General features: G+C 62.7%; 222 protein-coding genes, 3 tRNA genes and 1 pseudogene (1 of these 226 only partly in view). 113 read left to right on the top strand and 113 right to left on the bottom strand.

Going from position 1 to position 225327, the window contains the following annotated elements; genetic code table 11:
* Together rfbB and rfbC are read right to left on the bottom strand one after the other, a co-directional pair.
* A protein-coding gene (gene rfbB / locus D9R08_RS07990) for a dTDP-glucose 4,6-dehydratase (RefSeq protein ID WP_121897503.1) crosses the window boundary here: on the bottom strand, positions 1–129 show its 5' portion. Its footprint begins 912 nt before the window's first position; 129 of the gene's 1041 nt are visible here — the first part of the coding sequence; its start codon is at positions 127–129; the stop codon falls past the left edge of the window.
* On the bottom strand, positions 126–698 hold the full coding sequence (gene rfbC, locus D9R08_RS07985; RefSeq protein ID WP_121897502.1) for a dTDP-4-dehydrorhamnose 3,5-epimerase: 573 nt from the start codon (positions 696–698) through the stop codon (positions 126–128). Before rfbC ends, rfbB begins: the two co-directional genes overlap by 4 nt.
* A gap of 141 nt (positions 699–839) precedes the next feature.
* Between rfbC and hslO the strand changes: the two genes are divergently transcribed.
* The 8 genes from hslO to D9R08_RS07945 all read left to right on the top strand — a co-directional run bounded on the left by hslO (position 840) and on the right by D9R08_RS07945 (position 10082).
* Positions 840–1853 carry an Hsp33 family molecular chaperone HslO gene (gene hslO / locus D9R08_RS07980; RefSeq protein ID WP_121897501.1) on the top strand — a complete coding sequence of 338 codons (1014 nt, stop codon included), beginning with the start codon at positions 840–842 and terminating at the stop codon, positions 1851–1853.
* On the top strand, positions 1837–2439 hold the full coding sequence (locus D9R08_RS07975) for a CoA pyrophosphatase (protein WP_121897685.1): 603 nt from the start codon (positions 1837–1839) through the stop codon (positions 2437–2439). The genes hslO and D9R08_RS07975 overlap by 17 nt, the downstream gene beginning before the upstream one ends.
* Positions 2436–3587, top strand: coding sequence for a CCA tRNA nucleotidyltransferase (locus D9R08_RS07970; RefSeq protein ID WP_121897500.1), 1152 nt, complete (start codon positions 2436–2438; stop codon positions 3585–3587). The genes D9R08_RS07975 and D9R08_RS07970 overlap by 4 nt, the downstream gene beginning before the upstream one ends.
* Before the next feature lie 43 nt (positions 3588–3630).
* A complete protein-coding gene (locus D9R08_RS07965; protein WP_233557344.1) occupies positions 3631–4188 on the top strand; it encodes a LysE family translocator in 558 nt (185 codons plus the stop codon).
* Between the two features lie 58 nt (positions 4189–4246).
* Complete coding sequence (locus D9R08_RS07960; protein WP_121897498.1) at positions 4247–6088, top strand: ABC transporter ATP-binding protein; 1842 nt, start codon at positions 4247–4249, stop codon at positions 6086–6088.
* A gap of 11 nt (positions 6089–6099) precedes the next feature.
* The gene (locus tag D9R08_RS07955; protein ID WP_121897684.1) at positions 6100–7947 is read left to right on the top strand and encodes an ABC transporter ATP-binding protein; all 1848 of its coding nucleotides are present in this window, start codon (positions 6100–6102) and stop codon (positions 7945–7947) included.
* Between the two features lie 102 nt (positions 7948–8049).
* A complete protein-coding gene (locus tag D9R08_RS07950) occupies positions 8050–9288 on the top strand; it encodes a class I SAM-dependent RNA methyltransferase (RefSeq protein ID WP_121897497.1) in 1239 nt (412 codons plus the stop codon).
* The gene (locus D9R08_RS07945) at positions 9285–10082 is read left to right on the top strand and encodes an ion transporter (protein ID WP_121897496.1); all 798 of its coding nucleotides are present in this window, start codon (positions 9285–9287) and stop codon (positions 10080–10082) included. The genes D9R08_RS07950 and D9R08_RS07945 overlap by 4 nt, the downstream gene beginning before the upstream one ends.
* Here D9R08_RS07945 and D9R08_RS07940 read toward each other — a convergent pair whose 3' ends face one another.
* The 12 genes from D9R08_RS07940 to D9R08_RS07885 all read right to left on the bottom strand — a co-directional run bounded on the left by D9R08_RS07940 (position 10083) and on the right by D9R08_RS07885 (position 22154).
* Positions 10083–10850, bottom strand: coding sequence for an SDR family oxidoreductase (locus D9R08_RS07940; protein ID WP_121897495.1), 768 nt, complete (start codon positions 10848–10850; stop codon positions 10083–10085).
* Positions 10850–11773: a dihydrodipicolinate synthase family protein gene (locus D9R08_RS07935; protein WP_121897494.1), complete on the bottom strand. Its 924-nt coding sequence runs from the start codon at positions 11771–11773 to the stop codon at positions 10850–10852. The genes D9R08_RS07940 and D9R08_RS07935 overlap by 1 nt, the downstream gene beginning before the upstream one ends.
* Positions 11774–11788: 15 nt before the next feature.
* On the bottom strand, positions 11789–12451 hold the full coding sequence (locus tag D9R08_RS07930) for an aspartate/glutamate racemase family protein (protein ID WP_121897493.1): 663 nt from the start codon (positions 12449–12451) through the stop codon (positions 11789–11791).
* Positions 12448–13902 carry an amidohydrolase family protein gene (locus tag D9R08_RS07925; RefSeq protein WP_121897492.1) on the bottom strand — a complete coding sequence of 485 codons (1455 nt, stop codon included), beginning with the start codon at positions 13900–13902 and terminating at the stop codon, positions 12448–12450. Before D9R08_RS07925 ends, D9R08_RS07930 begins: the two co-directional genes overlap by 4 nt.
* Positions 13902–15350: an ABC transporter substrate-binding protein gene (locus D9R08_RS07920; protein ID WP_121897491.1), complete on the bottom strand. Its 1449-nt coding sequence runs from the start codon at positions 15348–15350 to the stop codon at positions 13902–13904. Before D9R08_RS07920 ends, D9R08_RS07925 begins: the two co-directional genes overlap by 1 nt.
* On the bottom strand, positions 15347–16366 hold the full coding sequence (locus tag D9R08_RS07915; RefSeq protein WP_121897490.1) for an ABC transporter ATP-binding protein: 1020 nt from the start codon (positions 16364–16366) through the stop codon (positions 15347–15349). Before D9R08_RS07915 ends, D9R08_RS07920 begins: the two co-directional genes overlap by 4 nt.
* Entirely contained in the window at positions 16363–17364 is a 1002-nt protein-coding gene (locus D9R08_RS07910) for an ABC transporter ATP-binding protein (RefSeq protein WP_199709298.1), read from the bottom strand. The genes D9R08_RS07915 and D9R08_RS07910 overlap by 4 nt, the downstream gene beginning before the upstream one ends.
* The gene (locus D9R08_RS07905; protein WP_233557342.1) at positions 17361–18236 is read right to left on the bottom strand and encodes an ABC transporter permease; all 876 of its coding nucleotides are present in this window, start codon (positions 18234–18236) and stop codon (positions 17361–17363) included. The genes D9R08_RS07910 and D9R08_RS07905 overlap by 4 nt, the downstream gene beginning before the upstream one ends.
* A 1-nt stretch (position 18237) precedes the next feature.
* The gene (locus tag D9R08_RS07900) at positions 18238–19203 is read right to left on the bottom strand and encodes an ABC transporter permease (protein WP_121897489.1); all 966 of its coding nucleotides are present in this window, start codon (positions 19201–19203) and stop codon (positions 18238–18240) included.
* A 116-nt stretch (positions 19204–19319) separates the two neighbouring features.
* Positions 19320–20885: an ABC transporter substrate-binding protein gene (locus D9R08_RS07895; RefSeq protein WP_121897488.1), complete on the bottom strand. Its 1566-nt coding sequence runs from the start codon at positions 20883–20885 to the stop codon at positions 19320–19322.
* Between the two features lie 73 nt (positions 20886–20958).
* Positions 20959–21369, bottom strand: a complete 411-nt coding sequence (locus D9R08_RS07890) for a VOC family protein (protein WP_233557341.1) — start codon at positions 21367–21369, stop codon at positions 20959–20961.
* A 122-nt stretch (positions 21370–21491) separates the two neighbouring features.
* Complete coding sequence (locus D9R08_RS07885) at positions 21492–22154, bottom strand: GntR family transcriptional regulator (RefSeq protein WP_121897487.1); 663 nt, start codon at positions 22152–22154, stop codon at positions 21492–21494.
* 145 nt (positions 22155–22299) lie between these two features.
* On the opposite strand from D9R08_RS07885, the gene hydA reads away from it, so the two are divergent.
* Positions 22300–23718 (top strand): dihydropyrimidinase, encoded by a 1419-nt coding sequence (hydA, locus tag D9R08_RS07880; RefSeq protein WP_233557339.1) that lies wholly within the window; start codon positions 22300–22302, stop codon positions 23716–23718.
* On the opposite strand, the gene dxs is transcribed toward hydA, so the two are convergent.
* The 6 genes from dxs to D9R08_RS07850 are packed head-to-tail and all read right to left on the bottom strand — an operon-like array spanning position 23715 to position 28936.
* The gene (dxs, locus tag D9R08_RS07875) at positions 23715–25640 is read right to left on the bottom strand and encodes a 1-deoxy-D-xylulose-5-phosphate synthase (protein ID WP_121897680.1); all 1926 of its coding nucleotides are present in this window, start codon (positions 25638–25640) and stop codon (positions 23715–23717) included. The two genes, hydA and dxs, sit on opposite strands and share 4 nt — an antisense overlap.
* A gap of 26 nt (positions 25641–25666) precedes the next feature.
* Positions 25667–26497, bottom strand: coding sequence for a polyprenyl synthetase family protein (locus D9R08_RS07870; RefSeq protein WP_325048873.1), 831 nt, complete (start codon positions 26495–26497; stop codon positions 25667–25669).
* A gap of 36 nt (positions 26498–26533) precedes the next feature.
* Entirely contained in the window at positions 26534–26779 is a 246-nt protein-coding gene (locus tag D9R08_RS07865) for an exodeoxyribonuclease VII small subunit (protein ID WP_121897485.1), read from the bottom strand.
* On the bottom strand, positions 26776–27711 hold the full coding sequence (locus tag D9R08_RS07860; RefSeq protein WP_121897484.1) for a histone deacetylase family protein: 936 nt from the start codon (positions 27709–27711) through the stop codon (positions 26776–26778). The genes D9R08_RS07865 and D9R08_RS07860 overlap by 4 nt, the downstream gene beginning before the upstream one ends.
* Positions 27711–28424 (bottom strand): response regulator, encoded by a 714-nt coding sequence (locus D9R08_RS07855; RefSeq protein ID WP_121897483.1) that lies wholly within the window; start codon positions 28422–28424, stop codon positions 27711–27713. Before D9R08_RS07855 ends, D9R08_RS07860 begins: the two co-directional genes overlap by 1 nt.
* The gene (locus D9R08_RS07850) at positions 28421–28936 is read right to left on the bottom strand and encodes a MarR family winged helix-turn-helix transcriptional regulator (RefSeq protein WP_121897482.1); all 516 of its coding nucleotides are present in this window, start codon (positions 28934–28936) and stop codon (positions 28421–28423) included. The genes D9R08_RS07855 and D9R08_RS07850 overlap by 4 nt, the downstream gene beginning before the upstream one ends.
* 188 nt (positions 28937–29124) lie before the next feature.
* Here D9R08_RS07850 and D9R08_RS07845 point away from each other — a divergent pair, with 188 nt between their 5' ends.
* On the top strand, positions 29125–29994 hold the full coding sequence (locus D9R08_RS07845) for a branched-chain amino acid aminotransferase (protein WP_121897481.1): 870 nt from the start codon (positions 29125–29127) through the stop codon (positions 29992–29994).
* Between the two features lie 103 nt (positions 29995–30097).
* Positions 30098–30439, top strand: coding sequence for a DUF2794 domain-containing protein (locus tag D9R08_RS07840; RefSeq protein WP_121897480.1), 342 nt, complete (start codon positions 30098–30100; stop codon positions 30437–30439).
* A gap of 4 nt (positions 30440–30443) precedes the next feature.
* On the opposite strand, the gene D9R08_RS07835 is transcribed toward D9R08_RS07840, so the two are convergent.
* From D9R08_RS07835 to D9R08_RS07825, 3 genes are read right to left on the bottom strand one after another with little or no spacing between them, the layout of a single operon-like run.
* Positions 30444–31265, bottom strand: coding sequence for a C40 family peptidase (locus D9R08_RS07835; protein WP_233557336.1), 822 nt, complete (start codon positions 31263–31265; stop codon positions 30444–30446).
* Positions 31266–31276: 11 nt separating this feature from the next.
* Entirely contained in the window at positions 31277–32662 is a 1386-nt protein-coding gene (locus D9R08_RS07830; protein ID WP_121897478.1) for a leucyl aminopeptidase family protein, read from the bottom strand.
* Between the two features lie 58 nt (positions 32663–32720).
* Positions 32721–33104 carry a hypothetical protein gene (locus D9R08_RS07825; protein WP_121897477.1) on the bottom strand — a complete coding sequence of 128 codons (384 nt, stop codon included), beginning with the start codon at positions 33102–33104 and terminating at the stop codon, positions 32721–32723.
* 139 nt (positions 33105–33243) lie between these two features.
* Here D9R08_RS07825 and D9R08_RS07820 point away from each other — a divergent pair, with 139 nt between their 5' ends.
* The 4 genes from D9R08_RS07820 to D9R08_RS07805 all read left to right on the top strand — a co-directional run bounded on the left by D9R08_RS07820 (position 33244) and on the right by D9R08_RS07805 (position 36152).
* Positions 33244–33894, top strand: a complete 651-nt coding sequence (locus tag D9R08_RS07820) for a carbonic anhydrase (RefSeq protein ID WP_121897476.1) — start codon at positions 33244–33246, stop codon at positions 33892–33894.
* A 61-nt stretch (positions 33895–33955) separates the two neighbouring features.
* Positions 33956–34939 (top strand): sodium-dependent bicarbonate transport family permease, encoded by a 984-nt coding sequence (locus D9R08_RS07815; protein WP_121897475.1) that lies wholly within the window; start codon positions 33956–33958, stop codon positions 34937–34939.
* A gap of 5 nt (positions 34940–34944) precedes the next feature.
* Complete coding sequence (locus D9R08_RS07810) at positions 34945–35256, top strand: P-II family nitrogen regulator (protein WP_121897474.1); 312 nt, start codon at positions 34945–34947, stop codon at positions 35254–35256.
* A gap of 362 nt (positions 35257–35618) precedes the next feature.
* A complete protein-coding gene (locus D9R08_RS07805; protein ID WP_121897473.1) occupies positions 35619–36152 on the top strand; it encodes an SRPBCC family protein in 534 nt (177 codons plus the stop codon).
* Between the two features lie 14 nt (positions 36153–36166).
* Here D9R08_RS07805 and D9R08_RS07800 read toward each other — a convergent pair whose 3' ends face one another.
* Both D9R08_RS07800 and D9R08_RS07795 read right to left on the bottom strand, forming a co-directional pair.
* The gene (locus tag D9R08_RS07800; RefSeq protein WP_121897472.1) at positions 36167–37807 is read right to left on the bottom strand and encodes a mucoidy inhibitor MuiA family protein; all 1641 of its coding nucleotides are present in this window, start codon (positions 37805–37807) and stop codon (positions 36167–36169) included.
* 79 nt (positions 37808–37886) lie between these two features.
* Positions 37887–38909, bottom strand: coding sequence for an aspartate-semialdehyde dehydrogenase (locus D9R08_RS07795; protein WP_121897471.1), 1023 nt, complete (start codon positions 38907–38909; stop codon positions 37887–37889).
* Between the two features lie 325 nt (positions 38910–39234).
* On the opposite strand from D9R08_RS07795, the gene D9R08_RS07790 reads away from it, so the two are divergent.
* Positions 39235–40512, top strand: a complete 1278-nt coding sequence (locus D9R08_RS07790; RefSeq protein WP_121897470.1) for a DEAD/DEAH box helicase — start codon at positions 39235–39237, stop codon at positions 40510–40512.
* Positions 40513–40600: 88 nt separating this feature from the next.
* Here the strand turns inward: D9R08_RS07790 and D9R08_RS07785 are convergent, their stop codons facing one another.
* From D9R08_RS07785 to D9R08_RS07775, 3 genes are all read right to left on the bottom strand, one after another.
* A complete protein-coding gene (locus D9R08_RS07785; protein WP_121897469.1) occupies positions 40601–41452 on the bottom strand; it encodes a universal stress protein in 852 nt (283 codons plus the stop codon).
* An 11-nt stretch (positions 41453–41463) separates the two neighbouring features.
* Positions 41464–42954, bottom strand: a complete 1491-nt coding sequence (locus D9R08_RS07780) for a SulP family inorganic anion transporter (protein ID WP_407690601.1) — start codon at positions 42952–42954, stop codon at positions 41464–41466.
* 134 nt (positions 42955–43088) lie between these two features.
* Entirely contained in the window at positions 43089–44264 is a 1176-nt protein-coding gene (locus tag D9R08_RS07775; RefSeq protein WP_121897468.1) for an MFS transporter, read from the bottom strand.
* Between the two features lie 196 nt (positions 44265–44460).
* Between D9R08_RS07775 and D9R08_RS07770 the strand changes: the two genes are divergently transcribed.
* Positions 44461–45477 carry an extracellular solute-binding protein gene (locus D9R08_RS07770; protein WP_121897467.1) on the top strand — a complete coding sequence of 339 codons (1017 nt, stop codon included), beginning with the start codon at positions 44461–44463 and terminating at the stop codon, positions 45475–45477.
* Between the two features lie 71 nt (positions 45478–45548).
* Here the strand turns inward: D9R08_RS07770 and D9R08_RS07765 are convergent, their stop codons facing one another.
* Complete coding sequence (locus D9R08_RS07765) at positions 45549–47231, bottom strand: ABC transporter permease (RefSeq protein WP_121897466.1); 1683 nt, start codon at positions 47229–47231, stop codon at positions 45549–45551.
* 169 nt (positions 47232–47400) lie between these two features.
* On the opposite strand from D9R08_RS07765, the gene D9R08_RS07760 reads away from it, so the two are divergent.
* Both D9R08_RS07760 and D9R08_RS07755 read left to right on the top strand, forming a co-directional pair.
* On the top strand, positions 47401–47937 hold the full coding sequence (locus D9R08_RS07760) for a lipocalin family protein (protein WP_121897465.1): 537 nt from the start codon (positions 47401–47403) through the stop codon (positions 47935–47937).
* 267 nt (positions 47938–48204) lie between these two features.
* Positions 48205–49131 carry a LysR family transcriptional regulator gene (locus D9R08_RS07755; protein ID WP_158598955.1) on the top strand — a complete coding sequence of 309 codons (927 nt, stop codon included), beginning with the start codon at positions 48205–48207 and terminating at the stop codon, positions 49129–49131.
* 41 nt (positions 49132–49172) lie between these two features.
* On the opposite strand, the gene D9R08_RS07750 is transcribed toward D9R08_RS07755, so the two are convergent.
* The 5 genes from D9R08_RS07750 to D9R08_RS07730 are packed head-to-tail and all read right to left on the bottom strand — an operon-like array spanning position 49173 to position 54062.
* The gene (locus tag D9R08_RS07750; RefSeq protein ID WP_199709296.1) at positions 49173–50168 is read right to left on the bottom strand and encodes an aldo/keto reductase; all 996 of its coding nucleotides are present in this window, start codon (positions 50166–50168) and stop codon (positions 49173–49175) included.
* 17 nt (positions 50169–50185) lie between these two features.
* Positions 50186–51196, bottom strand: a complete 1011-nt coding sequence (locus D9R08_RS07745) for a 3-oxoacyl-[acyl-carrier-protein] synthase III C-terminal domain-containing protein (RefSeq protein ID WP_158598954.1) — start codon at positions 51194–51196, stop codon at positions 50186–50188.
* Complete coding sequence (locus D9R08_RS07740; RefSeq protein ID WP_121897461.1) at positions 51189–52730, bottom strand: FAD-dependent monooxygenase; 1542 nt, start codon at positions 52728–52730, stop codon at positions 51189–51191. The genes D9R08_RS07745 and D9R08_RS07740 overlap by 8 nt, the downstream gene beginning before the upstream one ends.
* On the bottom strand, positions 52727–53434 hold the full coding sequence (locus tag D9R08_RS07735; RefSeq protein ID WP_158598953.1) for a dienelactone hydrolase family protein: 708 nt from the start codon (positions 53432–53434) through the stop codon (positions 52727–52729). The genes D9R08_RS07740 and D9R08_RS07735 overlap by 4 nt, the downstream gene beginning before the upstream one ends.
* A gap of 13 nt (positions 53435–53447) precedes the next feature.
* Positions 53448–54062, bottom strand: coding sequence for a glutathione S-transferase family protein (locus D9R08_RS07730; RefSeq protein ID WP_121897459.1), 615 nt, complete (start codon positions 54060–54062; stop codon positions 53448–53450).
* A 154-nt stretch (positions 54063–54216) separates the two neighbouring features.
* Between D9R08_RS07730 and D9R08_RS07725 the strand changes: the two genes are divergently transcribed.
* The 3 genes from D9R08_RS07725 to D9R08_RS07715 are packed head-to-tail and all read left to right on the top strand — an operon-like array spanning position 54217 to position 57065.
* Complete coding sequence (locus D9R08_RS07725; RefSeq protein WP_121897458.1) at positions 54217–55365, top strand: MFS transporter; 1149 nt, start codon at positions 54217–54219, stop codon at positions 55363–55365.
* A gap of 24 nt (positions 55366–55389) precedes the next feature.
* Positions 55390–56343 (top strand): AfsA-related hotdog domain-containing protein, encoded by a 954-nt coding sequence (locus D9R08_RS07720; protein ID WP_121897457.1) that lies wholly within the window; start codon positions 55390–55392, stop codon positions 56341–56343.
* An 11-nt stretch (positions 56344–56354) separates the two neighbouring features.
* Positions 56355–57065 carry an HAD family hydrolase gene (locus D9R08_RS07715; RefSeq protein ID WP_121897456.1) on the top strand — a complete coding sequence of 237 codons (711 nt, stop codon included), beginning with the start codon at positions 56355–56357 and terminating at the stop codon, positions 57063–57065.
* Here the strand turns inward: D9R08_RS07715 and D9R08_RS07710 are convergent.
* Entirely contained in the window at positions 57055–57804 is a 750-nt protein-coding gene (locus D9R08_RS07710) for a helix-turn-helix domain-containing protein (protein WP_121897455.1), read from the bottom strand. The genes D9R08_RS07715 and D9R08_RS07710 overlap by 11 nt on opposite strands.
* Before the next feature lie 130 nt (positions 57805–57934).
* Between D9R08_RS07710 and D9R08_RS07705 the strand changes: the two genes are divergently transcribed.
* Both D9R08_RS07705 and D9R08_RS07700 read left to right on the top strand, forming a co-directional pair.
* On the top strand, positions 57935–58795 hold the full coding sequence (locus D9R08_RS07705) for an SMP-30/gluconolactonase/LRE family protein (RefSeq protein WP_121897454.1): 861 nt from the start codon (positions 57935–57937) through the stop codon (positions 58793–58795).
* A 130-nt stretch (positions 58796–58925) separates the two neighbouring features.
* The gene (locus tag D9R08_RS07700) at positions 58926–60341 is read left to right on the top strand and encodes an L-serine ammonia-lyase (protein WP_121897453.1); all 1416 of its coding nucleotides are present in this window, start codon (positions 58926–58928) and stop codon (positions 60339–60341) included.
* 90 nt (positions 60342–60431) lie between these two features.
* On the opposite strand, the gene D9R08_RS07695 is transcribed toward D9R08_RS07700, so the two are convergent.
* Positions 60432–61460 carry a LacI family DNA-binding transcriptional regulator gene (locus tag D9R08_RS07695; protein WP_121897452.1) on the bottom strand — a complete coding sequence of 343 codons (1029 nt, stop codon included), beginning with the start codon at positions 61458–61460 and terminating at the stop codon, positions 60432–60434.
* 109 nt (positions 61461–61569) lie between these two features.
* On the opposite strand from D9R08_RS07695, the gene D9R08_RS07690 reads away from it, so the two are divergent.
* Together D9R08_RS07690 and D9R08_RS07685 are read left to right on the top strand one after the other, a co-directional pair.
* Positions 61570–61646: transfer RNA gene (locus D9R08_RS07690), tRNA-Arg, on the top strand.
* Between the two features lie 159 nt (positions 61647–61805).
* The gene (locus D9R08_RS07685) at positions 61806–63044 is read left to right on the top strand and encodes a Coenzyme F420 hydrogenase/dehydrogenase, beta subunit C-terminal domain (RefSeq protein WP_121897677.1); all 1239 of its coding nucleotides are present in this window, start codon (positions 61806–61808) and stop codon (positions 63042–63044) included.
* A 72-nt stretch (positions 63045–63116) separates the two neighbouring features.
* On the opposite strand, the gene D9R08_RS07680 is transcribed toward D9R08_RS07685, so the two are convergent.
* Complete coding sequence (locus D9R08_RS07680; RefSeq protein WP_158598952.1) at positions 63117–64403, bottom strand: cupin domain-containing protein; 1287 nt, start codon at positions 64401–64403, stop codon at positions 63117–63119.
* A 180-nt stretch (positions 64404–64583) separates the two neighbouring features.
* Between D9R08_RS07680 and D9R08_RS07675 the strand changes: the two genes are divergently transcribed.
* Positions 64584–64874: a hypothetical protein gene (locus D9R08_RS07675; RefSeq protein WP_121897450.1), complete on the top strand. Its 291-nt coding sequence runs from the start codon at positions 64584–64586 to the stop codon at positions 64872–64874.
* Between the two features lie 170 nt (positions 64875–65044).
* On the opposite strand, the gene D9R08_RS07670 is transcribed toward D9R08_RS07675, so the two are convergent.
* Together D9R08_RS07670 and D9R08_RS07665 are read right to left on the bottom strand one after the other, a co-directional pair.
* Entirely contained in the window at positions 65045–65749 is a 705-nt protein-coding gene (locus tag D9R08_RS07670) for a winged helix-turn-helix domain-containing protein (protein WP_121897449.1), read from the bottom strand.
* Positions 65721–66014: a hypothetical protein gene (locus D9R08_RS07665; protein WP_121897448.1), complete on the bottom strand. Its 294-nt coding sequence runs from the start codon at positions 66012–66014 to the stop codon at positions 65721–65723. Before D9R08_RS07665 ends, D9R08_RS07670 begins: the two co-directional genes overlap by 29 nt.
* 174 nt (positions 66015–66188) lie before the next feature.
* On the opposite strand from D9R08_RS07665, the gene D9R08_RS07660 reads away from it, so the two are divergent.
* From D9R08_RS07660 to D9R08_RS07650, 3 genes are all read left to right on the top strand, one after another.
* The gene (locus tag D9R08_RS07660) at positions 66189–66635 is read left to right on the top strand and encodes a hypothetical protein (protein ID WP_147450637.1); all 447 of its coding nucleotides are present in this window, start codon (positions 66189–66191) and stop codon (positions 66633–66635) included.
* Between the two features lie 239 nt (positions 66636–66874).
* A complete protein-coding gene (locus D9R08_RS07655; RefSeq protein WP_121897446.1) occupies positions 66875–67489 on the top strand; it encodes a ribonuclease HII in 615 nt (204 codons plus the stop codon).
* Between the two features lie 99 nt (positions 67490–67588).
* Entirely contained in the window at positions 67589–68695 is a 1107-nt protein-coding gene (locus D9R08_RS07650; protein ID WP_121897445.1) for a site-specific DNA-methyltransferase, read from the top strand.
* Positions 68696–68887: 192 nt separating this feature from the next.
* On the opposite strand, the gene D9R08_RS07645 is transcribed toward D9R08_RS07650, so the two are convergent.
* Positions 68888–70021 (bottom strand): alkane 1-monooxygenase, encoded by a 1134-nt coding sequence (locus tag D9R08_RS07645; RefSeq protein ID WP_121897444.1) that lies wholly within the window; start codon positions 70019–70021, stop codon positions 68888–68890.
* A 57-nt stretch (positions 70022–70078) separates the two neighbouring features.
* Positions 70079–71140, bottom strand: coding sequence for an A/G-specific adenine glycosylase (mutY, locus tag D9R08_RS07640; RefSeq protein ID WP_121897443.1), 1062 nt, complete (start codon positions 71138–71140; stop codon positions 70079–70081).
* Positions 71141–71230: 90 nt separating this feature from the next.
* Here mutY and D9R08_RS07635 point away from each other — a divergent pair, with 90 nt between their 5' ends.
* The 3 genes from D9R08_RS07635 to D9R08_RS07625 are packed head-to-tail and all read left to right on the top strand — an operon-like array spanning position 71231 to position 73557.
* Positions 71231–71752 carry a DUF721 domain-containing protein gene (locus D9R08_RS07635; protein ID WP_121897442.1) on the top strand — a complete coding sequence of 174 codons (522 nt, stop codon included), beginning with the start codon at positions 71231–71233 and terminating at the stop codon, positions 71750–71752.
* A gap of 12 nt (positions 71753–71764) precedes the next feature.
* Positions 71765–72439, top strand: coding sequence for a DsbA family protein (locus D9R08_RS07630; RefSeq protein WP_121897441.1), 675 nt, complete (start codon positions 71765–71767; stop codon positions 72437–72439).
* Positions 72436–73557, top strand: coding sequence for a CaiB/BaiF CoA transferase family protein (locus tag D9R08_RS07625; protein ID WP_121897440.1), 1122 nt, complete (start codon positions 72436–72438; stop codon positions 73555–73557). The genes D9R08_RS07630 and D9R08_RS07625 overlap by 4 nt, the downstream gene beginning before the upstream one ends.
* 30 nt (positions 73558–73587) lie before the next feature.
* On the opposite strand, the gene lpxK is transcribed toward D9R08_RS07625, so the two are convergent.
* From lpxK to D9R08_RS07595, 6 genes are all read right to left on the bottom strand, one after another.
* Positions 73588–74586: a tetraacyldisaccharide 4'-kinase gene (gene lpxK, locus D9R08_RS07620; RefSeq protein WP_121897439.1), complete on the bottom strand. Its 999-nt coding sequence runs from the start codon at positions 74584–74586 to the stop codon at positions 73588–73590.
* On the bottom strand, positions 74586–75893 hold the full coding sequence (locus D9R08_RS07615) for a 3-deoxy-D-manno-octulosonic acid transferase (RefSeq protein ID WP_121897438.1): 1308 nt from the start codon (positions 75891–75893) through the stop codon (positions 74586–74588). The genes lpxK and D9R08_RS07615 overlap by 1 nt, the downstream gene beginning before the upstream one ends.
* Positions 75894–75899: 6 nt before the next feature.
* On the bottom strand, positions 75900–76142 hold the full coding sequence (locus D9R08_RS07610; RefSeq protein ID WP_121897437.1) for a DUF4170 domain-containing protein: 243 nt from the start codon (positions 76140–76142) through the stop codon (positions 75900–75902).
* Positions 76143–76206: 64 nt separating this feature from the next.
* Positions 76207–76995, bottom strand: coding sequence for a 3'(2'),5'-bisphosphate nucleotidase CysQ (locus tag D9R08_RS07605; RefSeq protein WP_121897436.1), 789 nt, complete (start codon positions 76993–76995; stop codon positions 76207–76209).
* On the bottom strand, positions 76982–78328 hold the full coding sequence (locus D9R08_RS07600) for a TldD/PmbA family protein (RefSeq protein ID WP_121897435.1): 1347 nt from the start codon (positions 78326–78328) through the stop codon (positions 76982–76984). The genes D9R08_RS07605 and D9R08_RS07600 overlap by 14 nt, the downstream gene beginning before the upstream one ends.
* Before the next feature lie 140 nt (positions 78329–78468).
* The gene (locus D9R08_RS07595; protein ID WP_121897434.1) at positions 78469–79974 is read right to left on the bottom strand and encodes a DUF2125 domain-containing protein; all 1506 of its coding nucleotides are present in this window, start codon (positions 79972–79974) and stop codon (positions 78469–78471) included.
* A gap of 108 nt (positions 79975–80082) precedes the next feature.
* Between D9R08_RS07595 and D9R08_RS07590 the strand changes: the two genes are divergently transcribed.
* Together D9R08_RS07590 and D9R08_RS07585 are read left to right on the top strand one after the other, a co-directional pair.
* On the top strand, positions 80083–80838 hold the full coding sequence (locus tag D9R08_RS07590) for an SDR family oxidoreductase (protein WP_121897676.1): 756 nt from the start codon (positions 80083–80085) through the stop codon (positions 80836–80838).
* The gene (locus D9R08_RS07585; protein WP_121897433.1) at positions 80835–81455 is read left to right on the top strand and encodes an enoyl-CoA hydratase/isomerase family protein; all 621 of its coding nucleotides are present in this window, start codon (positions 80835–80837) and stop codon (positions 81453–81455) included. The genes D9R08_RS07590 and D9R08_RS07585 overlap by 4 nt, the downstream gene beginning before the upstream one ends.
* 35 nt (positions 81456–81490) lie before the next feature.
* Here D9R08_RS07585 and D9R08_RS07580 read toward each other — a convergent pair whose 3' ends face one another.
* Positions 81491–81799 (bottom strand): HNH endonuclease, encoded by a 309-nt coding sequence (locus D9R08_RS07580; RefSeq protein ID WP_121897432.1) that lies wholly within the window; start codon positions 81797–81799, stop codon positions 81491–81493.
* A gap of 69 nt (positions 81800–81868) precedes the next feature.
* On the opposite strand from D9R08_RS07580, the gene D9R08_RS07575 reads away from it, so the two are divergent.
* Both D9R08_RS07575 and D9R08_RS07570 read left to right on the top strand, forming a co-directional pair.
* Complete coding sequence (locus D9R08_RS07575; protein WP_121897431.1) at positions 81869–83194, top strand: mechanosensitive ion channel family protein; 1326 nt, start codon at positions 81869–81871, stop codon at positions 83192–83194.
* Positions 83191–84372: a TIGR03862 family flavoprotein gene (locus D9R08_RS07570; RefSeq protein WP_121897675.1), complete on the top strand. Its 1182-nt coding sequence runs from the start codon at positions 83191–83193 to the stop codon at positions 84370–84372. The genes D9R08_RS07575 and D9R08_RS07570 overlap by 4 nt, the downstream gene beginning before the upstream one ends.
* Before the next feature lie 100 nt (positions 84373–84472).
* Here D9R08_RS07570 and D9R08_RS07565 read toward each other — a convergent pair whose 3' ends face one another.
* From D9R08_RS07565 to D9R08_RS07545, 5 genes are all read right to left on the bottom strand, one after another.
* Complete coding sequence (locus D9R08_RS07565) at positions 84473–85063, bottom strand: glutathione S-transferase family protein (RefSeq protein ID WP_121897430.1); 591 nt, start codon at positions 85061–85063, stop codon at positions 84473–84475.
* A gap of 3 nt (positions 85064–85066) precedes the next feature.
* Positions 85067–86101: a DNA polymerase III subunit delta gene (gene holA, locus D9R08_RS07560; protein ID WP_121897429.1), complete on the bottom strand. Its 1035-nt coding sequence runs from the start codon at positions 86099–86101 to the stop codon at positions 85067–85069.
* The gene (lptE, locus tag D9R08_RS07555) at positions 86098–86589 is read right to left on the bottom strand and encodes an LPS assembly lipoprotein LptE (protein WP_121897428.1); all 492 of its coding nucleotides are present in this window, start codon (positions 86587–86589) and stop codon (positions 86098–86100) included. The genes holA and lptE overlap by 4 nt, the downstream gene beginning before the upstream one ends.
* On the bottom strand, positions 86576–89155 hold the full coding sequence (leuS, locus tag D9R08_RS07550; RefSeq protein ID WP_121897427.1) for a leucine--tRNA ligase: 2580 nt from the start codon (positions 89153–89155) through the stop codon (positions 86576–86578). Before leuS ends, lptE begins: the two co-directional genes overlap by 14 nt.
* 82 nt (positions 89156–89237) lie before the next feature.
* Positions 89238–89699, bottom strand: coding sequence for a DUF3576 domain-containing protein (locus D9R08_RS07545; RefSeq protein WP_121897426.1), 462 nt, complete (start codon positions 89697–89699; stop codon positions 89238–89240).
* A 282-nt stretch (positions 89700–89981) separates the two neighbouring features.
* Between D9R08_RS07545 and D9R08_RS07540 the strand changes: the two genes are divergently transcribed.
* Positions 89982–91073, top strand: coding sequence for a porin (locus D9R08_RS07540; protein ID WP_121897425.1), 1092 nt, complete (start codon positions 89982–89984; stop codon positions 91071–91073).
* Between the two features lie 69 nt (positions 91074–91142).
* A complete protein-coding gene (locus tag D9R08_RS07535) occupies positions 91143–91802 on the top strand; it encodes a YggS family pyridoxal phosphate-dependent enzyme (RefSeq protein WP_121897424.1) in 660 nt (219 codons plus the stop codon).
* A 124-nt stretch (positions 91803–91926) separates the two neighbouring features.
* On the opposite strand, the gene D9R08_RS07530 is transcribed toward D9R08_RS07535, so the two are convergent.
* Positions 91927–92436, bottom strand: coding sequence for a L,D-transpeptidase family protein (locus tag D9R08_RS07530; RefSeq protein ID WP_199709292.1), 510 nt, complete (start codon positions 92434–92436; stop codon positions 91927–91929).
* Positions 92433–93527, bottom strand: coding sequence for a GTP cyclohydrolase II (gene ribA / locus D9R08_RS07525; protein ID WP_121897423.1), 1095 nt, complete (start codon positions 93525–93527; stop codon positions 92433–92435). The genes D9R08_RS07530 and ribA overlap by 4 nt, the downstream gene beginning before the upstream one ends.
* Before the next feature lie 169 nt (positions 93528–93696).
* Between ribA and D9R08_RS07520 the strand changes: the two genes are divergently transcribed.
* From D9R08_RS07520 to D9R08_RS07500, 5 genes are all read left to right on the top strand, one after another.
* The gene (locus D9R08_RS07520) at positions 93697–94383 is read left to right on the top strand and encodes a response regulator transcription factor (RefSeq protein ID WP_121897673.1); all 687 of its coding nucleotides are present in this window, start codon (positions 93697–93699) and stop codon (positions 94381–94383) included.
* A 191-nt stretch (positions 94384–94574) separates the two neighbouring features.
* Positions 94575–95363 carry an exodeoxyribonuclease III gene (locus tag D9R08_RS07515; protein WP_121897422.1) on the top strand — a complete coding sequence of 263 codons (789 nt, stop codon included), beginning with the start codon at positions 94575–94577 and terminating at the stop codon, positions 95361–95363.
* 67 nt (positions 95364–95430) lie between these two features.
* Entirely contained in the window at positions 95431–96342 is a 912-nt protein-coding gene (trxA, locus tag D9R08_RS07510) for a thioredoxin (RefSeq protein WP_121897421.1), read from the top strand.
* A 25-nt stretch (positions 96343–96367) separates the two neighbouring features.
* Positions 96368–97012, top strand: a complete 645-nt coding sequence (locus D9R08_RS07505) for an LON peptidase substrate-binding domain-containing protein (RefSeq protein ID WP_121897420.1) — start codon at positions 96368–96370, stop codon at positions 97010–97012.
* The gene (locus tag D9R08_RS07500) at positions 97009–97191 is read left to right on the top strand and encodes a Trm112 family protein (protein WP_121897419.1); all 183 of its coding nucleotides are present in this window, start codon (positions 97009–97011) and stop codon (positions 97189–97191) included. Before D9R08_RS07505 ends, D9R08_RS07500 begins: the two co-directional genes overlap by 4 nt.
* Before the next feature lie 10 nt (positions 97192–97201).
* On the opposite strand, the gene D9R08_RS07495 is transcribed toward D9R08_RS07500, so the two are convergent.
* The gene (locus D9R08_RS07495; protein WP_121897418.1) at positions 97202–98425 is read right to left on the bottom strand and encodes an FAD-dependent monooxygenase; all 1224 of its coding nucleotides are present in this window, start codon (positions 98423–98425) and stop codon (positions 97202–97204) included.
* Between the two features lie 87 nt (positions 98426–98512).
* Here D9R08_RS07495 and D9R08_RS07490 point away from each other — a divergent pair, with 87 nt between their 5' ends.
* The 4 genes from D9R08_RS07490 (at position 98513) to D9R08_RS07475 (ending at position 104603) form a co-directional block, all read left to right on the top strand.
* Positions 98513–99841 carry an amidase gene (locus D9R08_RS07490; RefSeq protein ID WP_121897417.1) on the top strand — a complete coding sequence of 443 codons (1329 nt, stop codon included), beginning with the start codon at positions 98513–98515 and terminating at the stop codon, positions 99839–99841.
* Between the two features lie 120 nt (positions 99842–99961).
* Positions 99962–101140, top strand: coding sequence for an aminotransferase class I/II-fold pyridoxal phosphate-dependent enzyme (locus D9R08_RS07485; protein WP_121897672.1), 1179 nt, complete (start codon positions 99962–99964; stop codon positions 101138–101140).
* Between the two features lie 12 nt (positions 101141–101152).
* The gene (locus D9R08_RS07480; protein ID WP_121897416.1) at positions 101153–103939 is read left to right on the top strand and encodes a DNA translocase FtsK; all 2787 of its coding nucleotides are present in this window, start codon (positions 101153–101155) and stop codon (positions 103937–103939) included.
* A 61-nt stretch (positions 103940–104000) separates the two neighbouring features.
* Positions 104001–104603 carry a LolA family protein gene (locus D9R08_RS07475; RefSeq protein WP_121897415.1) on the top strand — a complete coding sequence of 201 codons (603 nt, stop codon included), beginning with the start codon at positions 104001–104003 and terminating at the stop codon, positions 104601–104603.
* 16 nt (positions 104604–104619) lie between these two features.
* Here the strand turns inward: D9R08_RS07475 and D9R08_RS07470 are convergent, their stop codons facing one another.
* On the bottom strand, positions 104620–105192 hold the full coding sequence (locus tag D9R08_RS07470; protein ID WP_121897671.1) for a transglycosylase SLT domain-containing protein: 573 nt from the start codon (positions 105190–105192) through the stop codon (positions 104620–104622).
* Positions 105193–105459: 267 nt separating this feature from the next.
* Between D9R08_RS07470 and hspQ the strand changes: the two genes are divergently transcribed.
* Entirely contained in the window at positions 105460–105786 is a 327-nt protein-coding gene (gene hspQ / locus D9R08_RS07465) for a heat shock protein HspQ (RefSeq protein ID WP_121897414.1), read from the top strand.
* Here the strand turns inward: hspQ and D9R08_RS07460 are convergent.
* The 4 genes from D9R08_RS07460 to D9R08_RS07445 form a co-directional block, all read right to left on the bottom strand.
* On the bottom strand, positions 105783–106202 hold the full coding sequence (locus D9R08_RS07460) for a rhodanese-like domain-containing protein (RefSeq protein ID WP_233557335.1): 420 nt from the start codon (positions 106200–106202) through the stop codon (positions 105783–105785). The genes hspQ and D9R08_RS07460 overlap by 4 nt on opposite strands.
* Positions 106192–107772 (bottom strand): gamma-glutamyltransferase family protein, encoded by a 1581-nt coding sequence (locus D9R08_RS07455; protein WP_121897412.1) that lies wholly within the window; start codon positions 107770–107772, stop codon positions 106192–106194. The genes D9R08_RS07460 and D9R08_RS07455 overlap by 11 nt, the downstream gene beginning before the upstream one ends.
* Positions 107773–108005: 233 nt before the next feature.
* Complete coding sequence (locus tag D9R08_RS07450) at positions 108006–108443, bottom strand: ATP-binding protein (RefSeq protein ID WP_158598951.1); 438 nt, start codon at positions 108441–108443, stop codon at positions 108006–108008.
* A 55-nt stretch (positions 108444–108498) separates the two neighbouring features.
* The gene (locus tag D9R08_RS07445; protein ID WP_121897410.1) at positions 108499–108849 is read right to left on the bottom strand and encodes an STAS domain-containing protein; all 351 of its coding nucleotides are present in this window, start codon (positions 108847–108849) and stop codon (positions 108499–108501) included.
* A 91-nt stretch (positions 108850–108940) separates the two neighbouring features.
* On the opposite strand from D9R08_RS07445, the gene D9R08_RS07440 reads away from it, so the two are divergent.
* Entirely contained in the window at positions 108941–110119 is a 1179-nt protein-coding gene (locus D9R08_RS07440) for a thiolase family protein (protein WP_121897409.1), read from the top strand.
* An 81-nt stretch (positions 110120–110200) separates the two neighbouring features.
* Positions 110201–110653: a GAF domain-containing protein gene (locus D9R08_RS07435; protein ID WP_121897408.1), complete on the top strand. Its 453-nt coding sequence runs from the start codon at positions 110201–110203 to the stop codon at positions 110651–110653.
* On the opposite strand, the gene D9R08_RS07430 is transcribed toward D9R08_RS07435, so the two are convergent.
* The 9 genes from D9R08_RS07430 to D9R08_RS07390 all read right to left on the bottom strand — a co-directional run bounded on the left by D9R08_RS07430 (position 110650) and on the right by D9R08_RS07390 (position 122199).
* Complete coding sequence (locus D9R08_RS07430; RefSeq protein WP_121897407.1) at positions 110650–111816, bottom strand: DNA recombination protein RmuC; 1167 nt, start codon at positions 111814–111816, stop codon at positions 110650–110652. The genes D9R08_RS07435 and D9R08_RS07430 overlap by 4 nt on opposite strands.
* Complete coding sequence (mutL, locus tag D9R08_RS07425; protein WP_121897406.1) at positions 111813–113642, bottom strand: DNA mismatch repair endonuclease MutL; 1830 nt, start codon at positions 113640–113642, stop codon at positions 111813–111815. Before mutL ends, D9R08_RS07430 begins: the two co-directional genes overlap by 4 nt.
* A 46-nt stretch (positions 113643–113688) precedes the next feature.
* Positions 113689–115002: a M16 family metallopeptidase gene (locus D9R08_RS07420; protein WP_121897405.1), complete on the bottom strand. Its 1314-nt coding sequence runs from the start codon at positions 115000–115002 to the stop codon at positions 113689–113691.
* The gene (locus tag D9R08_RS07415) at positions 114999–116369 is read right to left on the bottom strand and encodes a M16 family metallopeptidase (protein ID WP_121897670.1); all 1371 of its coding nucleotides are present in this window, start codon (positions 116367–116369) and stop codon (positions 114999–115001) included. Before D9R08_RS07415 ends, D9R08_RS07420 begins: the two co-directional genes overlap by 4 nt.
* 95 nt (positions 116370–116464) lie before the next feature.
* Positions 116465–116977 carry a DUF3035 domain-containing protein gene (locus tag D9R08_RS07410; RefSeq protein ID WP_121897669.1) on the bottom strand — a complete coding sequence of 171 codons (513 nt, stop codon included), beginning with the start codon at positions 116975–116977 and terminating at the stop codon, positions 116465–116467.
* A gap of 44 nt (positions 116978–117021) precedes the next feature.
* On the bottom strand, positions 117022–117495 hold the full coding sequence (gene lspA / locus D9R08_RS07405) for a signal peptidase II (RefSeq protein WP_121897404.1): 474 nt from the start codon (positions 117493–117495) through the stop codon (positions 117022–117024).
* Positions 117496–117516: 21 nt separating this feature from the next.
* Positions 117517–119106: a bifunctional phosphoribosylaminoimidazolecarboxamide formyltransferase/IMP cyclohydrolase gene (gene purH / locus D9R08_RS07400; protein ID WP_121897403.1), complete on the bottom strand. Its 1590-nt coding sequence runs from the start codon at positions 119104–119106 to the stop codon at positions 117517–117519.
* Between the two features lie 16 nt (positions 119107–119122).
* Positions 119123–120889, bottom strand: a complete 1767-nt coding sequence (locus tag D9R08_RS07395; protein ID WP_121897668.1) for a heparinase II/III family protein — start codon at positions 120887–120889, stop codon at positions 119123–119125.
* Positions 120890–120948: 59 nt separating this feature from the next.
* Positions 120949–122199 (bottom strand): RsmB/NOP family class I SAM-dependent RNA methyltransferase, encoded by a 1251-nt coding sequence (locus D9R08_RS07390; protein ID WP_121897402.1) that lies wholly within the window; start codon positions 122197–122199, stop codon positions 120949–120951.
* Positions 122200–122271: 72 nt separating this feature from the next.
* Between D9R08_RS07390 and D9R08_RS07385 the strand changes: the two genes are divergently transcribed.
* Positions 122272–122463 (top strand): DUF1674 domain-containing protein, encoded by a 192-nt coding sequence (locus tag D9R08_RS07385; RefSeq protein ID WP_121897401.1) that lies wholly within the window; start codon positions 122272–122274, stop codon positions 122461–122463.
* 216 nt (positions 122464–122679) lie between these two features.
* On the opposite strand, the gene D9R08_RS07380 is transcribed toward D9R08_RS07385, so the two are convergent.
* Both D9R08_RS07380 and dapB read right to left on the bottom strand, forming a co-directional pair.
* Positions 122680–123033: a dihydrodipicolinate reductase gene (locus D9R08_RS07380; protein ID WP_121897400.1), complete on the bottom strand. Its 354-nt coding sequence runs from the start codon at positions 123031–123033 to the stop codon at positions 122680–122682.
* A 58-nt stretch (positions 123034–123091) separates the two neighbouring features.
* On the bottom strand, positions 123092–123904 hold the full coding sequence (gene dapB / locus D9R08_RS07375; RefSeq protein ID WP_121897399.1) for a 4-hydroxy-tetrahydrodipicolinate reductase: 813 nt from the start codon (positions 123902–123904) through the stop codon (positions 123092–123094).
* A gap of 114 nt (positions 123905–124018) precedes the next feature.
* Between dapB and rbfA the strand changes: the two genes are divergently transcribed.
* From rbfA to D9R08_RS07350, 5 genes are read left to right on the top strand one after another with little or no spacing between them, the layout of a single operon-like run.
* Positions 124019–124423 carry a 30S ribosome-binding factor RbfA gene (gene rbfA, locus D9R08_RS07370; protein WP_121897398.1) on the top strand — a complete coding sequence of 135 codons (405 nt, stop codon included), beginning with the start codon at positions 124019–124021 and terminating at the stop codon, positions 124421–124423.
* Positions 124420–125166, top strand: coding sequence for a phosphodiester glycosidase family protein (locus tag D9R08_RS07365; protein ID WP_121897397.1), 747 nt, complete (start codon positions 124420–124422; stop codon positions 125164–125166). Before rbfA ends, D9R08_RS07365 begins: the two co-directional genes overlap by 4 nt.
* 34 nt (positions 125167–125200) lie before the next feature.
* Positions 125201–126103 carry a tRNA pseudouridine(55) synthase TruB gene (gene truB, locus D9R08_RS07360; protein WP_121897396.1) on the top strand — a complete coding sequence of 301 codons (903 nt, stop codon included), beginning with the start codon at positions 125201–125203 and terminating at the stop codon, positions 126101–126103.
* A complete protein-coding gene (locus D9R08_RS07355; RefSeq protein WP_121897395.1) occupies positions 126100–126612 on the top strand; it encodes a DUF1643 domain-containing protein in 513 nt (170 codons plus the stop codon). The genes truB and D9R08_RS07355 overlap by 4 nt, the downstream gene beginning before the upstream one ends.
* A 48-nt stretch (positions 126613–126660) precedes the next feature.
* Complete coding sequence (locus tag D9R08_RS07350) at positions 126661–127554, top strand: alpha/beta fold hydrolase (protein ID WP_121897394.1); 894 nt, start codon at positions 126661–126663, stop codon at positions 127552–127554.
* Positions 127555–127605: 51 nt separating this feature from the next.
* Here D9R08_RS07350 and D9R08_RS07345 read toward each other — a convergent pair whose 3' ends face one another.
* Both D9R08_RS07345 and D9R08_RS07340 read right to left on the bottom strand, forming a co-directional pair.
* Positions 127606–129435, bottom strand: coding sequence for a calcium-binding protein (locus tag D9R08_RS07345; protein WP_121897393.1), 1830 nt, complete (start codon positions 129433–129435; stop codon positions 127606–127608).
* A 344-nt stretch (positions 129436–129779) separates the two neighbouring features.
* Positions 129780–131414 (bottom strand): calcium-binding protein, encoded by a 1635-nt coding sequence (locus tag D9R08_RS07340; RefSeq protein ID WP_158598950.1) that lies wholly within the window; start codon positions 131412–131414, stop codon positions 129780–129782.
* A gap of 436 nt (positions 131415–131850) precedes the next feature.
* Here D9R08_RS07340 and rpsO point away from each other — a divergent pair, with 436 nt between their 5' ends.
* The 3 genes from rpsO (at position 131851) to D9R08_RS07325 (ending at position 135328) form a co-directional block, all read left to right on the top strand.
* The gene (gene rpsO / locus D9R08_RS07335) at positions 131851–132120 is read left to right on the top strand and encodes a 30S ribosomal protein S15 (RefSeq protein WP_121897391.1); all 270 of its coding nucleotides are present in this window, start codon (positions 131851–131853) and stop codon (positions 132118–132120) included.
* A 299-nt stretch (positions 132121–132419) separates the two neighbouring features.
* Positions 132420–134555 (top strand): polyribonucleotide nucleotidyltransferase, encoded by a 2136-nt coding sequence (gene pnp / locus D9R08_RS07330; protein WP_121897390.1) that lies wholly within the window; start codon positions 132420–132422, stop codon positions 134553–134555.
* A gap of 161 nt (positions 134556–134716) precedes the next feature.
* Positions 134717–135328 (top strand): L,D-transpeptidase, encoded by a 612-nt coding sequence (locus D9R08_RS07325; RefSeq protein ID WP_121897389.1) that lies wholly within the window; start codon positions 134717–134719, stop codon positions 135326–135328.
* 233 nt (positions 135329–135561) lie between these two features.
* On the opposite strand, the gene D9R08_RS07320 is transcribed toward D9R08_RS07325, so the two are convergent.
* From D9R08_RS07320 to D9R08_RS07305, 4 genes are read right to left on the bottom strand one after another with little or no spacing between them, the layout of a single operon-like run.
* A complete protein-coding gene (locus tag D9R08_RS07320; protein WP_147450636.1) occupies positions 135562–136434 on the bottom strand; it encodes a LytTR family DNA-binding domain-containing protein in 873 nt (290 codons plus the stop codon).
* 16 nt (positions 136435–136450) lie between these two features.
* Complete coding sequence (locus D9R08_RS07315) at positions 136451–137326, bottom strand: dienelactone hydrolase family protein (protein WP_121897387.1); 876 nt, start codon at positions 137324–137326, stop codon at positions 136451–136453.
* 57 nt (positions 137327–137383) lie between these two features.
* The gene (locus tag D9R08_RS07310; protein ID WP_121897386.1) at positions 137384–138307 is read right to left on the bottom strand and encodes a MipA/OmpV family protein; all 924 of its coding nucleotides are present in this window, start codon (positions 138305–138307) and stop codon (positions 137384–137386) included.
* 24 nt (positions 138308–138331) lie between these two features.
* Entirely contained in the window at positions 138332–139573 is a 1242-nt protein-coding gene (locus tag D9R08_RS07305) for an alpha/beta hydrolase (protein ID WP_121897385.1), read from the bottom strand.
* 222 nt (positions 139574–139795) lie between these two features.
* Here D9R08_RS07305 and D9R08_RS19615 point away from each other — a divergent pair, with 222 nt between their 5' ends.
* Positions 139796–139996: a DUF6314 family protein gene (locus D9R08_RS19615; RefSeq protein ID WP_407690604.1), complete on the top strand. Its 201-nt coding sequence runs from the start codon at positions 139796–139798 to the stop codon at positions 139994–139996.
* A 295-nt stretch (positions 139997–140291) separates the two neighbouring features.
* Here D9R08_RS19615 and D9R08_RS07295 read toward each other — a convergent pair.
* The 4 genes from D9R08_RS07295 to D9R08_RS07280 form a co-directional block, all read right to left on the bottom strand.
* Positions 140292–140368: transfer RNA gene (locus D9R08_RS07295), tRNA-Pro, on the bottom strand.
* A 108-nt stretch (positions 140369–140476) separates the two neighbouring features.
* Positions 140477–141478 carry a DMT family transporter gene (locus D9R08_RS07290; protein WP_121897384.1) on the bottom strand — a complete coding sequence of 334 codons (1002 nt, stop codon included), beginning with the start codon at positions 141476–141478 and terminating at the stop codon, positions 140477–140479.
* Between the two features lie 75 nt (positions 141479–141553).
* The gene (gene leuB / locus D9R08_RS07285) at positions 141554–142657 is read right to left on the bottom strand and encodes a 3-isopropylmalate dehydrogenase (RefSeq protein ID WP_121897383.1); all 1104 of its coding nucleotides are present in this window, start codon (positions 142655–142657) and stop codon (positions 141554–141556) included.
* A gap of 56 nt (positions 142658–142713) precedes the next feature.
* A complete protein-coding gene (locus D9R08_RS07280; protein WP_121897382.1) occupies positions 142714–143610 on the bottom strand; it encodes a LysR family transcriptional regulator in 897 nt (298 codons plus the stop codon).
* Between the two features lie 99 nt (positions 143611–143709).
* Between D9R08_RS07280 and D9R08_RS07275 the strand changes: the two genes are divergently transcribed.
* Positions 143710–144618: a Rossmann-fold NAD(P)-binding domain-containing protein gene (locus D9R08_RS07275; RefSeq protein WP_121897381.1), complete on the top strand. Its 909-nt coding sequence runs from the start codon at positions 143710–143712 to the stop codon at positions 144616–144618.
* Here the strand turns inward: D9R08_RS07275 and D9R08_RS07270 are convergent.
* The 4 genes and pseudogenes from D9R08_RS07270 to D9R08_RS07255 all read right to left on the bottom strand — a co-directional run bounded on the left by D9R08_RS07270 (position 144562) and on the right by D9R08_RS07255 (position 148512).
* A pseudogene (locus tag D9R08_RS07270) lies at positions 144562–145585 on the bottom strand (endonuclease/exonuclease/phosphatase family protein). The gene D9R08_RS07275 and the pseudogene D9R08_RS07270 overlap by 57 nt on opposite strands.
* Positions 145586–145599: 14 nt before the next feature.
* Positions 145600–146442: a hypothetical protein gene (locus D9R08_RS19380; protein ID WP_121897380.1), complete on the bottom strand. Its 843-nt coding sequence runs from the start codon at positions 146440–146442 to the stop codon at positions 145600–145602.
* A 252-nt stretch (positions 146443–146694) separates the two neighbouring features.
* Positions 146695–147300 (bottom strand): 3-isopropylmalate dehydratase small subunit, encoded by a 606-nt coding sequence (gene leuD / locus D9R08_RS07260; RefSeq protein WP_121897379.1) that lies wholly within the window; start codon positions 147298–147300, stop codon positions 146695–146697.
* Positions 147301–147678: 378 nt separating this feature from the next.
* Positions 147679–148512 (bottom strand): DUF4198 domain-containing protein, encoded by an 834-nt coding sequence (locus tag D9R08_RS07255; RefSeq protein WP_233557332.1) that lies wholly within the window; start codon positions 148510–148512, stop codon positions 147679–147681.
* Positions 148513–148534: 22 nt separating this feature from the next.
* Here D9R08_RS07255 and D9R08_RS07250 point away from each other — a divergent pair, with 22 nt between their 5' ends.
* Positions 148535–149626, top strand: a complete 1092-nt coding sequence (locus D9R08_RS07250; RefSeq protein WP_233557330.1) for a HupE/UreJ family protein — start codon at positions 148535–148537, stop codon at positions 149624–149626.
* Positions 149627–149653: 27 nt separating this feature from the next.
* Complete coding sequence (locus D9R08_RS07245) at positions 149654–150886, top strand: MFS transporter (protein WP_121897377.1); 1233 nt, start codon at positions 149654–149656, stop codon at positions 150884–150886.
* A 34-nt stretch (positions 150887–150920) separates the two neighbouring features.
* Here D9R08_RS07245 and leuC read toward each other — a convergent pair whose 3' ends face one another.
* Positions 150921–152327: a 3-isopropylmalate dehydratase large subunit gene (leuC, locus tag D9R08_RS07240; protein ID WP_121897376.1), complete on the bottom strand. Its 1407-nt coding sequence runs from the start codon at positions 152325–152327 to the stop codon at positions 150921–150923.
* Between the two features lie 247 nt (positions 152328–152574).
* Here leuC and D9R08_RS07235 point away from each other — a divergent pair, with 247 nt between their 5' ends.
* Both D9R08_RS07235 and D9R08_RS07230 read left to right on the top strand, forming a co-directional pair.
* Positions 152575–153966 carry a mechanosensitive ion channel family protein gene (locus D9R08_RS07235; RefSeq protein WP_121897375.1) on the top strand — a complete coding sequence of 464 codons (1392 nt, stop codon included), beginning with the start codon at positions 152575–152577 and terminating at the stop codon, positions 153964–153966.
* 67 nt (positions 153967–154033) lie between these two features.
* Positions 154034–154582, top strand: a complete 549-nt coding sequence (locus D9R08_RS07230) for an NADPH-dependent FMN reductase (protein WP_121897374.1) — start codon at positions 154034–154036, stop codon at positions 154580–154582.
* 31 nt (positions 154583–154613) lie between these two features.
* On the opposite strand, the gene D9R08_RS07225 is transcribed toward D9R08_RS07230, so the two are convergent.
* Positions 154614–155669, bottom strand: coding sequence for an NAD(P)/FAD-dependent oxidoreductase (locus tag D9R08_RS07225; RefSeq protein WP_121897373.1), 1056 nt, complete (start codon positions 155667–155669; stop codon positions 154614–154616).
* A gap of 58 nt (positions 155670–155727) precedes the next feature.
* Between D9R08_RS07225 and mnmD the strand changes: the two genes are divergently transcribed.
* Positions 155728–156396 (top strand): tRNA (5-methylaminomethyl-2-thiouridine)(34)-methyltransferase MnmD, encoded by a 669-nt coding sequence (gene mnmD, locus D9R08_RS07220; protein ID WP_121897372.1) that lies wholly within the window; start codon positions 155728–155730, stop codon positions 156394–156396.
* Complete coding sequence (locus D9R08_RS07215; protein WP_121897371.1) at positions 156393–157262, top strand: DMT family transporter; 870 nt, start codon at positions 156393–156395, stop codon at positions 157260–157262. The genes mnmD and D9R08_RS07215 overlap by 4 nt, the downstream gene beginning before the upstream one ends.
* Here D9R08_RS07215 and D9R08_RS07210 read toward each other — a convergent pair.
* A complete protein-coding gene (locus D9R08_RS07210) occupies positions 157249–159183 on the bottom strand; it encodes a lytic transglycosylase domain-containing protein (protein ID WP_121897370.1) in 1935 nt (644 codons plus the stop codon). The two genes, D9R08_RS07215 and D9R08_RS07210, sit on opposite strands and share 14 nt — an antisense overlap.
* 140 nt (positions 159184–159323) lie before the next feature.
* On the opposite strand from D9R08_RS07210, the gene dapA reads away from it, so the two are divergent.
* The 11 genes from dapA (at position 159324) to D9R08_RS19510 (ending at position 168397) form a co-directional block, all read left to right on the top strand.
* Positions 159324–160205: a 4-hydroxy-tetrahydrodipicolinate synthase gene (dapA, locus tag D9R08_RS07205; protein ID WP_121897369.1), complete on the top strand. Its 882-nt coding sequence runs from the start codon at positions 159324–159326 to the stop codon at positions 160203–160205.
* Positions 160198–160680 carry an SAM-dependent methyltransferase gene (locus D9R08_RS07200; RefSeq protein ID WP_121897368.1) on the top strand — a complete coding sequence of 161 codons (483 nt, stop codon included), beginning with the start codon at positions 160198–160200 and terminating at the stop codon, positions 160678–160680. The genes dapA and D9R08_RS07200 overlap by 8 nt, the downstream gene beginning before the upstream one ends.
* A 19-nt stretch (positions 160681–160699) precedes the next feature.
* Positions 160700–161173, top strand: a complete 474-nt coding sequence (gene smpB / locus D9R08_RS07195; RefSeq protein WP_121897367.1) for an SsrA-binding protein SmpB — start codon at positions 160700–160702, stop codon at positions 161171–161173.
* Between the two features lie 78 nt (positions 161174–161251).
* Entirely contained in the window at positions 161252–162103 is an 852-nt protein-coding gene (sseA, locus tag D9R08_RS07190; RefSeq protein ID WP_121897366.1) for a 3-mercaptopyruvate sulfurtransferase, read from the top strand.
* Positions 162100–162669 (top strand): GNAT family N-acetyltransferase, encoded by a 570-nt coding sequence (locus D9R08_RS07185; RefSeq protein ID WP_121897365.1) that lies wholly within the window; start codon positions 162100–162102, stop codon positions 162667–162669. Before sseA ends, D9R08_RS07185 begins: the two co-directional genes overlap by 4 nt.
* Before the next feature lie 10 nt (positions 162670–162679).
* Positions 162680–163864, top strand: a complete 1185-nt coding sequence (locus tag D9R08_RS07180; protein ID WP_121897364.1) for an amino acid aminotransferase — start codon at positions 162680–162682, stop codon at positions 163862–163864.
* 148 nt (positions 163865–164012) lie between these two features.
* A complete protein-coding gene (locus tag D9R08_RS07175) occupies positions 164013–164636 on the top strand; it encodes a queuosine precursor transporter (protein WP_121897666.1) in 624 nt (207 codons plus the stop codon).
* A 296-nt stretch (positions 164637–164932) separates the two neighbouring features.
* Positions 164933–165349: an alternative ribosome rescue aminoacyl-tRNA hydrolase ArfB gene (gene arfB, locus D9R08_RS07170; protein ID WP_121897363.1), complete on the top strand. Its 417-nt coding sequence runs from the start codon at positions 164933–164935 to the stop codon at positions 165347–165349.
* A gap of 223 nt (positions 165350–165572) precedes the next feature.
* Entirely contained in the window at positions 165573–166499 is a 927-nt protein-coding gene (locus D9R08_RS07165) for an L-lactate dehydrogenase (RefSeq protein WP_121897362.1), read from the top strand.
* A gap of 273 nt (positions 166500–166772) precedes the next feature.
* The gene (locus tag D9R08_RS07160) at positions 166773–167930 is read left to right on the top strand and encodes a TIGR04141 family sporadically distributed protein (RefSeq protein WP_158598949.1); all 1158 of its coding nucleotides are present in this window, start codon (positions 166773–166775) and stop codon (positions 167928–167930) included.
* 14 nt (positions 167931–167944) lie between these two features.
* The gene (locus D9R08_RS19510) at positions 167945–168397 is read left to right on the top strand and encodes a DUF6119 family protein (RefSeq protein WP_267898146.1); all 453 of its coding nucleotides are present in this window, start codon (positions 167945–167947) and stop codon (positions 168395–168397) included.
* On the opposite strand, the gene pncB is transcribed toward D9R08_RS19510, so the two are convergent.
* On the bottom strand, positions 168394–169686 hold the full coding sequence (pncB, locus tag D9R08_RS07150; RefSeq protein WP_121897359.1) for a nicotinate phosphoribosyltransferase: 1293 nt from the start codon (positions 169684–169686) through the stop codon (positions 168394–168396). The two genes, D9R08_RS19510 and pncB, sit on opposite strands and share 4 nt — an antisense overlap.
* Before the next feature lie 65 nt (positions 169687–169751).
* Positions 169752–170357: a bifunctional nicotinamidase/pyrazinamidase gene (pncA, locus tag D9R08_RS07145; protein ID WP_121897358.1), complete on the bottom strand. Its 606-nt coding sequence runs from the start codon at positions 170355–170357 to the stop codon at positions 169752–169754.
* Positions 170358–170507: 150 nt separating this feature from the next.
* Here pncA and trhO point away from each other — a divergent pair, with 150 nt between their 5' ends.
* Entirely contained in the window at positions 170508–171416 is a 909-nt protein-coding gene (trhO, locus tag D9R08_RS07140) for an oxygen-dependent tRNA uridine(34) hydroxylase TrhO (protein ID WP_121897357.1), read from the top strand.
* A 132-nt stretch (positions 171417–171548) separates the two neighbouring features.
* Here trhO and D9R08_RS07135 read toward each other — a convergent pair whose 3' ends face one another.
* Positions 171549–172202 carry a peroxiredoxin gene (locus D9R08_RS07135; protein ID WP_121897356.1) on the bottom strand — a complete coding sequence of 218 codons (654 nt, stop codon included), beginning with the start codon at positions 172200–172202 and terminating at the stop codon, positions 171549–171551.
* A 201-nt stretch (positions 172203–172403) separates the two neighbouring features.
* Here D9R08_RS07135 and D9R08_RS07130 point away from each other — a divergent pair, with 201 nt between their 5' ends.
* The 3 genes from D9R08_RS07130 (at position 172404) to D9R08_RS07120 (ending at position 175625) form a co-directional block, all read left to right on the top strand.
* The gene (locus tag D9R08_RS07130; RefSeq protein ID WP_121897665.1) at positions 172404–173837 is read left to right on the top strand and encodes an aldehyde dehydrogenase family protein; all 1434 of its coding nucleotides are present in this window, start codon (positions 172404–172406) and stop codon (positions 173835–173837) included.
* 116 nt (positions 173838–173953) lie between these two features.
* Positions 173954–174715, top strand: coding sequence for a hypothetical protein (locus tag D9R08_RS07125; RefSeq protein WP_121897355.1), 762 nt, complete (start codon positions 173954–173956; stop codon positions 174713–174715).
* Positions 174716–174779: 64 nt separating this feature from the next.
* Positions 174780–175625, top strand: a complete 846-nt coding sequence (locus tag D9R08_RS07120) for a crotonase/enoyl-CoA hydratase family protein (RefSeq protein WP_121897354.1) — start codon at positions 174780–174782, stop codon at positions 175623–175625.
* A gap of 58 nt (positions 175626–175683) precedes the next feature.
* Here the strand turns inward: D9R08_RS07120 and D9R08_RS07115 are convergent, their stop codons facing one another.
* From D9R08_RS07115 to D9R08_RS07075, 9 genes are all read right to left on the bottom strand, one after another.
* Positions 175684–176334 carry an RluA family pseudouridine synthase gene (locus D9R08_RS07115; protein WP_121897353.1) on the bottom strand — a complete coding sequence of 217 codons (651 nt, stop codon included), beginning with the start codon at positions 176332–176334 and terminating at the stop codon, positions 175684–175686.
* On the bottom strand, positions 176331–176585 hold the full coding sequence (locus D9R08_RS07110) for a hypothetical protein (RefSeq protein ID WP_147450635.1): 255 nt from the start codon (positions 176583–176585) through the stop codon (positions 176331–176333). Before D9R08_RS07110 ends, D9R08_RS07115 begins: the two co-directional genes overlap by 4 nt.
* Positions 176586–176593: 8 nt before the next feature.
* Positions 176594–176809, bottom strand: a complete 216-nt coding sequence (locus tag D9R08_RS07105) for a hypothetical protein (protein ID WP_147450634.1) — start codon at positions 176807–176809, stop codon at positions 176594–176596.
* A 68-nt stretch (positions 176810–176877) separates the two neighbouring features.
* Positions 176878–178239, bottom strand: coding sequence for a homogentisate 1,2-dioxygenase (gene hmgA / locus D9R08_RS07100; RefSeq protein ID WP_121897350.1), 1362 nt, complete (start codon positions 178237–178239; stop codon positions 176878–176880).
* A 409-nt stretch (positions 178240–178648) separates the two neighbouring features.
* Positions 178649–179686, bottom strand: coding sequence for an L-threonine 3-dehydrogenase (gene tdh, locus D9R08_RS07095; protein WP_121897349.1), 1038 nt, complete (start codon positions 179684–179686; stop codon positions 178649–178651).
* Positions 179683–180294 (bottom strand): class I SAM-dependent methyltransferase, encoded by a 612-nt coding sequence (locus D9R08_RS07090; protein ID WP_121897348.1) that lies wholly within the window; start codon positions 180292–180294, stop codon positions 179683–179685. The genes tdh and D9R08_RS07090 overlap by 4 nt, the downstream gene beginning before the upstream one ends.
* Entirely contained in the window at positions 180294–181496 is a 1203-nt protein-coding gene (locus D9R08_RS07085) for a glycine C-acetyltransferase (RefSeq protein ID WP_121897664.1), read from the bottom strand. The genes D9R08_RS07090 and D9R08_RS07085 overlap by 1 nt, the downstream gene beginning before the upstream one ends.
* A gap of 94 nt (positions 181497–181590) precedes the next feature.
* The gene (locus D9R08_RS07080) at positions 181591–182244 is read right to left on the bottom strand and encodes a ChrR family anti-sigma-E factor (protein WP_121897663.1); all 654 of its coding nucleotides are present in this window, start codon (positions 182242–182244) and stop codon (positions 181591–181593) included.
* Positions 182245–182249: 5 nt separating this feature from the next.
* Entirely contained in the window at positions 182250–182828 is a 579-nt protein-coding gene (locus D9R08_RS07075; protein ID WP_233557364.1) for a sigma-70 family RNA polymerase sigma factor, read from the bottom strand.
* 183 nt (positions 182829–183011) lie between these two features.
* On the opposite strand from D9R08_RS07075, the gene D9R08_RS07070 reads away from it, so the two are divergent.
* The 5 genes from D9R08_RS07070 to D9R08_RS07050 all read left to right on the top strand — a co-directional run bounded on the left by D9R08_RS07070 (position 183012) and on the right by D9R08_RS07050 (position 187440).
* Positions 183012–184304 carry an NAD(P)/FAD-dependent oxidoreductase gene (locus D9R08_RS07070; protein WP_121897347.1) on the top strand — a complete coding sequence of 431 codons (1293 nt, stop codon included), beginning with the start codon at positions 183012–183014 and terminating at the stop codon, positions 184302–184304.
* A complete protein-coding gene (locus D9R08_RS07065) occupies positions 184301–185065 on the top strand; it encodes a DUF1365 domain-containing protein (protein WP_121897346.1) in 765 nt (254 codons plus the stop codon). The genes D9R08_RS07070 and D9R08_RS07065 overlap by 4 nt, the downstream gene beginning before the upstream one ends.
* A complete protein-coding gene (locus tag D9R08_RS07060) occupies positions 185062–186300 on the top strand; it encodes an MFS transporter (RefSeq protein WP_121897345.1) in 1239 nt (412 codons plus the stop codon). Before D9R08_RS07065 ends, D9R08_RS07060 begins: the two co-directional genes overlap by 4 nt.
* A gap of 6 nt (positions 186301–186306) precedes the next feature.
* Positions 186307–187038: an SDR family NAD(P)-dependent oxidoreductase gene (locus tag D9R08_RS07055; RefSeq protein ID WP_121897344.1), complete on the top strand. Its 732-nt coding sequence runs from the start codon at positions 186307–186309 to the stop codon at positions 187036–187038.
* 84 nt (positions 187039–187122) lie between these two features.
* On the top strand, positions 187123–187440 hold the full coding sequence (locus D9R08_RS07050) for a DUF3775 domain-containing protein (RefSeq protein ID WP_121897343.1): 318 nt from the start codon (positions 187123–187125) through the stop codon (positions 187438–187440).
* Between the two features lie 28 nt (positions 187441–187468).
* Here the strand turns inward: D9R08_RS07050 and D9R08_RS07045 are convergent, their stop codons facing one another.
* The gene (locus D9R08_RS07045) at positions 187469–188518 is read right to left on the bottom strand and encodes a saccharopine dehydrogenase (RefSeq protein ID WP_121897342.1); all 1050 of its coding nucleotides are present in this window, start codon (positions 188516–188518) and stop codon (positions 187469–187471) included.
* 255 nt (positions 188519–188773) lie between these two features.
* Between D9R08_RS07045 and fdhF the strand changes: the two genes are divergently transcribed.
* On the top strand, positions 188774–191557 hold the full coding sequence (fdhF, locus tag D9R08_RS07040) for a formate dehydrogenase subunit alpha (RefSeq protein ID WP_121897661.1): 2784 nt from the start codon (positions 188774–188776) through the stop codon (positions 191555–191557).
* A gap of 1 nt (position 191558) precedes the next feature.
* Here fdhF and D9R08_RS19205 read toward each other — a convergent pair whose 3' ends face one another.
* Positions 191559–191720, bottom strand: coding sequence for a hypothetical protein (locus D9R08_RS19205; protein ID WP_199709290.1), 162 nt, complete (start codon positions 191718–191720; stop codon positions 191559–191561).
* Positions 191721–191785: 65 nt separating this feature from the next.
* On the opposite strand from D9R08_RS19205, the gene D9R08_RS07035 reads away from it, so the two are divergent.
* Positions 191786–192988: a hydantoinase/carbamoylase family amidase gene (locus D9R08_RS07035; RefSeq protein WP_121897341.1), complete on the top strand. Its 1203-nt coding sequence runs from the start codon at positions 191786–191788 to the stop codon at positions 192986–192988.
* Between the two features lie 124 nt (positions 192989–193112).
* Complete coding sequence (locus D9R08_RS07030) at positions 193113–193580, top strand: DUF2383 domain-containing protein (protein WP_121897340.1); 468 nt, start codon at positions 193113–193115, stop codon at positions 193578–193580.
* Between the two features lie 72 nt (positions 193581–193652).
* On the opposite strand, the gene D9R08_RS07025 is transcribed toward D9R08_RS07030, so the two are convergent.
* The gene (locus D9R08_RS07025) at positions 193653–194351 is read right to left on the bottom strand and encodes a response regulator transcription factor (RefSeq protein ID WP_121897339.1); all 699 of its coding nucleotides are present in this window, start codon (positions 194349–194351) and stop codon (positions 193653–193655) included.
* A complete protein-coding gene (locus D9R08_RS07020; RefSeq protein ID WP_121897338.1) occupies positions 194348–196270 on the bottom strand; it encodes a hybrid sensor histidine kinase/response regulator in 1923 nt (640 codons plus the stop codon). The genes D9R08_RS07025 and D9R08_RS07020 overlap by 4 nt, the downstream gene beginning before the upstream one ends.
* Positions 196271–196476: 206 nt before the next feature.
* Between D9R08_RS07020 and D9R08_RS07015 the strand changes: the two genes are divergently transcribed.
* The 10 genes from D9R08_RS07015 to D9R08_RS06970 all read left to right on the top strand — a co-directional run bounded on the left by D9R08_RS07015 (position 196477) and on the right by D9R08_RS06970 (position 206676).
* Positions 196477–198453 (top strand): AMP-binding protein, encoded by a 1977-nt coding sequence (locus tag D9R08_RS07015; protein WP_199709288.1) that lies wholly within the window; start codon positions 196477–196479, stop codon positions 198451–198453.
* Positions 198450–198704, top strand: coding sequence for a hypothetical protein (locus tag D9R08_RS07010; protein ID WP_121897337.1), 255 nt, complete (start codon positions 198450–198452; stop codon positions 198702–198704). The genes D9R08_RS07015 and D9R08_RS07010 overlap by 4 nt, the downstream gene beginning before the upstream one ends.
* Positions 198701–199522, top strand: a complete 822-nt coding sequence (locus D9R08_RS07005; RefSeq protein WP_121897336.1) for an ABC transporter ATP-binding protein — start codon at positions 198701–198703, stop codon at positions 199520–199522. The genes D9R08_RS07010 and D9R08_RS07005 overlap by 4 nt, the downstream gene beginning before the upstream one ends.
* 134 nt (positions 199523–199656) lie before the next feature.
* A complete protein-coding gene (locus D9R08_RS07000) occupies positions 199657–200643 on the top strand; it encodes a branched-chain amino acid ABC transporter permease (RefSeq protein ID WP_121897659.1) in 987 nt (328 codons plus the stop codon).
* Between the two features lie 151 nt (positions 200644–200794).
* On the top strand, positions 200795–201055 hold the full coding sequence (locus tag D9R08_RS06995) for a hypothetical protein (protein ID WP_121897335.1): 261 nt from the start codon (positions 200795–200797) through the stop codon (positions 201053–201055).
* On the top strand, positions 201055–202131 hold the full coding sequence (locus D9R08_RS06990; RefSeq protein WP_121897334.1) for a branched-chain amino acid ABC transporter permease: 1077 nt from the start codon (positions 201055–201057) through the stop codon (positions 202129–202131). The genes D9R08_RS06995 and D9R08_RS06990 overlap by 1 nt, the downstream gene beginning before the upstream one ends.
* A 74-nt stretch (positions 202132–202205) precedes the next feature.
* Positions 202206–203489, top strand: a complete 1284-nt coding sequence (locus D9R08_RS06985; RefSeq protein WP_121897333.1) for an ABC transporter substrate-binding protein — start codon at positions 202206–202208, stop codon at positions 203487–203489.
* A gap of 102 nt (positions 203490–203591) precedes the next feature.
* The gene (locus D9R08_RS06980; protein WP_121897658.1) at positions 203592–204446 is read left to right on the top strand and encodes an ABC transporter ATP-binding protein; all 855 of its coding nucleotides are present in this window, start codon (positions 203592–203594) and stop codon (positions 204444–204446) included.
* A gap of 5 nt (positions 204447–204451) precedes the next feature.
* Positions 204452–205462: a phosphatase domain-containing protein gene (locus tag D9R08_RS06975; RefSeq protein ID WP_121897332.1), complete on the top strand. Its 1011-nt coding sequence runs from the start codon at positions 204452–204454 to the stop codon at positions 205460–205462.
* Between the two features lie 2 nt (positions 205463–205464).
* Positions 205465–206676, top strand: a complete 1212-nt coding sequence (locus D9R08_RS06970; RefSeq protein ID WP_121897331.1) for a phenylacetate--CoA ligase family protein — start codon at positions 205465–205467, stop codon at positions 206674–206676.
* 2 nt (positions 206677–206678) lie between these two features.
* Here the strand turns inward: D9R08_RS06970 and D9R08_RS06965 are convergent, their stop codons facing one another.
* Complete coding sequence (locus D9R08_RS06965; protein ID WP_158598948.1) at positions 206679–207008, bottom strand: EF-hand domain-containing protein; 330 nt, start codon at positions 207006–207008, stop codon at positions 206679–206681.
* 214 nt (positions 207009–207222) lie between these two features.
* Here D9R08_RS06965 and D9R08_RS06960 point away from each other — a divergent pair, with 214 nt between their 5' ends.
* Genes D9R08_RS06960 through D9R08_RS06950 form a run of 3 tightly spaced genes read left to right on the top strand, consistent with a single transcriptional unit; the run spans position 207223 to position 210896 of the window.
* Positions 207223–208860: a peptidoglycan-binding domain-containing protein gene (locus tag D9R08_RS06960; protein WP_158598947.1), complete on the top strand. Its 1638-nt coding sequence runs from the start codon at positions 207223–207225 to the stop codon at positions 208858–208860.
* A gap of 27 nt (positions 208861–208887) precedes the next feature.
* Complete coding sequence (locus D9R08_RS06955) at positions 208888–209427, top strand: DUF4329 domain-containing protein (protein WP_121897328.1); 540 nt, start codon at positions 208888–208890, stop codon at positions 209425–209427.
* A 35-nt stretch (positions 209428–209462) separates the two neighbouring features.
* Positions 209463–210896, top strand: a complete 1434-nt coding sequence (locus tag D9R08_RS06950; protein WP_233557327.1) for a cobyric acid synthase — start codon at positions 209463–209465, stop codon at positions 210894–210896.
* 185 nt (positions 210897–211081) lie between these two features.
* Here the strand turns inward: D9R08_RS06950 and ykgO are convergent, their stop codons facing one another.
* Positions 211082–211207, bottom strand: a complete 126-nt coding sequence (ykgO, locus tag D9R08_RS06945) for a type B 50S ribosomal protein L36 (protein WP_010141322.1) — start codon at positions 211205–211207, stop codon at positions 211082–211084.
* Positions 211208–211273: 66 nt separating this feature from the next.
* Positions 211274–211348, bottom strand: a tRNA-Val gene (locus D9R08_RS06940).
* A 163-nt stretch (positions 211349–211511) separates the two neighbouring features.
* Here D9R08_RS06940 and D9R08_RS06935 point away from each other — a divergent pair.
* The gene (locus D9R08_RS06935; protein WP_121897326.1) at positions 211512–212372 is read left to right on the top strand and encodes an N-formylglutamate amidohydrolase; all 861 of its coding nucleotides are present in this window, start codon (positions 211512–211514) and stop codon (positions 212370–212372) included.
* 36 nt (positions 212373–212408) lie between these two features.
* On the opposite strand, the gene D9R08_RS06930 is transcribed toward D9R08_RS06935, so the two are convergent.
* Entirely contained in the window at positions 212409–213662 is a 1254-nt protein-coding gene (locus D9R08_RS06930; protein WP_121897325.1) for a DNA polymerase IV, read from the bottom strand.
* Positions 213663–213756: 94 nt separating this feature from the next.
* Here D9R08_RS06930 and D9R08_RS06925 point away from each other — a divergent pair, with 94 nt between their 5' ends.
* Both D9R08_RS06925 and D9R08_RS06920 read left to right on the top strand, forming a co-directional pair.
* The gene (locus tag D9R08_RS06925) at positions 213757–214650 is read left to right on the top strand and encodes an SPFH domain-containing protein (RefSeq protein WP_121897324.1); all 894 of its coding nucleotides are present in this window, start codon (positions 213757–213759) and stop codon (positions 214648–214650) included.
* Positions 214650–214934 carry an NfeD family protein gene (locus D9R08_RS06920; protein ID WP_121897323.1) on the top strand — a complete coding sequence of 95 codons (285 nt, stop codon included), beginning with the start codon at positions 214650–214652 and terminating at the stop codon, positions 214932–214934. The genes D9R08_RS06925 and D9R08_RS06920 overlap by 1 nt, the downstream gene beginning before the upstream one ends.
* Before the next feature lie 52 nt (positions 214935–214986).
* On the opposite strand, the gene pyrF is transcribed toward D9R08_RS06920, so the two are convergent.
* Both pyrF and D9R08_RS06910 read right to left on the bottom strand, forming a co-directional pair.
* Positions 214987–215703 (bottom strand): orotidine-5'-phosphate decarboxylase, encoded by a 717-nt coding sequence (pyrF, locus tag D9R08_RS06915; RefSeq protein ID WP_121897322.1) that lies wholly within the window; start codon positions 215701–215703, stop codon positions 214987–214989.
* Between the two features lie 308 nt (positions 215704–216011).
* Positions 216012–216638 (bottom strand): helix-turn-helix transcriptional regulator, encoded by a 627-nt coding sequence (locus D9R08_RS06910; RefSeq protein WP_233557325.1) that lies wholly within the window; start codon positions 216636–216638, stop codon positions 216012–216014.
* 107 nt (positions 216639–216745) lie between these two features.
* Here D9R08_RS06910 and D9R08_RS06905 point away from each other — a divergent pair, with 107 nt between their 5' ends.
* From D9R08_RS06905 to clpB, 3 genes are all read left to right on the top strand, one after another.
* On the top strand, positions 216746–217165 hold the full coding sequence (locus tag D9R08_RS06905) for a DUF6855 family protein (protein ID WP_121897657.1): 420 nt from the start codon (positions 216746–216748) through the stop codon (positions 217163–217165).
* Positions 217166–217277: 112 nt separating this feature from the next.
* Positions 217278–217796 carry a hypothetical protein gene (locus tag D9R08_RS06900; RefSeq protein ID WP_121897320.1) on the top strand — a complete coding sequence of 173 codons (519 nt, stop codon included), beginning with the start codon at positions 217278–217280 and terminating at the stop codon, positions 217794–217796.
* A 101-nt stretch (positions 217797–217897) separates the two neighbouring features.
* Positions 217898–220513 (top strand): ATP-dependent chaperone ClpB, encoded by a 2616-nt coding sequence (clpB, locus tag D9R08_RS06895; RefSeq protein ID WP_121897319.1) that lies wholly within the window; start codon positions 217898–217900, stop codon positions 220511–220513.
* A 76-nt stretch (positions 220514–220589) separates the two neighbouring features.
* Here clpB and D9R08_RS06890 read toward each other — a convergent pair whose 3' ends face one another.
* A complete protein-coding gene (locus D9R08_RS06890; RefSeq protein ID WP_121897318.1) occupies positions 220590–221099 on the bottom strand; it encodes a fasciclin domain-containing protein in 510 nt (169 codons plus the stop codon).
* A gap of 94 nt (positions 221100–221193) precedes the next feature.
* Positions 221194–221676 carry a fasciclin domain-containing protein gene (locus tag D9R08_RS06885; protein ID WP_121897317.1) on the bottom strand — a complete coding sequence of 161 codons (483 nt, stop codon included), beginning with the start codon at positions 221674–221676 and terminating at the stop codon, positions 221194–221196.
* A gap of 255 nt (positions 221677–221931) precedes the next feature.
* Here D9R08_RS06885 and D9R08_RS06880 point away from each other — a divergent pair, with 255 nt between their 5' ends.
* From D9R08_RS06880 to msrQ, 3 genes are all read left to right on the top strand, one after another.
* A complete protein-coding gene (locus tag D9R08_RS06880) occupies positions 221932–223419 on the top strand; it encodes an FMN-binding glutamate synthase family protein (protein WP_233557324.1) in 1488 nt (495 codons plus the stop codon).
* Between the two features lie 71 nt (positions 223420–223490).
* A complete protein-coding gene (gene msrP / locus D9R08_RS06875; RefSeq protein WP_121897315.1) occupies positions 223491–224393 on the top strand; it encodes a protein-methionine-sulfoxide reductase catalytic subunit MsrP in 903 nt (300 codons plus the stop codon).
* 166 nt (positions 224394–224559) lie between these two features.
* The gene (gene msrQ / locus D9R08_RS06870) at positions 224560–225165 is read left to right on the top strand and encodes a protein-methionine-sulfoxide reductase heme-binding subunit MsrQ (protein WP_407690600.1); all 606 of its coding nucleotides are present in this window, start codon (positions 224560–224562) and stop codon (positions 225163–225165) included.
* The last annotated feature ends 162 nt before the right edge of the window (positions 225166–225327 follow it).

The raw sequence follows: 225327 nt of genomic DNA, 5'->3' as shown, positions 1-225327 counted from the left end.
GGCGACGTTTTCCAGACAGGCCGCATAGGTCAGCGCATCGACATTCACCACATCGTGGCCGCGGGCGACTGCCAGCCGCACCACGGCAGAGCCGATAAACCCGGCGCCGCCGGTTACCATCAGCTTCATGAGACGTCTCCCGCCCAGGGGACGCCCGAGTCGAACGTTGCGAACCGGCCAGCCGTCTCGTCTTTCGCCGACAGGACGGGAGATGTATTGCCAAGGCCCCAGTCGATCGCGAGATCGGGGTCGTCAAACCGCACGCTGGCCTCGCAATCGGGCGCGTAGAAGTCGCTGCATTTGTAGATCAGCTCACTATGCGGGGCGCGGGTGACAAAGCCGTGCAGGAAGCCGCCGGGGATCAGAAGCTGGCGCCCGTTTTCGGCACTCAACTCGACACCGAACCATTGCCCGCGGGTAGGCGAGCCTGTCCTTGCATCCACGGCCACATCGAACACGCATCCACGGCCACAGCGCACCAGCTTGGTCTGCACATGGGGCGGGGTCTGCGCATGGAGGCCGCGGATTGTTCCGACCGCTTCGGACATGGAGTGATTGTCCTGCACAAACTCCGCCTCTATCCCGTGGCCTGCAAGCGTCCTGCGGTTCCAGCTTTCGCTGAAATACCCCCTTTCATCGGAAAAACGGCGCGGCGTCAGGATCAGCAAACCGGCCAGCGGTGTCGTTTCAATGTTCATTCCGGCGTCCCTGACCAAAAGGCTCACGATCCGCTCGATACCAAGGGAACCGGGGCAAGTCACCCCGAAACCCCTTGGGATTGGAGTTGCCGCGCCTATATGGGCGCGATATGCCAGCCCAATGGGGCACAAGGAAACCCAATGACATTGACTGCAAAAATCGCGTGGGACGATACCGTCCTCCCGTTCCAGCTTGACCGCTCCGATATCAGGGGCCGCGTGGCACGTCTGGACGGGACGCTGGATAATATCCTGTCGCAGCACAATTACCCTGCGGGCGTGGAGGCGATGGTGGCCGAGATGGCGCTTCTGACCGCTCTGGTCGGACAGACCATCAAGCTGCGCTGGAAACTGTCGCTGCAAGTCCGCGGTGACGGACCCTTGCGCCTGATTGCGACTGATTTCTTTGCGCCTGCCGAGGATGGAGTGCCGGCACAGATCCGCGCCTACGCAAGTTATGACAAGGATGGCTTCGACGATGCCGCCGATCCGTTTGCCCAGATCGGCAAGGGGTATTTCGCGATCCTGATCGATCAGGGTGCGGGCAATGCGCCCTATCAGGGGATCACACCGATTGCAGGTGGGGCCCTGACCGCCTGTGCCGAGGCCTATTTTGCCCAGTCCGAGCAGTTGCCGACGCGGTTCGCGCTCAGCTATGGCCGTTCGCAGGAGCCGGGCGAGGGCGTGCATTGGCGCGCGGGCGGCGTGATGTTGCAGCACATGCCCAAGGCGTCTCCGCAAATAACCGGCGAGGGCGGCTCCGGCGAAGAAGGACTGCTCTTGGCCGAGGATATCCTGAATGCCGATGAAGGGGAAAACTGGAACCGCGCCAACACGCTTCTGGATACGGTGGAAGATCTGGAACTGATCGGTCCGCGCGTCGCCCCGACCGATCTTCTGGTACGTCTCTTTCACGAGGAAAGCCCCAGGGTTTTCGACGCGCAGGCCGTCCAGTTCGGGTGTACCTGCTCGCCGGCGAAGGTACGGCAAAGCCTGTCGATCTATTCGGCCAAGGATATCTCTCACATGACGACCGAAAGCGGCATCGTGACGGCCGATTGCCAGTTTTGCGGCGCGCATTACGAGTTCGACCCCCTGACCCTGGGGTTCGAGGCGGCAAGACCCGTGGATGATGGCGATGGGCCGGCCAGTTGATCTGGACATGCTGCGCGCCGCGCTGGCCAGGCCCGCGCGACCATCGTCCGATTACGATCTGAACCCTGATATCGCCCTGCCGCAGGGTCGGAAACTCCGCCCCGCTGCGGTGTTGGTGGCAATTGCCGAAACGGGCGGCACAGCGCAGGTGATCCTGACAAAACGCGCCTCCCACCTCAAGCATCATCCAGGTCAGATTGCATTTCCCGGCGGCAAAGTGGATCACGGCGACACAGATGCGGTGGATGCCGCCCTGCGCGAGGCGGAGGAAGAGATCGGTCTTGGTCGCCGCGATGTCTCGGTGATGGGGCAGCTGCCGGGTCACGAAACGGTCACAGGCTATGAGGTGACCCCGGTGCTGGCCTCTCTCAATCGCGAGTTCGTGGCCGTTCCCGAGCCCGGAGAGGTCGCGGAGGTCTTTTTCGCGCCGCTTGCGATGCTGATGGATCCGATGGTTTATCGCGTCGAACGGAGACGCTGGCGCGGTGTTTGGCGGCAGTTCTATGTCGTGCCATACGGGCCCTACTATATCTGGGGTGCGACGGCGCGGATGCTCAAGTCTCTGGCCGACAGGGTGACGCAATGAGGTTGCAGGGCCCGTGGATGGAACATGTCGGAACGCAGGCGGTCTGCAACATGCTGAAAGCGGCCGGGTTTCAGGCGCTTTTCGTGGGTGGCTGTGTGCGCAACGGTCTTATCGGCGTGCGGGTGAGCGATATCGATATCGCCACCGATGCAACGCCGGACGTGGTATGCGATCTGGCCGAAAATGCCGGGCTGCGCGCCGTGCCCACCGGGATAGAGCATGGCACCGTCACCGTGATCGCCCAGGGCAAACCCCACGAGGTCACGACCTTTCGCAAGGATGTCGAAACCCATGGCAGGCATGCGACCGTCGCCTTCTCGACCGATATCGCCGAGGATGCCGCGCGTCGGGATTTCACGATGAACGCGCTTTATGCGTCACCGGACGGGGAGGTTCTCGATCCGACGGGCGAAGGCCTTGCGGACCTGTCCAGCCGACGGCTCCGCTTTATCGGGCGTGCGGAGGATCGCATCCGTGAGGATTATCTTCGCATCCTTCGTTTCTTCCGGTTCCACGCCTGGTACGCGGACCCGGAAAACGGCCTGGACCCGGATGGGCTGTCTGCCTGTGCGGCTCTCTCCGCCGGTCTGGAGACTTTGTCGAAGGAACGCATCGGCAGTGAAATCAAGAAACTCCTGTCAGCCCCGAACCCGGCCCCGGCTGTCGCGGCAATGGCGCAGACCGGTGTCTTGATCCATGCCCTGCCCGGCGCGGATGCATGCCGCTTGCCGATCCTGATTGACATCGAGGATGCGCATGACATTCCGGCCGATCCGATCCGAAGACTGGCCGCGCTGGGGGGGCAATCTCCGGAAAGCGCCCTGAGGCTCAGCAAGGCGGAAGGTCGGCGTCTTTCCCTGATTGCCGAACAGATTGGAACCGCCACCGGGCCCATGGAGCTTGGATATCGCCATGGCGCAGACGATGCCCGCGATATTCTGATGCTGCGCGCGGCCAGTTTCGAGCGGCGGCTTGATCCGGCCGAGCTGGATGACGTCGCGCGTGGGGCTGTCGCCCTTTTCCCGATTACCGCCGCGGATCTGATGCCTGCGCTGTCCGGCCCGGCACTCGGGGCGAAACTGAAGGAGCTGGAAAACCGCTGGATCGCATCCGGCTTCACGCTCGACCGCACCGCGCTTCTGTCCTGACAGCGGAGAACACGTTCTGGATCCGCTATATGCCTTTGTTTTCGTGGGCCTCTTCTCCCCAGGTCCGAACGTCATCCTGTTGACCGCATCGGGGGCACGGTTCGGCTTTGGCCCGACGCTGCCGCATATCCTGGGTGTTGTCGTGGGCGTCGGCGTCACTGCGGGGCTGACGGGCCTTGGGGTCGGCGCCGCGCTGGCGGCAGCGGGCCCCGGACTGGAAACCGCGCTGAAGCTGGCGGCCTGCGGCTGGATCCTGTGGATGGCCTGGAAGCTTTGGCAATCCTCTGCCGCGGGCGGTGTCCGGCAGGAGGGCGACCGGCCCTTCACCTTCGTGGAGGCGGTCCTGTTTCAATGGGTCAACCCCAAGGTATGGGCCGTCGCAATGGCCGCCGCCGCCGGTTACGGCGCCGGTCTCGGGCCAATGGGCGAGGCGCAACGGCTCGCGACAGCATTTTCGGGTTTGAATCTTTTTGTCTGCCTGTTTTGGACCCTTGCGGGAGCCGCTTTGGCCTATCTGCTAACGACACCACGGGCTTGGCGGATCTTTGCGCGGATCATGGCAAGCGGTCTGGCGGTATCGGCTGTCATGGTTTTTCTTTGACCGGGGGGTTATATCCCGAGTCTCAGCCATTTCAGCGCCCGCAAACCGGCATGGTCCGATGTACCGTTTTTTTGAGAATCTGGTCGATCCCTACACGGACTATCCCGAACGGGACAGGCCGGAGACCCGTCTTTGGCCGTTCCTTTGGGAGTATTCCCTGCCGTTCAAACGGCTCTTTGCGCTGACGGCGGCCACGTCGCTGCTCGTGGCGGCCGTCGAGGTGGCGCTGATTTACTACATGGGCCGCGTTGTCGATCTGCTGTCGTCGGGCGATCCGTCGACCGTGCTGGCCAGTTACGGTCTGGAACTTGTTCTGGTGGCGGTGTTCATCCTGATCTTCCGGCCCCTGTTGCAGGGTGTGAACGTGGCGCTGCTGAACAACGGCATCCTGCCGAATTTTGGCACGCTCATTCGCTGGCGGGCCCACAAGCACGTTTTGCGCCAATCGGTTGGCTGGTTCGAAAACGACTTCGCGGGCCGGATCGCAAACCGGATCATGCAGACACCACCTGCCGCTGGCGAGGCAATTTTTCAGGTGTTCGACGCCATCACCTTTTCGGTGGCCTATCTGATCGGTGCCGCGATCCTGCTGGCCGAGGCGGATCCGCGCCTTGCGGTGCCACTGATAATCTGGCTGGGTCTTTACTCGGGGCTGGTGCGCTGGACGATACGCCGGGTCGGCCCAGCCTCGAAGGCCAGTTCCGACGCGCGCTCGCAGACCACCGGTCGCGTGGTGGACAGCTATACCAACATCCATTCGGTCAAGCTGTTCGCCCATCACGACAGTGAGATCAACTACGCCAAGGAAGCGATCGAGCATGCCCGCGTGACCTTTGCCAGAGAGATGCGGATTTTCACTACGATGGATGTGGCGCTGACCGCCATTAACGGGTTCCTGATTGTCAGCGTTGTCAGTTGGGCGGTCTGGCTGTGGAGCGTCGGCGCTGCCTCCGTCGGCACGGTTGCCGCCGCGACCGCGCTGACCCTTCGTCTCAACGCGATGACCGGCTGGATCATGTGGGCCCTGTCGTCGCTTTTCCGGAACCTTGGCATTGTTGCCGAAGGGATGGAGACCATCGCCCAGCCAATCACGCTGGTGGACAAGCCCGACGCGAAGGAACTGGTTCTGAAAAAGGGTTCTATCGAGCTTCAGCGACTAACCCATCATTACGGCCGCAAGGGCGGCGGGCTGCAGGACGTGTCCCTCGTGATCGAGCCCGGGCAGAAGATCGGCCTGATTGGCCGCTCCGGTGCTGGGAAATCCACGCTCGTCAAACTTCTGCTCAGGTTCTACGATGCGGAACAGGGTCGGATTCTGATCGACGGGCAGGACATCACCGATGTCACGCAGGACAGCCTGCGCCAGGCCATCGGCATGGTGCAGCAAGACAGCTCGCTGCTTCATCGCTCGGTCCGCGAGAACATCCTCTACGGCCGGCCGGACGCGTCGGAGGATGAGGTGATCGCCGCGGCCAAGCGGGCCGAGGCCCATGAGTTCATTCTTGACCTGCAGGACCCCGAAGGCCGGCAGGGATACGACGCACAGGTGGGCGAACGCGGTGTGAAGCTTTCCGGCGGCCAGCGGCAGCGCGTGGCGCTTGCGCGGGTCATTCTGAAAGACGCCCCGATCCTGATTCTGGACGAGGCGACATCGGCACTCGACAGTGAGGTGGAGGCCGCGATTCAAGACACGCTTTACGGCGTGATGAAAGGAAAAACCGTGATTGCCATTGCCCATCGCCTGTCCACGATCGCCCAGATGGACCGGATTCTCGTGCTGGATGGCGGTCGGATTGCCGAAGAGGGCAGCCATGGCGAACTCCTGGCGAAAGACGGTCTCTATGCCGGGTTCTGGGCCCGCCAGTCGGGTGGGTTCATCGGCACCGAGGCCGCGGAATGAAACAGGCCGTGATGACCCTCATGCAGCGCCTGGGCGACATGATCGACGGGTTTGCGCCCGCCGAAGGCCCGCCGCCGCGCACGCTTATGGCCTTCTGTCGCTGGTGTCTCGCCGGTGCCTGGCCGGTCATCTTCATCGCCACCGCCGCCTCGGCCATCGCAGGGACCACGGAGGTGTTTACTGCACTTCTGCTGGGCATGATCATCGACAGCGCCGTCAACAGCGGCGACGCGGCCGCCTATTTCGCCGAAAACTGGCTACTGGTGCTGGGATATGCCGCGTTTTTTGTTTTGCTGCGCCCGGTTGTCTTTGGCGCCAGCGCCGCGTTCAACGGTATTGTCCTGCCGCCCAATGTCTATCCGCTGGTGCAAAGCCGCCTGCATCGGTGGTCGCTTGGCCATGCGGTCAGCTTCTTTGACAACGATTTTGCAGGCCGCATCGCGCAAAAGCAGATGCAGACGGCGCAGGCCCTGACCAACTCCCTGGGCGAAATCATCAACGCCATCGCCTTCGCGCTGGCCTCGATGATCGGATCGGTCCTGCTGCTGACATTCATCGACTGGCGGATCGCTCTCGTTCTGCTTGTCTGGCTGGCGCTTTACTTCTGGATGATCGCCTGGTTCCTGCCCCGTATCCGCCGGAGGGCGGCCGCGCGTGCCGGCGCCCGGGCGATGGTGACCGGGCAGGTGGTGGACACGATCACCAACATCAAGACGGTCAAACTTTTCGGGCACACCGCCCATGAGGATACCGCGGCGATCCGCGCGATGCAGATGCTGCGCGAGCGGTCTCTTGAGTTCGGTTATCTTTCAACCGGTTTCCGCTTTGCGCTGATGGCTGTCGCGGGGCTCCTTCCGGTCATTCTGATTCTCGGCGTGATCCTGCTCTGGCGTCAGGGCATCGCGACACCGGGCGACATCGCCGCGACCGGGGCGATCGCGATGAGAATTTCGCAGATGACCGGCTGGGTCAGCTTTACGCTCATGGGCATCTACAGCAGCATTGGCGAGGTCGAGGATGGGATGAATACGCTGACCCCCGCCCACAGCCTTATCGACGATGAAAGCGCGCTGGAGCTGGAGCGTGCCAAGGGCCGGATCACATATTCCGACGTGAGCTTCTCCTATGGCCGGGATCTGGGCGGTATCAGCAACCTGTCTCTGGTGGTGGAACCCGGCGAAAAGCTGGGGCTTGTCGGGGCCTCTGGCGCGGGGAAATCAACCTTGGTCGCACTGCTTTTACGGCTCTATGATGCGGAAGAGGGTCGTATCCTGCTTGATGACTGTGATGTGCGAGACCTGACCCAGGACAGTCTGCGCCGTCAGATCGGGATGGTCACGCAGGAAACCGCGATGTTCAACCGGTCGGCCCGGGACAATATCCTCTACGGTCGCCCCGGCGCATCCGAGGCGGAGATGCTTGCCGCCGCGAAACGTGCCGAGGCCCATGAGTTCATCAAGGATCTGGAGGATCACAAGGGCCGCAAAGGTTACGATGCGCATCTTGGCGAACGGGGCGTCAAGCTGTCCGGCGGGCAGCGCCAGAGGATCGCGCTGGCCCGGGCGTTTCTGAAAAACGCGCCGGTGCTGATCCTTGACGAAGCGACAAGCGCGCTTGACAGCGAGGTCGAGGCCGCGATTCAGACGACGCTGGCCGACGTGATGGAGGGTAAGACCGTGATCGCCATCGCTCACCGCCTGTCGACCATCGCGCGGATGGACCGGATCGTTGTTCTGGACGAGGGCCGCATCGTGGAAGAGGGCACACACGAGTCGCTTCTGGAGCAGGACGGGCTCTATGCGCGGTACTGGAACCGGCAATCGGGCGGCTTTATCGGCATCCGCGAGGCCGCGGAGTGACGGAGAATGCTGCTCATGCGTCAGGCGCTGCGGGCCAGCCGTCGCCACCGCGGTACGGTCCTGAGGGCGTGATCGCCGCCGTGCGCGGACCAAGAGGTGCCCATGCTTGAAATCGAACGGCTTGGCCACCATGGCGACGGTATCGCGCCAGGGCCTGTCTATGTGCCCCTGACCCTCCCCGGCGAAATCGTGGACGGCACTGTCCTGAACGGCAGGCTCGAGGATGCGCGTATCCTGACCCCCTCCGCAGAGAGGGTTCGTGCGCCATGCCCGCATTTTAGGAGTTGCGGCGGCTGCTCGTTGCAACATGCGTCCGACCGGTTTCTGGCTGACTGGAAGGAGGATGTCGTGCGCAAGGCTCTGGCGGCACAGGGTCTTGAGACCGACTTTCGTCCGATTCACGTGTCCCCCGCACGATCCCGCCGTCGCGCGACCCTTGCGGGAAAGCGTACCAAAAAGGCGGCGATGGTCGGATTTCACGCGCGAAAATCAGACACAATCGTGCCCATCAGAGACTGTTTTGTACTGCACCCGGACCTGCTGGCGGTGATCCCGGCACTGGAGGAGATAACCCGGCTGGGCGGATCGCGCAGTGCCACGCTGTCCTTCGCCCTGACCCTATCGGAAGCGGGGATCGATTGCGCCGTCACTGGCGGTAAGCCGCTGGATGGGACTCTGCGCATGTCGCTGCCGAGATATATCGGCCGATTTGCGCGCCTTGCATGGGACGGCGAAACCGTTTTCACCGGTGCCCAGCCGACACAGGAATTCGGTCCGGCCAAGGTGGCACCACCGCCCGGGGCTTTCCTGCAGGCCACCAAGGACGGGGAAGTGGCGCTGCTGGCCGCGGTCAGGGAGGCCACCGGCTCTGCGATGCAGATCGCGGATCTTTTCGCGGGATGCGGCACCTTTGCACTGCCGCTTGCGCTTGCGGCAAGCGTCCACGCCGTCGAGGGGGATGGCGAGATGATCGCGGCGCTGGACCGTGGGCTGCGCCTTGCGACCGGACTCAAGCCACTGACGACCGAAACCCGGGATCTGTTCCGCCGCCCGCTTCTCGCTGATGAACTGGCTCGATTTGATGCCGTCCTGATCGACCCGCCGCGCGCGGGTGCCGAGGCGCAGACCCGCGAGATCGCCACGGCACAGGTGCCGCGCGTGGCAATGGTTTCCTGCAACCCGGTCACCTTCGCCCGCGACGCCAAAACCCTCATCAAGGCAGGCTATCGCCTGAATTGGGTGCAAGTCGTCGATCAGTTTCGCTGGAGCCCTCATGTGGAGCTTGCTGCGAGCCTGACCCTGCCCCATATCGAGGCGAAGCCGAAGAAGGGGCAGGGATGACACGACAAAAACTTGCGGATTTTCTGGACACACCTCAGGTGCGATTCGGTATTATCGGTGTCATCATCTTCAATGCCATTCTGCTGGGGATGGAAACCTCGCCCACGCTGATGAATGCGGCGGGGCCGCTTATCCTGCTGCTCGACCGGATCTGCCTGAGCATCTTCGTGATAGAAATCGCGCTGAAGCTGATCGCGCACCGGCTGAATTTCTTCCGGTCCGGCTGGAACAACTTCGACTTCGTCATTGTCGGGATCGCCCTGATCCCGGCGGGCCAGGGTCTGTCGGTCTTGCGGGCGCTGCGGATTTTGCGGGTTCTGCGGGTGATCTCGGTCGCGCCGCGCCTGCGCCGGGTGGTCGAAGGATTCGTGACCGCGCTACCCGGCATGGGCTCGGTCTTTCTGCTGATGGCGATTATCTTCTACATCGGGGCGGTGATGGCGACCAAGCTTTTCGGGGCCAGCTTCCCCGAATGGTTCGGTACCCTCGGGCGGTCGCTCTATTCGCTCTTTCAGATCATGACGCTGGAAAGCTGGTCGATGGGTATCGTGCGCCCGGTTCTGGAGGTCTATCAGTACGCGTGGGTGTTTTTCGTGCCCTTCATCATGATGACGACCTTCGCGGTGGTGAACCTTCTGGTGGGTCTGATCGTGAACTCGATGCAGGACGCCCATGCGGAGGAAAGCAACGCCGCGACGGATGCCTATCGCGACGAGGTTCTGGCCCGCCTGGAGATGATCGAGAAGCATCTTCAGGAGCGGGACGGGGAGCGGCAGCGGACAGGCTCCGACTGACTAGGAGCGGATAGATCCTCCGTCGATCCGGACCCGGCTGCCGGTAACATAGGACGCGCGCTCCGAGGCGAGAAACACCACCATATCGGCGAATTCCGATGGTTTGCCATAGCGGCCCATGGGAATGCTGGCGGCGGAGGCGGACTTGATATCCTCCACCGGTTTGCCGCTCCGTTTCGCGGCGGCGGCGTCCAGTTCATCCACCCTGTCGGTATGGATACGGCCCGGCAGAACTGCATTCACGGTCACACCGTCCGCTGCGACCTCGGCGGCCAGTGTCTTGGCCCAGCCCACCACGGCAGACCGGATACCGTTCGAAAGCGCCAGATTGGGAATGGGCTGTTCCACGCCCGACGATGTGATGCAGATGATCCGGCCCCAGCCACGCTCGCGCATGCCGGGCAGAAGCCGGGCGGAAAGATCGAAGATGTTCGCCGCCATCGCTTCGAACTGCGCGATCCAGTCGCTGCGCGCGGCGGTGGCTGCGGGGCCGGGGGCCGGGCCGCCGGAGTTTGTGACCAGAATGTCGACGCCGCCCGCCGACAGAAGCGTTTCGGCAAGCTGCGCGACGCTGGCATGATCGGCGAGATCGACCCGCATGGGCGTGACGTTCGGCAGATCTGCGGACCAGTCGGTGATCCTGTCGACGCTGCGCGCGGCGGCAAAAACCTTGACGCCCTCCGCGGCCAGACCTTCGGCTATAGCGCGGCCCAGACCCCGGCTGGCCCCCAGAACCAATGCGCGTTTCCCGGTTATTCCCAATTCCATCAGCCAATCTCCTTCAAACGTTTCTCTTGTCTCTCGATCAGCCGATCCACTTCGGCGCGCGCGGCATCGGTGATGGCCGCGCCGGGGCGGCGGAGCGTGGCATGCGCAATCACGCCGCGTTTGGCCAGCACGTATTTCCGAACCGCCAGCCCCGCCCCCGGCTGCAACTCATAGCGCGCCAGCGGCAGATAGGCGTCGAATATGTCCTGCCCACGGTCGGGCGTACCCGCCCGATGGTGGCGGACGACGTCGACCATCATTTCCGGATACCCGAACCCCGTCATCGCCCCGTCCGCGCCTCGCGCCATTTCTTCGGGCAGGAACAGCCCGCCATTGCCGCAAAGCACGGAGATCCGCCGCGAAACGGCGCCTTCCGCCCGCAATGCAGATATCTTCTCCAGTCCAGGCCAGTCTTCGTGTTTGAGGCAAACGCAACCGGGCAGATCTTCGATGATCCGCTTGATGACCGGGACGGACATGTGAACGCCCGTGGCCAGCGGAAAATCCTGCAGGACGAAGGGTGTGTCACCGATGAAATGTGCCGCCTGATGGTAGTATGAGACGATCTGGTCATCGGTGTGCAGGTTGCCGGGCGGCGCGATCATGACGCCTGCGGCCCCATCATCCATGACCGCCGTGCTGAGCGCCTGAATCTGCGCAAGACCCGGTGCCGACACTCCGACGACAACCGGCACACGGCCAGCCACACGGGCCAGGATGCGCCGCACGACGATGCGCGACTCCTCGATGGTCAGCTTTGGTGCCTCCCCCATCATGCCCAGAACCGTCAGGCCGGTCGCCCCGGTCTCCAGATAGAAATCCACCATCCGGTCGGTGCTTTCCAGATCCAGGCCGCCATCGGGCAGGAACGGGGTGACGGCAATCACGTAAACGCCATGCGCGTCTTCGGTCAGATGGGTCATGGCAAGGATCCTTTGTTAGACATCGGTCTTGGCTAGGGCGACACGGCCGATCGCCATTGCGGCAGCGGCCTGACAGGGTTCGACAACGGGCAGGCCAAGCGCCTCGGACAGGCGTTTGCGATAGGCCGTCATGCCCGCGCATCCGAGGATCAGCACATCCGCGCCGTGGCTGTCGCGCAGGCGCGCGCCCACCTCCTTCTGGCGGGCAAATGTCCTGCCCTCGTCGCCGAGATCGGCCACACCCAGATTCAGCGGCAGATCCCCGGCCAGCCTGTCCATCACACCCATTGCCCCAAGAAACCGCATATGCCGCGGAACGGAGGTGGGCAGGATCGACAGGATACCGAAGCGCTGGCCAAGGGTCATCGCTGTCAGAACCGCACTTTCGGCGATACCCAGAACGGGTTTGGCGCTTTGCTCGCGCAATGCCGCAAGCCCGGGATCCGAGAAACAGGCGATCACGAAGGCCGATGCCTCGTCTTCCAGCTCTGCGGCACGCGCCAGAAGCGGGGCAACCACGCCATCGACATGGGCCTGGGTTTCGATCCCCGGTGGGGTGCCGTGCAGATGGCTGCAGAGGATCGGGACGGAGCTGGCCGTGCGCATCGGGTCAATGGCCGCGTCGATACCGTCGGTCACGGTCCGGCTGCTGTTGGGATTGATGATATGGATGCTCATACTGTCCCTCCGTCATACCGGGCCTGTCCCCAGAACCCCGGCGGTACACCGAGCATGTCTCTGGCGCCGATCCGATCAATCATCGCGTCCGCCTCCGCCTGAGCCTCGGCCAGCACCGCGCCGGTCTCGACCCGGGTAGGCATCCCATCGCTCAACAGCACTTCGCCATCGATCAGAACCGTATCCACATCATTGCCATTGGCGAAATAGACGACACGGAACGGTTCCATGTTCAGCGGGTAGAGATGAGGGCGTTGCATGTCGATCAGGATTGCATCGGCCTTCTTTCCAACTTCCAGCGAACCGATCTGATCGGCCAGCCCAAGCGCGGTCGCGCCATCGATGGTCGCCATTTCAAGAGTCTTGCCGGGGGGCAGGATGCCGGCGTCCCTGAAATGCCGGCGGTGGTAGTGCATCGCCTGCTGCATGTGCCGAAACATGTCTGCCGAACGATCCGGCGCGGTCGCATCCGAACCTAGCGCCACGGTCGCACCCGCCTCGATCAGTTCGACCGCCGGGCAACGGCCCATGACCGATGCAATGGCTGAGGGATTATGCGCGATCCGCGTGTCGCTATCTGCGCAAAGCAGGATTTCGTCTTCGTGCAGATCGATCGCGTGGGAAAGAAGCGTATCGGGGCCAAGCAAGCCGAGATCATGGGCACGGCGGACCGATCCGCGCCAATGCCCGTCCTGGGTGAACACCACGCCCGCCTCGCGCGCCAGAGCGCGGATGATCCGCGCCTGACGGCAGGCGTCCTCGTAATCGCGAGGGGCCATGTTGCATTCGTGTTCGTCGCGCAGGACCGGATAAATCAAGGCGACCGACAGCCGCCCCGCATTGGCTCCATGCCAGCGGCTCAGCACCTCCTCGCAAGTGGCACGCTGCTGCTCGAAGCTCACCGGATGATGGGTGGCGCGGCCATCGGCCTGCCACGTTGCATAGCTCAGCGGATGTGGGGCTCGTGTGGGGCCGACGGCCATTACGTCGCGCGTGCCGATCTCGGCCACGCCTTGCATATGGGCGGCCGCATATTCCGGGCTGTCGGTTCGCATGATGGTATCGCCGCCGCCCAGAAGCGAGACACCGCAGGTAACCCCGAAGCGCAACCGTTCCAGCGCCGCCAGCCGGGCCTCCGCATACCAGAAAGCCGGCGTTGAACCGGTGGTATAGACTTCTCCGCAAATCCGTTCCCAATGGTTCGCCTGTTCCATGCCCATGGTTTTGATCAGCCCGTGGCCCGCATGGGCATGCACATCGATCAGACCGGGAAGCATCACCTTGCCCTTGGCATCGATGACCTGCGGGGCGTCATGGCGGGCCTCGACCTCGTCGCGCGGGCCGATGGCTGTGATCCGCCCTTCGGTGATGGCCATCGCCCCGTCGTAAATCACCCTGCGGGCCGCATCGACGGGGATGATCGTGGCGCCCGTGACAAGCAGATCGGCCATCACGCGTCCTCCATCCCGGGCAGCCCGGCAATGTTCAGTACGCCATCCACCGGCAAGGCGAAGCCGGGATGATCGCCGCGCAGGCCGGTGACGCGGATCGGATTGTAAAGTGTCAGCCAGGGCGGATCGCGCTGCATCTCGGCATAGGCCTCCTGAAACAGGGCGGCGCGGGTGATCTCGTTCGGTGTGGTCCGCGCCGCGTCGAGCAGGCTTTCCACATCGGCATTGTGATAGCCCTGCCACCACGCCCCCTTGACCCGTGCGTCGATCTTTTCATGCAGCACCCTGAAGGTGGACAGGGGGCTTGAATCGAAGACGCACAGATCGCCGATTTCCTTGCGGCGGACCATATGGGCATAGGCTTCGCGGTCTGAGTGTAACTGGATGTCCAGCGTGATGCCGATTTTGGCCAATTGTGCGCCCAAGGCGGCGGTAAGCTTTTCCGCCTCGTCCGGCAGGCGGGTCGGGCAGTCCAGTGAAAGCGTCAGCCCGTCGGCATATCCGGCATCTGTCAGAAGCGCCTTGGCCGCGGTCAGATCCTGAGGCAATGCGGCCCCGCCCCCCGCGCCGAAATGCATCGGACTTACGAACCCCAACAGGGGCCGCGCCGCGCCGCCGACCACCGTGTCGATCAAAGCCTGCCGGTCAAGTGCAAGGTTCAGCGCACGGCGAAGACGGGCATCGGCCAGCGGACCTTTCGCTGCGTTCAGCAGATAGATGATCGCAACCGGTACGGTGGTTTCCACACGCGTGAAGCGGGGCGCGCTCAGGCTTTGGCTGGCGTGATAGTCCAGCGATGTGGCAACATCAGCTGCCGCCTCCTGCAGCATCGACAGGCGTTGCCCGGCATCGGGAACAAGGCGGATCTGGATGTGCTGATGCGCGGGCGTCGCCGAGAAATGATCCGGCACACGGACCAGTTCCAACGCTGCGCTATCCGCGTGGGTCACGCGGTATGGGCCCGTGCCTGTCGGCCGGCCGGTGATGCCCGCGTCCAGATCGCCAAGACTGGCGGGCGCCGCGATGTAGCCCTGCACCAAGACGTCAAGCAAATCGGCCATCGGCGTTGCGAGGCTGATCGAAACGGTCCGATCATCCGGCGCGGTAACGCGCGCCCCGCCCAGATACTGCCGCCAGACACCCGGAGAACCGAGTGCATAACCTTTGTCCGGCCGCGCCATCCGCAACAGCGACAGGCAAACCGAGGCCGCGTCGCAAGGGCTGCCATCATGGAACCGGACACCCGCGCGCAGCTTGAAAACCCAGTCTTTCGCATCGTCCGACACTGTCCAGCTTTCGGCGAGGCGGGGAACGAAGCCTGTCCCCTTCCGTCTGATCAGCGTGTCGAATACGGCTTCGTAAATCGCCAGCTCATCGTTTGCGTCGGTGCAATCATGCGGGTCTCGCAGCGGCAGACGGGGCTGCACGATGATCAGGGGGCGGTTCATTGGTTATCTCTTTCCGGCTCGTCGATGAGGTGACAGGCAGCGCTTTGCCCGTCGCCGATATCCTGCAGGACGGGGCGTTCCACGGCGCATCGGTCCCAGGCAAAGGGGCAGCGGGTGCGGAAGCAGCAGCCCGTGGGAAGCGACAAGGCGCTCGGCACCTCGCCCGTCAGTTCGATCTCTTCCGTCATTCGGCTTGGCCGGATGCTGGGCGCGGCGGACAAGAGCGCCCGGGTGTAGGGATGGCGCGGCCTTGCGAAAAGCTGATCGCGCGGCGCGGTTTCCACCATGAACCCCAGATACATCACGCCGATCCGGTCGGCGATGTGATGCACAACCGACAGATCATGGCTGATGAACAGATAGGCCAGACCGAATTCATCCCGCAGGTCCATCATCAGGTTCAGAATCTGCGCCTGGATCGAGACATCAAGTGCGGAGACCGGCTCATCGGCGATGATCAGACCGGGGTTGACCGACAAGGCCCGGGCAATCCCGATGCGCTGTCTCTGTCCGCCGGAAAACTGGTGCGGATACCGCCCGCCATGTTCGGCGTTGAGCCCGACGCGGGCCAGCAGGGCCTCGGTCTTGTCTGCCACCTCGGCGCGTGCACCATCGCCGACTTGCTGCAACAGGGGCTCGGCCACGATATCGCGAACCTTCTGACGCGGGTTCAGAGAGGCGAACGGGTCCTGAAAGATCATCTGCATCTTGGCGCGGACCGGCAGGAGCTTTGCATGGTCGTAGTCGGTGATATCCTCTCCTTCGATGCGGATGCGCCCCGAGGACGGGTCGTAGATCCGGGCGATGGTCTTGGCGACGGTAGATTTCCCGCAGCCGGATTCCCCCACCAATGCAAGTACTTCGCCCTTGGCGATCGAAAAGCTGACGCCATTGACCGCATGAACGACGAGATCTTTCAACCGCGGCCGGCCGCCCTCGAAGCTCAGCCGGTCCAGCAGGCCGGGGTTCAGATGGAACCGCTGTTCCAGCCCCTCCACATCCAGCATCGCGTTCATGCGTCACCTCCGGTTCCGATTGGGAAATGACATGCGGCAAACAGGCTCTGGCGGGTGGGGGATAGCTTGGGTTCCTCCTGCGCGCAGAGTGCCTGCGCCCGGGGGCATCTGTCGCGGAAGTTGCAGCCCTTGGGCAGGTTCCGGATATCCGGGACCGTGCCGGGGATCTGGCTCAGCCGGGGCTGCCGATGATCGGGGTTGGGGATCGAATCGATCAGGCCGCGGGTATAGGGGTGGGATGGCGCCGAGATGACATCGCGGACATCGCCGCGTTCCACGACCTGCCCGCAATAAAGCACGGTGATCTTGTCCACGACCTCCGAAACCACGGCCAGATCATGGGTGACGAGGATCATCGAGGCACCATGATCCGCGACCTGCCGTTTCATGAGCTTCAGGATCTGCGACTGAATGGTGACGTCGAGCGCCGTCGTCGGCTCATCCGCGATGATCAGCCTTGGATGGGCCAGCATGGCGATGGCGATCACCACGCGTTGGCGCATGCCGCCGGAAAACTGGTGCGGATAGGCGCGCAACCGGTCCTCGGCCTGGGAAATGCCGACACTTTCGAGCATCTCGATACAGCGTTTCCGGCGGGCGGCCTCGTCCATATCCGTGTGAAGGCGCAGCATTTCATCCATCTGTCGCCCGATCGTGTGAACGGGATTGAGCGAGGTCATCGGATCCTGGAAAATCATCGCAATCTCCCGTCCGCGGATCTTGCGCAACCTGTCTTCAGAGGCCTTGGCGAGATCCTCGCCATCGAGCAGTATCTGCCCACCCTCGATCCGTCCCGGCGGGTCGATCAAACCCAGGATCGAAAACCCGACGACCGATTTGCCACCGCCGGATTCACCCACAAGCCCCATGATCTCGCCCTGGGCCAGATCGAAGCTGACGTCGTTCACGGCCTTCACCACGCCGGAAAATGTGTGGAACCATGTTCTCAGGTCGCGAACGGACAACAGCGGATCCCGGCTCTCGCTCTGCATGGTCATTTCAACCTCGGGTTCAGTTCGTCGCGGAGGAAATCGCCAAACAGGTTGATGCCGAAAACCATCGCCATGATCATCAGGCCGGGGAAGACCGAGGTCCACCAGAGCCCGGAAAACAGGACGTCGAACCCGTTCTTGATGAGGAGGCCGAGGGATGGCTGCGTGATCGGCACACCAACGCCCAGAAAGCTGAGCGATGCTTCGATCAGGATGAACGTGCCGACCTGCACGGTCGCAATCACGATCAGCGGGGTCAGAACGTTGGGAAGCACGTGGCGGCGGATGATCTTTGCGTTCGTGAGCCCGGCAACCCGCGCGGCCTGCACATATTCCTTCTCGATCTCTCCGAGTGTGGAGCCGCGCACCGTGCGGGCATAGACAACCCACCCCACGGCCGTCAGCGCGATCAGCACCTTGTCGACGCCGGTGCCCACCGCCGACATCAGGAACAGCGCGATCAGCATGGAGGGAAAGGACAGTTGCAGGTCGGCAATCCGCATGATGATCGCGTCGAGCCGCCCGCCGTAGAACCCCGCCAGAAGCCCGAGACTGGTTCCGATCAGGCAGGAGCAGAGCATCGCCGCGATTCCGATCATCGCCGATACCCGCGTGCCATATATGATCGACGCCAGAACATCGCGCCCCTGTCCGTCGGTTCCCAGCAGGTATCGCGGGTCGCCGCCCGGCAGCCATGCCGGCGGTTTGTAGCTGTCCAGCAGGTTCAGTTGCGTCAGGTCATAGGGATCCTGCGCCACCATCAACGGGCCGAACGCCACGATCACGATGAAGATCGCGATGATGACGCTCCCGATGATCGCCGACAGGTTGCGGCGCCAGTTGAAGAAGAATTGCGAGGCGAGAAAGGCTTGCATCATCCTATTTCACCGTGATGCGCGGGTCGATCATCGTGTAGAGGATGTCGATGAGGAAATTGATCACCACGAAGATCAGCGCCACCAGCATCAGATAGACGACAATCACGGGGCGATCCGCGCGATAGATGGAGTCGACCAGCAGCTTGCCCATTCCAGGCCAGCCGAAGATCGTTTCCGTGATCGTAGCGAAGGCGATAAGATCGCCCAGTTGCAGCCCGAAGATGGTCACCACCGGGATCAAGCCGTTCCTCAGACCGTGGCCATAGAGGACGCCCCTGCGGGACACGCCCTTGGCGCGGGCGAATTTCATGTAATCCTGTCGTGAAACCTCCATCATCCCCGCGCGCGTGATCCTGAGCAGGATCGCCAGCGTCCCGACCGAAAGCGTGATTGCCGGCAACAGGACGTGGCTCCAGCCATCCGCGGTCAGAAGGGAGGTCGGGACGCCGAAGACTTCCACCGTGTCACCGCGGCCGGAGGACGGGAAGATGCGCCATTCGACCGCGAAGAAATAGATCAGCATCATGCCGACCCAAAAGCCGGGCAGGGAGATACCCAGGAGAGAGCCCGACATGATCAACCGGCTGAGCGGCCTGCCCGGATTGGCGCCCGCATAGACCCCGAGCGGGATTGCGATGGTTGTGGCGATGACCATGGCCACCACCACGATTTCCAGTGTGGCGGGAAGACGTTCCAGGATCAGATCGATTGCGGGCTGGCGAAACACGTAGGAGGTGCCGAAGTCGCCCTGCAGCAGATTGCCCAGAAAGATGAAGTATTGCTCGGTCAGGGACCGGTCGAGACCCAGAATCCGCCGTGCCTGTTCAATCTCGGCTTCGGAGGAATCGATCGGGATCACCATGAAAACCGGATCGCCGGTGAAACTCATCATCAGGAAGACGATTACCGAGACGGCCCACAGGACGACCACCATCTGGATCAGGCGTTTGATGGTATAGGCGAACATGCCATGTCCTCATTGCGGGGGCGAGGCCCGCCGCGCAACCGGGGCAGGCCCGGGTTCCGTGTGTTCGAAAAAGCAGGGGGTGGCACCAGACCCGGCGCCACCCCCCGTGGGAGAGATCACTCGGCGATTCGGATGTCGTAGGCCCAGAGGAACTTGTCTGTCCGGGGTTCAAACTCGATCCCGTCGCGCACGCCGTAGATATCCTGCTCGTAATGAACCGGGATCATCGGAATGTCCTGCAACAGGATTTCGGTGACCTGCTGCAAATGGGCATCGCGCTCCTCGACCCGCGGGGTCGAGTCCGCCAGATCGATCAGACGGTCGACTTCCGGATTGGAGTAGTGGCCGCGGTTGACCTGCGAATACCCTTCGCGGGTGCCGGGTGAATAGAACATGCTGGCATACATCGATCCGGCATCGCCCGAAGGCACATCCCAGCCGGACATGATGAAGCTCGACTGCTCGGACGGCACCCGGATATAGCCGAAGAAGTTCGCGCGCGGCATCAGGTTCAATTCCAGCGTGATCCCGATCTGCGACAGCATCGAGGCGAGCGCCTGAGCGATCTGCGCATCGTTCACATAGCGGTTGTTGGTGGCGTCAAGGGTCATGGTAAAGCCGTCCGCATATCCCGCCTCGGCCATCAGAGCGCGGGCCGCCTCCAGATCGAACGGGTACATCTCGCGGAAATTGGCGCCTTCGAGATATCCGACATGGGTGGAGGGCACATATTGTTCCGAAGGGGTGGACAGCCCGTTCATGATCACCGTGCGGATCGTTTCCACATCGATCGCGCGGGCAATCGCCTCCCGCACGCGCCGGTCGGTCATCGGGTTGGTGTCGAGATCGATTGTCGGCGATTGGGGGCGCACATCCAGTGCCAGAACGAGATTCAGAAGGCTGGGCCGCGTGACGACCTCAAATCCGTCCTCTGCTGCAACCCGTTCCACATCGCGCACCGAGAGATCCTGCACGATATCCAGCTCTCCGGTCAGCAGGGCCGCCGTCCGTGTCGCGGGGTTTGTCAGCGGGCGGAAGACCACCTGATCGATCTCCGCGGGTCCCGCATAATATTCCTGAAACGCATCCAGAACGATACGGTCTTCGCGGATCCATTCATTCAACTGATAGGGGCCCGTGCCGACCGGCTGCAACTCCATCTGGTCTTCGCCCACTGCCTCGGCGTGATCCCTGTTCAGGATCAGGATCGCGGCCAGATCGTTCGGCAGGGCTGCATAGGGCTGGTAGGTGACGATCTCTATCGTGCGCTCGTCAACGGCTGTATAGGTGTCGATGTTCTTGGCCAGGTTCGACATCAGCGAGTCTTTCAGCCGGTCGAAGGTGAAAATCACGTCGTCGGCGGTGAACGGCTCCCCGTTATGGAAGGTGACGCCTTCGCGCAGGGTGAACCGCCAGGTGACGTCATCCACCAGTTCCCAGCTTTCCGCCAATCCGGGCCCGAATTGAAGGTTCGCGTCGCGGCGCACCAGCGGGTCGTAAAGGTGGTAGAACATGATGTTGCTGGACAGCTCTTCGCCGGCCTGCGGGTCAAGATGTACGGCGTCGGCGGTCAAGCCGACGGTCAGGGTCTGATCCTGCGCCGCGGCGATGCCGGGCAGGACCAGAGCAAGCGCGGCCGTTGCCAGCAGCCCTTTCAGCTTGGTTGGGAATTGCTTCGTCATTTTCAGCTGTCTCCTTGTTGATGGCGTTCTGCCTGAGCGTTTCGCCGCCCTTGTCTCGTTGCAGTGCTGGCGCTTACGCCAACACCGATTGGATCTCGATCTGGTAGCCTTCGGGGTCGTTGAAGGCAAAGGCGCGGATGCCAAGTTCGGTGCTGTCGAACATCCGGGTCAGACCCTTGGCCTCACTGGTCCTTATCCAGTCGTACCAGGCGTCGACATCCGCCACGCGCAGACAGATCTGCACGGGTTTCTGCTCCGACGCGCGCTGCATGCCGCGGGTCTCGTCAACCAGCCCCACATGGGCCTGCCCGGCAATCCGGTAGATCTTCGACCAACCCTGATCGATGGCCAGTTTCAATCCCAGAACCGTTTCGTAGAAGGCCATCGCTGTGGACAGGTCGCGGTAATACAGGAAGGTGATTGCAAGCTCGACCTCTCCGCCCGGTCTCGCCTTTGCCGGGGTGGTATCGATTGAACTGCTCACGCGCGCGCCCTCATTTCCCTGATTCCATACCGACGGTATACCAAAAGTATATCCTGTCAACGGAGATGGCGGGATCAGCCCGCCGATCAGGTGGATCTGCTCATCGAAAAGGCAGGATGCCGTCAGAAAAGACGGTTTACATGCGCCAGAATCGCCGACCGGACATTTTCCAGATGAAGCCGCATCGCCTTGTCGGCGCGGTTCGGGTCTTGCGCCAGAATCGCATCGATGATCTCGATATGCTCCCGGCAGCCCGGCTCGAACCGCTCCGGGATCGAGCCGTTGTCGAACATCCTGGTCTTCAGCTTCAATCCGACGATCAACTCATGCAGAAGGCCGGATCCGGCGCGTTTTGCGATAAGCGCATGTAGTTCATCGTCCAGCGCGGCATGCTCCGTGGGTGTCGGCCGTTCCGAGCCAAGGAAGTCCGTCACCCTTTTGCGCAAGGAGATGAATGGCTCCGGTGGCCCGTTGACGCCGGCCGCCTGGCGCGCCGCCTCGCATTCCAGCAGCCGCCGGACATGCAGAAGCTCCATGATGTCGGTGATCGAGATATTGCTGACAGTGGGCGCGCCACCATTCACGCGGCTGACCAGGCCTTCGCTCACCAGTCTGGCAATCGCTTCGCGCACGGGCGTCCGCGACACGCCAAGCCGTTCGGCGAATGCTTTCTCCTGAAGCCGGGTGCCGGCCGGAAGATCTCCGCCCAGGATCATCCCCTTCAGCCGGTCATGCACCGCCGCGCTCAGCGTTTTTGCCCCGGATTGCGCCTGGTTGATACTCATTATCTTCATAACCTCCCGCTACAAGGGGCCGACAGGACCACTTTCGCGGCAACTTGCCCTCCGGCTTTGTCTACGTATACCGTAAGTGTACCGAACTGGGCAACTCTGGGCAGATGGCAAACGCATGGCAAGACAGTCTCATGACATGATAATCCGCAACGGAACAGTGGTTACCGCCGAGCGCACGGAGCGCGCGGATATCGCTGTTCAGGGCGGGAAAGTCGTGGCGGTCGGCCAGCAGATCGGGCAGGCCCCGGTGGAGATTGACGCCACCGAGCGGCTGGTCATGCCGGGCGGCGTCGACAGCCATTGCCATATCGAACAGCTTTCCGGCGCCGGGCTGATGAATGCCGACAGCTTCGAAACAGCGACGCGTTCGGCTCTGATTGGGGGCACCACGACAACGATTTCCTTTGCGGCGCAGCACCCGGGGCAAAAGCTTTCAAAGGTGGTGGAGGATTATCAGGCGCTCGCCGCCAAAGGCGCGATCTGCGATCATGCGTTTCATATCATCGTATCAGATCTGTCTGGCGGGAATCTGACGGATGATCTGCCGTCGCTTCTTGCTCAGGGTCACCGCTCAATCAAGCTTTTCACGGTTTATGACAGGGTGCGCATGGGCGATGAGGATATCCTGGATGTGTTGTGGTGCGCGCGCTGCCATGGTGGTCTGGTCAACATCCACTCCGAGAATGACGGGCTGATCCGCTGGATGACCCGGCGTCTGATCGAAGCCGGGAAAACAGGCGCGCGGTTCCATCCCGCGTCCCACCCCCGCGCCGCCGAAATCGAAGCGCTGAACCGGATGTGCATCTTTTCCGAGGTGACGGGGCAGCCCGTCATGCTGTTTCATATCTCCTGCGCCGAGGGCGTGGAGATTGTTCGGGCTGCCCGCGCGCGCGGTGTGCCCGCGCTGGCCGAAACCTGCCCCCATTACCTCTTCATGACGGTAGATCAGCTTGATCTTCCGGGCAATGAGGCCGCTGGCCTGATGTGCAGTCCGCCGCAGCGGGAACTCAAGGATCAGGAGGCTTTGTGGCAGGCATTGGAACGGGGGTATCTGCAGGTGGTCTCCTCCGACCATGCCCCTTATCGGCTGGATGACACCGGCAAGTTTGCCCATGGCCGCGATGCGCCGTTCAACAAGATCGCCAATGGCATGCCGGGGCTGGAAACCCGTCTGCCGCTTCTGTTCGACGCGATGGTGTCGCAAGGCCGGCTTGGGGCCGAACGCTTCGTGGCGCTTACTGCGACAAATCCGGCCGATATCTACGGTCTGCCCGGCAAGGGCAGGATCGCGCCCGGCGCGGATGCGGATATCGTACTATGGGATCCTGACAGGACCGTCACCTTTGGCGTGGATGATCTGCACGACAACACCGGCTACAACCCCTATGCCGGGCGGGTGGTAAGAGGCTGGCCCGAAACCGTCATCTCGCGCGGGGAGATCGTTGTGGATCAGGGTCGTGTGCTGGGCAAGCCGGGTAGGGGGCGGCGCCTGCCGATGGAGATCAGCACGTCGATGCGGCCTCTGCCCGATCCCGCGGCGACCCTGCCGTCCTAGGCGCGTTTTCCGATCACGCCGATATCCAGTGTGCGCAGCACCTTCGCCACGATGTCCTCGGCATTCATGGCGGCCACGGCGTACATGTCCCGCGGGCTGGCCTGATCGATGAAGATATCCGGCAACACCATTGAGCGATATCTGAGACCGCTGTCGAACATCCCGTTTTCGGCCAGAAGCTGCGCGACATGCGATCCGAAACCGCCAATGGCGCCTTCCTCGATGGTGATCAGCGCCTCGTGATGACGGGCAAGTTGCAGGATCAGATCCTCGTCCAGCGGCTTGGCGAAACGGGCGTCCGCGATCGTCGGCGTAATCCCGTTGGCACTCAGCGCTTCGGCGGCGTCCTGCACTTCCTTCAGGCGGGTTCCGAAGGACAGGATCGCAACCCGGGAGCCTTCCGCCACGATGCGGCCCTTGCCGATCTCCAGTACCGTCCCGCGTTCTGGCATTTCGACGCCGACACCTTCGCCCCGGGGGAAGCGGAAGGCCGATGGCCGGTCGTCGATTGCCCGTGCGGTGGCGACCATATGGACCAGTTCCGCTTCATCCGCCGCGGCCATCACGACGAAGCCAGGCAGATTTGCCAGATAGGCGATGTCGAAACTGCCTGCGTGGGTTGCCCCATCCGCGCCAACAAGGCCCGCGCGGTCAATCGCGAACCGAACGGGCAGGCGCTGGATCGCCACATCATGGACGACCTGATCATACCCGCGCTGCAGGAAAGTGGAGTAGAGCGCGCAGAACGGTTTCAGGCCCCCGGCCGCCATGCCGGCACTGAACGTCACCGCATGCTGCTCGGCAATACCCACGTCGAAACACCGGTTCGGAAACCGCTCGGCAAAAAGATTGAGACCGGTGCCATCGGGCATCGCGGCCGTCACAGCGGTGATCAGCGGATCATCCTCCGCCTCTCGGATCAGGGCCTGCGCAAAGACCTTGGTATAGGAGGGCGCGTTGGAGGGCGCCTTTTTCTGCTCTCCGGTGAGCACGTCGAATTTCGTGGTGGCGTGGCCGCCGTCCGGCTTGCTCTCGGCATGGACGTATCCCTTGCCCTTCTTGGTGATCGCATGGATCAGGATCGGCCCGTCGGCCCGGACCTTGACGGTTCTGAGAACGGCGAGAAGCTGTTCCATATCGTGCCCGTCAATCGGCCCGACATAGGAAAAGCCGAGTTCCTCGAACAAGGTGCCCCCGACTGTGGCGGCTTTCAGCAGTTCCTTGGCCCGGCGCGCACCTTCCTGAAAGGGCTCCGGCAGCAAGGAAACGGCCCCTTTGGCCGCGGCCTTCAACTCCTGAAACGGGGCGCCCGCGTAGAGCCGCGAGAGATAGGACGACATAGCGCCCGTGGGCGGGGCGATGCTCATCTCGTTGTCGTTCAAGATGACAATCAGGCGCTTGCCCAGATGGCCCGCATTGTTCATCGCTTCATAGGCCATGCCGGCGCTGAGCGCGCCATCGCCGATCACCGCAATCGCGTCGCCCAGCCCATGCTCGGGCGCGCCCCCCAGATCGCGGGCCACGGCAAAGCCGAGGGCGGCGGAAATGCTGGTGGAAGAATGTGCCGCGCCAAAGGGATCGTAGGGGCTTTCGCTGCGTTTGGTGAACCCGCTGATCCCGTCTTTCTGCCGCAGGCTCGGCATCCGGTCGCGGCGCCCGGTCAGGATCTTGTGCGGGTAGCACTGGTGGCTCACATCCCAGATCAGCCGGTCCCTTGGAGTGTCGAACACGGCGTGGATGGCAACCGTCATTTCCACCACGCCAAGCCCTGCGCCCAGGTGCCCGCCCGTTTTGCTGACCGACGCGATGGTTTCCGCGCGCAGTTCATCGGCAAGCGCCCGAAGCTCCGCGTCGGACATGCGCTTCAGATCGGCGGGGCTTCTGACCCGGTCGAGCAGCGGGGTGTGGGGTTGGCTGGTCATCGTCTGGCCTCCCTTCAGGGGCGCATTCACCTGTCGCGGGCGATAATATAGCGGGCCAGCGCCTTCAAGGTCCGTGCCCGGTCGCCATAGGGTGTCAGCGCGGCTTCCGCCTCTTCCACCAAATCGGCGGCGCGTGCCTTCGCTCCGTCCAGCCCCAGCAGCGACACGAAGGTGGCCTTTCCGGCGGCGGCATCTTTCTGAAGCCTCTTGCCTGCCTTCGCGACATCGCCCTCGATGTCCAAGATGTCATCGGCGATCTGGAAAGCAAGGCCGATGGCATGAGCGTATCGCCGCAGCGGCACCGGGTCTGCACGCCCCAGAATTGCGCCCGCTTCCGCCGGCCATGCGATGAGCGCGCCGGTCTTGTTGGCCTGCAACTCGGTAATCTCGTCGATAGACAGCGCGCGACCGGCGGCTTCCGCCGCAATATCCTGGGCCTGTCCCAGCACCATACCGTCGGCGCCCGAAGCACGCGCCAGACCGGCCACAAGGTCTATCCTTTGGGTCGCATCGCCTGCGTCGGGATCGGCCAGGAGCTCGAAGGCGAAGCTTTGCAATGCATCGCCCACAAGCACCGCGGTGGCCTCATCCCACTTCACATGGATTGTGGGCTGGCCCCGGCGCAGGTCATCATCATCCATGCAGGGCAGATCGTCATGGACCAGCGAATAGGCGTGCAGGCATTCCACGGCGCCGGCTGCATGAACCGATTGCGCAAAAGGTACATCGAAGAGCCGTGCGGACTCCAATGCCAGAAACCCGCGCAGCCTTTTTCCACCCGTCGTTGCGTAGCGCATCGCGTCGGATATCGTGCCGGGCGCAAGTCGAGCCATCCGGTTTTCCAGAAACTGCCCGATAGCGGATTGCGCCTCGCCAAGCGCATTCTGAAACACTTACAAGCCGTCGGCAGGCGTCGTTCCCGTTGCCTGGCCAGTCGCATCCAGCGTGATCTGCGCAACCTTCTCCTCGGCCTCTTTCAGCTTGGCCTCGCATCTTGCCTTGAGAGCTGCGCCCCGTTCGTAAAGCCCGATGGATTCCTCCAGCGCCACATCTCCGCGATCAAGCGCCGTGACAACGGTTTCAAGCTCGCGAATGGCCTCTTCGAAGCTCATGTCCTCAATCGGTTTCTGCGCGCTCATCCGTCTTGCTCCATCAACACCGTCACATGGGTCGCGACCGAGGCCGCGAGTGCATCCAGATCATAGCCGCCTTCCAAAGTCGAGACCACGCGCCCGCCGCAATGCGCCCCGGCAAAGGCGCAGAGCGTTCTCGTGATCCAGGCGAAATCCTCGGTATCCCAGTTCAGATTGGCCAGCGGGTCCGCTTTGTGGGCGTCAAAACCGGCGGAGATCAGCAGCAGGTCGGGTGCGATCTCCGCCAGTCGTGGCAGCATCCGGGTTTCCACGATCCGCTGCATTTCCGCGCCGCCGGTTCCGGGTCCAAGCGGCAGGTTGAGGATGTTGTTCGACCCGCCCCGTTCCGAAGGCGCGCCCGTGCCGGGGTAGAGCGGCATCTGGTGGGAGGAGACGAAGAAGGCGCGCGACTCATCCCACAGCAGATCCTGTGTGCCATTGCCGTGATGCACGTCAAAATCCACCACCGCCACACGGGACAGGCCATGCCTCTCCAATGCGTGTTTCGCGGCGATCGCGATGTTGCCGAACAGGCAAAAGCCCATGGGCCGGATGCGTTCCGCGTGATGACCGGGCGGACGTGTGGCGACAAAGGCGTTCGTTGCTTCGCCTGACAGCACCTGATCGACGGCATACAGGCAGCCGCCGACACCTTTCAGAGCCGCCTCCCAGGATCCGGGCGAGACCGAGGTGTCTGGGTCAAGTGCGGCCAGCCCGGTTTCCGGGATCGCGTCCCGGATCGCGGCGATATGCTCCGCGGGATGGGCCAGCAGCAGATCGTCCTCGCCGGCCATCGGCGCCTCAGCGCGGATCAGCCCGGAAAAGCCCGGTCCGGCAAGCACATCCAGCACCGCCTGGAGGCGGGCAATCTGTTCCGGATGTCCGGCGGGCATCTCATGTGCCAGCCCGGCGCGGTTTTCGACCAGAAGCGTCGGCATCAGTCGGGTACCAGCATGTAGCCCGCCCCGCGCACGGTCTGCAGATAGCGGGGTTGCTTCGGATCGGCTTCGATCTTGCGTCTGAGCCGCGTGATCTGAACGTCGACCGCGCGTTCCTGCGCCTGTTCTGCACCCGCCCCCTTGTCGCGGCCCAGATCCTCTACCAGTTGCGCCCGGCTGACCGGCTCATGCGGACAGGCAGAAAAGATCCGCATGAGCGCGGCTTCGGTCGCCGTCAGGCGGATACTGTCCTGACCCTGCCACATCTCGCCGCGTTCCAGATCGTAGCGGATGCTGCCGAGATGCAGAACCTTGGGGGCGTCCTGCGGTTCGGTCATAGCAGGCAGGCGGCGCAGGATTGCATTTATCCGCAGAAGCAGCTCCTTCGGTTCGAACGGCTTGGGCAGATAATCATCCGCGCCGGCTTCCAGCCCCTTGATCCGTTCACTTGCCTCTCCCTTGGCCGTCAGCAGCAGGATCGGCGTGCTCAGCGTCTCGCGAAGCGCACGGGTCAGGTCCAGCCCGTCTTCGCCGGGCATCATCACATCCAGCACGATCAGATCGAACTCCAGGCCGGACAGAAGCCGCCGCGCATGGGCCGCGTCACGGGCCACGCTGGTCATGAAGCCATGACGGATCAGGAATTTCTGCAGCAATCCGCGAATGCGCTCGTCATCATCGACAATCAGCAGATGGGCGACGGTCTCGTTCATGATGCGCTCTCGGTTGTCGTCTGATAGTGGCGGCGCATGTCGGGGTCCATCATCTGCTCCAGAACGGTGCGAAACCCGGCTACGGCTTCGGGGCCGGCGGCGCGATAGGCGGCCCGCATCCGGCTTCGCTGCGCATCCGACAACTCACGCTCCAGCGCGGTGCCCGCATCGGTCAGAAACAGATGCCGTTCTCGTTTGTCCCGGGTGCCGACCCGGCTTTCCACCAGCCCGTCATCGACCAGTGCACGCAGGACCCTGTTCAGCGACTGCTTGGTAACCCCGAGAATATCCAGAAGATTGTTGACCGTCGTGCCGGGACTCCGATTGATGAAGTGGATCGCCCGATGATGGGCGCGGCCATAGGCGTAATTCTGCAAGATCCGGTCCGGGTCTGCCGTAAACCCGCGATAGGCGAAGAACATTGCCTCGATCCCGCGGCGCAACTGCTCATCGGTCAGGAACAGCAGGCTTTCGCCGCTGACCAACGCATTGGCTGTTCCGCGATCCGCCATCATGATGTCCCTTCCTTCGTCCCTATCGGGGCTTTGTGCCAGTTTATGTCAGCCTTGTTGACTTTCCAAGAATCAATTGGTAGCGGTTGCGCGGTTTTGCGCAATTTTATGTCCGTTTCGGTCATATTTTGCGCAACAAACGAAAACGGCAACCCCTCGGCGCCGTAAGATGATGAAGGATGGGAAACATGAGCGGAACCTATGATGACCGCGATGGCACGATCTGGATGGACGGTGCATTGGTGCCGTGGCGCGAGGCCAATGTGCACATTCTGACCCACGCGATGCATTACGCCTCGGCCGTCTTCGAAGGTGAGCGGGCCTATAACGGCAAGATCTTCGAAAGCCGGAAGCATTCCGAACGTCTGCTGGCTTCGGGGCGTTACATAGATGTGGAGATCCCCTGGACCGTCGATGAGATCGAGGCCGCGAAATATGAGGTGATGAAGGCCAATGGCCTGACCGATGCCTATGTGCGCGCGGTTGCCTGGCGCGGATCCGGCGATGATATGGGTGTCTCCTCGGCTCGCAACCCGGTTCGGCTGGCCGTGGCGGCGTGGGCTTGGGGAGCCTATTACGGCGATGCGAAGATGAAGGGTGCGAAGCTCGACATCTCCAAATGGAAACGCCCCTCACCGGAGACGATCCCGTCGCATGCCAAGGCGGCGGGCCTCTACATGATCTGTACCATGTCGAAACACGCCGCGGAGGCGAAGGGATGTTCCGATGCTATGATGTTCGACTACCGCGGTTACGTAGCTGAGGCGACGGGCGCGAACATCTTTTTCGTCAAGGATGGCGAAGTGCATACGCCCGACCCCGACTGCTTCCTGAACGGTATCACCCGGCAGACGGTGATCGGCATGTTGAAAGAGCGCCAGATCAAGGTGCATGAGCGCCATATCATGCCTGAGGAGTTGGAAGGCTTCGAGCAATGCTGGCTGACCGGCACGGCGGCGGAGGTCACGCCTGTGGGCCGGATCGGGGACTATAACTTCGAGGTTGGCGCGCTGGCCCGCGATATCGCCGAGGCTTATGAAGCCAAGGTGCGGGAGTAGACCACACCGCGTGATCCTAAAGAAGGGGGGAGTATGTCGCCCTTTCACACATCATGGGCGGGCCGCGCTTGATTTACGCCGCGACCCGCGCCAGATTTGAAAGATGGTCGTCCAGATCCAGCCCAGAAGCCCCGAGCGTATTCCTGAAAAGGTTGCATTTGATCGCAAGGAACTTGCCGTGATCCTTGCCGTCTATGGTCGGATGGTTGCCGCAGGCGAATGGCGGGACTACGGCATTTCGCTCTTGAGCGACGTTGCCGTTTTTTCGATTTTCCGGCGCAGTGCCGAGCACCCGATCTACCGGATCGAAAAACGCCCCAAGCTCGCGGCGCGTCAGGGGCAGTATTCGGTGATCGGCATGGATGGCCGCATCCTGAAACGCGGCCACGACCTGAAAGCCGTTCTACGCATTCTGGAACGCAAGCTGATCCGCGCCGTGGAGTGAGCTTTCAGCCGATCCCGACCCTGCGGCGTGCCGTGATCGTGCCATCGCCTGCGGCCTCGATCCTCGCTGCGGCGTCTTTCAGCGGTTCATAGGCCACGGCCATGTGATGGGCATTGGCGTGCAGCAGCATCCGCTCATTCGCCATGATCCCGACATGCCCCTTCCAGAATACCAGATCGCCTCTTTGCAACGGCTCACCATATTGCAGCTCGCGGCCAAGGGCTTCCTGCTGCTGGTCGCTGTCGCGGGGGCAGGCCACGCCACATGCCAGAAGCGCCGTCTGCACCAGGCCCGAGCAATCGATGCCCCAACGGCTTGTCCCGCCCCACAGGTACGGTGTGCCAAGAAACAGATCGGCAACGCCCACCATGTCGCCGAACCGGGCCGTGATGGGCTGCAGATGCGACCTGGGAATGAAATGACCGGTGTGAATGCGCAGGAACCTCTCGCGCTCTGCACGCACCCGGACCCGGGAGCCGAAAAACACCGAAACATCCGGCGGCGCCTTGAAATCTGCCTTGGGGTAAAGATGCGTGGCTGGCGCGACGACCCAATGGGTCGGGTCCTCCGGTTCGGTCAGCGCGCCCGCAACCATGTAGCCGACATAGCCATCCCGTTCACACTGGCCGAACACCGCGCCGTCCTTCGCCTCCAGCACCAGAAACCGCTCTCCGAAAACCAACTGGCTGATGCGGTTCCCGCCGGGCTGGTCGGTAACGTTAGCCATCGGCTGCTGCACCATGGTCCAGCGCCCCTGCACGAACTTCTTCGCGTCGATCTTCCCCTGAAGGGAGACATGGGCGACGCGCCCGTTGCTCGGGGTCATCCGCGGGTCATTCATAGGCCCAACACCTTCGGCAAGGCCTCGAACAGACAGCGCGCGCCCTGGCCGACGCCGCCCTTTGGCCGCGCCGGGGCTGCGCTGGGCTGCCAGCCATAGATGTCGAAATGAGCATAGCGCGGGGTATCGGCCACAAAGCGGCGCAGGAACAACGCGGCCGTGATCGAACCCGCAAAGCCACCTTTCGGCGCATTGTCCAGATCGGCGATGCCCGGTTCGATCATGGTTTCGTAGGGTTCGTGGAACGGCATGCGCCAGACCGGATCCGCCACTGCGCCCGCGGCTGTCGCCAGCGCCGCGGCCAGGGCCTCGTCATCGGTGTAGAACGGCGCGAGGTCCGGGCCCACGGCAACCCGGGCCGCCCCGGTCAACGTCGCCATCGAAACCAGCAGATCGGGTGGTGTTTCGCTGGCCAGTGCGAGAGCATCTGCCAGCACGAGCCGACCTTCGGCATCGGTGTTGTTGATCTCGACGGTCAGCCCGTTCCGCGCGGTCAGGATGTCGCCGGGCCGGAACGCGTTCCCAGAAATGGCATTTTCAACCGCCGGGATCAGAACCCGCAGGCGCAAAGGCATGTTGGCGGCCATGATCATCCTCGCCAGGCCCAGCACGGTGGCGGCTCCGCCCATATCCTTCTTCATCAGGCCCATGGAGGCGCTTGGCTTCAGGTTCAGCCCGCCGGTGTCGAAACACACGCCCTTGCCCACCAGCGTGAGGGCCGGGCCGTTCTCGCCCCAGGTCATGTCCAGCAGTCTCGGGGCGCGCGCGGCGGCGCGGCCGACCGTATGGATCAGCGGCAGATTGGCCGCGATCAGCGCCGCGCCCTCGGTGGAGTTCACCTCGCCCCCGTAGCGCCCCGCAAGTCCGCGCAGTGCGGCCTCCAATGCATCGGGGCCCATGTCCTCGGCGGGGGTGTTGATCAGGTCGCGGGTCAGAAACTCGGCCGCGGCGATCTGTTCCAGCCGGTTGGCATCACAGCCGTCCGGGGCCACCAGCGCCGCCTCCGGCCCCGGCTGCGTCCGGTATCTGTCAAACCGGTAGCAGGCCAGCAGATACCCAAGCGCGATTTCGTGACCGGCGGCGCCGCCGGGCGTGGCGGCGATACGGTAGGTGCCTTTCGGAAGGCCCGCGATAGCAGCCCCTGCCGCGAACCGTTCGCGGGCCCGGTCCCGCGCTGTGCCAAGCCCGACAAGGACCATTGCCGGCGCGCCCTCCGTATCGGCGAGACTAACAGCCTCGCCGGCTTTTCCCGAAAAGCCCAGATGCGTGACCCATGCGCGCTGAGCGGCGGTCAGGGACGGGAGCTCATCGGGAATATCATCGGGTGCAAGCAGATGAAGCGGGATCGCTTCGGCGCTCTCTTCGGCAAATCGGGCGGACATCGGGCAGTTTCCTTGTGTTGCGCCACCCTAGCGCGCCCGATTTGCGCTGCAAGCCCCATCAGCCCGACAGATCCTCCAGATCCCAGACCGCGAGGATCGACCGTTCACCAACCCTTTGCAGCCGCGCCAGGGTAGCGGCAAGTGCGACCGCGTCTCCACGGGCGTAGCTTGCCTCGACATCGCGGGCCACGCGCGCCAGTGTCGCCATGCCGATCTTGTCGGAGGCCGATATCAGCTTGCCCAGAAAGCCCGCCAGTTGCGCTATGCCATTCCGGTCCCCGATCGCTGCGATTCTTTCCAGCAGAACCCCGATCTCACCAAGGGCATTTGCCACCTCGGATTCCGCCTGCACCTCACCCAGTTCGGCGCACAGCTTTTCCAGCCGATCCGGATTGAACCGGGCAGGCTCCTCCACCCGCAAAATCGTTACGGATCGCTCCATTGCTCACTCCACTTCTGCCCCCACGGCCCGGGCAAACTGGGCCGAGCTTCTGAAGAAACGATTGAGGCGCGGCGGAAAAACATCTCGAAATTGCACTGAATGCGCATTAGTTGCGTAGCGCCCCAAGGAAAGTCGAGACATGCACCGCGTCAAAACCCTGCCATCCTACCTGATGAGCCGTTACAAGGGCTGGAAAGAAACCACATTTGTCGAAAATCGCGACTGGTTTCAGCGGTTGGCGCAGGAGGGTCAGCATCCGCGCGCCATGGCCATCGCCTGTTGCGACAGCCGCGTCGCGGTCACGTCGGTCTTCGGCCAGCAGATCGGCGAAATCTTCGTGCATCGCAACATCGCCAATCTTGTGCCGCCCTACACGCCCGATGGCGAGCATCACGGTACGGCGGCGGCGGTGGAGTTCGCGGTCAAGGTGCTCAAGGTGGAGCATATTCTGGTTCTGGGGCACTCCAATTGCGGCGGCGTCAGGGGCTGCATCGAGATGTGTTCCGGCACCGCGCCCGAGCTGGAGCAGAAGGAAAGCTTCATCGGCCGCTGGCTCGATGTTCTGCGTGTGGGCTATGAGCGGATCGGCGACATCGAAGACCCGGCTTTGCGCCAGACCGCGCTGGAGAAGGAGGGTATTCAGGTCTCTCTGGAAAACCTTCTGAGCTACCCCTTCGTGGCCGAGGCGGTGGATCGGGACGAGTTGAGCCTGCACGGGCTGTGGGCGGAACTGGCCGATGGTGACCTTGAGGTGTTCGACGGCACCGTCAGGCGTTTCGTCAAGAGCTAGGCCCCTTTACCTGACGTGAGTCAGCGACTATCCCCGCGTGAAGCTTGGCAAAGGCGGCCCCATGGACGGCATTCTGGCACTTGCGGCGGATAACCTGATCTCGCCGATCATCCTGTTCTTCGCATTGGGACTTGCGGCGGCATTCGCGCGGTCCGATCTGTCCGTCCCCGAGGCCGTCGCCAAGGGCATGTCACTGTATCTGCTCTTTGCCATCGGGTTCAAGGGCGGGGCCAGCGTTGCCGCGCATGGGCTGGATGCAACCCTGATCATGTCGCTGGTCGCGGGCGCGATCCTGTCCTTTCTGATCCCGTTTGTCGCCTTCGCGCTTCTGCGGGTCATGACCGGGCTGTCCGTTGTCGATGCGGCGGCGGTTGCCGGACATTACGGGTCGATCTCGATCGTGACCTTCGTCGCCGCAAGCTCCGTCATCGCCAGCGCCGGTCTCGACAGCGAAGGCTACATGGTAGCCGTCGCAGCCATGATGGAGGCCCCCGCGATCCTGTCGGCGCTCTGGCTGATCGCGCGGTTTGGCGGCGCTGGACAGGGTGGCATGGAACCGGGGCTGATCCGGGAGATCCTGCTGAACGGCTCCATCGTTCTGCTGGTCGGTTCATTCCTGATCGGCTGGATCACAGGGCAGGAAGGGCTCGACCTGATCGCAAGCTTCATCGTCGCGCCGTTTCAGGGTGTGCTGTGCCTGTTCCTGCTGGATATGGGGCTGGTCGCGGGGCGGGGCCTGCGCGAAGCCCGTGGCGTGCTGCGTCCGCCGCTGTTTCTTTTCGGGGTGATGATGCCCTTGATCGGAAGCATGTTTGGCCTCGCGGCCGGGCTGCTTCTGGGCCTGTCGACCGGCGGCGTGCTTCTCTTTATGACGCTATCGGCCTCGGCGTCCTATATCGCGGTCCCCGCTGCCATGCGTGTGGCCCTGCCCGAGGCAAACCCGTCGATCTATCTGACACTCTCGCTCGGGGTCACGTTCCCGTTTAACCTGACGCTTGGCATTCCGATATATCTGGCGATTGCCCGCACTGTCACCGGAGGCTGACACCAATGCAAACCCACAAAGCGAAACGGGTCGAAATCGCCATCGAATCGGTGATGGAAAGCAGGTTGTCAGACGCGCTGATCGAAGCGGGCGTCACAGGCTTCACGATCCTGCCTGTACTTGGCGGCTCGGGCCGGTCGGGTCGGTGGAGCCGCGAGGGGCAGGTCAGCCGCGCGGGCGGTATGGTCAGCGTTGTCTGCATCATACGGCCCGAGAAACTGGATGACCTTCTGGATGCCGCCTTCAGCGTGGTGGATCGCCATATCGGGGTGGTCAGCGTACTTGATTGCGAGGTTCTGAGGGCCGAGCGCTTCTAGGCGGCGTACCCGCAATGTCCGAATGACCTCTAGGGGCGCGCGGAAACGCACGGAAAGCGGTATCATTTTCTGAACCCGCGAGATGTTTTCGCCGAAGCGGCCCATTGCAGGTCAATGACCCCGGAATGAGGCTTTGGAACTGCAACCGCACTGCAGGAGGGCCGAAGACATGGATCGCAAGCCCGCCCTGTTTCGCCATTTCGGACCCGGGCGGTGACCCCGGTCCGCTCGTCCATCTCACATATGCCGTGTTCGCATCGCGTGCCTGTCTGATGGCATTAGCCAGTCGTGATATGACCAGCGGCGCAATTCCGGAGGCTTCATGATAGTCTGGCGGCACGAAACGGCAGGGAGGTTGTGTCATGCGCCTGGTTCGAAATCTGTTCATTGGCCTGGTCGTGCTGGCCATTTTGCTTGTGGCGGGGGCGTATCTGTTGCCCCGCAACGTCATCGTCGAACGCCAGATCACGATCGACGCGCCGCCGGAGGAGGTGTTTCCGCTGGTCAATTCCCTTCGACGGGGGCAGGAATGGTCGCCCTGGATGGCGCTTGATCCAAATGTTCAGGTCACCCATAGCGGGCCCGAGGCCGGAGTTGGCGCCACCATGGAGTGGAGGTCCGATGAGCCGAGTGTTGGCGATGGCCGTCAGGAAATCGTCGAAAGCGTCGAGAATGAACGTGTCGTAACGGCGCTGGACTTCGGCGATATGGGCACCGCCGAGGCCTGGTTCGATCTGGCAGAAAATGGGGGCAATACGACTGTCACCTGGGGCCTCGATATGGATATGGGCAACAATCCCATCGGTCGCTGGATGGGGTTGACGATGGATGGCCTCGTGGGAGGCGATTACGAGACGGGACTGGCCAATCTCAAGGCGCTGGCCGAGGCCGGATAACCTGCTGGCGGCCCTCATGGCCGCCAGTTCAACACCAGCCCCTCCGGCCAGTCGAAGCTGACATCCATCCGGAAATCCCGCGTCTCCCCGGGGGCGAGGGTAATATCCCATGCCACCACTCCGCGCAGGTCGTCGACATCGCGCGCGGTGGGCTGCGGGGTGAGCATGACATCCACATCCAGATCCTCCTGCTCCGCGAAGGGTGTGGCGTATAGCACGCTGACATCTTCGGGGTTGTCGGAGGTGTTCTCGACGGTGAACCCGACCCGCCGCTCCTGCGTGTTCGTTTGCACGAAAATGCCCCGATCGCCTTCGTCCAGCGAAAGATCCTGCCAGGTCAGGCGCAGATGGTCGACAGGGCCGAACGCAAGCTCCTCGGAGGCGCCGGCCGATATCATCCGGATCCACTCGTTTCCAATCAACCCTCCATCACGAAAGAACAGGGCCTCGCCCGGAAGGATCGGCTCACCGCTGTCATTTTCGAACTCTGCGACAAGAAAGGCGGTCAAGTCGTCCCGCGGCACGGCGCGATTGGTCAGTTCCGTTTCAAATTCCAGGCTATCGAGGGGCAGGATCGTCTGCCCGGTGGCTCCCACGACAACCGGCGCGTTGTAGGTGTAGCTAACCTCAAGCCCGAGGAAAGAAACTTCGGATGTCTCTTCGGCGATCCCGACAGGTTCCATGGCAACGACATCGGCACTCAAGGCGGCCGATGACATGTCCGCTGCGCCCCGCAGGGTCGGCTGGGGGCGGGGCTCATGAATGCGTGCGGGCCGCGGAAGAAGCTCGCTGGGCTCTCGTTGTCGGAACGGGTCGGAGGTGGAAAAGGTAACCGCGACGTTCTGCCAAAACTCCCCGCCGCCGACGGATAGAGAGATGAACCGATCAAGCGACAGCTCGCCTGTTTCGCTGTCGAGATGCCATTCGTAGCTGGGGGACCAGGCAACGTCTTGAGCGAAATGTTCCAGTGTCAGGTCAAGTGTCGTTTCGGCGGCTGCTGTGACCTCGATGGCCAGACCGTTGACCGTTGTTCCGAAAGGCCGCAGCGCGGCCAGCCTCTGCTCGGCACTGCGCAAATCGGTCTGGCGGGCGTCAAGATCATCGGTCAGGTCACGCCGGGCGACCAGTGCCTCCTGCAGATCTTCGCCGACCCGTGCGCTTTCTGTGCCGATCGCGCCAAGATAGATGGCAAGATCATTCGGGTCATCGGGCATCTCCGCCCCGTTTTCTCCACCCCGCGCCAAAGCTTCCAGATAAGCGATCTGCAGAGTTGCACCGCGTATCCTTGCATCGGCACGGGCAATTCTGTCTTCCGCCGTCTGCACCGCCTCTCGCGCGGCATCGACCGCGTCGCGGGCCCGGGCCTGCGCGGCGGTGTCCAGCGCGCCCTCGGCCACGGGAACGCCGAACACCTCATTCGGCACACCTAGGACCACATCCGCCCCGGTCGAAACCTGCGGCGCTTCGGCGGAACCGCCAGGCAAGGCGACGATCACCCGATGGGTTCCTGCCGGTACGGTAATGGTTGTGGTGCGGCTGATCTCGGCCGCACCGATGTAGACGGTCGCCCGCGCAATATCCGCGCGGGTCACAATATCGTCCGCATGGGCCGCAGTGGCCGCTATCAGGGCGAGAGCGGAAACGGGAAAACGCATCGGGGAAACCTCCGGGAAAGAACATCCCGCAAAGCTTCCCCTGACTGTGCCGGTTATACAATAACCAGCCCCGGCAAGCTCAACCCTTCTTCAGGATCCGGTTGCCGAGGGTTTCGGCTATCTGAACCGCGTTCAGCGCCGCGCCCTTGCGCAGATTGTCCGACACGCACCACAGGTTCAGCCCGTTATCTATGGTACTGTCCTGCCGGATGCGGCTGATAAAGGTCGCGTAATCCCCCACGCATTCCACGGGCGTGACGTACCCCCCGTCCTCGCGCTTGTCGATGACCATGATGCCGGGGCTTTCCCGCAGGATATCGCGCGCTTCATCCTCGTCGAGGAACTCCTCGAACTCGATGTTGATCGCCTCGGAATGGCCCACGAAGACCGGCACGCGCACGCAGGTGGCGGTGACCTTGATCGCGGGGTCGACGATCTTCTTGGTCTCGGCCACCATCTTCCATTCCTCGCGCGTGCTGCCATCCTCCATGAACTTGTCGCATTGGGGGATGACGTTGAAGGCAATCTGCTTGGGGTAGATCGACGGCTCCCTTTCCTGACCCGGAACATACATGCCCTTGGTCTGGTCCCACAGCTCGTCCATCGCGGCCTTCCCGGTGCCCGAGACGGATTGATAGGTGCTGACGACGACGCGCTTGATCCGCGCCCGATCGTGGAGCGGCTTCAGCGTCACGACCATTTGCGCGGTCGAACAATTCGGATTGGCGATGATGTTTTTTCTGGCATAGCCGTCCACGGCCTCGGGGTTCACTTCCGGCACGACCAAAGGAACGTCCGGGTCGTAGCGGTAGAGCGAGGAGTTGTCGATCACGACGCAGCCAGCCTTCGCGGCCTTGGGCGCGTATTTCTCCGTCGCCTCCGATCCGATGGCAAAGAAGGCGATGTCCCAGCCGCTGAAGTCGAACGTGTCCAGATCCTTTGTGGTCAGGGTTTTATCGCCAAAGCTGCACTGGGTTCCAAGCGACTTGCGCGACGCCAGCGCCACGATTTCATCGATGGGAAACTGGCGCTCGGCCAGTATGTTCAGCATTTCGCGGCCCACATTGCCCGTGGCGCCGGCGACGACGACTCGATAGCCCATTGTCATATCCTTCAGGTCTGGATGCGCGGCACATAAAGGATGCTATCGCAAAGGAAAAGCCCCATGAGCCTTGACTTATACACGGCAAGGCCGCATGTGCCTTGCAAGCATTCTGCGCTGCCGCGTGAGCAGCCGCGCATCCGCGCGACAGAATGATGATATCTCCACAGCCCCCATCACGCAGGGTCTGACGATTTGGCCGGTCTGCACGGGAAACGCCCGTGTCGCCCTAGCGCCGGATCGCACCCTTCGACGCCGCGCATTGCCGCGGTTCCGACCCATGTTATCGCGCGGGCCAGTCTGTTCCGCGCAGGAAAGGTACTATTTGTTCGATTTCGATATGCTCGGCCTCTCGCCGACCCTGATGACCGCGCTGAAGAAGAGCGGTTTCAAGGAACCCACCCCGATCCAGAACCAGGCGATCCCGCTTGCGCTGGATGGCCATGACATCTTGGGCCTGGCCCAGACCGGCACCGGTAAGACCCTGGCCTTCGGCCTGCCCTTGATCGAGCATCTGCTTGCTCTGCATGGCAAGCCCGACCCCAAGACCGCCAAGGCACTGATCCTGGCGCCGACCCGTGAACTGGCCAACCAGATCGCCGATAGCCTTAGGGCCTTCACCACCGGCACGCCGCTGAAGGTGCAGGTCGTTGTCGGCGGTCAGTCGATCAACGCGCAGATCAAGCGCCTGGACCGCGGCACGGATATTCTTGTCGCCACGCCCGGCCGCCTGATCGACCTAATGGATCGCGGTGCGGTCAAGCTGCATACGGTGCAGCATCTGGTTCTGGACGAGGCCGACCAGATGCTCGACATGGGCTTCATCCATGCGCTGCGCCGGATCGCGCCGAAACTCGGCACGCCCCGCCAGACCATGCTGTTCTCGGCGACCATGCCGAAACAGATGGAAGAACTGTCGAGCGCCTATCTGACCAACCCGCGCAGAGTGCAGGTTGCCCCGCCCGGCAAGGCGGCGGACAAGGTCACCCAGTCGATCCATTTCATGGAGAAACCGGCGAAACCGGCGAAGCTCCGCGAAATCCTCTCCCGCGATCCCGAGGCGCTGACCCTTGTCTTCGCGCGCACCAAGCATGGCGCGGAAAAGCTGATGAAGGGTCTCGTGGCCGACGGGTTCAACGCAGCCTCGATCCACGGCAACAAGTCGCAAGGGCAGCGTGACCGGGCGATCAAGGCGTTTCGCGACGGCCAGATCAAGACCCTGGTCGCAACGGATGTGGCCGCGCGTGGCATCGACATTCCGGGCGTCGCCTATGTCATCAACTTCGACCTTCCGGATGTGCCGGACAATTATGTCCATCGCATCGGTCGTACCGCGCGCGCCGGTCTTGAGGGGGAGGCGATCACGCTCTGCTCCGCCGAGGAAATCGATCTGCTCAAACAGGTTGAAAAGGTGATGAAGCTGGAAATCCCCGTCGCGGGCGGAACCCGTCCCGCCGCCGTGAAGTCCGACAAGCCGCGTCGCGGTGGTGGCGGTGGCGGACAGCGGCGTCGCGGTCCCGGCGGCGGCAATGGGCAAGCCGGCAAGCCCCAAGGCAACACCGGCAGCCGCAAACCGCGCCGGCCCCGTCGCCACGCCGCCTGAACGTAGCGGGCGCCCGCCGCGTCCTTGCCTTGAAAACATGCCCGCCGGAGATCTCCCGAGAGAGGCCTCCGGCGGAACCGTATCGGCTTTAGCGGAAAAGCAGGATTGGCACCTTGCAGGACCGGATCATCTCGGTCGTCGTCGATCCGATGAACAGGTTCCGGATCCGGGAGTGCCCGTAGGCGCCCATGATCAGCAGATCGAAATCATGAGCTTCGGCGCGTTCGGCGATGACCGTCTCGGGCTCTCCCGCCACGATCTCGGCCGTCACCTGATACCCGGCGCCGGTCAACAGCGCCGCGGCCCCTTCGATCCCGCGTCTCAAACCGGTGCTTTCGGTGCCGACGGTCAGAAGATGGATGCCGAGCCCGGCAAAAAGCACCGAACGGGCGATATGATCAATCGCCTTCAGGGACGATCCGCCGCCATCGAAGGCAACCAACAGCGTCTTCACAGGCTGAAACGCCCTTGAGGTCACCAGTATCGGTTTGGTCGAGGAGCGGATCACCCGTTCCAGATTGCTGCCCAGATGCATCTTGGCGAAATCGGCCGCTTCGCCGCGCTTGCCGATGATGATCAGCTCGGTCTCCGGTTCCATCTCGCGCAGGGTCTCCACCAGATCGCCCATCCGAAGTTTGGATTGCGCCGCGACCCCCTGGGCAGCGATGCGGGCCACGGCATCTTCCAGGATCGCCTGGCCGCGCTTGCGGGCAAGCTTGGCCTTTTGCGCATCAAGCTCTGCCAGTTCATGCAGCAGCGCCGTCCGTGCACCCAGTCCGATATTGCCTGACAGGTTGCGCGGATCGGTGCTCTCATCCCGGCGGCCGATCACATGGACGATATCCACAGGCCAGCCCTTCCCCTTCGCGACCCATGCCGCGTGGTCACATACGCTTTGCGAATAGATCGACCCGTCGACCAGTGCGATGATCTTGCCCATCGGTTTCCCCCTCAATGTCCCATCAGTCGGTCCATGGCGCCCGGCTTGTCATGTTCGGCCAGCCGGTCAACGATGGTCTCTGACGCCTCGTTCAGGCCTTTTATCTCGACCTCGGCACCATCCCTGCGGAACTTGAGCACCGCCATGTCCAGCGCGGCAACCGACGAGATATCCCAGATATGGGCGCGGGTTACGTCGATCACCACGCGCTCCAGCACCTCACCGAAATCGAAGGCCGCGGCAAAGGCGTCGGCGGAGGCGAAAAACAACTGTCCCTGCACGTGATAGGTCCGTGTCATACCATCCCCTGACAGCTCGGATGTGACCCGGAACAGTTGCGCGATTTTGCCGGCAAAGAAAATGCCCGACAACAGCACACCGGTCAGTACGCCGATTGCGAGGTTGTGGGTGTAGACCGTCACCACCACCGTTGCCAGCATCACGATGGAGGAGCTGCGCGGATGGTCCCGGAGGTTGGCAATCGACGACCAGCTGAATGTGCCGATGGACACCATGATCATGATGGCGACCAGAGCGGCCATCGGAATGATCGACACGATATCGCCCAGAACAACGATCAGGATCAGCAGGAACACCCCCGCGGCAAAGCAGGACAGGCGCCCGCGCCCGCCCGATTTCACATTGATCATCGATTGGCCGATCATCGCGCAGCCCGCCATGCCGCCAATGAACCCGGTCGCGGTATTGGCGAGGCCCTGGCCGATGCATTCCTGGTTCTTGTCCGATTTCGTGTCCGTCAGATCGTCGACGATCTGCGCGGTCATCAGGCTTTCCAGCAACCCAACGGCAGCCACTGCGGCGGAATAGGGCAGGATGATTTGCAAGGTTTCCAGTGTCAGCGGGATATCGGGGATCAGGAACACGGGCAAGGTATCCGGCAGCGCGCCCATATCGCCCACGGTTCGCAGATCCATACCCATCATCAGCGTCAGCCCGGTCAACACGACGATACAGACAAGCGGGGAGGGGATCGCCGTCGTGACATAGGGAAACAGGTAGATGATCGCCAGACCGCCCGCGACCATGACATAGGTCAGCCAGGGCACCCCGATCAGTTCGGGCAATTGAGCCATGAAGATGAGGATCGCAAGCGCGTTGACGAACCCGGTCATGACCGAGCGGGAGACAAACCGCATGACTGTGCCGAGCCTCAGAAACCCGGCCGCGACCTGCAGGAGGCCGGCCAGAACCGTCGCCGCCAGCAGGTATTGCAATCCGTGATCGCGAACCAGCGTCACCATCAAAACCGCGGTGGCGGCCGTCGCGGCCGAGATCATGCCGGGCCGTCCGCCCGCGATGGCGGTGATCACCGCGATCGAGAAAGAGGCATAAAGCCCGATCTTCGGGTCCACGCCCGCGATGATCGAAAAGGCAATCGCTTCGGGGATAAGGGCGAGCGCCACGACCAGACCGGACAGGAGATCGCCGCGGATATTGCCAAGCCAGTCGCCCCGCATGCGGGACAGGAAATCAGGGGACATGTTTCGGGGTGTCTCCGCCAGAACCGGTGCCGCATGCGGCACGTCAAATGCACGTATGCGGCAGGCCATACCGGCCCGGGCCAGGGTTTGGCCAGAGCTTTGGCCCGAATACTGCCGTCAGTGGCGCACAAAGCTCAATCCGTGCGATCCTGTGCGAGGAGATAAGGCAGACATCCCAAAAGCACGACCAGCCCGAACACACCGAACAATGTGCCAAACGCATCGGCAGGCGGCGCATCTGTGGAGAGCCACGCAAAGTACGGGCCGCTGGCGAATTGCATCACGCCGGCGCCGCCCATTCCGAACAGATTCAGCAAGCTCACCCCGCGGCCTGTCAGATGAGGCGGCAGGAAGCTGCGCCCATGGGCGATCACCATCGGGTAGGTCGCGCCGAACAGGCCGATGGCTGTCAGCAACATGACGGCAGTCCAGTAGCTGCCCGCCGGAAAGACCCACAGCACAAGACAGCATAGAACCACCGCCAGATTGCCAGCGAGAACCACCCGTTTTCTGGTGCCGAACAGCCGGTCCAGCGGGGCATAGGCCAGATTGCCCGCCGCCATGGCCAGCCCCATGATCAACGTGACGGTCCCGATCTGGGCAAGCGCCGCGCCGTAGACGTCTGTCATATAGGGTGCGATCCAAAGCCCCCTGATCCCGGCCGCAGGGGCGTAGCAGACGAACATCATCGGCAGGATCAGCCAGAGGCCGGGTATGCGCAACACGTCCAGCAAAGAGCCTTTGGGCTCGCCGTCGGGCTTGGCCGGATCGCGCACCAGCAGCGCCATGGCAATGGCCACGGCGACGGTCATGCCGGCCAGTGCCCAGACAGTCTCCCGCCAGCCAAAGGCTTCGATCGCTTTCGCCATCGGCAGGGCGCTGGCGATATTCCCAAGGGAGCTGACGCCGACGGTGACGCCTGCCAATGTTGCGAAGACCGCCGGCGAATAGACCCGTGCGAAGATGTAATAGCTGGCCATCAGGACGGGCGAGCATCCAATGCCGATCAGCACCATCGCAGTCTGGATCGCGCCCGGCCCCTGCGCCAGGGCAAAAACTGCGGCCCCTCCCGCCCCGCAGAGACCGAAAAGGGCCGCCGCTGTCACTCGCGGCCCGATCGTGTCCAGCGCCCAGCCCACGGGGATCTGCATGATTGCGAAGGCTGCGAACCACAGGCCGGAAGCACGGGCCAGATCCTCCGCACCCGCGCCGATTTCCACTCCGAGAACCGGGGCCAGCACCGCCAGGAAGGCGCGGTAGAACTGGCTGAGCACGTAGCCCAGCACCAGAAATGCCAACCCGGCTTTCATCTCATGGCCCCTTCTGCCGCCTCTTCCGGCACCCTGCCTTTTGGCGCAGGGGGCGGCAAGGGCGCGTGTTTCAATAGTTTTTCCGATTCTTTTAGTCGGATATTCTTGACACCCCGGAAGGGATGAGGTTCAAAACCCCCACCCAACCGACAAAAACGGTCAGGTAATACCGAATTCCAGCAACGGAGCGTCCTAGATGACCCGCACACTTGCACTTCTGCTCGGCACGACAATCGTCGCGAGCAGCCTTACAGCCGCCCAGGCTCAGGAACTGAACCTGTATTCCTCCCGCCATTACGACACGGACGAACGGCTGTATTCCGAATTCACGGAGATGACCGGTATCGCCATCAACCGGATCGAAGGCAATGCCGACGAACTGATCGCGCGGATGGAGGCCGAGGGCGAGAACTCGCCTGCCGACGTGTTCCTGACCGTCGATACCGTTCGCCTCGCGCGCGCCACCGATATGGGTTTGCTACAGCCGGTGGAAAGCGACGTGCTTGAGGCGCGCATTCCGGCCTATCTGCAGGATGACGAGAACCACTGGTTCGGTTTCTCTCAGCGCTCGCGAATCCTCTTCTACGACCGCAACGATGTCGAAAACCCGCCGCGGACCTATCAGGATCTCGCCAACCCGGAATATGAGGGCATGGTCTGCATCCGCTCCTCTTCCAACGTCTATACCCAGAACATCGTTGCCGCGCTGATCGCCCATTTGGGTGTCGAGGCAACGCAGGAGTGGGCCAACGCCGTGGTCGGCAACTTCGCCCGCGACCCGCAGGGCGGCGACACCGATCAGCTTCGCGGTATCGTGTCGGGGGAGTGCGACATCGCGATGTCGAATACCTATTACTTCGGTCGCGCCATCCGCACCGAGGTTGACGGCCTGTCCGGCTCGCTCGACATGGTCGGGTGGGTGTTCCCGAACCAGAACGATCTGGGCGCGCATATGAACATCTCGGGTGGCGGTGTTGCCGCGCACGCGCCAAATCGCGACAACGCCATCGCCTTCCTGGAGTATCTCGCCAGCGATCAGGCGCAGGAATACTTCTCCGCAGGCAACGATGAGTATCCCGCGGTGCCGGGTGTGGCCCTCAGCCCCTCGGTCGCGTCGCTCGGCATCTTCCGCCCCGACACGATCGATCTGTCGGAAATCGCCGACAATGTGGACGCCGCGGTGGATGTGCTGAACAACGCCGGTTGGGAATAAGCCCGGCCAAAAAGCCTCCGGCAGGTGTTGCGAAGCGGGTGCCCATGTGGCGCCCGCTTTTTTGCTGGGGCCTACGCTTCGAGGTGCCCGCTGCCGGTGCGCCGTGCTGCACGGCCGACCCGCGCGTCCCGCCCGATGCTCCAGCATAGAAGCGTCACCGGGATCAGCCCGACGGCGACAATCACGAGGCTTGGTACCGCGGCCTCGTGCAGACGCTCGTCCGAGGCCAGCCGGTGTGCCTGCACCGCCAGCGTGTCGTAATTGAAGGGCCGCAGGATCAGCGTCGCGGGCAGTTCCTTCATCACATCGACAAACACGATCAGCAGCGCCGTCAGCACCGCGGGTCTCAGCACCGGCAAGTGGATGCGCCGCAGCATCGGTATCGGGCTCTGGCCAAGTGTGCGCGCCACCGCGTCGACATTGGGATTGATCGTCGCCAGCCCGGAATCGTAGGTGTTGAGCGCCACGGCCATGAAGCGGACCATATAGGCCACGATCATCAGCCAGATCGACCCGGTGATCAGCAGCCCGGTATCGATCCCGAAACTGGCCTCCATTACCCGGTCGATGGCATTGTCGAGCGCGGCGAAGGGAAAGAGCAGGCCAACCGCGATCACCCCGCCCGGCACCGCATATCCGATCCCAGCCACGCGGGTCGTGGCCTTTGCGCTTGGCGTCGGATGCAGGCGCGCGTTGGAGCCGAGGAACACGGCGGCGGCGACTGTGAGGATCGCGGCGATGCTCGCAAGCGTCACCGAGTTCTGCAAAAAGGCCAGATAGCGCGGTGTGAACAACAGCTCGCCTGAATCCCAGCCGAGCGTGATCAGCAGGATCGTGGGCAGAAGGAAGCCGAGCAGGACCGGCAAAGCGCAAAATACGAACGCGCCGACTGCATGCCGACCGGTCAGCGTTATGGGTTCCATCCGCTCGAACCGCCGCCCGGCATCGTGGTGGCGCAGGTGCTTGCGTTGCGAGCGCTCCAGCATCGCAAGGGTCAGCGCCACGACAAGCAGGCAAAGCGCCAGTTGTGCCGCGCCTGCCCGGTCGAAGAGTCCGAACCAGCTGACATAGATGCCGGTGGCGAAGGTCTGCACACCGAAATAGGCGACCGTGCCGTAGTCAGCGAGGGTTTCCATCAAGGCCAGAAGAACGCCGCCGGCGATGGCGGGCCGCGCGATGGGAAGGGAAACGTGGTAGAACGCGCCCCACGGTCCGCGCCCGAGCGTTCGCGCGGCGATATAGGCCGTCGCTGATTGCTGCAGGAACGCCGCGCGGGCCAGAAGGTAGACGTAAGGATAGAGAACCAGCGTCAACATCGCCGCAGCGCCGCCAAGAGACCGGATCTCGGGAAACCAATAGTCGCGGGGGCCCCAGCCCATCACGTCGCGCAATGTGGTCTGCACCCATCCCGGATGATCGAGGAAATCGGTGTAGGCATAGGCCAGCACATAGGCCGGGAAGGCCAGCGGAAGGGCAAGAGCGATTTCGAGAACGCGCCGGCCGGGAAAGCGCGTTGCCGTGACAAGCCATGCCGTGCCGGAGCCGATGATCGCGGTGCCAAGGCCCACCACAAGGATCAGGATGCCCGTGGTTGCGGCATAACGCGGCAGTACCGTTTCACCCAGGCGGGTCAGCGTCTCAAACCCGCCGGTCAGCGCGGCCAGAACCACCGCCGCCATCGGCAGAATGCACAGGCCCGCCGCCAGCCATGCCAGCGCGCCAAGCCGTCTGGAGGAGGAGTAGCGTCGTCCCATGTACCTGCTCTAGGCGATGGATCGCGCCGCGCACAAGACTGTCCGGCGGATTTCCTGACATATTTGCTCGGATAGTGGCTATTGGTCGCCGTTCCGCTGTTTCGGGGGGTTGCCCCGATGGCGGAACTGGCTTCAGCTATGACCGATACTCCTCGTCAGGGCTGTTCCCATGCGTTTTGCAATTGTGCCTCTTCTTCTGCTCGCGCTGTCGGGGTGCGGCGTCTTCGCGCCCAGCTACAGGGATCAGTCGGTCACCATCGCCTCCAACGCGAATTTCGACCCGGCGCGCTATGCGGGGCGGTGGTACGAAGTGGCGCGGTATCCCAACCCGTTCCAGGCCGGTTGCGCCGGTGCCATTGCAGAGTATCAACTGCGCCCCGGGGCCGACATTGCCATTCGCAACACCTGCCTTGATGAAACCGGCACGCCGACCGAGGACATAAGCGGACGCGCCACCATCGTCGGACCCGGCCGCCTGTCGGTACGGCTCTCCGGTGTGCCGGTGGCTGCGCCTTACTGGGTTCTTTGGGTCGATGAAGGGTACCGCACCGCGGTGATCGGCCAGCCCGACGGGCGCGCCGGATGGATCCTGAACCGGGAACCCGTGATCCCGGCCGATCGCCTCGCCGCCGCGCGCGAAGTGCTGGCCTTCAACGGCTATGACCTCTCCCGATTGCAGGCCAGCGGGGCGATGGCCGCGCGCTAGCCCTGGCGCGGCGAAAACCGGCGAGAGATCGGCTTGCCGCCCCGGACAACGGGGCGCCGACACTTCAAGCAGTGCCTGTATAGTGACCAAAGGACCGCGGATCGCGCCGTCAGGTCGGGCATACCGGAGTTCGCCGGGTGCCTGCGCGCGCGAATACCCGCCGTGCCCGGTCTCCAGGTGGTGAGGATTTAGGCAATATGCTAGTTTCCGCACGCTGCCCCTCTGCCGCGATAGCGGTGTTTACCCGGCCATTTGAGGTTGAGACCCGTGTCACGTGATCCGAGTTGGGAAGATATCCGCGTATTTCTGGGCTACCTCCGCGCAGGATCTGTCGCGAATGCGGCACAGGACCTCAAAATCAGCGGCCCCACCGTCAGCCGACGAATAAACTCATTGCAGAAGGCAATCGGGTTTCCGTTGCTCAGCCGGTGCAACCAGGGTCTGGAACTGACCCCGAACGCTCAGAACCTTGTCGAGATATGGCAGGAAGCCGAACGTCTGCTTTCCAACGCGCCCGATCTCGCAACCCGCATGCGCGACACGCAGCGGATTGAATTACGGTTTTCCACCACGCCCGCCTTGGCCAATGCTCTGATATTTCCAAATATCGAATCCTATATGGAACGCTGGCCGAACGTGATGATCGATGTGGATACATCGTTTCGGATTGTCGATATCGGTTCGGGGCAGGGGGATGTCGCGCTGCGATTTGTCGAACCCGAACGCGGTGCCGTCGTGCGGCAGCGTGTCGGCTCGGTGTCCTTCAACGTCTATTGCGCCGAAGGGATCCTGCCGGACGGGTTTGAACCCGTGGATGCGTGGCAGGCGCTGTCGGAAACCGGGCTTCGCGGCATTACATGGACGCCGGGCACAAGTGTGAGCATGCCGCAGCAGAAGCTGAGCGAAGTGCTCAGTGCGCGGCGCACCGGATTGGCGATATCGGAGTACACCGGGCTGGTGGACGCCATCCAGAACGGCATCGGCGCAGGTATCTTGCCGGATATCGTGGGCCAGCGCCTTCCCGGCGTGCGCGCCCTGATGACGCCGGGTGTGGTGGGCACGATGCCGCTTTGGCTTGTCACCGCGGACCGGTTGTCCAGCTATCGCCATATCACGGAGTTTCGCGACTTCATCCGCAAGGCGATCAGGAAGGAGTCCGCCAGCATAATGGCGGCCAGAGGCGATCCCACCTAGGGGACGCTGGCCCAAGGCCGCCATATATTGCTGCTGCGATATCAGCCGGCTTTTACCGCTTTCCCTTCGGTATAGCGCGCGCCGACGACCGCGTCGGGCGAGAACGCCGCGGATAGGCGATCAAGCGCCGCCCGATCGACGCTCAGATCGACGGCGGCGGCATTCTGCTCCAGATGTGCGATCTTGCGCGCGCCCGGGATCGGTACGATGTCACCGCCCTGATCGAGCAGCCAGATCAGCATCAGCTGCGGCACACTCACACCGGCATCCGCCGCGACCTCGTCCAGCAGATCGAACAAAGGCGCGTTGGCATCGAAGCTGTCTTGCGTGAACCGTGGCAAGGTCCGGCGGAAATCATCCGCGTCAAGCTTGGGCGGAGCACCTGTCTTGCGCAGCAATCCCCGACCAAGCGGGGAGTAACAGACCAGGGTGCCGCCGGTATCCCGAATGACGGGCAACACCTCATCCTCCACCAGTCGCGTCCAGAGCGAGTATTCCGACTGCACCGCATCGACCGGAGCCACCGTATTGGCGCGCGTCAACTCATCAGCCGTGGGCTCGGAGAGGCCGATCGCGCGGATCTTGCCGGCGGTCTTCAGCTCGGCAAGCGCGCCCATGCTGTCCTCCACCGGAACGTTCGGATCTATCCGGTGCAGATAATAGAGATCGATCACGTCGATCCCCAGCCGCCGCAGGCTGTCATCGCAACTTGCGGTGATGTAGTCGGGAGTGCCGCAGCGCTCGCGCTTGAAGTTTCCGTCCGACATGATCTCGTCGGTCCGGACGATCCCGCATTTGGAGGCGATCAAGGGGGCATGGCTGGTCTGCGCGATGAAGCGGCCCAGAAGCTCCTCGTTCCGGCCATCTCCGTAGAGATCGGCGGTATCCAGCATGGTGATGCCAAGTTCCATCGCGCGCTCCAGCGTGGCCATGTTCTCGGTCTCGTCAAACGCACCGTAGAACTCCGACATCGCCATACAGCCGAGTCCAAGCGTCGACGTGCTGAGGCCGGACCGTCCTATTTGCCTGGTTTTCATGGTCTTTCCTTTTCAGTTCAGAGGATTTCAAGAAGGATCACGCCGCAGCTGAAGCCCACCCCGGCCGAGACGATCAGAACACGGTCGCCGCTGTGCAGAAGGCCTTTCGCGCGGATCTCCGCCAGACCGACCCAGCCATCGGTCGTGCCCAGATGGCCGTGCGTCTTGCCGATCTCCCAGCCGGACCGATGCCCGAGCGCGCCGAAGGTCGCCTCATATGTCGCGTCGCGGACGGAGGCCCCGACAAAAGGCGTGAAGAGCCAATCCGCAGGGCCTGTCCAGTACGGGCTGGACAGCAATCCGGTCTTCAGACGATCAAGTGCCCGGTTCAGGGGCTCCGCGAAGCCCGCATGGCCATGCGCCGCCAGAAACGCTTTCTTGCTGCGGCGCACGTCGTACTCGCGGCGCCAGCTATCGGGCGTTTCATCGCTGGGCGCGGCGTCGCGGTGCAGCTCTTCCAGATCGGGGGCGCCATCAAGCGCCAGATGCAGAACGCGGGCGAACCCGCTTTGGCGGGACAGGACCACGCCGGCCGCCGCGTCGCCGTACAAAAGCCCGTAATCCGACTGCCAGCGATCAAAGCCCGATGCCTCGAACCGGTCGGCCCCGACCAGCAACAGCTGCCCGTCGGGACGTGGATCGCAAAGCGGCCCAAGTGCGATCATGGCCTGAAGCAAGCCATTGCAGCCCTGGTTCACGCTCAGCGCCGGAACATGCCCGCCGATATCCAGATGGCGCTGGATCCAGGATGCAGGGGCCCATAACCGAGGCTGGCCGTGACGATGGATCGATGTATAGGCCAGCCCGGCAAGATCGATGCCGCGAAGACCCGCCTCGGCAAGCGCGTCCTTTGCCGCAGCAAGGCCCATCTCGTAAGATGCACGCTCAGGCTCCCGGATGACGGAGACATAGCCGTCCGCCTCGGCGCGGTCCTTCTCGTACCGACCGGCCCGAACCGCGTCGCTCACCGAAAGCCGGTCCGGGCCGGGCACCGCCCCAAGGCCGGCAATGAAAAGCGGATCAACCATGCGCGGGCGCGCCCGCGTCGAATAGCTCGCCGAGCCTGTCGGATACGGCGCGGTCACGGAGCGACCGGTCAACCGCCGCGACATAGCCGTCCGGCCGGACCAGAACCCGCGCGACCGGCCCCAGCTTTTCACGTTCACGCGTGGTTGCGGGGCGCACCGCCATCGGGCCCGCGGTCTCGCCGGGGCGGTAATAGCGATTGTCGTCCAGCCTGATCTCGTCGACGGGCCATGCACCACCTATCGTATCTCCGCCCGACAGGTGCAGCACCAGCATCCGGCCTGGCGCCAGCAGGTCGAAGAGGTCGCCGCCATCGGCCAGTCGTATCCATGGCAGCCGCTTGCCAAGGGCGACCGGATCGGGCCCGGTCCCATAGGCGATCCGCAGTTGCGCCATCGCCTGGATCAGAGCGCGGGGTTGCCAGAAACGGCAGAGAACCGGTGCCACGAACCGGAGTGCGATTCGATGCAGAAGATTGGGCGAGTTCATCAGGCGCAGGGCACGGTCCGTGCCATTGGCGACGCTGAGCGCGATGGCGCGCCGCTCTTGGCCATAACTGTCCAGGAGGTCAGGGGCAGGCGCATGGTGTGAGACGGAGAGCTTCCAGGCCAGATTGGCCGCATCCTGAATGCCCATGTTCATACCCTGCCCGCCGGCGGGCGAGTGAATATGCGCGGCATCGCCTGCCAGGAACACCCGGCCCGTCATGAACCTGTCTGCCACGCGTTTCTGCATCTTGTAGGAGACGACGCGCGACGGATCATAAAGACGTGTATCGGGGAACAGCCCGTTGCGCCGCAGGAAATCGGCAAAGGCATCAAAGCTGATCTGCGCGCCCGATGCCAGATCGGTGCTGGCCATACTGTCCGGCCCGACCAGCCGATAGGCGCCGTTTGGGAGCGGGATAGCCGCCAGCACGGACTCGTTGGCCATGATCACATGGGTGGCGTCCGTGGCCAGCCGGTCTTCGGCAATCCTGACTTCCGACAACACGAAACGCGCGTCATAGGTGAGCCCGGAAAAATCTATACCGAGGGATTTGCGCACGACGCTCGCGGCACCGTCGCACCCCACGACATAATCATGCCGCATGGTCTCGCCCGCCGAATGGACGATAACGCCATCGGCATTTTCCTCCAGACTGCGCAGGGTGGTGTTCCACTCCACGTCTCCACCAAGGCTGCGCAGCTTGTCATAAAGCAGCCGCTCGGTGATCGATTGCGGCAGGATCAGATAGAAGGGATAGGCGGTGTCGTGCCGCAGAACATCGAAATCGAGAGAGAAGAGCGCGCGCGTCTTGTCGTGAAATGTCATGTAGCGGGTGACACGGCCATGGCGGATGAACGCCTGGGCCAGGTCCAGCGATTGCATCACCTCAAGCGTGCGGGCGTGCACGCCCAGGGCGCGCGAGTCGCCGACGGGGCCAGATTTGCCATCGATAATGCGAAACGGCGTCCCGGCGCTGGCCAGAAGACAGGCCAGCGTCAGGCCCACGGGTCCCGCGCCGACGATAAGAACGCGTTGGTCGGGTGTCATGGCGTCGCCTCCGTATAAAGAAAGCTTTGCAGGCCGTTCAGGCAATGGCGTGCCGCGCCCGCATCAAACCTTTGCGCCTGGCCGTGGGGGTCGATCTCTTCGTTGGTGAAGCCGTGGCGGGCATGCCCGAGGGCCAGGCTGATCCAGTCCACGCCCGCCTCAGTCATCTCGGTCTGGAAGGCGGTGATGTGCTCCATGCCTATGATCGGGTCCGACGCGCCGTGGATCGCGACAAAGCGCGTGTCGCTTGCCAGCATGGTGATGGGCTTCCTGCTTGAGGGGATGCCGTGCACGCTGGCCACCGCCGCCAGATCGGCATCCGCCCGGCCCATCTCGAAACTCAGCGCCCCACCCAGACAATACCCCACCACATGCAGGCTTCGCGGTGTGATCGAGAGCGTCTCGCACAGGGCGCTGATATAGGTCGACAGATTGCCGCGCAGGATTTCAGGGTCGCCCAGGGCCCGGGCGATCCAGATCTCGGCATCGCCGCCGTATTCCCGGGGCCGATAGGCCTCTCCGTAGAAGTCGCTGACCACCACATTGCATCCATGCGCATCGGCAATCTCGATGCCGCGGCGCATGGCGTAAGCGGTCTGATATCCCCGCCAATCGGGCAGGATCAGCGCCGTGCGCCGCGCCTGCCGGTCGACGAAAACGCCGCCATAGCTCGCCGCGTCGGTTTCGAACCTGATATCGGTCATGGCTGACATCGGTTCAGGCGGCCTGCGCACCAAAGGCACGGGCGTGAAAGGGCATTTCCTTCAACGCTTCAAAATGGGCGGCAAGCTTTGGCCGGGATCTTAGCAGCCCGCCGTCGATCCGATCGGCCCAGTTCAGCATGACCAACAGGAAGAAATCCGATGATGTCAGGTTTTCGCCGAGGGCGAAGGTCTGATTGCTGATCCGTGTTTCCAGCATGTCCAGCACCTTCGCGATCTCGGCGTCGGACATCGCGCGAATGGCCTGTTGTGCGGCCGGATCCTCCGCAGAGCGATCAGGCCGGAACCTCAGCAGGAAGGCATTGTAGACGGATGTGGCAAGAAAGCTCAGCATCTCGTCGTTGCGGGCCCGCATGGCCGGGGTCCGGCCCAGCATCTCGGCGGCAAAGCTGCGCGCAAGATGGTTCAGGATGGCGGTGGTTTCGGTCAGCGTCAGGCCATCGTCGGTCACCAGCGTCGGCACCGTCCGGCTTGGATTGACCGTGGCCAGATCGGCGTCGTGATCGCGCCGTTCCCGCAGCTCGACCGGCAGGCCAAGATGGGCGCAGAGCGCAACGACCGCATCCGAGCATGAACCGTTGATGGTATAAAGCGTCATTTCCGTTGGCATCGGTACCTCCTTACCTAGATGTCTCGGGCAACATCCGGCAAGCCCCGGCGCCAAACAACGCCGGATAGTGAAACGGCTGTTTCAATATTTTGGGGGTCACCCGCCAAATTCCTGCCCCGATACTCGGTTCATCCGACGAGTAAAGGAGGCCAAAATGCCTTTTGCGGTTCTGATCCTCGCCCTGGGGATATTTGTTATCAATACCAGTGAATTCGTGATCATGGGCCTGCTGCCCGAGGTCGCGACCGATTTCGGCGTCTCGATCCCGACCGCCGGATATCTGATCAGCGGCTATGCCTTCGGCGTGGTGCTTGGCGCGCCCTTGCTGACGCCATTTCTGATCCAGTTTCAACGCAAGCGTGTGCTGATCGCGTTGATGGGTCTCTTCACCTTGGGCAATCTGGCCTGCGCCATCGCGCCGACCTATGAGCTCATGCTCACCGCGCGGATCGTCACCGCCTTGGCGCAAGCAACGTTCTTCGGGCTGGGCGCCGTTGTCGCGACCCAATTGGTCGAACCGGGCAAAGCGGCACGGGCAATCGCGGCGGTGTTTCTGGGGTCGACGATTGCCAACATGTTTGGCTCACCGGCCGGCACCGCAGTGGGGCAGGCCTTGGGCTGGCGATCCACATTTGTCATCCTGTCGGGGCTTGCGGCGGTCACGGCGGTTGCCCTGATAATGTGGCTGCCACGGGTCGAATCCTCCAAAGTCTCCAACCTGCGGGCCGAATTCGCGGTGTTGCTGAGACCCGAGATGATCAGGGCGCTGATGATGACCACGCTGGGTTTTGGCGGCACATTCACCACCTTCACCTTCATCGCGCCAATGCTGACAGATGTGACTGGCCTGCCATCCAGCTGGGTGCCCAGCATCCTGTTGCTCTTCGGTTTCGGGATGTTCCTCGGGAATCCATTGGGCGGGCGGCTGGCGGATTGGAATCTCGGCCGCGCCATTCAACTCAGCCTCATGTTCCTGATTTCGGTTCTGATCGTGATCTCCTTCGTGATGCCCTATCCGATCGCGATGATCGTGGCGGTCTTCTTTTTCGGGATGGCATTGTTTTCCACCATCCCGGCCCTGCAGGTGCAGGTCATGTCACATGCAGGCGATGCACCGGTCATGGCTTCGGCCTTCAACATCGCGGCCTTCAATCTTGGCAACGGTCTTGGAGCATGGCTGGGCAGCCAGGCCCTGCATTCCGGCGTCACATACACGCAGGTGCCGCTGATCGGGGCGGCCATGTGTGGTGCGGGTCTCTTGCTGGCTGTGGTCAGCCGCCAGCGCCAATCGGTTCGCACCTGATCCTATTCGCAAATCAAGACTTCCATGGCGGGCACAGTCACTGTGCCCGCCATTTCCTTCCGTTTTGGCGGAAATGCGCCAATGCTGCGTTGCAGAAATGGAATGGGCATTTCGATACTGGCGATTGTTGGTTTTTTCCGATGGCTCTCTACTGATTACACGAACCACCGATTCAGTTTGGAGAGTGAAATGACCAATTCGATCCAAAGGTTCTTTGTCGTCGGGGATACATTTTTAGGTACGGCCAGGCATATTGATGGTCTGATTACCGAAACCGACGCTTTGGAAAAAGTTCTGACAAGCGTACATCTCGACAACGACATCCACCTGTACCTGCAACAGGGCGTCGACATGCGCAGCCTCTACGCCGCCGTCCGGCATTTCAACACGACGAACGGGAAAGCCGGCGGCAGTTTCAATCTGGTGTCCTGCAAACGCGCGCCCCGGTCCACGCGGCGGTTTGCTCACAAGAACCGCGCAGAAAACATCGTCATCTGCGCGCCACGCAGGATGTCGGACACCCTGTTCGAGATGGACCTGTGCTTTTCCGCCCAGAACGAGTTTTTCCTCGACCACATGACGGGGATGCACATCCAGGGCATGGCCCTGATCGAAGCGGCGCGCCAGGCTTTCCTGACCGTGACGGAGGCCTTCTTCCTCGCCGAGGACGAGCGCGATTACTACTACGTTATCAAGAGCATGGAAACGGAGTTCCAGAATTTCGTGTTCCCGTTCGACGCGGTCCTGCGCTATGAAATCACCCGTGCCTCGCACAAGGAAAACCGCCACGGGTTCGATGCCGATATCACGATCATACAGGCCGGAACCGTATGTACCCGCGTCACCGTATCCTTCACAGCCTTCGAGGCGAAGACGATCGCCGACAGGGAGCTTGTCGTTGCGCAGGAGTGTCTGAACAAGCTGGTGGAGCAGTATCGCGACGAAGAAGCGCTCCAATCCGTTTCTCAAGTCGCGTGAGGGCCTGAAACATGCCCGATATCCGCCCTGCGCCCAGCCTCGCCGTTTTCGATGTCGATGAAACGCTGATCGAGTGCAAATCCATGTTTTCGTTTCTTGAATTCGCGTTCAGGGAAGTCGCCGGAGACACAGGCGGTGCGCAGGCATATCGCGCCGCGCTCTATGAATTGCAGACGGCACGCGAAACGGAGCCGCGCGAGGTCGTCAACCGGCTATTCTACCGTAACTTTTCCCGCTGGTCCCTCGATCAGCTCGCCGAGCTTTCGCAAGAATGGTTTGCGCGAAGCAAGGCGCGCTCCTTTTATGTGCCCGAGGTGCTGAACCGGTTCCGCCAGCATCAGGCGCAGGGCCATGAAACGGTGCTGCTGTCGGGATCGGCAAACTTCATTGTCGCGCCCATAGCCGACGACCTTGGCGCAACAGGCATATTGGCGATCGCACTCAAAAGACTGCCGGATGGCACCACTGACGGGCAGATCGAGGGTATTCAGACGATTGGTGAGGGAAAGGCCGCAGCGTTGCGAAACCTGATCCAAGCGCGCGGCCCCTACGTCAGAACCTTCGGCTATGGTGATCATCAGAGCGACTTGCCGTTCCTGGCTATCTGTGACGAGGCATATTGTGCGCATCCTGCGGATCGGCCCGCGCCGGAATGGGCCGAGGCCATCCAGTCATTTCCAATCCACGGTCAGGCAAGCACAGCGGGGTCGATTACCGCCTAGGCGCTCCAGCGTCGATCCGAGCGAAGGAGGGAAAGGACATCTCCGACCAGGCAACGCACAGCTTGTAGGTCTGCAAATCCTGTGCCGGGACGGTCAACTGATCCTGACGCGCCATTTCGGAAAGTTGCTGATTGAGGTTGCGCAGATCCGCCATGACCTGTCGCGCCGTCTGTCGGGAGATACGCCGGGACTGGGTCAGGTAGCCGGACTGCTCCCCATCGGGCTGGTCAAAGACCGTGCGGATAAAGGCGAGGTTCAGATCCCTGAGCGTCCGGTGAAGCGGGCCGTTTCGCCGGAACTTGACGGGATGCGCCGGCGTCAGACGAATGCGGCCCTCGGTATGAACCTCGGCGAGGCCAAGCCGCTCCAGCTTGCGACCCAGAATGAAGAGGGCGTTCCTGCTCAACCCGAACTCTTGGCGGATCGTCGCTTCGGTCATGCCGTCATGCAGCAGGATGAACAGAAAGAAGAGCGACGGATCCTGCGCCAACCCGGCCTCCATCTCCGCCGTCAACTGGACCGGCCGGACGATGGTGCGCTTGGCGGTTGCAACAATATCCTCGAACGGAAGGTCGAGGGCATCGCAGATTTCCATGACCCTGCTCATTTTAGCATCCCCGCTTGCGAAGATTCGCTTGATCGTCGGTTCCGACAGGGACATGCGCGCGGCAAGGTCTCCATAGGTCATCTGCCGCGCCCGCAGCGCCTGTTTCAACACCTCGAACATGGTTCCGCGCATGGCACGCTCCTGATCTATTTACGGGGCTATCGGTATCACTAATCGATACCAAAGGCAGTTATACTTCACCAGGGTATTCATAAAAGATACCAATGCCGCATCCTTTACGAGATCAAATGAGGAATGTGACATGAAAATGCTACCAAGTTTCGCCGTCGCCGCCGTAACCATCACCAGTGCAAGCCTGTCGCATACGCCTGCCGCCCTTGCGGAAGCGCCATGGAATGTCGGCGGCTTCGATATGCCGGAATCCGCAATCTTCGACAGCACACGCAACCGGGTGATCCTCAGCAACATTGCGGGCCACCCCGGTGAAGCCGATGGAAACGGGTTTCTGACCCTCTTGTCGGAAACCGGCCAAATCCTCGATCTCGATTGGGTCGATGGTCTTGATGCCCCGAAGGGGATGGCGTTTGTCGGGCAAAACCTGCTGGTCGCCGATCTCAACACACTGCATGTCATCGACGCGGAAACGGGCGCGATCCGGCGGTCGATCATGGTCGAGGGTGCCGGGTTTCTCAACGATGTCACCTCGGACGGGCAGACTGCCTATATCAGCGATCTGATGACAGACAGCATCTGGCGCTACGCCGATGGTCGCGTGACGCTGTGGATGCAGCATGACCAGCTGAGCCATCCCAACGGTCTGTTGCTGGACGGGGCGCGCCTGCTGGTCGGAACATGGGGCGAAGGTCTGAAAGAGGATTTCTCTACAGAAGTCGCAGGCTCCCTCCTGTCGGTCGATCTTGAGACCCGGGCCATCTCCATCGTCGTGCCGGAAATCGGTAATATAGACGGCATAACCCGTGTGGGGGACGAGATTCTGCTCAATGATTGGGTCACCGGAGAGGTGTTCACGGTCAACGGCGCGGGCGAGGTCGACCTGGCAATTAACCTCTCGCCGGGCGTGGCGGATATCTCCTCCCACGGGAACACGCTTTTCCTGCCGATGATGCTTTATGGCGATCTGCGCGTCGTCACCTATCCATAATTCCAGGGCTCGGATACAGCCTCTGTCATCGCCATATCCTCTGAAGCTGGTCGGTCGAAACCCGCCGGATGTCGGTATTCATTCGCATCCGTCGCCGGTTTCGCGCTAGATCGGCTGTGATGGAGGGCGCATGTTTCTGAGCATCTTTGACATATTCAAGATCGGGATCGGGCCGTCTTCTTCCCACACGATGGGCCCGATGAGCGCGGCGGCGCGGTTTCTGGACGATCTGCGCGATGGCCGTGAGAAAGAACCGGGTGCGGGAGATCTGGGCGCGTTGGCCTGTTCGCTTCACGGGTCGTTGGCCTTTACCGGTAAGGGACACGCGACGGATCGGGCGGTTATCTTGGGTCTGTGCGGGTTGAGGCCGGACACGCTCGACCCGGATAAGGCAACGGAGATCGAGGCGGCGCTGCGCAAGAGAGGCCGGGTGACGCCCCCCGGACTGCCTGAACTGCGATTCGACCCGGCGACCGATCTGGTGTTCGACTACGACCTGAGATTGCCGGGCCATGCGAACGGGATGATCCTGCGGGCCTTCGACACGAATGGCAGCCTCTATATGGAAGAAACCTATTACTCCATCGGCGGCGGTTTCGTGATGACCGCAGCCGAACTGGACGCACAGAGGCATGGCGGCGCGGCGCAGCTTCATGCGGAGAAGGAAGAGGTCGGCTATCCCTACCCGTTCGGGTCCGCGGCGGAAATGCTGGCGATGGGCAAGGCTTCGGGCAAAAGTATCGTCGAGATGAAATGGGCAAACGAACTGGCGCTGGCGGGCCGCGCCGAGGTGACCGGCCGGGTGGAAGAGATACGCCGCGCGATGGAGGATTGCCTGGAACGTGGCCTGCGGATGGAGGGGGAATTGCCCGGCGGGCTCCGTGTGAAACGCCGGGCAAAGGCGATCCATGAGCAACTGAAGGCCGAGGCAGGGCGAAACATCGCGCAGCCCCACGTGGTGAATGACTGGTTGAGTGTCTACGCCATGGCGGTGAACGAAGAAAACGCCGCAGGCGGGCGGGTGGTGACGGCACCGACCAACGGCGCGGCCGGTGTGATCCCGGCGGTGCTTCGCTATTACAGGGGCCATTGCATCGGCGCGAGCGATGCAGGTGCCGTCGACTTCCTGATGGCCGCAGCGGCGATCGGCGGCTTGATCAAGCACAATGCCTCGATTTCTGGTGCCGAGGTCGGCTGTCAGGGGGAGGTCGGATCAGCGGCGGCAATGGCGGCAGCAGGGTTGTGCGCGGCGTTGGGTGGAACCAATGAGCAGGTTGAAAATGCAGCGGAAATCGCCTTGGAGCATCATCTTGGCATGACCTGCGATCCGGCGGGCGGATTGGTTCAGGTGCCGTGTATCGAGCGCAACGGGCTGGGCGCGATCAAGGCCGTATCCGCCGCGTCCCTCGCGTTGAGGGGCGATGGTACGCATTTCATGCCGCTGGACAATTGCATCGAGGCCATGCGCCAGACGGGGCTGGATATGAACAGCAAGTACAAGGAAACCAGTCAGGGCGGATTGGCGGTCAATCTGCCGGAATGCTGAGGGCCCGGAAGCAGCGCGTCAGCTTCTGGAGGGCCGCGCCCGTTCAGCCGCTGCTTCTGGTCCGGGAATTGGGTGCGGAGCTTGTGGGCGTCAGCGCCGTCGAACGGTTTCGCCTTCGAGAAACCTTGGCTCCAGCGCAATGATCTCGTCTGACAGTGCGTTTGCCGCGATCAACTCGGCAGCCTTCTGACCGATCTCCGTCCTGCGGCTGTCCATGGTTGCGATGCGCATGGGCAAGCCGTCGAGCACTTCGAAGGAGTTGAACCCGGCCAGACCGATCTCCTCCGGAATTTTCATCCCCTTTTCCAGGCAATAGAGAAGACCGCCTGCGGCGTTCATGTCGGTGTTGTAATAGAGGAAGTCGAGATCCGGATGACGCGACAGCATGTCCGCACTCATCTGACGTCCGGTGCCGAAGCCCGACGCGCCCTCGTAAAAGCAACTGTCGGTCAGGGTGACACCAGCCGCCGACAACCCTTCCCGAAGGCCCTGCAGACGCTTCTGCGCGCGGTGGTCGCCGCCGGAGCCGGAGCCGAGATAGCCGATTTTCCGGTAGCCGCGGGCGAGGATTTCACGGGCCATGTCGCGGCCCGCGCGAATATGGGAGATGCCGACGGCGGCTGCGACCGGATCGCCATCCACATCCATCACCTCGACCACGGGGATGCCCGCGCTCCGCATCATCGCCTGCGCGGCCGAGGTGTGTTCCAGCCCTGCAACGATCAGCCCGGACGGGCGCCACGAGAGCATCTCGTAGATCACCTTTTCCTCGGTTTCAGGATCGTACTGAGAAGTGCCGATCACCGGCTGAAGCGGCGTTTCGCTCAGAACTTTGCCAATTCCGCCAAGAACATCGGGGAAGACCATATTGGAAAGCGACGGGATGACGACGCCCACGAGATTGACACGGTTGGAGGCCAGCGCACCGGCTATCTTGTTGGGAACATAGCCGAGGCTTCGCGCGGCGCTGTAGACCCGGGCGCGGGTACGGTCGGAGACATCGCCACGGTTGCGAAGCACGCGGCTGACAGTCATCTCGGAAACGCCGGCAGCTTCGGCCACGTCGCGCAGGGTCAGCTGGGGTTTGCCGTCGAAAGGGTTGCGTCCGCGCAAGATCATGCCCCGTTTACGTTTCTGTCATCCTGTTGATACGCGGTATGATTTTGGTTGTCCAAGAGAATGGCCGTGCTTGCGCCCCGCGCCAAATTCCACCAGAAACGGCCCATGTGGCCCCGTGGCTCAACTGGATAGAGCAATCCCCTCCTAAGGGATAGGTTGCAGGTTCGAGTCCTGCCGGGGTCACCACGTGCGGTCGATAGGCCAGCGTGCGCAGGCCGCACATATCCCGCATACCTGCACTGGATAGCCCGATTTGCACGGCTTGCCCCGGGTTTGCGCGCGCGCCGGCGCTCAAATGTGTAAACTTTTATTGACACCTTGCAGGGCGCGGCGGAAAGTCGGTTCATGCCGAAGGACGCCTCCACAAGCGGACTGACAGCGCCCCGGATTGGCGGCGCGTCCCGGCCCGGGCTGTGCACCGATTGCGGCGTGAGCCGGATGGGCGATGGCAAGGCCTGCGGGCGCGCCTGCCAGTTCATCGCGCCCGATTACCCTGCCCTGGAGCAGGCGGCCCATGGGCGCGAGACGATCCCGGATCAGGGTGAAGAACACTTTTTCGGCGTGACCCAAACGATGATGCGCGCCCGGCTTGAGCCTGCCGCGCCGGGGGCGCAATGGACCGGGATCACCACGACGCTGGCCGCCGAGTTGCTGAGGGCCGGTGCGGTGGATGCGGTTCTGAGCGTGGCCCCGGACCCCACTGACCGGTGGAAGCCCATGCCGGTCATCGTGACCGACCCCGACGAGATGGCGCAATGCCGGGGCATGCGGATGGGCTATGGTCCCACCGTTGCATTGGTCGAGCCCGCGGCGGCGGCCGGTCACAAGCGGATCGCGTTGGTTGGCATTCCCTGTCAGGTCTATGCGCTGAGGGCGCTGGAAGCCGAGCTGGGCTTCGAGCGGATCTACGTGATCGGCACACCGTGTTCGGACAATACGACGACAGAGAATTTCCACATCTTTCTGGCGCTTCTGGACGAAAAGCCTGAAACGGTGAGCTATCTGGAATTTCGCGCCGACTACAAAGTTGAACTGCGATTCGACGACGGGCGCCCGACCCGCGTGGTGCCGTTCCTGAGCCTGCCGATCTCCAGACTGCCGGCGGACTTCTTCCCGATGACCTGCAAGACCTGCGTCGATTACACCAACCGGCTTGCCGACATCACGGTGGGCTATATGGGAGGCGACGGCGACCAGTGGCTGATCGTTCGGAATGACCGCGGGGCGGAAATGCTGGCACTGCTGGAGGGGCGATTGCAGACCAGACCGCTGACCGACAAGGGCAAGCGTGACGGGGCGGTAAAGGGGTTTCTGGCCAATACCGAACGCGCCGCGGGTGGGATGCCCTTGCGGTCCATGCCGGACTGGCTGCGCCCGGTTGTAAGCTTCCTTCAGCCACGGATCGGACCGCGCGGGTTGGAGTTTGCCCGGGCGCGGGTGGAGATGAAGGCGATCGAGACCGTGCTGCATCTGCGACGGGCCCACGGCGCGAAGATGAAGAACATGGTTCCGGAGCATGTCTGGCGTGTGGCGGCACGCTACGGACTGACCCCGAAAGAGGGCGAGCAGCGCGACATGGATTAGAAGGGATGCAACGGGTCGCCAGCGACATCTCAGCGGCCACAGGTGAGGCGTGGCTGACGCATCGCAGAGCGCTTAGTGCAGCATCAGCAGCCCCTCTCGCAGGAGGCGTCTTGCCAGGACCAGCTTGCCGGCGTCGTCCAGATCGCCCGCCATGTCGCCCACCCTGAAAGACGGCGTGGAAAGCGCGAAGCGGAGCGCGGTTTCCGCATGGGATGGAAGGCTGATCTCCGAACCATAGCAAAGAACGCTGATGACCGGATCCTTGCCGTCTTCGGCACCCATCACCGCGATATCATAGACCAGATCGGGACGCGCGCCGACAATGCTGTCGACGGTCATCTCGCCCAGCCTGGCGACCTGGGCCAACTGTCCTTCGACGCGGGGCACACGATTTGAGATGAAATCCTGTTTAAAGCCACCGAGAAGCGCTTCGAAGGGCGCGGTTTCCGTGAGCCTTGTCATCAGATCGCGAAAGGTCTGCTCGTGTGGTGCGGGGTCAAAGCCCGGGCCGGCGTGGCCGGGCGGCAGCGCGCGACGGAATACCGGATCCTTATGCGCCATGACACCCACCGCTTCCGCCATGAGATCGGCCCAGGTACGGACCATTAGCCCGGTGGTGATGTGGAGCGATGTCTGGTCCGTGGCCACCGCGTCATGGGCTAGGCCGCGCGGGATATAGCACATGTCGCCCGGTTCGAGCGTGAAACGGTCGGTTTCGGCGCCGATCGGCACGGCGTCGGGGGTGAAGCCCTGAGAGGCCATCGGGAGTTCCAGCGGAGTGTCGTAGATCCGCCATTCCTTGGTTCCCTCGACCTGCAGGACAAGGACATCATGACTATCGTAGTGTGGGTTGAAGCCCTGGGACTGGGTGGGGGTCATGTAGATATTTGTCTGCACCCGGCAGGACATGACGCTTTCCAGGGCCCGGCAGAACTGCCCCAGCTGCGGCAGGCGTTCGTGCAGGCCGGAGAGGATCACGGTGGCGCCATCGGCGAAAAGCTGGGCCACGCGAACCGGGTCGATATAGCCGCTCTCATACGTGTAGTCCGCAGGCTGGATCTGGGAGGCGCCGTGATCGCCGCCAGTATTCGTATCTGCATCTGTCGATGTCCGAGCGGGCGCGCTATCGTGATCGGTGTCGTGCCCGTGAGCATCGGATTTCGTCACGGTGATTTCGGGCGCATAGAGGCCCATCGTCGTCACCACATGGTCGATCTGTCCAAAGGACAGCAGGTGGGAGTAATAGTCGGGCTGGCCACGCTTCACGACCAGATGTTTCTTTTCAAAGTAATCCGTGAAAAACTGGTCGCGTGTGACGGGCGAAATGGCCCGGTCGAAGCCGAAATCGGGTTTGGTCATATGGGTTCTCTTGTGGGCCATCGAATCTCAGTGTGTAACACACAGACCATGGGAGAGCGCGATAGGCAATCCGCTCCCATCCAATAGAGGCGCACTATCGTTGACCTTTGGGTCACTCACGGATTACGGTCTGGCCAAAGCGACTTCGATCCTTTGATTTGATGTACTGGAGAGGCAATTATGTCCAAAAAACTTAAGCAAAATACGAATAGTCTGGCGGATAGCGATATCAGCACCCAGCGCAGGGCCGGTCGCCGCGGGTTTCTGGGTCTGATGGCATTAGGAGGCGCAGCCGTGACGGTTGTCGGTTCCGCCAATCAGGCACAGGCAGCGGATGTGGACAACGGGCAGTGGACCGACAGCGGCAGTTGTCCGCGCGGGAGCGGCGGCATTTTCACCGGAGTGACGGATAGTGACAACGGTGCGATCACGGATCAGGGCGGCTATGGCCGCGGTGCGCCTTACTGCTGAGTTGCAGCGCCAGAAACCTAATCAGACGCGGCCCATGGCGGGCCGCGTTTTGTCTCTGGCCGCTCCGTGCCAAGACCCATGCTGCCTTGGATCCGTCCCGGCCCTTGCGCGCTGTCTGACAGACACAAAAGGCAACTGGCCGCCGGACCGCAAGAGCGCACGAATAGCCCTCACACCATGCGGATGACATCCTTGTCGATGGCCAGCATGTACCCGCGACGGGCGATGTTCTTTACGAGCAATTCGCTGACCATCTGATTGCCGAGTGTGTCGCGCAGGCGTTTGATCCGTGTCGCGCCCGCGGCCTCGTCGCAATCGACCGCGGGTTTGCCGGACACCATCGCCTCGATCTCGGCGCCCGAGAGCACGTCATCATCCATCCGCGCTTCGGCCAGAACGGAAAGCGTTTCCATCGCCGCGTCGGTCAGCTTGAACTCCATGTTGTTGAGCAGGACGACCCGTTCCTCCCGACTGAGTATCAGAGAGGAGACCTGAATGCCGGATCTCTCGATCTCGCCCATCCGGCGGTTGAGCGCGACGATGGTGACCAGAAAGACGAGACAGGCGATCAGCAGCGCGGTGGCGAAGATCAGCAGCACGAAGATGACCGCGCGGTAACTGGTCAGAACTTCGGAGAAGGTGGTGCCGGACTGCGCCAGCACCTCCAGCAGGCGGATCGCCTCCCCCGATGTCAGCGCGTCGTTTTCAACGAAGATCCGTTCGACCCGTTCGTTGAAGGCATTGGCGTCGGGCAGATTTACAAACAGGAGGATCGCCGCGCCCAGAAGGATCGCGACAATCGCGGCAATGCCGATCTGGACGACGCGTGTGCCTGTGGCCCGTGTATCAGAAGCGGAGGTAGAACTGTCCTGCATCGTCCCTCCGTACATCAAGACCGGTTTCGTCGAAGATCGACATGACCTCCAGCAACTCCCATCCGCCGGCGGCCACGCGCGGCGCGATGACGCCGAAGGCCGCCCCCGGATCGCAGGCGGTATCGGGCAATTCGATCACACCGTAATGCAGCCGGAGCGGATCATCCATCTTGGCCTTGTAATCGGCAAAGCAGGCGGCGTGAACCGGCGCCGCCGCCAGGGCCAGACCCAAGGTCAGCCCAAGTTTATGAAGATGCTGTTTCATGACGGCACGATGCGGGAAAGAGGCCCGTTATACAATAACCGCAAAGGTTTGCCCGACCCGTTATTCGATAGCACGCCCGCGTTATTGAGCGACCCCGCCCGCAAGCTCAGCCTTGGTCCATCGCGTTTCCCCATGCGGGAAACGCACACGCATAAAGAGACCCTGGAGGATGCCATGCGAAGATTTCTGCCGAAGACTGCGATGGCCGCGGTTCTGTCCTTTACCCTTGCCCTGAGCGGTGTCGCCGCGACGCCTGGCACGGCGCGTGCCGATAGTGAAGACGCCGCTGCAATCATCGCCGGGATCATTGCGCTTTATGCCATCGGCCGCGCGGTCGAGCGGCGCAATGACCGTCGCGATCACCGGCCGGCGGTAACGCCGCAACCTCCACGCCAGCACAATCTTGTCGCACCCGCACGCTGTTTCAGGGAGTTCCAGACAACCGGCGGATATGTGCGCGGCTACGGCGCGCGATGCATGCAGAACAACGTGCGTCGTCCGGGCCTGTTGCCGCCGGACTGCATTCGCCGGGTCCAGACCAATCGCGGAACGCGCAACCTCTATGGCGGGAGGTGCCTTGCCCGCAATGGCTGGCAGCGGGAGCGCGGGTTTCACCCCTGAGCCGGAAAAGAGAACGAGCAGTGAGGCAGGGGAGACGGCGGTGCAGCAGTTTGGCACCGCCGTCTTTTTTTGCTGGGCGGCAAGCTGCACGGCCCCAATGAGGATGACGGCAGGCCGTGAGGTGATCTTGAGCATTTCCTTTTGCGCGGTACCCAGCTGATGCGGCCAGGTCTTCTCCGGCACTGACTTGGGTTTGGGCACTGGCTTGTTTCGCGTGCGTGGTCGTGGTCTTTGGGCCCATGGGCAGCAAACCGGATTTCGAGACCGAATTGGCGCTGGGCGGTGTGGTGGTCGGCGTCGACGAGGTGGGGCGCGGACCGCTCTGCGGGCCGGTGACGGCAGCGGCGGTGGTGCTGGACCCGGGATCGATACCGGACGGCTTGAACGATTCCAAGAAAGTGCCAGTGGCCCGGCGGCTGGCCTTGTTCGAGATCCTCCATCAGGTGGCGGATGTCGCCATCGGTTGGGCCAGTGTGGCCGAGATCGACAAGATGAATATTCGTGCAGCCTCCCTTCTGGCGATGCGCCGGGCGGTCGAAGGTTTGCCACAGATGCCCGGCCACGCGCTGATTGACGGGAATGCAGTGCCCGACGGGCTGCCCTGCCCGGCGACTGCCCTGATCAAGGGGGATGCGCGGTCGCTCTCCATCGCGGCGGCGTCGATCGTGGCGAAGGTGGCACGGGATCGGGTGATGGTGGCGCTGGCGCAACAGCACCCGGGCTATGGGTGGGATAGGAACATGGGTTACCCCACCGCGGAACATCTGGACGCTCTGCGGCGCCTTGGTGTGACCCCTGTTCATAGACGTTCGTTCAGCCCGGTGCACAATATCTTGTATCAAGAGAAATCCTAAGCCGCTGATTCAAAAAAGAAATTGACGACGAATCACCTTTGACTCATCCTGTGGACAAGAATTGAGCGCCCGAAAGAGGCGGCTAAGTCAGAGGCAGTGATGACCACCAAGACCAAATCCACGGGGGCCGGCGCGCTTCCGCTCAACAGCATTCTGTCCGGAGACTGCATCGAAGCGATGAACAGTCTGCCTGCGGCATCCGTCGATCTGATTTTTGCCGATCCGCCCTATAATCTCCAACTCAAGGGCGATCTGCACCGCCCGAACAACAGCCTTGTGGACGCGGTGGACGATCACTGGGACCAGTTCGACAGCTTCAAGGCGTATGACACATTTACGCGGGCATGGCTGAAGGCGGCGCAGCGTCTCTTGAAACCCCATGGCGCGATCTGGGTGATCGGCAGTTATCACAACATCTTTCGTGTCGGCTCTGCCCTGCAGGATCAAGGATACTGGATCCTGAACGATGTGGTCTGGCGCAAATCGAACCCGATGCCGAACTTCCGCGGCAAGCGTTTTACCAACGCCCATGAGACGATGATCTGGGCCAGCAAGTCCGAAGGCGCGAAATACACATTCAACTACGAGGCGCTGAAGGCGCTGAACGAGGGCATTCAGATGCGCTCGGACTGGGTGCTGCCGATCTGCAATGGCGGCGAAAGGCTGAAGGATGAAAAGGGCGACAAGGCCCATCCGACGCAGAAGCCGGAGGCGCTGTTGCACCGGGTGCTGGTGGCCGCGACGAACCCGGGCGATGTGGTGCTGGATCCGTTCTTCGGAACCGGCACGACCGGGGCCGTCGCCAAAAAGCTGGGCCGCGATTTCATCGGGATCGAGCGCGAGGCGGCGTATCGGGAAATCGCCGAAAAACGGATATCCAAAGTCCGCAGGTTCGACCGTGCCTCGCTTGAGGTCACGCAAGGCAAGCGCGCCGAACCACGGGTGCCGTTCGGTCAGGTCGTGGAACGGGGCCTGCTGAGCCCGGGCGAAGAATTGACCAGCCTGAATGGTCGCCACCGCGCCCGGATCCGGGCCGACGGGACACTGGTGGCACTGGATACCAAGGGGTCTATCCATCAGGTGGGCGCGCGGCTGGAAGGCGCGCCAAGCTGCAATGGTTGGACCTACTGGCATTTCCGGCGTGACGGACAGACCGTGCCCATCGATCTGTTGCGCCAGCAGATCCGTGCCGAGATGCAGAGCTAAGACTTTCGAGAGAATACCGCCCGTGCCTGCGGCCCCTTGGGGTCCGGCACGACCCTTGCCCTGCCGGTCCCCGGGACTGGTGGGGCTTTTTTTGCGGAGTGTCCGGTGCCTGTGGCCGCAATATCCGGTGCGCCCTGACGCCTGACTGTGGTCAGGGCGTCAGGGCGTGGCCAGGTCCAGCGCTTCCCCGTGTCAGCGCGGCGCCGGGTGCAGCGCCTTGTTATAGGGATGCCAGTCGGTGATTTCCGGGTAATACATCTGCCGCCATTTGCGCACGCGCGGGTTCATGACCCGCTTCCACAAGGGTGGAAACATCGCCGCCAAAGTCATGATCGTGTACCCGTAGGGCAGTTGCGGGGCGTCCGCTTCGGTATAGTTCTGCAAGAGCGGGAACCGCCGGTCGGGTTTGTAGTGATGATCGGAATGGCGCTGCAGATTGATCAGCAGCCAGTTGGACGCCTTGTGCGCCGCGTTCCAGCTGTGGCGCGGCAGAACGTGCTCATATTTGCCGTTGCCCAGATACTTCCGGGTCAGACCGTAATGTTCCACGTAATTGGTCAGTTCAAGCTGCCAGATTGCGACAAAGGCCTGAAACACGAAAAGCGCGACGCCCGGAATCCCGCCGATTGCTAGGGCGAGCAACAGGAATACGGCCTGCAGGGCCCAATACTTCCAGAACGGATTTGAGAGGTCATGCCAAGGCAGATTTTTGCGGGCCAGCATATCGCGCTCGGCCTCGAATGCGGAGACCCAGCATTGCCGTAGCACGCGCGGGAAAAAGCGGTGAAAGCCTTCGTTGTACCGCGCGGTCACCGGGTCGCGCTTGGTTCCCACATATCGATGATGGACCAGCAGATGCTCGGAGCGGAAATGGGAGTAAAGCACCGACGCAAGGAGGAGGTCGGACAGCCAGCGTTCGAGCCTGTTTCTCTGGTGCATCAGTTCGTGGCTGTAATTGATCCCTATCGTGCCGCTGATAATGCCGACGCCGAAGAAGAGCAGGATCTGTTCCAGCGTGTTCAGGTGGTCGGTATGGGAGACATACCAGATCGCGCCGAAAATCACGCAGAACTGAAGCGGAAACCAGATCAGCGTGATCGCCCGATACCAGAAAAGCTGTTTCTCTGTGGTTTGCAGGTCCGCGTTTTCCAGATTGAGACCGGTGAAGGCGTCAAGCACTGCAAAGAGCCACCACGTAGAGAGCGGCATCAGCAGCAGCCAGAGCCCGCCCTGCGTCGCGACGAAGGCGAATAGCGGGATCAGGCCGAGCGACAGCCAGAAGGGCAGGGCGTTGTGCAGTTTGGCGACGGTTGCGGCGGGGATCATCGGGCGACTCGATATAATGGAACACGGGGGACAGTCTGACGTGAATTCCGCATGATCTCAATTAACGGCGGGCAATCGGGACGCTAGGTCATAGGCCTTGCGCATCACTGTAGGCAGATCCGATGGCCGAAATTGGGCGGCCGGAAGGAAGCGGCCGCGATCGGGCCTCGCATCGGTGGTGACATGGGCGACGCGCAGCGCGAGGCGAAGGTGGAAATGGGTGAAGGTGTGGCGAACCTCAAGGCCCGGATCGTGCCAAGCCACGCGAAGCGGCGGCGCCTCCTTCGGGGCACTTTCCGTCCACTCCGTTCCTGGCCAGCCAAGCATGCCGCCAAGCAGGCCCTTGTCCGGGCGGGTTTCCAGAAGCCAGGCACCGTCCTCGCGCCGGGCCAGATAGGCAGTTCCATGCCGCGTGGGCTTGGGCTTTTTGGGCGATTTGCGGGGCAATTCGGGGGCGATGCCCTCGGCCCGGGCCCGACAAACCGCGCGGAGCGGACAGATACCGCAGGCCGGATTGCGCGGGCTACAGATGGTAGCACCCAGGTCCATGACAGCCTGTGCGTAATCGCCCGGGCGCGTCTTCGGCGTCAGACCGGCAGCGAGGGCCTTAAGCTCGGGTTTTGCCGCGGGCAAAGGCGTTTTCACCGCAAACAGACGTGCCATTACCCGTTCGACATTGCCATCCATCACCGTGGCAGGCCTGTCGAAGGCGATCGCGGCAATGGCGGCGGCGGTGTAGGGGCCGATGCCTGGCAGGGCGCGCAACGCCTCTTCGCTGTCTGGGAAGCGGCCATTCAGATCATGGGCCACTACGCGCGCGCATTTCAGCAGATTGCGGGCGCGGGCGTAGTAGCCAAGGCCCGCCCATTCGCCCATCACCGTGGCGTCTTCGGCCGCAGCCAGATCGGTCACGCCGGGCCAAAGCCGGATAAACCGGTCGAAATAGGCCTTCACCGCCGCAACCGTGGTCTGTTGCAACATGATCTCCGAGAGCCAGACCCGATAGGGATCGGGCCGGACGCCTGCCTGCCGCGTCGCGGGGCCGACACGCCAGGGCAGGCTGCGGGCGTTGATGTCGTACCATGCCAGCAAGGCCGTACTTTTTTCCTGATCACGCAAGGTTTATACGCTCAGCCCCCGTCTTGTTATTGGATGACGCCTGAGCCAGAGATACATTGATCGGGAACCAAGGAAAGCCAAAGACACGTCATGTCCCCGGAAACCCCCACATCCAGCCCGCGCCGGGGCCGAGGCTTTCAGCCGGCGAGCCGTCTGGTTGCGCAACAGCTGCGCGGCCCATTTGAAAAGCGAGGCTTCTCCGAAGCCAAGCTGCTGACCCACTGGGCCGAGATCGTGGGCGAAGAGACAGGTCGCGTCGCGCAGCCGGTCAAGATCCGGTATGGCCAGCGGGATGGGTTGGGAGGCACTCTGGTGATCCTGACCACCGGCTCCCATGCACCGGTGCTGGAGATGCAGAAAGAGCAGATCAGGGATCGGGTGAACGCCTGTTACGGGTATCGCGCGGTGGCGCGGGTGCAGATCACGCAGACCGCACCCACCGGGTTTGCCGACGGTCAGGTGGCCTTCACCGCCGCGCCGAAACCGGCGCGCGCCCCCTCTCCGCAGATCGACGCCGCGGCCAAAGCCGCCGTGGAAGGGGTCGAGGCGCCCGAGCTGAAAGCGGCGCTTGAACGGCTGGCACGCAATATCATGACCCATTCGAAATCCTAGAAGGAGCAGTTTATGAAGCGCAGGACCATTTTGACCGGCATCGGGGCCACGGGCCTTGTTCTCGGAGGAGCCGCCCTGATCGCGCCATGGCAAAGCGGCCGGAATCCCGCGCTGCCGCCCTTGGGCGCGGCCGGTGCGCAGGCGACCGGAGACATGCCCGAAATCGTCGATATGGCACTGGGTCAGGAGGATGCGCCGGTAACGGTCATCGAATATGCCTCCTTCACCTGCCCCCATTGCGCGACCTTCCATGAAAACGTGTTTCCGCAGATCAAGGAAAACTACATCGAAACGGGTAAGGTCAGGTTTGTGTATCGCGAGGTCTATTTCGACAGGTTCGGTCTTTGGGCCACGATGGTCGCGCGCTGCGCCGGGCCGGAGCGGTACTTCGCCGTGGTCGACCGCATCTACGAGACGCAGCGCGAATGGGTGCAGGGCGAACCTGCCACAGTGGCGGAAAACCTGCGGCGGATCGGGCGGTCGGTCGGTCTGGGAGAGGCCGAGCTTGAGGCCTGCCTGACCGATGCGGATATGGCGCAGGCACTGGTCGACCGCTACGAAGCGCATCAGGAAGAGCACAATATTCCCGGCACGCCGACCTTCATCATCGACGGTGAGCAGTTCAGCAACATGAGCTATGCCAGCTTTGCCGAGATCCTGGATGAACGGGTTGCCGCCGCCCAATGACGGCACCGCTTGACGGTATCAGGGTTCTGGAGCTTGCACGTATCCTGGCCGGTCCCTGGGCCGGCCAGACGCTTGCAGATCTGGGCGCCGAAGTCACCAAGATCGAGGCTCCCGAGGGGGATGATACTCGACGATGGGGACCGCCTTTCGTCCAGCGCGAAGGGGATCTGTCGGCGGCCTATTTCCATGGATGCAACCGCGGCAAACGCTCGGTCGTGGCCGATTTCCGTACCGCCGAAGGGCAGGCGAAGGTCCGCGCGTTTGCCGCGGAGGCGGATATCCTGATCGAGAACTTCAAGGTCGGCGGGCTGGCCAAGTACGGGCTTGATTATGCGAGCCTCAAAGCGCTGAACCCCGGCCTCATCTATTGCTCGATCACCGGCTTCGGGCAAACCGGCCCCTATGCCCATCGGGCGGGGTATGACTACATCATTCAGGGAATGAGCGGCATCATGTCGGTCACGGGCGACCCCCAAGGTCAGCCCCAGAAAGTGGGCATCGCCGTCACCGACATTCTGACGGGACTCTATTCGGTCAATGCGATCCTGGCGGCACTGCATCTGCGTGGCACGACCGGCAAGGGCCAGCATATCGACATGGCGCTGATGGATGTGGCGACGGGTTTCATGGCAAATCAGGCGATGAACTATCTGGTCACGGGCGTGGCACCGGAGCGGATCGGCAACGCGCATCAGAACCTGACCCCCTATCAGGTCTTCGATTGCGCGGATGGCTGGCTGATCATCGCGACCGGCAATGACGGGCAATACCGTCGACTTTGCCGACTGCTCGGACTGGACGATATGGCGGAGGCAGCGGAGTTCCTGACCAATGCGGACCGGATTGCGAACCGTGCGGAGATGACCCGGCGGCTGACCGGCGCGACGCGGGCGCGCAGCAAGGCCGACCTGCTGGCCGCGTGCGAGGCCGAAGGTGTGCCCGCGGGGCCGATCAACGATCTGGCGGAGGTCTTCGCCGACCCTCAGGTCAAGGCGCGGGGCTTGCAGATCGAACTGGACGGTGTGCCGGGCGTGCGCCCGCCTTTCCGGTTTTCCGATGCCGAGGTGGCGTTGCATCGGCCATCCCCCGGATTGGGGGAAGATGACGAAACGGGCTGAACTCAGGGGCGTTTAACCCCGGTGGCGTAGTCAGATATCCGGGCTTCGGTCCAGAATACGGCTCAGCGCCGTTTCCAGCGGGCCCGTGTCGTGGATCCGCAGGCGTACCGGGACGGTCATCACCGACTGGCGGAATGCAGGCGGAATGCGCACCGCGTCCTTTTCCGTGGTGACAAGCTGCGCGCCGAGAAGCTTTGCCTCACGCTGCAGGCGCATCAGCAGCGTCTCGGTCAGGGGCTGGTGGTCGGACAGAGGCTCGGCACGCAGAAGATCGGCCCCCATCTCCCGCAACGTGGCGAAGAATTTCTCCGGGTGTCCGATGCCAGCGAAGGCCAGAACGGGGCGGCCCGCCAGGGGCAGACCAGTGGGCAGCGGTTCCAGCCGCGCGGTCAGATGCGGCAGGTCGATCAGTCCGCCCCACCGGTCGGCAAAATCTTCCTGCGCAGCGTCCGGACCGATCGACAGCAGCAGATCGGCGCGCGCCAGACCAGTGCCGACCGGTTCGCGCAATGGCCCCGCGGGAATGACCTTTCCGTTGCCGAACCCATATGCCGCATCGACGACGATCACGGAGAGGTCATGGGCCAGCGCGGGGTTCTGGAACCCGTCATCCAGCAGGAGCACATCGGCTCCGGCCGTAGCGGCAAGCCGCGCCCCGGCCGCCCGGTCCCTAGCCACCCAGGTCGGCAGGAAGGCTGAAAGGAGCAGCGGTTCATCGCCCACCTGCGTTGCGTCATGCGCGCCTTGGGCGACCTGAACCGGCCCCTCAAGGGATCCGCCATAGCCGCGGCTGACCGCATGGGGTGTGCAGCCACGGGCAATCAGGTGCTGGGCCAATGCGATGACTGTGGGGGTCTTGCCGGTACCTCCGGCATTGAGATTGCCGATGCAGATCACGGGAATGCCGACCGTGTCGCGCGGCCCGGCCCGCAAGCGCCGCGCGGTCGCGGATGCATAAAGCGCCGCAAGCGGAGAGAGAAGCGCCGCGCGCAGCCCCGGCGGATGCTGCCAGAAGCCGGGCGCTTGCATCACGCCGGCCTCGGCAGCGCCGGAGGCGGGGGCGTATCGAGCGTATCGAGCAGCAGATCGACTGCCATATCGGTCACATTGGCGCCCGAGGAGGACACCTCCCATGCCGCGCTGGCCATGGCGGCGGCGTGATCGGGGTTCATCAGATCGTTGACCGCGGCGGCCAGGCTTTCGGGGGAGGAGACGAGGCGGGCAGCCTTGGCTTCGGTCAGGCGTTGGTAGATATCGACGAAATTCGTGACATAGGGCCCGTGCAGAATGGCGGAGCCGAGCGCCGCGGGCTCGAACGGGTTGTGCCCGCCGATCGGTTCCAGCGAACCGCCGACGAAGCTGACCGGAGCCAGACGATACCACAGACCCAGCTCGCCCACGGTATCGGCCAGATAAACCTGGGTGTCGCCATCGGGCGTTTCGTCTGCCGTGCGGCGGACATAACTCCAGCCCGTCGTCTGCAGCAGCTCGGCCACCGCGTCGCCGCGCTCGGGATGGCGCGGCACGATGATCAGGAGCAGGCGCGGGTTGCCGCGCATGGCGAGACTGTGCGCCTCCAGTACCTTCTTCTCCTCCCCCTTATGGGTGGAGGCGGCCAGCCAGACGGGTCGTCCTGCCAGCCGGGAGGCAAGCCGGGCGCGCTCGTTCTCGTCATAGGGGAGAGCCGCGGCCCCTTCCTTCAGCGTACCGGTCACCTTGAGCCGGTCCGCCGGCAGACCAAGCCGGCGCAGATAGCCCGCGGTGACATCGTCCTGCACATGGGCGAAGGTGAAGCGCCTCAGCAGACTGCGCGCCACGCCCTTGAGGAACCGCCACCTGTCATGGCTGGCCTTGGACATGCGCGCATTGATCAACAGCATCGGGATACCGCGCGCATCGGTTTCGGTGATCAGCGCCGGCCAAAGCTCGCTTTCGGTCCAGACCGCCAGGTCGGGGCGCCAATGATCGAGAAAGCGGCGCACGAAAGGCAGCGCGTCCATCGGGGCGTACTGGTGAAAGGCATCGTCCGGCAGGCGGCTGTCCATCACCTTGGCGGAGGTGACTGTCCCGGTGGTGACCAGGACCGAGATATCCGGGCGCTCCTCGATCAGCCGCCGGATCAGCTCCAGAAGCGCCAGCGACTCGCCCACGCTGGCTGCGTGAAACCAGATCAGCGGCGTGTCGGGCCGGGGACGGGAAGCGATGCCACGGCGCTCGTCAAGGCGCGCCTCGTCTTCCTTGCCGATGCGCAAGCGTGCGGCCAACTTGCGCTCGGCGAAGGCTTCGGCGCGGGCTGAAAACAGGAGATAGCCAGCAAGAATAAGGGATTGGCCCAAGGCGGCTTACCCCAGCTCTTCGGTTGGCGAAGCCTCGGTTTCCTCATCCCGCAGGCGGTGAATATGGGCAATGAAATACCGCATATGGGCATCGTCTACCGTGCGCTGAGCCTCGGATTTCCAGGCGGCATAGGCGCTGGCATAATCGGGGAACATACCGACGAGATGAATATCGTCGGCATTCTTGAACTCATTTTTGGAAGGGTCTTTCAGCTCGCCGCCGAAGACAAGATGCAGGCGTTGGGTCATGGATGCGGTGCCTTTGGGCTAAGGGTCGGAATTTGGCGGCACCCTACGGATATGGGGTGAGCCGTCAAGCGGCGCTGACCAGACGCGCCATAAGCTGCCGGTGGAGCGCCGGGGCCGCGGCCAGAACGCCGGGAAGTTGCGGGACGGGGTTGTTGAACACGAGTCTCTGGTCGTGCCGGTCGGAAATCGCGCCGCCGGCTTCGGCCACGATCAACGCGCCTGCGGCGATATCCCATTCCCAGCTGTCCCTGAGCGTGATCATCCCGTCGAACCGCCCCTGCCCGACCAGCGCAAGCCGATAGGCGAGCGACGATCGAAAATGCCGGGCCACGGGCGGCGGGGCGTCACGCCAGTGCTCGGGGCGCAGATTGGGCCGGGAGGTCAGGATGGTGGCCTGATCCTCTACATCGCGGGTCGAAGCGGCAAGCGGCGCGCCGTTCAGCGTGGCGCCACGCCCCAGGGCGGCGGCAAAAAGCCGATTCTTGACCGGCAGATAGACCACCGCGGCAGTGACCTGCCCCCGATCCGCGATGGCCAGCGAATGGGCGAAATCGCGGGAGCCGTCGATAAAGGCGCGGGTGCCGTCAATGGGATCGACAATGAAGGTCCGGCGTTGCGACAGGCGTGCGGGCGTATCGGGGGTTTCCTCCGACAGCCAGCCATAATCGGGGCGGGCGGCGGTCAGCGTTGTGCGCAGCATCTCGTCCACCGCCAGATCCGCGGCGGTCACCGGGCCCTCGCCCCCGGGCTTGTCCCAGATCTGAGGGCCCTGTTTCCAGTGGCGCGCGGCGATCTCGCCGGCCCGGCGCGCAGCGTCGACAAGCAGGCTCAGATCGTCTTCACGCTCCGGCAATCGTCAGGCCTTCGACCAGCAGCGACGGGACAACCCGCGATAGATGAGTGCGTGCATCATTGGCCGGCACGATCGTGCGCAGCATGTCGCGCAGGTTGCCTGCGATGGTGCATTCATTGACCGGATAGGCGATCTGCCCGTTTTCGACCCAAAACCCGGACGCGCCGCGAGAGTAATCGCCGGTCGTCGGGTTAATCGAGGACCCGATCATCGAGGTGATCAGAAGCCCGGTGCCCATCTGCGCCAGCAGATCCTCCCGGCTCAGGTCGCCCTGCGTCAGCGCGACATTGGTGACCGAGGGCGATGGCGGCGCCGAGGTGCCACGCGCAGCGTTGGCGGTGGAGGTCATGTTCAGCTTGCGCGCGGTGGCAAGGTCCAGCGTCCAGCCGGTGAGCACACCGTCGGCCACGATCTCGCGCCGCGCAGTCGGCAGCCCCTCGCCATCGAACGGGCGGGAACCGGTCACCCTTGGCCGGTGCGGGTCTTCGACGATCGACAGGCCCCTGGGCAGTACATCCTGACCCAGTGCATCGCGAAGCCAGGATCCGCCGCGCGCGATGGCGCTGCCGTTGGACGCCTGCAGCAGATGCCCGACAAGCGAGGAGGAAATCCGTTCGTCATATAGGACGGGAAAGGCGCCGGTGGGCGGTTTGCGGGCTCCGGCGCGGGCAATCGTGCGTTCCGCGGCAAGGCGCCCCACTTCTTCGGGGGCCATCATGTCTTCGGCATGGCTGCGGCCTTCGCCGTAATAGTCCCGCTCCATCCCGGTGCCTTCGCCTGTGATCGCCACACAGCTCAGGCCATGATCGGTGCGTCCGTAGCCGCCCGAAAACCCGTTCGTCGCCGCCAGATGGACCCGGCGCTGGCCGTATGCGGCGGTTGTCGCCTGAACCTGGGAGATGCCGGGAACGGACAGCGCGGCCGCCTCTGCCCTGAGGGCGGCGTCTTCAAGGGCTGCGGGTTCGGGTTCCGGCGTCGGATCGATCAGGTCAAGCGCCTCTGCATCCCACCCGGTGGCCAGCTGCGCCGGATCGGCCAGCCCGATGGTGGGATCCTCGGGCGCGAGTCGGGCCATGGCGAGGGCGCGGTCGGCCATTTCGGAGAGCGTGGCGGGGTTGATGTCCGATGCGGAGACGCAGGCCTGTCGCGCCCCGACCATGACCCGCAGCCCGATCTCGACACCTTCGGACCGTTCGGCCTGTTCCAGCTTGCCGTTCAGAACCCCGATGGAGACAGACGTGCCGTCCACCGCAATCGCATCGGCGGCATCGGCCCCGGCCCTCTTGGCTGCGGCCAGCAGATCGGCTGTCAGATCGGAAAGGGATCGGGTCATATCGGATTTGTCCTGAAGGCGCGGGGGCTCTGTCTGCCATGTGACCTAGAGCCGGGTGGACGGCGGTGCAAGACCGGGCAAAGGGAAACCGCCCGGCGCTCGGGTACAGCGCCGGGCGGTTCGGTTACCGGCAGAGCCGGCTATTGCAGCGGAATGCCATTGGCGGTGATGCCGCCGCCGGGCTGGAATTCGATCGTGGTTTCGAGCGTGTCCGCGGTCGGGCCGGGGCGTGCGAACATGCCCGACATGCCCCGCACCATGGCGGCCTGCGGCTCGGGCAGGAGTCCGGCAGATGTCAGACGGTCCAGCAGCGCATTGAGTCCGGCGGCGCGCAGATCGATTGTGCCAACCGGCATGGGCACCATCTGGCCGGGCGCGAACTCAAGATCGCCTTCCCCTTCCAGAGAGGCGCCCGCAGCGTTGATCTGCAGATCGTTGAGCGTAACCTCGCGCAGCTCTCCGGGAGGGCCCTGAAACGCAGTCGGATCACCTGCCAGCAGATTGACGAGCATCTGAACCTTGCCGGTGATGTCAACGATCAGGGTCGCGGGATCGCGCGGGATCGCCTGGCCCGGGTCGATCATGCTCCAAAGCGCCTCATTCACCTCAAGCCCCCGGTAGTCCAGCCTGAGCGCCATGTCCGAGGGCTCGTCCTCGGGCATCAGAGGCAGTGTGAAGAGGAAGCCGGTGGAGTCCGCGCTGATCTCGATCGGTGCCGGAAACTCGTTCGTCAGAATCGCCGCGTCGACATTCACGGCCGAGAGATCATAAGTAAGCCCGCCTTCGGTGAGCGCCACGCCCATCTCGCCGCCTTCATTGGCGAAGGACATGTTGAAGCTGCTTCCGGCTTCATCGACGGTCATTTCGTAACTCAGCCGCTCGTACTCCAGATCGCTCAGGAGGGAAAAATTCTCCGGAACGGAGGTATCATCGGACATCTGCGATATGAACGCCAACGCGAACATGCTGCCGGAACCGGTCGATGTCATCGGGCCCATGTTGAAGCTGAGCTTGAACCCGCCATCCTGACCGTTCGGCGCGGCGGCATCGATCGTGCCCGACATGCCCGAGAAACTGCTGCTGGAGGTGATCTCCGTCGTCTCGACCGTATCGCCGGTGAGCATGTGCTGGCCCGCGAAATCCGTGATGGTGGCGGCAATATTCATCTCTCCCGCCGACTGGCCATCGACAGTCATCTGTTCACTGCTGATCGTTATGCTGTCGGCGTCATACTCATAGTCGCGCGCGCCGGCATCTCCGGACACGGTGATGTTCAACCCCTGATGGCGAACACCCATGTCAATACGGACTGCCGGTCCGTCATCGATCTGGCTTACGGTCGTGATACGGACGGGGTCGGACATTTCGACGCTCAGCGTCCCATCGGCGTTTTCGTTGAGCGTGATCTCGTCGATCTCCACGGTCGATGTGCTCCCGCCCTGATCAGCCAACACCGTCATGCCGCTGATCCGAAGACCGGTATCGGTATCCGTGACGGACGTGGCGGAAAGGGTTTGACCGATTGCGGCGCCCTGCGCCTGCCATTCGTCCCAGATCTCCCGGGCGTCGACATCGGCCAGCGCAGGGGCTGCCGCGAGAAGCGCAATGGTGGAAAGACTTAGGGAAAAGGTTTTCAGCTTTGACATAACGACCTACCAAGGGTGAATTGCATCATGCGATGTTCGGACGCGCGTCTGACAGGGTCAAGAGCCGATTGGGCCGTCGGTCCGGCGGAGGTCAAGCAAAGGGGCGACATGGATATGCCAGGCGGAAAAACGGTCATGATTACGGGGGCAAGTCGAGGTATCGGCGCAGCCGCGGCACGGGCATTTGCCGCCGAGGGCGCAAATGTCGTCCTGTTGGCCCGCTCGCAGGAAGCCATTGCCGATCTGGCCGGCGAGATCGGCGATACCGCACTTGCTGTGCCCTGCGACGTCAGCCGCTACTGGGAGGTCGAGGCCGCGATTGCCGCCGCCGTCGAGACTTTTGGTGGGCTGGACGTGCTGATCAACAATGCCGGGGTGATCGAGCCGATCTCCCATCTTGTGAATGCCGATCCGGAGGCGTGGTCCCATGTGATCGACATCAATCTGAAGGGTGTTTTCAACGGGATGCGCGCGGCGATGCCCGGGATGATCGCCCGCGGCGGCGGAACGATCATCACCATCAGCTCCGGTGCGGCGCATAACGCGCTGGAGGGATGGAGCCATTACTGCACGTCCAAGGCGGGTGCTGCGATGCTGACCATGTGTCTGCACAAGGAGGCGGCCGATCAGGGTATTCGCGCGATGGGTCTGTCACCGGGCACCGTGGCCACACAGATGCAACGCGAGATCAAGTCCAGCGGCCTGAACCCGGTCAGCAAGCTGGAGTGGTCGGACCATATCCCGCCCGATTGGCCGGCCCGGGCGCTTGTCTGGATGTGCGGGGCCGAGGCGGATGATCTTCTGGGCACCGAGCTGTCACTGCGCGACGAGGAACTGCGCGCCCGGATCGGCCTGACGGCATGATCGACCTGATCCGCGAGGGCGGCCTGTGGCTTGTGATGCTGAACCGGCCCGACAAGGCCAACTCGCTGACCGAGGACATGTTGCGTCATCTAGCGGAGATCGCAGAGGATGCAGGGAATGATCCGTCGGTGCGCGCGTTGGTTCTGACCGGTGCGGGTGACCGGGTTTTCAGCGCGGGCGCGGATCTGGAGGCTGCGAAGGCGGGCCTTGCGACCTCGCCCATATGGGAACGGCTTTCCGGCGCCATCGCGGATCTGCCCTGCCTGAGCATCGCCGCCCTGAACGGGACGCTGGCGGGCGGCGCCTTCGGCATGGTGCTGGCCTGCGACCTGCGGATCGCCGTTCCGGAGGCCCGGTTTTTCTATCCCGTGGCGAAACTGGGTTTTCTGCCGCAGCCGTCCGACCCGGCGCGGATGGCAGCGCTGATCGGGCTTGCGCGCACAAAACTGCTGTTGCTGGCAGGCCAGAAGCTGACCGCGCAGGAAGCTCTGGACTTCGGATTGATCGACCGACTTGTCCTGCGCGACGGACTGTTGGCGATGGCGCGGGATCTGGCGGCGGATGCGCTGGCGGGCGATGCCGAAACGCTGCGAGGCATCAAGCGGCTTTGCCGGTAACGGGTAGGGCTTTCGAGCCCCGCCCGCCGCGCCGGTCACCGCGTTTTCCACGAGCGGCGCCCGCCCGGCGTTTTGGAGTGAAATCCGGGCGGTCGTTTGCGAACCCATGCGATGAACCCGGCCAGCCGTGGATGGCTTTTCAACGCCTCAACCGTATTGAAGTCACGCGCGAGCTCCGCTTCGCTGAGGGTCGCGTGGATCTCGTTGTGGCAGATCTGATGCAGGCGCACGGTCGGCCCTCCCTTCCCGCCCCGCAAACGCGGGATCAGGTGGTGAAGGCTTTGCCGGGCGTTCTTCGGGATCGCCCGGTCACATAAGGGGCAAATGGGCTCCTCAGTCTGCATCCAGCTTGTCCTTGGCGGTATTGCCAGCCATTAGAATGGTCTGAGACATGCGTGGGGCAAGACATCGCCATGGAAAACCAGCCGGAAATCGTCGAACAGGCGCTTGAGTTCGCCCGGGAAACCCTTGAATTGGCGCTTGGCTGGCTGACCAGCCCCGCGGCCTGGTCGCAGTTCGCGCTTCTTGTTGTTGCATTTCTGCTGGCCCTCCTGCTGACCCGCCGCATGGCGCCCGCGCTGAAAAGGGTGCTGAGCCCGGCCGAGAGCAGTGAGACGCTGCTGTCGCAGACGCGGCGGTTTCTGGCCCGGTTCGTTCCGCTTCTGCTGCCGCTTCTGGCCTATGGGCTCACGGCGGTGGGAGAATCGATCGTCGTCTCCCTGTTCGACAGCGGTGCCGTGATCGCCTTTGGCAAACGGGTGTTTCTGTTTCTGGCCGCGCGCATTCTGGTCCGCCAGATCCTCACCGATCCGTTCCTGAAAACACTCGGGCGCTATGTGCTGATTCCGGTTGCGGCGCTCTATGCACTTGGTCTTCTGGATGACGTGACGCTTGCCTTGTCCGAAATGGAGGTCTCGCTCGGCAATATCTCCTTCTCGCTGATCGCGCTGATCCGCGGCGTTATCGCGGGCAGCCTGCTGTTCTGGCTGGGCAGCTGGTCCACACGGCACAGCGCCGATTACATTGCCCGGCAGGAGGAGATCCGCCCCGCCACGCGGGAACTTGCCATCAAGACGGTCGAGATACTGGTCTTCGGTGCGGCCTTCCTGCTGCTGATGAGCATCATGGGGATCGATCTGACCACCCTGGCAGTGCTTGGCGGTGCGATTGGCGTGGGTCTCGGCTTCGGTCTGCAGAAGATCGCATCGAATTTCATTTCGGGCGTGATCCTCTTGCTGGAGGGGCAGGCGACCGTCGGCGATTACGTGGAGCTGGATGGCGGCGAACAGGGCAAGATCGTCAAGATGACCGCACGCGCGGCGGTGCTGGAAACCTTCGATGGGCGTTGGGTCGTGGTCCCGAACGAGGATTTCATCACCACCCGGGTCGTGAACTATTCCGACAGCGGCAGTGCGAACCGATACGAGGCGCCGTTTTCGGTCAGCTACGACACGGATATCAACCGCGTCCCCGCAATCGTGGAGGCGGCGGTGGCCACCCATCCGGGCGTGCTCGATCTGCCTTACCCGCCCGATTGCGAACTGCGCGCCTTTGGCGAGAGCGGCGTGGAGTTCTGCGTGGAGTTCTGGGTCAACGGGCTGGATGACGGCGAGAACAAATACACCTCCGATGTGCTCTTCCTGATCTGGAACGCGCTGAAAGACAACGATATCGAGATCCCCTATCCGCACCGCGTGCTGGAATGGAAAGCCGGACAAGGGCCGGCGGCCCCGGCATGACCGATGCTCTGGTGATTGGCGCGGGTCCGGCCGGCTTGATGGCGGCCGAAACCCTGGCGCGGGCCGGACGACAGGTGCTGCTCGCAGAAGGAAAGCCCTCGGCCGGGCGGAAATTCCTGATGGCGGGCAAATCGGGCCTGAACCTCACCAGGATGGAACCGCTGCCTCGGTTCAAGGCGGCCTATCACGAGGCCGAGCCGTGGCTGGCCCCGATGCTGGATGTGTTCGGGCCAAAGCAGGTGCAGGGCTGGGCCAGCGCTCTCGGGCAGCAGCTTTTCACCGGCTCCACCGGCCGCGTGTTTCCCGTCGTCATGAAAGCCTCCCCGCTACTGCGATCCTGGATGGAGCGGATGGAGGTGGATCTGCGCCGCCGCTGGCACTGGCAGGGATGGCGCGGGACCGGGTTCGTCTTCGATACGCCCGAAGGCCAGAAGGTGCTGCATCCGAAGGTGACGGTTCTGGCGCTTGGCGGGGCAAGCTGGGCGCGGTTGGGTTCCGATGGGGCATGGGCTCCGTGGCTGGCCGGGAAAGGCGTGAAGATCGCGCCGTTCGCACCGGCCAATATGGGCTTTGATATGGACTGGTCCGCGCATATGGCCCCGCATTTCGGGATGCCGGTGAAGAACGTGGCGCTGAAAGCGGGCGATCAGCTCCATCGCGGCGAGTTCGTGATTTCGGAGCGCGGCCTGGAAGGGGGTGGTATCTACGCAGTATCGCGCGCCCTGCGGCAGGGCGCGGCCCTGACGCTTGATCTGGTGCCGGATCTGTCGACGGAGGAGGTCGCCGCGCGGTTGTCCCGCCCGAAAGGCAAGCAGAGCCTCGCCAATTTCCTGCGCAAGGCCCTGCGCCTGACCGGTACGCGGCTCGCGCTTCTGCAGGAGTTCGGTCGTCCACTGCCCGATGGCGTGGCGCTTGCGGCGCTGATCAAGGCCTTGCCGGTCCCGCATCAGGGCCCGCGCCCGACGAACGAAGCGATCTCGACGGCAGGCGGTGTCGCACGGTCGGCGCTGGACGAAACGCTGATGCTGCGGGCGCTGCCGGGCGTGTTCTGTGCAGGCGAAATGCTGGATTGGGAGGCGCCGACCGGCGGCTACCTGCTAACGGCATGCCTGTCCACGGGGAGGTGGGCCGGGCAGCATGCCGCGAATTGGGACAGGGGGGCAGCGTCAGCGGGTTGAAAACAAGGCCGCCGGAGGCGCTGCCTCGCGCCGCGCTGCCTGCCGGGGTCAGCAGGAACCGGTCCGCCGGTCAGGGGTCAGTGGCGGAGCCGGTGCGGTCTCAGGCTGCCATTGCCCGGTGAAAGGCGGGCCGTTCCCGCATCATGGTCACGAAATCACGGAATTGCGGCTCCACGATCGGAAACTTCGCGGCCACCGCCCACCCGCCGCAATGGGCCAGCAGGATATCGGCAATCGTCATGATGTCGCCCATCAGGAACGGCCCGTCCTCGGCCATGCGCGGGATCAAGGCCTTCTGCGACCGCTCGAACTCCCATTTCAGGCTGTCCTTGATCTCGGGCACGCGTTTGTCCTCGGGCAAGACGAAGGAATGCCGGGCGGCGGTCCATAGCAACTGGTCGAACTCGTCGACGATGAACTGGGTCAGGCTGTCCTGTCGCGCGCGTTCAATGGTGCCGGCTGGAAAGGTCAGCGCGCCATGCTTGTCCGCCAGATAGGTCATGATCGCGACAGAATCGGTGATCGGCACACCTCCGGAAACCAGAACAGGGATTTTCCCCGCCGGATTGAAGCTGATCACCGCGTCGGACCGGGGCGGCGCGGACACATGCTCGTAATCGAGCGCCATCTCCTCCAGCGCCCAAAGAACCCGCAGCGCGCGGCTTTTGACCCCGCCGATCACCTGATACATGGCCTATCCTCCCCGTTGCACGCGTGGCATCATCGCCAGCCGGATCAATGCGCGCTCCATCAGGGCCATTTGCGGAGCCTGCTGGCTCGAGCGCAATGTCAAATCGGTCTCCACCAGAAGGCAGAGCGCGGTTTCCAGATTATGCATGCCCCAGGTATTCGCCTGACGTGTCATTCGTTCTCGGCGGGGCCCGAAAATCGGTGGCCGCGCGGAGGCGATGCCGGCAGAGGCGCCGTTGGGATGGCTTGCCGCGCTGTGCAACACCCGGAAATGGCGAAGGGCCGCTATGCAAAGACCGACCGGCTGCACACCCTGTCCGCCGAGCCGGGTGATCAGCGGTCCGATGGCGCCGGCCTGCGCTTCCGCCGCGGCATGAAGGATATCGTCCAGTTCGGCCTCGATCGTGGCGGGCGCGCAGGCGGCCACATCTTCGGATGTCACCGGCCCGGTATCGGCATATTTGTAGAGCGCCAGTTTTTCGGTCGTCTGGCGGAAATCGCCGGGATCGAGCGATTGCGCGAGGCTGGTCAGATCGGCCATGGCCTCGGTGGAGATGTTGAGGATACCGGCCTTGTGGAGTGTTTCTTCGATCTCGGCCCGGGTGGGCGGATCATCGTAGATGCCCACCGCATAGGCGGTCTTGTGCCCTTCGAAAAGCTTCCGCAAGGCGGATCGCGCCGTAAGCTGCCTTGCCGTGACGATCACCTGCGCATCACCCGGTTGCCAATCTTCCAGGGCGGTCCTGATGGTGGGCGCAAGCCCGTCGCCCGCATCCTCTACAAAGGCCGCACGCGGTCCGGGGAAAAAGCCCTGCGCCTTGATCGCATCAAGCAATGCTGCGGGGTCCGACCGGAGATCGGAGGCGGGAATACGGCTCAGGCGCATCTCCGCTTCGGCTTCGGGGCCAAGCAGCGCCTCCAGCACCTGCTGGCGCTTGAGTGCCACGCGCATGGCATCGGCACCATAGATCAGCAATCCGGTCGCATCGGGATTGGGCCGCGCGAAATAGCCCGAAGCCTCCCGCGGGGACAGTTTCATGACCAGCGGCCAGCGCTTGCCAGAAGATTGGAGACGATCTGATCGGCCAGCGCCGTCATCAGGCGCTCCTGCGCGTCGCGTTCGGCGGCGGCTGTGGCAATGGTCGAGCCGGTGGTGGAATAGGCCGTGAAGGTTCGCACGGATCCCGCATGAACCTGCACATCCGTTCCCGCCTCCACCACGCGGAACCGGGTTGTGCCGGTCAGATTGATCCGGGTGATATCGTTCGACCCGGTCACAGCGATGCCACGCTCCTCCACATCCGTGTCGAGCGTCAACGCATAACGGGGGCTGCCGGCACGGCCAAGGCGATCCTCCAGACGCGTCACCAGCAGGAACTCGTTTCGCGTCTCCGGCGGTTCCACAAGTATCTGTCCGCGCAACGCATCGCCCGCGCCGCCCGGCGCATAGACAGGGGAAAACCCGCAGGCCGCCAGCGGAGCGGCGGCCAGAAGCCCAAGAACGGTGCGGCGGTCAGATAACGACATTGATGATCCGGCCCGGAACGACGATCAGCTTTTTCGGCGCCCCGCCATCGAGGGCCTTGATCACAGCGTTGTCCGCCAGCGCCAGCTTTTCAACCTCTTCCTTTGCGAGATCCTTGGGGACCGTGATCTCTGAGCGGCGCTTGCCGTTGATCTGGATCGGCAGCGTCACGCTGTCATCGACCAGCAGCGCCTCGTCGGCGACGGGCCAAGGGGCGTTGGCGATGAGCCCCTCGCCACCCTGATGGGCCCAGATATCCTCGGCCAGATGCGGGGTCATCGGCGACATGAGCTGCGCCAGCACCATGATCGCCTCGCGCTGCGTGGCATGGGCAGCAGTAGATTTCGTCAGTACATTGGTGAACGCATAAAGCTTGGCGATGGCGGCGTTGAAGCCGAAGCTTTCGATGCCCATCGTCACATCGTGGATGGTACGGTGCATCGCGCGGCGCAGGTCGTCATCGCCGTCGCCTGCTGCATCGGGATCCATCCTGCCGATCCGGTCACACAGCGCCCAGACCCGGCCCAGATGTTTGAAGGCGGCTTCGGCGCCTGCGGCTGTCCATTCCACATCGCGCTCGGGCGGCGAATCGCTCAGCACGAACCAGCGCGCGGTGTCGGCACCGTATTGCTCGATGATCGCCACCGGGTCGACGACGTTGTTCTTGGATTTCGACATCTTGGCCGACGGGACGACCTCGACCGGGCGGCCATCCTCCTTCAGGAACGCGGCACCGTCGCGAAGCTCCACTTCTTCGGGGTAGTGGTAGACGGGCCGTCCGTCCTCGTCCCGTGCGGTCCGGTAGATCGCGTGGGTCACCATGCCTTGCGTGAACAACGCGTCGAAAGGTTCGATGGCGCTGGCAGGTAGATGGCCGGTGATATGCATCGCGCGGGCGAAAAAGCGCGAATAAAGCAAATGCAGGATCGCATGCTCCACCCCGCCGATATACTGGTCCACATTCATCCAATAGGCCGCGTCCTCGGCGGAGGTCGGGGTTTCTGCATGGGGTGCGGTGAAGCGGGCGTAGTACCACGACGAATCGACAAAGGTGTCCATCGTGTCCGTTTCGCGCCTGGCGGGCACGCCGCAGGACGGGCAGGGCGTTGACGCCCATGTGGGGTGGCGGTCCAGCGGGTTTCCGGGGATGTCGAAGCTGACATCCTTCGGCAGCTCGATGGGCAGGTTTTCCTTTTTCTCCGGAACCACGCCGCAGGCGTCGCAATGCACGACCGGGATCGGGCAGCCCCAATAGCGCTGGCGCGACAGGCCCCAGTCGCGCAGACGGAACTTCGTCACACCCTGACCGACGCCGTTTTCCTCGCAAAAGGCGATCGCCGCGTCGATGCCTTCGGCGCCCGTCTGGTACTCTTCACCGGCGAATCCCTTGATATAGAGAACCTTTTCGGTCTTCGGCGGAACATAGGCGTCACCGCCATCCTCAGGCAGGGTAAACCCTGCCGGATCGCCCGCCGGCGCGAAGGTGGAGGCCACTTCAAGTCCGTATTTTCGCGCGAAATCCAGATCCCGCTGATCATGGGCCGGGCAGCCGAAGATCGCGCCGGTGCCGTAGTCCATCAGGATGAAATTGGCGATATAGATCGGCAGTTCCCAGGATGTGTCGAACGGATGGCGGCAGGTCAGACCGGTGTCGAAGCCTTTCTTCTCGGCCTTCTCAAGCGCTTCCTCGGATGTGCCGGTGGCGCGACACTCGGCGCAGAAGGCCGCAACATCCGGGCGGCTGGTTTCCAGTTCCCGGGCCAGCGGATGATCCGGGGAGATGCCGATGAAGCTTGCGCCAAGCAGAGTGTCGGGGCGGGTCGTATAGACCTCCACGCGGTCATGACCGCCCACGCCCTCCGTCATCCCGAAGGAGAATTGCAGCCCGCGGGACTTGCCGATCCAGTTGGCCTGCATCAGCTTGACCTTCTCCGGCCAGTTGTCGAGTTCGTCCAGCGCCTGCAACAACTCCTCGGCCATGTCGGAGATCTTGAAGAACCACTGTGTCAGTTCGCGCCGCTCAACATCCGCGCCCGAGCGCCAGCCCTTGCCGTCGATCACCTGCTCATTGGCCAGCACGGTCATGTCCACCGGATCCCAGTTCACCACGGCGTTCTTCCGGTCGATCAGCCCGGCTTCCAGCATGTCGATGAACATCGCCTGCTGATGGCGATAGTATTGCGGATGACAGGTCGCGATCTCGCGGCTCCAATCCAGAGAGAACCCCAAGGGTTTCATCTGGGCGCGCATGTCGTCGATATTCTTGAAGGTCCAGTCAGCCGGGTGAATGCCACGGTCCATCGCCGCGTTTTCCGCGGCCAGACCGAAGGCATCCCAACCCATCGGGTGCAGAACGTTATGGCCGGTCGCCAGCTTGTAGCGCGCGATCACGTCGCCCATCGTGTAGTTGCGCACATGCCCGATATGAATGCGGCCCGAGGGGTAGGGGAACATCTCCAGCACGTAGTATTTCGGCTTGTCGCCGTCCCGCGTGGCGCGGAAGGTGCCGGCTTTTTCCCAGGCCTGCTGCCATTTCGGTTCCAGCTTGGACGGTTGATAGCGGGACATCGGTCATTCCTCAGGGGTCAAACGCAAAAACGCCGGGCAAAGACGGCCCGGCGGTGTGTTTAGGCGGAGCTTAGCGCAGGGTCTAGAGGTCCGCGTCGCGAATCCGTAGCTGGCGCGCGCGGGTCAGGATCGCATCTTCGATCTGGCGCGCCGTTTCGCGGCTGACCGGGCCGCCCCGGCTCCGCAGCGCAACCCTCAGGCTTCGCGCGTCCAGCGCCGGATCCTGCACATAGACAGTCGCCTGATAGGCGCGACCGGAGCCCGGCGGTGTGCCGTAGCCAAAGACGATCACGCCGGAAAACGGATCGGCGGCTTCGATCGGCATGAAATCGAGGATCTCAAGGGAGGCGTTCCAGAGATAGCGATTGACCTCGACGGTGACATTTGGGTCGGCGCTGTTTTCGAAAAGGTCGAAGATGGTGCGGCGATCCGAGTCAGGCAACAGGCCGGCATCTTCCAACTGCGCCCGCGTTTCCGGACTCATCTCATTGTTGAATATGTTGCCGGAACGACCGCAGGCGACAACTGCGGTCATCAGCAACATAACGGCGCCAATTCTTGCAACACGGGAAAATTTCATGCCGGGCTGCCCCTTCTTCGCTCGAACCATCAGCGCCTTGGTATCTTAGGCCTCTTTGCGCGGCAAGGGTCTTGGCCCGCCGGGCGCGGGAGAGACTGTGGCAAGTCTGCACCAGACCGGTGCAAGATGGCGGCATGCCTTTGGCCTTTCTTGCAATTCAGGGGGCGAAGAGGGAGAGAGAGGCATACTCAATTCGGAATTCCCCGTGTTGAGGTGCACCTTCTTTAAGAATACGAGGGAAAAACCATGAAAAAGGTTCTCTTCGCTACCACGGCACTGGTTGCCACGGCAGGCGTCGCAGCCGCCGATGTGACCCTGTCCGGTACGGCTCAGATGGGTCTGCAGGGCGGCGATATGCTGAGTGGCGCTACCGGCGACCCCGTGCTTTCCAATATGGAAACCCAGTTCGTTCAGGATATCGACGTCACGTTCACGCTTTCGGGCGAGTCGGACAACGGCCTGACTTTCGGCGCAGCTGTCGATCTCGACGAAAATGCGGCCAACGTTAACACCGACGATGCCGGTGTTGCGATCTTCGTGTCGGGCAACTTCGGCACCCTGACCATGGGTGACACCGATGGCGCTCTTGACTGGGCGATGACCGAAGCATGGGTTGGCAATGCCGGCTCGATCAACGACGATGAAACCAGCCATGTCGGCGCGCTCGGCTCGTACCTCGACGGTGCATATGACGGTCAGATCCTTCGTTACAACTACAGCTTCGACAGCTTTGGTTTCGCAGTGTCGGTCGAGATGGACGACTCTGGTGTGCGTGACGAAGGTTATGCCGTTGGTTTCACCTACGGCATGGATTTCGGTGGCGGCAGCGTCGACTTCGGTCTGGGCTATCAGGTCGCAACGCCGCGTGATCTCTGGAACGTGGGCAACGTGTCGCAGATTATCGTTGCAGAAACCACGACCGGCAATGCTGCCGATACTACCGTTGGCTTCGGTACGTATATCGGTGAAGTAAAAGCTCTGGGCGTCAGCGCCGCTGTGACTCTGGACAACGGCCTGTCTGCTGCTTTGACCTTCACGGACTTCGATGTTGAAAGCACGACCGTTGGCTTCTCTGACTTCGACACCACGCATGTGGGTGTTGGTGTCGGATACACCTTCGACGCATTCACCGTGTCGGCAAACTGGGGTCAGTTTGAGATCGACAACTACGGCGAGTTGACCGGTTATGGTCTCGCAGCCGCTTACGATATGGGCGGTGGTCTGTCGATGCATCTTGGCTACGGTCACACCGATTACGCTGTCACCAATGCGGCTCTTCCGTCGCAAGTTGACGGAGATTGGCAGACCTGGTCGTTCGGCCTGTCGATGTCCTTCTAATCCTTGCGGATTATTTGGTAAGGAAAGAGCGGGCCTTGGGCCCGCTCTTTTCTGTTTCAGAGGTGGCTGATGGTGTTATCCGAGATTACGGCTTCCATAGCCAATGCAGAAGCCGCTGCGGATCGACCGGCCGGGTCGGTCAAGCTGATTGCGGTCTCCAAGGTTCAGCCTGAAGACCGGGTTGCGGCGGTGCTCGATCAGGGTCATCGACTCTTCGGCGAGAACCGTGTGCAGGAGGCCGCCGGACGATGGCCCGCCTTTCAGGAGCGCTACGAGGATATCTCGCTGCATCTGATCGGGCCATTGCAAAGCAACAAGGCACGCCAGGCGGTCGAGATGTTTGATGCGATCCACACGCTGGACCGGATCAAGCTGGCCCGCCGCTTTGCCGATCTGGCGCAGGAACGCGGCGCCTGCCCGGAATTGCTGATCCAGGTGAACACCGGAGAGGAGCCGCAGAAAGCCGGGATCCTGCCCGCCGAAACCGACGCCTTCGTCGCAGAGGTGCGCGCGATGGATCTGCCGGTAACCGGGCTGATGTGTATTCCGCCCGTGGAGGAGGAGGCGAGCCTTCATTTCGCGCTTCTGGCCAAACTGGCCGCTCGCAACGATCTGCGCGAACTCAGCATGGGGATGAGCGCGGATTTCGAAAAGGCAATCGCCTTCGGGGCGACCTATGTGCGCGTCGGATCGGCGATCTTCGGAGAGCGGCCGGCCCCGCAGACTTGATCTGCGCCGAAGATCTGGACTTGCCAAAAATCACACTCAAGATGCAGCGGCTCTGCCGCGCGTCCGCGTCTGGTTCAAGCTGACGACAGGTTTTGTCGTCCACGGGACCGAAGCTGACAAGGCATTACCGGCTGGCGAGGGGCGGCACGATGACACGGCTGCGGTACGTGATGCGTGATGCAATCCAGTGCAGATCGCCGCGATCAAAGGCGATGCACCCCTCTGTCGGGTATGCGGGCCGCCGCCATTGATGCAGGAATATCGCTGAACCGTGCCCCCGCACCGCGCGGGGCCAGTTCCAGTCCGTGAGCAGGATCAGATCGTAAAGCGGATCGGCCCGGCAAAGCCGTTCGTGGCTGGCCGAATAAGGCGCGCGGACCATCAGATTGTAATCCTCGTCCTCCGGATCGTCGGACCAAAGATCTCGGGGTCCCAGGGGCACGGCCCAGTCGCAGGGGATTGCAAGACGATCCGGACGATAAAGGCAGCCGATGATTCGATGGATGCCCACCGGTGTCGCGCCATCGCCTTCGCGTTTGCGTGTACTCAGGCCACCACGACCGATCGTACAGGGAAACACCCGACCCATGAAGCGCAGCCCGCGCGGGGTCAGAACCAGATCGGCAGGTGTCAAAGCAGATGCCCCGATTTCTCGGCTTTTGTGGCCAGGTAATGAGCATTGTGCCGGTTGGTGCCGGTGACAAGCGGGACGCGCTCGGTCACCGCTACCCCCATCTGATCCATGATCTCCACCTTGCGCGGATTGTTCGTCATCAGGCGAACGGCATCGATGCCCATGGTCTTGATCAACTCGGCCCCGAGGCGAAAATCCCTTTCGTCATCCTCGAACCCAAGCCGGTGATTGGCTTCGACCGTGTCGAACCCCTGATCCTGAAGGGAATAGGCGCGCATCTTGTTGGCCAGACCGATCCCGCGACCTTCCTGATTGAGGTAGAGCAGAAGCCCCGCGCCTTCGGAGGCCATTGCCGCCAGCGCGGTCTGCAATTGAGGCCCGCAATCGCATTTCAGGGATCCAAGCACATCGCCCGTGAAACAGGCGGAATGGATGCGTGCAAGCACGGGTTTCGCGCGGTCGGGGCGCCCGATTTCGATTGCGTAATGCTCAATCCCGCCATTGTCGGGGCGAAAGATATGCAACCGCCCCGCCTCCGCCGCTTCCAGCGGCAGGCGCGCGGCGGCGACCGGATGCAGGGGGTGATGCGCGGCAAGATCTTCGACCGCGCTGTCGGCCCAAAGAAGTGTAAGGCCATGGTTTTCGGCAATGGCGCGGGCATCGGGCACCGTCACGATGACCGCGGCGGGCAGCAACTGCGCCGATTTCACCAGAAGCAGCGCCAGACGGTGCAAGCCCGCGGTTCCGTCGCGCAGGCTCAGCAACGGGCCCTTCATCGGCGCGCGCAGGTCGTCAGCCGGGTCGGCGATGGCCTGTACCCAGTTCGCGCGGGCCTCGGCCGGCAACCGCAGCCGCGCGAGATCGCCATCATAGGCTCGCGCCTTCAGCGTCTCTGCGCGCCACGCGGTGATGGCAACCGTCACCTCGGCCGACAGAACCCGCAGATCGTCGAGCCGGTCGTCGCCTATCCGCTCAGCGGCCAGGGCGACGATCCCGCCGCCCGCCGCGTCGCCGAGGACCACAGGCAAGCCCACGCGCAGATCGGCGCGGGCGCGGGCCATCAACTCGGCTGGGGTGGGGATCAGGCTCATTCTTTCTCACATAAGCGCGGGATGTTCCGTTCCATACCCTTTGCTGTCGCAATTTGAAACATTCGCTCCCACCCTGACACGGCTGCGTGAGGTTCTTTTCGACCGTCTTGCCAAGTTGACGCAAGGCGCGCATGTCGGTGAGCAGAAACAGGAAAACGAGGTAGACACCATGGCCACACTGCGAAAGATCCTGCTGGTCGATGATGACGAGGACCTGCGCGAGGCGCTGTCCGAACAACTTGTGATGACCGAGGAATTCGACGTCTTCGAAGCCGGAAACGGCGCGGGCGCGATGGAGCGCGCAAAAGAGGCGATCTACGATCTCGTGATCCTCGACGTGGGCCTGCCCGATACCGATGGCCGCGAACTCTGCCGCCTTTTGCGCAAGCAGGGTGTCAAATGCCCGATCCTGATGTTGACGGGCCATGACAGTGACGCCGACACGATCCTCGGTCTGGATGCGGGTGCCAACGACTATGTAACCAAGCCGTTCAAGTTTCCGGTGCTTCTGGCCAGGATTCGCGCTCAACTACGCCAGCATGAGCAATCAGAAGACGCTGTCTTCCAGCTTGGGCCGTACACGTTCAAACCCTCGATGAAGCTTCTGGAGACCGAGGACAACAAGAAGATCAGGCTGACCGAAAAAGAGACGAATATCCTGAAGTTCCTCTATCGCGCGCAGGATGGTGTGGTTGCCCGAGATATTCTTCTACATGAAGTTTGGGGATACAATGCGGGCGTCACCACCCATACGCTTGAGACCCATATCTATCGCCTGCGCCAGAAGATCGAGCCCGATCCGTCCAACGCGCGGCTTCTGGTGACCGAAAGTGGCGGATACCGGCTGGTTGCCTGACGCGCGCATTGCGAGATTGATTGAGATCAAGGCGCAACCATGAGTTGCGAATAATCTTTACGCACTACCTCCCTGTTGGACTGGCCCGAACCTCGCGGTTCGGGCCTTTTTTGCGCCGATGTCAGCAATCGGTTTGCAAGCCGTGGGCTTGCAGCCTAGATCAGAGGCCTAGCCAGACGGAGCATGCGCCGATGTCCTTTTCCCTTGCCACATGGAATATCAACTCGGTCCGGCTGCGTGCGGATCTTGTGACGAAGCTTCTTCGCGAGGAAGCGCCGGATGTACTGTGCCTTCAGGAATGCAAATCGCCGGTCGACAAGATCCCGGTCGAGCTGTTCGCCGCGGCGGGCTATCGCCATATCGTGGCGCGTGGCCAGAAGGGCTATAACGGCGTGGCCATCTTGTCGAAACTGCTGGTCGAAGACGTGGGCCATCGCGATTTTGTTGCCCGGGGCGATGCGCGCCATGTGGCGGCCAGGTTGGAAAACGGCGTCACCATTCACAACTTCTACGTCCCCGCCGGTGGTGATCTCCCGGATCGGGAGGTGAACGAGAAATTCGGCCACAAGCTCGATTTTCTGACGGAGATGCGGGACTGGTTTCACGGGGAAACCCCTGCGAAAAGCATTCTGGTGGGCGATCTGAACATCGCGCCCCGCGAAGACGATGTCTGGTCCCACAAGCAATTGCTTAAAGTGGTGAGCCACACACCGATCGAGGTCGACCATCTTGCGCAGGTGCAGGACAGCGCCGGTTGGGTGGACGTGACGCGCAAGGATATCCCCGAAGGGCAGCTTTATTCCTGGTGGTCCTACCGGGCACGGGACTGGGATGCGGCGGACAAGGGCCGCAGGCTCGATCATGTCTGGGCCACGCCGGATATCGCCAACGCGGCCCACAGCTCGCGCGTGTTGCGTGATGCGCGGGGATGGGAAAAACCGTCCGACCATGCACCGGTATTCGCCACATTCGATCTGTGACCCCTTGGCGGGGCTGAGCCGCAGGCGCATATAACAGGCAAGCACGAGAGTTGAACGGAGATGAGCCATGCTTGAATTTGGACAGGCGCAAGGCGCAACGGGCACAGCCGATCTGATCAAGGACAGCAGCGATGCGACGTTCATGGCCGATGTCGTGGAAGCCAGCAAGGACGTGCCGATCATCGTCGATTTCTGGGCGCCGTGGTGCGGCCCCTGCAAGACGCTTGGGCCCCAGCTTGAAGCGGCGGTCGCCGCGGCCAAGGGTAAGGTCAAAATGGTGAAGGTCGATGTGGACCAGAACCAGCAGGTCGCGGCGCAGTTGCGGGTTCAGTCGATCCCGACGGTCTATGCGTTCTATCAGGGCCAGCCCGTAGACGGGTTTCAGGGGGCGGTATCCGAAGCGGAGGTCAAGCGTTTCGTCGAAAAACTCTCCGTCCTCTCTGGTGATGACGGCGGTCTTGGCGAAGCCATCGAAGCGGCTGAGGCGATGCTGGACGAAGGGGCTGCGGTGGATGCGGCGCAGACCTTTGCCGCGATTCTTGGCGAAGAGCCGGAGAATCCGGCGGCCTATGGCGGATTGGCCCGGGCGCATCTGGCCATGGGCGAACTGGATCAGGCGGAAGCCTTTCTGGCGAATGTTCCCACCGCGATTGCCGCCGCGGCCGAGATCGAGGCGGCCCGCGCGCAGTTGGAGCTGGCCCGTCAGGCACAGGATGCAGGCCCATTGGCCGAATTGTCCGCCGCGGTTGAGGCGGAACCCGACAACCATCAGGCGAGGTTCGACTATGCGCTGGCGCTTCACGCCGCTGGTCAGGTCGAGGATGCGGTGACGCAGCTGTTGGATTTGTTTCGCCGGGACCGGGACTGGAACGATGGCGCCGCCAAGACGCAGCTTTTCACGATCTTCGATGCATTGAAGCCGGAAGATCCGATTGTGCTGACCGGACGGCGGAAACTCAGCTCGATGATCTTTGCCTGATCGCGCGGAGCGCTAGGTAAGGGGCATGATGTCACCTGCTGATCTTCCCCAGACGATCCCGTTGTTCCCGTTGCCGGGGGCATTGCTCCTGCCGCGATCACGCCTTCCCCTGCATATCTTCGAGCCACGCTATCTCGCGATGCTCGATGATGCGCTCAAGACCTCACACCGGCTGATCGGCATGGTTCAGCCGCGCGAAGTGCCCGGCAAGAGCGACAAGCGCTTGCATGCGATTGGATGCGCGGGCCGCGTCACGCAGTTTTCCGAAACCGAAGACGGGCGCTACATGATCACCCTCAGCGGCATCTCGCGTTATCGCGTGACACGCGAGGTTTCGGGCTTCAGCCCCTATCTCAAGGCCGATATCTCCTGGGAAGGGTTCGAAGGCGATCTGGGCGGTGTGGAAAAGGACCGCAGTTTCGATCGTCCGCGTTTTCTCGACCTTCTGTCCCGGTATTTCGAGGCGTTGTCGCTGTCGACGGACTGGGACAGCCTGAAGGACGCCGAAGACGAGTTGCTGATCAATTCGCTCTCCATGCTGTGCCCCTTCGAGCCCGAGGAGAAACAGGCGTTGCTGGAGGCACCCTCGCTGGGCACGAGGCGCGAAACGCTGGTGACCCTGATCGAGTTCGCGCTGCGCGGAGGAACGACGGAGGAAATCCTGCAATGAGTGCTGACCCGCTCGCCGATCGGCGCATGATCGAAGCGTTGGTGTGCCCGCTGACCCATGCGCCGCTGAGCTATGACGCAGACGCGCAGGAGTTGATTTCCAAGGCGGCGCATCTGGCTTTTCCGATCCGGAACGGCATTCCGATCATGCTGGAAGAGGAAGCGCGGAAACTCGACTGAGTCATTGCCGTCACAGTGGCCGCCCCTGCAGCAGACGGGGCAGGTCCCCTGTCAGGCCAGCGGCTTCGCGAATGAACCTGCGCCGGATGCCGGGCAGCGCATTGACCACTCCCAACCCAATATCCCGTGTTCCGCGAAGAACCGGGTTGTCATTTGAGAACAGCCGGTTGAACGCGTCCGTCGCCGCGGCCAAGGCGGCAGTGTCGAACCTGCGCCAGCTTTGATAGCGTTCCAGCACATCCAGCGCAGCGAAATCCTCGCCCCGGCGTCTGGCATCCGTCAGGACTTCGGCAAGGGCCGCGACATCGCGGAAGCCGAGGTTCAGGCCCTGCCCCGCGATCGGGTGAACCCCGTGGGCCGCATCGCCGACAAGCGCCAGATGCGGCGCGACAAACCTGTTGGCGAGGCTCAGCCCGAGCGGATAGCTGAACCGCCGCCCTTCAAGCCGGATCTCGCCCAGGAAATCGCCGAAGCGTGGACGCAGATGGTCCAGATACCCTGCGTCATCCATCGCGGTGAGCTTTGCGGCGGCGGCATGGGTCTCACTCCATACGATGGAGGAGCGGTTGCCTGGAAGCGGCAGGATCGCAAGCGGGCCGGGTGGCATGAAGAACTGATGCGCAATGCCATTGTGAGGTTTTTCATGGGCGATGGCACAAACCAGCGCTGTCTGGCCATACTCCCATCCGGTGCGCTTGATCCCGGCGCGCGCGGCGGTGCCGCTTTGCCGGCCATCGGCCCCGACAAGCAGACGCCCGGACAGCGTGGTTCCGTCCTCCAGCGTCACACTGGCGCCGGTTGCGGTATCTTGGGCGGTCACGCGCGCGCCGGGCCGGTGGGTGATACGCGGGTCGGCCTCCATCGCGGCAAGCAGGGCCTGACGCAGATAGCGGTCTTCAATCATATGGCCCATCGGGCCTTCCTCGATTTCGGCATGATCGAAATGCAGGAAGAAGGGCGAAGGCCCTTCGCCCGCGCGACCGTCGCTGGCCGTGATCTCCAAGATCGGTTGTGCCTGCGCCACCAGATCGTCCCAGAGGCCAAGTGCCGCCAGCAGCCGGGTAGAGGCCAGAGCCAGCGCATATGACCGCCCGTCAAACGCGTCCGCGCCCCTGTTTTCGGCGCTGAGCGCGTCCAGAACCACGGTCGAGAACCCGGCCTGCGACAGGGCCAGCGCGAGGCAGGGACCGTTCAGCCCGCCACCAACAATCAGGATATCTGCGTCATGTGCCATGAGGAGGAATATGCAGGTGCGGCAAGGATTGTCCAACGAACTGCGCCCGGATAGCGTGACCCGCGACACCATGACGGGGGCAGGGATATGCGGGACGATTGGCAAAGCTTGAGTGCAAGCAATCTGGGCCGTGCGATCGGTGACGGAGAGATCGACCCGGTGGAGCTGACCGAAGCCTATCTGCAAGCCAGCGGCGCGCATCCCCACAGGGACCGGATCTATACGATGCTGACACCAGATCGCGCCCTTGCGGAGGCCCGGGCGGCGGCGCTGCGCGCCAGGAGTGGCCAGCGCCACGGTCTGCTGGATGGTGTGCCGATTTCGTGGAAGGACCTGTTCGATACCGCCGGTTTGCCGACGGAGGCCGGATCGGCCCTGCTGAAAGGCCGTGTGCCCGCAGAAGATGCCGAGGTTCTGGCCCGTGCCACACGCGCCGGGCTGATCTGTCTTGGCAAGACGCATATGACGGAACTGGCCTTCTCGGGGCTTGGCCTGAACCCCAAGACCGCGACGCCACCCAACGTCAACGATGCCGATCTGGTGCCCGGCGGATCATCTTCCGGCGCGGCGGCTTCGGTCGCGTTCGGTCTGGCGGCAGCGGGCATCGGGTCGGACACGGGTGGCTCCGTCCGCCTGCCGGCGGCCTATAACGATCTGGTCGGGCTGAAAACCACCCACGGGCGGCTGAGCCTGAAGGGGGTCGTGCCGCTGGCTGCAAGCTTCGATACGGTCGGACCCCTGACCAGAACGGTCGAGGATGCGGTGCATCTTCTGGCGGTGATGGAAGGGGCGAAACCGGTCGACCTGACGGGTGCGCACCTCTCTGGCAAACGGTTTCTGGTTCTGGAACCGTACTCCAGCGATGTCCGGGACGGGCCCGGCGCGGCGTTTCAATCCGCGCTGGACCGGCTTGGTGCTGCGGGTGCCCATATAGAAACCGGCAACGTTCCCGCGATTGACGAGGCTATGCAGACGACCCTGATGCTGTTCACCGGTGAGGCGTATGGCACTTGGGGAGATGTGATCGAAGCGGCGCCTGAAAAGATGTTTGACCGCATCCGGGAGCGGTTTCGGCAGGGCCGCGAGGTCAGCGCGCCTGAATTCGTGGCCGGATGGCAACGTCTGCGGCGGCTTCGCCAGGACTGGGCACGGGAGACGGCCGCCTATGACGCGGTGCTCTTGCCGACGGCGGCGAACCTGCCCGCACATGCCGAACGGTTGCTGAGCGATGACGCGTATTTCGTGGCTGAAAACCTTCTGACGCTCAGAAACACCCGTGTCGGCAACCTGATGGGGCTATGCGGAGTGACCCTGCCGACAGGTGTGCCCTCAACCGGTATCATGATATTGTGTCCGCCGATGGCTGAGCCACAACTTCTGCGCATCGCGGCCGCGGCAGAGGCGGTATTGGCCTAATCGCCACAGACACCGCGCCTTTACGGCCTGAAATAGCTCGTTTTTCTGGACCCGCGCGGTCTTGGCGGGTAACCTGTTGCCAAATCAGGGCGTCATGATCCTGAAACCGAGGCACATATGATTTTCCCCGAGCGGTTTTCGGACCTGCCAGAATATGCGTTTCCGCGTTTGCGGACCCTGCTTGATTCCCATGAACCGGGGGGCGAGCCGATTGTGATGACCATTGGCGAGCCGCGCCATAGGTTTCCGGATTGGGTCAGGGGCGTGCTGTCGGAGAATGTCGACGGTTTTGGCCAATATCCCGCGAATGACGGCACGCCGGCCTTACAACAGGCGATCGCCGACTGGATCGCGCGCCGATATGGCGTGACGGTTGACGCCGCGCGGCAGGTTTTGCCGCTGAATGGCACGCGGGAGGGGCTGTTCAACGCGCTGATCGCGCTTTGCCCCGAAACCAAGGCGGGCAAGCGCCCCGTAGTGCTGACGCCGAACCCTTTCTATCAGGTCTACGCAGTGGCGGCGCTGGCCGTGGGTGCAGAGCCGATTTACGTTCCCGCGACCGAGGCGACGGGCAATCTGCCTGACTACGGCAGCTTACCCGAAACCGTGCTGAACCGGGTCGCCGTCGCCTATATCTGCTCTCCCGCGAACCCGCAGGGCGCGGTCGCGGACCGGGCGTATTGGAGCGGCCTGATCGCGCTGGCCGAGCGTCATGACTTCCAGATTTTCGCAGATGAGTGCTATTCCGAGATTTATCGCGATACCCCACCCCCGGGCGCGCTTCAGGTGGCACGGGAGCTTGGCGCGCATCCCGACCGGGTGGTGATCTTTCATTCGCTCTCGAAACGGTCGAATCTGCCCGGTCTGCGGTCGGGCTTTGCAGCTGGTGGCGCCGACAGCATCGCGCGGCTGAAACAGCTTCGCGCCTATGCGGGTGCCCCCCTGCCCATGCCATTGCAGGCGGTCGCCGAGCGGGTCTGGCAAGATGAAGATCATGTTGTCGCCAATCGTGCGCTTTACGCGGAAAAATATGCGATCGCCGATGAGATTCTCGGCGATATCCAGGGATACTCTCCGCCGGAAGCGGGGTTTTTCCTGTGGCTTCCGGTGGATGACGGCGAAGCCGCGACAATGAAGTTATGGCGCGAGACGGGCGTCCGGGTTCTGCCCGGTGCCTATCTGGCGCGCGATGTCGGCGGGCATACGCCCGGCGCGGACCGGATTCGCGTGGCGATGGTGGCCGACAAGGAAGAAATGCAGCGCGGGCTGATCAAGCTCCGTGATTGCCTGTATCGGTGAGGTAGAACGGAAATGGCGTATCAGACACGACAGAGAGACCCGCTTCTTGACAGCCGGATGCAGGCCGCAATCGAGCGTCGCGGCAAGGAGCTTCTGGGCCTGCTGCTATGTGTGCTCGGAGTGGCGCTTGCGTTGATGCTGGCCTCCTACACGCCCGAGGATCCGAACTGGACCGTGGCGACGGATGCCGTGCCCCAGAACATTCTGGGGCATCTCGGGGCGTCGCTGGCCGCGGTTCTGATGCTGATCGTGGGATACGGGGCGTATGGGCTGGCGGCGGGCGCTCTGGTCTGGGGTCTGCGTTTCTTGCTGCACCGCGGGGAAGACCGTGTTTTCGGGCGCATCGTGTTTCTGCCGATCGCGGTCGCTCTGGCTTCGATCTATGCCGCAAGCTATGTTCCCGGTGCGGGCTGGACGCACAGTTTCGGGCTGGGTGGCCTGTTTGGCGATACGGTTCTGGGCGCGCTGTTGAACATCCTGCCCTTCGGCGCGGCCTTTGCTCTCAAACTTCTCGCGGCCCTCAGTTTTCTCGCCGCGATCGGGCTTGGCCTGTTTGTTCTTGGTGTGAACGGGGCAGAGCTGCGTGTGGGCCTGCGGTTCCTGATCGTGGGACTTGTTTCCACCATTGCGGGGCTGGCGGCGCTGTTCGGACAGGCCGGGCGCGGCGCCGGGCAGGCGGCTCAGGCCTTGCAGGAACGCCGCCTTTCGCGGATCGCGGCGCGGCAGGATCTGGCCGACGCCTATGAAGATAACCTGGTCGAGCGGGTGGAACCGGTCGTGCGCGCATCGGCGTCGCGCCCCAGCCTGCTGGAGCGCGTACCCCTGTTGCGCGGCCGGGACCGTTCGCCCGAGCCGGAGCCGGAACTGCTGGAGCGCGCGCCGATTGCTGGCGCGGATATCTCTGCCCCGGATGACGACCGGATCCGCGAAAAAATCGCCGACGTGATCAAGAACCGGGTCCGCCGCCCCTTGACCGCGCCACAAGCTACCGTGGCACGGCACCAGTCCGCCGCTGCGATACGCACCGTCGTCCCGCCCCTGACCCGCGTTGAACCGCCGCTCACCTCCACCGACATGCGGTCCCCGGATGTCGCGGACCAGATGATCGAACTGCCCTATTCCGAACGGGTTGCCGAGCTTCAGGGAGAACCATCGCGCGCGGGGGGCTTTGCGGTGCCGCAAGCCGAACCGAAGAAAGTCGTTCAGCATCAGACCCGAAGGCCCGCGCCGTCGCGCGCGGCCATGGCAGATGCGCAGCCATCGCTGCCGCTGGAAGCGGAGACAGCGGAGTACGAGTTTCCGCCTCTGTCGCTGTTGAGCAGTGCGGTCGCGGTCGAGCGTCATCACCTGTCCGACGAGGCGTTGGAGGAAAACGCGCGGATGCTGGAAAACGTGCTGGATGATTATGGCGTGAAGGGCGAGATCGTTTCGGTCCGTCCCGGCCCGGTGGTGACGATGTACGAGCTGGAACCTGCCCCGGGTCTCAAAGCCTCCCGTGTGATCGGCTTGGCCGATGATATCGCACGATCCATGTCCGCGCTCAGCGCCCGCGTCTCCACCGTTCCCGGCCGCAGCGTGATCGGAATCGAACTGCCCAATCAGCATCGCGAGAAGGTCGTGCTGCGCGAGATCCTGTCGAGCCGTGATTTCGGCGATGGCAATCAGAGCCTGCCGCTGGCTCTGGGCAAGGATATCGGCGGGGACCCGATCGTCGCGAACCTTGCGAAAATGCCTCATCTGTTGATTGCGGGCACCACGGGTTCGGGCAAATCCGTGGCGATCAACACCATGATCCTGAGCCTTCTTTACAAGCTGACGCCGGAAGAATGCCGGATGATCATGATCGACCCCAAGATGCTTGAGCTCAGCGTCTATGACGGCATTCCGCATCTGCTCAGCCCGGTCGTGACCGACCCCAAGAAGGCCGTGGTCGCCTTGAAATGGACCGTGGGCGAGATGGAAGAACGCTATCGCAAGATGTCCAAGATGGGCGTGCGCAATATCGAGGGCTACAACAGCCGGGTCGAGGATGCCCTTTCGAAGGGGGAGATGTTCAGCCGCACGGTACAGACTGGATTTGACGATGATACCGGCGAACCCGTGTTCGAGACGGAGGAATTCGCACCCGAGAAGATGCCTTTCATCGTGGTGATCGTGGACGAAATGGCCGATCTGATGATGGTGGCGGGCAAGGAGATCGAGGCCTGCATCCAGCGTCTTGCGCAGATGGCGCGTGCCAGCGGCATCCACATCATCATGGCGACGCAGCGTCCCTCCGTCGATGTGATCACTGGCACGATCAAGGCGAATTTCCCCACGCGGATTTCGTTCCACGTGACCTCCAAAGTGGACAGTCGCACCATTCTGGGCGAGCAGGGGGCCGAGCAGCTTCTGGGCATGGGCGATATGCTCTACATGGCCGGAGGCGCCAAGATCACCCGTGTGCATGGGCCTTTTGTCAGCGACGAAGAGGTCGAAGAGATCGTGTGTCATCTGAAAAGCTTCGGTCCGCCGGACTACGCGGCATCGGTGCTGGACGGCCCGGACGGCGACAAGGAAAGCGATATCGATCTGGTGCTTGGTCTCGGCGGCAACACCGATGGCGAGGATGCCTTGTACGATCAGGCGGTTCAGATCGTGATCACCGATCGCAAATGCTCCACCTCCTATATCCAGCGGAAACTGGCGATCGGCTACAACAAGGCCGCTCGTCTGGTGGAGCAGATGGAGGAAAGCGGCCTCGTCTCGCCTGCCAACCACGTGGGCAAACGCGAAATTCTGGTTCCAGAGCAGGCGTAAAATTTCGCCGATCTCGCGGTCGTGAGGTGTAACTGCTGCATCGATCTCCTAAATTGAGGCCATGAAACGGTTTCTTCTCTCCGTGGCGCTGATGACCGCCACCGCATTGCCGGCATGGGCGCAAGCGATACCGCTGTCCCAGCTTTCGGCTTATCTGAACTCGCTGCAGACGGCCGAGGGGGAGTTCACCCAGATCAACGCCGATGGCTCGATTTCAAACGGGACGATCTATCTCCACCGTCCCGGCCGGGTCAGGTTCGAATATGGCGGCGGCGACGACGACCTGCTTGTGATAGCCGGTGGTGGACAGGTGGCGATTTTCGATGGCCGCTCCAACTCCCGCCCCGAGCAGTATCCGCTGCAACGGACGCCGCTGCATCTGATACTGGCGCAAAATGTCGATCTGGGCCGATCGGGCATGGTGGTCGGGCACGAAAGCGACGGCACATCGACACGTGTCGTAGCCCAGGATCCCGAAAACCCCGAGATCGGGCAGATCACACTGGTTTTCACGGGCTCGCCGGTTGAGTTGCGCCAATGGGTCATCACCGACGAAACCGGCAGCGAAACCACCGTGATCCTGCGTGGGCTTGAAACCGGCGGCCGCATGGGCGCGCGGCTGTTCAACATCCCTCAAGAGATAGCGTCACGCGGCTACGAGTGACGCGGGCCCGCCGGGATCAGCGGCAGCGGGCCAGTTGCAACTGATAAACCTGGGCCCGCGCCGCAACCTCGTCTGCCACACGCAGAAGCCATGGCTTGGCATTGTAGCTGCCTCTGCTGAAACCCGTATGGCCTTCGTGATAGGCCAGATACTGGTTGCGCGCGTCGGAGAGCGGCACGCCGTTGCGCTCTACTGTCTGCGTCATGTACCAGCCCATGAAATCGGTCGCGTCGCGGATATTGTGGCGCTGAGCCCCGCGATTGCCCGTGCGCTGGCGATACTCGTCCCAGGTGCCATCCAGCGCCTGACTGTACCCGTATGCAGAACTTTGCCGCCCAAGCGGGATCACGCCAAGCGCATAGCGGAACGGGGTGCGCGCGTCGCCGATAAATCTGCTTTCCTGATAGATCGTTGCCATCTGAACATGCACCGGAACGCCCCAGTTCCGCTCGCTTGCGCGCATCGCACGAAAGTAAGCCGGGCGCTCATTGATTATGGAACATGCGTTGTCGAGATCCCGAGGGGCGGAAAAGTTACGCCCACAGCCTGCCAACACCAGTAGAATCAGGAAGAATACGACCTGTCTCATGAAAACTGCCTGCTCGAACTTATTGTTGTGTTTTGCCATACCATAATGGAAATCGGGGCCGGTGGGAATGGGCTGTCGTCATTTCGGTTTGATCGGAAACGGGAATGTGAAGACCGCGCATGCAAGCGCGGAACGGGCTGGCCTGCATGGCGCTTTGGTACTGTCTGAACGAGGTTCACAGTCTGTTTCCCGTGAAATCCACCCTGTTGCATGGACAAGGCCCCGCCTCAGGGGATAGGAAAGAGAGGGTAGAAGGGGCACCGCGCGATGCTGACCAGTCATGCGAAGTACAATCTGGGCCAAGTGGTCCGGCACAAGAAACACCCGTTTCGCGGGGTTGTTTTCGATATCGATCCGGAGTTTTCGAATACCGAGGAATGGTATGATGCCATTCCAGAAGGAAGTCGTCCGTCCAAGGCGCAGCCGTTTTACCATCTTCTGGCGGAAAACGATCAGACCTACTACGTGGCCTATGTGTCGGAGCAGAATCTCGTGGCCGACCATACGGGCGAACCGGTCGATCATCCCGACCTGCCAGAGCTTTTCGGGGATTTTCAGGACGGGCGCTACCCGCTTGAGTATCAGCTGAACTAGGGCGCTTCGTCCTTCGTGACGGGAAGCCCGGCTTCGGCCCATGCCGAAAAACCACCCTCTATCTCGGCGATGTCCTCCACACCCATATCCTGCAGGGTCTTGACCGACAAAGCGGACCGCCACGCGGCGGCGCAAAACAGGATCAGCGTTCTGTCGGTCGCCAATTCGGGTTTGTGATAGGGGCTTTCGGGGTCAATCCAGAATTCCAGCATGCCGCGCGGGGCGTGAAACGCGCCCGGGATGCGGCCTTCGCGTTTCAACTCACGAACGTCCCGGATATCGACAAGCAAGGCGTGGCCAACGGCCGCTCGGGCCTGGGCTTCGGCAGGCGACACAGACGTGATCTCGGCCTTTGCGGCGGCAACAAGTGATTTTACCGGCGTGATCGGCAATCCGCGTCCTTTCTCAGTATCCAAGCGCGCAACCGTCTTTGCGCGGGTCCGAGCCACCTTCGAGCAAACCGGTTTTGGCGTCGATACGAATGGCCTGCGCGCCGCCAATGGGCAATGCGGGAATGATGAGCGTATGCCCCTTGGCGCGCAACGCGTCCTGCACCTGAACGGTATAGCCCCGTTCGATGCTCAGGCCGTCCACGTCGGCAAAGCAACGCGGCGCGTCTATGGCGGCTTGCGGTGACAGGCCGAAATCCACCACATTGGTCAGAAACCTGGCGTGGCCGGTTGCCTGATACGCCCCACCCATGACGCCGAAGGGCATCAGGCTGCCATCGGCCTGCCGGATCATGCCGGGGATGATCGTATGCATCGGCCGCTTGCGTGGCCCGGCCTCGTTCGGGTGCCCTTTGGTCAGGGTAAAACCGGCGCCCCGGTTGTGAAAGAGGATCCCGAACCTGTCGCTGGCCAGACCGGAACCGAAGCTGTGAAAGATAGAGTAGATCAGCGAAACCGCCAGCCTGTCCCGATCGACCACGGTGATATAGATCGTTTCCTTGTGCACCGCCTCCGAAACACGGCTCGGGTTTGCCATCGCGCGATCCGGGTCGATCAACGCTGCCAGTGCCGTGGCGGTTTTAGCCGACATCATATGGTCGGAGCCCGTGCAACTCCCGGGATCGGCAATGAATCGGTTGCGCGCATCATAGGCAAGCTTGGTCGCTTCGGCTTCGATATGGGCGCGTTCGGCACCCCACGGATCCATGTTTCCGATATCTAATTCGGCCAGCATATTGGCCAACAGCAAGGCGGTCGCCCCCTGTCCGTTGGGGGGCAGTTCGATCAACTCGACCCCTTTGTACTTTGTGCTGATAGGGGTGACGTAATCGCAGGCGGTTTCGGCGAAATCCGCCTCGGTATGGCTGCCGCCGAGTGCGCGCAGGCTGGCCACCATATCCTCGGCAACCTCGCCCTCGTAAAACCCAGCGCGCCCGTCTTTCGCGATCTTGCGCAACACGTCGGCCTGGCCGGGCGCGGCGAATGTCTGGCCGGGTTTCGGCGCGGCCCCCGCAAGCAGGAACGCCTCCCGTGCGCGACCGGCGAGGTTGCCCTCGCTTTCCGCCCAGTCCGCGGCGACGCGCGGCGCGACCGGCACCCCGTTTTCGGCATAGTGGATCGCTGGGGCCAGAACATCCGCCAATGACATCTGCCCATGATCGCTGTGCAGTTTGCAAAATCCGTCGACAGCGCCGGGTATGGTGACGGCGGCGGCATGGCGAAGCGGCATGCTCTCGTGTCCGGCATCGCGCAAGGCCTTCGCGGACAAGCCCGCCGGGCTCCGCCCCGAGGCATTCAGACCGATGATCTGACCCTCTTCGCCGCGCTTGATCATCGCGAACATATCGCCGCCAAGCCCGGTCATCTGCGGCTCGCAGATACCAAGCAGGATTGCCGCGCCGATGGCGGCATCCACGGCATTTCCGCCTTGTTCAAGAAGGTTTATAGCCGTCTTCGCGGCCAACGGATGCGATGTGGCGCACATTCCGTTTTCGGCGAAAACCGCTGACCGGCCCGGTTGATGGAAATCTCGCATAGCTCTGTCTCTCCCCTGCGTGTGCGCAAGGTAAGCGATCAAGCAGGGGGGGCAAGCGGGAAACGCTGGAAGGACCTCGGCACCGCGCCACTGGGTGGGGGCTTTGAGACACGGTGCCGAGGGAAGCCTATGCAGCTACAGACCCCTCAATGGCCGCTCAACCGGGCCAAGTTGCGGAGCGATTGTGGCTCCACCGCGGCAATTTGATAAAAATCGAAACAATATAGCGGATATCAGATGATTGAGGCGGTGGGCGATACAATCGTGAAGCTCAGCCTGTTCTCTTTGCCTTCACGGGTATACCGCAGATCGGAGGCGAGATCATGAATCAGGCCCCAACCGAATCCCCCCTCTGGCAAGTCGTCCATATCCTTCATCTCCGCATCAAAGCGTCTGGGGCAGGGTATCTTGCCGTCTGGCATCCCCAGCCCCCGGTCGCAGACCACGCAATCCACGCCATTCTTGCGCGCGGTAACCGTCATCGAGATAAGGGAACTCCCATCGGCCCTGTAGCCATGTTCCACGATATTGTTCAGAACCTCGGCCAGCACGATTTCCACGGCGTCCACATGTTCGGGAGCGAGGCCGTGGCCTTTGACATGTGCGCGCATCCGTCCAAGCGCCTCCCCCACTGCGTGGGAGCTGCCTTGAAAATCGAGCGAAAGGGTCATCCTGCGATGTCTGCCCTGTGTATTGACACATGTCGTCGCCTCATCTCCGCAGTGGTCAACTTGCCCGTGCCGCGCCATAGGCCTCCAACGCCTGCTGTAGATCGTCATGAATGGTGAAGACCGTGTTCATGCGGGTCAATATCATCACTTTTTCAACGGCGGGTTGCAGACTCGCCAGGTCCAGCCTTCGATCCACGCCAAGCAGTTTCCGCGCGGCGACAACCGCGCCCAGCCCGCTTGAATCAAGAAACTCCACCTTTTCCAGACTCATCACGACCGGCCCCGCCCCGTTTTCGACCAGCGCGCGAAAACTGTCCTTGAACTGAATGGCGACGGCGGCATCCAGCCGGTCCTCGTCGACATGAATGATTGTGATGGCCCCCGCGGCATCTTTCACAAGGTTCATCGCTGTTCCTTCCGTCTGTGCTGCGTTAGAGCCTAGACGGCAATCCTTACCATTCGGTATCCATGGGCCGGTGACAGAGACGGAGGGTTAGATGGACAAGGTGGTGATCTGCGGGGCCTCCCGCACTCCGATGGGCGGGTTTCAGGGCGCGTTTTCGGATGTGTCGGCGGCGGATCTCGGCGGGGTCGCGATCAGCGCGGCTCTGGCTCAATCCGGCGTCGGCCCCGATCAGGTCGATGAACTTCTGATGGGCTGTGTCCTTCCTGCGGGCCAAGGGCAGGCCCCGGCGCGTCAGGCGGGGTTCAAGGCCGGTCTGGGCCAGGACGTGCCGGCCACCACATTGAACAAGATGTGCGGCTCGGGCATGAAGGCGGCCATGATCGCCTTCGATCAACTGGCCCTCGGGCAGACGGATCTGATCGTCGCGGGCGGCATGGAAAGCATGACAAACGCGCCCTATCTGCTGCCCAACATGCGCGGCGGTGCCCGCATCGGGCATGGTCAAACCATCGACCATATGTTTCTCGACGGGCTCGAAGACGCCTATGACAAGGGGCGCCTGATGGGCACCTTTGCCGAGGATTGCGCAGAGAAATACCAGTTTACCCGCGCCGCGCAGGACGACTATGCCCTGACCTCGCTCTCCAATGCGCTGGCCGCAATCGAAAACGGGGCCTTCGCGGATGAAGTTGCCCCGGTCACGGTGACTACGCGCAAGGCCGTGACCGAGATTGCCGTCGACGAGCAGCCCGGCAAGGCCCGTCCGGAGAAAATCCCCGAACTGAAACCGGCCTTTCGCAAGGACGGGACGGTGACGGCGGCGAATGCGTCCTCCATCTCCGATGGGGCCGCTGCCCTGGTTATGGCCCGCGAAAGCGTGGCCGAGGCCAAGGGGCTGCCGATCCGGGCCCATATCCGTGGCCACGCATCCCATGCGCAGGAACCCGGATGGTTCACCACCGCCCCGGTTCCGGCTACCGAAAAGCTCCTGTCCCGTATTGGTTGGACGGTCGAGGATGTGGACCTGTGGGAAATCAACGAAGCCTTTGCCGTGGTGCCGATGGCTTTCATGCGCGCCTTCGATCTGCCACGCGACAAGGTCAACGTGAATGGCGGTGCCTGTGCCCTTGGCCACCCGATCGGGGCGTCCGGCGCGCGGATCATGGTCACGCTTCTGAACGCGCTGGAAAAACGCGGCCTGAAACGCGGGGTTGCAGCCATCTGCATCGGTGGCGGCGAAGGCACGGCCATCGCCATCGAACGTCCATGATCGCCATCAGTTAACATATAAGGCGGGAAGTGCGTGGGGCAGACCCCTCGCGCCCGTCCCTTGCCAAAGGCACGCAGCACCATGCAGGTCGACTATCAAACGCTCTCCCGAACCATCGACAGCCTCACCGATGGCGAAACCGACGAGATCGCGCTTATGGCGACCGTCGCCTGCGAGGTGCACCATTCCGATCCGCGCTTCGACTGGACCGGGTTTTACCGCGTGACCGAACCGGAACTGTTGAAAATCGGACCCTATCAGGGTGGTCACGGCTGCCTGCAAATCCCGTTCTCCCGCGGCGTCTGCGGTGCCGCTGCGCGCAGCGGGCAGGTGCAGCTGGTTGCGGATGTCGATGCCTTTCCCGGGCATATCGCCTGCGCATCTTCAACCCGGTCGGAGCTTGTTCTGCCGGTCTGGAACGCCGCTGGCGATCTGATCGCCGTTTTCGACATCGACAGCGATCAACCCGATGCCTTCACCGAAACCGATGCCGAGAAACTGGCCGCAATTCTTGCCGCCGTCTTCCAGCGCTAGCGCCGGGGGAGCGGCACTACGGTTTCCTCCGCACCCGGGGCCAGCTCCTCGAAATCGAAATTGTCGAGCTTCGTCGCGCGTTTACCCGCGCGTTCGGCGGCGATTGTGATATCGTCGATATCCTTGCGCGCCTGCCCGAAATGGGTGTTCAGCTTCGCGACCCGTTCCACCACCAGCTCCACGTCGCGGTGCATCATCGCAAGCTGTTTGCGGATGGCGCCCGCCTGTTCCCGCATCCGCGCATCTTTCAGGATCGCCCGCATTGTGTTCAGCGTGGCCATGCAGGTCGTGGGTGACACGATCCAGACCCGTGCGGCGAAACCTTCGCGGACCAGTTCCGGAAAATTCGCGTGCAGCTCCGCATAGACGGCCTCCGACGGCAGGAACATCAATGCACCGTCCGCGGTTTCGCCTTCCAGAATGTAGCGCTCCGAAATTGCCTTGATATGCGCCTTCACGGCCACCCGCATCTGCTTTTGCGCCTCGTTCACCTCATAAGCCGTATCGGCCGCTCTGAGCGCCTCGTAGGCTTCAAGCGGAAATTTCGAGTCGATGACGATCGGACCGGGCGGGTTCGGCAGATGGATCAGGCAATCGGCACGTTTGCCGTTCGACAGAGTGGCCTGAAACGCATAGCTGTCCGATGGCAGCGCCTTCGACACGATATCGTTGAGCTGGATTTCTCCGAATGCGCCGCGTGTCTGCTTGTTCGACAGGATATCCTGCAGGCTCAGCACGTCGCCCGAAAGCTTCTCGATATTGGCCTGCGCCTTGTCGATCTGCTCCAGCTTCTGCTGCAATTCCCCCAGGGATCGCGCGGTGCGGGTCGATGTGCCATGCAGCGTTTCGGACATGCCTTTCTGCACGTCTTCCAGCCGCCGCTCCATCGCCTCGATCATCTGGCTCTGCGCCTTGGCCTGCATCTCTGAGACATGGGTCAGCCCGCCCGCCAACTGGTGCTGCCCGTCGCTCAGGGATTGCACCCGCTGCCCAAGCCCGCCGATGCTTTGTACCAGCGGCTCCATCATGCGCGCCGAGCGGGTCGCCGCCCGCATCGCCAGCACGATCAGGACCAGCATCAGGAGCAGTGCGCCCGCGCCGATGACCAGCGCCAGCGTGAGCGGATCGCCCAGATCAATCACGGTTTCGCCAATCTGTATCATGTCCGCCCGAACAGCCGCTCGATATCGCTCAGCTTGAGCTCCACATAGGTCGGCCGCCCATGGTTGCACTGGCCCGAATGCGGCGTCGCTTCCATCTCACGCAGAAGCGCATTCATCTCATCGGCCTGCATCCGCCGCCCGGACCTGATCGACCCATGGCAGGCCACGCGGCTCAGGATTGCCTCGATCCGGGCTTGCAGGGTCCGGCTGTCGCCCAGCTCGTCCAGTTCGTCCAGAATGTCGCGCAACATGGCCTCGGCATTCACCGTCCCAAGTATCGCGGGTGTCTCGCGCACGGCCACCGTGCCGGGACCGAACGCCTCGATGCCCAGACCGAACCGCGCCAGTTCCGGGGCCATGTCAAGCAACCGGTCGGCATCGGCGCCAAGCGTCACGATTTCTGGGATCAGAAGCGCCTGCGCGGCGACACCGTTTTCCGCCATCTGGCGTTTCAGCTTTTCGTAAACCAGACGTTCATGGGCCGCGTGCTGATCCACAATCACAAGGCCGTCTTCGGTCTGTGCGAGGATGTAATTTTCATGCACCTGCGCCCTTGCGGCCCCAAGAGGCAGGGCGGCGATCTCTGGGGTATCGTCGATCACGTCTTCGACCCGGGCGCTTGCGGGCGCAAAGCGCTCCGCCGGGTCGGCCAGCCCGGGTGCCTGCCATTCCCGTGCGCGAAGCGTCGTCTGCGAGGGCCGGTCCATCTGGTAAACCCGTGCTCCCGTGGCTTCGGGCCGGAAGGCGCCCAATGTCGCGCCCGCCACGGTGGTGGAGGCCCGATGCCCCGCCTCGGCCAAGGCATGGCGCAGCGCCGTCACGATGAGTCCGCGCGCCACGCCCGGTTCGCGAAACCGGACCTCGGCCTTCGCGGGATGCACGTTGACATCCACCCGCTCCGGCGGGCAGTCGACGAACAACGCCACAGCGGGGTGCCGGTCCCGGCTCAGAAAATCCGCATAGGCACCGCGCAATGCCCCGATCAGGAGCTTGTCGCGCACCGGGCGGCCATTGACGAAAAGATATTGCGCAACAGCGGAGCCCCGCGAATAGGTCGGCAGGCCTGCAAAGCCCACCAGTCGCAACCCGTCGCGCTCCGCCTCGATCGGCAAGGCGTTATCGATGAATTCCCGGCCCATCACGGTGCCCAACCGGGCGCGCAGGGCATCGAACAGCTCGCCCTGTTCGGCATCCGCGCGGAAGGTCACGCGCGTTGCATCGCTGACATCGCGCAGGGTGAAACCCACGCCCGGTTCCGCCATCGCGAGCCGTTTCACCACGTCGGATATCGCTTGCAGCTCGGCCCGGTCGGTACGCAGGAATTTCAGCCGCGCGGGTGTGGCGAAAAACAGATCGCGAAGCTCGACAACGGTGCCGCGGGACAGGGCTGCCGGCTTCACCGCGCCCATGTCGCCTCCGCTGACACGGATCTGGCACGCCTCGAAACCATCGGCCCGGCTGGTGATCGTCAGCCTGCCAACGGCGCCAAGGGACGGCAATGCCTCCCCGCGGAACCCGAAGGATCGGATGTTCAGAAGATCGGAGCCATCGATCTTCGAGGTCGCATGCCGGGCAAGTGCCAGCGGCAGATCGTCAGGCCCCATGCCGCAGCCATCATCTGTCACCCGGATCAGGCTCTTACCGCCGTGGCCGATGTCGACCGCGATGCGTCGCGCGCCCGCATCGATCGCGTTTTCCACCAGCTCTTTCACCGCGGAGGCAGGACGTTCCACCACTTCGCCCGCCGCGATCCGATTGATCGCAGTTTCGTCCAGTTTGCGTATCGCACGCGGGCTATCGCTTATCTTGGGGTCTGCGTGGGCCATGCCACTATGGGTAGCATGGCCTGCTCCGATTCGGAAACGCTTCCGCTCAATTGCCGGGTTCCAGCCCTTCGGGCTGCCCGACCACGACGAAATGCAGGTTCTCGGGCTGCAAGACCCGCGCTGCGACGCGCCGGATATCGTCCATCGTCACCGCGTCGACCTGCGCATTGCGGGTTGCGATATAGTCCACCGGCATTCCGTCCTGTTGCATGCCGGCCAGAATCCCGGCGATCGTGTTGTTGCCGTCAAAGCGGAGCGGATAGGCGCCGGTCATGAACAGCTTGGCGGCGTCCAACTCTTCCTCGGTCACGCCGTTCGTGGCGATATCGGTCCATTCCGCACGGGTGACGGCCACGGCCTCCGCAACCAGATCGTTGGACGAGGAAAACTGCCCCAGCATCATCGGCTGATGATCCGACAGGGCCAGATAGGTATAGATGCCGTAGGTCAGCCCCCGTTCAACCCGGACCTCCTGCATCAGGCGGGAGCGGAAGTTGCCGCCGCCGATGATCTGGTTCAGCACGAAGGCGGGGAAGAAATCAGGATCCTGCCGTTCGATCCCGCGATGGCCGAAATAGGCAACCGATTGCGGGGTTGGAAAATCGACAACCGTCGTGCCCCCGTCCAGCAGATAGGGGGCCGGGCCGGGCAGGGGGGCACCTTCGGCCGGCAGATCGCCCAGCAACGTATCCAGAAGCAGCCCGAGTTCCTCGGCGGTTATATCGCCCGCGGCGCCGACGAAAACCCGATCGCGGGCGAATGCCGCGCGATGGGCGGCTATCATATCGTCGCGCGTAAGGGCGCTGACAGAGGCGGTGGTGCCCTCCTGCGCGCTTGCATACGGGTGATTGCCGAATGCCAGCGCGTTGAACTGTGTGGCGGCGATGGTTGCAGGATCCTGCGCGTCGGAGTCGATGATCGACAGAACCTGGCCGCGCACCCGTTCCAGCGCCGCTTCGTCGAAACTCGGTGTCACGATCGCCTGACGCAGCAGGTCGGCGGCGTGGTCCCGGTTCTGCGTCAGCATCTGCGCATTGATGACCAGACTGTCGCGATAGGCGCTGAAATCGAACTCGGCGGCCAACGCCTCGGTCGCGGCGGCAAAACCCTGCGAGTCGAGATCGCCCGCGCCTTCCTCCAGCAGACCGGTCATCAGGAAGGTCGCGCCACGCTTGCCGGGCTCATCCAGCGAGGTGCCGCCCTGAAACCGGATATCCAGCGCGACGAAGGGGATCGAATGATCCTCCACCAGCCAAGCCGAGATACCGCCCCCCGGAGAGACGACCTCTTCGATGTCGACGGCCCAGGCAGGCAGCGCGAAAATCAGCGCGGTGATCGCGGTGAACACGGGGCGGATCATTGGGTCGCCTCCTCTGTCGCGATCTCGGCCTCTGGCGGTGCAGGCCGATCCAGATATCCGGTGACGGATCGGGTGTTGCCGCCGAAAATCAGTTCGGCCGCCTCCATCACATCCTCCACCGTCGTGGCCGCGATGACATCGGGCCAGGCCTGGACGTCTTCCACCGTCAGCCCGCTTGTCAGGGCGACACCATACTGTCGGGCCAGCCCTTGCACATTGTCCTGTGCGTAGATCTCGGACGCCGCGTACTGAAACTTGATCCGCTCGAACTGCTCCTCGTCGATGCCGGTTTCGAGGAATGTGGCGATGACACGGTCAAGATCGGCCTCCGCCTCCCCCAGGCTGACGCCCGAGACCGGCACGTTGAGAATGGTGAAGCTGGTGTCGTCGAGGCTCGTCCCCTGATAATAGGCGGTCGTGAAAAGAGAGCGTTCCTCTTCGATCTGCAAGGTTCGGCTAAGCACGGATGTCGTACCGCTCCCGCCCAGAACCTGCGCCAGAAGAGCCAGCGCGGCGGCCTCTTCCTGTGCGCCGCTGTCGCGCTCCGGGGCCAGATAGGCGCGGCTCACATAGGGGTTGGCGACACGTTCGTCTGCATAGCGCACGGTGCGGTCGGCGATATGATCGGGCTCGGACGGGCGCAGTCGCTGGGGCAGATCGGGCGAGGGTTCAAGCGGACCGTAATGCTCTTGGGCAAGGGCGCGCACCTCGTCCGGCTTCACATCGCCGGCCACGATCAGAATGGCGTTGTTGGGGGCATAGAACCGTTCGTAGAACTCCAAGGCATCCTCCCGATCCAGTGACAGCATCTCGTGCCGCCAGCCGATGATCGGGATACGGTAGGGATGGTTGAGGTAGAGGGCCGCGCGTAATTGCTCGTTGAAAAGGGCGCCCGGGCTGCTGTCGGTCCGCTGCGCGCGCTCCTCCAGCACGACGCTGCGTTCGGTCACCACATCGGCCTCGGTGATCACGAGATCCCGCATCCGGTCGGCTTCCATCTGCATCATCAGACCAAGCCGGTCGGCAGCCACCCGTTGGTGATAGGCGGTGTAATCCCAGGAGGTGAAGGCGTTGTCGGTGCCGCCATTGGCCTCCACGATCCGGCTGAACTCGCCGTTTTCCAGATCGTCGGTGGATTTGAACATCAGATGTTCCAGAAAATGCGCGATGCCGGAGACGCCGGGCGGCTCATCCGCGGCACCGGTGCGGTACCAGACCATATGCACCACGGCGGGGCTGCGATGATCCTCGATCACCACGGCTTCCATCCCGTTTTCAAGCGTGAACTGCGTCACCTCGCCGGCGGCCCAGAGTGAGGAGGGAAGCGTCAGGGTCAGGGCAATCGTCAACAGGCGGCGCAATATCATCAAGACCTCCGACAGGGCGGGAAACATAGGCGTTCACGGCAACATAAGCGCCGAAGCAGACGCATCAACCGTCCTGACGGGGCTGTGATGGGGAATCACTCGGCCGGTTCGGGTGGGGCGGCAGGCGTGCGGATGCCGGCGCGGCGCATCCGTTCCAGTTCGGCATATTGATCCAGCGACAGCGGGCCATAGGCGCGATGATAGACATTCACGTTGAAGACCCGCTCCAGCAGCCGGCCATCATTGTCGCGCCGGTATTCCAGATCCTCGCTTGCCAGTGTCTCGCGGATGCCGGCGCCGATACCAAACCGACCGGCATAACCGACCAGCCCGCCATTGTCGCGGCTGGCGCGGTCGATATTGCCGCCAAGGGCTGCGATGGCGTCGGCTTCCGGGTCGGGGTCGACGCGGTTGGGCCCGCCGGGGGTCGGCGGCGGCAGTTCAGCGAAGCTGGGCGGCATTTCAAGGGGTCGCGTCGGCAGGATCGAAAACTCGTCCGGTCCGTCCCCGTCCGCCGTGATGTTCAGCAGACGCGGGTCGCTTCGGCTGCATCCCGCAACCATGACCAGCACCAATCCCGTCGCTATCAGACCGCGCCACCGCATCATCATCGTCTCCTTCGGGCCGGGTGTAACCGATCAAACGTCCGGCGTCACGTAGTGATCTTCTTCGCATCCGCGAAGATGAGCAAGCCAAACGCGCCCAGAAATATCCCTATATCGGCAAGGTTGAAGGCAAATGGGTTCACGATGCCACAGCACGACACGTTCAGAAAATCCGCCACGGCGCCATAGATCACACGATCGAGGACATTTCCGAGGGCGCCGCCGACGATCGCACCCGCCGAAAGAAGCGCCACCGGACGGGTCAGCCCGGTCTTGGCCCACCATAGTATCCAGGCCGATATGGATACGGCCAAGGCGATCAGGATCCACCGCATTGCATCCGGGCTGCCTGAAAACAGGCCGAAATTGATGCCCGTGTTCCAGCCCATGTGAAAATTCAGAAACGGCGGCCAGACGGCGATATGCCCGATCTCTGCCAGCCGCATCCAGTGTACGACGGCCCATTTGCTGAGCTGATCGGCGGCGAACCAGAACAGGGCGGACAGGAAAACAAGGCGCATTCTGATAGGGGCTCCCTTTAATCAGTGCCGGAAGTGGCGCATGCCGGTGAAGACCATGGCAAGCCCGGCCTTGTCGGCTGCGGCAATCACCTCGTCATCCCGCATCGACCCACCCGGCTGGATCACCGCCCGCGCGCCGGCCTCCGCCGCGGCCATAAGTCCGTCCGCGAACGGAAAGAAGGCGTCGGAGGCAAGCACCGCCCCGATCGCGGGGCTTTCGGCCAGCCCCAGAACCTCGGCCATATCAGCGGCCTTGCGCGCGGCGATGCGACTGCTGTCCACGCGGCTCATCTGGCCCGCGCCCACGCCGACTGTCGCCTGATCCTTCACATAGACAATCGCGTTCGATTTCACGTGCTTGGCCACCTTCCAGGCAAACAGCAGATCGGCCAGTTCCCCGGGCTCGGGCGCGCGGCGGGTCACGACACGCAGATCTTCCGGCCCGATATGGCCATTGTCCTTGTCCTGCACAAGAAACCCGCCCGAAACCTGCCGGAAGCTGAGCGATGTGGCGCGCGGGTCCGGCAATCCGCCGGTCGTCAGAAGACGCAGGTTCTTCTTTGCCGCAAAGATCGCGCGCGCCGCCGGGTCGGCGCCCGGCGCAATCACGACCTCGGTGAAGATACCGGTGATCGCTTCGGCGGTGGCTGCATCCAGCGGCTGATTTAGCGCGATGATCCCGCCAAAGGCGCTGGTCCGGTCGCAGTCGAACGCCCGCCCATAGGCCTCCGCAAGGGTCGCGCCACGGGCCACACCGCATGGATTGGCATGCTTGATGATCGCGCAGGCCGGGCCGTCCGCCGGGTCGAACTCGGCGACCAGTTCGAATGCGGCATCGGTGTCGTTGATGTTGTTGTAGCTGAGCGCCTTGCCCTGATGCTGTTCGGCGGTCGCCACACCGGGCCGGGCGGAGCCGTCGACGTAAAACGCCGCCTGCTGATGGGGGTTTTCGCCATAGCGCAAAGGCTGTGCCAGAACGCCCGCGAACGCCCGGCGATAGGGGGTCTGATCCTGATGAGCCGCGGCCATCCAGCCCGACACCGCGGCATCGTAGGCCGCGGTTCGGGCATAGGCCGTCCGTGCCATCAATTGCCGAAAACCCAGTGCTGTCGCCCCGTCATGGGTGCTGAGTTCCGCCAGAAGCGCGCCGTAATCCTGCGTATCGACGACCACAGTGACGAATGCGTGGTTCTTGGCGGCGGCGCGGATCATCGCCGGGCCGCCGATGTCGATGTTTTCCACGCATTCCGCGTAATCCGCGCCCTTGGCGACGGTTTCTTCGAACGGATAGAGGTTCACGACCAGAAGATCGATCGCCCCGATCCCGTGGGTTTCCAGTGCGGCCTGATGGTCGGGATTGCTGCGCAGGGCGAGCAATCCGCCATGGACATTCGGGTGCAGCGTTTTCACGCGCCCGTCCATCATCTCCGGAAAGCCCGTTACCTCGGCCACATCCGTGACCTTCAGACCTGCCTTGCGCAGCGCCTCCGCCGTGCCGCCGGTGGAGAGCAACTCCACTCCGCGTTCGGCCAGGGCACGCCCCAGGTCCTCCAGCCCCGTCTTGTCGGATACGGAGATCAGCGCGCGGCGCAGCGGGACAAGCTCGGTCATGGTCGCTCCATCTGTGTCAGTGCCAGAGATCGTCCTGCTCGTAATCCCGGTGCCGACGCGGTGCATCGGTGGGTTTGGCCAGACTCCAGCTTACCGCGCTGCCATAATCGTTTAGCCGGGCGGAGAGAACGATCTGTTTTGTCGCGCGTGGCTTGAGCCGCCCTGTTTCAAGATAAACGGACTGATCGATCCGCATCTGCCCCTCGCCGCCATGGCGGAAAACCCATGTTTCGCCGCCTTTCACCGCCAGCGAAATCGCGTTGCCGCCCATATCCAGTTTCGCCTCCACATCGGGGTGCAGATGAAACCGGACCGAATAGCCAAGACCGTCGGGGCTCAACCGGGCCATCACCCGGTCCAGCACATCGCGATCCGTCTCTGTCATCGCCGCAAGCCCGTCCTCTCCGCGCAAGAGCCGCCCGTCCTCCTCCAGCGACAGGCTGCGCAGATGCAACAGGCCATGGGTCTTTCGATAGCCGTCATGGCTGAGCGCAATGGACCGTGCGCCGCCGCTTTGCGACTGCTGCACCTCCACCGTTTCCGGCCCGTCGATCAGGCTTTGCCTGACCACACCGTGATCGGAGGCGCGGGGGCCAAGCCGGGATGAGGAATACCCCTCGATCGACAATGTCGAATGAGACGGGGTTGCCCGCCCGGCGCGCCGCCAGTCTGCGCCGAAGCTGGCGCCGGAGCCGCAGTTGACCACCACGGGGCGGCGGCCCGAGGACAGCTCAAAGGCCAATGTGCCCGCATGGGCGTTGAAGGCGCGGGCGCCCATCATTGGCGGGGCCGCGTCGACCAGCACCGACACACGCCCGCCCGAAAGCCTTGCATATCCCATGGCAAGCCCGCTGGTGAGCCCGGGCCGCACACCGGATTGTGCCAGCGCGTGATCCAGCCGACCGGGCGCGCCCCGGCCGCCGCCGTGAAACCGCGCCAGGCTGCCATCGGAATGGCGAAGGCTGCGCAGTGTTGGTGCGATCCGCATGATCGCGGTGTTCACGGCCGGATCGGGGCGCCTGCCGGTTTCCCCGAGAATTGCCGAAACCCAGGTCAGCAGCGTGAACACCTCCAGCAATTCCTCGGGGTTGCGGGTGACGATGCCGCCGCTTGCGTCGATCTCGCGCGCGCATTCCTGCGCCAGTGCGCGCAAGGCCGGGGTCAGGTGCCGTTCCATCCCGGTCAGGGAGCAGGCGGAGTAGATCAACCCGGTCAGTGTCTCGAAACGGGGCAGCCCGTGCGAACTGGCCCGCCATCGCCGGGCCAGAAATTCCGTCTGCCGGCCGAGGGTTTCGTAGAACAGCCGCCCGACCAGACGGTCCTGTGCGTTCATCAGGAACAGCGCGTGATTGATCCAGCGGATCTGCCGCCGCCCGGTCAGATCGGGTGTCCAGCCGGGGCCGGCCCCATGTCCATATTGCTTCAGCCAGTCGGCGAGCCAATCTTGCGCGATCGGCCGGCCGCTGCCATCTGCGACCGCGGCCAGATGATCCAGCCATTCGAACCCGTGCAACTCGTCTTCGAACGCGTCACTTGGAGGATCCAGGGCCCAGGGGCTGGTGTCCGGCGCTTCGACGAAGATGCCCGCAAACATCAGGTTGCCGGCCATCAACTGCCGCCCGCGCGCGTCGCTGCCTATGGTGCGCGGTTCGGGTTGCGAAACGAAGCCGCGCGCTGATTGTCCCAGTCCGGCCCGCCACGCGGCCAGCCGGTTCTGCAATCGCGTCTTGCGTCCGGGGCGCGCCCGCAGGGCAACGGGGGCAGGGGACAAGGGGTCTGACATGATGGCGATGAGCTGCTCTGCCTGTTTTGTGCGCAGGATACCCGCGCGCGGGGACAGTGTCACCGCCTTTGCAGCAGCGCCATGTAAAACCCGTCCATTCCGCCGCAACCGGCCCAGAAATCCGGCCGCAGCCGGAGCCCGCCCTCGGGGCTGCACCATCCGGGTTCGCCCCCCAGAGAGACGGGATCGACAGGTATGATCTCAAGATCGTTATGTCGCTTGAGTGCGGCTTTCACCTGGTTTTCGCCTTCGTTCGGCAATAGCGAACATGTGCAGTAGACCAGCCTCCCGCCGGGCTTCAGAAAATCTTTCGCCCGGTCCAGCATCTGCATCTGCAGCCGGGTCAGGGTTTCGACCTCCTCGGCGGATTTTACAAATGGCAGGTCGGGGTGGCGCCGGATCGTACCTGTCGCTGAACAGGGTGCATCGAGCAGCACCGCGTCGAACGGCCCGCCGCTCCAGTCCAGTATGTCGGCGATCACGATCTGCGCGTTCAGCCCGGTTCGCGCCAGGTTTTCGCGGAGCCGCGCCATCCGGTCTTCTGAGATGTCCAGCGCGGTGACCGCCGCGCCGCGCGCGGCCAGCTGCAGGGTTTTGCCCCCTGGTGCCGCACACAGATCCAGCACCGAGGCGGACGCGACATCGCCCAGCAATCGCGCCGGCAGGGCGGCCGCGGCATCCTGAACCCACCAAGCGCCTTCGGCATATCCGGGCAGCGCGGAAACTTGCCCATGTTTCAGACGCAGGCTTCCTGTTGGAAGCGTTTCCGTGCCCGGCACGGTCACGCCGTCGGTCTTGGGTGTCAGATCGATCGGCGCGCCGGCCTGATGGGCGGCCTCGATCGCCAGCAGCACGTCATGACCGAAAGCCTTGCCGATCGGCTTGCGAAGCCAGACGGGAAGCGGATGGGGCGGGGTCTTTTCCCAGACTGCGGGGCCGTCCTCGGCCACCTTGCGCAGAACCGCATTGACGAGGCCGGAGGCGCGCGCGGTGCGGGGATGCCGTTTCGCCAGCGCCACGGCGCTGTTCACGATGCCATGGGCGCCACTGCCATCCACCAGAAGCTCATAGGCCCCGAGGCGCAGGATGTTCTGCACCGCCATGTTGGGCCGTCTCGCCAGATAGGGGCGCAGCACCGCGTCGAGCCGCCCCAGATGGCGCAGCACCTCGGCGGTCAGCCGCTTGGCGCGCGCCGCATCCGCCGGCGGGAGTGCGCCCGTGTTCACATGGGACAGGAGCCGCTTTTCCCAGAGCACTTCGTAAAGTGCGTCCAGCGCTGCGCGGCGGGCGTCCAACCCTTCGAGCGACATGCCTCTAATCCTCTTGCTCCGCCGATCTGCGGACGTATATCACAGAAGGGAGCCACACAAGGAGCGCCCGGAATGTCCGACGCCACGACAGAAGAGGACCGGCCAGCCCTGCCGCCAGCGGCGGAACGGGCCTTGGCCGAAGCGGAAGCCCGCCGCAAGGCGCGCGGTGAGTCCGTCCTGCCGACGGAGTTGGGCGGGCGTGACGGGCCAGAGCCGGTGCGCTATGGCGACTGGGAAAAAAAGGGCCTGGCAATAGATTTCTGAGGCAAGCAGACAGCGCCGCATTGCGCCCGATGATCTTCTTCGGGACTGTTGCCGCCCCTGACACGGATCTCTCGGGCGTCTTTCACCCCTACCCAATCCACGATGTATGCCGGAGCAAGCCCGGGGCGTAATGTGTTTTGCGCGAGACCGGGAAGACTGGTTCGGCAACGGGTCTCCCGCACCGCATCCTGTTTTCTGATCATCATGCGGATGCGTCTATCGCAGGCGCAGGTCCGCATAAATCCCGGCACCGCGATCCGAGGTGAACCGCAAGGTGTTGCCGTTCACCTGAACCAACTGGCAGTTGGGACCAAGATCCTCGTCCCCGTAAAACAGATCGCGGCAGAAATACCGGCCATCCCAGTCCCACTGACCGGTCACCGGGGAGCCGAAGGCGCGCCCCACAATCTCTCCACTCGGGGCGACGTTCAGGCGAATGCCGAAGCGGGTCAACTCACGGCCCTCGACCAGGCTCACGAAACTCTCGCGGCTGTCCACGATGCTGAACTCTTCGGCCATGGCTGGCGCCGTCATACTTAGTGCCACCGCCAGTGATATGCTGCGCAGCATCGCGGATCTCCCTGTTTCCCTTTGCACAAGCGCAATACGGATCAGGGGTGGTTCTGGATCACCGCAATCCCAGAACGCTCGCCATCGAGAACTCGCCCGGCCCCTTGCCCTGACCCCATAGGGCCGCTTTCAGCGCACCGCGCGCGAAAATTCGCCGGTCCGTGGCCATATGGCGGAGTACGACCCGTTCTCCCGGGCCCGCGAAAAGCACATCATGCTCCCCCACGATGTCGCCGCCGCGGATAGCCGAAAAGCCGATCCGCCCGGTTTCGCGCGCGCCGATGATGCCGTCCCGGCCCCGGTCCGCCACATCATCCAGCGCGACACCGCGCCCCTCGGCCGCCGCTTCGCCCAGCATCAGCGCCGTGCCCGAGGGCGCATCGACCTTCTGATTGTGATGCGCCTCGATCACTTCGATATCGAAATCCTCGTCCAGTGCGGCGGCCACCTGCCGGGTCAACTGGACCAGCAGGTTCACGCCAAGGCTCATGTTCCCGGCGCGGACGATCGTCGCATGGTGGGCTGCGGCGGCAATCTTCTCCAGATCCGCGGCGGAGAGACCGGTCGTTCCGATCACGTGGACGCAACGCGCCTGCGCCGTCAGAAGCGCATGGTCGACGGTGGCCTGCGGCGAGGTGAAATCGATCACCGCCTGCGCCTTGGCGATCACCTCCAGCGGGTCCTCGAAAACCGGCACTCCATTGCGGGTGCCCCCCATCGCCTCCCCAAGATCCTGGCCGATCCAGGCGTGGCCTGTCCGCGCGGTCACGCCAACAAGATGTGCCTTGTCGCTGGCCTGAATGGTTTCGATGAGCATTCGGCCCATCCGGCCGGAGCCGCCCATCACGGCGATGCCAACAGTTTCGCTCATAGTCGTCCCTCCGGGCTTTGGCTTGGATGTAACCGAAGGCCACCCGGTTCGCAAAGCGCTTGCTTGCACCGCGCCCGGTGATTCCATAAGTGCTGGGGTCAGAGGATTGAGCCAATGGCAAAGAACAAGTTCCATGACGGTCCCGGCCCGTCGCAACGCCAGCTGCGTGTGGGAGAGCTGATCCGCCGCACCCTGGCCGATGTGCTGAACCAGGGCGACGTGCATGACCCTGAGCTGAACGCGATGTCGATCACCGTGGGGGAGGTGCGCGCCTCGCCCGATCTGAAGATCGCCACAGTCTATGTCATGCCGCTTGGCGGTGGTCAGCGGGAGGAGGCGATCGAGGCGCTAAAGCGCAACCGATCGGAGCTGCGCCGCGCGATCAGCCGCGAAATGTCTCTGAAATACACCCCCGATCTGCGCTTCGTGATCGACGAGACCTTTGACCGGATGGATGAAAGCCGCCGCCTTTTCGCGCAGGAGAAGGTGCGCCGGGATCTGGAGCGTGATCCGGAATGATCCACCCGGCCATCCTTGCCATTGTCGCGGGTCTTCTGGCCGCACCTGCAGAGGCCGCCTGCAACGCCGTGACGTACGACGGCGCGCGCTTCACGGTCTGCGAGATAAATACCGAAACGGATGACATCAGGCTGTTTCTGCGCGACGCAGAGGGACAGGTCTACGGCTCTTTCACGAGGGTCGACCAAAGCCTGCCGGAGGGGCAGCGGCTTGGCGTTGCCATGAATGCCGGCATGTTCCATGACGACCGCGCGCCCGTGGGCCTCTACATCGAGGACGGCGTCGAACAGATGCGCGTCATCACGTCGGACGGGCCGGGAAACTTCGGCCTGTTGCCGAATGGCGTGTTCTGCCTTGAGGACGACGGCGCGCAGGTGATCGAAAGCCGCGCCTATGCCGCGGACCCGCCTGACTGCCGCTATGCGACCCAATCCGGGCCGATGCTGGTTATCGACGGCGCGCTGCATCCGCGCTTCATCGAAGACAGCGACAGCCTGAATATCCGCAACGGTGTGGGGGTCGACGAGACCGGCACGCGTATCTTCATGGCCATTTCCGACGATCAGGTGAATTTCCACCATTTCGCGCGCCTGTTCCGCGATGGTCTCGGGGTGCCGAACGCGCTCTTCCTGGATGGCCGTGTCTCGCGTCTCTATGCCCCTGGGGTCGGTCGCAGCGATCTGGGCTTTCCCATCGGGCCGATTCTGGGCACGGTTGTTGACGACGCCGCGCCGGGCAGGTAGCAGACCGGCCTTCACCGGGAGGACGGGAACACTCATGGGGCGCACGCGCAAGGGACGGGATATCTCCGGCTGGCTGGTGGTCGACAAACCCGCCGGGCTGACCTCCACCACTGTCGCGAACAAGGTGAAATGGGCGTTCGAGGCCAAGAAAGCCGGCCATGCGGGCACGCTCGACCCCGATGCGACCGGTGTGCTGGCCGTGGCTCTCGGGGAGGCGACAAAGACAGTGCCTTATGTCACCGATGCATTGAAAGCCTACAGATTCACGATCCGCTTCGGACAGGCCACCAATACCGACGATGCTGAAGGCGAGGTGATCGCCACGAGTGATCTGCGCCCGTCCAACGAGGATCTGATTGCCGCACTGCCCGCATTCGAAGGCGATATCGAACAGGTTCCGCCGCAGTATTCCGCCGTCAAGATCGACGGGCAGCGCGCCTATAAGCTTGCCCGCGACGGCGAAGAGCTGGAACTCGCTGCCCGACCCCTTTTCGTCGAAAGCCTGAGCCTGCTGAACCGTCCCGAGCCGGATCACGCCGAACTGGAACTGGTCTGCGGCAAGGGGGGGTATGTCCGCGCGATTGCCCGGGATCTGGGCGACGCTCTAGGCTGCCACGCACATGTGCGCGCGCTGCGCCGCATCTGGTCGGGTCCGTTCGATGTGGAGGATGCGGTACGTTTCGAGCAGATCGAGGCGCTTGCCCGCACCCCAGAGATTGATGCGCTTCTGCTGCCGGTTGAAACCGGCCTGTCGGAGTTGCCGCGCCTCACATGCACCGATTTGGGAGCGGCCAAGCTGAGAAACGGCAATCCCGGGGAGGTTGCCACGGCGGCGGATTATGGCGAGGAATGCTGGGCCGCGCATAACGGCACACCGGTCGCCGTGGGGATCTATCGCAGCGGCATGTTGCACCCAAGCCGGGTTTTCAACCTGTGATCACGCGCAGCTACCAGAAGGATGATGCAAAGTCCGTCGCCGTCTATTCCGATTGTGAGAGGTATCGCTATTCGCTCACCCGTGTCTGGGATCCTGCCGGGAGGCGCGCGTTATTCATCATGCTGAACCCCTCCACCGCGACCGAAGTACAGAACGACCCCACTGTCGAGCGCTGCGAACGTCGGGCCCGCACCCTTGGTTTCGGGGCATTTCGCGTATTGAACATCTTCGCATGGCGCGACACCGATCCGCGCCATATGCGCGCCGCGGCCGATCCGATCGGTTCTGCCAATGATGCGGCAATCCTTGAAAGCGTCCCCTGGGCGGATCAGACGATTGCGGCATGGGGCACCCATGGCGCATATCTGAATCGCGGCCCCGAGGTCGAGGCGATGCTGCGCGCCACCGGTACGCCACTGCATCATCTGGGCCTGTCGAAGGATGGCCACCCGAAACACCCGCTTTACATTGCCTACTCGGTGCAGCCCGTGCCATGGCTTAGCGATTGACCGTGATCTGTTGCAGCGGCAGGCTAAGATCAAATCAGGAGGGCGCGCATGTCAGACATTCCCGGCTTCACCCGATCAATGATCGCCACCAATAGCACCCGCCTTTCGGTCCACCATTCGGGCCAGGGCGCGCCGCTGATCCTGCTTCACGGATACCCGCAAAACCACATGAGCTGGAGCAAGATCGCCCCGGCGCTGGCCGAGGAGTTCCACGTCATTATCCCCGATCTGCGCGGTTATGGCGAAAGCGATATTCCCCCAAATGATGACGAAAATCGTGTCTATTCCAAACGCGAAATGGCGCTGGATATCGTCGGCCTGATGGATGCGCTCGATCTGCCCCGCGCGCATGTCCTCGGCCATGACCGGGGCGCGCGCGTCAGCTATCGGCTTGCGCTCGATCACCCGGATCGCGTGGACAGGCTCGGGATCATCGAGATTGTCCCTACCGGCGATTTCTGGGCCCAATGGGGCGCGGACCTGGCGATGAAAGGCTATCACTGGACCTTTCTTGCCCAACCTTCCCCGTTGCCCGAACGGATGATCAACGCCGATGGCCCGGCCTATATGGACTGGACATTGGCAAGCTGGACCCATGCGGGCGACCTGTCGCCCTTCACCGCGGATGCGCTGGCCAGCTATCGCCGGCAAGCAGCGGACCCGGCCCGCGTCGCCGCAATGTGCAACGATTACCGCGCCGGGGCCACATTTGACCGCGCTCTGGACGAGGCCGACCGCGCCGCGGGCCGCAAGATCACAGCACCGCTTTGCTTTGTCTGGGCGCGCGGCGGTTTTCCCGCCCGGACCGGTGATCCGCTCGGGATCTGGCAGAACTGGGCCGTGACGGTGAGCGGGCAGGAAATCACCGGCTGCGGCCATTTCGCGATGGAGGAAGTGCCGGATGCCGTGCTGGACGCCATCCTGCCCCATTTCCGGGCCTAACCCCTTCGGAACAGCGCAACGCCGTCCCGAAGGGCTCCCACGTAAACTGCGTCAGGCGTTCTGCGTCATAGATGTAAGGGTGATCTGAGCCGGATTCAGACCTTGAGCGCCGACCGCCCTCAGCACAATCTCGCCATCCAACAGTATATTGGCCCCAGTACCGTCGGCGAAGTCCACAACCGTCACCTCGGGATTGGGCGACAAAGCACCATTGTATTCCAGTTCGATGCTGTCTTCGGTCGGGTTGAAATCGGTGACAACGGGCGCATCCACAGATGTCTCGATATAGTCACCCGATACGAATGTGTCGGCACCTGCGCCGCCGGTGGCTTCATCGCCCTCGGTCATCTCGATCCGGTCATCGCCATCGTTGCCTCTCAGCATGTCCGAACCCTCGTCCCCAATCAGCGTGTCATTTGCGGCACCACCTCTCAGAGTGTCATCGCCCTCGCCGCCGATCAGGATGTCGTTGCCGAACCCGCCAAACAGGCTGTCATCGCCGGCACCACCGTCCAAGCTGTCGGCACCGCCCTCACCCAGCAATGTATCGTCGCCATTATTTCCATCGATCATATCATTGCCGGTCCCGCCCAGAAGCGTATCCTGACCGAACCCGCCGCGCATTTCATCCGCGCCCTGACGGCCGAACATCACGTCGTCGCCCAGGCTGCCACCAAGCGTGTCATTGCCAAGCCCGCCGTCAACGGTATCGTTGCCGAGCCCGCCATTCAGGCTGTCATCGCCGGCCTCGCCAAGAATGCCATCGTCGCCATCGCTGCCGAATACCGTGTCATCGCCATCGGCGGCTGAGATCTTGTCGGCGGCGTTGGTGCCGAAGATACGTTCCGCAAAGTCGGTTCCGGCAATCTCACCGCCATTGCCGGGCGCGCTGATATCCGGGCCGGTTCCGGGTGTGGTGCCCGGACCGCCGGGCGCCATGATCACATCGGACAGGCTCAGCCCCGTAACACCGGAGAGGTGCAGGATCTGAACGCCGTCGGCCAGAACACGGGTATCGCCGGGGTCCGTCGCTTCATCGAAGGTGATGTCCGGGTTGGTGTTTGCGCCGGTAAACCTTAGTGCCAGACGGTCCGTGCCCGGTTCGAAATCGCGGATTACCGGAACCGGCTCGCCACTGCCTGCGATCACCGTTCCATCGGCAAAGAAATCATCGGCACCAGACCCGCCCGCGGCCACATCGCCATTGCCAAGTACCAGAAGGTCATCGCCATCGTTGCCGAAAAGACTGTCGGCCCCCTCGCCGCCGTCGAGCCGGTCATTCGCGGCCCCCCCTCTCAGGGTGTCGTCGCCTTCGCCCCCATTCAGTGTATCGTCGCCGAACCCGCCAAGCAGGCTGTCATCGCCCGCGTCGCCGTTCATCAGGTCCGCCCCACCATCGCCGAGAAGGGTATCATCCCCACCATTGCCGTTCATCGTGTCATCGCCGGTGCCGCCCAGAAGTGTGTCTTCGCCGAACCCACCGCGCATTTCGTCGGCACCCTGGCGGCCAAACATCACATCGGCGCCCAGACTTCCGCCAAGACTGTCATTACCGAGCCCACCATCGATCGTGTCGTTGCCAAGCCCGCCACTCAGGCTGTCATTGCCGGCTTCGCCCAGAATGCCGTCATCGCCGTCTCCGGCGAAGACGGTGTCGCTGCCGCCGCCAGCCTCGATCTTGTCGGACCCGTCCGAACCGAAGATGCGCTCGGAAAGGTCGGAGCCGGTGACATCGCCGCCGGTCTCCGGCGCGTTCAGATCGGGGCCTCTCCCGTTGTTCTGGTCGGAGGTTTCATTGTCGTTGTCATCATCACCTGAAAAGACCTCGCTGACCAGAAACCCGACCAACAAGAGTGACAGAAATCCGCCGGCACCCAACATGATAATCCCTTCCTTGTTACTACAGACACAGCCGGGGATGATGCAGACGCATCTGCAAATCGCGATGGTCGCTTTGCGCTCCAAGACTGGCCCGAACCTGCGGCATGCAGATTGGAATCGACGCAAGTCGGGCCGGGAGAACCTATCAGGGATTAACAAAGTGTTAATATCGAAAACGTCAAAAATCGGGCGGATGGCACCATAATCCGGCCCTATCGTTTCCTTATTGTCGCCAATATTGCACGCGGTAAAAAACTGTCCAGGATTGGCGCCGTCCTTCACCGATCCGGCGTCACGGAAGCAGCGGCAACCGGGCTATTTTCGGGTTGCTGATTCTGTGGTGTTCAGACCCCTTGCGAGCCCTGTGCCAAGTCGATCTGACGCAAGGAAATTGTGCCGGGATCAAGCCCCTGGGCCCCATTGGCCTTCAGAACAACTTCGCCATTCAGCAGTATATCGGCGCCGCTGCCATCTGGAAAATCGACGACCGTAATGACGGGATCCGGCGTCACAGCCTGGTCGTACATCACCTCGATTACATCTTCGGCCGGGTCGAAATCCGATATCAACGGAGCGTCCCCATCCGGGTCGATATAGGCGCCGGTCGTGACCGTGTCGGCACCCGCGCCCACAAAGATTAGGTCGTCGGTCCCGGCCATGATGATGTCATCCCCTTCGCCGCCGTCGATCACATCGCCCTCATCTTCGTCGAAAGGGCCGAACATGTTGCCTTCGCTGGAAAAAGTGCCATCGAGCCGGTCGTTGCCCGCGCCTCCCTCCAGCATGTCGGCGCCAAAGCCGCCCTGCAGGTAGTCGTCTCCGTCGTCGCCCTGCAGCGCATCGTCCCCGTCGCCGCCGAAGAGCATGTCGTCATCCGCGCCGCCTGCGGCATCGTCGTCCCCGTCGCCGCCGGCCAGCAGATCGCGCCCCGCGCCGCCACTCAGCGCATCGTTGCCCTCATCACCGTAGAGTTCGTCATGCCCCGAGGCACCCTCAAGGCTGTCGTCGCCGTCATCTCCGAAAATCGCATTGTTCCCAGAGTGACCGACAAGCCTGTCGTCGCCCGGTCCGCCGGTCAGCGCATCGGGCCCGCCCCGCCCGAAGATGTCGGAAAAATCTGCGCGCGCGCGCAGCATGTCGTTCCCGGTTCCGCCATTCATCAGATCGCCGCCCGCCGCGGCATCCGGCGTCACGCGGTCCTCCTCGCCCGGCAGATGGCTTTCGTCATCCACAGCGGTCTCCCCCCCGGTCCCGAGTGCCACCAGAGCGATGTCATCCATGCTGACCCCGGTGGTGCCGTTCAGAACCGCCATGACCACATCGGCCGATCCGACCACGGTGCTGCCCGGAATGCTGTCCGTGTCGAGGGTGATATTCGGCAAGTCGTCCGCTGTTGCGTCGAACTCCAGCACCAGCCTGTCCACGCCGGGTTGGAAATCGACGATCTCCGGCGCCGGCTGATCTGGGTCTTCGTCGGCGTCAAAGACGGTGTAGAAACGATCGCTCCCATCTCCGCCCGTGGCTGTGTCCCCGGTGGTCAGTATCAGGTCGTCGTCGCCCTCGCCGCCGTCCAGACTGTCGTCGCCCTTTCCGCCATTGAGCCAGTCCATACCCTGCCCGCCGGAAAGGCTGTCATCGCCGTCTTCCCCCTCCAGCACGTCATCGCCGACCCCGCCCTCCAGCGTGTCGTCGCCGTCGCGACCGAACATGTCGTCATTGCCGCCAAAGCCGCGAAGGAGATCACCAAGCCGGGAGCCATAGATCGAATCATGCCCATCCGTGGCGTCGGCGCCCGAAGCACGGCCATCCGGCTCGCTGATGAAATTTCCGTCGTCGGAGGTCGCGGCATCGCCTTCCAGGGTGCCGGGGTCACCGTCTGGCGCAGGTTTGTCCTGATCGCCATCGTGCTGATCCGCCAGTAAGCCGCCAACGGCCACACCTGAGCAAAGAAGGGCAATCAAACCAGTAGCAAACAACATCGTTTTATCCTTGGGCGGAACCATCACCGAGGCGGACAGGAAAGAGAGAAGGTTCGCCGTTCTGGCGATGCCATGCAGGGGGCGCGACGCATCGCATAGGCCAGTGTCGACGAAGCGACCGGCAGCACCACAGCAGCATTTGCCACCTTGCCCCGGACACCATTTCAAAACCCTGAAGGCCCAAAGATAATCTCTAGCGTATTTGAAGATCAGTTGCGTTAACTTGGCCGATAATCCGCGGAGTTTGTTTCAGTTTGGTTAATCCATCCGCCGGGATCGTGATGCCCTACCTCGGTTCGACTTGGCACTTTCCTTTCTCCGGAAAACCGCCTATATGCGCGCTTCCATCCGAATGGGTGGGTACATCTCCACGGGCCTTGCTGGACGACATCCCGGCTTGCGCCATTCCTTTCCCCTAGCTTTCAAGGAGACCCCGATGTCGATTACAGCAGAAGAAAAAGCCCGCGTGATGGGCGAATACGCCACCAAGGACGGCGATACAGGATCGCCCGAAGTGCAGGTTGCCATCCTCAGCTCCCGGATCGCGACGCTGACGGAGCACTTCAAGACCCACAAGAAGGACAACCATTCCCGCCGTGGCCTGTTGATGATGGTCGCTCAGCGTCGCAAGCTTCTCGACTATCTCAAGTCCAAGGATCAGGCCCGCTATCAGTCGCTGATCGAACGTCTGGGGCTGCGCCGCTAGACCTGCCCCCACAACCGTTTACCGGAATGCCCCGCACCAGAACGGTCGCGGGGTTTTTCTTTTCTCCGAAGGGTTTGTAAACTCAGGCGATCCGCGGCTTGAATCCCAGGCGAAGGCCCTTCGGTGGGGTCCTTGCCCCGGCTATCTGGCGACGCACCTTCCCAAAGCGGGCGTTCTCCTGTATGGCCGCAGAATCTGAAATCCGGCGCCCGGACCCCAGCGCCCGACAAAGAAGATACCGGGGTCAGGGGGAATTCGCCCCCTATACAATGGCCACTGGGCCAAAACAGGAACCGTAGATGTTTAATGTAACGACGAAATCGATGGAGTGGGGGGAAGAGACCCTCACCTTGGAAACGGGCAAGGTCGCCCGTCAGGCAGATGGCTCCGTCATCGCCACGCTTGGTGAAACCTCGGTCATGGCCAACGTAACCTTCGCCAAGGAACCGAAACCGGGGCAGGATTTCTTCCCGCTCACCGTTCACTATCAGGAAAAATACTATGCCGCGGGCAAGGTGCCCGGCGGCTTTTTCAAGCGCGAGGCGCGTCCGACCGAAAAAGAGACGCTGACCGCCCGCCTGATCGACCGTCCGATCCGCCCGCTTTTCGTTCCGGGCTTCAAGCATGAAGTGCTGGTGATGTGCACCGTGCTCAGCCACGATCTGGTCAATGACCCCGACATGGTCGCGATGATTGCCACCTCCGCGGCGCTGACCATTTCCGGGGCGCCCTTCATGGGCCCGATCGCGGCCTGCCGTGTGGGCTTCGAGGATGGCGAATACATCCTGAACCCGACGGTCGATGACATGCACCAGCTGCGCATGAACCCCGATCAGCGTCTGGACCTTGTCGTGGCCGGCACCAAGGACGCGGTGATGATGGTGGAATCCGAAGCTTATGAGCTGAGCGAGGCGGAAATGCTCGGCGCGGTGAACTTCGCCCATGAGCAGATCCAGCCCGTGATCGACCTGATCATCTCGCTGGCGGAAGACGCGGCAAAGGAGCCGTTCGACTTCCAGCCGCCGGATTACTCCGAGCTCTACGACGCCGTGAAAGCCGCAGGCGAGGACAAGATCCGCGCCGCCTACACCATTACGGACAAACAGGAGCGCACCACTGCCGTTTCCGAAGCCAAGGCCGCAATCAGGGATGCCTTGACCGAAGAGCAGCTTGAGGATCCGAACCTTGGTTCGGCGCTGAAAAAGCTCGAAGCGTCCATCCTTCGCGGTGACGTGGTCAAGACCGGCAAGCGCATCGACGGGCGCGCGCTCGATACCGTGCGACCGATCGTTTCCGAGGTTGGCCTCTTGCCACGGACCCATGGCTCGGCGCTCTTTACCCGCGGGGAAACCCAGGGCCTTGTCGTGACCACCCTTGGCACCGGCGACGACGAGCAGATGATCGACGCGCTGAACGGCACTTATAGGTCGAACTTCCTGCTGCATTACAACTTCCCGCCCTATTCGGTCGGTGAAGCCGGTCGCGTCGGGCCTCCGGGCCGTCGTGAGATCGGTCACGGGAAGCTCGCATGGCGCGCCCTGCAGGCGGTTCTGCCCGCCCCCACCGACTTCCCCTACACGATCCGCGTGGTCTCGGAGATCACGGAATCGAATGGCTCCTCGTCCATGGCGTCTGTCTGTGGCGGATCGCTGTCGATGATGGATGCTGGTGTGCCGCTGAAAGCGCCGGTTGCCGGCGTCGCCATGGGCCTGATCCTTGAAGATGACGGCTCCTACGCGGTTCTGACTGATATTCTCGGAGATGAGGACCATCTCGGCGACATGGACTTCAAGGTGGCCGGTACGGAAAACGGCATCACAAGCCTGCAGATGGACATCAAGGTCGCGGGTATCACGCCCGAGATCATGGAAAAAGCACTGGCTCAGGCAAAGGAAGGTCGGCTGCACATTCTGGGTGAGATGGCCAAGGCACTGACCGAAGGACGCCAGGAATTCTCCGCCCATGCCCCCCGCATCGAAACGATGACCGTTCCGACAGACAAGATCCGCGAAGTGATCGGATCGGGTGGCAAGGTGATCCGTGAAATCGTGGAAACCTCCGGTGCGAAGGTCGACATCAACGATGACGGTGTGATCAAGATTGCATCCGCCAATGCCGACTCGATCCAGAAGGCTTATGACATGATCCATTCGATCGTGGCCGAGCCTGAGGAAGGCAAGGTCTACAAGGGCAAGGTTGTGAAGATCGTCGATTTCGGCGCCTTCGTGAATTTCTTCGGCAAGCGCGACGGGCTGGTTCATGTCAGCCAGATCGAAAACCGCCGCCTGAACCACCCCTCCGACGTTCTGAAAGAGGGCCAAGAGGTCTGGGTCAAGCTTCTGGGTTTCGACGATCGCGGCAAGGTCCGTCTGGCCATGAAGATGGTCAATCAGGAAACCGGCGAGGAACAAGCCAAGGAAGATGCCGCGGAATAGCGTGCGGATTTATTGCAAAGAACTGGGAACCCCGGCCGCGTGCCGGGGTTTTCCATCTGCGGCATTGACTTAAATGTGACGTGCCGCTGCCTTGCCCAGACGCGCGATTATCGTGAATATGCCGTGATTGACGCTATCCAGTCGCTTATTGAGGTCGACCCATGCTTACCCGCCGCCATTTCATCATGACCGCAGCCGCGATGGCTGCGACGCCCGTTTTCGGGCAAGACGACGTCGGTTTCGACGACACGGTGGTCCGCCGGCCTGCTCAAGGCCCGAATCCGTGGGGATTGCATGAACGTTTCATGCCGACCGTGGTGCAGGCCCGTGCGGGGCTGAACCCCGGAGATCTGCACGTGGATCCCGTTGCGAGATATCTTTATCTGATCCGCGAAGACGGGCAGACTGCGTTGCGCTATGGCGTGGCCGTCGGTCGCTCGGGCCTGCAAAGCCCGGGAACCTACACCATTCGCCGCAAGGTGGAATGGCCCAACTGGCGCCCGACCGACGCGATGATCGCGCGCGAACCCGAAATCTATGCGCAATACGCCGATGGCGTCGAAGGCGGCCCGGACAACCCGCTCGGCGCGCGCGCGCTCTACCTTTATGACGGCAACCGTGACACCTATCTGCGCATTCACGGCACGCCGCAGCCGTGGTCCATCGGTACATCGGCCTCATCCGGGTGTGTACGGATGGTCAATGAACATGTGATTGACCTTTACCCGCGCGTCCCGATGGGCACCCGCGTCACTCTGCACGCCCCTGCCTGACTTGCGGAGCAGTCGGAGTGTAGGAATGCGGGTATTCTGGCTGTTTCCGAACCTGGCCGGATAAAGGCTGACCTGCCCCCGGAGCGCTATCTCATCCTTTGGCTCGAGTCCTGTTAAGTTGGGGCAGAGTCGAATCGACTGTGGCAGAAAAATCCTGCGGCAGGTCAGGATGAATAGATCTGGCGCCGCGCATTTCTTCATGTGCAGCCGTGCATCGCTCTTTTCCGTCTGCGCTAGCATTGATCTCTGCGGTCCAGGAGTTCCTTTACCTCGGTCTGATTTCTGCGGCTGACTGGCCGCTTCTCGCCGGTAGACAGAAGAACGCTGACCGTTTCGGCATCGCGAACCAGCCCTTTAACATGGGGCAGCGCCACCCAATGCGAACGGTGGATTTGCACCCCCTCTTTTCCGGAAAGTGCAGACATGGCGCGTTTCAGCGGAAAAAGGATGAACGTCCGACCGCGCGTGGTCGCGACATGGAGGTAGTGCTGCTCTGAGGTGAGCGACACGACATCGCGCCCGAGTTCACGGGGTATCTTGGCCCAAAAGGCTTGCTCGATCGACGTCTCTGTATGGTCGCGGGACTCTTCGGAGGCTTCTTCCGGCGCTTCTGATCCGCCGGTGTTTTCGGGATTCTCTTGCAGTGCCAATGGCACCGACAGGTTTTGCAGCCGCGCGCTGTTGACCAGAAGCCAGACGCAGAATGTCGGCAAGAAGATCGACCAGATCTCGTCCGTTAGGATAGAGACGACCGATGGGCTTGGCCCAAGATCTCCAACCGGTTCGAACACGACATCGAGGAAGATCGAGACCGGCGCAAACACTACAGATACGCAAAATGCTGTGATGGTGAAGTGCAAGAGTGGCGGGAGTTGAAACGACACGAGCCCACCGTCGACGATGGTCTGAAACCACATCAGCAGCGGCAGCAGCAGCACGACATGAAAGGCCCAAAAAGCGAGGCCAGACCAGAATGACAACGTGGCCGTAACTGCCGGGTTAAAGGTCAGAATCAAGATCGTCAGGGTTGGAACCCACACGGCGGCGAAGAGCACTGGCGATCGCCAAATCTCGCCTCCGAGTTTGTCCCAAAAGCCGCGCGTCACTCTTTCCTCCCAAACTCTAGCCCTTGCATTGAATGATCGGCGTTGTTTCGGCCTCGCAGGGATCTTGCGCAAGATTCCCAAGCTTTTCGATGACCTCTGATCGCACTCGACGAGTCAACTTCTGGTCAAAGGCGTGATCCGAGCTATCCAGATCACCAGAATTGTCGAACCAATGTGTCACACCGCCAAACAGGCTCAACTCGGTGCGCACCGTGTCACGCTGCAAACGTTCCGCAGCCGAGACGCAGACCCCCGGCAGGACGGTCCGATCATCTGAACGCATGAACAACATGGTCGGGATGTCCCAGACCCACCCAAACCGTTCAGTGCGCGATCCAAACCCACAATAGGGATAGAACAGGAGGCTGGCCAAAACACCGTCTGACCAGTCGGGCGGCGTTTCGATCAGGTTTGTGGGGCGTGACACATCGCCGGAGCTCAACGCATCCATTACGCTCCATCCACCATGTGCCCAGCCAAGAAGGGTTACCCGATCCGCATCGAGCTCGGTACGCTGGGAAGCAATGGTGACGGCCGCAATCACGTTGACCGCGCGCACAAAACCCCAGGGGCGCCCTCCGTGACAGATGCGCGACAATCTCACATCACCGTGAAGCCTCCTGGGCGCGAAACTGTCTACGGTTACCGTCGCCCAGCCCGCGGCGCAAATTGCCTCGCCCCATTCTTGATGATGTTCCCGGCTGCCGAGGCACCCTGGAACAAGCACTGCTGTCGGAAATCCATTTGAAGGCATTTTACCCTCCGGTATTTCGACATGACAGTGGTCCTGCAATTCGGCCAGATGCTCGTCCAAAGTCGATTTCGGTTTGAACCACCCGCCCAGAACGAACCCATATGCAAGAACCGAAATCATGGATGCCAGTGCGATCATTCCGCCAAGTATTCTCCACAGCATTCGAAGCTTCTTTCAGCGTATCTGAGCTAAGGGTCAGAATCTGTAGAGAACACCAACCGCGACCTCGAGCGCATCGTCCTGGAAGGTAAGGGGGCTGTCCTGTGCATCTCCAAGCAGGTTGCTGTATTCGACCTGTCCCAACAGGCCAAAGCTGTCATTCAGGAAGTGAACTGCGGTCACCTCCAGACCTGCCTCCATTAAGCCCGCGCCGGCTGTGTAGGGGCCATAGCCAGAGGCCAGCGACTCAGCGGCGGAGACTCCATAGAATGCGCTGGTATAGGTGTCGTCGGCCCAGGTCGCGAACGGAGAGATAGAGACGATTGTGCGGTCGGAAACGGGGAGATCAAACCCGATGCTGAACTCGACCGTGGTGCCCTCGTGACCCGAACTGCCAAGGCCGCGGGAGGCAAGGACTTCGAGATCAGCGAGCCCCAACTCGTATTCCAGAAACGCATTGAAGGTGGCGCCTGATTCGATATCCGTGAGCCCCGTCAGACGCGCGTCATCTACTGCGAGCCGCTCGTCGAAATCGTATCCGATCCCGAAGCCAAGGGTGAGTGGGCTGCCCGAGCGCTCGCCATTTAGGGCATAGAAGCCAACTCCTGCGTCCGATCGGAGGAAAACCCTTTGGTTCCATGTGAGGTCGACATCAACGGCCACCCCAGCTTTGGTTTCGTCGGAGCCGGAAAACGTCGGAGCGCTCGACGCTCCAATGCCGATATAGCCTTCCCATCCCTCAGAGAGCGATTGCGCCTGTAGGCCGCTGCCTGCGGAAACCAGCAAGACGGCGCTTGTCGCGGCGATGAGTGTGTGGCGAGCTTTTGTGGTCATGTCCTTCATTCCTTGGTTGGCGCCGGTGCGTTCGGGCTGGAGTCTTTGCACGCAGAAACCGCGATCCGTGCCGGGGTTTCGCAGCGTTTCTTGGTAAAGGGTTTGGCCGGCGTTCGTTTGGGTCACGGCCAGACCGTTCGGGTCCCTGCGTCAGCTCGGCGTTGAGACCAGACGCTCGGCCAGCCAGTCCGCGATTTGCGGCATGACAGTGAAGCGGTCTTGCGGGCAATGGTCGTCGGAGCCAGAATAGATGATCATCCCGTCTGAGGTGGAGGCGTTGGCAAGCTCCATATCGAACTCGGGCGCGACATAGTCGTTGCGTGCGTTCACCGACAGGATCGGCACATCCGTTACCGTCTCACCAGGGATAATGACCCCCTGATCAATGAGAGAGAACCCGCGCATGTGGGCCAGAAACCCGGCGACGTCATCCTGTGGCAGATCGGTGCGGTCGAAGAGGGCAAGCCGGTACATCAGGCCGATATCCTCGAAATTCTCCTCCGGAACCTGGAAGGCCGAATGCAACGGGCCGCAAACATTGACCGCGGCGGCAAAGAGATCGGGCCTCGTATGAGCCAGCTTCACGGCACCATTACCACCGAAACTTACCCCCAGTATGGCCATGTTTCTGGCATCGATGCGCGGATTGTCAGCAAGGCTTTCGGCCAAAGCGGCTGGCAAGGTTTCGTAATCTGGCGCAAGCGGGAACTCGGCATTGGTGCCAGTGCCGGCGATGTCATACATCAAAAAGGCCATGCCCCGGTCGGCAATATCCTGGGCGAAGGTGAAAAACTCACCCTGGTTCACATCGATCCCGTTCGACGCGACGACCAAGGGCCAGCCACCGACGGGGGGCGCTCCGGCGGGGAAGAGGATATGTCCATCCGCGTCGCCGCCATTATACGGAGTGCTCACATATTCCACAGTGTAACCGCGCAGCGTGTAGGCGCGGTGCAGCGTCTCAAGGCTTGCTGCGAAGGCGCGTTCCTCCGCTACGCCCGGGTTGATAAGCGGGTACTTGGCGAGCGTGTAGTTGGCCGAGGCGCGCATGTAGAGCTCTGCCGCGGCACCTGTCAGGCCGAGCGCTTCCTGCTCTTCGGCGAGCGCGCGCAACGCATCGCCGACCAGGGTGAATTCTTCTGTCCAGACGGTGCCGCCGGCGGCGCTGGCAAGATCAGGGCGCTCAGCGCCGATACCGGCAATGCGAACACGCTCCAGTATCGCGTTGGTGGTCAGCGGGTCGGCCCCATTCCAGACCCAGTGGTTGGGGCGGATGTCGCGGAAGAACTCGGCTTCCTCCGCCAGAACCGAGTTCGGCATGATTTGCGCCAGAAGGCCAAGCCCGAGGCTCAACACGAGCGCGCCCGGACGGGAAGAAACTGTAAGTCTCATTCATAATCTCCAATCTGATTGCTTCGAGGACCGGCCTGCGCCGCCCTGCCAGAAAGAGGGTTAGCGCCGGGCTTGGCCGAAATCAGTCGAGCCTTCACAGACGGCGGAGGCGAATTCACGAGCGGTCGAGGGCTGGACAAGCGGCAGCTGAAGAAACCCGGCGGCGCGGGGCTTTCCGGCCGGCTGGAGGGAGAGGTCGCCTGACAGCCGGACGGCACCGGCCTGACCCAGATCGAAACCGGGTTTCTGCGCTATGGCGACGCCGCGCCGATGCAGGCGACACGACGCTATCTCTGGGGGGAAGGAGCGGGGGTGCTGCGGGTGTATTTCGACGATGGCCGCCCATTCACGCGCGAGCCGGCGATGCGCCCGATGCCCGCCATATCAGCCTGCCTGACATACATGACGTGCGGTACGATCTGATCGGCTGGTGACGTGCTCCCAACGGGTGTCCGGTTTGACCGTCAGGGTCAGGGTTCATTGATTTCCGTCGCGCTGCTTGCTTCGCGGTTCCAAACACGGAGCGGTGATATGAGCGATCTGGCTCGAGAAAGACCATGAACAGGACATCTTCACGCGAATGATGGCCGCTTTGGTCGCCGAGCACGGTGAAACGACGACCGTAATGATCGATGCGCCGTACCTGAAGGCCAACCGGACAGTGACCAATATCCGTTGCGGCTGATTTCCGGGGGAGGCGTGAAGGGCTTTGATATATTGGTCGGAGTGAGAGGATTCGAACCTCCGACCCCTGCCTCCCGAAGACAGTGCTCTACCAGGCTGAGCTACACTCCGACCGTGCGCGCGGGATAGCGGGGCTGGCGGAGCAATGCAAGAGGGCTGATGCAGAGCGCTCTGCAGCGGATTGGTGGCTCGATTTGCACAGGGGCCATCGCCAGCGGACTAATCAGATCTACGGTCTGTCGCGGGCCCGCCCCTCGGGCGGCGCTGCTCCGGCGAGAGGAACTGTCCGATCCGGGGGGCACCGGGCGTTCCTGTTCGCGACCTGGTCCTCAGAACGGGGGTGTTGAGCGAGTGGCCGCCCCGCCCCTCGCGGAGCACGATGTAGATGCCTGAGGCGACGATGATCCCGGTGCCGATCACCGTCGCGCGATCCAGGGTTTCGTCAAACAGCAATACGCCATAAAGACTGGCCCAGATGATCTGCGAATACTGCATCGGCGCCACGATCACCGCTTGCGCGTGTCGATAGGCATAGATCAGGCAGCTCGTTCCAACCAAAGCCAGTGCGGCAATCACGGCGGAGGCCCCGATATCCACGAGCGGCATCGGTTCGTATACAAAGGGCAAAGCGGCCCCCATTAACACGAAGTTCGCCATCATCGGATAAAGGATCAGGACCACGCTGCGCTCGTCCTGTCCGATCTTGCGAACCACGACCGATGCGAAGGCCCCGGTGCAGGCCGCCCCAAGCGCTGCTACATGCCCGGCCTGCAACTCGGTCGAACCCGGTTGCAGCACGACCAGTACCCCCCCTAGGCCGACCAGAACCGCAAGACCGCGACGCCAGCCCACCTTCTCGCCCAGCATCGGGATCGCCATCAGCGTAATCAGGAGAGGCCCGGCGAAGAGTATCGCATAGACCTGCGCCAGCGGCAGGGTGGAAAAGGCGTAGAATGCACCAACTCCGGCCAGTACAGCTGCGAAGGTGCGCGCGGCCGTCCACCAAGGATGGCGCGGACGCAGATTCCCCTTCGACGCGTCGCGCATCAGCAGGAAGGTGACGATCGGAAATCCGAAAAGGACACTGAAGAACACGATCTGGAAGGGAGAGTAGGATCCGCCCAGGTACTTGATGACCACGTCATGGCTGGCGAAGACCGCAAAGGCCAGAAGCGCGAGGAGTGCGCCGCGAAGATTGGTGTTGGCAGGGTTTTCAGTCATGGTGATACCACCGATACTCTAATGGGCACTCGCCTCATGTGCAGGCGAACTGCAAACACGGCATCAGGTGATGCTCTAGGCAGATGTCGCCAACTTGGTCACAATTGCATCGCCCATTTCTGCCGTGCTGACCGGTGTCGCGCCCTCTTTGCCCAGCAAATCCGCGGTCCGCAGGCCATCGGCCAGCACGTCTTCCACCGCTTTTTCCAGACGGCCCGCCTCCGCGCCCAGATCGAAGGAATAGCGCAGGGCCATCGCGAAGCTGAGGATGCAGGCGATCGGATTAGCCTTCCCCTGACCTGCGATGTCAGGGGCAGAGCCATGGACCGGTTCATAAAGTGCCTTGGGACGACCGTTTTCCATCGGCGCGCCAAGCGAGGCGGAGGGTAGCATGCCCAACGATCCTGTCAGCATGGCAGCGAGATCCGAAAGAAGGTCGCCGAAAAGGTTATCGGTCACGATGACGTCGAACTGCTTCGGCCAGCGGGTAAGCTGCATGGCGCCGGCGTCCGCGTACATGTGGCTAAGCTCCACATCCGGGTAATCCTTGTCGCCCACTGCCTGCACGACCTCGCGCCAAAGAATGCCCGATTCCATCACATTGGCCTTTTCCATCGAGCAAAGCCTGCCATCACGCTTGCGCGCCAGATCGAAAGCTGCGCGCGCCACGCGGTCGATCTCGGATTCCGTATAGCGTTGCGTGTTGATACCGACACGCTCGTTGCCTTCCACATGGATGCCACGCGGTTCACCGAAATAGACGCCGGATGTCAGCTCGCGCACGATCATGATGTCGAGGCCGGACACGACCTCCTTCTTTAGGGAGGAGAAGTCCGCAAGTGCGTCGAAGCATTGCGCGGGGCGCAGATTGGCGAAGAGATCCATCTCCTTGCGCAGCCGCAGGAGGCCGCGTTCCGGTTTTACGCTGAAATCGAGTACGTCATATTTGGGGCCGCCGACGGCACCAAGCAGCACCGCATCCACTTCCTGCGCCTTGGCCATGGTGTCATCGTGCAAAGGTGTGCCATGTGCGTCATACGCTGCCCCCCCGACCAGATCTTCGGAGACGTGGAAGGCAAGCCCGCGGGTTCCGAACCAGTCGATGATCTTGCGCACCTCCGCCATAACTTCGGGGCCGATGCCGTCGCCGGGCAGAATCAGGAGAGAGCGGTTTGTCATGGAGGGTATCCTTCGGAATTCTGTTATCTTGGCGGTAACGGCTGCGTCCGGAAGGGTCAAGAAACGACGCGCGCCAGACCCTTCGACAGACCATCCCAAACCCGCGCTACGCGAGGTGTGTGGCGCAGCGCTTCGTGGCAGGTCAGCCAGACCGGGAGGGCGGGCAGGCGTGCCTCGGGCAGGATCCGCAAGACGCCGGGGCTTCGCTCCGCGACGGCCTGCTGGCCGATGCCGATGCCGAACCCCGCCAGTACAAGCTGCCAATAAGTGATCTGATCGTCGCACAGCAGGGCGAAGAAAGAGCGGTCGACGGCAAGCCCCGCGTTGCGGAACCCGCGCAGGATCCGGTCGTCCCGGTCGTAACCCAGAACTGTATGGGTCAGGATATCATCAAAGACTTTCGGTTTCCCGTTGCGAGCGAGATAGCTCTCATGGGCGTAGAGCCCCAATGGAAGGTCGCCCAGATGCCGGGTGATCATGTCGAGCTGTTTGGGCCGGTACATGCGGATGGCGATGTCGGCTTCGTGAAACAGCAGGTTTTCTGTCCGGTCCGATGGGGTCAGTTCAATGGTTATCTCGGGATGGGCGCGATTTAGGGCCGTCAGGATCGGCGGGAGCAGATAGCATGACACAAAGGCCGACGCGGTGATCCGGACGGACCCGGCAAGCGCGCCGTCATGGCCGCTGGCGATCATGCCGAAGCGACCGACGGCGGTGGCCATTTCCGTTGCGGCGGGTATCAGGGCCTGGCCGAACGGGGTGAGCGCAAAACCCTTGGCGTGCCTTTCGAACAGGATGCCGCCAAGGGCCCTTTCCAACGCGCGGATCTGACGGCCTAGGGTTGGCTGGGAAACGCCAAGAGAGCGCGCCGCGCCGGAATGCGACCCGGTTTGCGCCACCGCCAGAAACGCGCGGATCAAGGACCAGTCGAGATCTTGGAGAGGTACAGCCATTCACAAATGAATAACAGACATTGGATTTTGGGGAATGGATATAAGGTTTGTGAATGAAAGATTGTGGTTGAGAGACACAATCCTTGATGGAGCAAGCAGATGACCGGAACAGCACTTATTCTTGGCGGCACCGGCCGATTTGGCCGCCACGCAGGCAAAGCCTTTGCCAAGGCCGGATGGCAGGTGAAGCAGTTTGACCGGAAGCAGGGCGATTTGCCGGACATGGCGCAAGGCGCCGATGTGATCGTGAATGGCTGGAACCCTCCCTACAGCAAATGGGCCGCGCAACTACCTGAGCTTACTGAGCAGGTTATTGCCGCCGCGCGGGTGAGCGGCGCCACGGTGATGCAACCCGCGAATGTGTATGTATATGGATTTCGGGAGGCGATGCCCGCGATTGTCGGCCCTGATGTGCCCCAACGCGCCAAGAACCCTCTGGGTCGCCTGAGAATTGATATGGAACGGAGCTTCCGCGAGGCGGATATACAGGTGATCCTGCTGCGGGGCGGTGATTTTCTGGACGATCAGGCTTCCGCAGGCTGGTTCGACCGGATCATCGCCAGGAATTGGGCCAAGGGAAAACTCGTCTATCCCGGTGCCTTGGACCGGCCGCATGCCTGGGCCTATCTGCCGGACATGGCGGCGGCCTTGCCACGGTTGGCGGAGATGCGCGGAGAGCTTCGTCAGTTCACGGAACTGGCGTATGCAGGCTACACCCTGACCGGACAGCAGCTTGCTGAGGCGTGTGGCGCAGCTCTCGGCCGACGCATGAAGATCGCTTCGATGTCGTGGCTGCCGATACAGCTTGCGCGCCCGTTCTGGGCAGAGGCGAAGCATCTGTTGGAGATGCGGTATCTCTGGGATCAGCCGCACTGCGTGGATGGCAGCGCGCTGAACGCGATCTTACCGGATCTTCCGAGGACGCCATTGGAGCAGGCGCTGCGCCGCGCGTTAGAAGTCCAGATCGACCCAGACCAGCCGGTGGTCGGAAGCGGCGGCAACCGTTGATGCCGTCAGCCCGTTCTCGGGCTCCTCGTCAGGCCAGATGACCCCGCTGCCGACAACACGGAGATCGGCGCCCGGCAGAATGTAATCCACCCTTAGATCGCCGGGCACGGGATCGTCCCAATCGGCGGTCTCGCTGCGGCCCGCCGTATTGACCGGGGCCGGGTCTTGCAGGGCGGCATGCCCCCAGCAGCGCGCGCAAAGGACCCTGCCGTCCCTCGCCCCGCTCCGGATCCACGTTGAGCGTGCCCATCAACGCAAAGGTTCCGGTGTCGAACGGCTGGCCGTCAGGGGACCAGCCTTCTAGATACAACTGCCAGAACCGCAATTCATCTGCGTTGCGCAAACCGTTGCGGTCTTCGGGCCCGTCGAAAACGGGGGGCGTCGCATGAAGCGCGAGGATGTGAAACCGTGCCCCGCTGTCCAGATCAACGGGAACATCCCACATTGCGACTGACGCCAGCCGCTGTATAGCCAAAGCCTCGGCAGTCAGAACATCGGCTGCGGCGTTGCCTGGCAGATCGGCCCAGAGAAGGCCGGAAAAATCGCGCATCGCCCCGGCGTCGATCGGATGGCGCGACAGGAGCGCCATACCGCCCTGCCCATTGAACCGGCCATAGCCTTGCGCGTCGCGGGCCTCCCCAAGGCGCGCGTTGCCATCCATGTCCAGCCCGGTGGGCAGTCCCGTATTGGGGCGCAGCATCACGCGGTAGGGATAGGACAGCCCACGGTCTTCTAGCAGGCTTGTGAAGGCGGTCAGGGCATGGCCGGCGGCATCGTAATCCACATCCTGAAGCAGTAAAATATCGGCATCGGCGGCAATGACCACGTCGAGTGTCGCGCGGATCTGAGCGTCGGGGTCCTCCTCCAGCAGATCCGCCAGCAGAAGCCCCGGGCCGTCCCGTGAGAGGCTTGTATGGAAGGTGGCGAGGCGAAGGGTTTCGGCGGACGGATCCGATGGTAAACCCAGCACAGCGAGAGCGATCAGGCAGGCGTGAACCTGTCTTCCGGCTCGAAACCGGCGATAAGGCGTTTGCGTCTTGCGGTGATCATGTCGGCCACGCGGGCCATGGCCATCCCGCGCATGAATACCGTTATCGGGAAGAACATCCATAGCGCGACTATCCAGACCATGGTGTGTTGCGATGTCACCAGCGATGTTTCGAGATGCGTGGAGCTGATCCGCAAGATAACCGGCATGAAGTAAGGCAGCAGGAAACCTAACAAAATGTTAATGCGCGAGTCGCGCATAAGGCGGGTGACCACATCGCCGCCGGTCGTCGGATCGAATGTGGGCAGATTGACCCAGACATTGAAGGCCGATTGCCGGTTTGGCCATTGTTGAAGGCGCACCAGGATCGCGAAAATCGAGAGGGTCAGAAGCCCGATCAGTGCCGACAGGCCGGCCATTATCTGAAGCTGCAGGACTGATTGAATGTCGGTATCGGGCGGGAGCTGCGTCACAAACAGGCTGAGCGGGCTGAATGGAAAATCCATGGCTTTGCCGATGACCAGACCGGTGGCATTCACAACCAGCGACATGGTCGACGCACTGTCCGCGGAGCTGACCACCACGCTCAGCAGAAACAGGGTGACGAAAAGCGAAATCACGCGAACCCGGTTATAGGGCGGCGCATCGCGAAACTCGATCAGGCCGGGATAGGTCGAGGCGTATTCGGAAAAGGTAAAGATCCCGGCAAAGAGGCCGATCAGCGTGACGATCTGGGTCGTCTCCAGGCTCGTGCCCGGTATCAGCAGGGATGGTGTGGAAATGACGACCAATACGATGACCGCCCGAACCACAGCGCCTGCAAGCTGTGAGATCACTGCCTTTTACCTTCGACCTGGACTGAACCTGTTCGTGCAGGTCCTTTTTTTCATGTGTTCACCCCAATCTGTCTTTGGGGCGCCTCAATGAGTACAATCTTGCGCACATTCAGATCGTGAAGCAAGCTTCTGATTCCATGAGTGGAATCGAAATGGCGCTTTTGATCTCAGGGGTGTCTCCCGATTGCATCACCTGCAATCGGGGTTAGACACCGATCTCGGATCGCCCGCTAGATGTGGTATGGGCGGCGGTCAGACCCAGGGGCGTTCGGCGCGTACGCGTTGTTCGAAGCTGGCGATCGCGTCGGATTTTTCCATTGTCAGGCCGATATCGTCGAGACCGTCCAGAAGGCAATGCTTCTTGTGCGCGTCCACCTCGAACGCAAACACTTCCCCATCCGATGAGGTGACCGTTTGCGCTTCGAGATCGACGATCATCCTGGCGTTGGATCCCTTTTCGGCGTCTTTCATCAGGACATCCACCTGCTCTTGTGGAAGCGCTATGGGCAAGATGCCGTTCTTGAAGCAGTTGTTGAAGAAGATGTCGGCGAAGCTGGGTGCGATCACGCAGCGGATGCCGAAATCCAGTAGCGCCCAGGGCGCGTGTTCGCGTGAGGAGCCGCAGCCGAAATTGTCACCCGCAACGAGGATCTGAGCGTCCCGATAGGCGGGCTTGTTCAGGACGAAATCGGGGATTTCGTTGCCGTCATCGTCGTAGCGCATCTCGTCGAACAGGTTCACCCCAAGGCCAGATCGCTTGATCGTTTTCAGGAACTGCTTGGGAATGATCATGTCGGTGTCGATATTGATCAGGGGCATGGGGGCGGCGATGCCGGTCAGCTTGGTGAATTTTTCCATGGGGCGCTCCGAACGGGCTTAGCGTATGAAGCCGCTTTGTTTAATATATTGGTCCAGGAAACAACCCTCTGGCGGGGTGCGGTTCTTGTTCCATTTGCGAATTTGGTCGCTGAACAGATGCCGTCCCGGGTTTCCTCGGTGATGTAGAGCTGGACCCCTCCCTTGGGTCTGCAGAACAGATCGGTCAGCCACAACCTTACCTTGTTGGCGTTTGCAGGGAAGGATTGCCGCGACAGGCTGTGTATGCGGGTCAGTGGTCTGGGACACCGCAATCGATGGAAGGGCGTGTTGGACCAAGGCACGAGGCATGCAGGTTAGACGGGTTGGGACGCTTTGCAACAATCGGCTCTACCCCCTCGCACTACCAAGGCGCGAAGGCTACGGAACGGCGAAGGTCATGTTCGCCCAGTGCGTGGCCCAGATCGCGTCGCCGTCCGCCTCGGGCTCCAGGGGTTCGAGGAAGACGGCATCTGCCATGTAGGTCACACCGGGCTGGACCGGAACCATCACCACCCCACTGGCGTCTGTCCTGTGATAGGTGATCGTCACCTCGTCGGCCGCATCCCGGGCAAAAAGCTCCACCTGGTAGCCGGCCTGAGACGCGCCGTCATACCATAGTTGAAGGGGCATGCCGCCGCTGACGTCATCGGTGTAGGGGTTGGCCAGGGCCACGAGCTCGGCCCTGAGGCCCACACGACTGTCCGCACCGACACCGTCGCCCACGGCAACCATGGACTTTGCGTAGCGGATGTAGACCTCGCGAACATTCTCCTGGCTGAGACCACGGGTCTCATGCATGGCAGTGACATCGCCCAGATCCTTGTGCTCGGCAAAAGCAAGGAACCGCTCCCACTCGGACCATGTCAGGCGGTTTTCGGTGGTTTGATGGACGATAACGGCCAGCCCGTCGGGCAGGTCACCCATGGACAGCGCAGGAATATCTCCAAAGCGCCCCTCCACCGGCCGGATGTCGCCGCCCGCGAGCACGTCGAAGCGCACGAAATTGCGCGGCAGATAGGATATGGGCCCTCCTGAAAACGCCTGCCCCACCCTGAGATTCGCCGCGAGAGTTTCGCCTGGCGCGACCGCGTACTCCTCGGCGTCGATCCAGAATTCATGTGCCCCGGCCTTGCCTGCCACGAGAAACAGGGCGAGTGTCGCCAAAGCCAGCCAGTTCGCCATCGGGTATCCTTCCATGTCTCCATTCACCATGTTGCGCGTTGTTCTTGTGTCAATGGCGCTTGTGATCACGACATGGCCAGCGGCAGCGCATGAGATCCGCCCGACGATCGGCGATATCTCCGTCACCCAGACAAACGCGACACTCAGTCTGCGCCTGGCATTGGAGGCGCTTGTGGCCGATATCGATCTGGGCGCGGTGAACGACACCAACGATGCGCCCGAAGCCGCCCTTTACGATCGGCTGCGCGCGATGGCGCCTGCGGATCTGGAGGCTGCGTTCCGCGCGGCGTGGCCCCGGATCTCCGATGGCTTCATCATCGAACTGAACGGGACGCGGCTGACCCCTGAAATCGTCAGCGTCGACATTCCCGAAACGGGCGATACCGACCTGCCCCGGGACAGTTTCCTGACCATCGCGGCGGATCTGCCTCCGGGGGACGCCGGCGTCCGGGTTGGTCTTTCGCCCGCGCTTGGCACCTTCATACCTCGCCAGGTGGGTGGAGGAGAGGATGCCTATGAAGGTTTTCTTGACGGCGGAGAGCTGACGCCTGCTCTGCCTCGTGCCGAGGTCCTGACCGAAGGCGCCGGAGCCGTCTTCCTGCGCTACATCGTGGCCGGGTTTGACCACATTATTCCGAAGGGGCTCGATCATATCCTGTTCGTGCTGGGACTGTTCTTCTTTTCGATGCATATACGCCCGCTGCTGTTTCAGGTCACCGCCTTCACGCTGGCCCATACGATTACGCTGGCCCTCGCCTCCACCGGTGTGGTCAGCGTTCCCGCCAGCGTCGTGGAACCGCTGATTGCGGCCTCGATCGTTTATGTCGGCATCGAAAACACGCTTGGGCGCGGCAACATGCGGGCCAGAACCGCGTTAGTCTTTGCCTTCGGTCTTCTGCATGGGCTTGGATTTGCCAGCGTATTGGGGGATTTCGGCATCGCGACAGAGCGGTTTGGCTGGGCCCTCGCCGGGTTCAATATCGGGGTCGAGCTGGGGCAGCTTGCAGTGATCGCCGGTGCGTTTCTGACTGTCGGGCTATGGTTCGGAAAGAAGGAGTTCTACCGGCCGCTCATCGCGGTTCCGGCATCGCTCGCGATTGCTGCAGTCGGGGCCTATTGGGTTGTGGAACGCACATTGCTCTGATGCGCAGACAGGCGTAAGGGCGATCTCATGCGCCGCTTTCTCATCGACAATCGCCGTTGGCTGGCAACCGGGCTGCTGCTGACTTTCGGCTCCTCCTTCGGTCAAACCTGGTTCATCTCGCTTTTCGCGGGCGAGATCCGTGCGGAATATGGTTTAAGCGATGGGCAATGGGGCGCGCTCTACACGCTCGCAACGCTCGGTTCGGCAGCATTGCTGCTCAGTCGGGGATCGTTGGCAGATACGGTCCCGTTTTCGCGCCTGGTGCCGTTGGTCGCGGGCATGTTCGCGATTGCGGCGCTGGCGATGGCGTTCGGTACGTCGATCTGGGCTCTGGGCATCGCCGTGTTTCTGCTGCGGTTCTGCGGTCAGGGCATGTTCAGCCATGTGGCGGCTACCGCCATGGGCCGTTGGTTCGTCGCCACGCGTGGCAAGGCGGTCGCGATCAAGGGCCTGGGCTACCCTATAGGCGAAATGGTGCTGCCGATTCTGGTCGTGATTCTGATCGGTGCGATCGGTTGGCGCGCCACATGGGGTGTCACGGCGGCATTCATCGGTCTGGTAATCCTGCCAGTGCTGATGCTGCTGCTTGCGCAGGACCGCGTTCCAAGCGGGCAGACAGAAGCCGTCGGCAGCACCGGGCTGGCCGGCCGCCACTGGCGCCGGGGAGAGGTGTTGCGACACTGGCTTTTCCCCGCACTGATTCCGCTGATGCTGACACCTGGTTTCATCGGTACCGTGGTGTTCTTTCATCAGGTCCATATCGCCGAAATCAAGGGCTGGTCGCTGGTGCAGATGGCCCCGGCCTATCCAGTGTTCGCCACCGTCACCGTGGTCACGTCGCTGATCGCCGGATGGGCGGCCGACCGGTTCGGCGCGGACAGGTTCCTGCCTGTCGTGCTGCTGCCCATGGGCCTGTCCATGTTTCTGATCGGCCCGGCCGAAACACCCGCCCACTGGATGCTGACACTTGCGGTTCTGGCTCTTACCCAGGGCGTGGTCGGAACGCTTTGGGGGGCGCTGCTGCCGATGGTTTACGGCACCAATCATCTTGGGGCGGTACGGTCCATGGTGATTGCGCTGATGGTCTTTTCCACCGCGATCGGGCCGGGGATCACCGGTGCGCTTATCGATTGGGGCGTTCCGTTTCCCGATCAGGGTTTTGCCATGGGGATCTGGTGCCTGCTGCTGGCCGGGGCGATGGGTCTCGTTCTGCGTCGATTGACGGCGGAGCGGCGGTCGATCCCGGTGCAGACGCTCTAGCGCAATCCGCAGCCGGGAAAAGACAGCCGGGCCGCTACATCATCTCGCGCACATCCGTCAGCCGCCCGGTCACCGCCGCAGCTGCGGCCATGGCGGGGCTCATCAGATGGGTGCGCCCGCCGCGGCCCTGGCGGCCTTCGAAGTTGCGGTTGGACGTTGCCGCGCAGCGTTCGCCCGGGGACAGCTGGTCCGGGTTCATCGCAAGACACATGGAGCAACCCGCAAGGCGCCACTCGAACCCGGCAGCCTTGAAGATATCCGCCAGCCCCTCCTCCTCGGCCTGGGCGCGGACGAGGCCGGAGCCGGGGACGACCATGGCGCGCAGGCCGTCCTTGATCTTCTTGCCTTTCAGGATTGCGGCGGCGGCGCGAAGATCCTCGATCCGCCCATTGGTGCAGGAGCCGATGAAGACCGTGTCGATTTCGATCTCGGAAAGCGGTGTGCCCGGTGTGAGACCCATGTAGTCGAGCGACCGCTTCGCCGCTTCGACCTTGCCGCCCTTGAAGTCTTCGGGCGAGGGCACCGCCCCTGTGATCGGCAGAACGTCTTCGGGCGAGGTGCCCCAGGTGACGACCGGCGCGATGTCCTCACCCCGAATCGTCACCACCTTGTCCCAATGCGCATCATCGTCGGAGTAGAGCGTCTTCCACCAGGCGAGTGCTGCCTCCCATTGCGCGCCTTTCGGGGCGTGGGGGCGGCCCATGACGTATTCGAACGTGGTCTCGTCCGGCGCGATCAGGCCCGCGCGGGCTCCGCCTTCAATGGCCATGTTGCAGACCGTCATGCGACCTTCCATCGACAGATCGCGGATCGCTTCGCCGCAATACTCGATCACATAGCCGGTGCCGCCGGCGGTGCCGGTTTCACCGATAACGCTGAGCGTGATGTCCTTTGCCGTCACACCGGGGCGCAGTTTGCCGGTGATCTCCACCTTCATGTTCTTGCCCTTGCGCTGGATCAGGGTCTGGGTGGCCAGCACGTGTTCCACCTCGGAGGTGCCAATCCCGTGGGCGAGCGCCCCGAAAGCGCCGTGGGTCGCGGTATGGCTGTCGCCGCAGACCACTGTCATGCCCGGCAAGGTCCAGCCCTGTTCCGGCCCGACGATATGGACGATGCCCTGACGGATGTCGCTCACCGGATAATAGTGGATGCCGAAATCACGCGCGTTCTTGTCAAGCGCCTCGACCTGGATCCGGCTTTCTTCGTTCATGCCGCCGCTCAAACGGTCCGCCGTGGTCGGCACGTTGTGATCCGGTACCGCAATGGTCTTATCGGGAGCGTGAACCTTGCGGCCCGCCATGCGCAAACCTTCGAAGGCCTGCGGGCTGGTGACCTCATGCACCAGATGGCGGTCGATATAGAGAAGGCAGGTCCCGTCCTCGGCCTCATGGGCCAGATGGGCATCCCAGATTTTGTCATAAAGCGTCTTGGGGGCGGTCATGTCGTGCGGTCCTCGGGGCTGAGGGGAAGCGGAAAGGCGGAAAAGGGGCGTCAAATGAAGATGAGATGTGCCCGTATCGCACCGCGCTGCCCAAAGAACCGCCAGGGCAGGCGTGCGTGGTCATCCATGTCGAAAACCCGTGTCATGACAGGCCAGATACACCTGGGCGCGGGCACTCGCAAGTCTTGCGCCTTGCCGGAGCCAGTAGAGGCGATAGAGTGGTCTGAGCCCGCAGGAAAGGACCGGAATGGAGCCCGCAGACCAGAACGATCCCAGAGCCGCGGTAGAGGCTTCGCCGGAACCGCCCGATTTGGGGGCTGAAGAGGCTCTTAATCAGGCCCTGGAACTGGGCCAGGAACTGTTCGAGCAGGGCACAACTCTCTTCGACAGCCTGCTGCGGCCGTGGAACTTTTATCAGCTCTGCATAGCGGCAGGACTGGTTCTGATCGCGATCTTGCTGCGTCGGCTTCTGGGTCCGCGCATCCGCGCCTGGATGGCCTCCCGCGAGGGGTGGCCGAAATGGCGGATGCGGGTACTGGTGGTGGTCCACCGCCGTCTGATGCCGATCTTCTTCGTTATCCTGATCTGGCTGGCGGTCTGGATCATGCGGGAGGCCACTTGGCCGAGCCGAAGTTACCTGCTCGGGATCATCGCCGAACTCGCGACCGCGTGGCTGTTCGTGGTTTTCGTCACCCGCCTGATCCGCTCACCTGTGATGCGGACGCTGGTCCGGTACGGTGCGTGGATCTACGTGACGCTGGCGATCCTGAATGCCCGCGACGAAGCGGCGCAGATTCTCGACAGTGTCGGGTTCCAATTGGGCGATGTCCGTCTGTCGCTCCTGCTGGTCGTGCAGGGGATCGTGATCCTAGCGGCACTTGTGACCGGCGCACGGTTCATCTCGGGCACGACGGCGGCACGCGTACAGGCGAACGAGGATATCTCGCCGTCGATGCGTGTTCTGGTCGTCAAGGCCGTTCAGGTCTTGCTCTACGGGGCGGCGTTCTTCATCGGGCTGCGCGCGATCGGCGTCGATCTGACCGGGCTTGCGGTTCTGTCGGGCGCCATCGGCGTGGGCCTTGGTTTCGGTCTGCAGAAGGTGGTTTCCAACCTCGTTTCCGGAGTCATCATCCTGCTCGACAAGTCGATCAAGCCGGGCGATGTGATCAGTCTTGGCGACACCTTCGGCTGGATCAACACGCTTGGCGCCCGCTATGCCAGTGTGGTAACGCGCGACGGTCGCGAATACCTGATCCCGAACGAGGACCTGATCACCAATCAAGTGGTCAACTGGTCCCATTCCAACGAATTCGTCCGCCTCGATATCTATTTTGGCACGGCCTATCACGATGATCCGCACAGCGTCCGCGAGATCGCGATCGAAGCCGCCAAGGGCGTGGACAGGGTTTTGGGCTTCCGCCCGCCGGTTTGCCATATCGTGGGCTTCGGCGACAGCAGCGTCGATTACATCCTGCGATTCTGGATCCGCGATCCGACCGGCGGGCTGACCAATATTCGCGGCAATGTCTATCTGGCCCTTTGGGATGCATTTCGGGAACACGGCATCTCGATTCCGTTCCCGCAGCGCGAGGTCAAGGTGCTCGAAGGATCGAGGCTGGAAACCCGGCAGGCCGACTGAGCATTGCCATGAACGCAAACCGCCATATCTCTGGCCGGATCGAGTGTTTGGAACAAAAGGGGCCGGGATGGCATCGGGCAAGTTACTGGGAATTTCAGGGTCGCTGCGGGCGGCGTCATTCAATCGCAAACTGATGCATGAGGCGGCACGGATATTCGACCCGGCGGAGTTCGTGGTGGGCGATCTGCGCCTGCCCCTCTACGATGGCGATCTGGAGGAGGCGGAGGGCATACCCGCCGAGGTTCAGAAACTTGCCGATCAGATCGCGGCGGCGGATGCGGTCGTCATCTCCGCGCCGGAATACAACAAAGGTGTTTCCGGTGTGTTGAAGAACGCGCTCGATTGGGTGAGCCGGACCAAGGGTGCCCCGTGGCGTGACAAGCCGTTGGCAATCATGTCGGCGGCCGCGGGCCGCGCGGGTGGAGAGCGGGTGCAGTTTGCGCTGCGGCTGTGCCTTGTGGCGTTTCGCCCGAACCTGCTTCAGGGGCCCGAACTGATGGTCGGGCAGGCCGGCGAACAGTTCGATGGCGACAGGCTCATCAACGAGCTCAACCTGAAGGCGCTGAACGAGTTGATGGCGGAGCTTCGCCTGGCCGCGGGGCTGCCGCGGACCTGATCCTTGCCCTCGCGGGGGGTAATCGCCGAGATCACTCCTGCTGGGGCCGCTCCTTCGGGAGGCTGGCCGCCGCGCGGAAACTGTCCGGAATCCGGTCTCGCCCGTCCAGCACAAGATCGGCCATGATCTCGCCGATTACCGGTGCCATGCCGAATCCGATCTTGAAGCCGCCATTGGCGATGAACTCCCCCGGTCTTGTCGGGTGATCTCCGAGCATCGGGGCGCGGGACCGGGCCCGCGGCCGCAGCCCGGCCCACCGGTCGAGGACATCCGCCCTGACCAGAGCCGGGCACAAGGCACGCGCCTTTTCGATCAGCGCATCAAGCCGCGCATCCGTGCCGACCGGATCTGTGTATTCCCGCTCGGAAGTGGAGCCGATCGCGGTCGTCCCGTCGCCGTGCGGGATGATGTGAAGACCATCCGCGAAAAGCTGCGGCAGGGTGCGTCCGTCGAAATCCAGCAACGCGGCCTGCCCCTTGACGCCATTACCCACATCCGCGCCGAGAAGGCCGGATATCTCCTCCAGTCCCGCGACGCCCGTGGCCCAGACCTGACGGCCCGTCGCAGCCCCGCCCTTGCCGATCTCGACACCCAGATTGGCCAGCGCCCGTGTCAGTGCCGTGATGGCCCTACGCGGATGGAGCCGGGCGCTGAGCGTATCCCGGATGAGATGGCCGGTGGGCGAGGTGGCATAGGGGACATAACCGTCTTGCGGAACGATATCCCATGTGAACCGCCCCTGCCAAAGCTCCCTCGCCGTCTCGGTGCGAGCCTCTGCAAGGGCAAGTGCCGCCTCGTCCGGGATCGGCTGCAACCGGCCTGACCGCGCGTAGCCGGGGTCGGTTCCGGCAAGCCCCGCAACCTCCGCCCACATTGCTTCGGCCATCACCAGACTGTCGAACTGGAGCTGTTTCTTGTCGTTCCAGTTTTCCGGCACATGCGGGGCAAGCGCGCCGACCAGCCCGCCGCTGGCCCCTGCACCCGGGCCGTTGGGGTCGATCACCTGGACGGAGGCGCCCCGCCGCGCGCAGGCCCATGCCACGGTGAGCCCGAAGATACCCGCCCCGTGGACTGTCACATCCGTCATTGCCAATCCCTTGAGGCTTGCCCAAAGTCCGGGCGATTTCCTCGTTCTAGGGCAGGCTATGGCAGAGAGCCAGATAGAAGCGGTTGACTGGCAAGACGGCGATTTGCCCGTCTCCACGCTGTTCGACGATCCGTACTACTCACTGGAGGACGGGCTGGCGGAAACCCGCCATGTCTTTCTGTCGGGCAATGACCTGCCGGCCCGGTTCGCTCCCGGGTTCAGGGTCGCGGAGTTGGGGTTTGGCACCGGTCTGAACTTCCTGACGACGCTGGACGCGTTCCGGCGCGCCGGTGTCGGCGGCCTCCTTCACTTCACCAGTTTCGAAGCCTACCCGATGCCGCTGGAGCAGATGAAAAAGGCGTTGTCGCGATTTCCCGGCCTGCCTATGGGTGTCTTTTCAGGACCAGATCGCGAGCAGCCCGAACGGGTCAATGGCACGGATTTCGAGCTGCGCGTGATCCACGGGGATGCGCGCCAGACGCTGCATCTCTGGCAGGGCCGCGCGGATGCATGGTTTCTGGATGGATTTTCGCCCGCGAAGAACCCGGAATTGTGGGAACCGGGCCTGATAGCCGAGGTTGCGCGCCATACCGCAACAGGCGGGAGTTTCGCGACCTACACCGCAGCCGGCCATGTGCGCCGCACTTTGGGCGACGCCGGGTTCGAGGTCGTGCGCGTTCCGGGTTTCGGGCGCAAGCGGCACATGACCACAGGGCGTCTTCGATGACCGAGCAGAACACGCGCCTTGGCATCTGGCTGATGATTGCAACCACATTCGTTTTCGCCATGCAGGACGGGATCAGCCGGCATCTGGCGGCGGAATACAACGTACTGATGGTGGTAATGATACGCTATTGGTTCTTCGCAGCTTTTGTCATCACCATTGCCGCGCGGCAAGCGGGCGGCCTGCGGCGGGCCGCGACAACGAAGCAGCCGGTCTTGCAGGCGTTTCGGGGTGTCCTCCTATCGCTGGAGATCTGCGTGATGGTGGGCGCATTCGTGCTGCTTGGCCTTGTGGAAAGCCATGCGGTTTTTGCCTGCTACCCGCTGCTTATCGCGGCACTGTCAGGCCCTATTCTGGGTGAAAAGGTCGGCTGGCGCAGATGGGCCGCGATCGCAGTGGGATTCCTGGGCGTCCTGATCATCCTGCAACCGGGTGTTCGCGTGTTCGAAGTAGAGGCATTGGTCCCGCTGGCCGCCGCCTTGATGTTTGCGCTCTACGGCTTGCTGACACGCTACGCGGCACGCAAGGACAGCACCGCCACCAGCTTTTTCTGGACCGGCACGATGGGCGCGGTCGTGATGACGGCGATCGGCAGCTGGTATTGGGAGCCCATGAGCCCGCCGGACTGGGGCTGGATGGCTGCTCTTTGTGTAAGTGGCGCATTTGGTCACTGGCTGCTGATCAAGGTCTACGAGGTGTCCGAGGCAAGCGCGGTGCAGCCTTTCGCCTATCTGCAACTGGTCTTTGCCTCTGCGCTTGGGCTGATCGTTTTCGACGAGACACTGCGCAGCAATGTGGTGATCGGGGCGGGGCTGGTGGTTGCCGCCGGTCTTTTCACGCTGTGGCGCGCACGCGCTACCGCATCTTGAGCCGTTCGGTCAGAGCTGGCGGCGCCAGTTCTCCGGTCAGTTGCGCATCGTAGATCGCAAGGCTCTCGGTCACGCGCATGATGTAATTGCGTGTTTCGGTGAACGGGATCGCCTCGATCCAATCGATCACGTCGACACTCTCGCTGCGGGGGTCGCCGAACCGCTCGATCCAGGTGCGCGCACGGCTTGGTCCCGCGTTGTAAGCCGCCGCCAGCAGAACCGGATTCGATCCGAACTCCTCGGCCAGATAGGCCAGATATCCGGATCCGAGAACGGCGTTATAGGCCGGGTCGCTCAGAAGCCGTGCTTCGCTGAACTCGATTCCCAGACGACCGGCCTGACCCCGGCCGGTGCCGGGCATCACCTGCATCAGCCCGACCGCGCCGGCGGAACTGATCACGTCTGGGTCGAACTCCGATTCCCGCCGCGCAATCGACAGGTTGAGACTGGCGGGAGAGGGAAGTTGGGCCTGGGCCAGATCGGTCACGGGATAATAGGCGCGCATGATCTCGTATCCCTGTTGCGCGGCGCGTTTGGCGATCATCAAGGCGATATGCGGATCGCCAAGATCGAAGGCCAGATCCGCCAGTTGCCCGGCTTCCTGCCGGCTCAGGCTTTCGGTCAGATGGGTCATGAAACGTTCGGCAAGTCCGGTCTGGCCAGCCTCGTAAAGCACAAGCGCCGCCCTCAGGACGGACGAGCCCATGAAAGAGGCGGTCCGCCAGTCGCCAAACATCTCGTTTCCCAGAAAATGCGGGTCCGTCGGCAGCCCGCCGCGTTCGGCGGCAAGCTGGCCGTAGAAACTCGACTGAAACTGCGCGCCCAGTGCATACGCTTCGGCGGCCTCATCGGCATTGCCCGCGGCTTCATGGGCGCGGCCCAGCCAATACCCCGCCCGCCCGACGCTGATAGGGCTGAACACCACATTTCGGAAATTGGTGAAATGGGTGATCGCTTGGTCGGCATTGCCCATCCGCAACGCCGCATATCCCGAGATCCATTCCAGATCCGAATAGTTGAGATAGTCATCATCGGGGTCGATGAAATGACTGGAGGCCAGGGCATAGGCGCGTGCGAACTCACCCTCGCGCAACACATCGCGCGCCAGCGATGCGCGCCGGCTGCCCCAGACAGAGGGCCTGCCAAGCGCTTCGGCCGACGTGCTGGTGGCAAGCATCAGATCCGACGCGGTATCCCAAAAGCCCGAGCGCACCCGCCAGAGGAACCGCTCATAAGCCAGCCCCGGATCGGATTGCAGAGCGTCGGGCACCGCCTCTATCAGCGTATCGACGCCGGGGCGACGCTCTCTCAGCGCCACACGGGCCTCGGCCAGCGCCCGCCAGTTCTCGGGCACGAAGTTCTCCATTTGCCGCGCGCGGTCCTGTTCCCCCTGCCAGAGAAGATTGTCGAGCCGCGCGATGTGATGGTCGGCCAGAACCGGGCCGTACTCCGCCAGCATCGTTTCGAACTGACTGGTGGTCAGCGTCATCGTGGTCCAGGCGCGGATGATCTCAGCATGGGCGGCGTCGGCATCGCCGCGGGCTCTCAGCGCCTCGGCCAGACGCAGGCTGCCGGTGCCGGTTTCCGGAGGCTGTGGCGCGAAGTAAGCGATCACCGTAGCGGGCTCTGCCCCCTCCGGAATGTTCCGCTCCCCACGGGCGCGCAGAAAGGGCAGGCCCGGCCAGTCGGGATTGCGTTCCAGAAAATCCACATATTCCGCAAAGCTTCCCTGGCGAGCACGAAGCTGCGCCCAGGTGACGACATCGCGGCCGATATCATCTTCGATCTGACTTCTGGCTTGTGCCGCAAGCTCGAAATCCTGCGCGCCGATGGCCGCAAGCGCAATGCCGATCGCGTCGGAACTGGCGGTCGCGGAAAGTGGGCTCAGGGCGAGCATAGCTGAAAGCAAAATGGCGCGCATGAAGATCTCCGGGCACAGGTTTCTAAAGGATAGGCGCCGCCGGTCGTCATGCAACACACGAACTTGGCAATTCCGGCCGGCGGAGATAGGGTCCGCGCGATTTCGCCGATCCCGGCCAACTACAGATAAGGAAGCGTGTGATGTTCAAAGGCTCGATGCCCGCACTGGTCACGCCGTTTGCAAACGGCGCGGTGGATTTCGACACGCTGAAGAAACTCGTCGACTGGCATGTCGCCGAAGGCAGCAGTGGCATCGTTCCCGTGGGCACGACCGGTGAAAGCCCGACCCTGAGTCATGACGAGCACGAGCAGGTGATTGCCTGCGTGGTCGAGGCGGCCCGTGGCCGCGTGCCGGTGATTGCCGGGGCCGGATCGAACAACACGGTGGAGGCAATCCGCTTTGTCGAGCACGCCCGCGATGTGGGTGCGGCTGCTGCTCTGGTCGTGACGCCTTATTATAACAAGCCCACTCAGCGCGGTTTGATCGCGCATTACACCGAGCTGAACGCGGTCGGCATCCCGATCCTTATCTACAACATCCCGCCCCGGTCGGTCATCGACATGACGCCCGCGACTATGGGTGAACTTGCGAAACTGCCCAATATCATCGGCGTGAAGGACGCCACCGGAGACATCACCCGCGTATCCAGACAGCGCGCCACCTGTGGTGCGGACTTCATCCAGCTGTCGGGCGAAGACGCTTCGGCGCTCGGGTTCAACGCGCATGGCGGGGTCGGCTGTATCTCTGTCACGGCCAATGTGGCGCCCCGGCTTTGCGCTGAGTTTCAGGCGGCGATGCTTGCGGGCGATTACGCCAAGGCGCTCGACTATCAGGACCGCCTGATGCCGCTTCACGAGGCGATTTTCATCGAGCCGGGGCTGGTAGGTGCCAAGTATGCGCTATCGGTTCTGGGCCGCTGTTCCGAAGAGGTCCGTTTGCCGCTGACGGTTCTGGAAGACCGCACGAAATCCGCGATCCACGATGCGATGCGCCATGCCGGGCTGATCGACCAGCATGGCTGAGCGGCGCGAGGGCGAGATTGCGCTGCCCTTCGATCCGGCTGAACGGGCCGAAGCGGGGCTTTGCTTCATCGGCCGGATCCGTTCTCCTTGGGTGAAAGGCACCGCGCCCAAGAACATCGGCGCTGCGCGCGATATCGAGCACACCTCAAGCCTTGAACTGGACCCGGTCTATGCCCCCGCGTTGGCGGGGCTGTCCGTTGGTCAGGCCGTGCAGGTGCTTTACTGGGTCGATCGCGGGGAGCGCGAGTTGATCGTGCAAAGCCCGGCCCATGCGGAGGGCCCCCGCGGCACCTTCTCCCTGCGCTCGCCGGTGCGCCCGAACCCGATCGCGCTGGCCACCGTGGTGATCACCGGGATCGAGGGTGCGACCGTCGGAATCGACGCCATTGATGCCTATGACGGAACGCCCTTGCTGGACATAAAACCCTGGATCGCTTCGGTCGATGTGCGGCCGGGCTGGCGCGGCGACGGTTAAGCACCTATATCCCGCCCCCATGGCACAGACGAAATCAGACCCGAACTACAAGGTGATCGCCGAGAACCGGCGCGCGCGCTACGACTATGCCATCGAGGAGGATCTAGAAGTCGGAATCGTCCTGCAGGGGTCCGAGGTCAAATCGCTGCGCGCGGGCGGATCCAACATCGCAGAAAGCTACGCCACCGTCGATCAGGGAGAGTTGTGGTTGGTCAACAGCTACATCGCGCCGTATCTGCAGGCCAAGACCTTCGGCCACGAAGAGCGGCGCAGGCGCAAGCTTCTGTGCAGCCGCAAGGAATTGTCCAAACTGTGGAATGCCACGCAGCGCGCGGGAATGACGCTGGTGCCGCTGGTGATGTATTTCAACCATCGCGGTCTGGTGAAGATGAAGATCGGTATCGCCAAGGGCAAGAAAAACCACGACAAACGCGCAACCGAGGCCAAGCGCGACTGGCAGCGGCAGAAGGCGCGTCTGCTGCGCGAGGGCTAGCCAGGCCTCTTGCCAGCGCAGGGCCATATGCGTAGGGCTATGTGCCAGAGACGAAATCCCGAGAGCGAGGCTTGGTCCATGTCCGCAGATGACCCGAAAACCCTGGTCTCCACCGACTGGTTGGCGGCGCATCTGAACGACCCGGACCTGCGGGTGATCGACGCTTCCTACTATCTGAGCGATATGGGCAGGGATGCGCGCGCCGAGTATGAGGCGGCCCATATTCCCGGTGCCCGGTTCTTCGACATAGACGAGATCAGCGATCATCGCAGCAAGCTGCCGCACATGGCGCCTCCGGTGGAGAAGTTCATGTCCCGCATGCGGGCGATGGGGATAGGGGACGGGCATCAGGTGGTTGTCTATGACGGTCTGGGTCTGTTTTCGGCGGCCCGGGTCTGGTGGCTGTTCCGGCTGATGGGCAAGACCGACATCGCGGTTCTGGATGGCGGCTTTCCGAAATGGCAGGCCGAAGGGCGCGAGACCGAGGACATGCCGCCGGTTCTGCGCGACAGGCACATCACCGTGCAGCGTCAGGCCCATCTGGTAAAGGACGTCACGCAGGTTGCTTCCGCCTCCAAACTGGGGGACTGGCAGATCGTCGATGCCCGCTCTCCGTCCCGGTTCCGGGGTGAAGAGCCCGAGGCGCGCCCCGGCTTGCGCGCGGGCCATATCCCAGGCGCGATGAATGTGCATTACGCGACGCTTCTCAACCCCGATGGCACGATGAAATCCGGCGATGCGTTGCGCTCGGCCTTCGAAAGCGCGGGCGTGGATCTGGAAAAGCGGGTGATCACCACATGCGGATCGGGCGTGACAGCGGCGATCCTGATGCTTGGCCTGGAACGTCTCGGCCACCGCGATGCGGCGCTGTATGACGGGTCTTGGGCGGAGTGGGGCCAGTTCGAACAGTTGAAGGTGGCCACCGGATGACCCTGATCCCCGCGGGGACGGAGGTGTCCTTCATCACCACTTATCTGGAAATGCGGGCCAGGCCGGACTTCGATGTGCCAGCCCTGCCGGACGACACGCGTCTGGAACAAGCCCTGCGCCCGCCGGTCTGGTTCTTTCTGGCGGTGTATGACGCCGTTGGGCGGGATTATGAGTGGCGCGACCGGTTTCAGCAGGAAATCGACGACCCCGATGCGCTTCGGGCTTTTGTCGAGAGCCCGGCTATCGAGATGTGGGTCGCCTATCGCCATGGCTGGCCGCAAGGCTTCTTCATACTGGACTGGACTGAGCCGGGCGAATGCGATCTGGCCTATTTCGGCATGGTGCCCGAGGCCGTGGGCCATGGTCTCGGCGGCACGTTGCTGAAGGCCGCGATTGCAAAGGCATGGGCGCGGGAGGGCGTGAAGATGATGAGTGTGAATACCTGCGAACTGGATCATCCCCGCGCGCTCGCGCTTTACCAGAAACATGGGTTTGTACCGGTTAATACCGAGAAACGGACGCGCGTGTTGTACCGAGACCGTGATCCCTCGCGTCTCCCCGCATAAGGCCAGATCCATGTTCGACGCCGTCAGCCTTCCCGAAACCGACCAGATTCTGCGTCTGATGGCGATTTATGCCGGCGATGACAGGCCGCTGAAAGTCGATCTTGGCGTCGGCGTCTACCGCAGCCCGGATGGGCGCACACCGGTCATGGCGGCCGTGAAACAGGCCGAGCAGCGGATCTGGCAGAACCAGAACACCAAGAGCTATGTTGGTCTGGCCGGGGACCCGGCCTTTCACGGCGCGATGCGGAGCCTTGTGCTGGGCGATGCCGTCCCTGTCGGGCGGGTTGCGGCGGCGGCGGCGCCGGGGGGCACCGGCGCGATACGGCAGATCCTTGAGATGACCAAGAGGCTTACGCCCGACGCGGCGGTCTGGCTCAGCGACCCGACCTGGCCGAACCATTCCTCCATTGCCCGCTATCTGGGCCTGACCATTCGCACCTATCGGTATTACGACGCGGAAACCGGCGGTCTCGACCGCGCCGGGATGATGGCCGACCTGTCCGCCGCGGCACCGGGCGATCTGGTTCTGTTGCATGCATGTTGCCACAATCCGACGGGGGTGGAACTGAGCTTGCAGGATTGGCAAGCTATCGGCGCGACGTTGGAAACAACCGGCGCGATTCCTTTCATCGATATGGCCTATCAGGGCTTTGGCAACAGTCTGGAAGAGGACGCCGCAGGCACGCGCCTGCTGGCGGGAATGTTGCCTGAAACCCTGATCGCGGCCAGCTGCTCTAAGAATTTCGGCCTTTATCGCGACCGGGTTGGGATCGCCATTGCGGTGACCTCCGGCGAGACAGCGCAGGGCGCAGCGCAGGCAATGCTCGCTTACTTCAACCGGCAGAATTACTCTTTTCCGCCGGACCACGGCGCGCGCGTGGTGGAGACGATTCTGGGCGACCCGATCCTGACCGATATCTGGCGAACGGAACTGCGCGGAATGCGCGAGGGCATGAATGCCACGCGCGCGGCTTTTGCCGAAGCACTGCGCGTCGAAACAGGCTCGGACAGGTTCGGGTTTCTGGGCAGTCACCGGGGCATGTTCTCACTGATCGGCGCGACGCCGGAGCAGGTGGACAGACTGCGTGAGGAGCATGCGATTTATGTCGTGAGAGACGGCCGGATGAACGTCGCTGGCCTGACACCCGATGCGATCCCGCATGTGGCGAGAGCCATGGCGGAGGTGCTGATCTAACCTCATACCCCGGTTGCGCCGGCCAACGGACCGCTGCCCCGCCACGGCCCGCAACTCCGCTCTTGCCTCAGATGGCGAACGGGTCTATCCCGCGCCATCGCCCGGCCCGGGCCAAGTCTCCGACCACCTTGTCAAAACGGAACCCAATATGACACGTACTCACTTGCCTGGCATTCTTGCCATGGCGGCGATTGTCGTCGCCTCAAACATCCTTGTCCAATTCCTCTTCGGCCAATGGCTCACATGGGGCGCGTTCACCTACCCGCTGGCCTTTCTCGTCACCGATGTCATGAACCGCGTCTACGGTGTTGCCGCTGCGCGCCGCGTTGTTTTCGTGGGATTTCTGGTTGGTGTCGGCTGTTCGCTGATCGGCACGCAGATCATGGGCGAATTCGGCCCGTTGGTCACGCTCCGTATCGCGATCGGCTCGGGCGTGGCGTTTCTAACCGCGCAGCTTCTGGACGTGGCGATTTTCGACAGAATGCGTGGCGGCGTCTGGTGGAAGGCGCCGATCGTCTCAACCATCATCGGGTCTTCGGTCGATACCGCGCTGTTCTTCACCATCGCCTTTTCAGCCTCGCTCAGCTTCATCGAACCCAGCAATGACGTAAGCTGGGCCGGTGAGATCCTTCCGCTTCTGGGCTTCGGACCCGCGGTTCCGCTTTGGGTCTCTCTGGCGGTCGCGGACTGGGGCGTGAAGCTGTCTCTGGCAATCCTGGCGCTGGTCCCTTTCAGGATCCTCACGAAACGGTTATTGGCACATGTCGCATAAAACCTTTTGACATCCACAAAATCTGTGGCAGCATCACCTCAACCGCAACAAATCGAAAGGAGGTGATCCAGTGTCTAGAGAGGTATTGGAGAATGGCGTCGGGACAACTTGGGGGGTGCGCCTTTAGGCAATCCTATGGGGCGAAGCCCATCCCAGGTGAGCCGCTGGTTCTGACCGCGCCCACCTCCTGATTTCTCGAAAGGGTCGTCCATTGGGCGACCCTTTTTAGTTGGAGCCGGGGCGGTCACATCCTGTACACAGCCCCACACAGATATCCGTGCTAGCGAGATCCGCCCATGCCGCTCATCATCACCGACCAGATCACCATTGAAGACTGGGAAATGACCGAGCATTTCGTCCGCGCGTCCGGCCCGGGCGGTCAGAATGTAAACAAGGTCTCCACAGCAGTCGAATTGCGGTTCGAGGCGGAACGTTCGCCCAACCTGCCAGAAGCGGTGAAGCGGCGGCTGCGACGACTGGCGGGGTCGCGCTGGACCAAGGACGGGGCGGTCGTGATCTTCGTACAGGAGACGCGGGCCCAGTCGCGCAACCGGGAGATCGCGCGGACCCGACTGGCGGATCTTGTGCGCAAGGCGACGGTCGTGCCGAAACGCCGCCGCCCGACAAAGCCGACGCGCGGGTCGGTGGAGCGGCGGCTGAAAGCCAAGAAGGTCCGGGGTGAGATCAAGGCGAAACGGGGCAGGGTGGACTGAGATGCCCGTGGCCTGCGGCTCATGAGGGCGCGCGACGGCGGCTTTGGGCCGTAAATCCGGGTGATCGAACATAACCCCTTGCCTTCGTGAAATCACATGTTTCTTGGTCCCGTGGTGGCGACCGCCACCCGTCTTCCCGCTCAGCGACCTATGGTCCTCTTTTGCCCGGCCGGAGTTGCGGCAAGTCTGGCTCGGACGGCGTATAAGCGGACAGGAGGCTCTCATGAAAATCGGAATTGTCGGTGCTGGCATGGTCGGCTCGGCGGCGGCCTTCGCCATGGTGATGCGCGGGATCGGATCGCGGATTGTGCTTGTCGATCTTGACGAAAAACGCGCGCGCGCCGAGGCGGAGGATATTGCCCATGCGGTGCCGTTTGCGCATCCGGTTGTCGTCGAGGCGGGAGATTACGTGGACCTGAAGGAGGCCGAGGTTGTGATTCTGGCCGCCGGCGTGTCGCAGAAGCCCGGAGAAACGCGGCTGCAACTTCTGACACGCAACCGCGCGGTATTCCAGCAGGTCGTGGGCCGCGTGATGGAGGTCGCGCCAAAGGCGATCCTGCTCGTCGCGTCCAACCCGGTGGATATCATGGGGCAGATCACGCAGCAGATCTCGGGTCTGCCACCGGGGCGCGTGATCGGCTCGGGCACGATCCTCGACACCGCGCGGTTCCGGTGGCTGTTGGGGCGGCATCTGGGGATCGCGCCGGGGTCGGTGCATGGCTATGTGCTGGGCGAACACGGGGACAGCGAGGTGCTGGCCTGGTCGAATGTGCGGGTCGGCTCGGTCGAGCTAGGGTCCTTCGCGGCGCAGGTTGGGGCGGCGATCACGGCGGACGTGCGGGCGCGGATCGATGAGGGCGTGCGGCGGGCGGCCTATACGATCATCGAGGGCAAGGGCGCGACCTGGTACGGGATCGGCGCGGGGCTGGCGCGGATCGTGGGGGCGATCGAGGCGGATGAAAACGCGGTCCTGTCGGTCAGCTGCGTGTCGGACGTTTTGGGCGTGGAGCGCGTCGCCTGCTCCCTGCCCCGCGTGGTGGGCCGCGCCGGCGTGGTGGCGGAGCTGATGCCGGAACTGTCGGCGGAGGAACAGTCGGGCCTGCGGGCCTCTGCCGCGCTGCTGAAAGAGGCAGTGGAGGCGTTGGGGTGAGGGTGATCAGGATTGAGCAAGTGGGGTAAGGCGTTGGTTTTGTGAGGGTTTCGGGGTTTTGCTAGGGGTTTGTTAAGGGTTTTTGAGCAATAAGGCTAAGCCCAAAAGCCGACGCAACCGACCAAGGGGTTGATGGAGCAGCGGCTGAAGGCGAAGAAGGCGCGGGGGAGGTGAAGAGTTTACGGCGGCGGGTGGATTGACCTAAAATTCAATTAGTTTTCTGAATTATACCTGTATAGTGAAGACATGGCGCGATCTTCTTACACACTTTATTTGGCCAAAGACGTAAGGGGCGATTTTTCCGAATACCTTACCGAGAATGCAACAGTTAGAATTGGTACTTCCGGTCACCAGCAGATCAACGTACCGAATTTCGGGGAACGTGCAGTTCTACATGTCTTCCGTACAGCATCAGATGCGCCTCCATGGATGAAAAAACTTAAGACGAGAGTGCCTGAACTGGTCCTGTTTGAACGCCGAAGCGGGGCGGCAGTTTTGATTGCTGAAGTTGGGGCAAACGTAGTTGTTCTTACTTTTGCACATGGTTGGATGCTCTTGGATGAGAAGAAGTTTGTGGCGGACTTTGGTCTGCTGGTCGCTGTAAACGCGTTGGATTCAAGCAAGCTAAAAAGACTAGAGAGATCAAATCTGGGTGACGCAATGCAAGGAGTTGCCCAATCTCCGTTTCAGAGAGACTTCCGATCATTCGGTATTGATGATGCCCTCGACCTAGTGCGTAAGCTCAGTGGCGAGACGTCGCAAGGAAGCTCTCTGGATACACTAACGGGCGCGAGGTCCCTCAAGATCACTGGCGAATATGTGCTGGACGACTTGCCTCCGTTGATACCGGAAATTGTAAATCTGTATCAGTCTAAGGACTATCAGAACACACCGTTCAGCGTGTTGGATTTTGTTCGACCAGTCGTTGACCGAGTTTTACGAGAGAACCTTCTGCAGAAGACAGTTGAGAGCATCAAAGGAGGCGAGGACCGCTTCGAGCTTGGCCTGCCATCTACAACCGAAGCAGAGGGCGTAAGCTTTAGCTTTGTAGGGCCTGGGTTACGTCGGCGATACCCTGACTTGCTGTTGCGCCACTACACTGAAGCGATGGGTGCCAAACTCGCAAACATCTCAACCGAAACATTGAGCGACCACAAGATTGTATCTCAGTTCGATGATGATCGGCCGAGCATGAGTTGGACTCTGCTCAAGTCAATTGTTGGCTCTATCTCATTAAACCAAGAGCGATATGCAATAAACGATGGTCAGTGGTATCGTATCGATGACACTTTCAGGCAGTCAGTAGAACAAGAGTTTGCAAACTGCGTTAAGGATTGGGACACCGCGCAGCCCGATCCAATTCGTAAGCACTATGATAAAAATAAAAACGGGAAGCTCGAGAGAGAGAAGAGGAGTACAACGCGAGGATAGCTCAGGATTTGGGCTTGGTCTTGCTTGATCAAACTTCAATAACAGTACCAAACGTAACACGTTCGGGCTTTGAGCCATGCGACTTGCTCGACGTGCCGAACAAACGCTTTATCCACGTCAAGAAAAGCTCACGACGCTCCAGCATTCTGAGCCATTTCTTTAAACAGGGGTCCAATTCTGCACAACAGTTCCGCAAAATCGATGCTGCTTGGTCGCAGTTGGAGTCACTAGTTCGAAGTGCTGGCTATCTGGCAGAGGCCGACCAGCTAAACGTGGATCCTCAGCAAATTCGAGATGGTTGGACTGTGGAGTACTGGATTGCGGACGCACAGAGAAAAACAGGCGGTTTCAATATTCCGTTCTTTAGCAAGATCACTTTGCGGGATGAGGTCAGTGCGCTTCGCGCGATGCAATACGACGTTGTGCTTCGCTTTATTGATATTCCACCGGACCCGATTGCAACCTAAACCACCACCTCCAACCGCTCCTGCTCCCCAACCCCAAACACGCGCTTATACCGCTCGATCTCGCTCTCCGGCCCCATCGCCTTTTCCGGGTTGTCGCTTAGCTTCACGGTCGCCCGCCCATTGGCCGACACCGCCTTGCACACCAGCGAGAACGGGGCCAGAGCGTCGTCGGCGACCAGCCCTCTGAAATCATTCGTCAACAGCGTGCCCCAGCCGAAGCTGACCCGGACGCGGCCTGCGAATTGGGCGTGGAGTTCCTCGATCTTCGCCACGTCCAGACCGTCGGAGAAGATCACCAGTTTCTCGCGCGGGTCCTCGCCGCGGGATTTCCACCAGTTGATGGCGATCTCGGCGCCTTTGGCCGGGTCGCCGCTGTCGATGCGGATCCCGGTCCATTCCGTCAGCCAGTCCGGCGCGTTTTGCAGGAAACCCTCGGTGCCGTAGGTGTCGGGCAGGATGACGCGGAGGTTGCCGGAATGCTCCTCGTGCCAGTCGGACAGCACGTCATAGGGGGCGGCGGCCAGCGCCTCGTCGCTTTCGGCCAGTGCGGCATAGACCATGGGCAGTTCGTGGGCGTTGGTGCCGATCGCCTCAAGATCGCGGTTCTTGGCGATGAGGCAGTTCGACGTGCCGGGGAAGGCGTCGCCAAGCCCCTCCTGCATGGCCTGCACGCACCAGTCCTGCCAGAGGAAGGAGTGGCGGCGTCTGGTGCCGAAATCGGCAACGCGCAGCCCGTCGATGGGTTTGAGCCGTTCGATCTTCTCCCAGAGCTTGGTCATGGCGCGGGCGTAGAGGATTTGGAGCTCGAACTTGCCCATGGTGGAGAGCACGGCGCGGCCGCGCAGTTCCATCAGCACGGCGAGGGCGGGGATTTCCCAGAGCATGACCTCGGGCCAGGCGCCTTCGAACGTCAGCTCGTACTGATCGCCGACGCGTTCGAGATGGTAGGGGGGCAGTTGCAGGTTCTCGAACCATTCCATGAAGGCGGGGGAGAACATCTGCCGCTTGCCGTAGAACGTGTTGCCGCGCATCCAGGTGCTTTCGCCCCGGCGAAGGCGCAGGGTGCGGATATGGTCGAGTTGCTCACGCAACTCGCCTTCATCGATGAGCCGGGCCAGCGGGATGCGCGTGGTGCGGTTGATGAGAGAGAAGGTGACCTGCGTGTCGGGCCGGTTGCGGAACACCGACTGGCACATCAGCAGCTTGTAGAAATCCGTGTCGATCAGGGAGCGGACGATCGGGTCGATCTTCCATTTGTGGTTGTAGACGCGGGTGGCGATGTCGACCATGCGTGTGGTCTCCCCTCAACTGGTCCTTTGGTTAAAGCAAGCGGGCGGAGGGGAGTCCAGTCGGGCTAGCGCAGGGTGACGCCGGCGGCGCGCATGCCGTCTTCGGCCGCCCCGAGCGATCCGTCCAGATCGATGGCACGGCAGAGATCGGCCCGGACCTCGACCGCGAAGCCGAGGCGGGCGGCATCCTGCGCGGAGTAATTGACGCAAAAATCGGTGGCGAGGCCCACCATGGTCAAATGTGTGATGCCGCGGCTTCTGAGCGCGCCGTCAAGGCCCGTTGGGGTGATGTGATCATTCTCGAAAAAGGCGGAATAACTGTCGATGGCGGGGCGGAAGCCCTTGCGGATGATCATCTGGGCCGGATCGGTGTGCAACCCGGGGTGGAATGCCGCGCCCGGCGAGCCCTGGATGCAGTGATCGGGCCAGAGCACCTGCGGGCCGTAGGGAAAATCGACGACCGAATAGGGGGCCTGCCCGTCATGTTGCGAGGCGAAGCTGGAATGCCCCGCCGGGTGCCAGTCCTGCGTCAGGATGACGGCCTGAAACTCCGCCATCAGCGCGTTGATGCCCGGCACGATTTCGTCGCCCCCCGGAACGGCCAGTGCACCGCCGGGGCAGAAATCATTCTGCACATCGATCACGATCAGGGCGTGGGTTGCGTCGTGCATAGGGGTCCTCTCGCTCTTGCCGAATGGTTACGGAGCAGGCGGCGCGGGGTCAATGCACCGAGTCTGTGGAGATGCGCTAGCCCCTCATTCGGCGCGCTGCCACGCATGACAGCTTGCAAGAGCGGGGACTGAGGCACTACATCGGCGGTCATGTTCACTGTGGCGGCACTTTATCATTTCACACCGGTCGCGGAGCCTGATGGCTTGCGCGCGCCCCTGCGGCGCATCTGCGAGGCCGGCGGAGTGAAGGGCTCGCTTTTGCTGGCCCGCGAAGGGATCAACGGCACGATTGCCGGACCCCATGAGGGGGTGCAGGCGGTGCTTGCCCATATCCGTGGCCTGCCCGGGTTCGAAACGCTGGACTGGAAGGAAAGCCCAGCCACCGAAATGCCCTTCGGGCGGCTGAAGGTGCGTCTGAAACGCGAGATCGTGACGATGGGGCAGCCGGATGTGAACCCGACTTGTGCGGTGGGCCGCTATGTGGAGCCTGCCGACTGGAATGCGCTGATCCAGAGCCCGGATGTGGCGGTTATCGACACGCGTAACGCGTATGAAGTGGCGATCGGGACGTTCGAAGGCGCGGTCGATCCGGAAACCGACAGCTTCCGCGACTTCCCCGCATGGTGGGAAGCCAATGCGGACCGGTTCCACAACAAACGCATCGCAATGTTCTGTACGGGCGGTATTCGTTGCGAAAAATCAACAGGTTATTTGATAGGTAAAGGGGTGGAGGAGGTCTTTCACCTGAAAGGCGGCATCCTGAAATATCTTGAAGAGGTACCGCCGGAGCAGAGCCTGTGGCGCGGGGCGTGTTTCGTGTTCGACGAGCGGGTTTCGGTCGGTCACGGGCTGGCCGAGGGACCGCATGTGTTGTGCCGCGCGTGCCGGCGTGCGCTGGATCCGGACGATTTGACCCGACCCGAATTCGAAGAGGGAGTCTCTTGTCACTATTGTCTGAACGAGCATTCCGAAACCGACCGGGCGCGGTTCCGGGAGCGGCAGAAGCAGATCGCACTGGCGAGGGCGCGGGGAGAGCGGCATCTGGGTGCAGAAAGGTGATCCGCCGCCTTGGGAGCAGCGGAAAAGGTGTGCCCGGCCGCGCCTGCAGAGGCAGAGGGCGATGCACCCGTGAGCAAGACCCCCCGGCAGTCGCAGCCGGGGGGCATTGGTATCCGCCATGCGGACCGGCGGTCAGCCGGGGAGCTTCGCCATCCGCAGATAGGGAAGCTTGGTCTCGATCGCGCCGTATTTCGCAATTGCATCCTCGTCGGACACGGCCACCGGCACGACCACATCCTGCCCGGGCACCCAGTTCGCAGGAGTCGCCACATTTTCGCGCGCCGCGGTCTGCAACCCGTCCAGCGCGCGCAGCACTTCGGCGAAGTTTCGGCCCACATTCATCGGATAGGTCATCGAAAGCTTCAGCTGCTTGTCTGGACCGATGATGAAGACGGAGCGCACCGTCGCGCTGTCGGCGGGGGTGCGTCCGTCGGGCAGATAGGCTTCGGCGGGCAGCATGTCGAAGGCTTTCGACACTTCCAGCCCGTCATCGGCGATGATCGGAAAACCGGCCTTCGCGCCGCCCACGGTCTCAATATCGGTCTTCCATTTCTTGTGATCTTCCACCCCGTCCACGGACACGCCGATCACCTTGGTGCCGCGCGCGGCCCATTCATCGGCCAGTTGCGCCACCGCGCCGAACTCGGTCGTGCACACGGGCGTGAAATCCTTGGGGTGGCTGAACAGGATGGCCCAGCTGTCGCCGATCCATTCATGCAGGCTGAAACGCCCCTGATCGGTTTCGACCGTCAGATCGGGCACAGTGTCATTGATACGCAAACCCATAGCAGACTCCCTCTTCGTTGCCGTCATATATCCGCAGATAGGATCGCCGCGCGAGAAATTCACGGGCGCGCGGCGTCGCAGGTGACGAATAAGGCCGGTTTCCGCCCCTTCCGGGCGTGGCGCGAACGGCTGTTCCCGCCCCCCTTGCGCCGGGCGAACCCCGGTGCTTTGGTGCGCGGCGACAGCGAAGGGAGCCGCACCATGCCAGTCTCGACACAGTTCTACATCAACGGTCACTGGGTGGACCCGAGCCAGCCCAATGACCACCCGGTCATCAATCCCTCCAACGAAGAGGTCTGCGCCACGATCTCGCTCGGCTCGGAGGCCGACACGAATGCCGCAGTCGCCGCCGCGAAGGCGGCGTTCGACGGCTGGGCCGCAACGCAGGTGGCCGACCGCATCGCCGCGCTGGAGCGCCTGCGCGATGTCTACAAGAAACGCAGCGACGAGATGGCCGAGGCGATCAGCACCGAAATGGGCGCCCCCATCGATCTGGCCCGGCAGCAGCAGGTCGGTGCAGGCATCTGGCATCTTGATGGAACGCTGAACGCGGCCAGATCCTTCGCCTGGGATCATCCCCTTGGCGATCACGCGTCGTCCGAGCGCATCTTGTACGAACCGGTCGGTGTCTGCGCGCTTATCACACCCTGGAACTGGCCGATGAACCAGATCGTGCTGAAATGCGCACCCGCGCTTGTCACCGGCAACACCATGGTTCTGAAGCCATCGGAAATCGCGCCGCTTTCGGGTCTGCTTTTCGCCGAGATGATGGACGAGGCCGATCTGCCGCCCGGTGTCTTCAATCTGGTCAATGGGGACGGACCGGGCGTGGGCAGCACGTTGTCTGCCCATCCGGATGTGGATATGGTGAGCTTCACCGGCTCTACCCGGGCCGGCCGCCTGATTTCCATCGCCGCGGCGGACACGATCAAGCGGGTCAGTCTGGAGCTTGGCGGCAAGGGGGCGAACATCATCTTCGCCGATGCCGATGAAAAGGCGGTGAAATCCGGCGTGATCCGGTGTTTCCGCAATACCGGGCAGTCCTGCAATGCTCCCACCCGGATGCTGGTAGAACGGAGCCGGTATGAGCAAGCCGTGGAGATTGCGGAGGCCACCGCGAAGGCCACCGATGTCGGCCCCGCAAGCGAGGAGGGCCGCCATATCGGCCCCGCTGTCAGCGAGACACAGTTCAACAAGATACAGGATCTTATACAAAAAGGCATCGACGAAGGCGCCCGTCTGGTCGCGGGAGGAACCGGGCGGCCCGGACACCTGAACCGGGGCTATTACGTTCGCCCGACGGTCTTTGCCGATGTCACGCCGGACATGACCATTTACCGCGAGGAGATTTTCGGCCCTGTTCTGTCGATCCTTCCCTTCGAGGACGAGGCCCATGCGGTGCAGATGGCCAATGACACGCCTTACGGGCTGACGAATTACGTGCAGACCTCGGACCGGGAGAAACTCCGACGGGTGGCGCGCAAGCTGCGGTCCGGCATGGTGGAGGGCAATGGCACCGGGTTCGGGCAGGGCTCCCCCTTCGGCGGGTTCAAGCAATCGGGCAACGGCCGGGAAGGCGGCGCCTTCGGTCTGCATGAGTTCCTTGAAGTCAAGGCAGTCAGCGGCTGGGGCTGAGCCGCAGGCGCGGGCTTGGGTAGCATGCATTTTCCCGTGGCCTCGGCCGGAAAGGCTTCTATGTCGAGCAGGGAACGTCCGCGCGACCTGCGCGAGATCAGCAGGAGCCGGGGACCATGACCGCAAGACCGACCAGGGTTCTGATCATTGGGAGCGGGCCCGACGCCACCGAGGCCGCCGGCTGGGAGCGGGGCCTGTTCACCCATATCGTTGCGATCAACAACGCCTGGGCGATCCGCCCGGATTGGGACTTCACGATTTACCCAGAGGATTTTCCGCCGGAACGCCGACCCAGCGACATGGTGCCGGGCCAGCGGATGGTGGACGCGGCGGAGTATGTGCCGGTGCAGAACAGCCTTGGCGGATTCGTCTATGCCGGGGGCACCATGGCGTTCACCGCAGGATACTGGGCGTTGGCCAGGCTGCGGCCCGAGGTGATGGCCTTTGTCGGCTGCAACATGATCTACCCCGCCACCGGCAAGACCCATTTCTATGGCCGCGGCGATGCAGACCCGCTTCGCGAGGACATCACCCTGCAGTCGCTGGAGGCGAAATCGGCGCGGCTTGCGCTGATGGCTGCGGCGCGCGGCTGCGCCTGCGTGACGCTGTCGAGGGGCGAGAGCAGGCTGCTGTTTCCGCGCTGCACACCCGATACGCTTTCGACGGTGCCGCCGCTCACGCCCGAGCCGGAGAGCATGGCGGAGGCGGAGGCACGGGAACGGGCGCTGGGCTATATGGCGCCTTCGGGTCGGTACTGGGAGATCGCGGATCGGTTCGATGCCGCCCAGCTGCGGGCGCTGGACGATCTTTGGCTTGCCGCCCATGCGCGGGCCATGGAAGGGGCCGAGGGTGATAGCCGAATGCGGCGGCTGGGCTAGCTAGGATTGCCTCGGCACACAGGCTCTGCCACGCTTGCCCCCGCAGTGAGGGGGGAGGATACGGATGCCGACAGTGCTCTATGAACGGGCCGGCCGCATTGCGCGGATCACGCTGAACCGGCCGGAGGTCATGAATGCGATCGACGGTGACATGCCGGGCGAACTGGCCGCGGCCGTGGCCCGCGCCGATGCCGATCCGGAGGTGCATGTCATTCTGCTGTCAGGGGCGGGGAAGGCGTTTTGCGCGGGCTATGATCTTGCCCATTACGCCGCCGACCCGAACAACAGGATCACACAGGAGATGCCTTGGGATCCGATCCGCGATTATCAGTTCATGTGGGCCAACACGCAGCATTTCATGTCGCTGTTCCGGGCGTTGAAGCCGGTGATCTGCAAGGTCCACGGCTATGCCGTGGCAGGCGGCTCCGACATCGCGCTTTGTGCCGATCTGACGATCATGGCCGATGACGCGCAGATCGGCTACATGCCCGCCCGCGTCTGGGGCAGTCCGACCACGGCGATGTGGGGATTTCGGCTTGGTCCGGAGAAGGCCAAGCGGATGCTGTTCACCGGTGACCGGATCACCGGGGTGGAGGCGGCGCGGATCGGGCTGGTTCTGAAATCCGTACCCGCCGCCGATCTGGATGAGGAGGTGGAGGCGTTGGCCGACCGGATGTCGCGCGTGCCGATCAACCAGCTTGCCATGCACAAGATGGTTCTCAATCAGGGGTTCGAGGCGGCGCTGATCGCGAGCCAGCGCCTTGCCACGGTTTTCGACGGGATCACGCGCCACTCCCCCGAAGGTCTCGCCTTCAAGGCACGGGCCGAGCAGGTGGGCTGGAAACAGGCGGTGGAGGAGCGGGACAGCGGCTGCTATGACTGGAGCGCCGATCGCCCGTTCGACGACTGAGGCGCGGCGACCCGCCTGCTCAACGGCGGGCGCGGGCCGGCGATCCGATCCGGCGATTTCAAAACGGCGCCGTTGCGCGGAAGCTCATGCCCTTTCCGCCATCGGGATGGCGCAGTTTCAGGCTTTCCGCATGCAGCATCAGTCTTGGAAAATCCCGCGCCGGGCCGCTGGCGTAAAACGGATCGCCGAGGATCGGGTGGCCGATTTCCTTCATGTGAACACGTAGCTGATGGGAGCGCCCCGTTTTGGGGTAAAGCCTTACGCGTGTCGAGCTTTCCTCATGCCGCACCACGCGCCAGTCGGTCTGTGCAGGCTTGCCGGTATCATGGTTCACATGTTGCAGGGGACGGTTCGGCCAATCCACGATCAGGGGCAGGTCGATATGCCCCTCCTTTTCGGTCACATGCCCCCAAACCCTTGCGATGTAAACCTTTTTGACATGCCGCTTTTCGAATTGCAGGCCCAGATGCCGCTGCGCATGGGGGCTGCGGGCAAAGACCATCACCCCAGATGTGTCCATATCGAGGCGATGCACCAGAAGCGCCTCGGGAAAGGCGGCCTGGATCCGGCTCATCAAGCAGTCGGACAGATGGTCGCCCTTGCCCGGAACGCTGAGCAGCCCGCTGGGCTTGTCGACCAGGATCAGTTCGTGGTCTTCGTGGAGAATGGTCAGCGGCGTGTCGGGCGGGCGGTAGTCGAGCGCGATCATGACCCGGTGGCAAAGGCGTTCTGCGCCGCCATCACGAGCAGGACAAAGGTCAGGAAAAGCAGGGTGCGGCGGCTGGATTTGTCCTCGGGCGACCGCAGCCAGACGCCCAGCTCCTTCAGAAAGACGCGCGGTCCCGAAAGGGCCCGGCCGGTCCGCGCCTCCGCCCGTGCCCGCAAGGTGAACAGGGTGGAGAACATCATCCCCGCCCAGACCAGAAACACCAGCCCCATCAACACCAAACGAATGATCATGCCCGTGCTCATGGATGGTCTCTCCGCAACAGTTTCAGAATGCACCAGACGGTTGTGGCGCCGAAGAAAAGCCCGCCGAAGATCATGATCTCGAACCAGGCCAGACCGGTGATGCCCCGATAGAAGACCGCCAATGCCATGAAGGCCAGCCCGGCCAGTGAAAACACCAGCCGGAACCACAATTCCCCCCTTGACGGGCCATATTTGCTCCGACTGTCGGTCATGTTCCGCCGCATCCGCATCCCGCGCAGTCTGTGCGGGACGGGACACGGATGGCAAGACCCTGGTCGGACTACTTCTTGCCCGGTGTCCCGTCGAATTTTTTCTCCAGCGAGGTCCAGCAGTCGATATAGTCGTCCTGCAACGGGGCCTCGTTGGCGGCAAAACCGGTCAGATGCTGGGGAAAGCGGGTTTCGAACATGAAGGACATCGTGTTGTCCAGCTTCTCCGCCTTCAGATCGGCATTGGACGCGCCGTCGAACGCGGTCCGGTCCGGGCCGTGGGGTAGCATCATGTTGTGGAGGCTCATGCCGCCGGGCACGAAGCCCTGGGGTTTTGCATCGTACTGGCCGTAGATGTTGCCCATCAGCTCGGACATGATGTTCTTGTGATACCACGGCGGGCGGAACGTATCCTCGGCCACCATCCAACGCTCGCGGAACAGCACGAAGTCGATATTCGCGGTGCCCGGTACGCCCGAGGGCGCGGTCAGGACCGTGAAGATCGACGGATCCGGGTGGTCGAAGAGGATCGCGCCCACGGGGCAATAGGTTTTCAGATCGTATTTCACCGGCGCGTAGTTCCCGTGCCAGGCGACAACGTCCAGCGGGCTGTGGCCGATTTCGCATTCATGGAACTGGCCGCACCATTTGACCGTCACCGTGGACGGCACCTCACGATCCTCGAACGCCGCGACGGGTGTCTTGAAATCGCGCCGGTTGGCCATGCAGTTGGCCCCGATCGGGCCGCGCCCCGGCAACTCGAACTTCTGGCCGTAGTTTTCGCAGACGAAGCCGCGGGCCGGGCCGTCGATCACCTCCACCCGATAGAGCAGCCCGCGCGGGATCACGGCGATTTCCTGCGGCGCGAGGTCGATGATCCCCAGTTCGGTGCAGAAGCGGAGCGTGCCTTCCTGCGGTACGATCAGCAATTCACTGTCAGCGGAATAGAAATACGCATCCTCCATCGAGGCGGTGACCAGATAGATATGGCTGGCCATGCCCACCTGCGTGTTCACATCGCCCGCCGTGGTCATCGTGCGCATGCCGGTCAGCCATGTCAGCGGGGTATCGGTATGCGGCACCGGATCCCACCGGTACTGGCCGAGGCTGATCACGTCGGGGTCCACATGCGGGGCCGATTTCCAGTAGGGAAGGTCGATCTTGGTATAGCGGCTGGAATGCCTGACCGAGGGGCGGATGCGATAGCACCACGTTCGTTCATTCTGGTGTTGCGGCGCGGTAAAGGCGGTGCCGGTCAGCTGCTCGCCATAGAGCCCGTAATTGCATTTCTGCGGGCTGTTCATCCCTTGCGGCAGGGCGCCGGGCAGCGCCTCGGTCTCGAAATCGTTCCCGAACCCGGGCATATAGCCTTCCGTCGTGCCGACCGGGGTGGCGGCCTGCACCATCTTGCGCGGCGTGGTCTGCGTGTTCATCGATGTCTCCTCCGGTGCGCTCTTCAGGCGATGGCGAAGAGTATCGTTGCAATTACAACGAAGTCAAGGCGACTTGCATTCTGCCGGCGGCTTGGTCAGGCCGTGGCGGGTGCGTTCAGTGAAAGGACCGGGTGTGAGATTGCTGCCGAACCCCTGTCGCGGGACCAACTTGCCCGAGGCTATCGACGCGCCCCGGCTCCCGGTATTGCCCGCGCACTGGTTCGCAATGGACACAACCAATGCGCCCGAAATTGAGGTCCGGATCTGCGCGGCGCCTTACAAACGCACTGCCAACAGGCCGGATCTCCCGATGACTTCCTCAGACAAGACGATAATGCGGGATATGTCGCGGCAGGCCGGTATCGGTCGGGCCGGGCACGGCTCGGACATGGGCCGTCTTTTCCACGCGTCAGGTCCAGTCCAGAACCACCTTGCCGCTGGTTCCGGACAACATCGCGGCGAAACCCTCGCGATACTCCGATGCGCTGAACCGGTGGGTGATCACCCGGCGCACGTCCAGCCCGTTCTCCAGCATCGCGATCATCTTGTACCAGGTTTCGAAGATCTCCCGTCCGTAGACGCCCTTGATCGTGATCGCCTTGAAAACGATCCGGCTCCAGTCGACCGGCGATTTGCCCGGCGGAATGCCCAGAAGCGCGATGCGCCCGCCCATCACCATCGTCTCGACCATCTGGTCCAGCGCCGCCTGATTGCCGGACATCTCCAGCCCCACGTCGAACCCCTGCTTCATCCCCAGTTCTGGGAAGACCGAGGCCAGATCCTCGGTCGTTACATTGACGGGCCGGACGTCGGCCACCTGACCGGCCAGATCGAGCCGGGCCTGGTTCACATCCGTGATCACCACGTGGCGGGCGCCCGCATGGCGCGCCACGGCTGCGGCCATGGTCCCGATCGGCCCCGCACCGGTGACCAGCACATCTTCGCCTAAAAGATCGAAACTCAGCGCCGTGTGCACCGCATTGCCGAGCGGATCGAGGATTGCGCCGATCTCGTCATCGATCGTGTCGGGCAGGGGCACCACATTGAAGGCGGGTAGTGCCAGATACTCGGCAAAGGCGCCCTGTTCATTCACCCCGATACCGCGGGTTTCGGGGTCCAGGTGGAACTTGCCCGCCCGGGACTGCCGCGAGGTCTTTCCGATCAGATGCCCTTCGCCGGAACAGCGCTGACCAAGCGACAGGCCTTCGACATGCCGCCCCAGCTCGACAATTTCGCCAGCGAACTCATGACCGGTGATGAGCGGTGTCGGTACCGTCCGCGCCGCCCAGTCATCCCATTGCCAGATATGGATATCGGTCCCGCAAATACCCGTTTTTTTGACCCGGATCAGTACATCATCCGCGCCGATTTCCGGCACCGGCGCGCGGTGCATTTCAAGGCCCCGGACCGGACCCGGTTTCACCAGCGCGCGCATTTCGTTGGTCATGGGGCAGCTGCCTTTTGAAGGGAAAGCCATGTCCAGGTGACCCCTACGGAGGCATTTCCGGTTTGAACCGATCCAGTATCGACCCGGCGCGTTACACTTAAACCGGCAGCTTCGGCTAAGGCGATCTCGGTTTCCGTGTCGCAGGGGACGGCAGGGCGTTCGGTTGGTCCTGGGCCATGGCGTAGGGAGAGCAGGGCAAGGCCGGTCTGGTGCAAAAGCGCCGATAAACGGCGCCATGCCGCCGGGCGATCTGAAAGGACGATATGATGCCAAACGCCTGACACGAGGATCAAGTCGAACTGGCTCCGCACTCCGGCGAGATGCGGCAGCCGGTCGGGTAAGGCTGTAAGCCAAGGTGCCCGTTTCGACAGAGCTGCCCGAAACGCGGCGCAGGGCTCGGTCGCGGTCACGGAATGGCCCTGTTCCGCAAGCCAAACAGCCGTGGTGCCGGGCCCGGCGCCGATATCGAGGGCAGCGACCGGATGCTGGGGGATCAGATCCAGCACAGGGTGCAGTATGTCAGTCGGGTTCAGGCCATCGTAGCGGGGTATCAGCACGTCGGCAGCCGCTTCGTAACCTGCGACGACCTGATCAGTCAGCGACCCCATCAGATTGCCCCCAGTTTTCGGCCTGCGGTCTCGAATGCGGCCAGCCCGGCCTCAAGATCCATCCGCGTCAGGGCCGCGTTCATCTGCGTCCTGATCCGGGCCTTGCCCTTCGGGACAACGGGAAAGAAAAACCCCGCCACATAGACGCCGCGCTCGGACAGCGCCTGCGCCATTTCCTGCGCCAGCCGCGCGTCGCCCAGCATCACCGGGATGATCGGATGCTCACCGGGCAACAGATCGAACCCCAGATCGGTCAGGCCGGCCCGCCAGAAGGCGGCATTGTCGAACAGCGCCTTCCGCAATCCGTCGCCGTCTTCGACTAGACTGAGCGCCGCGAGTCCTGCTGCGCAGACCGCGGGTGGCAGCGCGTTGGAAAACAGATAGGGGCGCGCGCGCTGGCGCAGCAGGTCGATCACCGGTTGCGGCCCGGCGATATAGCCACCGATCGCGCCGCCAAGCGCTTTGCCCAGAGTGCCGGTCAGGATGTGGATACCATCTTCGACACCGAAATGATGCGGCGTCCCGCGCCCCTGCGCTCCCATAAAACCGGTGGCGTGGCAATCGTCGACCATCACAACGGCATCGTAGCGTTCGGCCAGGGCGGTGATCTCGGCCAGGGGCGCCAGATATCCGTCCATGGAGAACACGCCATCGGTGGCGATCATGATCGTTCGCGCCCCTTCGGCCCGCGCGGCCTTAAGCTGCGCCTCCAGCTCATCCATGTCGGCATTGGCGTAGCGATAGCGTCTGGCCTTGCAGAGCCGGATCCCGTCGATGATCGAGGCGTGGTTCAGCGCGTCGGAGATCACCGCGTCCTCGGGCCCGAGCAAGGGCTCGAACAGGCCGCCATTGGCGTCGAAGCAGGCTGCGAACAGGATCGAATCATCCTTACCCAGAAACCGCGCCAGCGCGGTCTCCAGCTCCCGGTGCAGATCATGTGTTCCGCAGATGAACCGGACGCTTGCCATGCCGTAGCCATGACTGTCCATCGCCGAGCGGGCCGCCGCGACCAGATCGGGATGATTGGCCAGACCGAGATAGTTGTTGGCGCAGAGATTGAGGAATTCGCGCGTTCCGCTCTCCTCCGTGACCGACACGTGACCGCCCTGGGGCGATGTGATCGGGCGTTCGATCTTGTAGAGCCCGTCCGCGCGGATTTCGTCGAGCGTACGCGAGACATAGGCAAGAAAAGCGTCAGACATGGATGGCACCTCCTCGGAGGCACCATAAACACGGACGCGCGCCCGGGTCACCGGCGCGCGACACGCAAATCGAAAATCTTGTCGGAAAAAACCGTCAGATACCCACGAAAGGCTGCGCGATACGCGGCAGCAGCCCGTTGAATTTCAACGGAGCATCGGTGGCGATAAGGCAGATGCAATCCTCGCCCGGGTCGGCAGTGGGGGTGTGATTGGTTTCCTCGCCCGCGATTTCCACATCGCCGCGCGCAAACCGATCCTCTTCATCGGAATAGGCGCCCTGAAGCACCAGGGTCATCTCGGTTCCGCGATGGCTGTGCATCGGCATGGCCTGCCCGGCGGGGATGTAGAGCAACCGGACGCTTGCATCCTTGCCGGAATGCAGAACGCATTGCTTCACGCCCATGCCCACGGCGCGCCATTTCACGGCGTCGAGATCGCCACCGACCATATCGCGCAGCGGGGCCGGGAAAATGCCGGTTTCGGCAGGTTCGGGAGAGGGAGCGCGTTCGGGCGCGGGCGCGGCGGAGATCCGCGCCATCGTCGCCTCGAAGCTGTCTTCCTCCAGATCGGCGGTGCCGACATGGTTCAGAACGGCGCCGCCAAGCGCCTCGAAGCTTTCCAGGCGGGCCCGCGATTCGTCGCTCAGCGATACATGGGTGGCGATGACCAGATCGAAAGCCTGCGGCAGGGCGCCGGCGGCATACCCCATCAGGAGATCGTCGGAAATATGATGGTTCACGTCTTGCATATCTTTCACGTCATGTTGTGCCGCAGCCGATCCAGCGCCAATCTAATGCGCGACTTGATCGTGCCAAGGGGCAGGCCGGTTTCTGCGGCGATTTCACTATGGGTCAGGTCTCCGAAATAGGCGCGTTCGATCAGAATCCGCTGTTTTTCGGGAAGTGTCTTCATCGCCTCGGCGAGGCGGTGGCTTTCCTGCTGAAGGGCAAGGACATCGGCCTGATCCGGCGCCTGTTCGGGGCCCCATGGCAGATCCTCGGGCTCCGGCCGTGCATATTTCCGAAGCAGGTCGATCTTGCGGTTCCGGGCGACGGTAAAGATCCATGTCGCCACGCTTGCGCGCGACGGGTCATACATATGGGCCTTGCGCCACAGCGTCGCCATCACGTCCTGCATGCATTCCTCGGCCAGGCCGGCATCCGCCCCGGACTTGATCAGGAACGCTTTGACCTTGGGCGCAAAATGCCGGAACAGCTCGGCGAAGGCCGTCTGATCATGAGCGGTGGCAATGGCCTGAACCAGTGCAACCCAGTGCTCTTCACTATTCTGTACGATCGTCACGTCTTTCCCACGCGCCGCACCCCGGACCATCGCAGATGGCGCGAGGAGTACCTCGGGCGGCAGCGCGTCAATTGTGTCAGCATGGTCGTTCATAAAAAGCATACAAGGGCTACGCGGGATAACCTAGCGTGGATCAATCTTTTTTCTTTCATCCGCGGCGGGACATGGGCCGTAAACCCAGATAAACGTCACGGATCTTACAAAGGGGTTTGCATGCCATTCGAAACGACCGACGCCGCACCGCGCCGCATAGCCGTGATCGGCGCCGGAATCTCCGGAATGGCCGCCGCCTACCATCTTTCCACGACCCATGCGGTTACCCTGTTCGAGGCGGAACCGCGCCTTGGGGGGCATGCGAGAACGGTTCTGGCGGGCAGGACCGGGGATCAGCCGGTCGATACCGGATTCATCGTGTTCAACTATGCGAATTACCCGCATCTCACCGCCCTGTTCAAGGAACTTGACGTGCCGGTAGCGCGCAGCGACATGAGTTTTGCGGCCTCCATCGGTGGCGGGCAGATCGAGTACGGGCTGCGGAACCTGCCGGCGCTTTTCGCGCAGAAGTCGAACTTGCTGCGGCCCGGTTTCGCCCGCATGATCCGCGATATCCTGCGCTTCAACGCCCGCGCCGAACAGGTTGCGACCGACAGCACCGTGACGCTGGGCGCGCTGATGGAGCAGATGCGGATGGGCCGTTGGTTCCGTGACTATTACCTCACGCCCATCTCGGGGGCGATCTGGTCCACACCCAAGGAAGATATCATGGCGTTTCCGGCGCAGGCGCTGATCCGGTTCTTCCGTAACCACGCCCTGCTGAGCGCGTCGGGGCAGCATCAGTGGTGGACGGTTCAGGGCGGTTCCATCGAATATGTCAAACGGCTGGAAACCGCGATGCGGAGCCGTGGTGTCGATATCCGCCTCGGCGCGCGGATCGAGGCCGTGCGCCGGGTTTCAGGTGGTGCAGAGATCTGCAGGAAAGGGGCGTGGGAGACATTCGACGAGGTGGTCTTCGCCACCCATTCCGATGACACGTTGGCTATGCTGGCCGATCCGTCCCCCGAGGAAACCGCGACGCTTGGCGCTGTGCGGTATCAGCCGAATACGGCGACACTTCATGCGGACCGTCGCGCGATGCCGCAGCGCCGCGCAACCTGGTCGTCCTGGAACTACACCGAGCGACCGTGCCATGGCGGCGGGCCGATCGACCTGACCTACTGGATGAACTGCCTTCAGCCGATACCCGAAAGCGACCCGCTCTTCGTCACGCTGAACAGCCGCGGGCCGATCGACGAGGCCCTGATCTATGATCAGACCACGTTCCGGCACCCGGTCTATGATCTTGCGGCCCTTGACGCACAGGGTAGGATCCGGGCCATGAATGGCAAAAAGAACACGTGGTTCTGCGGGGCGTGGATGAGAAACGGCTTTCACGAAGACGGCTATGCCAGCGCCATCGACGTGATCGAGGCAATGGCAGAGCGCGACAGGTTGGCGCTGGCCGCTTGATCCCGCGCATCGATCATATTGCAGGCGAAACCTTTCACGGTCGCCGCGGTGCGGTCGAGAATGCGTTCAGATACGGCATCGACTACGTGATGCTCAGGCCCGAGGAGGAGACGCCAACGCCGCGCCTGTTCGGGCGTAACCGCGGTGGTCTGGCCTCGCTGTGGGATACCGATCACGGCGGCGCGCCGAAGAAAGGCCGCGGGGCGCCATGGGCACGCGAGGTTTTGGCCGCGCACGGTCTGGCCGGGGTGACGGAGGGGCCGCTCTACCTTCTGGCGCAACCCCGCATGCTGGGCCATGTGTTCAACCCGGTCAGCTTCTGGCTGGCTCATGATGCGGATCATGTCCTGCACGCCGTCATCGCCGAGGTCACGAACACGTTCGGGGACCGCCATTCCTATCTTTGCGCCCGTCCCGACCACGCGGAAATCACCCGCGCCGATACCCTGACCGCGACGAAGATTTTCCATGTCTCCCCGTTTCAGCCGATCTCCGGCGGCTATGCATTCCGGTTCGACATTCGAGAGGACCGCATCGGGATCTGGATCGACTACTCCAACGGGAACGAGGGGCTTATCGCGACGCTGACCGGCAAGAGAAGGCCGCTTACCTCGGCGGGTCTCCTGCGTGCCGCGCTTCGCCGCCCGTTCGGGTCGCGCCGGGTGCTGGGCCTGATCCACTGGCAGGCCTTCAGACTGTGGTGGAAGGGGGGCACCTACAGGCCGCGCCCGACCCCGCCTGCCGACGAGGTTTCGCGGTGAGCCAGTCAACCGCCCGCCTGCCGGGCTATGCAGTCTTCGCGGCGATGCTCGCCTCGGCAGGTTTGCCTATCTACATCCATGCGCCGAAATTCTTCGTGGATGAATACGGGGTGGGGCTTACCGCGCTCGCCGCCGTTCTTTTCGGGCTGCGTCTGTTCGACGTAGTACAGGATCCTGCACTTGGCTGGCTGGCGCAGACGACGCGCAACCACCGCGCATCGGCGGTGACGGCGGCAACCCTGCTGCTGGGGCTTTCCATGATAGGCCTTTTCGCGATCGCGCCCCCGGTCGCGCCGCTCTGGTGGTTCGGACTAACGCTGATCGGGCTTTTTTCCGCATTTTCCTTCCTCACCATCTGTTTCTATGCCCAGGGCGTTCAGACCGCCGCGAAGCTGGGTCGGAAAGGCCATCTCCGGCTTGCGGCATGGCGTGAAAGCGGCGCCTTATTGGGTGTCTGCCTTGCCTCGGTCGCACCGACCGTCCTGATCTTCACCGGCGTGCCCTTCGCGGCATTCGCCGTAGCCTTCGCCGGTCTCTGCCTTGTCGCGATCGTGATGATGCGGGGTGAGTGGCATCCCATCGCGCCCACATCGATGGGCGGGTTTCGCCGTGTCCTGGCCGACCCGATTGCCCGCAGGTTGCTGCTGATCGCGCTGGTCAATGCCGCGCCCGTCGCGGTCTCCTCCACCTTGTTCCTGTTCTTCGTGGAAAGCGCGCTGGACGCGCCGGGATGGGAAGGGCCGCTGCTGCTGTTGTTCTTTCTTGCCGCCGCCGGTTCCGCGCCTGTCTGGTCCCGCGTCGCGCAAAAGATCGGAGCGCGCAAGGCGCTGCTGATGGCAATGGTCGCCGCCATCCTTTCGTTTTCTACCGTGTTGGCACTTGGCCCAGGCGACACGATCCTGTTCGCGGTCATCTGCGTGATCTCGGGCGCGACGCTGGGTGCGGACCTGACGCTTCTGCCCGCGATCTTCGCCCGCCGCATGGCCGCCGTCGCACCGGAAGCTGGAGCCGCGTTCGGTTTGTGGTCCTTCGTGTCGAAATTCACCCTCGCCTTTGCCGCCGTCACCCTGTTGCCGGCTCTCGAAGCGGCGGGGTTCATCGCCGGCGCCGACAACACCCCGGCGGCTTTGTCGCTGCTCACCTATCTTTACGCGCTTGTCCCATGTGTGTTGAAACTGGTGGCGATTGGCCTACTTGCTGCGACCCCGCTGCCCGAAGACGAACCAAGGAGCTGACGACATATGCGCGACTGGACCGGAAAACGATATTGGTTGGTCGGGGCCTCTGAAGGTCTTGGCCGCGCCGTGGCCCATCACCTCAGCCGGGCCGGTGTCGATCTGATCCTGAGCGCGCGGAGCGAGGACAGGTTGCAGGATCTGGTGGCCGAACTGCCGGGCCGGGCGTCCTATGTGCCGGTCGACATTGCCGATACGGCATCGGTTGCCGCCGCGGCGGCGGAGGTGGGGGAGATCGACGGTTTCGTCTTCCTTGCCGGGGTCTACTGGCCGCAGGCCGCGCAGGACTGGGATGCAGATCAGGTGGAGGCGATGTTCGACGTCAACCTGACCGGTGCCGCGCGCTGTCTTGCGCATGTGGTGCCGCAATTCGTGGCACGCGACCGGGGTCACATCGTCCTGACGGGCTCGTTGTCCGGTTTCCGGGGCCTGCCGGGGGCGATCGGCTATGCTGCCTCCAAGGCCGGGCTGATGTCGTTGGCGGAATCCATGTACATGGATCTGCGCAAGACCGGGGTCGAGGTGCAATGCGTCAACCCGGGCTTCATCAAAACCCGCCTTACGGAAAAGAACGACTTCAACATGCCCTTCATTATGGACCCCGATCAGGCCGCCGCGGAAGTGTTCGAGCATATGGGCACGGACCAGTTCCAGCGCAGCTTTCCGCGCCTCTTCAGTCTGATTTTCCGGGGAAGCGTTTTTCTGCCAAACTGGCTCTATTTCCGCCTGTTCGGTTAGGATGAACCTTGCGCAAGATCAAAGACGCGCGTCTGGTCAACGGCGGATAACGTCATTCTGACAGCGCGCGAGGAGGAAGAGACCATGCTGGCGATATCGACACGGAAAGTGGCGCAGATAATCCTGATGGGACATGAACTCGACCGGGCCGAGGGCGAATTGCGCGGTCTGGTCGAGACCCTGAACGAGGATGAGCAGGCCGAACTGGTGGCAATCATGTGGATCGGACGCGGCAGTTTCGAGCCCGAGGATTTCGCCGAGGCGCTGGCCACTGCGCGAGAGGAGGCCACGACGCCCACGGCGGATTACCTGATCGGCACGCCGCATATGTCGGACCATCTGGAGGCCGGCTTGGAGATGCTGGGCGTAAATGCCACGGATGAGGAAGACGACCTTATGTAGGTGGGCTGCCCGGCGGCGGGTAGTGCGATCAGAGATCTGCGCAGTGCCGGTCGAACTCCGCCTCCGCGCGCGCCCACACGCCCGCTTGCAGGTCGGTCAATGTCGTCAGGGACGGCAGCAATTGCGCCGCGTAATCCTCGGAGCTTTCCAGCGGCAGCATCGAGGGCAGATTGTCGATTGCGGTGACATCCAGTACCGGATCGTCATGAACCCGCAAGGCGGGCGCGTTCCAGTCGGTTGTTCTGTTGTAGACTTTCACGGGTGAGAAATCCGAGGTTGGATCACAGGCGATATCGCCAATCACGCTCAGTTTTCGCGCCGCGGTTCCGGCGGTGTCGGGCACGAAAACCGGTGTTCCCGGTCGCGCCAGAATGCAGTTGAGGAATATGTCATGGGCCAGCACCTCGGGGAACGGCCCGCCCGAGGCGGTTTCGGCCATGTCCCATTTGGTAACCTGCATGTCCATGCTGTCGCAGAAATCGGCCGCACCCGTACCCACCCGGCCAAGCGCTCCGATGATCAGGGCGTCCGGCCGCCTGTCCGGGGGCAGCGCCGACGTCAGCTCGTCAAGCAGCGTGTCCTTGTCGGTATAAACCCCGACCGGCCCGCAAACGCCGCCGGCCTGTTGCGCGACCCAGCATTTCAGCGCCACCGCCGCCCCGGCGAACCCGGCCCAGTAGCCAAAGGCGGCCACCCGCCGCCCCGCGTCGTCCACCAGATATTCCAGATCGTAGAGCGTACCGCCGCCAGCCCTGAAGCGCCGCAGCAACGCCTGCCCTGCCGGTTGCCCCTTATAGGCGTGGCCGAACATGATATGACGATGCCGCAACGGCGTTCCGTCTTCGGGCAGTTCCTTCAGGCCGAAAATGATGGCATCCGCGGGCGCATCGGGCCAGCTGTTCTCGGCGGCGATCGTGACGCCTGCGTCGCGGTAGAGACCGGTCGGGATCGCCCGGACGGAGCTGTCTTCCACGGTCACGCGGAGGCCTGCGTCCAGTAACGCTCTCGCGCCTCCTGGCGTCAGGCCGACGCGCTGTTCGTTTGGTCGCTGCTCGGCGCGGACCCAAAGATGTGTCATCTGGTGGTCTCCCTCTTGCGGGGTGGTTTTAGGCTCGGCGTGGAGTGGCGGCAAGCGCGCATGCGGGAAGCTGCGTGCCCGGGCGACCCGGCCAGAGAGGTTGCCAGACATCGCGCATCGGGAGATGTCTGTACCTCGTCGACGCGGCTTCCACGATGTGGGTATGCCGGATTTGAACCCGCCGCAGTCGCTAATCCGGGACTGTCGGTCGCGGAAATCTGCGATAGGGTGTCCATGGATCAGGGAGACATGCGCATGACCACCGACAGGATCCGCTTCATGCTGGATGGCGAAGCCGTCGAGGCCCGGCCCGGAGAAACCATCTGGGAGGTCGCCAATGGCCGTGGACTGGTGATCCCGCATCTCTGCCACAAGCCCGCACCCGGTTATCGCCCGGACGGCAATTGCCGCGCGTGCATGGTGGAGATCGAGGGCGAGCGCACCCTTGCGGCATCGTGTATTCGGGAGCCGGCGGAGGGCATGGTCGTCAGCACCGCCTCCGGCCGGGCCACGACCGCGCGGAAGATGGTGATGGAGATGCTGCTGGCCGATCAGCCGCCGCGCGACATGGCCCATGACAAATCCGCCCATCTCTGGGACATGGCCGAGGCCAATGGCGTCACCGAAAGCCGCCTGCCCGCGCTGGAGAAAGAGCGCATCCCGCTTCTGGATGACAGTCACATTGCGATGTCGGTCAATCTGGATGCCTGTATCCAGTGCGGTCTTTGCGTGCGAGCCTGCCGCGAGGTGCAGGTCAATGATGTGATCGGGATGGCGGGCCGCGGGCATGACAGCTATCCGGTCTTCGATTTCGACGATCCGATGGGTGAAAGCACCTGTGTAGCTTGCGGAGAATGCGTACAGGCCTGTCCGACTGGCGCGCTCATGCCCTCCTCGGTGGTGGATGAGCATCAGGTGGGCGACCGGGCCGATTTCGACAGCGAAACCGAAAGCGTTTGCCCGTTCTGCGGCGTGGGATGCCAGGTTTCCGTTAAGGTCAAGGATGGGCGCGTCAAATATGTTGAGGGCATCAACGGCCCCGCCAATGAGGGCCGCTTATGCGTCAAGGGCCGGTTCGGCTTCGACTACATCCATCATGCCCACAGGATCACCAGGCCGATGATCCGCCGGGCCGATGCGCCGGAAAAGGGTCTCAATGTCGACCCGGCCAACCCCTGGACCCATTTCCGGGAGGCGACATGGGAAGAGGCGCTGGAAAAGGCCGCCCACGGACTGGCCGACCTGCGCTCCTTCTACGGCGGCAAGTCCGTTGCCGGGTTCGGCAGCGCGAAATGCACCAACGAGGAGGCCTATCTGTTCCAGAAGCTGATCCGCCAGGGTTTCGGCCACAACAATGTGGACCACTGCACCCGGCTTTGCCACGCGTCCTCGGTGGCGGCGCTGATGGAGAATGTGGGTTCCGGCGCGGTGACCGCCACGTTCAACGAGATCGACAATGCGGATCTGGCGATCGTGATCGGCGCGAACCCGGCGGAGAACCACCCGGTCGCAGCGACTTTCTTCAAGCAGTTCACCAAGCGTGGCGGCACGCTTGTCGTGATGGATCCGCGCGGTCAGGCGCTCAAGCGCCATGCCAGACACATGCTTCAGTTCCGGCCCGGCACCGATGTCGCACTTCTGAACGCGATCATGAATGTGATCGTCGAGGAAAAACTCTATGACCGCCAATACATTGAAGGCTTCACCGAGGGTTTTTTCGAGTTCCGGGAACATATCCGTGCCTTCACGCCCGAGCGCATGGCCGAGCTTTGCGGAATCGACGCGGAGACGATCCGGGCTGTGGCCCGCGATTACGCCGCCGCGGATCGGGCGATGATTTTCTGGGGCATGGGCGTCAGCCAGCATATCCACGGCACCGACAATTCCCGCTGCCTGATTTCGCTGGCGCTGCTTTGCGGACAGATCGGGCGCCCGGGGACGGGCCTGCATCCGCTGCGCGGCCAGAACAATGTGCAGGGCGCCTCCGACGCCGGGCTGATCCCGCAGGTTCTGCCGGATTACCAGTCGGTGACCGACCACGAGGTGCGCGAGCTGTTTCGCCATATCTGGGGCGGCACCGAGATCGACGCCGAACCCGGCCTGACCGTGGTCGAGATCATGGACCGGGTCTATCGCGGTGAAATCAAGGGCATGTATATCCTGGGCGAGAACCCGGCGATGTCGGACCCGGATGTGGAACATGCCCGCAAGGCGCTGGCCACGCTGGATCACCTTGTGGTGCAGGATATCTTTGTCACAGAGACCGCGAATTTCGCCGACGTGATCCTGCCGGCCTCGGCTTTCCCCGAAAAATCCGGGACCGTGACCAACACCAACCGGCAGGTGCAGATGGCGCGTAAGGCGGTGGAGCCGCCCGGCGAGGCCCGCGAAGACTGGGAGATCATCGTCGCGCTGGCCAACCGCATCGGGCTTGACTGGGATTACGACGATCCGCGCGAGATATTCGACGAGATGAAGATGTCGATGCGAAGCCTGCATCACATCACATGGAAACGGCTGGAGACCGAGTCCGCGGTGACCTACCCGAGCCTTTCGAACACCGATCCCGGCCAATCCGTGGTGTTCGGCGACGGTTTCCCCCGCCGTGCGGGGCGCGCCAAGTTCACGCCGGCCCGGGTGACGCCGCCCGCCGAACTGCCCGACGAGCGGTTTCCGATGATCCTGATTACCGGCCGCCAGCTGGAGCACTGGCATACAGGGTCGATGACCCGGCGCGCGACGGTGCTGGATGCGGTGGAGCCGGAGGCGAATTGTTCGCTTCACCCCTCCACCTTGCGCAAACTGGGAGTGGAGCCCGGTGGAAAGGTGCGGCTGACGACCAAGCGCGGTTCGATCGAGATCATGGCGCGCGCCGACAGGGCCGTGGCCACCGACATGGTTTTCGTGCCGTTCGCCTATGTGGAGGCGGCCGCCAACATCCTGACCAATCCCGCGCTCGACCCCTATGGCAAGATCCCGGAGTTCAAGTTCTCCGCGGTGAAGGTCGAGGCGGCCGGGGAACAGGTGGCGGCGGAATGACTCAGAGGCCCGTCATTTCGCGGATGACCGGGAGGATCGCCGCCGCGGCGATGCCGACGCCCGCGCCGATCCCAAGCCGGAGCAGGGGCGCACCAAGCCGTGGCCCGGCCAGACCGAGCAGGCCGCAGACAACCGCGTAGAAGATCATCGCCATGAGATCCATCGCTGGACCTTAGCATATCGGGCTGGCATGTCTTCCGGGAATTCACCTGCCGAAAGTGCCGCCCCATGTCCCCCGATCCCGACCGCTTTCTATCTGACCTTCACCATCTGCGGAGCTTCGGCGCCGAGGGTGCCGGAGTGATGCGCCGAGCATTCTCCGGCCCCGATATCGCCGCGCGTGAGTGGCTTGTGGCCCGGATCGGGGAGATCGGACTGACCCCTCACGTGGACCCGGCGGGAAATGTGTTCGGTTTGACTGACGGGCCTTCTCTGCTGATCGGGTCGCATTCCGATACCCAGCCCGAGGGCGGCTGGCTGGACGGCGCCTACGGCGTGATCGCGGGTCTGGAGATTGCGCGCACCGCGGCAGGATCGGGCGGACCGTCGATTTCGCTGGTGAGCTTTCAGGACGAGGAGGGCCGCTTCGGCGCGCTCACGGGAAGCGATCTCTGGGCCGGGCGCACCACATTGGCCGAGGCGGATCGCTACACCGATACCGACGGAGCGAGTTTCGCGGATGCACGCCATGGCCTTTCACATCTTATGCAAGAAGATTTCGTAGATCCCGGACGGTTCACCGGATTTCTGGAAGCCCATATCGAACAGGGGCCGGTGCTTGACGCCTCGGCGGAAGGGGTGGGGGTTGTCACCTCCATCGTCGGGCTTCGTCAGCTTCAGATCACTGTCACCGGCCAACAGAACCACGCCGGCACGACGCCGATGCACATGCGCCGGGACGCGTTTCAGGGTGCGGCCCGTGTTGCAACGCTGCTGAACGAGCGGTTCACCAATATCGTGACGCCGCAATCGGTCTGGACGATCGGTCATATCCGTCTGCACCCCAATGCCTCCTCCATCGTGCCGGGCCGGGCGATTTTCACAATCCAGTGGCGTGATGGAGAAACCGACCGGCTGGATCGGATGGAGCGTATCATCGAAGATGTGCTGACGGAGGTCGCACGGGAAACAGGTCTGAGGATCGATGCCGGGCGTCTGCGCAACGATCTGGCGCCGGTGCCGATGGATGAGGGCATTCAGGCCGCCTTGCGGGCTGCGGCTGACAGACACGCACAGGGACGATGGCGCACGATGCCATCGGGCGCGCTTCACGATGCCTCCAATGTGTCGCATCTGATGCCGGTGGGAATGCTGTTCGTTCCTTCCATAGGGGGGATCAGCCACAGTTTCGATGAAGATACGGCGGAGGCGGATCTGGTGCTGGGGCTGCGGGTTCTGGCCGATGCCGCCGAGGCGCTGGCTCCGTCCTGATTTCGGAACGCCTGACGGCGGCAGGCTGAAAACCGCCGGGTACGGGGGCCGTGGCGGAACCCGCGCCGCGCGGATTGCGTTCGTTCGGCAAGATCCTTGCAACCTGTCAAATAGGAAAGAGCCGATGACCGACCCGATCTCCTATTCTCCTGATCCTCTGAGCGGCCCTGATAACGAGGCCGAACGCGAGGCGCTGCAGGCGCTCTTGAACCGAACGATCGATGCCCAGGCGGGCTATGACACGATGCGGGAAAAGGCGGAGCCCGAGTTCCGCCCGGTGGTTCAGAAGTTTCACGGAACCCACCACGCCCATGCCGACCAGATTGCCGCACTGATCGCGGCGCGCGGTGGAGAGCCGGATGTCAGTGGCACCCTTATGTCCAGTGTCAACACGGCTGTCGTATCGATCCGGGCGCTGTTTGATGAGATCGACGAAGACGTCATGGACAGCATTCGCGATGGCGAGGGCCATGTGCTGGAGGCCTTCGACGAGGCTATTACCGCGATGCCGGAAGGCCACGACAAGGAGGCACTTGTGCGCATGCGCGGAGAAGTCCAGGAACTGCTGGACGAAACCCGGCATCTGGACTGAGCCTGTACCGGTCCTGGCCGCGGGCCAAGCGTTGAACGGAACCCGGCACGGGACCGGATGAGGGGCGACGTGTCAGGTCCAGCTCACGTCGCCCAGAAATATATAGCCCGCACCGTAGATCGTTTTGATCAGTTGCGGGTTTTTCGGGTCTTCGCGCAGTTTCGTGCGCAGCCGGCTGATCCGCACATCCATCGCCCTGTCGAAGCTCTCACCTGCGGCGCCACCAAGACTCTCCTGCATTTGCTGGCGAGAGATCAGGCGTTTGGGGCTGTCCAGGAAAAGCCGTAACACCTCGCCTTCCGCGTGAGAAAACCCGATCTCCTCACCCGTTTCGTCAACCAGAACGTAGCGATCGAAATGAGCGGTCCATCCGCGGAAGGTGGCAGTGTTGCCTGCGTGTTCACGTGGTTTCGACTGGCGCAACCGGGCGCGGACACGGGCCACCACCTCGGCAGGATCGAAGGGTTTGATGATGTAGTCATCGGCGCCGAGTTCCAGCCCGGTCACCCTGTCCTGTACCTGCGCCCGGCCCGAAATGATGATGATCGCCGCCCCGGATTCCAGCGCCAGCCTGTGGACGACGGCCAGCCCGTCGCGATCCGGCAGACCCAGATCGACAAGGCAGACATCGGGGGTGGCGCTGCGAAGCGCAGCCTCGAACTCGGTCGCTCGGGCGTAGGCTGCGGTGCGAAACCCCGCTTCGCTCAGCGCGTCCGACAACATCGTGCGGATCTGCGGCTCGTCATCGAGAATGGTTACAAGCGCGGTCATGCTACCGCCTCCGCGTGGAAAAGATGTGTCAGCGCGGCGGGATCCAGCGGCTTCGACAGAACCGGCCAGCGCGCCGCGCCCTTCTGCCGCAACGGGTCGCCATGCGGCAGCGCTGTCATCAGCGCAAGGCGATGGCGCGGATGACGATCCGCGATGCGCGTCAGCAGGTCGACGCCGGTGATGTCGCCTTCCAGATTGATATCGGAAAGCACCCAGTCGAGCCCCGGCAGATCGGCGAGGGCGAGCGCTTCCGCGCCGCTTGCGGCCTCGATCACCTGATGGCCAAGACCCGTCAGCATATCGCGGATCGTGGCGCGCAACTCCGCCTGATCCTCCACCAGAAGCACCAGATGGGCGCGGGTATCGCCGCTTGCATGGCGCAGGGGCAGCCTGAGGCTGACCGCGGCGCCGCGGGGCGTGTTGGAAAGCTTCACGGTTCCGCCGGCCAGTTGCGTCAGGTCATAGACCATCGACAGGCCAAGGCCGGAGCCATGTTCGCCCTTGGTGGTGAAAAACGGATCAAGCGCGGCCTTCAGCGCCTGTTCCGTGAAGCCCGGCCCGGTATCTAGCACGGTGATTTCCAGCCATGTTTCCGACACGGCACGGACCCGGATAGCGATCTCGCCGGCCTCCCGACCGATCGCATCGCGTGCGTTCAGCACCAAGTTGAGCAGACTGTCCTGCAACGAGCCCGCATCCAACAGCAGCGACTGCGGGTCCAGATCCACATCAATGGCCAGCGTGATCGTATCGGGCAATGCCGCGCCCGCCAGCGGGGCAAACGCGGCCAGCATTTCCGACAGATCGGTGGGCACCGGGTGTATTTCCCGCGGGCCGGACATCCGGGCGATCTTGTCCAGCAGCATGCCGCCCCTCCGGGCCGCTGATTTGGTTGCGCCTGTCAGTTCGGCCGCACCGGGCGGCAGGGGCAGCTTTTCCAGGCGGCCCTGAAGACCCAGAATGATTGTCAGCAGGTTGGCGAAATCATGGGCCAGCCCGCTGGTCAACTGCGCGGCCAGCTCGCGCTTGTGGGTCTGGCTCAGCGCCGCGCGCGCCTGCGCTTCTTCGGTGACATCGGTGGACAGCAGATACACGCCCTCGATCTCGCCTCCAGCGCCTTCATCGGGGGTGAATGCGGTACGGATGCGTCGGCCGCTTTCCGGTTCAGTGAACTCCAGCACTGACGCCGCCCCCTCCAGCGCCCGGGCCACATGCGACGAAAGCCGCGCGGTGGTGGCCGGGCCAAGCGCCTGTTTCATGTGCAGGCCTACGATGTCACTGGCCCGCCCGGGCAGGATCGCGGATAGACGCCTGTTTGTGTAGGTGTAGACCTGATCCCGGTCGACATGGGCGATATGTGCCGGCATCATCTCGGTGGTCAGGCGGATGCGCGCCTCCATCTCGGAAAGCCCGCGCTTCGCCTCTTCAAGCTGCGCATTGGTCGCGGCGAGTTCCCGGTTGGTCTGCGCCAGCTGTTCCGCATGGGTCAGAAGCTGGTCCGAAAGCTCCTCTGACCGGCTGCGCAGAAGTTTTTCCTGCCGCTTGATCTCGGTGATGTCGGTATAGACCGTCACCCAGCCTCCTTCGGGCAGAGGTGAGCCTTCGACGCTGATCGTCCGACCGTTGGAGCGTTGGCGCTCCATGTAATGGGGCACGAAGGCCCGCGCCTGCTCAACCCGATCCTGCACGAACCGCTCGGGGTCCTCCACATCGCCATATTCGCCGTGGCCGACAAGATAGCGGATCGTGTCCTCGAACCGCGCGCCGGGGGTCACCAGATCAGCGGGCAGGCCGAACATCGTCTGAAACGGGCGATTGCACACGGCAAGTTTCAGTTCGGCGTCATAAATGGTCAGCGCCTGCTGGATCAGGTTCAGGCCCGCGCGGGTCATCTGGTTCGTGATATCGGCTCGCGCCATGTCTCTCGCGCCTCCCCTGTCCCATCGCTGGCACTGCGGCGGGCCTGTCGTCAAGCCCGGCGGGGCGCTGTTACAATTCGTTAGGTTTGGGAAAAAGTCAGGCAAAAGTTGACGTCGACATATTTCGTGCCACGGTATTGCAGCGAGAGTCGCGCAGATAAGCGATCCGTGAGCGCCGGATGAAACCGGCGAAGGGAGGATGAAAATTGGCTGACGTAACCGCGGCTGCGGGAATTCCTGCCTCCGTTCCGGCACTCTTGGCGCGGAACGTAGCGCAGTTTGGCTCGAAACCTGCCTACCGGGAAAAGGAATTCGGGATCTGGCAAAGCTGGACCTGGGCGGAGGCCGCCGAAGAAATCGACGCGATCGCCTATGGTTTGCTGGCCCTGGGTGTGGACCGCGGCGACTATATCGCGGTGATAGGGCAGAACCGCCCGGCGCTTTACTGGTCGATGGTGGCCGCGCAGAAGGTCGGCGCTATCCCGGTGCCGCTCTATCAGGACGCGGTCGCCGAAGAGATGGCATATGTGCTTGAGCATTGCGGTGCGCGGTTCGTGATTGCCGGGGATCAGGAGCAGGTCGACAAGGTCATTGAGGTCCAGGACACCGTCCACTGCATCGAACATATCATTTATCAGGATGCCCGCGGTCTTCGTAAATACGACCATTCCAAGCTGCATTCGCTGGAGGCCATTCAGGCCGAAGGCCGCGCGGCGCAGGAGCGGTTCGAAAAGGAGCTTGCGACCCGCGAGGCGGAGCTTGGATGGGACAGCACCTGTGTGATGCTCTACACGTCGGGCACCACCGGCAAGCCCAAGGGTGTGGTGCTGAGCAACAAGAACATCATCGCGACTTCCAAGAACTCCGCCGAGTTCGACGATTTGCGCCCCGGGGATGAGGTTCTGGCATATCTGCCCATGGCATGGGTGGGAGACTTTATCTTTTCCATCGGCCAGGCGATGTGGACGGGCTTTTGTGTGAACTGCCCCGAAAGCCCCGAGACGATGATGACCAATCTGCGGGAGATCGGGCCGACCTACTACTTCGCTCCGCCCCGGGTTTTCGAAACGCAACTGACTAATGTGATGATCCGGATGGAGGATGCGAGCAAGCCCAAGCAGCGCATGTTCCGGTACTTCATGGATCACGCCAGGAAGGTTGGCCCGAAACTGCTCGATGGCAAACCTGTCGGATTCATGGACAGGCTGAAATACAACCTTGGAGAGACACTGGTCTACGGGCCGCTGAAAAACACGCTCGGCTTTAGCCGGGTCCGCGTGGGCTACACCGCCGGCGAAGCGATCGGTCCGGAGATTTTCGATTTCTACCGGTCTCTGGGGATCAATCTGAAACAGCTCTACGGCCAGACCGAGGCTAGCGTTTTCATCACGCAGCAGCCCGATAACGAGGTGCGCCCCGATACGGTCGGCGTTCCCTCACCGGGTGTGGAAATTCGCATAGATGATAATGGCGAGGTCTACTATCGCTCGCCCGGGGTGTTTGTCGAATACTACAAGAATGCGGAAAGCACCGCCTCCACCAAGGATGGCGAGGGCTGGGTCGCTACCGGCGATGCGGGTTTCATCGAGCCCGATACCGGGCATCTGCGGATCATCGACCGGGCCAAGGATGTGGGCAAGATGGCTGACGGCCGCCTGTTCGCGCCGAAATATGTCGAGAACAAGCTGAAGTTCTTTCCCAATATCCTGGAGGCGGTCGTGTTCGGCTCGGGCCGTGATTATTGCACCGCTTTCATCAATATCGACCTGACGGCGGTGGGAAACTGGGCTGAGCGCAACAACATCTCCTACTCCTCCTATCAGGAGCTTGCACAGCACCCAAAGGTGCTTGAAACGATCCAGGGCCACGTCGAAGAGGTGAACCGGAGCGTTGCCGAGGACGAGATGCTCTCTGGCTGCCAGATCCACCGCTTCCTCGTGCTGCACAAGGAACTGGACGCGGATGACGGCGAACTGACCCGCACCCGGAAGGTCCGCCGCCGGATCATCGAGGAGAAGTTCGCCGACCTGATCGCAGCACTTTATGGCGGGTCCGACAGCGTCTACACCGAGACCGAAGTGACATATGAAGACGGCCGGAAGGGCAAGATCAAGGCGACGCTGAACATCCGTGATGCCAAGGTGGCCGATGAGGTCGATCGCAAGAAAGTTGCGGCGGAATGACCTTGCTGGCCGCCTCTTTCTTTCTGCTTGGCTTTGCGGCTTCATGGGTGGCCGGGCGCTATGTGGGGCGCGGGGCAGCGGCGATACAGGCCGGCGCGATCGGCGTGTGCGGGCTGGCCGCGCTGCTTTACGGCATGCCCCATGTGTGGGCCGATAATCTGATATGGGCAATCGTTGCCTTGCTGATCTACGGGCTGATCGGAGCGCTGATCTTCCGCTCGGGGCAGGCAACACGGGGGAAGGCGAAATGAACGAGATGAGCCCGGACGGCTACACCACCGAAGACGGCCGCAAGATCGGCGGTGTGGTCATGGAGATGCGCAACATCACCTTGCGATTTGGCGGGGTCGTGGCGATCAAGGATATCTCCTTCGATATCCGCGAGGGAGAGATCCGCGCGATCATCGGGCCCAACGGCGCGGGTAAATCCTCGATGCTGAACGTCATTTCGGGGTTCTACCATCCGCAGGAGGGCGAGGTGTGGTATCGTGGCGCGCGGCGCCCGGCGATGAAACCGTTTCAGGTGGCCCGGCAGGGCATCGCCCGGACCTTCCAGAACATCGCGCTTTTCGACGGAATGACAGTGCTGGACAATATCATGACCGGGCGTCTGAACCACATGTCCGCGAGCTTCATCGATCAGGCGCTCTGGTGGGGCAAGGCGCAGCGCGAAGAGGTGAAGAACCGGCGCGTTGCCGAAGAGGTCATCGATTTCCTTGAAATCCAGAATATCCGGAAGACGCCGGTGGGACGGCTGCCTTACGGGCTCAAGAAACGGGTCGAACTGGCGCGAGCGCTTGTTGCGGAGCCCAGCATCCTGCTGCTGGACGAGCCGATGGCGGGCATGAATGTCGAGGAGAAGGAGGATATGTCCCGCTTCATTCTTGACGTGAATGACGAGTTCGGCACGACCATCGCGCTGATCGAGCATGATATGGGCGTGGTCATGGACCTGTCCGACCGTGTGGTGGTGATGGATTACGGCAAGAAGATCGGCGACGGCACACCCGACGAGGTGCGCAACAACCCCGACGTGATTGATGCCTATCTGGGGGTCGCGCATGACTGATCGGGGGCCGCACACGGAACGCCGAACTTCCTCAGGATTTCGGTCGCTCGCGCTTTTCTCGCCACGACGATTGCCACGGATCGCCGCGCAGCGATCATCCGTGCGCTCGATTATCTCGATCCCAGGGGGACATGATGCCTGAACAACTCGTTTTTGCGATGGAGGTCACGCTGAACGGCCTTATGACCGGGGTGATGTATTCGCTTGTGGCGCTTGGCTTCGTGCTGATCTTCAAGGCGTCCGGCATCTTCAACTACGCGCAAGGGGTGATGGCGCTCTTCGCGGCGATGACTCTGGTCGGCATTCAGGACGGACGGGTGCCGTTTGCCCATATCATCAATGAAGTTCTGGGAACCGACATTCACTATTTCGGATGGGAGGTGCCGGCCTTGCTGGCCATTCTGCTGACCGTCCTGGTGATGATTGGCTTCGCGCTGTTCGTTCAGAAGTTCATCTTCAGACATCTGGTGGGGCAGGAGCCGATCATTCTGTTCATGGCGACGATCGGGCTTGCCTATTTCCTCGAAGGGGTGAGCGATCTGATGTGGGGCTCGGAGATCCGCAATCTGGATGTCGGCCTGCCGCAGGGGATCAACGACACTATCGATCAGGTGACGTTCGAGATTTTCGGCTATGGGTTTTTCATCGACAATCTGGATCTTTGGGCAACCGGCATCGCCGCGGTGCTGGTGGCAGGCCTGATCGCCTATGCGCAATACACCAAGAACGGCCGCGCCATGCGCGCGGTGGCCGATGACCATCAGGCCGCGCTGAGCGTGGGTATCTCGCTCAACTATGTCTGGATCCTCGTCTGGTCGCTGGCGGGCATCGTGGCGCTGGTGGCGGGGATCATGTGGGGCTCCAAATCGGGGGTGCAGTTCTCGCTGTCGCTGATTGCGCTGAAGGCGCTGCCGGTGCTGATGCTGGGCGGGTTCACCTCGATCCCGGGTGCGATTGTAGGGGGGCTGATCATCGGAGTGGGCGAGGCGCTTTTCGAGTTCTCCATCGGTCCGCTGATCGGCGGCGCGACGGAAAACTGGTTTGCCTATGTGCTGGCATTGGTCTTCCTGGTGTTCCGACCGCAGGGCCTGTTCGGCGAAAAAATCATCGAGAGGGTGTGACTATGGCAGATCGATCCGGCGGGAGCGCGGGCTGCGCCGCCTTTCAGACCGATGAGTGGCCGGCTGCATCCGGCGGCCGGCAGGCCCGAGCGCCGCATCCGCTAGGCGCGGCCTCTGCCAGTGATGCCATGGCAAGCAGGGAGCAGAGAGTATGATCGACAATCAGCCGGATCCGCCTAATCCCTTTGCCAATGTAGGCAGACCCGCCTTCGTCAAGGGGGGAACACAGGCCAAGAAGATATGGGCCATCGTGACCACGGTAGGCTTTGCGATCTTCTGGTTTTCCGGACTGTTTCTGGCCGCTGAGGTGTTCGGGCAGCGCGATCTCACAATCTGGCCCGCGATCCTGACACCGGTCGGCCTTGTGATCGGGCTGATCGGGCGGGTGTTAATGGTTCGGGAGGGTGCCTGATGTTTTATCGTGAAGCCGGTGACTTCAAGACCACCTACGCAAAGGACAACCAGACTTTCCCGATCGCCTTCGACCGATACCGGTACTATTTCGTCCTGTTCATGGCGATCGGGATCGTGCCCTTCGTGATCAACGATTACTGGGCAAATGCGATCCTGTTGCCCTTCCTGATCTATGCGATCGCGGCGATCGGCCTGAACATCCTGACCGGGTATTGCGGGCAGGTGTCGCTTGGCACGGGCGGGTTCATGGCGGTGGGGGCCTACACTTCCTACAAGCTGATGACGGCGTTTCCCGGGCTGGATATGGTCACGATCACCCTTCTGTCGGGTTTCATGACCGCAATCGTGGGCGTGATGTTCGGCCTGCCTAGCCTGAGGATCAAGGGGTTCTATCTGGCCGTGGCGACGCTGGCGGCGCAGTTCTTCCTTGTCTGGCTCTTCAACAAGGTGCCTTGGTTCTACAACTATTCCGCTTCCGGCCAGATCAACGCGCCGGAACGCACGATGTTCGGCATGGCCGTTACGGGTCCGAACGCAGAGAGCTGGGTGAAATACCTGTTCTGCCTGGCCTTCGTCTTCGTGCTTGCATGGATCGCCCGGAATCTCACGCGCGGATCGATCGGGCGGCAGTGGATGGCGATCCGGGATATGGATATCGCTGCCGAGATCATCGGGGTGAACCCGCTGAAGGCCAAGCTGACCGCTTTTGCGGTGTCGAGCTTCTACGTGGGTATTTCCGGCGCGCTTCTCTTCACCGTCTATCTGGGCGCTGTCGAGGTGGGCGAAGCCTATGGCATCACCAAGTCGTTCCTGGTTCTCTTCATGATCATCATCGGGGGGCTGGGCAGCATCTTCGGCGCCTTCGCGGGTGCGGCCTTCATGGTGCTGCTGCCGGTGCTGCTGAGAAACATCCTGACCGACGGGATGGGCTGGGACACCGCCCTTGCCACGCATTTCGAATTCGTGATCGTCGGCGCGATGATCATGATCTTCCTGATCGTCGAACCGCACGGGCTGGCCCGCCTCTGGGCGCTGGCCAAGGAAAAACTGCGACTTTGGCCCTTCCCGCATTAGGGCGCGGCCTTGAACCATACGACCGGGCACAACCCCGGCATCCAACAAAGATCAACCAAATGGGAGGATACCCGATGAAGACATTAGCAACCCTTGCCGTCGCCACGGTGATGGCCGCAGGGCCCGCACTGGCGGACCTTGTGTTCCCCGATCTCAGCTACCGGACCGGCCCCTATGCCGCGGGCGGTATTCCGTTTTCGGACGGGTATCAGGACTACATGACGCTGCTGAACCAGCGCGATGGCGGTATCGGTGGTGTGATGACGCGCGTGGTGGAATGCGAGACCGCCTATAACACCGAGCGTGGCGTGGAATGCTACGAGAGCACCAAGGGCGAGGGCGCACTTGTCTATCAGCCGCTGTCCACCGGCATCACTTATCAGCTGATCCCCCGCGCGACCGCGGATGGCATCCCGCTTCACACTATGGGCTACGGCCGGACCTCGGCCTCGAACGGTACCGTGTTCAGCCACGTGTTCAACTATCCCGCGAACTACTGGGATGCGGCATCGGTGATCATCAACCAGTTGCTGGAGGAAAACGGCGGGTCGCTGGAAGGCAAGACCATCACGCTTCTCTACCACAATTCGGCTTATGGCCGGGAGCCGATCCGCACGCTGGAAACATTGTCCGAGATGCATGGTTTCGAGTTGAGCCAGCTGGCGGTGGATCACCCCGGTCAGGAGCAGGGCAACCAGTGGCTGACCATCCGCCGCGAGCGCCCGGATTACGTGATCATGTGGGGCTGGGGCGTGATGAACCAGGTCGCGATTCAGGAGGCCGCCAATATCCGTTTCCCGATGGAGAATTTCATCGGCAACTGGTGGGCCGGGGCCGAGCATGATGTTGAGCCCGCAGGCATGGACGCAAACGGCTACCGCGCGCTGAACATGAATGTTTTGGGCGATCTGCCGGTCTTCGACGAAATCCAGGAGCATGTGATCGATGCGGGCCTGGCGGCCGGCGATGGCACCAATCTGGGATCGGTGCTTTATACCCGTGGGATGTATGCCGCGATGCTGGCAGCCGAAGCGGCCCGTACCGCGCAGGAAATCCACGGGGTCGCAGATATCGACGCCGCGATGATGCGGGATGGGATGGAAGCACTGGTGATGACCAACGCGCGGATGGAAGAGTTGGGCATGCCGGGTATCGGGCCGGAGTTCACAGTGACCTGCGAAGATCATGGCGGATCCGGCATGGCGCGGATGCAGCAGTGGAATGCGGAAGCCGGCGAGTGGGTGACGCTGACCGATTTCATCGCCCCCGACGACAGCGTGACCGACCCGCTGGTCGCCGAGGACAGCGCCGCATTTGCAGCGGAAAACAACATCGAGCTGCGCTGCAACGAAAGCTGATCTGAGAGAGCCCGGCGGCGGCGCAGCCGCTGCCGCCGGGATTTTGCGTATTTGGAAAAGGAAGCCGCGGTTTTCCGCAGCTTTGAGTGGGAGAGCCACGCGATGCTGGACACCGAGTTGCATGGAGACGGGAAAGCCCCGGAACTCGATGGGGCGGAGACGCTTCTGGAAGTCAACAATATCGAGGTCATCTACAACCATGTGATCCTGGTGTTGAAAGGGGTATCGCTGAACGTGCCAAAGGGGGGCATTACCGCATTGCTGGGCGGCAACGGCGCGGGCAAGACCACCACGCTGAAGGCGATCTCCAACCTCCTGCATTCTGAACGCGGCGAGGTGACCAAGGGCTCGATCCACTATCGCGGAGAGCGGGTGCAGGATCTGAACCCCTCCGATCTGGTGGAGCGGGGCGTTATCCAGGTGATGGAAGGCCGCCATTGCTTTGAGCATCTTACGGTGGAAGAGAACCTGTTGACCGGGTCCTATACCCGCAAGGACGGGCGCGCCGCGATAGATGCGGATCTTGAAAAGGTCTATACCTATTTCCCGCGCCTGAAAGAGCGGCGCAAGAGCCAGGCGGGCTACACATCCGGCGGAGAGCAGCAGATGACGGCGATTGGCCGGGCATTGATGTCCAAGCCTGAGACGATCCTGCTGGACGAGCCCAGCATGGGGCTGGCCCCGCAGCTTGTCGAAGAGATTTTCGGGATCGTGAAAGACCTGAACGAGAAAGAGGGCGTGAGCTTTCTGCTCGCCGAGCAGAACACCAATGTCGCGCTCAGATTTGCGCATTACGGCTATATTCTGGAAAGCGGGCGCGTGGTGATGGATGGACCCGCCGCCGATCTGCGCGAAAACCCGGATGTGAAGGAGTTTTACCTGGGCGTCGGCGATGACGGGCGCAAGAGCTTTCGCGACGTGCGGTCTTATCGCCGTCGCAAACGCTGGCTGAGCTGAGCCCCGTGCTACGGGATGCGTTCGTATCGGCGGCCAGGGTTGCCGAAAGAGGGCTCGAACGGATCGGGCGTCGCAAAGGCGCACCGGTGCTGGACCCGTATATCGGCTATGCCACGCCCGAGGGCCGGGTTCTGCGTGCCCGTGTTCTGACCCATCTGCGGGCCTCCGAGCCCGATCCGGAGCAGTCCCGGCTGACCAATCTGCGGCAGATGGCGTCGCTTTTCATCACCGACGAAGTGGCCGGTATCGCCGTCCTGTCGGAAGGGGTGGAGGCGCTGAGCGATGCAGAAGGCTATGTGACGCTGACGGTGCCCGGCGCGGGCGCCGGGCCTTGGGACGATGTGCCGATGCGGATTGCCGGACGACCGGACAGCGAGGTGATCTGCCCGGTGCAAGTGCCCGGGGCGACCGCGCGCTGGCTGGTCATTTCGGATATCGACGACACGATGATCGAAACCGGCGCCCATTCGCTGGCCCGGAACCTGTGGACGACCTTCACCGGTTCGGCATTGACCCGGGTGGTACATCCCGATGCGGTGAAGCTCATGGCGACACTGGCCGAACGCGGACGCAACCCGGTCTTCTATGTCTCCTCCTCCCCGTGGAACCTGCATGATTTTCTGGAGGGGCTGTTCGCCCGGGCCGATCTGCCGCGGGGGCCCATGTTCCTGCGCGATCTTGGCGTGTCGCCCTCCGGCGGTATCGGGGCGGGGCATCTGGACCACAAGAGTGCCGCGATCGACACGATCCTTGCCGCCACTCCTGATCTGCCGGTGCTGTTGCTGGGCGACAGCGGGCAGAAGGACGCGCATGTCTATCGCGACGCGATCAGGCGGCATTCGGGCCGGGTACGCGGCGTGGCGCTGCGCGAGCCCGCCCCCGGTGTCGGTGCGGATGACGCGGCCGCCATCGCCGAGATCGAAGCGGCAGGCGTGCCCTGCTATCATGGCCCCGGTTTCGGCGGCGCATTGGCATACTGGGGGCTGACCCCTGAAGACGAACAAAGGCAGGCGTGACCATGGCAGATCAAGCGCAAGAATTTTTCGACCGGCTGGAGACACGCAGCGCCGACGAACGATTGGCTGATCAACTGGCCGCGGTGCAGGCGCAGATCGAGCGTGTGCTGAGTGCACCGGACAGTTGCCTGCCCGGCATCGCGCCGATCAAGGACCTCGACGATCTGGCAAGCCTGCCGGTGCTGAGAAAGTCGCAGTTGAGCGAATGGCAGGCGGCGGCACCGCCCTTCGGTGGTATCCCGGTCGCAAATGTCGCCCACGTGTTCCAGTCGCCGGGGCCGATCTACGAACCCGGCGGGATCGGTCATGACTGGTGGCGCATGGGCAGGTTCTTACACGCGGCAGGCATCGGCGCGGGCGATGTGGTGCAAAATTGCTTCGGCTATCATCTGACCCCTGCGGGGATGATCTTCGAATCCGGTGCGCGCGCCGTGGGGGCCACGGTTCTCCCGGCGGGTGTGGGACAGACCGAGTTGCAGGTGCGCGCGGCCAGGGATGTGGGCTCCACCGCTTATGCGGGCACGCCGGACTATCTCAAGGTGATCCTCGACAAGGCCGCGGAGATGGGCGTGCCTCTTGGCATCACCAAGGCGGCCGTGGGCGGCGGCGCGCTGTTTCCCAGCCTCCGTCAGGATTACGCGGATCGCGGCATCTCCTGTCTGCAAAGCTACGCCACGGCGGACCTGGGCAACATCGCCTATGAAAGCCCCGCGATGGAAGGGATGATCGTGGACGAAGGTGTAATCGTGGAGATCGTGCGCCCTGGTACCGGTGACCGGGTGTCGGAGGGCGAGGTGGGCGAGGTCGTGGTGACGACGTTAAACCCCGATTACCCGCTGATTCGGTTCGCCACCGGCGATCTGAGTGCGGTGATGGCCGGGCAAAGCCCGTGCGGGCGGACCAATATGCGGATCAAGGGGTGGATGGGCCGCGCCGATCAGACGACCAAGATCAAGGGGATGTTCGTGCGCCCCGAACAGGTGGCCGATTTCGTGGCCAAGCACCCCGAAATCGCCAAGGCGCGGGTTATCGCCACGCGGGAGGGGGAGATGGACGCAATGACCGTTCAGATCGAGGCCGAAGGCGGCAACGAGGATGCGTTTGCCAGCAGTGCCACCGACAGTCTGAAGCTGAAAGGCAAGATCGAAATCGTTGCGCCCGGCAGCCTTCCGAATGACGGCAAGGTCATCGATGATCGCCGCGTTTATGACTAGATCTATCCACCCTCGGCCCGGTGAGAGCGGTCTGCGCTACGCATCTCGTTCGGGCTGACATAGCCGTCACCGTTCACATCGATCCTGCTGAAAGCCATCCGGTAGGCGCCAAAGGTGCGAATCCGTCGCGACGTCGGCTGACCATAAGCGGCCATGGTGCGGATAAAGTTGCCGAACTCATCGAAGCTGAGATGCTCGTCATTGTTGACGTCGGCAGCAATGAAGGTGGCGACAGCGCGTTCGCTGAAGGGGCCTTCACTCTCTGCCAGAGCGGGTGTTCCAAATACCAGAAGGGCCACCACGGCGTAAGGGATTTGGGCTTGGATTGGCATCGGATCACTCCACAAGAGATGCAGACAATAGAGTTTAAAGCGATTCGGTTTGTCCGGTTTCGAAATGCACGAACATCGGCGAGAAGCCGCTTGATCGCCGATGTTATCGGGTAACATCGGCCTTCATGCTATGGGTTGGCCAAACTGACCAAGAGGTTCAAAAATGAGATCGAATTGCCTGATTTTTTTTGCATTGGCTGCAATCGCCCCAACCATGGCTGCAGGGGATACAGCACTGGTTGTCGGCAACAGCCGTTATGACGAAGCCGCCACGATCCGAGCGGCCGATGATTTGCTGGACGCCACGCGGGCGCTGGAGACCGCGGGGTTCGACGTATTCGAGGGGGAGGACCTGTCGGGCGCGGAAATCCGCGCGCTGGTATCCGATTTACTCGTCACAGGTGAAGATACCCGGATGATCATCGCGCTGAGCGGACATTTCGCGCAGTCGGAAGCCACGGGCGGAGACAGCTGGTTTCTGGGCAGGGAGACGGATGCGCCCGATCTTGCAACCATCGGTGCACAGGGGATCGCGGTAAGTACGATACTGGATGTTGCTGGGATGGCCGCAGGTCGCGCGGTGGTGCTGCTCGGCACCGAGGACCGCGCGATCGAATTGGGCGTGGGGCTGCAGCCCGGGATCGGCGATCTGGATGTGCCGCAGGGCGTGACCGTGATGACCGGCGAGGCGCGCGAGATCGCCCGGTTCCTGCGCCGTGACCTGCTGGAGCCGGGCATGGCGGTGGCCACGATGCTGCGGGACTCCGACAACCTGACCGGGTTCGGATTTCTGTCCAGGGGTCTTGCGTTCATTGATGCACCCGAAGCAGAGGGGGCCGCGGCAGATGCGATCGTGCCGCCTGCGTCCGTCGAGGTTTCGGACGAGGCTGAGATGGCGCTTTGGGCGGCGGCGACGGAACTGGATACCGAAGCGTCCTACCGGGCGTATCTGCAACGCTACCCCGATGGTCCGAATGCTGCCGAGGCGCAGGCGCGGATGGTTGCCCGGGCGCTGAATCCGGAACAGCGCGCCGAACGGGCGGAGGCGGAACTTTCGCTGAACCGCACTGCTCGCCAGGACATTCAGCGCGATCTGTCGATCCTCGATTACGATCCGCGCGGGATCGACGGTATCTTCGGACCCGGTTCGCGTGCCGCCATCCGGGGCTGGCAGCAGGCAACCGGGTATGAGCCTACCGGGTTTCTGACCCGCGAACAGATTGCCCGGTTATCCGACATGAGCGATCTGCGTGCGGCGGAGCTGGAGCGCGAGGCGCAGTTGCGGGCGGAGGAGCAGGAACGCAACGACCGAGCGTTCTGGGACGCGACCGGGCAGGGTGGCGATGAGGTCGGATTGCGGGCCTATCTGGAACGCTATCCCGATGGCGTGTTCGCCGATATCGCCACCGCAAGACTTGACGATATCGAGGTCGCCGCACGTCAGGCCGCCGCGGCCGAGGAAGGCGCGGCATGGGACCGGGCCCGAGACGCCGACACTGTGGAGGCCTATCGGACCTATCTGCAAACCTATCCGGAGGGGTCATTTGCCGGCGCGGCCCGATCGCGGATCGCCGAGTTGCAGGGTGGAGGGCAGGATCCCGCATTACTGGCCCAGTGGGAGGCGCGCGAGGCGGCGCTGAACATGCCGACCGTCACGCGGCAGTTGATCGAGCAGCGGCTGGCGGCGCTGGGCCTGGACCCGGGCCGGGTTGACGGCCAGTTCGACGAGGACACCCGGCGCGCGATGCGGCGGTATCAGCAGGCGCGCAATCTGGAGGTCACGGGCTTTCTGGATCAGGGGACCGTTGTGCGGTTGCTGGCGGATTCCGTAGGCGCCATTATCCGGCAATGATATGTAACCCGTGCAAGGAACCCGGCGATGCGCAATTGGAAGTCTGTGGCGCTTGTCGCCGGTGTTCTGGTTGCGCATCCGACCGTGCCGCAGGCGCAACCTGCCGCTGAACTGGCCGCGGCGCACGCGATCCTGAGCCAGCGTCAGCCGCTCTCATTCGCCGAGAACAAGCAGTATTGCGGCTATATCGGCATTTTGGGCGATAGCCGCTACATGGCTGCGGATGTTACCCGGGGGCGCAGCGACAACTGCCTTTCCCGGAGCGATGAAAGTCGGTTCGCCGGTGTGACGGCCTCCCTCCACACCCATGCGCGGTTCGGTCCCGGCGCCGACAGCGAGGTGCCGTCAAGCAACGATTTGGAAGGCGACATGTCCGAAAGGGTGAACGGATATGTCGCCACCCCGGGCGGGCGGCTTTGGTTTATCGACGGGCGCACCGGCGTGGCGACGCAGGTCTGCCCGACGGGATGCATGGGGCAGGATCCGGATTTCGTGGCCGGAGACGCGGGGCCGATCGCAGGACGCTATACCGGGCAGGAGCTTCGGCAGCGGGAACGCAAATGGTAGGGCGGAACGGGACTGGACTACTTGGCCGGGCGCTGATGATTCAGGGTACGGGTTCGGATGTAGGTAAATCAATGCTGGTGGCAGGGCTCTGCCGGGCGGCCCGCAGGCGCGGCCTGTCGGTGGCCCCCTTCAAGCCGCAGAACATGTCGAACAATGCCGCCGTCACCGGCGATGGCGGAGAGATCGGGCGTGCACAGGCGTTGCAGGCAATGGCCTGCGGGCTGGAGCCGCTGACCGACATGAACCCGGTTCTTCTGAAACCGGAAACGGATGTGGGCGCGCAGATCATCCTACAGGGGCGGCGGATCGCATCGGCCTCGGCACGCGGCTATGGCGATTTGAAACCGACATTGATGGCGGCGGTGATGGAGAGTTTCCAGCGCCTGAAATCGGCCCATGACCTTGTGATCGTGGAAGGGGCCGGCAGCCCCGCCGAGATCAACCTGCGGGCGGGCGATATCGCCAATATGGGGTTCGCCCGTGAGGCGGATTTGCCGGTGGTACTGGCCGGTGACATCGACCGCGGAGGCGTGATCGCCCAGATCGTGGGAACGCAGGCGGTCATCGATCCGGCGGATGCCGCGCTGGTGGCAGGTTTTCTCGTTAACAAGTTCCGCGGCGATGTCAGCTTGTTCGACGAAGGATACAGGTTTATCGCCGACCGGACGGGGTGGCGTGGATTTGGCGTGCTGCCATGGTTTGCCAACGCCTGGAAGCTGCCGGCGGAAGACGCGCTGTCGCTGCACGCTCCGAAGCGGGAGCATGGGTTTCACATTGTCTGCCTCGCGCTGTCACGGATCGCGAACTTCGACGACCTTGACCCTTTGCTTCAGGAGCCGGGGGTGCGGGTGACGATGCTTGGACCGGGTCGGGCCCTTCCTGGAGATGCCGATCTGGTGATCTTGCCGGGCACGAAATCCACCCGTGGAGATCTGGCGTTTCTTCGGGCGCAGGGCTGGCATCTGGACCTGACTGCCCATCACAGGCGCGGCGGTCATATCCTCGGCATTTGCGGAGGGTACCAGATGCTGGGCCGCGTGGTTGCAGACCCGGACGGGATCGAAGGGCCGGCCGGGGAGACCGAGGGGTTGGGGTTGCTGGAAATCGAGACGGTCATGACCCCGGAAAAGCGGCTCTGTGAGGTGGAGGCGGTGCATCGCGCCAGCGGGGTGCCGTTTCGCGGCTACGAGATTCATATCGGACAAAGCGACGGTCCCGACCGGGCAAGACCGTTTGCCACGGTGGCCGAGGCCGCCGAAGGCGCGATCAGTGCCGATGGGCGGGTGGAGGGAAGCTATCTCCACGGGATGTTCCGCGATGATAGGTTCCGTGCGGCCTGGCTTGGTCGGTTCGGCGTTGCGGCTTCCGGCCTTGTCCATGGAGAGGCCGTAGAACGCACGCTGGATGCCCTCGCCGACCATATGGAGGCGCATCTTGATGTCGGCGGCTTGCTTGGCCTGGCGCGGTAACGCGGAGCCGTTCTTGGCAGCAAGACCGTGTTGGCGAGCGGCGTGGATTCTGGCGGCAGCGGTTCCGTTGCGCCCTGCATGCCCGGTTCGCCTGCGAATTTGGCGGCAACGGATCGTGGATCGACGGGACAGGACAGCAAAAAAGCCGCCCCGGGGGCGGCCTTTTCAGCTCATGCGCATATGGCTCAACCCTGGCGGGCTTTGAACCGGCGCTGCGTCTTGTTGATCACATAAACGCGGCCCTTGCGGCGCACGACGCGGCAATCGCGATGGCGCTGCTTGAGCGAGCGGAGCGAGTTCCTGACCTTCATGGCCTGTCTCCTTCGTCGCGGCGCGGCGATGCGCCTTGGGGTTAAGCCCTTGAAAAAGGGCATGAATGGTGGGCGATACTGGGATCGAACCAGTGACCCCTTCGATGTCAACGAAGTGCTCTACCGCTGAGCTAATCGCCCGTGTGACACCGAGATGGGCTCAGGCCGACGGGCGGCCCGGTCCGGCACCCGCCGCACAGTGAAGCCGCTCTATAAAAGGAGTCGGGGGGTGGTTCAAGAGCTTTCAAAGGCTTTTGGTCATTGTGAGAATCCGCCTATATTCGAGGGGAAGGAAAGGGTCTTCATGTCGCGTCACGCCTACCGTCTTGATATGCCGGATCACCGATCGACGCCGGTGATTGTCGCCTCGCCCCATTCCGGGCGCCATTATCCGTGGAGTTTTACCCGCAGAACGGTGCTGGACGAACGCGCGATCCGGTCTTCGGAAGATGCGTTTATGGACATGCTGGTGGCCGATGCGCCGAGGCTTGGGGCGCCGCTTCTGGCCGCCGAATTCCCCCGCGCCTATGTGGATCTGAACCGAAATGCCGACGAACTGGACCCCGGCGTGGTGGCGGGTGTCAAACGCGCCTCGCAGAACCCGCGGATCAGTTCGGGCCTCGGTGTTATCCCGCGGGTGGTGGCCAATGGCCGCGTCATCTATCGCGGCAAGTTGAGTCTGGATGAGGCGGAGGCGCGGATTTCACAGGTCTGGCGACCCTATCACCGACAGCTGGAAGAGTTGGTCAGCGGCGCGCAAGTGATGTTCGGCCGGTCCATTCTGCTTGATTTCCACTCGATGCCGCACGAGGCGCTGGACGCGATTTCCCGGCCCGGCCAGCGGCGCCCCGAGGTGGTTCTGGGCGACCGGTTCGGAGCCTCGTGCAACAGCGCCGTGGTGGAGCAAATCGAAGCGGCGTTCGAAGAGGCGGGCCTTGTGGTCAGCCGGAACGCGCCTTTCGCGGGGGCATTCGTGACCCAGCACTACGGGCGGCCGTCGCGCGGGCGGCACGCTGTCCAGATCGAGATCGACCGGTCGCTTTACATGAATGAACGACTGATCCGTCCGAATGGAAACTTCCAGAACGTCAAAGCCCTGATCACCGAGGTCCTGGACCGGGTGATCGGGCCGCGGGCCGGACAGGTGCCTCTGGCCGCGGAGTGATCCGGGCCGTTTGCGCATTGGCGCGGTGCAGGCCGATCATCGCAGGGCGCGTCCCTTGACGATGGCATCCTTGCCGAAGCGGTTACGAATGGCGTCGGCGGCGCGTTCGGCCTGATAGCGTTTGGCCTGATCGGGATCGAGCAGGTTGCCCGAACGGTCGGCCTGATCCGACGGCACCAGATCGGACAGGCCCACACCGAGCAGGCGGTAGGGTCTGGTGTGGTCGACGGCATCGAAAAGCCCCCGCGCGGTCCGGTAGATGCGGTCAGCCATATGAGTCGCATCACCAAGTGAAACCCGGCGGGTGATCTGTGTGAAATCGGCGCGTTTCAGTTTCAGCGTCACGACCCGACCCGCGATGGCCTTGGCCTTGGCGCGAGCGGCAACCTTCTCCGTCATGCGCCAGATATGGCCGTCGAGAATATCGGGGTCGGCGATGTCGTCGGAAAACGTGGTTTCGTTCGAGATACTCTTGACGGCCCTGTCGCGCTTGACCCGTCGATTGTCCTCGCCGCGCGAAAGAAAATAGAGCCGGTCACCCATGGTGCCAAAGCGGTCGGCCAGCGCCTTGCGATCCCATCGCCTCAGATCGGCGAATCTGCGGATCCCGGCCTTGTCGAGGGAGGCCTGGCCGGCCTGGCCGATGCCCCAGATCATGCGAACAGGTTTGTCCGACAGGAATGCCATCGTTTCGGCCTTGCCGATGATGGAAAAGCCGCGCGGTTTGTCGAGATCGGAGGCGAGCTTCGCCAGAAACTTGTTGTGCGAGAGACCGATGGATCCGGTGATGCCGAGTTCGGCCCGCATCCGGTTGACCAGACCGGCCAGCATCGCGGCAGGGGGCTTGCCATGCAGCCGTGCGGTTCCGGTGAGATCCATGAATGCCTCGTCAAGGGAGAGCGGTTCGATGGCGGGCGTCATCTCTTCCATCATCGCGCGGATCTGGCGCGACACCTGCGCATAGACCTCCATCCTGCCCCGCACCACGACCGCCTCAGGGCAGAGCTTCAGGGCCTTGAACATCGGCATCGCGGATTTCACTCCCTTGATGCGCGCGATGTAGCAGGCGGTGGAGACGACGCCGCGTTTGCCGCCGCCGATGATCACGGGCTTGTCGCGCAACTCGGGGTTGTCGCGCTTTTCGACAGAAGCGTAAAACGCATCGCAATCCATATGGGCGATGGACAGATCGAAAAGCTCGGGGTGGGATATGATGCGCGGGCGCGCGCAGGCCGGGCAGCGTGTGCCGGTCTCGAACATGGTCAGGCAGTCGCGGCAGAGCGCGGGCATGATGGATCACCGTTGGCAGACGGGAAGAACATCCGATCTAGGCAAATCTCCCCTCCCAAGCCTATATAGCCTTATGAAACCCGAGGATAACACAATGGATTTTGATCAACTGATTTCGGAGCTTCTTGGCGGCAATGTCGTGATCCTGCTTCTGGCAGGGTTCATTATTCTTTGTATTTTCCTGGGCATTCGGATCGTTCCGCAATCCGAGCAGCATGTGGTGGAGCGTTTCGGCCGGTTGAAATCCGTGCTGGGGCCGGGGATCAACTTCATCATCCCGTTTCTGGACAGGGTGGCCCACAAGGTCAGTGTTCTGGAGCGACAATTGCCCAATGCGAGCCAGGACGCGATCACCTCCGACAACGTCTTGCTGCAGGTGGAAACCAGCGTGTTCTATCGGGTTCTGGAGCCTGAAAAGACCGTCTACCGGATCCGCGATGTGGATGCGGCCATTTCCACTACCGTGGCCGGGATCGTGCGTGCCGAAATCGGGAAGATGGAACTGGACGAAGTCCAGTCCAACCGGAATCAACTGATCGAACAGATCAAATCCATGGTCGAGACAGCCGTAAACGATTGGGGGATCGAGGTGACGCGCGCCGAGATACTGGATGTGGCGCTGGATCAGGCCACACGCGACGCGATGTTGCAGCAGTTGAACGCGGAACGCGCACGGCGGGCGGCGGTGACGGAGGCCGAAGGCAAGCGCCGAGCGGTGGAGCTGGCCGCCGATGCGGAGCTCTACGCTGCCCGGCAGGCGGCCGAGGCGCGTCGTGTCGAGGCCGAAGCGGAGGCCTATGCCACGGGGGTCGTGGCCGAGGCGATTGGCAAAGGCGGCCTGGAAGCCGTACAGTACAATATCGCTCTGGAACAGGTGAAGGCGATTGCACAGGTTGCGCAAGGTCAGGGAACGCAGACGATTGTGGTGCCGGCGGATGCGGTCGATGCCTTCGGCAAAGCGTTTCAGATGCTGAAGGGGCGCGTCTGATGTGGGGGGAATGGTGGGCGTGGATGGCGGCGGCACTGATCCTCGCCGTGGGCGAGGTTCTGCTGCCGTCCTTCGTGCTGCTGGGTTTTGCCATCGGCGCGGCGGTTGTGGGTCTTATCCTGCTGGTCGGCGGGCCGCTTGCCTTGTGGCTGTCGGCGTCCATCCCGGTCATGTTGCTGGCCTTCGCGGTGACGTCCCTGATCTCGTGGCTTCTGTTGAGGCGGTTCATCGGTCTGCGTTACGGGCCGGTGAAAACCTTCGATCACGACATCAATGACAACTAACGGCCTGGTGCGCGGACTTCGCTGATCGCTTTGGCCCTGGGCCGCGCCCCGATCATCTGTTGGGTGTCTTGGCTTGGGGAGAGTTCATTTCTTCCGTTATGGATAGCGCGGCGCTCCTTGGGTCCGCCGACTGCCAGACAGGCCTGCCAACCACAATATGATCGGCGCCTTCGGCAATTGCCTCGGCAGGCGTTGCAACACGTTTCTGGTCGCCCAGACCGGACCCGAACGGGCGGACACCCGGCGTGACGATCAACCGGCCCGCGGCCTCCGGCAGGGCGCGGATGAGACGGGCCTCCTGCGGCGAGGCGATCACCCCGTCGGCGCCCGCGTCAAGGGCACGGCCCGCGCGGTCCACCACCAGATCAGGAATCTTCCCAGCGCGGATCAGGCATGCATCCAAATCCTCGCGATCTAGCGACGTCAGCACCGTAACCGCGAGTATCTTGAGCTCCGTACCCGAAGCGCCCTCTTTGGCGGCACGGACCACATGCGGGTCGCCGTGAACGGTCAGGAAGTCCAGGTCGAAGCGCGCAAGCCGGCTGACCGCCGCTTCGATGGTGGCGGAGATATCGAACAGCTTCATGTCGAGGAAGATGCGCTTGCCGTGATCCTGTATCAGTTCATTGGCAAGACCAAGACCGCCTGTGGCCAGCATGCCGAGGCCGATCTTGTAGAACCCCACCGCATCGCCGATCTCCTGGGCCAGTTTGAGGCCCGAGAGCGCATCGGGTACGTCGAGGGCAACGATCAGTCTGTCATCGGTCACGATTGGTCCCCCCGTTTGGCTTCGGTCCGGTGATTACGCGCAGCGGCGGGGCCTGTCCATCTCGTTGGCAGAAAAATACCCGGATCTCGGGGGTGACGACCGAGATCCGGGCCAGGTGGAAAGCCCGGCTGTGCTGAGCGCCGGGCCTTGGTGGATGCGCGCGACCGCAACAGGGCCGCGCGCATCCTGAGCGGGTTCCTCGATACACCTGCAGGGCTGCAAATTCGGTGCATCTGCGGAGCCGCTACTCAAGTGCGCCTTCAGTGCCTCCGTGGGACGGGCGAAATGCGCGGAGGGTTCAATCTTTTCTAGAACCGGCGGGAGGAGATGTTCAGATCGCCCCAATCTGCTTGTGGAATGGGCATTTCGGGACGCCGTTCATCGGTGACGGACCAGGTTTGGCCGTCAAAGCCCAGATGGATCGGGTGCAGATCCTGTGGATGGCGTGAGCGCCCGCGCAGCCGCACGATGCACCTGTTCCGAATGGCCTCAGCAAGCGCCATGACATAGGGGTTCGGCGCGGCGGGCGCTGTCCGGACCGAAAACCGCGCGACCGCCTCGGCGCAGCGGCTTCGGGTCGCGTCGGGAAAGCTTTCCAGCAGTTTCGCCCGGGCTGTCTGCATGGCCGGACCGAGGCCCATTTGGTGAAGGGCGGGATGGGGCGTGGCCAGATGCAATGCCAGCGCCTCGGCCTCGGCGGTATCCAGGCCCGTCAGGCGGGTCCGGTAGTTGAACCCCAGCTCTATGCCGCCCTGATTGCCCTGATGCACGATAATCGGCAGGCCCGCTTCGGTCATTGCATCGACATCGCGCAGGATGGTGCGTTGCGCGACCTCCAGTTCGCGGGCCAGTTGCGTGGAGGTCTGCCGGCCGCGGTTCTGGAGGATCAGGAGAATACGGAGAAGACGGGAGGCGCGCATGGGCAATTTAAACATGACAGAAGATGTCATGTAAGGGGGCATAGGGAGGAGCCGGTGAGCTATGGAGGCATGATGAGACTTCACAAAGCGAAATGGATGGCGGCAGCCGCGGAGGGAACGGTATGATCACATATGGCGATGGCACGGCGGAGGATCCCTGGCGGTTGAAGACCCCACCCGGCAGTTCCGAATACCAGGCCTGGCGCGACGCGGCGGCGGATCCCCCCGCGTTGGTGGTGCAGGTGGGCAAGACCCGGCTGAGCTACCGGCTGCAGGCGCTGGAGGATGCCGCGGAGATGTTGCGGCGGCGCGGTGACTGGATCGATCTGGGCAATGCCGACGAGGGCAAGCCGGTGAAGCAGGGCACGCTTGAAGCCTGGGCGCGAGACGAAGGCAACCCGGTCGGCGGGTATTACGGGCTCAGAAAAGGTTATCGCGGTCGGTTTGCGAATTACGTTGCGCCGGTACTGGAGCTGCTGGGTCTGGCGGAGCTGGAGCACAAGCCGCGCGGAAACCGGATCAGGGCGCGGGACCCGGACTAGTTAACGGGAAGGTCAGGCGGCGCCCGGCTACCAGGACTTGCGGGGCCCCCTCCCTCACCCACTATCCAGCGCGGGCCTTGGCAAGCGGGCTGGTCTGGCGCAGCATGGAGAGATGGTGCGCAGGAAAGACGATATTCAAAAGGCATTGGCCGCGTTTGACGGGCGTCGCATCGCGCCATTGAAGGATGCTGTCGACCTGCCCCTGACCCCGGAGGCGGAGGGCGCCATTCTGGATGCGGTGGCCGGGCCAGATCAGGTGGGGGCCACGTGGATGGTCAAGGCGCTGGCCGAGGCCGGCCGCCTGTCTGAGGCGCAACTGGCGGAGGCTTTGGCCGATTTTCCGAAACTGACGGAGCCGGACGCGATCCTGCATCTGCTGCAAACGGTGCAATACGCGCCCGGAGTAGCGGAACCTTATCTGCGGAATTTCGTGGGGTTGGCGGGATCGGACAAGCTTTTTCTGCGGGTTTGGGCTTTCGATGCCTATTGCCGGGTCGCGGCCATGCACGGGGCGATGGCGGATGTGACAGACCGTATTGAGCAGGGCCTGACAGATCGCTCCAAGGCGATGCAGGCGCGCGCGAGGGCGCTGGCGCGGGAATTTGGCGTGAAAGTGCAACAGAAATCTTGAGATCGCGTCGGCGATTTCCCATCTAGGGCTGGAGGCTTGCGACGACCCCGTGCCGCTTCAGGGCGGGGCAGAGGCAGGCGCTTTTGAGAAGGAGAGACGTGATGAACTTCGAGAAGTTCACAGATCGCGCACGCGGGTTTGTGCAGGCCGCTCAGACCATCGCGCAGCGCGAGGACCATCAGAAACTTGCCCCAGAACATCTGCTGAAAGCGTTGATGGACGATGATCAGGGGCTCGCTTCAAATCTGATTGCCCGCGCGGGCGGAGATCCCAAACGCGTCGTCGAGACGCTGGATGTCGCTATCGGTAAGCTGCCCAAAGTGACGGGCGATGCCGGACAGCTTTATCTCGACGGGCAGACCACGAAGGTTCTGTCCGAAGCACAGAAACTGGCCGAAAAAGCGGGCGACAGTTTCGTACCCGTCGAACGCCTTCTGACCGCATTGGCGATGGTGAAATCGGCGGCCAAGGGCGCGCTTGAAGCCGGCGCCGTCAACGCGCAGAGCCTGAACGCGGCGATCAATGACATCCGCAAGGGGCGGACGGCCGACAGCGCCTCCGCGGAAGACAATTACGAGGCGCTTGGCAAATATGCCCGCGACCTGACCGAAGCCGCCCGCGAGGGTAAGATCGACCCGATCATCGGCCGCGACGAGGAAATTCGTCGCGCGATGCAGGTTCTTTCTCGGCGCACGAAGAACAACCCGGTCCTGATCGGTGAGCCGGGCGTGGGCAAGACCGCGATCGCGGAGGGTCTGGCGTTGAGGATCGTCAATGGCGACGTGCCCGAAAGCCTGCGCAACAAGACTCTGATGGCGCTTGATATGGGTGCGCTGATTGCCGGTGCGAAGTATCGTGGCGAGTTCGAAGAACGGCTGAAGGCGGTTCTGAACGAGATCACCGCGGCTGCGGGGGAGATAATCCTCTTCATCGACGAGATGCACACGCTGGTTGGCGCGGGCAAGACCGATGGCGCGATGGATGCGGCAAACCTCATCAAACCCGCGCTGGCGCGCGGCGAGCTGCACTGCGTGGGCGCCACGACTCTGGACGAATATCGCAAATATGTCGAGAAAGATGCGGCCCTGGCCCGGCGGTTCCAACCCCTGATGGTGGAGGAGCCGACTGTGGAGGATACCGTATCGATCCTGCGCGGGATCAAGGAGAAATACGAGTTGCACCACGGGGTGCGTATCTCAGACGCGGCTCTGGTCGCAGCGGCGACACTCAGCCATCGGTACATCACCGACCGTTTCCTGCCGGACAAGGCCATCGACCTAATGGACGAGGCCGCGAGCCGCTTGCGGATGGAAGTGGACAGCAAGCCCGAGGAGCTGGACGCACTTGATCGTGACATCCTGCAAAAGCAGATAGAGGCGGAGGCGCTGAAGAAGGAAGACGACGCCGCCTCCAAGGATCGGTTGGAGAAGCTGGAAAGAGAGCTGTCCGAACTGCAGCAGCGGTCCGCCGAGATGACGGCGCAATGGCAATCGGAGCGCGACAAGCTGGAAAGCGCACGCGGTCTGAAGGAAAAGCTGGATCATGCTCGGGCGGAACTGGATCAGGCCAAGCGCAACGGCGATTTGGCGAAGGCCGGGGAGTTGAGCTACGGCGTTATCCCGCAGCTTGAGAAGGAACTGGCGAAAGCGGAGCAGGCCGAGGATGACGTGATGGTCGAAGAGGCCGTGCGCCCCGAGCAGATCGCCGCCGTGGTCGAACGCTGGACCGGCATTCCGATGTCCAAGATGCTGGAGGGCGAACGCGAGAAACTGCTCCGTATGGAGGAGGAGATCGGCAAACGGGTGATCGGCCAGAGAACCGCCGTAACCGCCGTGTCCAATGCTGTGCGCCGGGCGCGGGCGGGTTTGAATGATGAGAATCGGCCGCTCGGCTCGTTCCTGATGCTCGGGCCGACCGGCGTGGGGAAGACGGAGCTGACCAAGGCGCTGGCCGAGTATCTTTTCGACGATGATCAGGCGATGGTGCGGATCGACATGAGCGAATTCATGGAGAAGCACTCCGTCGCCCGGCTGATCGGCGCGCCTCCGGGCTATGTCGGTTATGACGAAGGCGGCAAGCTGACCGAAGCGGTCCGGCGCCGCCCCTATCAGGTGGTCTTGTTCGACGAGGTGGAAAAAGCGCATCCGGACGTGTTCAACGTCCTGTTGCAGGTCCTTGATGACGGTCAGTTGACCGACGGGCAGGGGCGTACCGTCGATTTCAAGCAGACATTGATCGTGCTGACGTCGAACCTGGGCGCTCAGGCGCTGAGCCAGTTGCCGGACGGGGCCGATGCGTCGGATGCCAAACGCGATGTGATGGATGCTGTGCGGGCGCATTTCCGGCCCGAGTTCCTGAATCGCCTGGACGAGACGATCATCTTCGATCGGCTATCCCGCGCGGATATGGATGGCATTGTCGCGATCCAGATGGCGCGTCTGGAGAAACGTCTGGCGGATCGCAAGATCTCGCTGGATCTGGATGACAGTGCGCGGACCTGGCTGGCCGATGAGGGCTATGACCCTGTATTCGGGGCGCGTCCGCTGAAGCGCGTGATCCAGCGCAGCCTGCAGGATCAGCTGGCCGAGATGATCCTCGCCGGTGATGTCAGGGACGGCGACACCGTACATGTCAGCGCGGGGGCGGATGGTCTGATTGTCGGTGATCGGGTCAGTGCGTCGACCCGGCCCAAGCCGGATGACGCGGTTGTGCACTAGATCCCGCGGAGGCTGACAGAAAAGCGCCCCCTTCCGGTCAGGCGGGGGGCGCTTTCCATTATGCCTTGGTCGTAACTCAGTGGGGCAGCAGAACCGCGTCGATCAGATGCACCACGCCGTTGGAGGCGATGATATCCGCGGTCGTCACGTTCACCGAATTGTTCAGTGTGACGCCGCCGCCTGTGCCGTCGGCACGCAGGAAATCGCCCTGAACGGTCGGAATGCGGCCGCGCTGTCCGATGATCGCCTCGGCGGGGTAGCTTGCGGGTGAGACATGGTAGGTCAAAATCGAGACCAGCTGATCGCGGTTTTCGGGCTGCAGCAGGCTCTCGACCGTCCCGGCGGGCAGCGCAGCGAACGCGTCATTCGTGGGCGCGAAAACCGTGAATGGACCGGGGCCGGACAGTGTTTCGGCAAGACCAGCCTCGGTCACTGCGGTGACCAGCGTGGACAGATCGGGAGTGGCGACGGCCAGATCCACGATTGTGGCGGACTGCGCGCGCGCGACAGCGGGGACAAGCGCTGCGCCTGCGGCGGCGGCGGTGAGTGCGACCGGAGCGGTCGTGAGGAATTGACGGCGAAGCATGGTTGTTTTCCTTCCCTGGTGTATTGAAGTTGTGTTGTGCGAATGTGGACAGCGGCACGATATGCCGCTGTCCGGTCGAGTCAGGCGATGAGCCTTACATCTCGGGGATGATTACCGTGTCGATCACGTGGATCACGCCGTTGGAGGCTTCGATGTCGGCAGTCACGACATTGGCGCCATTCACGGTCACACCACCTTCGGTACCGATCGTCAGGTCGCCGCCCTGAACGGTCATCGCTGTCATGCCGTCGCTGAGATCGGTCGACATGACCGCACCCGGAACGACGTGATAGGTCAGGATGGCCACGAGCTGATCGCGGTTTTCTTCCAGAAGAAGCGTATCTACCGTGCCTTCGGGCAGCGCGGCAAAGGCGTCATCGGTGGGTGCGAACACGGTGAAGGGTCCTTCGCCTTTCAGTGTGTCCACTAGGCCCGCCGCTTCGACTGCTGCAACAAGCGTGGTGAAGGAACCTGCGCCAACGGCGGTGTCGACGATGTCCATGGAGTGGCTGTCTGCGAATGCCGGTGCGGCCAAGGCGGTTGATGCCACGAGGGCCAGCAGGGTGCGTCTCATCATCTTAGTGTCTCCCATAAGATCGAACGGGTGTTGTCCCGCGACCTGCCAGATGGAAGCGTTTCGACCCCCGGCAAGATGAGCGATCCGTTGCCGATGGGCTTGACGAATGGTGATCCGGCCCTAAGCCCGCAAGGTTAACGAAATCCAGTAAAACTGATGTTATCGGGCGTTATCCTTGGTGAAGTGATCAGGTCGTCTTTACTTGCCTCGACCCCTTCGATGGGAAAGATGACCTGGTGAATGCTGGAGGGATGTATGACCTGGTATCTTGAAGCGATGGCGCTGGCTTTCTGGCTGGTGATCGGTCTCGGTGTGCTGATCGTTATTGTTGTGGGCGTACTCGACCGGCTCCAGAAAAGTGACGCGATCCGGCGCAATTATCCCGTGATCGGTCGGTTCCGCGGGTTGTTCACTACCTTGGGCGAGTTTTTCAGACAGTACTTCTTCGCGATGGACCGTGAGGAGCTTCCCTTCAACCGGGCTCAGCGCGACTGGGTGAAACATGCGGCCGAAGGTGGAAGCAACACGCTTGCCTTCGGGTCGACACGGAATATCAGTGTGGTGGGAACACCGCTCTTTACACCTGACCCGTTTCCGCCGCTGGACGACCAGTTCGCCAAATCCGAGCCGATGGAGATCGGGCCGCATGCCCGCATTCCGTTCATGGCCCGGTCGTTCTTCAACATATCGGGCATGAGCTATGGTGCGATTTCGCAGCCCGCGGTTCGCGCGCTGAGCCGCGGTGCGCGCGAGGCGGGCATGTGGATGAACACGGGTGAGGGCGGTCTGTCGCCCTATCATCTGGAAGGCGGGGCCGACATCGTCTTTCAGATCGGCACCGCCAAATACGGGGTGCGGGATGCGGACGGAAATCTCGACGACGAGAAACTGCGGGCCGTTGCCGAAAAGCCCGAGGTGAAGATGTTCGAATTGAAGCTGGCGCAGGGGGCCAAGCCGGGCAAGGGCGGCATTCTGCCCGCCGAGAAGATCACGCCGGATATCGCCGAGATCCGTGGCATCAGCGCCGGGCAGGACAGCCTGTCGCCGAACCGGCACAAGGAGATCCGAAACTTTGCCGATCTGTTGGATATGGTCGGCCATATTCGTGACGTCACGGGCAAGCCCGTGGGCATTAAGACGGTCATGGGCGGTCTGGAGCCGTTTCGGGAACTGTTCGAACTGATCAACGAACGGGGCGCGGAAACCGCGCCGGACTTCATCACCCTTGACGGGGGGGAGGGCGGCACCGGCGCGTCTCCCATGCCGCTGATGGATCTTGTGGGAATGTCGATCCGCGAGGCGCTGCCGCTTCTGACCGATCTGCGCAACAGAGCCGGCCTGAAAGACCGCATCCGCATTGTCGCGTCGGGCAAGCTCGTCAATCCGGGCGATGTGGCCTGGGCACTGGCGGCGGGTGCGGATTTCGTAACATCGGCGCGGGGCTTCATGTTTTCGCTTGGCTGCATTCAGGCGCTCAAATGTAACAAGAACACCTGCCCGACCGGCATCACAACACACGATCCGCGCTTTCAGGCCGGTCTGGTTGTCGAAGACAAGGATAAGCGCGTCGCGATGTACGGCAAATCCATCGTCAAGGAAGTCGAGACGATTGCCCATTCGGTCGGCGTGTCCGAGCCGCGCCTGCTGCGCCGCCGGCATGTGCGGCTTGTCCAGCCGGATGGCACGTCAATCCCGATGAACGAATTGTTCCCGACAGATCGCACGCCGCAAACAGTTTCGTGAGGTCGCATGCTTTGGCTTGGGCGCACCCCATGTTTTAGGGCAGTGTGCCGCGAAACGAGACGGAGATTGACATGGCCGGAAGATATCGCTCCCCGCTCACATGGAATGATGTGACACCCAGAAGCCTCTATCTGAACCGTCGTCAGATCATGGCCGGCAGCGGGGCATTGCTGGGGGCCGGGCTGATCGGGAATCGCGCCCAGGCGCAGGATCTGGAGCCCAACACCTGGGAAGAGATCACCAACTACAATAATTTCTACGAGTTCGGCACGGGAAAGGACGACCCCGCCCGAAACGCTCATATGATGACGACACAGCCGTGGTCGATCCAGATCGATGGTTTGGTCGACAATCCCGGCACCTATTCCTTTGCCGAAATCATGGATGGGATGACCGTCGAGGAGCGCATCTATCGCCTGCGCTGCGTCGAGGCGTGGTCGATGGTGGTGCCATGGAACGGGTTCGAGCTGGCCGATTTGCTGGAGCGCGTCGGCGTGCAGGCCGGGGCCCGATATGTGGCCTTCGAAACGCTGAACCGACCCGAGGAGATGCCCGGCCTCCGCTTTCCGGTTCTGGAATGGCCCTATCGGGAGGGTTTGCGGCTGGACGAGGCGATGCATCCGCTGACGATCCTGGCGACCGGGCTTTACGGTGAGCCGATGCCCAACCAGAACGGAGCGCCGATCCGACTGGTGGTGCCTTGGAAGTATGGTTTCAAGTCGATCAAGAGCATCGTCCGCATCACCCTGACCGAAGAGCAGCCACCGGCAAGCTGGAACATGGCGCAGCCACGGGAATACGGCTTCTACAGCAATGTGAACCCGAATGTGGATCACCCTCGCTGGTCGCAGGCGACGGAGCGGCGGATCGGCGGTGGCCTGTTTGCGACGCGACAGGATACATTGATGTTCAACGGCTACGAGGACGAGGTTGCCGGTCTTTATGAAGGCATGGATCTTGCTGAGTTCTTTTGAGCGGCTCGCCGGCTGCCGGATCGGGCCGCGATCATGACGCGGGAAACCCGACGGTGCCGGCGGGAGCATCCGGGCGACCCGGTGGTCCCCGGAGCAATGGGCCTGTCAAGCCTCCCTGCTTCGGCACATATCTTCCGCATGGCATCATGAGTGGGCGTCGCTGAAGATGATGGTCGAGAGCATCAACCGGGCGCTGCGGCGCCTGCCGCCATGGGCGATCTATGTCGCCGCCGCACTCTGGGCGTCCTGGATGTTCTATCTCGGGGCGACCGGAGGACTGGGCGTGGAGCCGATCGAGGCGCTTGAACATGCCTATGGAGAGCGGGCCTTGCAATTGATCGTCCTTGGGCTGGCCGTCACCCCGCTCAGACGATTTCTGGGGATCAATCTGATCAGATTCCGCAGGGCGATCGGCGTCACCGCGTTTTTCCTTGTGTTGGCGCATTTCGCGGTCTGGGCGGTGTTGGACGTGCAGAGCGCAAGCCGGATCTGGGCCGATATCGTGAAGCGCCCCTATATAACCATTGGCATGGCGGCCCTTGCCCTACTGATCCCGCTGGCCGTGACGTCTAACAACCTGTCGGTCAGGCGACTGGGTTCGGCGGCCTGGCGCCGGCTCCATATGCTCGTTTATCCGGCGGCCCTCCTTGGGGCGTTGCACTACGTCTGGCTCGCCAAGGGCTTCCAACTGGAGCCGATGATCTATCTGGGCCTCACCCTGCTGCTCCTTGCCCTGCGTTTTCCCGCACTGCAGACGCGACTCGCCAGCTAGATCCCCCGCGACTCGCGGTGAGTCTCATCTCCAAAAACCCATATTTGGGGACAGGTCTGGGGATAACCCGATATCTTGGGGTATGTCCCTACCTTGAGTCGTCTTGAACGATTGGGTGGCCAGTATTGCAGCCCCGCATCGGCGGTCTTTTCGCGCGCCTAA

This window comes from Rhodophyticola porphyridii, assembly GCF_003688285.1.
Taxonomy (GTDB): Bacteria; Pseudomonadota; Alphaproteobacteria; order Rhodobacterales; family Rhodobacteraceae; genus Rhodophyticola; species Rhodophyticola porphyridii.
This window is presented reverse-complemented; position numbering and strand designations above follow the sequence as displayed.

Bases quoted from the DNA above. Each gene is read 5' to 3' on its own strand.
- D9R08_RS07470 (WP_121897671.1), bottom strand. From the start codon at position 105,192: ATGAGACAGGTCGTATTCTTCCTGATTCTACTGGTGTTGGCAGGCTGT.
- D9R08_RS07115 (WP_121897353.1), bottom strand. From the start codon at position 176,334: ATGATCGCGCTCGACTACCGCCCGCCCGACACGCCGCTGACCATTCTC.
- D9R08_RS06880 (WP_233557324.1), top strand. From the start codon at position 221,932: ATGACCTGGTATCTTGAAGCGATGGCGCTGGCTTTCTGGCTGGTGATC.
- D9R08_RS06995 (WP_121897335.1), top strand. From the start codon at position 200,795: ATGATCGACAATCAGCCGGATCCGCCTAATCCCTTTGCCAATGTAGGC.
- D9R08_RS06965 (WP_158598948.1), bottom strand. From the start codon at position 207,008: ATGCCAATCCAAGCCCAAATCCCTTACGCCGTGGTGGCCCTTCTGGTA.
- D9R08_RS07825 (WP_121897477.1), bottom strand. From the start codon at position 33,104: ATGGAGCGATCCGTAACGATTTTGCGGGTGGAGGAGCCTGCCCGGTTC.
- D9R08_RS07025 (WP_121897339.1), bottom strand. From the start codon at position 194,351: ATGACCGCGCTTGTAACCATTCTCGATGACGAGCCGCAGATCCGCACG.
- pncA (WP_121897358.1), bottom strand. From the start codon at position 170,357: ATGCACGACGCAACCCACGCCCTGATCGTGATCGATGTGCAGAATGAT.
- D9R08_RS07020 (WP_121897338.1), bottom strand. From the start codon at position 196,270: ATGGCGCGAGCCGATATCACGAACCAGATGACCCGCGCGGGCCTGAAC.
- D9R08_RS07735 (WP_158598953.1), bottom strand. From the start codon at position 53,434: ATGACCGATATCAGGTTCGAAACCGACGCGGCGAGCTATGGCGGCGTT.
- D9R08_RS06905 (WP_121897657.1), top strand. From the start codon at position 216,746: ATGATCACATATGGCGATGGCACGGCGGAGGATCCCTGGCGGTTGAAG.
- D9R08_RS07585 (WP_121897433.1), top strand. From the start codon at position 80,835: ATGATCGACCTGATCCGCGAGGGCGGCCTGTGGCTTGTGATGCTGAAC.
- D9R08_RS07515 (WP_121897422.1), top strand. From the start codon at position 94,575: ATGTCCTTTTCCCTTGCCACATGGAATATCAACTCGGTCCGGCTGCGT.
- pnp (WP_121897390.1), top strand. From the start codon at position 132,420: ATGTTTAATGTAACGACGAAATCGATGGAGTGGGGGGAAGAGACCCTC.
- D9R08_RS07945 (WP_121897496.1), top strand. From the start codon at position 9,285: ATGACACGACAAAAACTTGCGGATTTTCTGGACACACCTCAGGTGCGA.
- D9R08_RS19205 (WP_199709290.1), bottom strand. From the start codon at position 191,720: ATGGATCTCATGGCGATGATCTTCTACGCGGTTGTCTGCGGCCTGCTC.
- D9R08_RS07770 (WP_121897467.1), top strand. From the start codon at position 44,461: ATGACCCGCACACTTGCACTTCTGCTCGGCACGACAATCGTCGCGAGC.
- D9R08_RS07135 (WP_121897356.1), bottom strand. From the start codon at position 172,202: ATGGGTTTGCGTATCAATGACACTGTGCCCGATCTGACGGTCGAAACC.
- D9R08_RS07935 (WP_121897494.1), bottom strand. From the start codon at position 11,773: ATGACCCATCTGACCGAAGACGCGCATGGCGTTTACGTGATTGCCGTC.
- hmgA (WP_121897350.1), bottom strand. From the start codon at position 178,239: ATGAACACGCAGACCACGCCGCGCAAGATGGTGCAGGCCGCCACCCCG.
- D9R08_RS07630 (WP_121897441.1), top strand. From the start codon at position 71,765: ATGAAGCGCAGGACCATTTTGACCGGCATCGGGGCCACGGGCCTTGTT.
- D9R08_RS07760 (WP_121897465.1), top strand. From the start codon at position 47,401: ATGCGTTTTGCAATTGTGCCTCTTCTTCTGCTCGCGCTGTCGGGGTGC.
- msrQ (WP_407690600.1), top strand. From the start codon at position 224,560: ATGATGGTCGAGAGCATCAACCGGGCGCTGCGGCGCCTGCCGCCATGG.
- D9R08_RS07275 (WP_121897381.1), top strand. From the start codon at position 143,710: ATGACCGGAACAGCACTTATTCTTGGCGGCACCGGCCGATTTGGCCGC.
- D9R08_RS07045 (WP_121897342.1), bottom strand. From the start codon at position 188,518: ATGACACATCTTTGGGTCCGCGCCGAGCAGCGACCAAACGAACAGCGC.
- D9R08_RS07675 (WP_121897450.1), top strand. From the start codon at position 64,584: ATGTCCAAAAAACTTAAGCAAAATACGAATAGTCTGGCGGATAGCGAT.
- D9R08_RS06950 (WP_233557327.1), top strand. From the start codon at position 209,463: ATGATTCAGGGTACGGGTTCGGATGTAGGTAAATCAATGCTGGTGGCA.
- D9R08_RS07595 (WP_121897434.1), bottom strand. From the start codon at position 79,974: ATGTCAAAGCTGAAAACCTTTTCCCTAAGTCTTTCCACCATTGCGCTT.
- D9R08_RS07185 (WP_121897365.1), top strand. From the start codon at position 162,100: ATGACCCTGATCCCCGCGGGGACGGAGGTGTCCTTCATCACCACTTAT.
- D9R08_RS07960 (WP_121897498.1), top strand. From the start codon at position 4,247: ATGTACCGTTTTTTTGAGAATCTGGTCGATCCCTACACGGACTATCCC.
- D9R08_RS07970 (WP_121897500.1), top strand. From the start codon at position 2,436: ATGAGGTTGCAGGGCCCGTGGATGGAACATGTCGGAACGCAGGCGGTC.
- D9R08_RS07895 (WP_121897488.1), bottom strand. From the start codon at position 20,885: ATGACGAAGCAATTCCCAACCAAGCTGAAAGGGCTGCTGGCAACGGCC.
- hslO (WP_121897501.1), top strand. From the start codon at position 840: ATGACATTGACTGCAAAAATCGCGTGGGACGATACCGTCCTCCCGTTC.
- D9R08_RS06955 (WP_121897328.1), top strand. From the start codon at position 208,888: ATGCGCAATTGGAAGTCTGTGGCGCTTGTCGCCGGTGTTCTGGTTGCG.
- D9R08_RS06935 (WP_121897326.1), top strand. From the start codon at position 211,512: ATGTCGCGTCACGCCTACCGTCTTGATATGCCGGATCACCGATCGACG.
- D9R08_RS07120 (WP_121897354.1), top strand. From the start codon at position 174,780: ATGCCGACAGTGCTCTATGAACGGGCCGGCCGCATTGCGCGGATCACG.
- D9R08_RS06930 (WP_121897325.1), bottom strand. From the start codon at position 213,662: ATGCCCGCGCTCTGCCGCGACTGCCTGACCATGTTCGAGACCGGCACA.
- D9R08_RS07940 (WP_121897495.1), bottom strand. From the start codon at position 10,850: ATGGAATTGGGAATAACCGGGAAACGCGCATTGGTTCTGGGGGCCAGC.
- D9R08_RS06910 (WP_233557325.1), bottom strand. From the start codon at position 216,638: ATGTTTAAATTGCCCATGCGCGCCTCCCGTCTTCTCCGTATTCTCCTG.
- rfbC (WP_121897502.1), bottom strand. From the start codon at position 698: ATGAACATTGAAACGACACCGCTGGCCGGTTTGCTGATCCTGACGCCG.
- D9R08_RS07235 (WP_121897375.1), top strand. From the start codon at position 152,575: ATGGAGCCCGCAGACCAGAACGATCCCAGAGCCGCGGTAGAGGCTTCG.
- mutL (WP_121897406.1), bottom strand. From the start codon at position 113,642: ATGGCCCACGCAGACCCCAAGATAAGCGATAGCCCGCGTGCGATACGC.
- smpB (WP_121897367.1), top strand. From the start codon at position 160,700: ATGGCACAGACGAAATCAGACCCGAACTACAAGGTGATCGCCGAGAAC.
- D9R08_RS07950 (WP_121897497.1), top strand. From the start codon at position 8,050: ATGCTTGAAATCGAACGGCTTGGCCACCATGGCGACGGTATCGCGCCA.
- D9R08_RS07175 (WP_121897666.1), top strand. From the start codon at position 164,013: ATGACACGTACTCACTTGCCTGGCATTCTTGCCATGGCGGCGATTGTC.
- D9R08_RS07570 (WP_121897675.1), top strand. From the start codon at position 83,191: ATGACCGATGCTCTGGTGATTGGCGCGGGTCCGGCCGGCTTGATGGCG.
- leuB (WP_121897383.1), bottom strand. From the start codon at position 142,657: ATGACAAACCGCTCTCTCCTGATTCTGCCCGGCGACGGCATCGGCCCC.
- D9R08_RS07900 (WP_121897489.1), bottom strand. From the start codon at position 19,203: ATGTTCGCCTATACCATCAAACGCCTGATCCAGATGGTGGTCGTCCTG.
- D9R08_RS07395 (WP_121897668.1), bottom strand. From the start codon at position 120,889: ATGTCAGACCCCTTGTCCCCTGCCCCCGTTGCCCTGCGGGCGCGCCCC.
- D9R08_RS07445 (WP_121897410.1), bottom strand. From the start codon at position 108,849: ATGAACCTTGTGAAAGATGCCGCGGGGGCCATCACAATCATTCATGTC.
- D9R08_RS07680 (WP_158598952.1), bottom strand. From the start codon at position 64,403: ATGACCAAACCCGATTTCGGCTTCGACCGGGCCATTTCGCCCGTCACA.
- D9R08_RS07580 (WP_121897432.1), bottom strand. From the start codon at position 81,799: ATGCAGACTGAGGAGCCCATTTGCCCCTTATGTGACCGGGCGATCCCG.
- ykgO (WP_010141322.1), bottom strand. From the start codon at position 211,207: ATGAAGGTCAGGAACTCGCTCCGCTCGCTCAAGCAGCGCCATCGCGAT.
- D9R08_RS07050 (WP_121897343.1), top strand. From the start codon at position 187,123: ATGCTGGCGATATCGACACGGAAAGTGGCGCAGATAATCCTGATGGGA.
- msrP (WP_121897315.1), top strand. From the start codon at position 223,491: ATGGCCGGAAGATATCGCTCCCCGCTCACATGGAATGATGTGACACCC.
- D9R08_RS07000 (WP_121897659.1), top strand. From the start codon at position 199,657: ATGCCTGAACAACTCGTTTTTGCGATGGAGGTCACGCTGAACGGCCTT.
- D9R08_RS07495 (WP_121897418.1), bottom strand. From the start codon at position 98,425: ATGGCACATGACGCAGATATCCTGATTGTTGGTGGCGGGCTGAACGGT.
- D9R08_RS06920 (WP_121897323.1), top strand. From the start codon at position 214,650: ATGTGGGGGGAATGGTGGGCGTGGATGGCGGCGGCACTGATCCTCGCC.
- lspA (WP_121897404.1), bottom strand. From the start codon at position 117,495: ATGCGCCTTGTTTTCCTGTCCGCCCTGTTCTGGTTCGCCGCCGATCAG.
- D9R08_RS07340 (WP_158598950.1), bottom strand. From the start codon at position 131,414: ATGTTGTTTGCTACTGGTTTGATTGCCCTTCTTTGCTCAGGTGTGGCC.
- holA (WP_121897429.1), bottom strand. From the start codon at position 86,101: ATGAAACTGTCCCCGCGGGAGGCTTCGGGCTATTTCGCGCGGCCCAAT.
- D9R08_RS07660 (WP_147450637.1), top strand. From the start codon at position 66,189: ATGCGAAGATTTCTGCCGAAGACTGCGATGGCCGCGGTTCTGTCCTTT.
- D9R08_RS07925 (WP_121897492.1), bottom strand. From the start codon at position 13,902: ATGGCCGATCTGCTTGTCACGGGCGCCACGATCATCCCCGTCGATGCG.
- D9R08_RS07785 (WP_121897469.1), bottom strand. From the start codon at position 41,452: ATGGGCAAGATCATCGCACTGGTCGACGGGTCGATCTATTCGCAAAGC.
- D9R08_RS07280 (WP_121897382.1), bottom strand. From the start codon at position 143,610: ATGGCTGTACCTCTCCAAGATCTCGACTGGTCCTTGATCCGCGCGTTT.
- D9R08_RS07745 (WP_158598954.1), bottom strand. From the start codon at position 51,196: ATGGTTGATCCGCTTTTCATTGCCGGCCTTGGGGCGGTGCCCGGCCCG.
- D9R08_RS07915 (WP_121897490.1), bottom strand. From the start codon at position 16,366: ATGAACGCGATGCTGGATGTGGAGGGGCTGGAACAGCGGTTCCATCTG.
- hspQ (WP_121897414.1), top strand. From the start codon at position 105,460: ATGCTGACCAGTCATGCGAAGTACAATCTGGGCCAAGTGGTCCGGCAC.
- D9R08_RS07455 (WP_121897412.1), bottom strand. From the start codon at position 107,772: ATGCGAGATTTCCATCAACCGGGCCGGTCAGCGGTTTTCGCCGAAAAC.
- D9R08_RS07130 (WP_121897665.1), top strand. From the start codon at position 172,404: ATGCCAGTCTCGACACAGTTCTACATCAACGGTCACTGGGTGGACCCG.
- D9R08_RS07795 (WP_121897471.1), bottom strand. From the start codon at position 38,909: ATGGGCTATCGAGTCGTCGTCGCCGGCGCCACGGGCAATGTGGGCCGC.
- hydA (WP_233557339.1), top strand. From the start codon at position 22,300: ATGATAATCCGCAACGGAACAGTGGTTACCGCCGAGCGCACGGAGCGC.
- D9R08_RS07210 (WP_121897370.1), bottom strand. From the start codon at position 159,183: ATGCGCGCCATTTTGCTTTCAGCTATGCTCGCCCTGAGCCCACTTTCC.
- lptE (WP_121897428.1), bottom strand. From the start codon at position 86,589: ATGTCGTTATCTGACCGCCGCACCGTTCTTGGGCTTCTGGCCGCCGCT.
- D9R08_RS07290 (WP_121897384.1), bottom strand. From the start codon at position 141,478: ATGACTGAAAACCCTGCCAACACCAATCTTCGCGGCGCACTCCTCGCG.
- D9R08_RS06890 (WP_121897318.1), bottom strand. From the start codon at position 221,099: ATGCTTCGCCGTCAATTCCTCACGACCGCTCCGGTCGCACTCACCGCC.
- D9R08_RS07655 (WP_121897446.1), top strand. From the start codon at position 66,875: ATGGGCAGCAAACCGGATTTCGAGACCGAATTGGCGCTGGGCGGTGTG.
- D9R08_RS07855 (WP_121897483.1), bottom strand. From the start codon at position 28,424: ATGAACGAGACCGTCGCCCATCTGCTGATTGTCGATGATGACGAGCGC.
- D9R08_RS07720 (WP_121897457.1), top strand. From the start codon at position 55,390: ATGGCGGGCACAGTCACTGTGCCCGCCATTTCCTTCCGTTTTGGCGGA.
- D9R08_RS07705 (WP_121897454.1), top strand. From the start codon at position 57,935: ATGAAAATGCTACCAAGTTTCGCCGTCGCCGCCGTAACCATCACCAGT.
- D9R08_RS07305 (WP_121897385.1), bottom strand. From the start codon at position 139,573: ATGAGACTTACAGTTTCTTCCCGTCCGGGCGCGCTCGTGTTGAGCCTC.
- D9R08_RS07380 (WP_121897400.1), bottom strand. From the start codon at position 123,033: ATGCTGCGCAGCATATCACTGGCGGTGGCACTAAGTATGACGGCGCCA.
- D9R08_RS07200 (WP_121897368.1), top strand. From the start codon at position 160,198: ATGGCTGAGCGGCGCGAGGGCGAGATTGCGCTGCCCTTCGATCCGGCT.
- D9R08_RS07125 (WP_121897355.1), top strand. From the start codon at position 173,954: ATGACCGCAAGACCGACCAGGGTTCTGATCATTGGGAGCGGGCCCGAC.
- sseA (WP_121897366.1), top strand. From the start codon at position 161,252: ATGTCCGCAGATGACCCGAAAACCCTGGTCTCCACCGACTGGTTGGCG.
- D9R08_RS07070 (WP_121897347.1), top strand. From the start codon at position 183,012: ATGCCATTCGAAACGACCGACGCCGCACCGCGCCGCATAGCCGTGATC.
- D9R08_RS07800 (WP_121897472.1), bottom strand. From the start codon at position 37,807: ATGCGTTTTCCCGTTTCCGCTCTCGCCCTGATAGCGGCCACTGCGGCC.
- lpxK (WP_121897439.1), bottom strand. From the start codon at position 74,586: ATGCAAGCGCCCGGCTTCTGGCAGCATCCGCCGGGGCTGCGCGCGGCG.
- D9R08_RS07325 (WP_121897389.1), top strand. From the start codon at position 134,717: ATGCTTACCCGCCGCCATTTCATCATGACCGCAGCCGCGATGGCTGCG.
- D9R08_RS07345 (WP_121897393.1), bottom strand. From the start codon at position 129,435: ATGTTGGGTGCCGGCGGATTTCTGTCACTCTTGTTGGTCGGGTTTCTG.
- D9R08_RS07315 (WP_121897387.1), bottom strand. From the start codon at position 137,326: ATGATCGCACTGGCATCCATGATTTCGGTTCTTGCATATGGGTTCGTT.
- D9R08_RS07865 (WP_121897485.1), bottom strand. From the start codon at position 26,779: ATGAGCGCGCAGAAACCGATTGAGGACATGAGCTTCGAAGAGGCCATT.
- leuC (WP_121897376.1), bottom strand. From the start codon at position 152,327: ATGACCGCCCCCAAGACGCTTTATGACAAAATCTGGGATGCCCATCTG.
- D9R08_RS07665 (WP_121897448.1), bottom strand. From the start codon at position 66,014: ATGAAACAGCATCTTCATAAACTTGGGCTGACCTTGGGTCTGGCCCTG.
- clpB (WP_121897319.1), top strand. From the start codon at position 217,898: ATGAACTTCGAGAAGTTCACAGATCGCGCACGCGGGTTTGTGCAGGCC.
- D9R08_RS07030 (WP_121897340.1), top strand. From the start codon at position 193,113: ATGACCGACCCGATCTCCTATTCTCCTGATCCTCTGAGCGGCCCTGAT.
- leuD (WP_121897379.1), bottom strand. From the start codon at position 147,300: ATGGAAAAATTCACCAAGCTGACCGGCATCGCCGCCCCCATGCCCCTG.
- D9R08_RS07080 (WP_121897663.1), bottom strand. From the start codon at position 182,244: ATGCAAGACGTGAACCATCATATTTCCGACGATCTCCTGATGGGGTAT.
- D9R08_RS07230 (WP_121897374.1), top strand. From the start codon at position 154,034: ATGGCATCGGGCAAGTTACTGGGAATTTCAGGGTCGCTGCGGGCGGCG.
- D9R08_RS07835 (WP_233557336.1), bottom strand. From the start codon at position 31,265: ATGACCCCGAGCAACGGGCGCGTCGCCCATGTCTCCCTTCAGGGGAAG.
- D9R08_RS06960 (WP_158598947.1), top strand. From the start codon at position 207,223: ATGGCTGCAGGGGATACAGCACTGGTTGTCGGCAACAGCCGTTATGAC.
- D9R08_RS07885 (WP_121897487.1), bottom strand. From the start codon at position 22,154: ATGAGTATCAACCAGGCGCAATCCGGGGCAAAAACGCTGAGCGCGGCG.
- D9R08_RS07480 (WP_121897416.1), top strand. From the start codon at position 101,153: ATGGCGTATCAGACACGACAGAGAGACCCGCTTCTTGACAGCCGGATG.
- D9R08_RS07670 (WP_121897449.1), bottom strand. From the start codon at position 65,749: ATGCAGGACAGTTCTACCTCCGCTTCTGATACACGGGCCACAGGCACA.
- D9R08_RS07955 (WP_121897684.1), top strand. From the start codon at position 6,100: ATGACCCTCATGCAGCGCCTGGGCGACATGATCGACGGGTTTGCGCCC.
- D9R08_RS06900 (WP_121897320.1), top strand. From the start codon at position 217,278: ATGGTGCGCAGGAAAGACGATATTCAAAAGGCATTGGCCGCGTTTGAC.
- mnmD (WP_121897372.1), top strand. From the start codon at position 155,728: ATGGCAGAGAGCCAGATAGAAGCGGTTGACTGGCAAGACGGCGATTTG.
- D9R08_RS07245 (WP_121897377.1), top strand. From the start codon at position 149,654: ATGCGCCGCTTTCTCATCGACAATCGCCGTTGGCTGGCAACCGGGCTG.
- D9R08_RS07410 (WP_121897669.1), bottom strand. From the start codon at position 116,977: ATGATGCGGTGGCGCGGTCTGATAGCGACGGGATTGGTGCTGGTCATG.
- D9R08_RS06925 (WP_121897324.1), top strand. From the start codon at position 213,757: ATGGATTTTGATCAACTGATTTCGGAGCTTCTTGGCGGCAATGTCGTG.
- D9R08_RS07055 (WP_121897344.1), top strand. From the start codon at position 186,307: ATGCGCGACTGGACCGGAAAACGATATTGGTTGGTCGGGGCCTCTGAA.
- D9R08_RS07565 (WP_121897430.1), bottom strand. From the start codon at position 85,063: ATGTATCAGGTGATCGGCGGGGTCAAAAGCCGCGCGCTGCGGGTTCTT.
- D9R08_RS07420 (WP_121897405.1), bottom strand. From the start codon at position 115,002: ATGATCCGCCCCGTGTTCACCGCGATCACCGCGCTGATTTTCGCGCTG.
- D9R08_RS07165 (WP_121897362.1), top strand. From the start codon at position 165,573: ATGAAAATCGGAATTGTCGGTGCTGGCATGGTCGGCTCGGCGGCGGCC.
- D9R08_RS07775 (WP_121897468.1), bottom strand. From the start codon at position 44,264: ATGAAAGCCGGGTTGGCATTTCTGGTGCTGGGCTACGTGCTCAGCCAG.
- D9R08_RS07590 (WP_121897676.1), top strand. From the start codon at position 80,083: ATGGATATGCCAGGCGGAAAAACGGTCATGATTACGGGGGCAAGTCGA.
- D9R08_RS07575 (WP_121897431.1), top strand. From the start codon at position 81,869: ATGGAAAACCAGCCGGAAATCGTCGAACAGGCGCTTGAGTTCGCCCGG.
- D9R08_RS07475 (WP_121897415.1), top strand. From the start codon at position 104,001: ATGAAACGGTTTCTTCTCTCCGTGGCGCTGATGACCGCCACCGCATTG.
- D9R08_RS07930 (WP_121897493.1), bottom strand. From the start codon at position 12,451: ATGAGCATCCATATCATCAATCCCAACAGCAGCCGGACCGTGACCGAC.
- D9R08_RS07180 (WP_121897364.1), top strand. From the start codon at position 162,680: ATGTTCGACGCCGTCAGCCTTCCCGAAACCGACCAGATTCTGCGTCTG.
- arfB (WP_121897363.1), top strand. From the start codon at position 164,933: ATGCCGCTCATCATCACCGACCAGATCACCATTGAAGACTGGGAAATG.
- D9R08_RS07430 (WP_121897407.1), bottom strand. From the start codon at position 111,816: ATGATACAGATTGGCGAAACCGTGATTGATCTGGGCGATCCGCTCACG.
- D9R08_RS07810 (WP_121897474.1), top strand. From the start codon at position 34,945: ATGCAAACCCACAAAGCGAAACGGGTCGAAATCGCCATCGAATCGGTG.
- D9R08_RS07085 (WP_121897664.1), bottom strand. From the start codon at position 181,496: ATGTCTGACGCTTTTCTTGCCTATGTCTCGCGTACGCTCGACGAAATC.
- D9R08_RS07850 (WP_121897482.1), bottom strand. From the start codon at position 28,936: ATGGCGGATCGCGGAACAGCCAATGCGTTGGTCAGCGGCGAAAGCCTG.
- D9R08_RS07645 (WP_121897444.1), bottom strand. From the start codon at position 70,021: ATGATCCCCGCCGCAACCGTCGCCAAACTGCACAACGCCCTGCCCTTC.
- dapB (WP_121897399.1), bottom strand. From the start codon at position 123,904: ATGAGCGAAACTGTTGGCATCGCCGTGATGGGCGGCTCCGGCCGGATG.
- D9R08_RS07600 (WP_121897435.1), bottom strand. From the start codon at position 78,328: ATGACCCGATCCCTTTCCGATCTGACAGCCGATCTGCTGGCCGCAGCC.
- D9R08_RS07695 (WP_121897452.1), bottom strand. From the start codon at position 61,460: ATGATCTTGCGCGGACGCAACCCTTTCGACGGCAAACCCCAGCTGACC.
- D9R08_RS07350 (WP_121897394.1), top strand. From the start codon at position 126,661: ATGTCAGACATTCCCGGCTTCACCCGATCAATGATCGCCACCAATAGC.
- D9R08_RS07845 (WP_121897481.1), top strand. From the start codon at position 29,125: ATGAGCGGAACCTATGATGACCGCGATGGCACGATCTGGATGGACGGT.
- D9R08_RS07805 (WP_121897473.1), top strand. From the start codon at position 35,619: ATGCGCCTGGTTCGAAATCTGTTCATTGGCCTGGTCGTGCTGGCCATT.
- D9R08_RS07440 (WP_121897409.1), top strand. From the start codon at position 108,941: ATGGACAAGGTGGTGATCTGCGGGGCCTCCCGCACTCCGATGGGCGGG.
- D9R08_RS07110 (WP_147450635.1), bottom strand. From the start codon at position 176,585: ATGATCATTCGTTTGGTGTTGATGGGGCTGGTGTTTCTGGTCTGGGCG.
- D9R08_RS07490 (WP_121897417.1), top strand. From the start codon at position 98,513: ATGCGGGACGATTGGCAAAGCTTGAGTGCAAGCAATCTGGGCCGTGCG.
- D9R08_RS07075 (WP_233557364.1), bottom strand. From the start codon at position 182,828: ATGGTCCGGGGTGCGGCGCGTGGGAAAGACGTGACGATCGTACAGAAT.
- truB (WP_121897396.1), top strand. From the start codon at position 125,201: ATGGGGCGCACGCGCAAGGGACGGGATATCTCCGGCTGGCTGGTGGTC.
- D9R08_RS07700 (WP_121897453.1), top strand. From the start codon at position 58,926: ATGTTTCTGAGCATCTTTGACATATTCAAGATCGGGATCGGGCCGTCT.
- D9R08_RS07910 (WP_199709298.1), bottom strand. From the start codon at position 17,364: ATGACCATGCAGAGCGAGAGCCGGGATCCGCTGTTGTCCGTTCGCGAC.
- D9R08_RS07860 (WP_121897484.1), bottom strand. From the start codon at position 27,711: ATGCCGACGCTTCTGGTCGAAAACCGCGCCGGGCTGGCACATGAGATG.
- tdh (WP_121897349.1), bottom strand. From the start codon at position 179,686: ATGACCAACGAAATGCGCGCGCTGGTGAAACCGGGTCCGGTCCGGGGC.
- D9R08_RS07920 (WP_121897491.1), bottom strand. From the start codon at position 15,350: ATGAACCGCCCCCTGATCATCGTGCAGCCCCGTCTGCCGCTGCGAGAC.
- D9R08_RS07750 (WP_199709296.1), bottom strand. From the start codon at position 50,168: ATGAAAACCAGGCAAATAGGACGGTCCGGCCTCAGCACGTCGACGCTT.
- D9R08_RS07365 (WP_121897397.1), top strand. From the start codon at position 124,420: ATGATCCACCCGGCCATCCTTGCCATTGTCGCGGGTCTTCTGGCCGCA.
- D9R08_RS07505 (WP_121897420.1), top strand. From the start codon at position 96,368: ATGATGTCACCTGCTGATCTTCCCCAGACGATCCCGTTGTTCCCGTTG.
- D9R08_RS07500 (WP_121897419.1), top strand. From the start codon at position 97,009: ATGAGTGCTGACCCGCTCGCCGATCGGCGCATGATCGAAGCGTTGGTG.
- pncB (WP_121897359.1), bottom strand. From the start codon at position 169,686: ATGGTCGACATCGCCACCCGCGTCTACAACCACAAATGGAAGATCGAC.
- rpsO (WP_121897391.1), top strand. From the start codon at position 131,851: ATGTCGATTACAGCAGAAGAAAAAGCCCGCGTGATGGGCGAATACGCC.
- D9R08_RS07635 (WP_121897442.1), top strand. From the start codon at position 71,231: ATGTCCCCGGAAACCCCCACATCCAGCCCGCGCCGGGGCCGAGGCTTT.
- D9R08_RS07975 (WP_121897685.1), top strand. From the start codon at position 1,837: ATGGGCCGGCCAGTTGATCTGGACATGCTGCGCGCCGCGCTGGCCAGG.
- D9R08_RS06980 (WP_121897658.1), top strand. From the start codon at position 203,592: ATGCTGGACACCGAGTTGCATGGAGACGGGAAAGCCCCGGAACTCGAT.
- D9R08_RS07715 (WP_121897456.1), top strand. From the start codon at position 56,355: ATGCCCGATATCCGCCCTGCGCCCAGCCTCGCCGTTTTCGATGTCGAT.
- D9R08_RS07010 (WP_121897337.1), top strand. From the start codon at position 198,450: ATGACCTTGCTGGCCGCCTCTTTCTTTCTGCTTGGCTTTGCGGCTTCA.
- purH (WP_121897403.1), bottom strand. From the start codon at position 119,106: ATGACCGAGCTTGTCCCGCTGCGCCGCGCGCTGATCTCCGTATCCGAC.
- D9R08_RS07005 (WP_121897336.1), top strand. From the start codon at position 198,701: ATGAACGAGATGAGCCCGGACGGCTACACCACCGAAGACGGCCGCAAG.
- D9R08_RS07385 (WP_121897401.1), top strand. From the start codon at position 122,272: ATGTCCGACGCCACGACAGAAGAGGACCGGCCAGCCCTGCCGCCAGCG.
- D9R08_RS06885 (WP_121897317.1), bottom strand. From the start codon at position 221,676: ATGATGAGACGCACCCTGCTGGCCCTCGTGGCATCAACCGCCTTGGCC.
- D9R08_RS07730 (WP_121897459.1), bottom strand. From the start codon at position 54,062: ATGCCAACGGAAATGACGCTTTATACCATCAACGGTTCATGCTCGGAT.
- D9R08_RS07520 (WP_121897673.1), top strand. From the start codon at position 93,697: ATGGCCACACTGCGAAAGATCCTGCTGGTCGATGATGACGAGGACCTG.
- D9R08_RS07815 (WP_121897475.1), top strand. From the start codon at position 33,956: ATGGACGGCATTCTGGCACTTGCGGCGGATAACCTGATCTCGCCGATC.
- D9R08_RS07725 (WP_121897458.1), top strand. From the start codon at position 54,217: ATGCCTTTTGCGGTTCTGATCCTCGCCCTGGGGATATTTGTTATCAAT.
- D9R08_RS07225 (WP_121897373.1), bottom strand. From the start codon at position 155,669: ATGACGGATGTGACAGTCCACGGGGCGGGTATCTTCGGGCTCACCGTG.
- fdhF (WP_121897661.1), top strand. From the start codon at position 188,774: ATGACCACCGACAGGATCCGCTTCATGCTGGATGGCGAAGCCGTCGAG.
- D9R08_RS07215 (WP_121897371.1), top strand. From the start codon at position 156,393: ATGACCGAGCAGAACACGCGCCTTGGCATCTGGCTGATGATTGCAACC.
- D9R08_RS07840 (WP_121897480.1), top strand. From the start codon at position 30,098: ATGGTCGTCCAGATCCAGCCCAGAAGCCCCGAGCGTATTCCTGAAAAG.
- D9R08_RS07035 (WP_121897341.1), top strand. From the start codon at position 191,786: ATGTCCCCCGATCCCGACCGCTTTCTATCTGACCTTCACCATCTGCGG.
- D9R08_RS07255 (WP_233557332.1), bottom strand. From the start codon at position 148,512: ATGGTGAATGGAGACATGGAAGGATACCCGATGGCGAACTGGCTGGCT.
- D9R08_RS07545 (WP_121897426.1), bottom strand. From the start codon at position 89,699: ATGTTGCTGATGACCGCAGTTGTCGCCTGCGGTCGTTCCGGCAACATA.
- D9R08_RS07625 (WP_121897440.1), top strand. From the start codon at position 72,436: ATGACGGCACCGCTTGACGGTATCAGGGTTCTGGAGCTTGCACGTATC.
- D9R08_RS07905 (WP_233557342.1), bottom strand. From the start codon at position 18,236: ATGATGCAAGCCTTTCTCGCCTCGCAATTCTTCTTCAACTGGCGCCGC.
- ribA (WP_121897423.1), bottom strand. From the start codon at position 93,527: ATGAGCCTGATCCCCACCCCAGCCGAGTTGATGGCCCGCGCCCGCGCC.
- D9R08_RS07830 (WP_121897478.1), bottom strand. From the start codon at position 32,662: ATGTCCGCCCGATTTGCCGAAGAGAGCGCCGAAGCGATCCCGCTTCAT.
- trhO (WP_121897357.1), top strand. From the start codon at position 170,508: ATGTTCACTGTGGCGGCACTTTATCATTTCACACCGGTCGCGGAGCCT.
- dapA (WP_121897369.1), top strand. From the start codon at position 159,324: ATGTTCAAAGGCTCGATGCCCGCACTGGTCACGCCGTTTGCAAACGGC.
- D9R08_RS07415 (WP_121897670.1), bottom strand. From the start codon at position 116,369: ATGATATTGCGCCGCCTGTTGACGATTGCCCTGACCCTGACGCTTCCC.
- D9R08_RS07450 (WP_158598951.1), bottom strand. From the start codon at position 108,443: ATGACCCTTTCGCTCGATTTTCAAGGCAGCTCCCACGCAGTGGGGGAG.
- rbfA (WP_121897398.1), top strand. From the start codon at position 124,019: ATGGCAAAGAACAAGTTCCATGACGGTCCCGGCCCGTCGCAACGCCAG.
- D9R08_RS07250 (WP_233557330.1), top strand. From the start codon at position 148,535: ATGGCGCTTGTGATCACGACATGGCCAGCGGCAGCGCATGAGATCCGC.
- D9R08_RS07390 (WP_121897402.1), bottom strand. From the start codon at position 122,199: ATGTCGCTCGAAGGGTTGGACGCCCGCCGCGCAGCGCTGGACGCACTT.
- D9R08_RS07685 (WP_121897677.1), top strand. From the start codon at position 61,806: ATGCCGAAGGACGCCTCCACAAGCGGACTGACAGCGCCCCGGATTGGC.
- D9R08_RS07820 (WP_121897476.1), top strand. From the start codon at position 33,244: ATGCACCGCGTCAAAACCCTGCCATCCTACCTGATGAGCCGTTACAAG.
- D9R08_RS07740 (WP_121897461.1), bottom strand. From the start codon at position 52,730: ATGACACCCGACCAACGCGTTCTTATCGTCGGCGCGGGACCCGTGGGC.
- D9R08_RS07610 (WP_121897437.1), bottom strand. From the start codon at position 76,142: ATGACCCAACGCCTGCATCTTGTCTTCGGCGGCGAGCTGAAAGACCCT.
- D9R08_RS06990 (WP_121897334.1), top strand. From the start codon at position 201,055: ATGTTTTATCGTGAAGCCGGTGACTTCAAGACCACCTACGCAAAGGAC.
- D9R08_RS07650 (WP_121897445.1), top strand. From the start codon at position 67,589: ATGACCACCAAGACCAAATCCACGGGGGCCGGCGCGCTTCCGCTCAAC.
- dxs (WP_121897680.1), bottom strand. From the start codon at position 25,640: ATGACCAGCCAACCCCACACCCCGCTGCTCGACCGGGTCAGAAGCCCC.
- D9R08_RS07435 (WP_121897408.1), top strand. From the start codon at position 110,201: ATGCAGGTCGACTATCAAACGCTCTCCCGAACCATCGACAGCCTCACC.
- D9R08_RS06970 (WP_121897331.1), top strand. From the start codon at position 205,465: ATGGCAGATCAAGCGCAAGAATTTTTCGACCGGCTGGAGACACGCAGC.
- D9R08_RS07765 (WP_121897466.1), bottom strand. From the start codon at position 47,231: ATGGGACGACGCTACTCCTCCTCCAGACGGCTTGGCGCGCTGGCATGG.
- leuS (WP_121897427.1), bottom strand. From the start codon at position 89,155: ATGTCCCGCTATCAACCGTCCAAGCTGGAACCGAAATGGCAGCAGGCC.
- trxA (WP_121897421.1), top strand. From the start codon at position 95,431: ATGCTTGAATTTGGACAGGCGCAAGGCGCAACGGGCACAGCCGATCTG.
- D9R08_RS07105 (WP_147450634.1), bottom strand. From the start codon at position 176,809: ATGACCGACAGTCGGAGCAAATATGGCCCGTCAAGGGGGGAATTGTGG.
- D9R08_RS07535 (WP_121897424.1), top strand. From the start codon at position 91,143: ATGGTGTTATCCGAGATTACGGCTTCCATAGCCAATGCAGAAGCCGCT.
- D9R08_RS07780 (WP_407690601.1), bottom strand. From the start codon at position 42,954: ATGTCCCCTGATTTCCTGTCCCGCATGCGGGGCGACTGGCTTGGCAAT.
- D9R08_RS07710 (WP_121897455.1), bottom strand. From the start codon at position 57,804: ATGCGCGGAACCATGTTCGAGGTGTTGAAACAGGCGCTGCGGGCGCGG.
- D9R08_RS07090 (WP_121897348.1), bottom strand. From the start codon at position 180,294: ATGGGGTCGCTGACTGATCAGGTCGTCGCAGGTTACGAAGCGGCTGCC.
- D9R08_RS07540 (WP_121897425.1), top strand. From the start codon at position 89,982: ATGAAAAAGGTTCTCTTCGCTACCACGGCACTGGTTGCCACGGCAGGC.
- D9R08_RS06985 (WP_121897333.1), top strand. From the start codon at position 202,206: ATGAAGACATTAGCAACCCTTGCCGTCGCCACGGTGATGGCCGCAGGG.